The following is a 213,254-nucleotide window of genomic DNA, read 5'->3' on the forward strand; positions in this document are numbered from 1 at the left end:
GTACCCATGTGATGGAATAGTTTCACATAATATAAAAATATTGTTAGAAAATCGTGTCGAAAAATATTTTTTTGACACCCCACCAACGGGTCAAACCGTTGATAAATCAACATTTATAGAGGGAGGAGAGAAAATATATGTATTCTATGGTCAAATAACTGTTAAGAAAAATCTTGTTTTATAAAATAAGGAGAATTTGATTTACTGTTAAGATTCATTGGTGATTTCTTTTAATTAGAATTAAATTTGTTGATATAAGCACTGAAAAATGAAAATTACTACTAAATAGATTGGAGCTGTTTGAAGAAAAAGGTTTTGGTTACGAAAAGAGGTGTCTCGGATGTGGGTTATTGCATTAATCATCGGCCTTCTGGCAGGTGTGCTGACAGGTATGATTTCAGTGGGAGGCGGAGTGATTGTTACAAGTCTGCTCATCCTGTTTTCATCATGGTTGCAATTAGGTATAAATATGAAAGAAATAGCGATGACTACATCTATCAATACTATTTTTACTACTCTATCAGGAGCTTTTTACTATTACTTGCAAAAGCTTGTAAATTTTAAAGTAATCCTATATTTTGGCTTACCATCGTTGCTGAGTAGTCTAACATTTTCCCGCGTTGCAAATACCCTGGGAGATGAAATATTAAAAGGGATTTTTGCATTCTTCACTCTTATTGCAGCCATTTCTATTTTAATTCCCAAAAAAGAGAAGCTTGAATCCGAAGATGACAGGGTTTCCCCGATTCTTGCCATTTTTTTAAGTGCTGGGGTAGGAGCAGTAGGTGGAATGATTGGTGTCGCAGCAGGATTTTTATATATTCCTATTTTCATCAATATATTTCATTTGCCTATTAAAAAAGCGGTTGGTACTGGATTGTTTGTTGGGGCGATGCTTGCAACTGGAACAATTCTTGGAAAGTTTGGCGGTGGATATTTTCGATTTGATTTAACTCTTCCCTTAATATTGGGTGGGGTCGCTGGTGTCATAATTGGCGGAAAGATTGCAACCTTTATTGAAGAAAAATGGTTAAAATTTACTATGGTTGTTGTCATTATAGGTATTTCAATCCAAATATTTTACGAATATCTTTACCATACGCTGCAAATACGATTACCGATAGTAATAACAATGTTAGCGGCAATTTTTGTTTTTTTCTCAATTTTAATTTACATCATATATAGACCGAAAAAAGCAAAGGTTGAAATAATCAATAAAAGTTCATAGCCAACTACCAGCAAAATGATTGAATGAACTTTGTTGAGAAATGATAAAGTTTAAAAGGAGGTCGAAGATAATAAAATAAGAAATGCATCAAAAAATTTATTGATTTTTGCAAGCGCTTTAGCATCCCGAAAATGTATTGCGTGGTTCAACTCCACCGTCTTTGGACGATATATTCTGTTATCCTTTCCTCTTCCATGTCTAAACCTAAGTATAATATGAAAATATGAATTCAAAAAAAATATATATTCTCTGTATGATTTTAATATCAATTCATTTATGTAACTAAAGACATATATAAGGTCATACCCGTTCCATTAAGATACTAGAATGATAGTAAGATTTGTAGTGCAAAGGTATTAGGATTATGCGGGAAAGAGTAGATAAAGACATTTCATCAATTGCAGTCTGTCCTTTTTCATTAACTTTAAGTAGATCCTGCAATACATAAATAGATTTTTTACTAGAACGTTGCGGAATTGAAAAGTATTTTAGGGACAGCTTCTTACTTAGGTTATTTTGCAGGTGAGCTCCAATCTAGAAAGGTTGATCTTATCAACAATATATTTGTAAATATTTACTTGCCTTTTATCGGGCAGACATTTAAGGGGGTATTTAGATGAAGAAAAAGTTTGGTATCTTGGTAGTGCTGTTAGTCCTTATTTTCTCGTTAGCAGCTTGTAGTGGCGGAGAAAGTAAAGAAGCTGGAGGGTCTGCATCAAATAGCGGCAATGAAATTCAAAAAATTACAATTAAGTTTTCACACGTTGGTTATAAGGGTGCACCCAAAACTGCTGGAGCGGATAAATTTAAAGAGATATTGGAAGAAAAAAGCGGGGGGAAGATAAAGGTCGAGGTATATCCCGCAGGGCAGCTTTATGGTGATCGTGAAGAAATGGATGCCCTCTTAGCAAATAACGTTCAAATAATTATGCCATCCATGACGAAATTGGTTGTATACAATCCTCAATTCCAAATTTTAGATATCCCATTTTTATTTAAAACCCGTGAAGGATTTTTTGATTTCTGGGATAACGGGAAGGGGAAAGAAATGTTTTCAACGCTTGAGGACAAAGGAATTGTGACACTTGGTTTATGGGAAGGCGGATTTAAGCAACTTGTAAATAACCGCAACCCTATTAAAAAGCCAGGAGATTTGAAAGGATTAAAGTTTCGTATTCAAGCCGGTGATGTTTTAGAGAAACAATTTAAAGTGCTTGGTGCTGATGCTTCTGTTATCCCTTATAACGAAACATATACAGCCCTGCAAACAGGTGTAGTCGATTCAACTGAGAATATGCTGGCTAATATTTATTCATCTAAATACCAAGAAGTACTTAAGTACTTAACTATATCAAACCATGGCCGCTTAGATTATCCAGTTATTACAAATACAACTTTTTGGAACGGCCTTAACGACGCGACAAAGAAAGTTATTCAGGAAGCTATGGATGAAGCAACTAAATATGAGCGCGAAGAAGCCCAAAAAATGTCGGAAGATTATTTAAAACAGTTATCGAAAGTGATGAAAGTAAACGAACTTACGGAAGAAGAGAAAAACGTATTTATTAAACAACTTCAGCCTCTTTATGATGAGTTTGAAAGTGTTATCGGAAAAGACTATATGGATGCTGCCAGAGGAAAGTAATCCCCATTAAAGTGAATTGCTAAGCGTAAAATAAATTTTTAAGAAAGCTTTAGTCCTTTATTTTGCGCTTTTTTTACTTTGGTTGTGTTAGCGGTTGGTTGATTTTAGTTTGTAGAGGAACTCTATCAAGATAAGAAGTTCAATTAAAAGGAGTTGAATTCATGAAAAGGCTATATAAATTTTTTACATCTGTTGAAACCATTTTTTCTTCGGTATTTATCATCGGAGGTTTGGGTTTAATCATTTATGGTGTTTTTATGCGCTATATCATGCACGATGGACAATCTTGGATTGATGAAGTATCCAAATATGTTATTATATGGGGTGCTTTTATAGCCTTTTCTGTGGCGTTAAGGGATGGCTATCATATTCGCATCGAGTTTATATACGATAAACTTTCCAATAAAGGAAAGCGAGTTTTGGATGGGATTGGCTCCATTGTTGGATTGATTTTTTCTTGTTCTCTGGCTTATTACGGATGGCAGCTGGTTTCTTTTCAAATCACTTCTCAGCAGCGTTCCATTGATGCTGGTCTTCCAATGTGGCTGGTGTTTTCTATCATACCGGTTTCCGGTCTATTCTTGACTATTCGATTTCTCTTGTTATTAGTTAAGACGATTAAAGGTGAAATTAGTCAAAGCGGGTCCGATCTTGAGTTACAACGTGTATTAGCTGAGAGTCAAAAGGAGGTTAAATCTATATGACCGCAACAGTGGGCTTGTTTGGTTTTTTTGGCTTATTGATGTTGCTGCGTATTCCAGTTGCAATAAGCTTGACCATGTCATGCGCAGTATTTCTGGCATTGTCTGGATTTAATCTATATATGATACCGCAAAGAATGTTTACGTCCTTAGATAGTACAACATTAATGGCGATTCCTGGGTTTGTATTTGCCGGTGCCATCATGGCAAAAGGTGGAATTGCAAAATATTTAATAAATGCACTCCGGTGCTGGTTGGGTCATTTACCCGGTGGATTAGCAGTTGTAGCGATTTTTGCCTGCGCTCTTTTTGCAGCAATTTCAGGGTCTAGCCCGGCAACAGCAGCTGCTATTGGCTCTATTATGATTCCTGCGATGGTTGATGCAGGTTATGATAAAAAATATTCGATGGGGCTTGTTGCAGCAGCCGGAACACTCGGTATTTTAATTCCGCCTAGTGTGCCCATGATTATTTATGGTACAGTTTCTGAATCTTCAATCGGAAAGTTGTTCACCGCCGGAATTATTCCAGGAATTATGTTGACATTGATCTTAATGGTATCAGCTGTTGTTCGTGCAAAGATTGGGAACCATGGCCGGGAAGAGAAGGTACCATTGGCAGATAGGTGGAAGCCATCACTAAAAGCAATTTGGGCGGCATTATTGCCAGTTGTTATTTTGGGCGGTATTTACGGTGGGATTGTTACCCCGACAGAAGCTTCCGTTCTAGCTGCAGTCTATGCCATCATTGTATCGGTTTTCATTTATCGAGAATTATCTTGGACAGAATTCAAAAAAGTAGCCATGGATACGGTAAATACCACTGGCATGATTTTTCTAATAATTGCCGGAGCGATGATTTTCGGGATGTATTTAACAAACGAACAAATTCCTCAAAAAATTACGGCTATGATCACAGATTCTAATCTTTCCTATTGGGGTTTTCTGGTTATTATAAGTTTAGTATTTTTTGTACTGGGAACATTTCTTGAAGCAGTTGCAATTATTTTGATTACATTGCCATTGCTTATGCCGGTTTTCCAGGCTTTGAATATTAACATTTACCATTTTGCAGTCATCATGGTTATTAATTTGGAAATCGCGATGATCACACCACCAGTTGGTTTGAACTTGTTTGTTGTAAGTTCGATAGGGAAATCGAAATTAGGAGATGTGGTTAAAGGGGTTTTTCCTTTTATCGGTCTGATGATTATTGGCATGATAATCACTATGATATTCCCTAAAATTTCCCTCTTCTTAGTTGATCTCATGAAATAAATATGAGGTGGTAAAGTTATCGATCGCTTTATCACCTAAAAATAAACAACCGTAGAAAATGGATAAAAAAAATTAAAAGGTAAAATTTAGGATTCAATTCCCTATCTTAGTTGACTGCAAAATTTCCTTAAAAATATAAACACTAAACATAAAATATACAAATCTAGTGTACGAAATGAGGAGACCTTTCAAATCTCCCTTATGGAGTTTGCAGGGATATTTATTTTAAGTTTTTTTCAGATGTCTAGTGTAAGGGAGATAGGATATGTTTAATGCCAGCAACTTTAAAAGAGCAACCGTAGCTGAGAAAGTAGTTGATTATATTAAAGAATTAATTGTAAAAGAAAAAATTTCCCCTAAAGAAAAGCTTCCGTCAGAGCGGGAAATGTCTGAAAAATTAAATATAAGTCGAAATACCGTGAGGGAAGCCTATAAAATCTTATCAACGTTAGGTTATGTTGAAATCAAACATGGTTTAGGAGTGTTTGTATCGAGTGAAACAAAATCGATCAATCAATGGGCGGCATCATTTTTTATGAAGAGTGATCAGATTTTGGAACTATTCGATATCAGGATGTTACTAGAATCACAAAGCGTAAAGTGGGCTTCGGAGTTTGCAACCAAAAGCCAGATTAATACCTTACAAGAACATGTTCAGCATTCTTTCAAATTATTCAAAAATATGGATATTAAACAGAGTGCACCTCTTCTAGCAAAAGCAGATCAGGAGTTTCATATATTACTGGCTGAATTCTCCGGCAACTCAATTCTTCATAGAATTATGCTAAATTTAATTGATATGTTAAATGAAATCCATAAAGAGACGATTGAAATCCCTGGAAGACTTTATAAATCTATTCAAGAACACGAGAAGATCGTTGAGTCTGTTAAGAAGAAGGAAATTGATTCAGCTGAAAAAGAAATGCTTCGTCACTTAGAAAGTGTAAGAGAGGACATTATCATCAATATCAATAAAGAAAGAAAAAACACATTATAATCACAAAGGAGGGGTAGTATGCTCGATGTTGCGATCATTGGTGCGGGCCCATACGGATTGTCAATCGCTGCCCACGCGAAAGCGGCAGGATTGACTTATAAAGTATTTGGCTATCCAATGGATTTTTGGAAAGCAAAGATGCCTCCGGAGATGTTTATCAGAACCCAGTTAAAGTATACCGGGCTATCTGATCCGGATAACAGATTCACCCTTGAGCAATATCAGAATGAAAAAAATATAAAGTTGTCTTATCCAATTTCCCGCTCTATTTTTGTCGATTATGGACTTTGGTTTATCGAAAAAACAAATATTATTGTAGAAAAAGTATTAATTGAAGAAGTTGTTTTAAATGGGGATTATTTTATAGTAAAACCAGAAAATGGCCCTTGTGAAAAAGCAAAGAAAGTTGTTGTTGCAGTCGGTTTGACAAATGCCGAATACATCCCTTGGAATTTAGCTTCACTTCCCAAAGAAGTAATCTCGCATACATCAGATTATACTCAGTATGGTCAGTTTGAACGTAAGCATGTACTTGTTCTGGGAGGAGGTCAAAGTGCATGGGAAGCCGCTGCTTTGTTACATAAAGCGAAAGCACAGGTTGATTTGGTTTATCGCCGTCCACACCGTTTGCCACCAATTGAAGGGATTAATGCAAACCAGCGAGAAATTGCTGATAAATTCTATTATTATACGGATAAAAAAAAATCAGAAATTAGAAATTGGTTAGAATCACCAACAGTATCGGATTTCCTGGTACCCCTAGTTGAAGGGAAAGTTAAACAAAGACCAGGAACTTTTATTATCAAGGCAGAGGAAACAAAGGATGGCAAAGTAAACGTAACTTTCAATAATGGAACGGCAATTACTGTTGACCATATTATTGCAGCCACTGGTTATCGCTTCTCACCTAGTAAACTTAATTTTCTTCAGGAGTTGGTTGGAAAGATTGAATTAAACGATAAGGGCGAACCGAAGGTGAATGAATATTTTGAATCAACTCTAAAGAATTTATTTTTTGCTGGACCTGCGACAGGGTTTGATCATGGTCCTACTTTCCGCGTTATGGCCGGAGTGTGGAGGACATCAGAAGTGGTAATCGATTATATTGGGAAGAATAACAGGAAAGACTTTAATTCAGTAACATAGAATTTAATGAGTTAGTTACTGAGATAATACGGATTAACCGGTCTGTATTGCTGGTTGGAATAGATTTATATGTGTGATTATTCCAATTTGGGGGATGAACGCTGGATTTATGTACATTTTTTAAATTAAAAAGTATTAATACACTATATATCATTCAAACTATTTTAAAAAACTTAAGTAGGGGACGGCTGAAATTGTGACCGCTGCTTAATTTAAATTTTTATTAGAAAGTTACAATTTTTCAAATTTAATTTGAGAATAAAAGCTTTAGTGAGATGTTTTCTTAGTCAAACTTCTTTTCTATTATACATTTAGACTTCTTACCTTCAACCATATATAATCATTTTCCACATTCTCATTTCTTACAATATAATAAATGATTAAAAAATTACTATTATCAATATAGTTAACAATTATTCTAATACAAGAAATTTGATAATTTAAATAAACACCAAAAAATTTAAATATTTAAAATTTATTGAATTTTAAATAAAATAGTGATTAAATAAAAATAAGTGGTTGGGTCATTAGGTAAGTATGGGATTTTTTAGATAAGGAAATATTCTCATTTATTGTCAAGTCCTTTAAAACAAATTGAATATTATGGGGGTATTAGGATGAAGGATGTTGAAGTAACTGTGATGCGTTATGATCCGGAGGAAGGGGGGAACCCAAGGTATGAAACATTTACAGTTGAATCAAAAAAGAATATGACCGTACTCGATAGTCTCTTCTTAATAGTTGAAAATCAAGACCCAACATTGTCTTTTCGCTGCGCCTGCAGATTAGGAATGTGCGGTTCTTGCGGGATGCTTATTAATGGTCGCGGGCGGCTTGCTTGTCGAACAAAAATCGAACACTTAGGTGACCAAATCAAGGTGGAACCAATGAGGAATATGGATATCATTAAAGACTTAAGTGTAAATATGGATAAATTTTTCAAAAGTTGGGAGAAGGTAAAGCCTTACTTTGTTCCAAAAGAGAACACTGATGAGTTTAGTATTATTCCACCATCTTCTGGACGCCGCGAAATTATAGATGAGAATCAGGATTGTATAACCTGTGGTTTATGCTTTCAGTCATGTGATACGGTTAGCCTTCGAAATGGAGAATTTATTGGTCCTGCCGCACTTAATAGAGGCTATACATTAATTGCTGATGAAAGAGACGGCTTGAGAGAGGAAAGATTGGATATGCTTTCAGAAACTGCTGAAGGAGCTTTCGGATGCCGGACTTTAGGTGCATGTGTTGAAGTTTGCCCAAAGGGAATTAAGCCTATGGTTACTATTCAAAAAATTAAAACAAAAAAATTAAAGAAATCACTTGGTCTTAAGTGGTAATAGAAGGAGTAGATGATCTGTGGCAAATTCAGGTATTGAAATGAATAAACCAGTACATGAGGTAAAGTTAAAACAACGACCATTTGTTGGTTTTATAGCTTGGGCCATTCAACGGGCTACAGCGCTAATCTTGTTTTTCTTATTGCCAATCAAAATTTATAGCGGCTATGCAATAATCGGCAAACTCCCAGGTTCGGGTGTTATTTCTACCCTGCATGTAAATGCAGTCATAGACTCCCTATTGATTTTTGCATTAATCTTCCATGCATTATATGGATTTAGAGTTATTTTAATAGATATCGGAATTGTTAAGGATAATCGAAGTGTTTTCGCAACTTTTACTATTTTGGCGGCGGTACTTTGTGCAATATCATTTTTTGTAATTGTTTCCTAAATAGTAAACTAGGTACCAATGAATCTTGTTTATTCTTAAAAGAAAAGGGTGGAGTATATGGAACATATAGATGCGGATATTTTAATTCTTGGAAGCGGCGGTGCTGGTTTATTTGCTGCTCATCATGCAGCAGACCAAAATCCAAACTTAAAAATTATTGTGGCTGCCAAAGGTTTAATCGGAAAATGTGGCTGTACAAGGATGGTTCAAGGTGGTTACAATGTCGTTCTCCATCCAGATGATTCAATGGAAAAGCATTTCTTTGACACCATTAAAGGCGGCGGCGGCATAAATGATCAGGAAATGGCATGGACTCTCGTAAATGATGCACCTAAAAGAATCAGAGAGTTAGAAACCAAAATGGGCGTTTTTTTCGACAGAAACGAGGATGGAACAGTTCACCAAAAGCCATTTGCTGGACAGTCATTTGATAGAACTGTTCATAAAGGTGATTTAACAGGTATTGAAATTATTTCTAGAATGCGTGATCAGCTTTTTGCAAAACCCAATGTCATAACGTGGGATGAAGTAAGGGCAATAGATTTATTAGTAGATGAAGATTCACAAAAAGTTGCCGGCTGTTTAATGCTAAATATTCGATCTGGTGAATTTATTGTTGTGCATTGTAAAGCAGTTATTGTAGGAACTGGCGGTGCGGCTACAATGTATAAAATTGCTACACCAAGTTTGGAAAAGTCCGGAGACGGCATGGCAATGTGTTATCGTGCAGGCACTGATTTCATTGATATGGAAATGATGCAATTTCATCCTACAGGGCTGCTTGCAGAAAATTCACGATTAAATGGCGGAGTTTTAGAAGAAGGTTTACGTGGAGCTGGTGGATATTTAATTAATGCACTTGGAGAAAGGTTTATGAAAAATTACGACCCAGAAAAGCTGGAACGTTCGACTAGGGACCGCGTTTCCAGAGCAGCCTATATGGAAATTATGGCTGGCCGGGGGACACCTCTTGGAGGGGTTTACATAGATGTATCCCATTTAGGAAAAGAAAATGTAAGAAGAATGTTCCCAGGTATGGTCGAACGCTGCCGTGATGTTGGTAAAGATCTAAGTGTGGAACCAGTAGAAATTTCACCTGCTGCTCATTTCCATATGGGTGGAGTAAAAGTTACAACGAACTGTGAATCGAATATTTCTGGTCTATTTGTTTCAGGTGAAGATGCGGGCGGTGTTCATGGAGCAAACCGGCTTGGAGGAAATGGAGTATGCGATTCTACAGTTTTCGGTGCAAGAGCAGGAGACGCGGCAGCTGCCTATGTAAATAATCTTAATAGTCCGGGAAAAGTTTCAGAAGCCGAATTAAATAATTTCATTAATCTCACTCTAGAACCATTTAATAGAGAAGAAGGAGAAAATCCTTTCTATATTCGGAACGCTTTAAAAAATCTCATGTGGGAAAAAGTGGGTTTGGTGCGAAATAAGAGAGATTTAGAAGAGGCACTCCTAGAATTAGATACATTAGAAAAACGGACAAATAACGTATCTGTAAAAGGCTCAACCAAATATAATTTAACATGGCAGGAATTTTTAAATGTTCGAAATCTCATAACGATTGCAAAGATGGTAACGAAAAGTGCATTGCTTAGGGAGGAAAGCAGGGGCTCTCATTATCGAGAGGACTTTCCTGAAAGTAATGATGAAAATTGGTTAAATAATGTTTTTGCTCGCAAAGGCCCTGATGGAGAACCTTTATTCTGGACAGAGAAAGTAAAACAATCCCGTATGGATATTTCAAAAATCCAAGGCCACAAAATTGTGGCAACAGTAAAATAAAAGGAGTGAGTGTAATGGCAGTAATTGATTATAAAGCAAATTATACAAATGTTTGGGAGGTAGACGATAACTTTTATCAATATGTCGAGGATACATGTAAAACTTTATATATTGAATCACTTAAGGACCTGCCTCCAGATGTAAGACGTGCTTTAGAGAGAGCACATGAAAGAGAAGAATTGGAAAGTGGAAAGGAAATATTATCAACATTAATTAAAACTGTTTCTACAGCAGACGACCAAAAACTGTTAATCTGTCAGGACACTGGCATCCCCGTTTATTTTCTTAAAATTGGCAGCCAAGTTCGATTTGATGGGATCAGGTTACAGCAGGCTATTAAAAAAGGAACTGAACGGGCTACGCTTGAACATCCGCTTAGGAGCAGTATTGTAAACACATTAACAAGAAAAAACCATGGAACATCAACTGGAAATCAAGTTCCTGTACTTCACTATGAATTTGTAGAGGGAAATGAAATCGAGATTCTAATTGTTCCAAAGGGATCAGGTTCAGAAAATATGAGTTACCTGAAAATGTTAACCCCAGCTGCTGGAATTGAAGGTATAAAAAAATATGTATTAGAATGCGTTTTTGAATCAGGGGCTAATCCATGTCCTCCAACTATTGTTGGAATTGGACTGGGAGGAACAGCAGATAAGTGTGCAGCCTTAGCTAAAAAAGCAGCCGCAAGAGAAGTGGGTTCTCCAAACCCGGATCCTGATGTAAGAAAACTAGAAGAAGAATTATATATTTTAATAAATAAGATGGGGCTTGGCGCACAAGGTTTAGGTGGAAGTACAACTGCTTTAGCCGTACATATTGAGGCAGCGGATACTCATATGACTTGTAATCCCGTAGCTGTTAATATGATGTGCTGGCCGGCTCGAAGAATGAGAGCAACCTTTAAATCTAATCAAGAACCAATTATTTCTTACTAATTAAAAAAGGAGAGAATCTAATGGCTCATTATCGTTTAAAAGCTCCCTTAAGTGATGAGGATATTTTACGTTTGCATGCAGGAGACACTGTTACATTAGATGGAATTATTTTTGGTATTAGAGATGCTAACCTTATTCGCCTTTTCGATAAAAAGGTAGAACTGCCAGCTGATCTAATTCCTCAACTAAAAGGTTCTATAGGAATTCATACTGCGCCAGGAGTACGAAAACTGCATGATGGAACTTATGAAAAAATAAGTATTGGTACCACTACAAGTTATCGGATGGACCGATTTACTAAAGGGCTTTTGAAGGACTATGGTATGAAGGTGATTATTGGAAAGGGAGGTTTACTTGAAGATGGCAGTCAGGCACTTGTAGATTTCAAAGGCTGTTACTTTACTATTATCGGTGGATCGGCGGCTTTAGAAACAACTCAAGTGGAAGCGATAGAAGATGTTTGGTGGGAGGATTTAATGCCAGAAGCAATCTGGAAATTTAGAGTAAAGGATTTTGGACCATTGATTGTCTCCATTGATGCACATGGGGGTAATAAATATAAAGATGTTAAAAAAGTTGCTAAAGATAACTTAGATAAATTACTAGAAAGCCTTAATTAAACAATAAAAAGCTACAAGTAGTTAAATTCTACTGTAGCTTTTTATTGTTTATAAAGAAAAGAAATATTTTCAATATCAGGTATGTTTATTCTTAAAATGATAAAGTTTAGTACAAGGAAGCTGAATTTTTAAAGCTATTATTAGAAGTATTTTAAATTTATGAAAATATAAGAATGGTGAAAAACTGCTAAATGCACGAGAAATGGGGGGAATACTTCAGTAAGCTGAAGTACATTTTAAGGGTTCTTCAAAATTTTAATATCATCTGTATATATTCAAGGTAAATACATAAAAGGTGTATTTGTCACTTCTTCAGTTCATTAAATAAACAATTTGCCCAAAAATCTATTAATAGATTGCGGAATAAGGTTTCTGACGATATTATTTTCAATAAAGTGCAGAGACGCTCTTTTAACCAGATAAAAAATTTGCGGATATGTATTTAAGGAAGAGAAGTTTTCATTTATTTTATTGTTAATCCCAGATTTTTTGATCCATAAATGTATAAAAAATCAGTATTCAAAAATATAATAGCGAATTTAAGCCGTTTATCAGCTGATTTTCACCTTATATTAGCGAATCTTGTACCTCTATTAATGTTTCGAAGACCTTTATTAGCGAATTAAATACGGGGAAGGAAAAATACGATGCCATTAGAAATTGTCCGTCACGACATTACAAAAATGAAGGTAGATGCAATAGTAAATGCTGCGAATACGGAATTGCAAATGGGAGGCGGTGTTTGCGGGGCTATTTTTAGAGCTGCAGGTGCAAACGAACTACAGCAGGCATGTGATAAAATCGGTAAATGCAAGACAGGGGAAGCAGTTATTACCGACGGCTTTAACCTTGATGCAAAATATATCATTCATACTCCAGGCCCTATTTGGCGGGGCGGTTCCCATGGAGAGGCTGAACTTTTAAAGTCTTCCTATTATCATTCCTTGGAACTGGCCGTTAAAAACCAATGTGAATCAATTGCTTTTCCATTCATATCTACAGGTATTTTTGGTTATCCAAAAGAAGAGGCTTTACAGATTGCAGTGACCACCATCAGTTCATTTTTGTTAGTTCACGAAATGCAAGTATATCTTGTGGTGTTTGATAAAAAATTGTTCGGCATAAGCAAGAAATTATTTACTTCCATTCATCAATATATTGATGAGCACTATGTGGAGGAAGCTGAAATCGTCTTTAGACGCAAAGAAGCAGAACCGTATATATTAGAGCAGCGTTATGAAATGATTGATACAGATTCTTCACTAGAAAACCTTCTGAATCGGCTCGATGAATCCTTTTCGACACGGCTGTTGCGTTACATTGATCAAAAAGGGCTGACAGATGTTGAGACCTATAAAAGGGCCAATATTGACCGCAGGTTATTTTCAAAAATTCGTAACGATGCCGATTATTCTCCTAAAAAGAAAACGGCCATCGCGTTTGCCATTGCACTTCAATTAAATTTGGATGAAACGATGGATCTGCTGGCAGCTGCCGGTTATACCTTGTCACGCAGCAATAAATTTGATGTGATTATTGAATATTGTATCGAACATGACAATTACAATATTCATGAAATCAATGAAGTTCTATTTGCCTTTGACCAGCCTTTGCTTGGTGCTTAAAATGTCGCTTTCAAAGCGACCATTTATTTTCGCATTCCTGATATCCTTTGTTTATGAACAAAATGGAGGATGATTTTAATGCAAAAGAATGTAACAGAATTAGTGTTTATTTTAGACAAAAGCGGTTCTATGTCCGGGCTTGAAGAAGATACTATCGGTGGATTTAATGCCATGCTGAAAAAACAGCAAAAAGCAGAAGGAGAAGCCATTGTCACGACTGTTTTATTTAACCATGATTATGAATTGCTACATGACCGTATAAATGTTAAAGGCATTTCTCCTATCACAAACAAGGATTATGAAGCAGGAGGCACAACAGCATTATTGGATGCGATTGGTTTTACCATTCAAAAAATAGTGAATGTCCAAAAGAAAACGTTGGAGGAAGAACGTGCTGAAAAGGTACTATTTGTTATCACAACAGACGGGCTGGAAAATACCAGCCGTGAATTCACCGCGGACAAAATCAAAAAAATGGTGCAGTATCAGAAAGAAAGTTATGGCTGGGAATTTTTATTCCTTGGCGCAAATATCGATGCCATCTCAACTGCAGAGCAATTTGGAATCGAAGAGGAATTTGCAGTCGATTATCATGCGGATCATGCCGGAACACAATTAAACTTTGAATCAGTTAATGAAGCTGTCACAAACCTTCGAAGCGGTCAAAAGATTGACCGAAGCTGGAAAAAGGGGATTGAAAGGGATTTTAATCGACGGTCGAGGAAATAATAGAATCGCGGGAGGGATTTTTATATAAATTCCTCCCTTTTCAATGTGATGTAAATCACAAATCTTTTTTACGGTTTACACTATAATGATAGTAGAAAATACATCATGCAAGAAAAAGAGGGAATAAATCATGACAATTGCATTTGGTCAGGAACAAGTGAATGAATTAGTAGAACGTTTTTATGATAAGCTCTTACAAGATTCCTACTATGTGAACATGTTTAAAGAAAGAAATACAGATATCGAAGTTTTGAAGGAGAGACAGAGGAAATTCATCAGCCGTTTGGTTTCAGATGAATCAGACAAAGAAGAAGGGAAACACGTCTCACAAGTGAAAGAAAGACACCCATTTCATATTGCACCTGAAAGAGCTGTAGCATGGTTTGGAAAATTGAAAGAAACGATGGATGAAATGGAAATGGACGATGCGGCAAGAGCGCATCTCAAAGAGAAGGTCGAATTTTTGTTGAAAAAGATTGTTTGAAATAAGTACCAATATAAAGAGCGCAGGGAACGAGTTCAATGTCCTCTGCGCTTTTTATATTAAAAGTTTTTAGACCTTTAAGATTTTTCAGTTCAGCGCCCAGCCAGTTTTCCTCCTCGAATGAACTGCCAAAATATCTTGCGTAATAGGTTGAAGCAGATCAAGGTCTGACAATCTAAAGCGGAGGCGACTGTTCAACTGCGACAGATGTTGGAGGGCTGGCACTCCAAATCCTGTTTTTTAGAATTTGAAGGGACGGACCGAAACGGCCGAAAAGTTAGGAGCCGCAGCTAGACAGCAACTTTTAAAGTGGCCCATAAAATCAAGAAGGACCTTATAGGCCCCAGAGCATTTGCTTGTAAGCGCTAACTAATGTCCCTTGTATTTTTCTGGTAACGAAATTTGTAAACGGTTAAAGGATTAAATTTTTTCAGAAAAAATAATCCAAAAGATAGAACATTTCCCACGATATTTTAGTATAATAGTCCAAGTAAAGATGAATTTATTCTTTTTAGAAGGTGATTTTACTAAAGTTGTATTTTTATAGGTAAATGGTCTTTCATCTAAAAACTATATCATTACTTGGAGAATGGGTCATGAATAAAAAGAAAATTATCATTAGTAGTCTTATTGTCATAGTTGTCTGTGCAGCTGCTGGAATGTACTATCACCAGGCAACAAGGTTTAACGCGAATGTCAAGATCAATGATACAAAAGTCGGGGGACTGACTGCTGATCAGGCATTGAAAAAATTAAAAGGAACGGTCTTAAAGAATACTGTTTATATTGGTGAAAAGAGAATTCTTGATGGAAAAGATACGAAAATGGGATTTACCCAGGAAGACCTTTCAAATGTGGAAAAACTATTAAAAAAACAACAGACGTTTTGGCCTTCATCAAAGGAGAAAAATTATTCGTTAGTTCCTGCAAAAGAGGATCAATATCGCAGCACAACGATGAAAAAGCAGGTAGAAGAAAAATTAACTGCTATGAATAAGAGCTTAAAAGCACCTAGAGATGCTGAGGCCCACCTGCAAGAAGGGAACATCATCGTTTCTAAAAGTAAAGATGGAAAGAAATTGGATGTTTCCCAATTACTAAAGGCTTATCAAAAACAAAAATATAACAGCGAAATCCACCTGCAGCCTAAATACATACAGCCGGTTAGAGAAAATAGCCAGGTTGTAAAAAAAGAAAAGGAAAAATTGAATGAACTGCTGAAGCAAACGTTGGATTATCAGGTGCAGGATAAAGTTTATACTTTAAAAGCAGGTGAGTTAATTAAAAATGCATCTGTGTCAAAAGATATGAAGTATACCATCAATTCAAGCGGTATTAAAGAAAGAATAGCTGAAATTAATCAATCACAGTCCACATTAAATAAAAATTTTACATTTAAGACTCATTCGGGTTCCGTCATCACAGTAAAAGGGGAATCATACGGCTGGGCAATTGATGTAGACGATGAAACAAAAATGATTAAGAAAGCATTTGAAAGTGGAGAAAAATCTGTTAAAGCTGATAACATATATGGAATTGGCTGGAGCACTTACGGAACCGGCTACCATACGACTACTAATAATGGAATTGGCAATACCTATGCAGAGGTATCAATCAAAGAGCAGCGTATATGGATTTATAAAAACGGCAAACTTACGGTTACAACACCAGTGGTGACAGGAAGACATAATACTCATGAAGATACACCTCCAGGAGTGTGGTATATCATGTATAAAGAAACACCATCTATCCTTGAGGGCAGTGAAGTAGGCAATCCAAATTATAGAGTGAAAGTACAATATTGGGCACCATTTACGAACAGCGGCTGCGGTTTTCATGATGCCGGCTGGCGGACCAACTGGGCGAGCACCGCCTTTTTAGAGCATGGTTCAGGCGGCTGTGTCAATACCCCGCTTACTGCAATTAAAACGGTTTACAACAATTTAGAAAAAAATGAACCTGTTATCATCTATTAGAATATTTAACATAAATGTTTAGATTTTAGAAAGCAGACATAGTGTCTGTTTTCTTTTTTTATCTAGAAAATGATACAAACTAGCTTGATTAATCTCATTATGAGATTGTTTTCATATAAAACATATATTGTTCAGATAGAATATTTCGCATATTATAATAAACAAGAACATTACGAGTATTTAAAACCTGAAAATGTATTGAACTTAAAGAGTCAGATGTTCTAAGAATTTTACAAAGGGGTGTTAATGAATGAAACCATACAAACAACCAAAAAAACAAGGACTTTATGACCCTTTATATGAACACGATGCCTGCGGTATTGGATTTGTTGCGAATTATCGCGGGGGAAAAACACATCAAATGATTGAAAAAGGTTTATTCATGCTTTCTCGATTAGAACATCGAGGAGGTCAAGGAAGTGAAATCGAAACCGGTGATGGCGCGGGAATAATGATTCAAATCCCCCATACATTTTTCCAACAGGAATGTTCACAATTGAACAATTTTGAAGAAGGAAACTATGGTGTTGGGATGGTTTTCTTACCGAATAACCATGAAGTGCGCGTCCAATGTGAAGAAGTATTCCAACAAATAATCGCAGATGAAGGCCAGGTATTTCTAGGCTGGAGAACGGTTCCAACAGATAATACCGGGATTGGTCAAACAGCTAAACAGGCCCAGCCTTTTATTCGGCAGATTTTTATTGGCAAATCACCAGATTTGAAGAGTGAATTGGATTTTGAACGGAAATTGTTCAGGATTCGAAAACGAACTGAAAATGCCATTCGAAAAAGTCAAACAGCTCAGGATGAATCCTTTTATGTGGTTAGTTTGTCTTCAACCACGATTGTGTACAAAGGAATGTTAACAGCCAAACAATTAGGTGAATTTTATCTAGATCTCCAGGATGAAAAGGTTGTGTCAGCCTTCGCCTTAATCCACTCACGATATAGTACGAATACTTTTCCAAGCTGGGAGAGAGCCCATCCCAATCGGTATTTAATCCATAACGGGGAAATTAATACATTGAAAGGCAATGTGAACTGGATGACCGCACGCGAAAAAATGATTGAATATTCAGATTTGGGTGCGGGTTCAGCGGAACTATTGCCGATTATTGATAAAACTGGGAGTGATTCTGCTTCTTTCGATAATGTATTGGAATATTTGTACTTAACTGGCAGACCTTTAGCCCATGCAGCCATGATGATGGTACCTCCGGCTTGGGAAAAGGATGATACACTGGATGACGACATAAAAGCTTTTTATGAGTTTCATAGTCATATCATGGAGCCATGGGACGGACCGGCAGCACTTGCCTTTACCAACGGCAGACAAATTGGCGCAATGCTCGATCGAAATGGCCTTCGCCCCGCACGTTATGAAGTAACAGATGATGGAATGATTATTTTCTCATCAGAAGCTGGTGTCCTAGATACAGAACCTGATAGGATTCTAGAAAAAGGGCGTTTAAGTCCTGGCAAAATTCTTTTGGTCGATATACAGCAAGGACGAATCATAGAGGATGAAGAAGTAAAACAACAAATGGCAAGTGCCCATCCTTACCGGAAATGGCTTGCAGAGCATAGCCTTACGATTCATGATATGCCGGATACCGGAAGCTATGATGAGAGTTATATTCCAATTTCCCAATTCCAGAAAGCATTTGGTTATACAAACGAAGAAGTAAAGACACGAATTATGCCAATGGCTATAGATGGAAAAGATCCAATTGGTTCAATGGGCAGCGATACCCCATTGGCAGTACTCTCCAACCGTTCACAGCTGTTATACAATTATTTCAAACAATTATTTGCCCAGGTTACAAATCCGCCGATTGATGCCATCAGGGAACCATTTGTTACTTCTACTGCCACATTACTTGGTTCAGAGGGGAATTTGCTTCATCCTGTACCTGAAAGCTGCAAACGTATTAGATTAGAAACACCAATTTTAACAAACAATGAACTGGTAAAAATCCGGAACCTTCAATTAAAGGATTTCCAATCTAAAACATTTTCAATTGTTTTTTCGGCAACAAAAGGAAAATCAAGCTTGAAGGATGCCTTAGATAAGGTGTTCCAAATGGTTGATTCCGCTATTGAAAAAGGAGTTTCTATTATTATCTTATCTGATAAGCAGATGAATGAAGAATTTGCTGCAATTCCATCTCTGCTGGCTGTCAGTGGACTTCATCATCATTTGGTTCGAAACGGTAAAAGGACACAGGTCAGCCTCATTGTAGAAACCGGCGAAGCGCGGGATGTTCACCAAATTTGTACATTACTAGGTTACGGGGCAGATGCAATCAACCCTTATCTGGCCTACTCCACCATTCACAATCTGGTTTCTGAAGGCCAAATTAAAGATATGACAATCGATGAAGCGGTTCATAGCTTTATCAAAGCTGTTACCGGGGGAATTGTGAAGGTTCTTTCAAAAATGGGAATCTCTACGGTTCAAAGTTACCGGGGTGCACAAATCTTTGAAGCAATCGGGATTCATTCTTCAGTAATTGATCAGTATTTCACAGGGACGACTTCTCAATTAGAGGGGATCCGTCTTGAAACAATTGGAGAAGAAACGTTAATGCGCCATCAAAAAGCATTCCAAGAGGACATGGAAAATCCGCTTGAAGCAGGAAGTGACTTTAAATGGAGAAAAGGGGGAGAAGTCCATGCCTTTGAACCCCAGACGATTCATTTGTTAAAGCAGGCCTGCCGAAAAAATGATTATCAGCTTTATAAGAATTATGCCAATAAAGCAAATCAAGAACAGCTTATTTTTATCAGGGATCTATTTGGATTTAAAAAATCAACACCCGTTCCGCTTGAGGAAGTAGAGTCCACCCAATCCATCTGCCGCCGTTTTAAAACAGGGGCCATGTCATATGGTTCTTTAAGCCAGGAGGCTCATGAAACATTGGCGATTGCCATGAATCGAATTGGTGGTAAAAGTAATAGCGGGGAAGGCGGGGAACACCCTGACCGATATATTCCAGATGAAAATGGCGATTTACGCCGTAGTGCGATTAAGCAGGTAGCCTCCGGACGATTCGGTGTTTCCAGTCATTACTTAATGAATGCTGATGAAATTCAAATCAAAATGGCACAGGGGGCAAAACCTGGTGAAGGAGGGCAAATCCCAGGCAATAAAGTGTACCCATGGATTGCTGAAGTGCGCGGTTCTACACCAGGTGTCAGCTTGATTTCACCTCCGCCGCATCACGATATTTATTCGATTGAAGATTTGGCACAGCTCATCTATGATTTAAAAAATGCTAACCCAAGGGCAAGAATCAGTGTCAAACTTGTAGCAAAATCAGGAGTTGGCACAATTGCAGCCGGTGTAGCAAAAGGGCTTGCTGATGTTATTCTAATCAGCGGCTCAGATGGAGGAACTGGAGCAGCACCAAAAACAAGCATAAGGCATGCCGGTTTACCATGGGAGCTCGGGTTAGCTGAAGCGCACCAAACATTAATATTGAATGGGCTGCGTGACCGTGTCGTCTTGGAAGCGGATGGAAAGTTGATGACTGGACGGGATGTCGTAATTGCTGCACTATTGGGTGCTGAAGAATTCGGTTTTGCAACGTCAGCCCTCGTCGTATTAGGTTGTGTACTAGTTCGTCAATGTCACCTTAATACCTGTCCTGTCGGCATTGCTACGCAAGATCCGGAATTACGTAAAAAATTCCTTGGAAAACCAGAGCATGTGGTTAACTTTATGCAATTTATTGCACAAGATGTTCGGGAAATTATGGCTGAATTAGGTTTCAGGACGATAAATGAAATGGTAGGAAGAACCGATCTATTGGTTCAGCATCAGCAATCATCCCAGCACTGGAAAGCAAAGGACTTAGATTTAACACCATTGCTGCATCAGCCTTTAAATGGAATAAAAGGGCAGGTTTATAACCAGCGTTCACAGGACCATGGTCTTGAAGAATCATTTGATTACACTGAATTGCTTGAGGTTTGCCAGCCTGCATTGAATCATAAACAAAAAGTAAAAGCTAGTTTTTCCATTCAAAATATTCATCGGACAGTCGGTACGATTTTGGGAAGTGAAGTGACAAAGCGATATGGACGCGAGGGTCTTCCTGAAGACACCATTCAATTACACTTTAATGGGACAGCAGGTCAAAGCTTTGGATCGTTTCTTCCAAAAGGCATTACGTTAGCTCTTGAAGGAGATGCAAATGATTATGTTGGCAAAGGATTATCAGGTGGAAAAATCATAGTAAGTCCATCCGACAATCTGGCATTTATGCCAGAAAAGCAGAGTTATATCGGAAATGTTGCGTTTTATGGAGCCACTTCAGGCGAAGCTTATATCCGCGGTCAAGCAGGGGAACGTTTTTGCGTTAGAAACAGCGGTGCAAGTGCTGTTGTTGAAGGTATTGGTGATCACGGCTGTGAATATATGACTGGGGGCCGTGTCGTCATTCTTGGTGATATCGGCAAAAACTTCGCTGCAGGAATGTCTGGTGGAACGGCTTATATTTTCACTGAGAGAGACTCAATTAAAAAACAGTGTAATCAAGAATTTATTGAATTTGAGCCTCTTCACGATATTTATGAACAAAATGAAGTGAAACAACTGGTATTGAAACATTATCAATTTACAGGAAGTCCATTAGCATGGGGTATTCTCCGCAATTGGGAAACATTGGTTTCCAATTGGGTAAAGGTCATTCCAATAGAATATAAACAAATGCTGCAATTGAATCAGAATAATTCGGAAATAAACATTTAGAGTCAAACTACTATTATAAGAAAATTGGAGGACCCATTCATGGCTAATTCCTATACAAAAGAAAAAATAATGGAAATCGTTGCAGAACAGAATGTTCGTTTCATCCGGTTGCAGTTTACTGATTTATTTGGAGTTATTAAAAATGTCGAGATCCCAATCAGTCAATTATCAAAGGCATTGGATAATAAAATGATGTTTGATGGTTCTTCTATTGAAGGGTTTGTCCGCATCGAGGAATCTGACATGTATTTATATCCAGATCTTGACACCTTCGTTATATTTCCATGGACAGCTGAAAAAGGGAAAGTTGCCCGTTTCATATGTGATATTTACCATCCTGACGGTACACCGTTTGAAGGAGACCCGCGTACCAATTTAAAGCGTCTTTTAAAGGAAATGGAGGAAATAGGCTTTAACGAATTTAATGTTGGCCCAGAACCGGAATTCTTCTTATTTAAATTAGACGATAAAAAGGAACCAACTATGGAACTAAATGATCAAGGCGGTTACTTTGATTTAGCTCCAACCGATCTAGGTGAAAATTGCCGCCGTGATATTGTGCTGGAGCTTGAGGAGATGGGCTTTGAAATAGAAGCATCACACCATGAAGTGGCTCCCGGCCAGCATGAAATTGATTTTAAATATCAAAATGCAGTGAAATCATGTGACGACATTCAAACGTTTAAACTGATTGTTAAAACCATTGCTAGAAAGCATGGACTTCATGCTACTTTTATGCCAAAACCATTGTTTGGAATTAACGGATCTGGCATGCATTGCAACCTATCTTTATTCAAGTATGGTGAAAATGTTTTTTATGATAAGAATGGCGATCTGGAGCTTAGCGAAACAGCTATGCATTTTATTGCAGGAATTATGGCACATGTTCCTAATTTTACGGCGGTTACCAACCCGACAGTAAATTCATACAAACGTTTGGTTCCAGGATATGAGGCCCCTTGTTATGTGGCTTGGTCCGGAAGAAACAGAAGTCCGCTGATTCGAATTCCTGCTTCACGCGGAATGGGCACACGTGTAGAAGTGCGCAGTGTAGATCCATCCGCAAATCCATATTTAGCAATGGCCGTGCTGCTTGCTGCCGGGCTGGATGGAATTAAGAATAAATTAACCCCACCGCCTTCTATAGACCGAAATATTTATGAAATGTCTAAGGAAGAACGTCTGGAAAATGGAATCATTGATCTACCGGCAAACCTATCTCTTGCATTAGAAAATTTAAAACAGGATGAAGTGATCATAAACGCTTTGGGACCACATTTATTTCAACATTTTGTTGAAGCAAAAGAAATTGAATGGGATTTATTTAGAACCATTGTCCATCCATGGGAGAGAGATCATTACATGACCCAATATTAGGCAGGATTTAGGATCGTAAAAATTTAAAATAGGGAAGAGTGATGAATGATGTGTGGAATTACAGGTTGGGTTGATTGGCACCAGGACTTAATGAAGCAGGTATTCATCGTAAAAAAAATGGCGGAAACTTTAAGCAGAAGAGGACCGGACGCCTCAAATGTCTGGAGTTCACGGCACGCATTACTTGGTCATACACGGTTAATTGTTGTCGACCCTGCCGGAGGTACGCAGCCCATGACTAAAACAAGGAATGGGCAAAGCTATACAATGGTTTACAATGGTGAGCTATATAATACAGAAGAAATTCGCAAAGAATTGCTGAAAAGAGGACATCAGTTTCGTTCCCATTCTGATACAGAAGTATTGTTAACTTCCTATATTGAATGGGGCGAACAATGTGTAGAATATTTAAATGGCATTTTTGCTTTTGCCATATGGGATCCACATGAAAAAAAATTATTTATGGCAAGAGACCGCCTTGGGGTTAAACCGCTCTTTTACAAAGAAGGGGGAGGATCACTTTTATTCGGGTCTGAATTAAAGGCGATTCTTGCCCATCCTGAAGTAAAGCATGAGGTGGATAGAGAAGGGCTGCAGGAGGTCTTAGGACTCGGCCCTTCCCACACTCCAGGTCATGGTGTATTTCGCGGAATTAAGGAATTAAGGCCTGCACATGTCTTAAGTTATGACCAAAACGGTATAAGGGTTAGAAGGTATTGGAATGTAAAAAGCAAGCAGCATGAGCAAACATTAGCGGAATCAGTGGAGCAGGTAAGGGAACTTGTAAAAGATGCGGTGGAAAGACAATTGGTTGCTGATGTTCCTGTTTGTACCTTTTTGTCAGGCGGTATTGATTCCAGTGCCATCAGTTCCTATGCAAGTAATTATTTTAAAAAGGAAGGCCGCGGAACACTCCATACGTATTCGATTGATTATGACCGCAACGATGAATTTTTCAAGGCCAGTTCATTTCAACCTGATCAAGATACACCTTGGATTCAAAAAATGCAGCAATATTTAGGGTCTGTCCATCATTCTGAAATTATCGATAATAAGCTGCTTGCACAATTTTTGGAAGATGCAGTTTTGGTGAGAGATTTACCAGGAATGGCGGATGTGGATTCCTCACTATTATGGTTCAGCGAGCGTATAAAAAAGGAGTTTACGGTTGCATTGTCCGGTGAATGTGCGGATGAAATTTTTGGCGGATATCCATGGTTTTATCGTGAAGAATTGCTGCTTAGGAAGGGATTTCCTTGGATGAAATCGGTGGAAGAAAGACAGCATCTGCTGCATCCACAATGGCAAAAGAAACTGAATCTAGAGGAATATGTGGATGGTCGATATCAGGAAACAATTCAGGAAGTTCCTAGACTTGACGGAGAATCTCCAATAGAAGAACGACGCCGGGAATTATTTTATCTCAATATGATTTGGTTTATGACGACATTACTGGAACGAAAGGATCGAATGAGCATGGGAGCAAGTCTGGAAGTGCGCGTCCCCTTTGCCGACCACCGTCTTGTGGAATATGTTTGGAATATTCCTTGGGAGATGAAAATGTTAAACGGGCGTGAGAAAGGAATTTTGCGTAAGGCCATGGAAGGGGTTCTTCCAAATGATGTGCTTTATCGCAAAAAAAGCCCATACCCGAAAACTCACCACCCTGAATACATGAAACTTGTAAAAAACCAACTAAGCAATATCCTTCAAAATAAAACCTCGCCACTACTAGAATTAGTGTCAAAACAAAAACTCCAGGAAATTATCGATTCGGATGGTTCTTCATTCAAAACACCATGGTTTGGCCAGCTTATGACCGGCCCGCAGCTAATGGCATATTTCATACAAACAAATGTCTGGCTGGAACATTATCAGATAAATATCATTGACAATTAAAACTTGATATCCTATAGATTTTGGGTCAGTTCCTTCGAAAGGAGGAGCTGATTTTTTTAAAAAAATAATCATACAAATTTTGTCTTTCAGAGGATGCTCATAGGTTAAACTATTATTAGCATTTAAATGAGGAGTGTTTTATGGATGAACACCAGCTTTGATATCTGTACCAGCCTTATAAGGAAGGCAAAGAATATCATTGTACTGACAGGTGCAGGAATCAGCACCGAATCAGGAATCAAGGATTTCCGCTCCAAAACCGGTGTGTACAAAATGGCACCGGAATACATACTCTCTCTTGATTATTTTTATCAGCATCCCGTTGAATTTTATCAATTTGCTATGGAGAATTTATATCATCCTGATGCAAAGCCAAATCAAGGTCATAAAATTTTAGCAAAATGGGAGGAACAAGGCAGAGTACAGCATATTATTACTCAAAATATTGATGGTCTGCACCAAAAGGCTGGCAGCAGACATGTCATTGAATTCCATGGCACAATGAAAACGGCGTCTTGTTTAAATTGCGGTAAAATCTATCCTGCTGAAGAAATGGAAGAGCGCATTCAAACGATGCATGATTTTTATATCTGTGACCATTGTGAAACAAAAAGGGAGAGGAATAGGTATATCAAACCGGATGTCGTTTTGTTTGGAGACGCGGGTGAATGGTTTACAAAAAAGGGATTTCAATCTATTCTACAACTCATAAAACATGCAGATTGTCTTTTAGTGTTGGGAACGAGCCTGAAAGTAACTCCATTTTCAACTTTTCCACAGTATAGAAGCCAAAACGACCCAATGATTATTATTAATAGAGACGAAACCCCTTACGATTCATTGGCAGGGACTTATGTTATGCATGAATCTATTGGGAAAATCTTAACTCAAATCGATAGGGAGTTAAGTTAGTGTTAGGATACCTGAATCCATTAAAAAAGAGTAAAAATGCCGACTCTGATACATGTACAAATCAGAGTCGGCATTTTTTTAACCAGCAATTTCCTTCGATTTCTGCTCAGTTCCGGCACCTTTTCCTTTTTTTCTGACAATCCTATTAATAGAAAGTGTAATAAGGAAAGAACAAATTAAACTTCCGGCCATAGCAATGATAAAGCCGGTTGCATTATTTGATAACAGCGGAGCCATGAAGGATGGGACATAGGCCGTTCCACGGACATTGAATAGCCCAACCAGCAATCCGCCTATTCCAGATGAAAGGATGGCTCCTGCAAAGATAAACTTATTAGAGAACATAAACGGATAGGCAGCTTCTACGAATGTTCCAAAACCCATATTGATGGCAAATCCCGGTGCAGCAACTGCAGCTTCCCCTTTGTCTCGTGGTGAAACGATATTAGCAAGCGTGATACCTGCAGAAACCATCACAAGTCCCACCATATCGACTGCCCCTAAAAAGCTGTTTCCTGTTTTCTCCATTTCCAAAAGGACTATTGGGAGAATAGCTGCATGATAGACGCCGCCAATGATGGCCGGCCAGATTAACAAGCCAGCAATTAAGCCGGCTAAGACACCATTTGTTGAAACAAGGAAATCGATTAATGTACGAATTCCCCCGCCAAGCCATAAGGCAACAGGTGCGATAAGAAAAAAGACAGCTAACCCGGAGATCAGGCCTGCAATTCCACCGGCGGCAATATTAACGGTTGTTGCTGGAAAACGCCATTCCACACATTTTCTGAATATGTACTGAACCAATAAACCGGCAGCAATCCCGCCGATAATTCCTCCAATAATTCCACCCTTAACCGATAAAACCCCAGCCACAATTCCCGCAACAATTGAGACATCATCAAGATCTGCCACCTGCTTAGCTGCAACAACTGCTAGAATGACCGGCAACGCATTGATCATCAAATCAAAAACATCATTAAGTCCGGAAAGTCCAGGTATTTTACTCAAAGCTAAGATAAGAGCCATGGCAATAAATCCGGGCAGGGAGGATAGCATCATCCCTCGGAGGTTAATACGTTTAAATGGAGAAACTGACTCCTCCAATTGACTGGTTTTAATCGTCTTCCCAATGATAGGCCGATAGGATACACCAAAATGTTTACTTAAAGATGTAAGAAAAGTAACTGCTCTGGTTCGATTAGTTGTTCCGGTAGTTCCGGAAGTTGAAATGACGTTCACTCCTTTTGAACTGATCGTCGCCATGGAAGTGCCGCCGGTACCTGTTGCAGGCAATTGTTTTTCTGCTGCCGCTTCGACTGCAGACTTATTTGTACCATTAGGATCAGCACTCATGAAAATAAGTGCATCAACTTCACCATTTGTAATCTTAGATGCTATTACTTTATCAAGCTGAGCAGCAGCCTCATTCACCTCGGTAATAGTTCCCTCTTTTATTACTGTGGGCTTTCGTGCTGTCTCATCCCAGCTAAATAATTTTGCCATTGTACTGTCTTTAATCGAGTCCATGGAAGCTTCTGCCGCAATAAACTGCAGTGATGAACAAACCATATTGGCTGCACCAATCTGTAAAAGCAGTTCCTCCAGTAATTTTTTAGGATCTTTTCCTCCTAAGAAAAATAAATTTCCTCCGCTGCTTCCAAGTATGGCAATCTTCTTTTTCTCTGAGAAATCCTCCATCCGTATATCCCCCTTTATATTTCTTTTTATTTCAATAATAATGTAAAACTTTAATTTATTAAACTATTATATTGGGAAAATTCCCAAAAATCGCGAAAAAGTAGTCCTTCGTCAAAAATCGGACCCCAGAAGTAGAGAGATTTCAGACTGCGGCTCATGAATAAATGAAAAACACCCTATTATAATAGAAGTTGTCGAAAAAACGACTTTCATTGAAAGATTATCTATTGGGGGAACAAAAATGAAAGAAATAGGACCTAAGAGGATGAAATGGTTAAAAATTATCCACGTTTTTCTCGTTGTATTATTTTTTGGAGGGATCTTGAGTTCATTGGCATTAAATCTTCATCTTGATTTAACTAAATATGATGAGTCCTATCAGGGATACAAAAATATTGTTATCATTAGTGATAATATTGTCAGATGGGGAGCAATTGGCACTTTATTGATAGGATTGACATATGGATTTTTTACAAATTGGGGATTTTTTAAACATAGATGGGTTGGTGTAAAATTTATTCTTTATATCATTCAAACCATTGTTGGAATTTTTGTCATCGACAGGTTGATGGTGGCTAATATGGAATTACTGGAAACTCAAAAAGAACTAGCATTAAATAATCCGGTCTTTATCCAAAATCATGAAATAAGACAATTTGCAGTATATTTTCAAGTTGCCGTAACCATTTTTATCTTTATTATTTCCTATTTAAAACCGTGGAAAAAGAAAAAACAGTAAACGAAATAGCTAGAAAAGCGTGGCTGAATGAAATCAACCACGCTTTTTAAATGAATTTTAATAGTTTAAAGATAGCAAACTGGGCCAAAGATAAAAAGACTAAACAGAAGAAGTTATAGACGGTGAAATGTTTTAAATAAGTTCTACCTTCCTTTGGATTTGATTGAATAAATAGTTTGTAAGAAATGACACTTGCCATAGAAGCAATGATGGTTCCGAGACCTCCGATATTAACTCCAAGCAATAATGCTTTCCACTCCGTGGTAAAGTGCGAAAGGAGGATGGATGCAGGGACATTACTAATCACCTGGCTGACGAAAATCGAACCAAAATAAACTGAGACAGCGTCATTTAAGCTTTTACTCGCAAACGTTTGGACCAGGTCCGAACTTGAAAGATTCCCAATAAAAACAAAAAAACAAATAAAAGTTAACAGCAGCAGATAATCTACTTTTTTCAATAATGAAATATTAAAAATCAATACAGCTGCCATGGTGACCATAAAGGCCATGTGCCAGCTTATCATTCCAATAATAGACAAAATAATAATGGCTAAATCCAATCCCCAAACAGCGATTTGTTTTCGATCATGAATTTGTATAAGAGTTAAAGTTACATTTAGATCTACTTTATGGAGTCTATAAATGAAAAAAGATAATAAGATAATTCCAAGCCCAGCCAATAAGAGGATGGATGAAAAAAAGGAACCGGTTTTAGTCCGTAATAAGAATAAATAAACAAATTTTGCGGATTCCCCATGGGTGTTAAACTGCTTCCCAAATTGGCAGCAATGGTCTGAAGAATGATTGTTTTCGTCATATTCATTTTAGTCTTCTTACTGATGACAATAGCCAGCGGGACAAAAGTAAGCAATGCCACATCATTCGTAACGAACATCGAGCTGAAAAAGCAGAAAGAAATGAGGATAGCAGAAACGAATTTACTAGTTTTACATCTGTTTAAAATGACAATCGCAAATTTGTCCAACACCTTCAGTTCCTCAAAGGCTTTAATCGCAATCAACAGATTGAACAAACTAATAATGACTTTAAAATTAACATACTCGAGCTTTGGCTGCTGATAAAAACAGCTGACAATGGCCAATGTTAACGAAATGGTGAAAACAATATCCTTTTTTAAAAAGCCAAAATAGGTTCTTCTTTTATTTTGCATCATAATAGAATCCTGCATAATGACCACCACTATTCCATAATTAAAAAACATAGTTTACATTAGAATCAAAACCATTGGTTGTCAATCAATAAATTAAAAAGTAGATTTTTTATGATACATGTTTGATGGCGTGGTAAAATGATTGATATGATTACGTTATAGGAGTGCAAGGAAATGAATTATCGTAAAGCAACGATGAATGATATTGAACTTTTAATTGATTTGAGGAAAAAACAATTGGTTGATGAAGGGATAGATCAAAATAGTGACATTGACGCGGAACTTTATTATTTTTTTCAAAAAAAATTAAACGAGGGTTCATTCATTCAATGGCTCGTAGAAGAAAATCAAGAAATTATTGCTTGCGGTGCTGTTATTTTTTATGATTTTCCGCCTTCTTACACAAATAAAAGCGGGAAAAAGGCTTATATAACAAATATGTTTACGAAAGAAAACTTCCGCGGACAAGGAATTGCCACGAAGCTGCTGTCAAAACTAGTAGATGAAACAAAGGAAGCCGGCATAACAAAAATTTGGCTGGGTGCATCCAAATTAGGCAGGCCGGTATATAAGAAGTTTGGTTTTACAGAAATAGATGAATGGTTAGAGCTGAATTTTTAATAAAGCATGGAGACGGTTTTATGGCTGAAGTAAGATCAGTAAAAATTGATGGTGAAAAATTATACATATTTAATGGTGTAATCTATATCTATGAATCTACAGAAGGTTTTTCCCTGCAGTTGGATATCATTGTAAGTGAAGTGGTTGTGAAAAGGTATAAAGATTTGGATAATCTAATTGTTGAAATAGAATTAGATGATGGCAGAGTCATTGATGCGATTATGCATGTAAACAGTCTGCAAGGTGGATTGCCGCAGTTAAATTTATACGTTGAACTGGAGGACAGCCATGAATACGGTGATTTGGATGTAGTTAATGAAAATGAAGCATGGTCCTCGAACCTTGAAGAAGGCATTACATTAGAAGAAATCAGGAAAGTGGAAATGCCAGAAGAAGTGGTGAAGTTAAAACTAAAGCTCCCGATTGATCAGGCTGAATGGCTGGTGAAACAAAAAAAACCGGTGTTAAATGAACTTTTTAAGGAATTTATTAATGAGTATTGGAAAAAATAAAAAATTCCCGGCTATACTGATTATGAATGGCGTGTAATAGAGGGTGACTAACATGGGTAAAAAAATAAATAGAGTGAAATATGAACTTGATCCGATGGGGATTAAATCATTATCAGATGACGAAATTAAAATCATCCTACGGGGTGCGGATGAATTAATTATGACCAGCGGCCGTTCAATGCTAACAAAAATTCTTGCTGGATCAAAGGATAAGAAGCTGCTGGAGCTGGAATTGGATCATAGTCCTGTTTATGGTGCTTTTAAAGGGACTACACAGAAGGAGATTCTTGCCAAGATTGATTGGATGATTTTGAATCACTTTTTATCGATTGAATATGACTATCAAGTCCCGCTGCTGGTTTTTACAGAAAAAGGCTGGAACATTGAACGTGAAACATATGCCGAAGAACTTTTTGAGCAGCTTTTGACTGCAGCCATAAATGAGGAATATGAAATGGTTGAAACATTAAAAGACCGAAACCGTGACCTGATTTTACTTTTATTAGATAAAATAGCGGCTTCGGGAAATAAAAATTTCATCCTCATTCTTAAAGGCTGGAAAGAAATTGAATATAAAAAGCTTAGGAATAGAATAGATGAAGTGATAGAGATATTGGAACAAGTGGAACAGGGACCTGATAAACAAGAAGAGGAGACCGTTTCTTTTTCTGCCTATAAAAAGTGGCTGTCCATTCCAGAGGAAACCCGGAAACAATTAGAACGAAACGTATGGTGTGGTAATTGTCTAGATGTCGTCCAAATCGAAAAGTATACTATCCAAGAAACCAAATATGGAATAGTCCTTCATGGAACATGCAAAACATGTGGTCAAGAAGTCGCAAGGGTGATTGATTAATAAAATGTCGGTTATGAAATGCTTGGCTGTCAGGAAAACTCACTATTTGATGATGTTAACCACCTAAGTTGAACTTGGAAAATCCAACTTAGATGGTTTTTATTTTTTTGTTAAGTAAAGTAGAAAGGGGCTACGTGACCGAATCTAAAAAAAGCTAAGCCGTTCGGTAAAGTAGAAAGGGGCTGCGTGACTGATACTGAAAAAACAATCTTTTTAGGATATAAAAAAACACCCATAACAGAACCTAATACACCATTTATCCTCAACCAATTTTATGCACAATAATCATGAATAAATTTTCATCAAAAGGTGTCCCGTTATCTTCATTTCATGTAAAATAAGAAAATAGGTAAAAGTACAAAAATCACTAGCGTGGGGGAGAAATGGTGTCTTACAATCTGAAAAAGAATTTTAAAATGTTTTCATTGAATTCAAATCGTGAACTGGCTGAAGAAATGGCTGAGCTATTGGGCTGCGAGCTCGGGAAATGCTCTGTTACACAATTTAGCGATGGGGAAATTCAAATAAATATCGAAGAAAGTGTTCGTGGCAGTGAAGTTTTCGTCGTGCAATCCACTTCTGCCCCAACCAATGAACATATTATGGAGCTATTAATAATGGTCGATGCTTTGAAACGGGCATCTGCTAAGGAAATTACGGTTGTCGTTCCTTATTACAGCTATGCCCGCCAGGATCGGAAAGCAAGATCCAGGGAACCTATTACAGCAAAGTTGATTGCAAACCTCATGGAGAAATCAGGTGTAACAAGAATTCTGACCGTCGATTTCCATGCACCGCAGGCTCAAGGTTTTTTTGATATACCGGTCGATCATTTATCAGGTATTCCGATTCTTGCTGAATATTTCGAGAAAAAGGATTTGGAGGATATTGTCATTGTGGCTCCCCATAATGGCGGTGTGGTTAGGGCCCGCAAATTAGCCAGCCTTTTACATGCACCAATCGCTTTGATCGACAGGCGTCGTCCTGAACATGATGAGTCTGCTATTATGCATATCATTGGAAATATTCAAGGGAAAAATGCCATTATTGTCGATGATTTAGCCGATACAGCAGGAACGATCACGTCAGGTGCAAGCGCTTTAATCGAAGAAGGGGCAAAAGCAGTTTATGCATGCTGCACACATCCAGTATTTTCAGGACCTGCAATTGAGCGAATTAACTCATCAGCCATTAAGGAATTTGTGGTGACCAACACCATTAAGCACGAAGCGGAAAAAATACCTTCTAAAATTACGGTATTGTCTGTTGCTCCGTTATTTTCTGAGGCAATCAACCGTATACATAATGAAAAAGCGGTAAGTCCTTTATTTGAATAATCAATCGGGTTAGTTCCAGGTTTTCTGCATCATTTCTGGAGCTGGCCCTATTTTTTAAATCGACAATAGGGGGAGGAAAAGCATTGTCTGTACAAGTTGGGGAAATTAGCGGGATTACCCGTTATCCGGTGAAATCTTTTGCCGGTGAAAAATTGGAATTGACTAAAATTGAACCATATGGGCTGTATGGTGACCGTTTTTGTGCATTCTATGATGAAGAAAAGACTGGATGGGATCGTTTTATCACAGCCAGAAAGCTTCCAATCATGCTTTCTTACCAAGCAAAACTAATGAATGATGGAGTAAAAGTTGTTTCACCAGATGGGCGAAATTTCAGCTGGGATGATGCCTTATTAGAGGAAATTCAAAAATATACTCCTAAAAAAATTTCCATGACAAGTTTGCAGGCACCTCACCCGGTGACCCCTGAATTAATGTCAGTAGATACAGCTAGTATCCTGATTATTACAGATGCTACCCTGCGCAAACTTGAGCGGCTATGGGGCGGTAAATTGGACCCGCGTCGCTTCAGAGCAAATTTCATCGTATCATTGAATGAAGATGCTGTAGACGAAAACGGCTGGGTTGGAAAACGATTGCGAATTGGAGATGTCGAGCTGCAGGTGGATCAATTCTGTGAACGTTGTGTCATGATTACTCTCGACCCTGATACATTGGTATGCGATCTATCCATATTGAAAAAAGTATATGAAAAAATGAATCTACACTTTGGCGTCTATGCGTCTGTTCAAAAAACAGGCCTGGCAGCAGTTGGCGATAAAGTATACTTAATTGACTGACTCATTGAAACTGTACCAATTAGGAAGCATTTATTGCTTCCTAATTTTTTGACAATTTTGTGAAAACGAAAAAGATTTTTGTCGAAATATTCGATTTAATGGTATAATTATTCTATCTTCTTTTTCACCTCAATTTTCACCCTTTATTATCATTTACAATTTAACTTTCCCTTTTGGTATCTATGTTTCATCACATACTACATATATTTTAATATTTGAAAGGTGTTGTTTTTATGGAAAAAGTTGAAACGAAAGAAAAAGTGATTGATTTCGTTCAATCAGATATTAACAGCAAGAAATTCCGGTTAGATTATCCTGTATCTGAAGAGTTGCGCGGGATGATGGTTGATCAGGTTTTCAGCGATTTTATGGCATATGCTCTAGAACAATATTATGATGATGAAAATCTATTATTATTGAAGGAATTTATTGATGATCTTTGCTCAAGAACGGAAAAAAAGGAAGCCCTGCTGCATCATTTATTTTGGTGGAAATTATTTTATGAGGCTAGTCAGTATCCCTATAGAAGCTGTATGGAAGATTACCTGACCGATCATTTTTTCACAATGAAAAATCAGCCCTTTATTGCTGCTTGGCTTAGGGAATGTATGAAAATGGTGCCAAAATTTTATTTTATCGGTCATAAATATAATAATCGCACTTTTATTGCTGTTGATATTTTGACACATACTACGCTTGAGGTAATGGTTTTTGATCCAAAAGCAGTTCCGCCTAAAAGAGGAGAACTCGCGATGGGCATGCTTATGCCGTTGGGCGGGGGATTATACTTTCCGATTGTCGACTTCTACCACTTTGACTATAAATCCAGAGAAGCAATCGCCAGTTGTTTTCATTATCACCATCATAAATATTCAAAGAACGCCGGTGAACACGAAACCTTTCTTCATGTCCTTTCTGTCATGCTTCAAATTGAAAAAATGATCCTTAATAAAGAGGCGTCTCCTGCTACATAAATCCTTCCTAGAATTATTTTCATGATACATTCCCAAGAAACATACACTTTCCATAGGATGGCATGATCTTCGATAATAGAGGAGTGAGGAAAGTGAACATCGAGATGCAAAAGGCGAATATGCTGGCGGATCATATTAATAGTTTTATAAAATTTGTCTATAAAAAACATGAAAATAAAAATAGTATACTTTTAAATCCAGATAAGGTATATCAAATTAAACTAATTATGGAAGATTTCAAGTTTCAAATAATTGCGGACGAACTTCATAGAATCAATCAATTTGATTGGGATGAAAAATACACCTTTTATTTGGTTAATCAATTTAGAGAAGGTATGAACATTATTGAAGAATATGTCAAAAACCACCACAGTGATTTATTTCTTTTTACGGCTAGAATTTATACTTTAAATCAGCTTAGCAAACCATTTACAAGATAAATTTTTCGGTCGCCATTTACTAATTAAGATAAGACTTCCCGCTGTCTTTTCTATGGTAAAATAGGACCTGGAAGTTAAAATACAAAATGAAACACGAATATGCTGGAGCTGAAGATGATGGGCCGTTCATTTGCCAAATGGTATGACTTTTTTATGAATCCATTAGAAAAAAGGAAATTCAAACAGATTCGAAATGAACTTTTATTAAAGGCAGCAGGTAATGTCTTGGAGATTGGCTCGGGAACAGGTGTCAATTTTCCGTTTTATCAGAATGCAGATAAAGTAACGGCGATAGAGCCAAGCGGGGATATGATTGAGCATTCTTTACCGCGAAAAATGCAAGCGGTTGTCCCGATTGAAGTTATCCAAGCGAATGCGGAAAAGCTGCCATTTGAAGACAACACGTTTGATACGGTTGTTGCCACATTGGTGTTTTGCACGATACCAAATCCCGAACAAGCTATAATGGAAATCCAACGGGTGTGCAAGCCCGGCGGGAAAATCCTTCTTTTTGAACATGTGAAAATGGAAAATCCTTTTTTGGGCGGACTCCAGGAAATGCTCACACCGGCCTGGAAAAAAATTTGTGATGGCTGTTGTTTGAATAGAGATACAATAGGTTTATTAAAGTCGGAAGGAATTACGATAAATAAAGTGCAAAAATACTTTGGCGATTTATTTCTATATATTGATGCCGTAAACAAATGAATGTCAGGTTCCGCCACAATGGAACCTGACCGATGTATTATAGCCAAATACCAATAGCAAATAGAATTCCAAAGGTCCAGTGATGAAAAGCTGCCAGCTTCATGGCATTGATTTTATCTTCCTGTGAAGCCGCCGGCCTTAATGACCATTTTAATTTTAAGGCAAACGGAAGGGCGATGAGAATCATTATTGTACTCCAAGATACAATTTGCAGCAGGATTAATCCAAACACCCACAAATAAGGCCCAAAAATAAATGCTGTTACAAGTCTTGAAGCATGAATCCGGCCAAGCATCATCGCCAATGTATGCCGAAACATTTGGTCTTTATTTAAATCTCGTATATTATTTGTCAAAATCATGGATGAAATTAACGATGCATATGGAATGGCTGCCACAAAGATTTTCATGTCAATCATCCCGGTTTGAACTATATACCCAAGAAACGAAGGAACAAACCCCAGAAAAACGGCCGCGGTTAGTTCACCCAATCCGATGGATGATAAAGGGCGTGGTCCGCCGGAATAGAGGAATCCGAAGGTAATTCCTAGAATTCCGACAAAAATAATCCAATAACTGCTTCTGCTTGCCAGCCATAAACCAATGATGCAAGCAAACAGGAGAGCCAAAATGATGACCAGCGGGATCCTTTCAAAACTCGGGCGGGTATCTTTTTCATCCCGAATTATCCATTTATTCAAGTCCTGACCATTTTTAAAATCATAATAATCGTTCAACATATTGGCGCTGGACTGAACTAATAAGGAGGCAATCAGCAGTCCTATGAAATTCCCCAAATGAATGGACTCTTTATTTGCTGCCAAAGCCGTACCAGCCAAGATTGGACTGATGGTTCCAGTAAATGTCATAGGACGTGTAAGGTGAATCCAGGAAAAACGATAAGAAAACTGCTTATGATTAAAAGTTTCTTTGACTGATTTCTCAATATACATAGCCATGTTTATCCCTCCTGGAGGCCTATCCAAGTAATATCATACAGACTATCATCACCATAAATCCGATCACTTCAATGAATTCAAGGGCTGTAATGGATATCATCTTGTTCTTCAGCGGTTTTGGATTACCTTGTTCCGCCTGCTCCCAAAGAAGTTTATCGGACAGCATTTTCATGGTTTGCCGGTAACCAGTAAAAATGCCCCATAACAATGTCATAATGGCAATAAAAAACGCTGTCACCCAAATATTCCCATAATAGGTATTCAAGATATCGTTCCAATGATGGATTGGACCAAGCCAAGTTCCAAGAAGCACCCCTGTTGTAATGACCCCGGCACCAGCTAGAGTAAACAGCCAATGAGTTTTTCTCATCATCGAAGTAAGGAACTGCCTCTGGTCTGCAAATTGTAATGATTTCACGGCGGGATACACTCCCCAGCCGACAAACAAAATACCTCCAACCCAAATAATAGCCAGGAAGATATGAATTCCCGTTACAAGCTGATGAATGTGCCAGGCCAACTAAACCACCTACTTTTATTCCCTTAAAATCAAATTCATTTTATAAAAATTAGTGGATTCATTACATTGATATAAGTCAATTTCTGCAATAGAAATGCCAGTTTTTGCAGTAACAAAAAAATTTTATTATCCCAAATATAGTAAATTTGAACTTTCTGACTCTTCTGGATATCTGATAGAATGAAACTTATAAACTATTTCATCTTGAAGGGGGATTTTTACAGTGACGACAACAACGGTAAACGTATTAAAGAATTTTATTAACGGTGAATGGAGGGAGGCAGTAACAGAAAGATTTGCTGCAGTGCCAAACCCTGCTACGGGAGAGGAACTTGCACTGGTGCCCATGTCAACCCGGGAAGATCTTGATATAGCTGTTCACGCCGCAAAGGAAGCCTTTAAAAGTTGGAAAATTACACCCGTTCCGAAACGTGCACGGATTCTATTTAAATATCAGCAATTACTAGTTGAACATTGGGATGAGCTGGCAAAACTGATCACCCAAGAAAATGGAAAAAGTTATAAAGAAGCCTATGGTGAAGTACAGCGTGGTATCGAATGTGTTGAATTTGCTTCAGGTGCCCCAACATTAATGATGGGTAATCAGCTTCCTGATATTGCAACAGATATGGAATCGGGAATGTATCGTTATCCCGTAGGAGTGGTAGGAGGTATTACACCGTTTAACTTCCCGATGATGGTTCCATGCTGGATGTTCCCGCTTGCTATTGCCTGTGGAAACACCTTTGTGTTAAAACCATCTGAAAAAACACCAATATTAGCCAACCGTCTTGCCGAGTTATTTAAAGAAGCGGGGTTGCCAGATGGTGTGCTGAATATTGTTCACGGCGGACATGATGTCGTCAATGGGCTTTTGGATCATTCTGATGTATCCGCGATTTCCTTTGTTGGTTCCCAGCCGGTTGCCGAGTATGTTTATAAAACAGCAGCCGCAAATGGCAAACGGGTTCAAGCATTAGCTGGAGCGAAAAACCATACGATTGTCATGCCAGATGCAGACTTAAGTACGGCAGTAAAGGAAATCATCGCTGCTGCATATGGCTCTGCAGGGGAACGATGCATGGCCTGCTCTGTTGTGGCAGCAGTTGGTGATGTCGCAGAACCGCTGATTCAACAGTTGAAGGAAAGGGCGGATGAATTAATCATTGGTAATGGAATGGATGAAAACGTCTTTTTAGGACCTGTAATTCGAGAAGAACATAAAAAGAAAACGGCACAATATATTGAAATTGGTGAAAAGGAAGGAGCAGCTTTGGTGCGGGATGGACGTAAAGATGAAGCCAATCATGAAAATGGATATTTCATCGGTCCAACCATCTTTGATCATGTGCAGCCTTCGATGAGAATATGGAAGGAAGAAATTTTTGCACCCGTCCTTTCCATTGTCCGGGTGGAAACTCTTGAAGAAGCTGTGAAGTTAACAAATCAATCAGATTTCGGTAATGGTTCATGCCTATTCACCCAAAGTGGAAGTGCTGTCCGATATTTTAGGGAAAACATTGAAGTCGGTATGCTGGGCGTCAATATAGGAGTTCCGGCTCCAATGGCCTTCTTCCCATTCTCAGGCTGGAAAAACTCCTTTTACGGTGACCTTCATGCAAACGGAAGAGATGGTGTTGAATTCTACACAAGACGGAAAATGCTCACAGCACGCTGGTGAATCAAAATTTGATTGTCTGAAACAATATCAGAACCAATGGCATGAAGGGTTCTGGTATTTTCTATCTAGTTCTAAATAAATGGGAGATTAATATAATTAAAAATAGGGACGGTTGTCATGTTTATTTTTCAAACAGGATGACCGTCCCTATTGGTTCTATATTCTAATTTAAAAAGGGGGATATGCGTGAAGAAAAATTTGGTGGTTCAAATCGTCGCAGCCTTTATCCTTGCCGTTATTGTGGGGGTGATTTTTGGGGAAAAAGCATCGGTTGTTCAGCCTTTAGGTGATTTGTTTTTAAGATTGATCAAATTTATTATTGTTCCACTTATTCTTTCCACTCTTGTTGTTGGCGTAACCAGTGCCGGAGATATCAATCAGCTGGGCCGATTAGGCGGAAAAACAATCTCTTATTACTTAATTACCACTCTTATTGCTATAATTATTGGATTATTTGCAGGATTTCTTTTTCAACCTGGAAGTGGTACGGGTTTAACTATCGATGGGGCAAAGATTGAAGCAAAAGAAACAGAAGGCGTCATTGCTACATTATTGAATATTATTCCAACCAATCCAGTGGAAGCTTTGACGACTGGATCTGTGCTTCAAATTATCTTTTTTGCTATTTTTCTTGGAATTGGCATTACAGTGGTTGGCGAAAAAGCAAAGCCTGTTCAGCAATTCTTCGAGGGATTTGCAGAGGTAATGTACAAAATTACTGCAATGGTAATGGTATTAGTGCCAATTGGGGTATTCGGACTATTAGCTCCGGTTGTCGGCAATTATGGTCCATCTGTCCTGCTGCCGCTGCTAAAAGTCATCATTGCCATGGTTGTTGCATGTATTGTTCACGTTGCCGTTACTTATACGATTGCAGTTAAGACGATTGGGAAAATGAGCCCGATAAAGTTCTTTAAAGGAATTTTCCCAGCAGCTGCCGTTGCCTTTTCCACCTGCAGCAGCTCTGGCACTTTACCAATTACAATGAAAAATGTTCAGGAGAATCTTGGTATTTCCAATAAAACAAGCAGCTTTGTCCTGCCATTGGGGGCCACAATAAATATGGACGGCACAGCGATTTATCAAGGAATTGCTGTGATGTTTGTCGCACAATATTTCGGGATTAATTTAACTTTCTCCCAAATTTTAATGGTGGTCTTGGTAGGAACTTTAGCATCGATTGGGGCAGCCGGTGTGCCTGGTGCCGGATTAGTGATGCTGACTATGACATTAGCAGCTGTTAATCTTCCGCTTGAAGGTATTGCCTTAGTTGCGGGAATTGACCGGATCCTCGATATGTTCCGTACTTCCGTTAATGTTATTGGCGATACATCCTGCTGTGTCGTAGTAGAACCAAAAAAGAATAAGGAAGAAATGCCTATATAAAGAGGGGATACCGCTTGCCAGGGGGACTAACACAATTTTTAAGTCTCATACAAATTGAGACTCTTTTTTTGCCAAAATTTATGAAAAATTTGTCTAAAATTACTGTCGTAATATTTTTACTTAATTAACTATTTATTACTTGAATGCTAGTTTTTAACAATGATAGAATGAGTAGTGGATTGAGGACGTTTTCAATCTATTTCAAAGGATACCAGATTAAGGGAGGAAAAAAATTGAGTCAAGTCACAGTTAGTGTAAAAGAAAAAGTAGAACAATTTTTACTGGGGAAGAAGAAACTGTACATTGATGGTCAATTCGTTGAAAGTATATCTCAAAAAACATTTGACACGTATAATCCTGCAACTGGTGAAGTGCTGGCAGCTGTTTATGAAGCAGGTCCAGAAGACATCGACCGTGCTGTGAAAGCGGCAAGAAAAGCTTTTGATGAAGGTCCATGGTCGAAAATGACAGCATCTGAACGCAGCCGTTTGATGTATAAATTAGCTGATTTAATGGAGCAGAATAAGGAAGAGCTTGCTCAATTAGAGACGTTGGATAACGGAAAACCGATTCGTGAAACTACAGCAGCGGATGTGCCGCTGGCGATTGAACATATGAGGTATTATGCCGGCTGGTCAACAAAAATTGTTGGGCAGACCATTCCGGTAAACGGGCCATTCTTTAATTACACACGACATGAAGCTGTTGGAGTTGTCGGGCAAATTATTCCTTGGAACTTCCCGCTGCTTATGGCTATGTGGAAATTGGGGGCAGCATTAGCAACCGGCTGTACGGTAATATTAAAACCGGCAGAACAAACCCCGCTTTCAGCCCTTTACTTAGCTGAATTAATAGAAGAGGCAGGATTCCCTGCAGGGGTTGTAAATATTGTCCCTGGCTTTGGCGAAACAGCAGGCCAGCCGCTCGTCGATCATCCTCTAGTTGATAAAATTGCCTTCACCGGCTCAACAGAGGTTGGTAAAATGATTATGCAAAGAGCATCAAAATCGTTGAAGCGGGTTACATTAGAGCTTGGCGGTAAATCACCTAATATCATTTTACCGGATGCAGACCTTACACAAGCGATTCCTGGCGCATTAAATGGAGTGATGTTTAACCAAGGGCAAGTTTGTTGTGCTGGTTCTAGGGTGTTTATCCAGAAAAAGCAATTCGATAATGTGTTATCAGACATGGTCAGCCATGCGCAAAAAATTAAGCAAGGTGCAGGTTTGCATGCTGATACGGAAATTGGACCGCTGGTTTCCATTGAGCAGCAAAACCGCGTTCTTGGGTATATTGAAAAAGGCTTGAATGAAGGTGCTGAATTACTGACAGGCGGAGAAAAGCCATTTGAAAATGGATATTTTGTATCTCCAACTATATTCGCTGATGTACGGGATGAAATGACGATTGCTAAAGAAGAAATCTTTGGCCCGGTTATTTCAGCATTACCATATGAAGATCTTGATGAACTAATAAATCGTGCAAACAACAGTGAGTACGGCCTGGCTGCAGGCGTATGGACACGTGATGTGGCAAAAGCCCATTATATTTCCAACAAACTTCGTGCTGGTACAGTTTGGGTAAACTGCTACAATGCCTTTGATGCTGCCTCTCCATTCGGTGGTTACAAACAATCTGGAATCGGCAGAGAAATGGGATCCTATGCATTGAACAATTATACAGAAGTTAAGAGTGTCTGGATTTCGATGAAGTAAAAAAGAAAACAAGCTCTTCTCAATTTGAGAGGAGTTTGTTTTTTTACATATTGTTCTGTTTTTTGGGAATAACATCATTAAGTACCGGAATTTGTTTCAATCCAAGTTTAAAAAATTGATAACGTTTCTGGAATCATTTAATATACCTATATTGGTATTAAACATTTAAGGAGGAATGCGGGATGAACGATATTACTGTTTATTCAACCAATACTTGACCATACTGCACCATGATGAAAGAATTCCTTGAGTCTCAAGGATTAAACTATAAAGAAGTAAATGTGCAGAAAGATCCGATTGCCGCTCAAAAGCTAGTTGAGGAAACTGGACAGATGGGCGTACCTCAGACAAAGGTAAATGGCCACTGGGTACTGGGCTTTGATCCGGAAAAACTAATGCAATACGTAAAATAGTATGTACCCGAACGCTTAGACTGACAAATCTAAGCGTTTTTTTATGGTTCAACCCTAAAATTCCCCATAAATACGATAAATTAAGGCAAAATCATAAGCATTTTTTACCAGTAAAATGGTAACTCGATAATACCATACTAATGATAAAATAGTCATTGTGAATAAATAACTATAAATAGTATTCAAAAAAAGTCGGGGGGATTGGAAGTGGGGAAAGGCGGAGCTGGTTGTCTGACAGTAATTGTTGGAATTATAGCGATAGCAATTCTCTATCTAATTATTAAATGGTCTATCGTAAATTCTTTGGGAATCTTGGGATTAATTATAGCTATTATTGGAATTGTTTTTTTTGTGAAGAGGAAAAAAACAGGTGCTCCACTTTACTGGCCCATTACCGGAATCATTATCGGGTTCGTTCTGACTTTCAGTTGGTTTTTATTTAAAGAATGGATGAACACCTTATCATTGGTTGGCATCATTTTAGGTTTATATTTTTTGATGACAACGATCCTGTTATTTTTTAGAAGAGGCAATTGGAAGAGATTTTTAAGCTTAACAGTTTCTTTATTTGTACTATCAATGGTTTTGATGATCAATGCTCCCAAAATAGAGATGAAAGAAGCAGCTGAAATTCATAAAGTTGAAAATTCTTATACAGAGAATAAAAAAACGGTTCATGACTCCAGCGAGAAAAAAGAAACAGCTGTTAAAAAAGAAAATAAAACAAGTGAAGAAAATAAACAACCAGATAAACCGCCGGCAGTTGTGCCTGGTGCTCCAAAAATTATAGAGAAGAATTCAGAGGAAACCACAAAATCGGCAAAAAATAAAAATAAAGTTCCTGTAAAAATAGCAGACACGGTTGATGGGGATACAATTAAAGTTAATTATCATGGAAAGGTAGAAACAGTTCGGTATTTACTTGTGGATACACCGGAAGAGAAAAAGCCTGGTACGTGTGTACAACTTTATTCTGTGGAAGCTTATAATAGAAACAAACAGCTAGTGAACAGTGGTGAATTGTCACTTGAATTTGAAAAAAGCGGTGATCGGGATAAATACGGCCGTCTATTAGCATATGTTTTTGTAGACGGAAAGTCCGTACAGGAAGTATTACTAAAAGAGGGATATGCACGAGTTGCTTACATTTATGATCCGCCATATAAATATCTTTCACAATATCAAAAAGATGAAAGGTCAGCAAAACAACAAAAATTAAAAATCTGGTCTAAACCTGGTTTTACAACAGATAGTGGTTTTAGTGGCTGTACAGATTCATCGAAGACAACTACCAATAAAAGCACTGATTCTAATACTCCAAGCGGAAGCGGCAAAGCTGAGATTTTCGCCAATTGTACAGAATTGAGAAAAAAATATCCTAGCGGCGTTCCAAGCACCCATCCAGCTTATCAAAATAAAATGGACCGAGACCAGGATCATTATGCTTGTGAACCATAGCGAATAAATATAAAAATAAAATGGCTCAGGAACTCCTGTGCCATTTTATTTTTTATCCTGCAGTCTGTTATGAATATCGTCTTTTTCTGGCATAAAAAAATATTGTTGACACAAAATAGAAAAAATTGTATGATGAAAAACGCCAATTATTTCGTATACGAATCATTCGTATAGAAAATATATTTCAGTTAAGGAGGATGAAATGAAAACAGTCTTTACAAATGAAATTTTGAATTCATTTTCCGATATTAATAAGCTTCTTTACAAACTTTCGAAGCAGGATGCCGATTATAATGGATTAACCGTTGTACAGCTAAAAGCATTGTATAACGTTTCAATTCATCCCAATTTAGGTTTAGTGGAACTGGCAGAACTCCTTAAATTAACCAATAGCACAACAAGCGGGGTATTAGACCGAATGGTTCAAAACGGCCTGGTGGAACGCCGTAAGCTGCCTAATGACCGCAGAGCCATTACAATTCAATTATCTGAGAAGGGTCAGGAAAAATTAGAAAAATTTATTTCGGGTGAATCGATTCTGGTGGAAAAGTTAAACAAAGTGAAGCAGGAATTATCAGATGAAGATATTCAAAGTTTATTACGGATTCATGAAAAAATAAGAGAAATTTTAAGTGAATAGGGAGGAAGAGAATTAATGAATGCCAAACGGATGATTTTACTTAATATTATTTTACTAATTGTTTTAGTAGGCGGCGGGTTTGCAGGTTACTACTATTTTAATCAATCTGTAAACTATTTATCTACTGACAATGCACAAGTTTCCGGGCAGCAAGTGAGCATTGCTGCACCAGCTACAGGCAAATTAACAAAGTGGGAAGGTAAATCCGGGAATACTTTTTCAAAAAATGAAAAGATCGGCACAGTGGAAATGGCGGGCGAAAAAGGAACTATTGACATGGATGTAAAAGCTCCAGCTGACGGGACAATTGTTCAGTCAAACGCTGTAGAAAATACAATGGTCGCTGCAGGGACACCGCTGGCAGTCAGCTATGACCTAGATCATCTTTGGGTAACGGCCAATATCGAAGAAACAGAACTAAATGATGTAAAAATTGGCCAGGATGTTGATATTTATGTCGACGCTTTTCCAAACATCACATTAAATGGAAAAGTGGAAGAGATTGGTTTAGCAACTGCAGGTACTTTTTCTTTGCTGCCCAAAAATAATGCATCCGGAAATTACACAAAAGAAACACAAGTAATTCCTGTCAAAATCTCGCTTGATCATTATGGAGAAAGATTAGTCCCTGGTATGAATGTGACAGTGCGAATTCATAAGTAGGTGATGAACATGTCAATATATATCGCAGGTTATATTCTACTATCCGTTATTCTCCTTCTTATTGTCAATATGATGTTGAGAAGACAAACGAAAATGGAAAAAACTTTTGAGATAGACACAACAGCGGCTGAAAAAGAGACTGTTGAACATAAGAAACCAATCAATAAACCAAGTTCCACTTCCATTAATCCGGAGAAATATGAAGGAAAAAGAGGAAAAGTGATATCTGCAATGATGCTTGGAGCATTTGTTGCGATTTTAAACCAAACATTACTAAATGTAGCTATTCCTCATATTATGAATGATTTTTCAGTTTCTGCAAGTACTGTTCAATGGCTTTCCACAGGATATATGTTAACTAATGGAATCATCATACCGATTACCGCCTATTTAACATCAAGATTGGGAACAAGAAAATTATTTATTTTTGCTGTTTTTGCTTTTACCATAGGGTCGGTAATCTGTTCTATTTCCACCACTTTCTCTTTATTAATGATTGGAAGGATCGTTCAAGCAGCAGGTGCGGGTGTTATCATGCCGCTGTTAATGACCGTATTTCTAACCATTTACCCACCTGAAAAGCGGGGAGCTGCTATGGGGCTGATGGGGGTTGCTATCCTGTTCGCACCTGCTGTAGGACCTACCTTATCAGGGTGGATTATCGGCCATTATTCTTGGCGTGTATTATTTGATATTGTCATTCCATTTGGAATTTTATCGATCATCATGTCTATTGCATGGATGATTGATGTTACCGAAATAACTAAACCAAAATTTGATGTGCCTGGATTTATTTTTTCTACACTTGGCTTAGGATTTTTACTTTATGGTTTTAGTGAAGCTGGAAATAATGGCTGGGAAAGCACTGAAGTTTTGGTGGCACTTATTGTGGGTACCATTGGTTTAATCATTTTTATTTGGCGTGAAGTAACAACAGATGAACCGATGCTGGAATTGCGTGTCTTTAAATATGATATCTTTGCATTAACGACTGTAATTGGAATGGTCATTAATATGGCGATGTTTGCAGCCATGTTATTACTGCCAATTTACCTGCAAAATATCCGAGGATTTTCAGCTCTAGATTCAGGTTTGTTAATGCTTCCGGGTGCTATTGTAATGGCAATCATGATGCCGATTTCGGGAAGACTGTTTGATAAAATGGGAGCTCGCTGGCTTGCTGTTTTCGGATTAATCATTACGGTGATTACTACATGGCAATTTACGAAATTAACAATGTCAACTTCTTATGGGTATATCATGTTTCTATACGTTATGCGGATGTTTGGGATGTCCTTCTTATCAATGACAGTCCAAACAGAAGGAATGAACCAGCTGCCCGTCCGTTTAGCAGGTCATGGAACTTCTGCATCCAATACAGCCAGGACAGTTGCAGGGAGTCTTGGGACGGCATTTCTTGTCACGGTCATGACGACAAGGAGCGATTATCATTCGGCCAATTTTTCAAATGTAATTACAAGTACCAACCCTTATCTGGCAAATAAATTAGCGGAGATGGGTAATGGGATTGCAGCAATGGCTGGGATTCCAGTCCAAAAAGGACAGCTGCTCGCAGTTACCTCCATCTATGGTGAGGCAGTAAAAGAAGCAACCATCAGCGGAATTAATGATGCCTTTGTCGTAGCTACAGGCATTGCGGCAGTCGCCCTAATTCTTGCATTCTTTATTAAACGTGCTAAACCATCAGCTGATTAATATGATCCAATGACGGTTCCTTTTGTTTCAAAAATTCGAAGCAGAAGGACCGTCATTTATTTTGTAAATACTCTAAAATCAGAAAATCATCAAAACCACTAGTAATGAAAAATTAATGCTGTTTTCCCTCTGTGAAAATTTGAAAGTTCACTCCAAACTGATCCGTTAAGTTACCATACGCTGGGCTAAAAAACGTTTCTTGGAGCGGCATGTCTACTTTTCCGCCTTCTTTTAATTCATCAAAAAATTTACGTGCCTTCTCTGCATCATCAGTAGTGATACAAATTGTTACTTGATTTCCGCTTTGATGGTGCTGGCCGGGGAATGTGTCAGAAAACATCATTTCTGTTTCACCCACTTTTATTGTGGCATGACTAATTAAGTTTTTAGCTTCTTCAGGAAGAGGAAATTCTGGATTTTCTGGCATTTCTCCAAAAGATTGTTTAAATAAAATTTGAGCATCCAATGCTTTTTCATAAAAACGAATAGCATCATTTGCATTCCCGTTCATTACTAGATAGGGAATTAATCGTACTGTCATTAAAAAACACCCCTTATGAAATAGATAATATATATTCTAAATAACAACTTTCCTATTATTTCCGTTATTATTAATACAAACCACAGAATGCATGTTCGCAACTGTTATTTTCAATCATATTAAATAATTATATAATTAGGGGAATGAGAAGGGCAGAATGATAATAGGGAGCAGTCAAATGGATGATAAAACGAAATGGAATTCTAAATATAAAAAACGATTGAAAGAGTTCACAGAACCTGTGCCAAATGCAAGATTGCTGAACCTTTCTCATTATTTAAAAGGGGGTAAGGCGCTCGATATTGCATGCGGATTAGGAGGTAACAGCTTTTTTCTAGCGGAAAAAAATTATCAAGTTGAGGCAGTAGACCTTTCAGAAGCTGCTATTCATTATGTTCAGGAACAAGCTAGAAAATATCAGTTTCAAATTGATACAAAGGTATGTGATTTGACGAAATGGAATAAGCTAAATTGGAATCCTAGCTCATTTGACTTGGTAGTTATGACCTATTACTTGGATCGTTCGCTTTTTCCAAAAGTAAAAGATATTGTAAAAGAAAATGGATATCTATTCATGGAAACCTTCTACAATTCACCGAAAACTGTTGGTAAGAGTGTTTCCAGCCGTTACAAACTAATGTCTAAAGAATTAGCTGCTGAATTCGGGGACTGGACGATTCACTTTTTTGAAGAAAATGAACAGGAAGGAAGGCAATCTATTTTTTGCCAGAAACGATAAAAGGTGCTCATGCTCCCTTCGTGGAAGGAAGCACAAGTCCCGATAAATTGTTATGACTTTGATCTGGAGACATATTCCCTGACCATTTCAGAAGTGACAATCTTTCTTTCTGGAATAAAACGAAGCTGTATGCTGTTAATTTCTTTTGTCACTTTGTTTATTTTGTCTGTTGTGAAGGGCTTGCCTTCCTTACAAAACTGAATGGCTTCCTCGATATAAATTTCACGCTGCTGGTCAAGCTGTTGAAAATGACGAAAATCTTTATTTTGATTTGCAGCGTGCTGGATTAAGTCTTTATGTACACTCATGATTTTCACTCCTAAGAAGTTAGAATATAATGTTATCATATCATGGTTCTTGTTTTAGAAAAATTGTAAAGCTAAATAATTTTTATCCAATGTGGTATAATTTACAGATTCAATGTGTAAGGAGGGACCGAAAATATTTAATCCTGCCTTTGTCAGATCGCTCGTTTATGCTGGAATTGGGTCAAACGCCATAGCCATTATCGTTTGTTTATTATTTAAAGAATTTAACTTTATACCAGGGAAATCAATGTCCCTGAGCATTTGGGCAGCGGTTTATTTTATACATAGAAAATTCTTAGGTACTTGGTAAAATGATTGGAGGCATACATGTTAACTTTTGATGAAAAAATTGCGATTATAGAAGGATTTCCTGAACTGGAAAGGGTAAATGTTTCTCTAGGACGGGTGAATTTTCAGTTTAACGATAGTGTTTATGATAAGAAAAATGTGGTATACCACCTTCATCCAAACGGAAATGGTTTTGTTTATGGCGGGCGTTTGTCTAATTATCAAACTGATGGTAAAGGAATGGTGAACATCCGTGATTTTTCTGCAGATGAATTAAAACAAATCATTGAAGAATCCATTGTCAGTTTATCTGCTGGAAAAACTTCTACTGTTGAGGAAGCTATTGTGGGGGAAAATTTTGAAGAAAGATGGCGCAATCAAAGCAACGAAGTTCTTCTATTAGTGAATGAAGACGATACTTGGAATATTTATTTTGGACTAAATCTTGAGGAGACTTTTGATACCAGGGAAGAGGCAGAGATGTTTTTGGTCGAAGAGGGATTCAGGAGAATATAACATGTTTAAGTGCCAGGAACTCTCATTATATGATGGTGCCTGGCACTATTTTTTATCTTCTTTTGGTTTTGTTATCTTTTGCAGATACCTGTACTTTCTTAATCTTTTCAAACTCGATATAAACATGGATGACCTTTTCACTTATTTCTTCAATTGATAATACCTTTCCTTTACGGCCTTTAATTTTTATATTCTCGTCGACTGTGGGAATTTGTTGGGACAGCTGAGTTAATACATTTGTTTTATTCTCAAAAAAATGAATGACCATTATTTTCAATTCCCCCTCATGATTTAAATATTCCTCTACAAGAAGGATGAGGTGTTTCCTTTAAAGAACCCATCATCATAATTATAAATATTGATTTCTGGGAAAAATTAGACCTGCCGAGGTAATAATTCTGAAGACAGTTAGAGAAAGGAACCCAAAACTGATAAGACAAGATTCCTATTCACGAAATCAAAAAATTTATCAATTTTGAAACAAAAGGGACTTTTTTACTATTTTCATATTATATATAATGGAAAAGGAATAAATAGAAGGGGGATATGGAGTTTGTTGTATAATGTGGTTTTATTTGTACATATTTTAGGGGCCATGGTGATGTTTGCAGCTGTAGGAATCACGTTAACGGCGATGATTTCAATGCTTTATTCGGTGAAGACAGAGGGCGTGCGAAATTGGTCTGCACTGGCGGTGAAGCTTGACGGTCTCCTGCCATTCAGTGTGATTTTGATTTTACTGCCGGGATTATATCTTGTTTTTACCTCATGGGGATGGGGGAATTCATGGGTTGAACTGTCGCTCGCACTTTTAATCATCATGACTATTATGGGACCAGTAATTAATTTACGACGTTTAAAAGCTATTTTACAGGCTGCTTCCGAGGAGACAAATGAATTACCGTCGGCTGTTTTATTACAAAAAGTAAGAGACCGTGGACTTTGGATTTCAGTTTCAACAATGACAATGCTGACCCTGGCGATATTATTTTTAATGACCGTGAAATTGGGGATGATTGGTTCGATTGTGACGGTAGTACTGGCAATTATCTTAGGTCCTGCCATAGCGAGTATTCTTATAGGAAAAGCATCCGCTAAAATTTTTGCAGCTGATTCAAATTCAGCTTCCATTGATTAATGTTGCACAAATAAAGGGAGAAAACAGCTGTTTTTCTCCCTTTAAAATATTCTGCGGCCATATTTTGGCGATCCATTTCTTTATTCTGCATGAATAGGTTAATTAAAGAAACGAGCCAATCCCTTTTTTATCATGATGAAAATTACAAATAAAATAACAAAAACAAAGAAAAAACCAAAGAAACCTAAGAGTCCTACGACCGCATCCTCGAATTCCATATTTCCTCGATTAGTCAATGCTTGTTGAATCTCAATAGCAAATACTAAAACAAACATAAAGGTGGTTGTATATAGAAAAGACAGAATGACGATTCCATAAGGCATTTTACTAATTATTTTTGAAATAACCAGCACAAAAAGAAATACCACAAATCCAATGATGCCCATGATCCAGAAATGTAAATCTTTATCTGTTAATTGAAGACCCAGCGAATGATTGACGAATATTTGAATAAAATCATGAAGATTATTTACAATGTCTGCTAAAAGTTTAATAGTTTCTTTCAAACCATCACGTCCTTATCCCTATGGATTATAACAGATTTAAAGCATTTAAGAAAAAGATTCTCATTTTGAGGTTAATAAGAACAAACATTGCATATTGAGAATTTAAGGTCATTAACGGTATGATGAAATAAATGGAAATGATTATTAGAGAGGAGGGTGAACATGAAAATTGTGATTGCAGGCGGTACGGGGTTTATTGGACGAAAATTAACAAACTTTCTTCAGCAAGAAGGGCACCAAATAATCATATTAACCAGGAAGGAAAAAGAGCCCACGGAAAATGTGGTCTATGTGAAGTGGCTTAAAGAAGGTACTTCCCCGGAAATGGAGATAAAACATGCAGATGTATTTATTAACTTGGCTGGCGTGTCCATTAATGATGGAAGATGGACGAAAAATCACCAGAAAGAAATTTACGACAGCCGCATGCAAGCAACAGAAGAATTAGTGCGCATTATCAAGGCATTGCCTGAGAAACCTTCTGTTCTAATCAATGCAAGTGCTATTGGTATTTATCCGGCATCCAATAAAGCAATCTATACCGAAGATTCATTAGAGACGGCAAATGACTTTTTAGGAAAAACAGTTAAAGACTGGGAAAATGCAGCGAAAATAGTGGAGTCATTTTCCATTCGTACTGTCTTTATGAGATTTGGAGTGGTTCTGGGGAATGAAGGAGGTGCACTCCCGTTAATGGTTCTTCCATATAAATTATTTGCAGGGGGGACTATAGGTTCAGGCAAACAGTGGGTGTCATGGGTTCACGTGAAAGATGTGGTTCGAGCTATTGTTTTTGCAATCAAAAATGATCAACTGACGGGTCCTGTCAATGTTACCGCACCTTCAGCCGTACAAATGAAAGAGTTCGGAAAGACAGTAGGATCTGTTTTGCATCGCCCCCACTGGTTTCATGTTCCTTCATTTGCTATGAAACTGGCACTTGGACAGAAGAGCAGTCTTGTTTTAGAGGGGCAGCATGCAGTTCCAAAAGCCTTGTTAGAAAAAGGATTTACATTTCATTATCCAGTGCTTTTAAATGCCCTGAATGATTTGCTGGTAAAAGCCAAATAACGACCTATTTAAAAACCTGTAAAGTATTCTAATTCACTGTTAGAATGCTCTACAGGTTTTTTATGTCCTACTAGACAGTAAATTCTCAGATTACCTTTTTCTTATTCTTGTGTAAAGCCATGGCCGGCCGATTCCAAGCATGAGACTTGCCTTCGTTTTATTACCTTTTGCTCGTTTTAATGCATCAGTAATGATGTCTTTTTCTGTAGAATGAACACTTTTTTTATGGGAAAATGGTAAAGGAAGGCTTACAGATTTGTCCTCATGAATTGTTTGGATAGATGATATTGGTGCCCCATCAACGTAGTTGTCTGGTTGTGAGTTTTTAGGGGACAATAATTTTTCTGATGAAAGAATGCCGATGGGTACCATTTTTGAATTGACAACAGGTACATGGCTGATGTTGTGTTTTACAAATTTTTCTCTTGCATCTTCAACGGAATCATCTGTGCGAAGAAAAATTGGGCAGGGGTTTACATATTTCTCAATAGCGGTATCAAGCGGGGATTGTTTAGCTGAAATTTGAAAAATCTTATGTTTAGTAATAATCCCAATTAATCTTTTTGATGAATCCACAACTGGAATTAAATGAGATGTTGTCTGTCTGCACATGGGGAGAACATCTCTAAAAATTTGGCTTTTGGTACAGCAAATAAAGTTTGTTGACATTAAATCTGTAATATACAAGGAAAACCCTCCATTTTAAATTTTTTAATGCTTAGCAAAAAAGTTAATTTTATATTTGCAATCTTCTGTTAATAAATATTACCATAAAAATAGAAGAATGACTGATTTTTACTTATAGAAAATGAAATTTAGTTATAAAGACTTAGGTGGAATGAATTAGAAAGTAGATTAGGAGGTAGTTATGGGGATTTTAAAAGGATTAAAGATTTTGGATTTTACAACACTCCTTCCCGGCCCTTTTGCGACAATGATGCTGGCAGATATGGGAGCAGAGATTATTAAAGTAGAGTCTCCATCAAGAGAAGATCTTGTTAAGCATCTTCCGCCAATGGATGGTGAAGTATCGGCAGCTTTTGCTCATTTGAATCGTTCCAAGCGGTCATTAGCCTTGGATTTAAAAAATGAAGAAGCAAAAGAGGTCGTCTTCCAATTGATTCAGGAATACGATATTGTAATTGAGCAATTTAGACCAGGTGTTATGGACCGGCTGGGGATCGGCTATGACAAATTAAAAGAAGTTAATCCAAAAATTATTTTTTGTTCTGTTACAGGATATGGTCAAACAGGTCCGCTTCGAAACCGGGCCGGGCATGACATTAATTATTTGTCATTAGCGGGTGCAGCCAGTTATTCTTCCCGGAAAAATCAAGCACCAGTTCCCGCAGGTATTCAAGTGGCAGATCTTGCTGGAGGGTCCATGCCCGCGGTGATTGCTATTTTAGCAGCTGTGTACCACCGGGTGCAAACCGGGGAAGGGCAATATATTGATGTAAGCTTGACGGATGCCGTTTTTTCCTTAAACGCCATGTTTGGTTCGGGATACCTTGTTGGCGGAATAGAACCGGAACCTGAGTCATTATTACTAAATGGTGGTCATTTCTACGATTATTATGAAACGAAGGATCATCGATATTTCTCTGTAGGAAGTCTGGAACCGCAATTCCAGGCAAAACTTTGCACTTTGATTGGGGATTCGAGCTTAATCCATTTAAGCAGCAGCCAGAAGAGAGAAGATCAGCAAGCTTTTAAAAAAATCTTGATACGGGCATTTAAAGAAAAAACATTTATAGAGTGGTTAGATCTTCTTGGTGATGATTTTGATGGATGTGTTGAACCTGTATTGTCTTTTTCGGAGTCAGTCGAACACCCGCAAATAAAAGCAAGGGAATTGGTTGTATCAGTCCCTAAGACAGAGGGAGGGTCTCAAAAACAGATTGCGTTCCCGATTAAATTTTCTACACAGCCTGCTGAGTACAAATATACTGGTGTACAAACCGGCAAACATTCAGAAGCAATATTGAGGGAAGCTGGTTATGAAAAAGAATCAATTAAATTATTAATGGAAAAAGGAGTTTTAGGCAGATAAAATAGTTGGAAGGAATTGGAAGTTTAGAAATAGGTTTATGGTTCAGCCAGCTCCCGCTCATATTGAGAGGAACTGGCTTTTCTGTCTGATAAAACTGCTGATTACGCCAATCCTTCCTGTCATATAGTGTAGTGAACAGGGAGGTGAACGAATGTCTTTTCTAAAATTATCTTCAAAAGATTTAAAGATTGCTCAAGCGGCATTTCGAAAAAAATCCAAATCAAAACGGCTGATCATTGCGGCACTTTTTGCGTGTATTGCCTCTATTTTTCAGTCGGCGGGGGGATTTTTACCTGGGATTGGTTATTTTATAAGTCCCTTTTCAACAGCACCAATCCTTTTGTGCTCCATATTTTCTGTACCACTAGGGTTTTTTACTTATTTACTCACCAATCTATTATTGCTATTTCTTGAACCAAGCGAATTGATTGTATTCCCTTTTACCACCGGGATATTGGGTTTGGGAATTGGAACTGCATGCTCTTTTTTCAAACAGAAGATCCTAGTTGTTGGATTGGGTGCGTTTTTTCTAACAGCAGGTATTTTGATTTTGTTGTATGGAATAAAATTTCCGGTATTGGGCCCGGTTGTACAGGGTTCATATTCAATATTGACAGCAGGTTTGGTTTTTGGATTTGCATGTATATATGCATGGATTTGGGTCGATTTTGGTTTATTTCTGTTTAACAAAATAAAAAGGTTATTCCTGAATTAATAGGACTATTGTTCAATGAGAATGCGAAGTTTCCCTATTTAATCCGTAATATCCAAATCACATCGATGTTCGGTAAACACAAATATGAATTCCATGAGGTTTAAATATACCAAAGTCCAATTTATAATTCTTTTTTTCTCCCAAACATCACTATTTGAACGTTTAAAACCGCTGTTCCCCCTGCAGCGGTTGATGAAAAATTAGTTTTATTTATTGCACATATGGTTCCTATCCCCGTTTCAATGGAAAACTGTAAAAAAATCTATTTTGGTAACTATTGCTTCCGGGATCTCACTGCCAAATTCAGCGCAAAATATATCACCTATGGGGACAGAGAGAGGACTTTCGTTAATATCAAAACCCATAACAGCCGAATCCGGAGCAAATGTTCCTGCAGGCATGGGCGTCCTCATTGGATGACTTTTCAGTAAAAGTTCGGACAATTAAATCCTTACGCAATTATTTTTTGCCTGTTGAAACAATCTGCAGCACCTTGTCGGTTCTAAAAATAATTTCAGCATTTCCACTTGGTATATTAAGGGTGTATTGATTTTTCCAAAAAACCTCAACTTAAACCTGGAGGGAGTGAAATATCTTTCAGGTTTACAATCCGTTCCAATCATACAACGATGCATCTTTGGAATGAGCCTTTCTACCGGCTTATTCAGGTTGAAGCAGGGGGGACCTTCCACTCTCTAAGACGGCATCGATTAGAAAAATTTCATTGGATTGGTTTAAGGCTTCTTTGAAGAACGTATCAAAATCAGCAAGAGTAGAAGCTCTTCTGCCCTTGATGCCAAAGCTTTCTGCTAATTTTACAAAGTCTGGGTTTTTAAAATCAGCACCATAGCTTTGGCCAAATTTTTGATTCATTTGCTGTACTTCAAGTTGTAACATGGAATCATTTAATAGGATGATAATAAACGATAAACCAAGCCGTTTAGCGGTTTCGATTTCAGCAAAATTCATAAGAGCGCCGCCATCCCCAGTAACACAAATAATGGTGTCATTTGGTGCTGCTAACTTCGCGCCAACAGCACCGGGGACTGCAATTCCCATGGAGGCAAGGCCATTTGAAATAATTAGACCGTTTGGTTTTTTCGGCTGATACGTCTTGGCAATAGACACTTTATGTGCTCCAACATCAGAAATTACAATCGTATTTTCTGATGTGTGTTGTTCGATGCAGTGAAGCATAGTTTCCACCGTTAATGATTTATTGGATATTGGCTTAATCTGGTAAGCCTTTTGTATTTTTTCCTTAAGCTTCCCCATTGGTTCCCATGGTTTGGCAGGGAGCACCGTATTATTCAGCATTTGAAGTGTTATTTTCAAATTCCCGACTAATTCTGCTTCAACTGGATAATATTCATTAATTTCAGCTGGCAGTGAATCAATATGTAAAACCGGCAGCTTTTTCTGATTCCAATCCTTTGGCAGTTTTTCAACAAAATCATAGCCAATCACAATGAGTAAATCTGCTTCCTCAAGACTGGGAAGCACCAGGTCATTCTCTTTAAATCCAAAAGTGTAGTAGTTATTGGGATGTTCCTTTGGCAGCACTCCTTTTGCCATGAAACTATGAATAGCGGGGGATTTAAGGGTTTCAACGAATGTTTGAAGTTCCTGGACCGCCGCTTCACGAATGACCCCGTTACCAATAATAATGAATGGTTTAACGTGTTTTTCAATTAAGGATTGTGCTGTAATAATTGAATGCGTTGTTGGCACAATTTCAGGTAGTGGTGTCACAGGCAGCGGCTGATTCGGGATCATTTGGGAAGCCAAATTTTCCGGCAAAGTGACAGCAGCAGCACCTGGCTTGTCCATTTTTGCGGTTCGAAAGGCCTTTCGAATCATGGTTGGTGCTGTTTGTGATACATGGATTTGAGAGCACCATTTGGTTACCGGTTTTAATAATTGGACTATATCAATATATTGATGTGATTCCTTATGCTGCCGTTCCAGACCGGCTTGCCCGATTAAGGCGACAATAGGCGAGTGATCTAACTGCGCACTTGCGATACCTGTCAGCAGATTAGATGCGCCAGGCCCAAGCGTCGATAAACAAACACCTGCTTTTTTAGCTATTCTCCCGTAAACATCTGCCATAAACGCCGCACCCTGCTCATGCCTTACATTTACATATTGTATTTTGGTTGATTTAGATAATGATTCTGCGAGATCAAGTGTTTCTGTACCGATGATTCCAAAAACATACTCGGCCCCTTCGTTTTCTAAACATTGCACAATTACATCCGTAACTTTCATATGGTCTCCTTTCATACCTACTTTAAGATGGTTACGTTTTACAATTAGTTTTGACTTTTTGATGAAGAGGCATTCTTGCGTTTTAAATTATTGGCCGAATACGGAAAATTTAATGCTCCTCCATTTCCTTAAATACCAAAATCGAAAAAGGAAAAAAGGGGTTCGGGCATGTAGAATGACTCTACGTTACCGTTATCTAAATTGGAAGGAGTGTTCGGGCACGTAGGAGGACTCTACGTTACCATATTCAAAATAAGAATGGGTGCTTGGGCAAAGACTCTACATGACTGTAACTAACAAAAGAAGTCCCGTAAATAAAGCGTACTAGCCAGAATTATACCGTTTTTTTAATCACTCTATTTGGCTTTCTTATCATAAGATAATACAATGGAATATATAGTAAGGAGGAAGAAAGCATGAATATGATAGATTTAATTAAATCAAGACGAAATATTAAAAAGTTTAAAACCGATTTGGTTGATCAAAATATAATTCAAAAATGGTTGGAGGCAGCATCCATGGCTCCTAATCATCGTATGACAGAACCATGGGAAATTACCTTTATTGGACCAGAAACCAGGAAAAAGCTAAATCATAAAACAGACTTTGGAAATGCACCGGTCCTAATGGCTGTGTTATCAAGACATGGGGCTACTCAGGTTGAAACAGAAGAAAATGCTGCTGCAACTGCCTGTTTTATTCAAAATTTTAATTTGGCAGCATGGTCAGAGGGGGCAGGCACCTTTTGGTCTTCTATTGGCATTAACGGTAAGAACCGAGAACTGTTAGAAGTACCTGAAAACTATGATTTGCTCGGTGTTTTTGGAATTGGATATCCAGAAGTAGTTCCAGAGGAAAAGCCTCGTACAGCTATTGAACAGAAAATTAAATATCTTCCATAAAACTGGCGGTTTGCTACCGCCTTGATTTTTATAAAAGGAGGGACTATTGATCATTGATATTATTTTTCTAATCATTTTCCTATTAGGAATCAATTATCTACTAAAGAATTTCTTTAACTTGAAAAAAGCAGCGGAAATTTCCAAAGATGCTCTTTTTCCAAACGAAAAAAGTGATTATGGTGGAATTATTGTTCCTTATGAATGGAAAGAAATGATTCCACTCTCAAAAAAAACAAAATCCTATCAATATGTGAAGTGGGGCACCATTGCGGTTTGCATCGTCCTTATAGCTTTATTATGGATGGTCCTAGCAACAGATTGGCTGGACTCGTCTTATTTCACCCTTGCATATGTTTTTTTCTGGATATTTAATTCAGTGAAACATCGTGGAAATTTATTTATTTTGGAAGATGGTTTGATTTTAAACGGAAAATTCTATCATTTTTATCAAATAAAAGATTACGAGATTGAAAAAATTGTTCGCTGGCATTCTCTATATGGACTGGATGACAAGATTAACAATGCCTATAAATTAACATTTAAAATAAGGTCAAGGTTTACTCAGCCTCAATTTGTCATAGTTCAACAGCATGAACAGCTTGAAAAAATTACATCATTTTTAAATCAAAAGGGGATTCCTTTTTTTGAAAAAGAAAAAGCGGTTGAAATGTAGAAGGTGGAGAGGATGCGTGACCAAAGACTAAATTAAAGGCCTGTGGTCACGTAGAAATACCATATCTAAATTCGTACAATCCTGCTTTGAATACAAATAATACTTAGCATACTCACAAGCAATGAAACAATTGATACATGCACCAGTATAGACCCCAAACTTAAATTAGTATAAATCAAGAGGGCGCCGCTCAGTGCCTGTAGTACAATAAGCACTAAACAAATAACGCTCAGACGATAAATGTCAGATCGAACAACGCGATATTTTAGAGCCATTCGAAAAAGAATAATAAATAGAATAATCAGTCCTAAAGCAAATAATCGGTGGCCTAAGTCAATCCATAAAGCATTTCCGGCTTCAGCAAACGTTTCCGTTGGAAAAGGATATCCGCGAAATGAAGAGCCGGCACCTGTTTTTGATACAAATCCACCAAAGTAAATGGCAATGTATAAAAAGACCATGACAAACCATGAAAAACTCATAAAAGAAGAAGGTAATTTTTCCGTAATTTGGATTTTCCTTTCTTCTTGATAAATCACATAGGCAATATTCATTAAACTTGAAAAAGAAATAAGTGCTATCCCCAGATGAAGGGCCAAAAGCATAGGGGAAAGTGAAATAATAACGGTTAATGCACCTAATGTTGATTCACCCAGAATCCCTAGAACAGCAAAAAGAACCAGCCATTTAATTGTACGTGATTTATAGCGAATCCATGAAAGGGCGGAGACTGTAAATAATAAAATACTTGAAAGTCCCACTATGATTCGATGAGTGTATTCAATAATGGAGTGGTAATCAGTAAAATCAGGAATGAGTTTGCCATTGCAAAGGGGATAGCCGCTGCCGCATCCCATGGCGGAACCTGTCATGGTATCAATAAAACCGATGATATTTACAAGAAAAATGGCAGCTGCCGCTGATATTGAAAGCCAAAAATAACGCATAGTAGAAACACCCTCTTCAAAATTTCGGGTAAATAGATTTACAAGAATGAATAAGTTCTTTAAAACTCTTAAAAAATGGAACCCTGTATTAATAGGCGGCCGGTTAATAACAATAAGTAAGCCAACCGGCCGCTTTCAATTTTCAAAGTTAAAGTAAGTAAAAAATTTTAGATTTAAAATATTGTCCAGCTGCATCTGCAGCGCCCAGCGAGTTTTCATCCTCGATTAATCTTCCTTGAGAACCTTGCGAAAAACAATTTCCTTAAGCAGTTCGAGGTCAAAAAACCTTCTGCTCTAAAAGTCAAAAATTGGACTTATAGAGCAGAAGAACAATTCGGTGCTGTTAAACTTATTGTACCTGTGAATTAAATGACATTATCCAAATGGCCCCGGCAACGATCGTTACAACGAAAATGATACCTAAAATTAATGCCATAACATTATATCTCGGTCCTTCACCATCACGAATATGCATGAAGAAGAACAACTGTACGACAAATTGCAAAACGGCTGCAAGTAAAATGCTGACCACCAGTGCCGTTTTACTTAACAGGTGATTAAGCACGAGAATAATAGGAATAATGGTCAAAATGATGGAAAGCGCAAACCCTGTTGTATAGGCCTTCATGTTTGCTGTATGTTCATGATTTGACATGCTACATCACCCCCATCAAATACACAACCGAGAAGATGAAAATCCAAACCGCATCTAAAAAGTGCCAATAAAGGCTGACCATTGATATTTTTCTTTTGGTCACTGGCGTAATTCCTCTCCTTGAAAGCTGAACAAGAATGCCAATCATCCAAAAGATCCCAAAGGACACGTGGAGTCCGTGCGCACCGACAAGTGAGAAGAAAGAAGTCAGGAATGCGCTTTGAGAAAGTGTTGCTCCCTCAGCTGCCATATCCATAAATTCCTTTACTTCCAGCCCGACGAATACTGCTCCTAAAACAGCTGTAACAATCAGCCATTGTGTTAACCCTTTTTTATTTCCTTTATGCATATTTAAAACAGCAATTCCGCTTGTAAATGAACTGATTAACAAAATGAAAGTTTCAATAATGAAGTTCGGAACATTGAACTCACTTGCTGTAAAGCCGCCGTTTGTATGGGTGTGAAGCACCGCATAAGCCGCGAAAAATGTAGCAAATAATAAACAGTCGGTGACAAGGAAAATCCAAAAGCCTAATAATTTAATTCCTTCCTGGTCTTCATGGCCTTGAGTATGGTCAGAGACGTGAGCAGAAATACTTTGTTGCATGTCTATAACCCTCCTAATTTGCAGTCCGATGAACCGAACCATAATTCTTTCGTGCTTTTTCCGTTTTTTCAATTTCTTCTACTGGAATATAATGATCTGTATTGTATTGGAAAGAACGGGCAAACAATGTAAGAGCCACACCAATTAATCCGGCAATTCCCATCCACATCCATTCAAATGTAAAACCAAACCCGGCTATAAACCAGAATACTGACATGATAAATGGAATACCAGTATTGTTTGGCATATGAATTGGTTCATATTTTACGGCTTCTTTATGAACATTTCCTTTTTGCATTTCCTCTTTTTGATACCACCATGCATCGCGTCCTTTTACTACTGGTAAAATAGCAAAATTATAAGCAGGTGCAGGAGATGGGATTGACCATTCTAGTGTCCGGCCATCCCAAATATCACCAGTCACATCACGTTCACCATGTTTGATACTGTAAAGAATCTGCCATACCTGGAAGATGAAGCCGATTCCCATTAAGAAGGCACCAATCGTTGAAATATAGTTGAGCGGAGCCCAGCCCATATCCCAGCCCATGGAATCGTTGTACGTATAGATACGACGAGTCATCCCCATGAAGCCTAAAGCGTATTGAGGCATGAAACATACATAGAAACCAATTTGCCATAACCAAAATCCCCATTTTCCTAATCGTTCATTTAATTTGAATCCAAAAATTTTCGGGAACCAATAGTACATTCCGGCAATATAGCCAAACACAACCCCGCCAATCAATACTTGGTGGAAGTGGGCGATTAGGAAATAACTATTATGATATTGATAGTCTGCAGGAGCTGCAGCAAGCATAACTCCTGTGGCACCGCCGACTAGGAAACATGGAACAAATGCCATAACCCACAGCATCGGCTGGGTAATTCGAATCCGACCGCGGTACATTGTAAACAGCCAGTTAAATACTTTTACACCAGTTGGAATGGCGATAATCATCGTACAGATCGCAAAAACGATATTAACGTTTGCACCAGCACCCATAGTAAAGAAGTGGTGAACCCAAGTATAGTAAGAGACAACGCTAATGGCAATCATTGAAAAGACCATCGATGAATAACCAAAAATCCGTTTCCTTGAGAAGGTTGCTACAACCTCAGAGTATACACCGAAAGCAGGAAGGACCACGATATATACTTCTGGGTGCCCCCACATCCAAATCAAGTTGACCCACATCATTGGGTTACCGCCGGCAGTCATGGTGAAGAAGTGTCCGCCTAGCAGTCTATCAATTGTTAACATCACCAATGTGACTGTCAAAATAGGGAATACGCCTAAAATAGCGATAGAAGAAGATAATACAGACCATGAAAATAAGGGCATATCTCTTAAACGCATTGTAGGTGTACGCATTTTTAAAATCGTTACGACAAAGTTGATCCCTGTCATTAAACTTCCGATACCAGAAATCTGAATCCCCCAAATCCAGAAGTTTTGCCCTGGACCTGGACTGAAATCATTTTCTGATAACGGCGGATATGACAGCCATCCGGCATTCGGCGAACCGCCGACAACAAAAGAAATATTAAAGAGCATAGCTCCAAGGAAAAACAGCCAAAAACTTACAGAATTTAAAAATGGATAGGCAACATCTCTTGCCCCGATTTGCAAAGGAACTACAATATTAAATAAAGCGAACATAAACGGCATCGCCATAAAAAGAATCATGATGGTACCGTGTGTAGTAAAAATTTCATTATAGTGTTCTGATGCTAAAAAATGACTATTTGGAACCGCCAGCTGAATCCGCATTAAAATGGCGTCAACTCCGCCGCGGAAAAGCATTAGCAATGCAGAAATCAGATACATAATCCCAATTTTTTTATGATCAACGGTTGTAATCCATTCTCTCCAAAGCCAGCCCCATTTCTTAAAATAGGTCAGGTAAAAGATGATTGCAACACTCACTAAAGCAATGGAAACATCTGCACCATAAATCATCGGATCGCCAGTGACGAAAAAATGCGAGTTTTGCATTGATTATTTCCTCCTGATTATTTTTTATCTTCCATTTTCATACTAGACATGGATGACTGACTGCCCATATCCCCCATATGGCTCATATGGTCATAGTAAGTACCGCCATTTTTATTAACGATATCTTCATACAGGCCTTTAGGATAAGAAGAAAAGCTTAATTCTTTTTCAAGACCAGGCTTAGATAATTGTTTATATCCTTTATCTGTTAAGGCAGGGGAGTTTTTCTTAATCCCAGCAGCCCATTGATTAAAATCGTCCTGTGTGACAGATTTTACTCTAAATTGCATATGTGCGAACCCTTTACCGGTAAAGTTAGCACCGGAACCGAAGTATTCACCGATTTTGTCTGCTTGCAGCCAAAGACCCATGGCCATACCTGGCATCGTGTATTCCTGGCCGCCCAACTGCGGAACCCAGAATGAATTCATTGGCGCGTCTGAAGTCAAGATGAACTGAACCGGAACTCCCGCAGGAATTTCTGCATAATTGACGGTTGCAATTTTTTTGTCAGGGTATGTAAACATCCATTTCCAATCCAATGATGTAACTTGTACAACAATGGGTTTTACATCTTTAACTGGTGGTTTTGTCAGATTAATAGTTGTTTTGGCAGTGTATACACCAAGTATAGCGACAATTATAATAGGTATTCCCCACCAAATAACTTCAAGGATTTTACTATCGGCCCATTCAGGCTGGTAAGGGGCTTTATTGCCGGGCTTGTCCCGATACCGTATGACAATATAAACGAAAATGCCTAAAACAGGGAGGATAATAATAGCACATAAAATGACCGAAATAATAATAAGGTCGAGTTCTTGCTGGCCCACAGGCCCTTTTGGGTTAAGAACAATAAAATTACTCTTATCGCACCCAGATAAAAGCGCCATGCCCAATAAAGCTAAGAAAGACAATTTAGCAGTTTGGATCCATTTACGCAATGTAAGGTCCCCTTTCACAAAATATAATGGAATTGAATTTCTACTATCGTGATAGTAAAAAGTGCTATTCAAATATACCAAAAACGATTCCAAATTAATAATGATTTTAGCGTAAAATCAGCACTTGTCACAAAAAATACAAATTTGTCAACCTAATATTTTACTATTTTAAAAAAGCAGTGATTTACATCACACTTGCGATATATTTTTTATCACAGATTCCTATTTTTAAATATTTTCTGCACTTAAAAGTGACTGAAGTTTAAAACTTCCTATTTTTCCATATAGTAAGTTATACCTATATATCCAAAATCTATAGGAATTTCCTAATAGTATTCAAGTTTTGTAATTATTGACAATATTTTGTCATATCAATACAATAGAAATTGTACCGGACATTTTATAAAGGGGGATTATGATGAGAAAAAGAAGGTTTCTATTGTCAATGGTATTTCTTTTAGTATTTTCTATGATTCTAGCAGCATGCAGCAGTAAAGAAACTGGCAGCGAAAAAGATGGAAAAGATCCTGGAAAAAGCGATGAAAAACCAAAATTCATGAGTATTCTTACAGGGGGAACAGGGGGAACATATTATCCTCTTGGCGGATCTTTTGCGAAAATGATTAAGGATGCAACAGGAATTGATACAAATGCTGAAACAAGCGGAGCATCTGCTGAAAATATGACTACCTTGAAAAATGGCGACGGAGAACTTGCATTTACACAAACAGATATCGCTTCTTATGCCACGGAAGGTAAGTTAATGTTTAAGGATAATAAAGTAGAAAATGTAAAAGCGATTGCAACCCTCTACCCAGAAACGATCCAAATTGTTACAACAGAAAAATCAGGTATTAAATCTGTTGCCGATTTAAAAGGGAAAAAGGTATCTATCGGGGCCCCGGGTTCAGGTACAGCGGCAAATGCCGAACAAATTCTTGAAGTCTATGGTTTAACACTCAATGACATCAAGAAACAAGATTTATCGTTTGATGAATCCACGCAAGGAATCCAAGACGGAACAATTGATGCTGCTTTTGTAACAGCTGGTACGCCAACAGGTGCAGTGGAAGGGCTTTCTGCAACTGAAAAGGTTGTCATCGTGCCGATTGACCAAGACAAAATCGATGCAATCATTAAGAAGTACCCTTACTACGTTAAAGAAGAAATTCCTTCCGGTACATATGGAATGGCAAATGCAGTTCCTACTGTAGCGGTACAAGCGATGTTAGTTGCACGCAGTGACTTATCTGAACAAACCGTTTATGACATTACAAAAGCCATTTTTGAAAACCTTGATCAAGTAACACATGCGAAAGGTAAGTTAATCAAAGTGGAAAATGCATTAAATGGTGTAGGTATCGAGGTACACCCTGGAGCACAAAAATACTTTGATGAAAAAGGGGTAAAAGCTCAATAAAAACCATTGTATTACAGGGATAACCGGCTGACAAAAAGCCGGTTTCCTTTTCTTAATTATTTAAATGGAGCAGCATCGCTTTTCTAAATAAAGTTTTTCTTTTTATAATCAGAACCCGTCTTTAAAAGCCTGGAGGTAAAATGAAAAAAGGTACGTTTCTAATCTTAACCATCACAAGTTTTTTAATATTGGTCATTATTTGTTTATTCATTCCTCTTCGGCAGGCTCTTGTCATTCAGCCTAGAGATCCTGCTTTAAGGCCAGCCTATATTCCCTTGAAAGATGAAGCCTATTTTAAAATTAAATATACGCATTCCATTCATCTGACCGATGTAGTGGAAAGTTATAAAATTTTACCTGACGGAAAAATTCAGCAATATGAGCTGATGTATAAAAATTTCGCAATTGGTATGCCGTCCGATGCAGAAAATGGAGAAAGATTTGTTCAAAAAAATGGCATGTACTATATCAAAAATATGAAACGAATTTTTTCATCTTTTTACATTCGAATAGGACAGGTTCGGGCCAATCATCGTCTGATTTATCATAAAAAAGAATATACTTTAGCTCAAATTTTCAAACCAGGAGCATCCGTGAAAGTTGAAGTACGGAAGCTGAGTTTGGTTCAACAAATGAAAGGAGTGAACATCCTTGAGTCATTTTGATGGAACTTTATCAGAAGAAAAACAACAGGAGCTTTTGGAAAAATATGATCCAGAATCCGGAACAAGGAAGTTAACTGGAGTCTTTCACTGGATCGTATTTGCTATTTTATTAGCCTTTTCGTTATTCCATTTATATACCGGAATATTCGGAGTGTTAACAGCGCAGCTGCAGCGCTCCATCCACTTGGGATTTGCTCTTGCACTTATCTTTTTGTTGTTTCCTGCCCGTAAGAAAAATCGCGGAAAAAGTCATAAGGTCGCGTGGTATGATATCATTCTTGCCCTCATTTCGGTAGTGGTGGGCTCCTACTGGCCATTAATGATTGATACCTTAGTTTCAAGGCCCGGAATATTGGCGGGACTTGATTTTTATGTGGGTTTAGCAGCCATTATTTTAGTCCTAGAAGCAACAAGACGTGCAGTCGGTCTGCCGATTACGATTATTGCCATCGTTTTTCTTGCTTACGCCATTTACGGCCCATACATGCCTGGGTTCATTGCTCATCGCGGACTTGACTTAGAACGCCTGGTGCAAACGATGTTTTTCACAACAGAAGGGATTTTAGGAACGCCGCTGGCGGTTTCCTCTACCTTTATTTTCCTTTTCTTATTATTCGGCTCATTTTTAGTGAAAACAGGTGTTGGACAGTATTTTAATGATCTTGCCGTTGCTGTTGCCGGCAGAAGCATAGGCGGGCCTGCAAAGGTTGCCGTTTTCTCAAGCGCCCTGCAAGGGACGATTAGCGGAAGCTCAGTGGCAAACGTTGTCACATCTGGTTCGTTCACAATCCCGATGATGAAAAAGCTGGGATATAAAAAGGAATTTGCCGGAGCAGTAGAAGCGGCTGCATCTACAGGGGGGCAATTAATGCCGCCGATCATGGGGGCAGCGGCTTTCTTAATGGCAGAATTCATCGGCGGCGGTATCACCTATTGGGATATTGCCAAAGCGGCCGCGATTCCTGCAGTGCTTTATTTTGCCGGAATCTGGATCATGACTCATTTTGAAGCAAAACGAATCGGCCTTCGCGGGTTAACGAAGGAAGAAATGCCAAACCGGAAAGAAGTATTAAAAAAGATTTATTTGCTGGTACCGATTGTTGCTATCGTTGTATTGATGATGACAGGAACAAGTGTCGTAATGGCCGCTTTATGGTCGATTGCGATTACGGTTGTCGTGAGTGCGATAAAAAAAGAAACAAGGATTGGCTTTGTTGGCATCATTGAAGCGCTGGTTGACGGGGCACGCTCCGCATTAGGTGTTGCTGCTGCTACTGCTGCAGCGGGGATTATTGTTGGGGTTGTAACCAAAACAGGATTAGGATTAAAAATGGCTAATGGATTAATTGATTTAGCTCACGGATATTTACTGCCGACATTAATTTTAACCATGATTACTTCCTTGATTTTAGGTATGGGGTCGCCGACAACAGCAAACTATGTGATAACGTCTACAATTGCAGCTCCTGCCATTATATTGCTCGGAGTGCCTGATTTATCAGCACATCTATTCGTTTTCTATTTCGGAATCATTGCCGACATAACACCGCCTGTAGCATTAGCAGCATTTGCCGCCTCGGCGATTTCCGGCGGGGAGCCGTTTAGAACGGGTGTAAACTCTTCGAAGCTGGCGATAGCGGCGTTTATTATTCCATATATGTTCGTCCTGTCGCCTGAACTCCTGATGATAAATACAACCTGGTATTATTTACTATGGGTGGTATTCACAGCTTTTATCGGTATGCTGATTATTGGTGCGGGAGTCATGGGCTTCTGGTATCGAAAAATGTTCTGGTTGGAGCGAATTCTAGCAATAGGGACTGGATTATCGTTAATTTATCCTGAGAAAATCAGTGACATCATAGGCTTGGTCATGTTTGTTGTATTGCTTGGACTGCAGTTCTTATATAAGGGCAGCAAGACGCCGAATATTCACAAACAAGATAATGTTGAGGCATAATTTTTTAAGAAAAGCGCAAGCGACTGACAAGCATAAGACGAGCCGGCTGAAAGGTCGCTTTTTAACCATTTGGACGGATTGGCTTATGACCTCGAGGGGCTAGGCGCTGGAGCTGGACAATTCTCAAAGTCGGAAACATATAAATTCTGATACTTTAAAAAAAGGGTCAGCTCCATTTTTTATAGGAAGCTGACCCTTTTTGTTATTGTTGGTTTTTCATTGCCTGCTCGCCCATGGCAACTAAACGTTTCGTCATTTCGCCGCCAACGGAACCATTTGCACGTGCGGTCGTATCAGCACCAAGCTCAACTCCAAACTCGTTCGCTATTTCTTCCTTCATTTGATCCAGAGCATTGCCTGCACCAGGAACTAAAAGTTTGTTTCTTGCAGCCATGATACATCACTCCCGAACGAAATTTGAGCAAAAAATTGCTCGTATATAATGTAACCGATTTGAAAATCCTAATTCGTATCAGGTAAAGTTACAATTTTCCATTTACTTCGCGTAAAAGTTCTCAGTGTAGTATGGCTGAGCTTTGTCATTAAAAGCAACACCGACACCTAAATATTTATACCCTTTACGCAAAATATTTTCCCGGTGTCCGAGTGAGTTCATTAACCCTTCATGGGCAAAAATACTGCTGAGCTGACCATATGCAAGATTTTCTCCAGCTAAATAAAAGATAATATGATCTTCTTTCATCCGATCAAAAGGAGACTGTCCCTTCAAATTGGTATGATCAAAGTAATGATTGACCGCCATATCTGTACTGTGTTTTCGTGCTGTTTCTTTGACATGTTCATCCCATGTTAAAAATGGAAGCTTGTGTTCAACACGGGCTGCATTCGTTAAATCAAATAGCTGGTATTCAAATCCTTCCTTCAATTGAGGGCTTGCTTTCGTGTAAAAATCAGCTTTATTTTGCTCCATATCCTTTGTAATTAACTGGATAGCTGTAACCGTATTATTTTCATGCTTATCGTAAAAAATAGTGACATAGGCATGATCTTGTAAAAACACATCGTACTCACCGCTTTGGTCTAGTTGATATAGGATAAATCCTTTGCGAATTTCTTTTAAAGGTTCTCCAAGTTTGGCTCTGACGGTATCTTTTGAAACTCCGAGCTTGATTCCGTTTTTGGACGAAATTAAATCCTGATTTGTATATAACCCGCAAGCTTTATTATCTTGATCATACATGACCATGAAAAAGTTATGGTAGTTGTCATGGTAGGCATTCCAATCTGTCCCATACTCGTTTAAGGAGGAGCGGACGGCTGGTCCTAACTTCTGTTCAATCTCAGCCTTGGAATCACCGAGTTCAATATTATGAATGGAATAAACTTGATCAGCAGGGGCCTTTAATTCAACTTTTTTAATTGGCTCTTCTTTTTCTTTTGGCTGCGGCAGTTTTTCCAATTGATTGTCAAACATTAACAAGACTTCTTGGACTTGATCGTATAATTCATTAAATTTTTTTGCTGTTTCTGGATTATTTTTTATTGAATCAATTTCAGACTGCAGCTCCTGAAAGGAATCAATACTATCCATTTTTTCTGTAATAACCGGCCATGAAAAGTATAATAACCCAACTATGGCCATTATCCCGAGAAACCGCCCCATTAGAACACCTCCATTTCTACTAGAATTGTAACCATTTCATTTTTATTATATAAGCAATGGGCATATTTTGAAAAAAGTTAAGGTATATGTAAAATTTGCAAATGGGAAAAATAAGTTACTTATCACTCTGTTGATTAGAGCGGAAGGGACGAAGAATTCCAAATGGAGCGAAAATCAACAACATAGTTTAACCAGCCAAAAATAAAAATAAAACCCTCAATTGTAATGTGAAGAGGGTTTTACCATTCAAGATTAAGCAATTTGATTTACTGGGATATAGGTGCAGTTTTCTGCATCCCACTTGTAAATTCCATCCTGTAATTGAATAACGGAATCAAATGGGCATGGAATGGAAGATTCTAAGCCCTGATTTTGTTGCAGGTTTTGAATCATTTCGTCTTTTAACTGAAGCAATTCTTCTCTTGACGCAACCCTTACTACCCGTTTCAGCGACAAATTCTTCTCCGTAATGCCATTTTTTAAGCAAATACTTTCTTGAAAACTTTTATTAAACTGAATCATCATGTTCAAATCATTTAAGCAGGCTACACCAAACACATCTTTAATAATGTCATCGTAGCGAAGTTCATAATCAGTAGCGAATTTAGTAATATTTCTTTCTGGATTTTCTAATATATAAATTTTTTCGATTTGCCTTTTCAAGCAACAACACCCCTTTAAATATTCCTGTCAAAGTGTTTTTAGCGACTTCTCATTATAACATATTTACTTTCAAAGGTGTTGTTTAAGCTGACTCCAAATAATTACATTACATCCAATACTTCTGGATTCACCAAATTCCTAGGACGTATGCCCTTAAGACCGGCCTTTAGATTTTCTATAGCAAGCTTTGCCATTTTTTGCTCGGTTTCAAATGTAGCGGAGCCTAAATGCGGCGTAGTGACAACATTTTTAAATTGAAGGAGGGGATGATCCTGCATGACAGGTTCGACTTGATAAACATCTAAAGCCGCACCATAAATCTCCTTATTTCTTAAAGCATCTATGAGTGCTTTTTCATTAACCGTCTTTCCACGGGAGCCATTAACGAAAATAGCAGAAGGTTTCATTAATTTAAATTCATGAGCACCCATTAAATTTTCGGTTTCAGGGGTTAAGGGGGTCATTAAAACAACAAAATCGGACTCTGTTAATAAGGAATCCATTTCACGATACTCGGCATTATATTTTTCTTCCGCTTCAGGATTTCGGCTGCGGTTATGATACAAAATGTTCATATCAAAGCCAAGGGCACCTCGTTTTGCAATCTCTGAACCAATTTTCCCCATACCGATAATCCCTAATGTCTTATGATGAACATCTACAGCAAACTGTTCCGTCGTTAAATAATGCTTCCATTTTCCCGTTTTAACAAACTGATCCATCTCAGGGATGCGTCTTGCTGCCGCCAGAAGAATGCCGAAAATCGCATCTGCGGTAGTCCCTTCCAGAACACCGGGAGTATTTGTTCCCATAACGCCCCTTTTTGTCATTTCATCAAGAGCAAGATTATTATAGCCGGTTGAATTATTAGAAATAATTTTTAATTTTGGTGCACAATCTAATAATTCGGTGTTAACAGGAAGTGAAAGACCGATTATGCCTTCCGCGTCCTTTAGTGCATCTATGAAGGCAGGTTCTGTTTTGGGATCAATTTTATCAAAAAGGTCAATTTCATATTCATCCTTTAATGGTTCAAGTACCTCTGGAAAAACAAAATTATAAGCGATTATTTTTCTTTTCATCGGAAAACCCCTCTTCGAATTTAGATAAATTCATGTATTCTCTTAAAGCATACTTAAAATTCCGAATGAGTCAACCGCTCGAAATAATTAATACAGTGCCAGACGAATTGGCACTTTGAAATTATTCTGTACGGTGTCTCAATGATTTTTTCCCTGGCCGCTGATAGGTTGCCAGCACCGCTCCAATAATCGTAATCAAACCGCCAGCCATGGTAATACCTGACAAACTCTCATTTAAAAACAAAACGCCTAAGACAACGGTTGAGACGGGAAGCAGGTTGATAAATGGGGCTGCTAAGGCGGGGCCGACGATTTCCACACCAGCTCCCCAAGCAAAGAAAGCAACTACAGAAGCTAGTGTACTAACATACAAAATGGCGAGCCATGCTGAAGCATCAAGGTGAATCATACTGGTGTCAACCGTTCCGATGCAGCTTAAGGCACTAAGGATGGTCCCATAAAAGGAAGCTCCAGCCGTCATTGTCAAAGGATCCATCTTTGATCCATACCGTTTTCCTAAAACAGTATAAATTCCCCATGCTAAACAAGATAGAAGAATCTCGATTATTCCAATTAATGAACTGCCAGAAACCGCAGTATGTTTTCCAAGAACCAGCAAAATAACGCCAGCGATAGAGACAACAGCACCAGCCCATGATTTAGCGGAAATATGTTCCTTAAGAATAATTGGGGTGAACAGTAATATAGCGATGGGGATTCCCGCTGAAATCATCCCTGCATAAGAAGCACTAAGTGAACGTAAACTCAAATAATTCAAGGTAGAAAAAGCAAAAATTCCAAAAAATCCAAGCAGGAAAAGTTCCTTCCATCTAGAAATAATAGGAAAACGCTTCTTTTTCAACGACATTAATCCCCAAAGAATAATGGTAGAAATAGCCCAACGAATAGTATTTAGCAGTGTTGCCGGCAGTGCTGGACCTAAAATACGGCCGCAAATATAATTCCCGCCCCAAAGAATTGTGGCGAGAATTAGTAACATAATGCCCTTTTTCATAAGATATGTCATCTCCATATAAAAATTTGCGATTGTCGAAATAATAAATATAAGTATATTTTAATTTTTAAATTATACAAGACTTTCAGGAAGTTGTTTCTGGAGGGATGAAATTAACATATCAAGAATAGAAGAATGGTTTTACTATTTATAAACTAGAAAAGAATGTTCATCATAAAGCTGATGGGAGTGATTTATAGGCAAAAAGAGACAGCTAATGTAACAATTCTGTTTTAGACAAATTAATTTTAGATTAAATGTTAGAAAGTAACCCTATTTTTGTATAATTTGTGTATAATTCTAGTTAATAGTTTGTTTATTCAAAGGACATAAGAACCATTTATCCCGCTTTAACAGGCAGTAAGATTCCCCGCTTCAAAACTCGGCATAGGCAGAAAGTGTAAGCGGGGAACAACAGCCAAACTCTTGATTGGCGGTTACGGCAAAACTTACCGGTGCGTATGCGGAGGTCAGCCTGATCCAATCGGGTTTGTACTGACCCTTTATCGGTGTGACATCAGCGGTATTAGAGTCGGTAAAACGGGACTGCATTCAGCGTGGGGGGAAGATACCCTTGCTGATTAAAGTTCACTTTATAGTTTTTTGAATAATGAAAATGTACTTTAATGAGAGTGGGGAAGAAGATTAATGTGGGAATTTGATATGGATATAGACCAGGTAGCAAGGATAAAAGTAATTGGTGTTGGCGGCGGCGGAAACAATGCTGTTAATCGAATGATAGAAGATGGAGTTCAAGGTGTTGAATTTATTGCTGTTAATACCGATGCACAGGCTCTTAAACTATCAAAAGCAGAGGTTAAAATGCAAATTGGCTCTTCTCTTACAAGAGGATTGGGGGCAGGGGCCAATCCTGAAATTGGCAGAAAAGCGGTGGAGGAAAGCAAAACGCAGCTGCATGAAGCTTTGCAGGGGGCTGACATGGTGTTTGTTACTGCCGGCATGGGCGGTGGAACAGGTACCGGAGCAGCACCAGCGATTGCGCAAATTTCACGCGAACTTGGAGCATTGACGATTGGAGTTGTAACCCGTCCATTCGGATTTGAAGGCCATAAGCGGAAAATGAATGCGGTGGCAGGGATCGATGCCATGAGACAATCGGTAGATACTCTGATTATTGTTCCAAATGATCGATTGTTACAGATTGTAGATAAAAAGACGCCAATGATTGAGGCATTCCGTGAAGCCGATAATGTGCTTCGTCAAGGTGTTCAAGGGATTTCCGACTTAATCGCTGTTCCTGGATTAATCAATCTCGATTTTGCTGATGTGAAAACCATTATGTCCAATCAGGGTACAGCTTTGATGGGAATCGGGGCAGCAAAAGGGGAAGGACGAGCTGTGGAAGCGGCGAAAAAGGCCATTTCCAGCCCGCTTCTTGAAACTTCTATTGATGGGGCCCAGGGTGTATTAATGAACATTACCGGAGGCAGTAATTTAAGTTTATTCGAGGTGCAGGAGGCTGCTGACATCGTCGCTTCTGCAGCTGATAAAGACTTAAACATGATTTTTGGTTCAATCATAAACGAAAATCTAAAAGATGAAATCATGATTACAGTCATAGCAACCGGCTTCACTGAAAAGCATAGTCAAAGTGCGAAAACTGCATCAGGCGTCTCATCCAATGATTATTTATCAAATAAAAGTTCACATGCAGGGACGATAAGATCTAACAGAGCACGGGAAGAACGCTCCGTATTTAATAACGGGCCAAGACCGCAAGTTGAATCGTCCAATCATGGAAGCTTTACCAGACCTAACCAAGACCAGGGTCCCGGGCGTTATTATGATCAGCAGCCATATGATCAACAACAATTTGAACAGCAGCCTTATAATTATGAGCAAAGAAATGGTCATCAAGAACAATCCAACTGGGATCATCCGCAGGAACCTGAACACGACCAAAACGGCCGCGGGCATGAGGAAGGCAGATTACTAGATATTCCTGCATTTTTACGTAATCGTCGGAAAAACCGGTAGTAAATGAACCAAAAAAACGCTTGGGCAGCTCAGAGCCAAGCGTTTTTTTGCCTTAAGTAAACGTACATGGGATGGGGTTAAACATGAATGAGAAACTCTCACTGGATCAATTATTTGTAAAATTACAATTGATTGCACATCAAGCGGCTGCCTGTTATCCTTTTTTAACACAGTCAACTATACAGCTGCTTAATTACTCAGAAAATGCTACATTTTTAGTAACTAAAAAATCAAGTGAACAATATATATTACGTATCAGCCGTCCATATTATCATACAAAGCAAGAAATTGAAAGTGAACTTGCATGGATACAGTCCATTCATCAAAATACGTTGATTAAGGTATCTATGCCGATTTGGGGGAAAAGTGGAGAATTTGTTCAAGAAATAACTTATGAGAATATCCCTTATTATTGCACCTTATTTACCTATCTGAAAGGGCACCCTCCAGGTGAGAATGGGAATCATGAACTTGTTATCCAATTTGAAATGCTTGGAGAATTGACGGCCCAATTACACATGCATAGCATCCATAATCGCGATAAATTTCAACAGTTCAAACGGTTTCAGTGGAATTATGATTCCATTCTTGGCATGAACCCAAAATGGGGGAGATGGCAGGAAGGATTAGACATTACTCCAGAAAGATTAGAACTTTTTGAACAGGTATCTCAAAAGATCAAAAAGAGATTGGAGTATTACGGAAATTCGCCCACTAAATACGGCCTTATTCACTCCGATTTGCGCTCTGCTAACCTTATTGTGGCAGACCGCCAAATTCAAGTGATTGACTTTGATGATTGCGGGTTTGGCTGGTATTTATATGATCTTGCTGCATCATTAAGCTTTATTGAACATAAATCAATCGTTCCATCTCTCATTACTTCTTGGCTTAAAGGCTATCGTAAGATTCGGACCCTGTCTGCTGAAGAGGAGCTTGAAATTCCTACTTTTATTTTGATGCGAAGGCTTCAGTTAATTGCCTGGATTGGGAGCCGTGATAATGAAACGACCAGGGAACTAGGAGCCAGATTTACCCAGCAGACAGATTCATTAGCAAAAAGTTATTTAACAAATACTTTTTGTCTTCAATAAAGAATCATTTGATTCTGAAATTATAGGACAAAATCAATATCATTAACTGCTAATTTAATTAAATGTATTATTTTTAGATAATTTCTAAGATTACCTTTTTTGAAAGCGCATGCTATAATATTAGTATCGTTATTAATCCATCTTGAAGGAGCAAATAAAATGTTAAAAGACTTATTTATTGGCTTATCTCAGAATCAGTTCCTAAACGCTGCCGCTAAAAAATATGGATTAAAATTAGGAGCACAAAGTGTTGTGGCAGGGACAAATATTGAAGAAGCAATTAAAAGCATTAAAGAGCTAAATTCTCACGGTATATCCTGTACAGTTGATAACCTTGGGGAATTTGTTTTCAAAGAAGAGGAAGCGCTTTCTGCAAAGGAACAAATTCTAAAGGTAATTGATGCCCTTCACAAAAACAAAGCAGATGCACACATTTCAATTAAACCAACACAATTAGGGTTGGATATTGATTATCAGTTCTGCTTAAAGAATGTAAGGGAAATTGTTGAGAGAGCCTGTCAATACAATATGTTTGTCAATATGGATATGGAAGATCATAAACATCTTCAGCCATCTTTTAACCTTTTAGATGAAATTTCTAATGAATACGATAACTTTGGTACAGTCATCCAGGCTTATTTCCATAATGCGATGGAAAAGTTGGAAAAATACAAGAATTTTCGTCTGCGTCTTGTAAAGGGTGCTTATAAAGAGCCTGAAGAAATAGCCTACCAGGATAAAAAAGATATTGATGCGAACTACATTAAGCTGATTGAATGGCATTTACTAAACGGAAAATATACATCTATAGCCACACATGACCATCACATTATCAACCATGTAAAAGAATTTGTTAAAAAACATGAAATTCCAAATGATAAATTTGAATTCCAAATGCTGTACGGGTTCCGCAAAGACCTCCAGCTGAAACTCGCTAAAGAAGGATATAATTTCACTACCTATGTACCATTTGGGGAAGACTGGTACGGCTATTATATGCGCCGTTTAGCTGAAAGACCGCAAAACTTAAACCTTGCTGTAAAACAAGTCTTTACTAAGAAAACGAACACTGTTATTGGTGTTGCCGCTGGTGCCTTTATCTTAGGCAGATTAACCAAGTCACGCAAGCAGCAAAAAAGAAAATAATTCTATTAATTTGAAGCCGTCTTATGAATGATATAAGGCGGCTTTTTTTTTCCAGAAAATAGTGATTGTAAGCTGGCAGTATATTATTCTATTATTTAATTTAGAATCAATTGATAGGAGGACGATTTGTGAAAAAATCCGCTGCTAGTTTGCTTGCTATTATTTTATTATTCTCAATATTACTACCTGGTGCCTCTGCACAAAACATAGAACCCATTGTAAAGGTAAAGCTTGTTAACTACTTAGGAAATCAATCTGTTATTACCCTAAAGCCCTCGGGTGATTACTTCATACAAGAAACAAATACCAGACTTGTTAACGGAAAAAACTATACATTAAAATATGAGACGCAGGATCAATTATCATTATTTGAAGGAAATACCGTTTTAGCTAAAGCAGATCAAATTCATCTTATACCATTAACAGAAACCAATAACCTTTCCATAAATAACCGTCCATATCTTGGCTCTTTTCAATTCATTCCTGAATCTTCGAAGTATGTCCGCCCGATCAATGAAGTATACATGGAAGACTATCTGAAGGGTGTCGTGCCATACGAAATGATGGATAACTGGAATAGAGAAGCATTAAAAGCCCAGGCTGTGGCAGCCCGCACCTATGCCTTGCTCCGTAATAACAGAGTTATTGATGATACCATCAATTTCCAGGTTTATGCAGGATATAAATGGCTTCCAAACAGTACCGCCGCTGTGGAGGAAACACAAGGGGAAGTAATAAAGATAAAAAACTATAAAGGGGATTGGGTCTTGGGTGATGGTCTTTTTTCAGCTAGCAATGGCGGAAAAACCGAATCAAATGCCAATGTTTGGGGAGGTACAGCCCTTTCCTATTTTCCTGTCAAAGAGGATCCATTTGATATAAAAGCAAATATTAAATGGGGATTTACGGTAGAGAAAAAGCAAATCGACACAGCCCAAAAGATATGGAGCCAAATGAGTGAAACAGCCCTTTCTACAACACCTAAAGGAATGCGTCCGGTTACGGACTCAATTAAAGCTTGGATGTCTGCCCAGAAAGCATTTGCCGGAAATGAAATCAAAATAACTGGTATTCCAGTTTTAAAGCTGCACACGCCAACATCAGGCGGACGTGTATCCAAAGGGGATATCACGGTTGAATTCATTACGAAAGATAAAGTAGATCAAAAAGGGATATATTTGCCGCAAAAACTCGTGTACACTAATGTTCCTGCATCACAAATCAGGGCAATGGTCGGACTGGATAAAATGTGGAGCTATCTAGTTTCAGAAACCAAAGAGACAAATGACTCCATTACGCTTTCCGGGCTGGGAAATGGCCATGGTGTAGGATTAAGTCAGTGGGGTGCTCAAAAAAGGGCAGAGGCAGGACAAAAATATACCGAGATTTTAGCATTCTATTATCCAGGGACAAGTTTTGAAAAAGAATATAGTGCAAGACCATCGTTTACTGCACCTAAAGTGAGTGAACCTGCAGGAGAAACACCGTCACAACCAGCCCAAGATGTGACACCTCCAATTATTAGTGCTGTAAATATTAACGTGGATAACGCAAAAAATAAGGCCAAAATCACGTTTGCCATCAACGAGGCAGTAAAAGTAACCTTGTATATTAAAGATAGTACTAATAAAAAGGAATATGTACTAGAAAACAGCCCGGCAAATGCAGGAACCTTTACAAAAGAAATAGACCTGTCGTCTATGGCAAATGGGAAATATTTTGCCGGAATTATCGCAGCAGATGACAATAATAACAGGGCATCTGCATTGCCCTCATTCGAAGTGAAGCATATTTCTGCCCCTGTAAAAGCAGCACCGGCAGTTAATAAACCAGTTCCTGTAAAAGCAGCGCCGATAGTCAAAAAAACAGTTCCTGTAAAAGATAAAATAGCCCCAAAAATCACAAGCACAAAAGCAATTGTCGATAACATTAAATACAGAGCTTCTATTTCATTTACTACAAATGAAGCAGCCTATATTACAATTACCATTAAAGACAGTAAAGGAAAAACGATAAAAACGATAAAAAATAATGTTTATACAAAAGCAGGGGCGATCAAACAGGATTACAGTACTGCTGCTACAGCAAACGGAAAATATTCTGCTGCCATCACTGCGGCTGATAAAAGTAAAAATCGTTCATCTGTCACCACTTCTTTTACCGTTAAAAAAGCAGCTAAAACGAAAACAGGAAAAGTAACAGCTTATAGACTGTACATGCGTTCATCTGCTTCCACAAAAGGAAAGGTTGTCCTAACATTAAAAAAGAACCAAACAGTAACCATCCTTTCTACAAGTGGTTCATGGTATAAAGTAAAGTACGGGTCAAAAACAGGGTATGTATCGAAAAAATATATTAAATAAACAAGAATGTTCAGGAATTCTCTTTAAAGAGATTCCTGACTTTTTTATTTTTATATGAAAAAGAGACAACCTTCGACATGCACTATGGACTATAATGGTTCAAAGTAATAAGAAATACCTGGTTATTTTTACATAATGATCAACAATTCTCATCCAATTACCAGTTATTTAGTCATAGGGACAAGCGTGGCAGAATAGGATGTTTTGGTGGAGAAAGCAGTGTGTTACACCACAGATTATAGGATAAGAGGAGAGAATGGAAGATATGGTAAAGGGGAAGTGGGCGGTTTCCATTTTGCTTGCTGGCAGTCTAATAGGACTTGCAGGCTGTTCAGGAGAAAAAACGGCTGAAAAGGTGACAAAACTTGTGAAGCAGACGGAAAAAGCTCAGGAAGAACAAAAGAAAGCGGAGGAACCGAAACCGGTTGTTGTCAATGTCATTGATCCAAATTCAAAAAATATCATTAAGACCATAATGCCTCATGAAATGGGGTTTGATACAGATCAGGAATCATATAAAAAGGCACTTGAACAATGGGCTCGAGAGCTTGCACGGGGAACTGACGATAAACCTGGATATGATCAAAGAATGGTATTGGACAGAATAAAGGATGGAAAAATTATCAAAGGCAATCCTCAGGTGATTTTAGAAGAATCCGAACTAGTGGATAAAGTCCTTGCTGCATCAGTAAATGGAGGAGCTGTTGAACTCCCTATTTACGTGAAAGAAAGCGGGTATCATCCTGAAGATATTGAAAGCTTAGATGACGTGATACTGGCTTCCTATTCCACATTTTTTAATCCCGGGGTTGCAGGGCGGTCCAAAAACATTCAACTTTCGGCAAATGCCATTGATGACATCATTGTCGGAGATGGGGATTTCTTTTCATTTAATACTACTGTCGGACCCAGCAACACAGAAAACGGTTATCAAAAGGCAAAAGAAATTGTTAACAAAAAACTAGTTGACGGAATCGGCGGAGGAATCTGTCAAACATCCTCGACATTATTTAACGCCATTGATAAAGTAGGAGTAAGTTATGTGGAAAAACATCATCATTCTTTGTCGGTCGGATACGTTCCTGCCGGCCGTGACGCGACCGTTTCGTATGGAGGAAAAGATTTTCGCTTTCAAAATACAACGGGAGTTCCATTATTAATCAAAACCATTTATCAAAGTGGAAAACTAACGGTTCAGATACGGACATCAGCAAAATATGAGCAGCTATACGCGAATGGAAGTTAATAGGTTAGGATAATGGAAAGAAGGCTGAATGGGAATTCAGTCTTTTTTTTCGTTGAAAAAGGATGGGAATATTCAATTTAATATTTGCAAAAACTACCTTTAGTTTGTGTAGAAAAATTAGGAGGTAACATGAATGAATTGGATGTATAAAGGGGTTGTATCTGCCCTTGTTTTTTTCTTAATGGGATTCATAGAGACTTATTCTGTTGCCGCTGACATGAAAACAAAAGATAGACAAAGTGTAACAGTACCTCAAGGAATTGCAAAAGAAGATTTTGTACCAAATCGACCAGAGGTAAAACAGAATAGGAAAAAACCGCCTGCACCGAATAAGCGGTTTATACAAGTACAATTGTTGGGAATTAATGATTTTCATGGACAATTGAATGTAACCCGAAAAGTAAACGGGAAACCGGCGGGACGTGCAGATTATCTAGCTGCTTACTTAAAACAGAGGGCAGCGGAAAATAAGAATACACTTCTTGTTCAGGCAGGAGACATGGCAGGTGCCAGTCCGCCGGTTTCTGCCCTTTTGCAAGATGAGCCTACGATTGATTTTTTAAACCGAATGGGTTTTGATATAGGCACCGTCGGTAATCATGAGTTCGATGAAGGTGTTACTGAACTTTTCAGGCTGATTAAAGGGGGAGTGCATCCAAAGACAGGTAATTTTACAGGTTCCAAATTTCCATGGGTTGCTGCTAATGTGGTAGATAAAAAAACCGGCAAATCAATATTACCTCCATATCAAGTCATAAAAGTTAATGGAATGCCCATTGGTTTTATTGGGGTGGTTACAACAAAGACATCTTCCATTGTCATTCCGAGCGGTATCAAAGGGATAGAATTTACCGATGAAGTGGAAGCAATCAACCGTTATGCTGCTGAACTAAAAAAACAAGGAATAAAGTCTATTATCGTTTTAGCTCATAATCCAGGCACTTCGGGACCTAATGGTGAAAACCCCAAAGGCCAATTGGTTGATATTGCAAATCGGACTGATAAGGAGGTAGATGTGATTTTTGGCGGTCATAATCATGCCTATATGAACGCTGTTATTAATAATAAACTGGTAGTTCAGGCTTATTCCTATGGAACTGCCTTTGCGGATGTGGATGTAGAGATTGATCCTAAAACAAAAGACATTGTCACAAAGAGAGCGGAAATTGTCACGACCTTTCAGGAAGGGATAGAGCCTGACACTGAAACCACGCAATTAATTGAAAGCTACGAGTCGAAAGTGGAGAAGATTATTCATAAGGTAATCGGGTCAACATCCAATGATTTAACCTCAGAGAAGAATGAAAGCGGAGAATCCATCCTCGGTGATTTTATTACAGATGCACAAAGAGAAGCGATGAAAACCGATTTTGCTATCACCAATCCTGGGGGAATTCGTAATGACATTAATGCCGGAGACATTACCTGGGGCGATGCCTTTACAGTTCAGCCATTTAGTAATGAGTTAGTAAGAATGACGATGACTGGTAAGCAAATCCGGGATGTGCTGAATCAGCAATGGGGAGAAAAAACGCAAATGCTGCAAATTTCCGGGTTCAGCTATACATGGGATTCTAATAAAGCTGCAGGTGATAAAGTGGTCAGTATTAAACTTCCGGATGGCTCAGAAATGAATCCGGATAAGACGTATACTGTTACAGCCAACATCTTTTTATCAGAAGGAGGCGACGGATTTACTGTATTCACCCAAGCTAAGAATAAAGAAATCGGACCAACCGACTTAGACACATTTGTGAACTATATCTCCTCAAAGCCAAAATCATTTATGTACAAAAACCAAAATCGAATCCAAAAAGCTCATTAACTCCAATACAAAACCGAACATTTTGGGGGTCAGTTACCATAAAAAAACGAATTTGTCCGCCTCGCACGGACAAATTCGTTTTTTGTATAGAGGGGAATTAATATGTCCACATACATTTACAGATTATTTTTATACTATTAGTATGGGGTATGTAGTGTTGTTTATTGGGGGGATACAATGTTTAAATTATTGAAAGAAAAGGCCGAAAACCTTTTTCCTGGTTATTTTGCTTTGGTCATGGCGACAGGTGCCTTATCCATAGCATCTTACTTACTTGGAATGCAGATTTTTGCATCGGTATTATTTTATTTTAATATTCTGGCTTATATTTGTTTATGGTTTTTAACTCTTTTACGACTGTTTAAATTTTTTCCTAAATTTAAATCAGACATAACGAGTCATACGAATGGACCTGCTTTTTTTACTTTAGTGGCTGGAACATGTGTTTTTGGAAGTCAATTAGTCATTGTAGCAGAGAGCTATAAGATAGCGCTTTTTTTATGGTTTCTAGCCATTATGATTTGGATGGTCGTTATGTATACGTTTTTTACGGCTGTGACCATTCGCCGGAATAAGCCAACTTTAGCTGAAGGTATTAATGGGGCATGGCTGATTGCTGCAGTGGGTACTCAATCGATCGCTGTTCTTGGCACATTGCTTTCGCCGCATGTTGGCACCGGAAGAGATATTCTATTATTCTATTCCTTATGTATGTATTTCTTAGGCTGTATGCTCTATTTAAATATTATTACGTTAATTTTTTATCGTTTTACCTTTTTAGAGTTAAAGTATGCTGCCTTGACACCGCCATATTGGATTAATATGGGGGCTGTTGCCATTACAACTTTAGCTGGATCAACCCTTATTTTACATTCGAAATATTGGTCATTTCTTGGGGAAATGATTCATTTTATAAGAGGATTTACATTATTCTTTTGGATTACGGGAACATGGTGGATCCCATTATTGTTCATTCTAATGATATGGCGCCACTTTTATCATCATTACCCATTAACATATGATCCACAATTTTGGGGCATGGCTTTCCCGCTTGCGATGTACACAACCAGTACATTCCAATTATCGAAGGCTTTAAATGTTCCATTTCTAATGGTTATTCCGAAAATGATGATTTATATCGCCATCATTGCATGGCTTTCCGTATTTTTGGGTCTCATTCATCATTTATATCAAAATATTAGGGCGATGGAACATTAATTTTTCTCCATTCAATAAAAAAAATGAAAATGGATTTACCCAGTAATGGCAGACAAATCCATTTTCATTTTTACCCATTATTCAATTTTGACGGTTACTTGGTCATAAGCATTAAAGCCATATCCTTTGCGATTCCAGAAAGGAATTTTGGGCTGAATGCGGTGGAAGGAATCGGACGCCTTTACTAGTATGGTATATTCTCCTTTTTCATGGGGTGTCCATTCATAGCTCCAAGTTCTCCAGGCATAAGAGGTGCTTTCATTTTGTGCAGCCAGCTTCGCTTGGGACCAGCTGCTGCCATTGTCAGTACTTATTTCAACCTTTGTAATTTGACCGGTCCCAGTCCAGGCAATCCCTCTGATCAGCTGCCTTCCTTGATTAAGAATTTCCCTATTTAGCGGTTTTTGAATAGATGAATTCACATTTACAACCGTGACAGGAAAAGCACCAGCATCTGTTTTCTTGTCAGGATAATATACGTAATCAAAGGATTGAAAGGGACCCTTAAACACATCATCTAAAACAGTAATTTGCCTGATCCATTTAACAGATGCCATGGCATACCATTGTGGCACGATAAGTCTTAGCGGGTATCCATGTTTAAATGAGATTGGCTGATCATTAAATTGATAGGCAATTAATGTATCAGGATGGAGCGCCTTTTCTATTGGCAGGCTGCGGGCGAAAGATACAGGTTTTTCGATAGAAGGAGTTTTTCCAAAATCATATCCTTCTATTAAAACCTCCTTCGCCCCATGTTTCAAACCAGTTAATTCAAGTAAATGCCTTAAGGTAACACCTTTCCAGTACCCTTGGCTCATTGCCCCTTTTCCCCATTGTTCGCCAAACACTTTTGGTTTAAAAAAACGGCGTTTGTTTCCGGCACATTCAAGAAGTACTTTCACTGTTTTGGAGGGCATGTGGAATATTTCCTCCAAGGAAAATAATCTGGGATGAACGACAACTCCATTAACAGGGAGCCAATAATTAGATGTGGGAAGGTAGGGGTAAGAAAAATGATTTCTTCTGTAAAAAAATTCATGATGAATGATATCCGTTTTAATAAAATGAAGCGGGGTTTCCCGATTATCTGGCTGCAGCTTTCGAACAATTAGTGTTGGTTTTTCAGAAGAGAAGGGATCAAGCACCATTAAACGACCGCCTCCAAAAATAATAATACTAATATCTATTCTGGAAACTGTAAAAAAGACTACAGCAAATGGCTGCAGTCTTTCTTCTTACTCAAGTTCTTGAATTGTAATTCCCTTTACTGGAAGGAAGTCGTCGCCAGTGTCTAGATACGTAATCTTAACCTGGTCGCCTTCTTTTAGATAAATAACCAATGGTGCTTTTTCAGAAGAAATCACAAAGTTTTGTTTGTTTTCCAACAAGAAGGAGACAATGGTGAAATCACCGGATTTTTCTTTATACACTCTTAAAATTTTGCCATCCGCTTTCTTTTCTTCAGCCTTCGAACTGCCGTTAACCGTCCCGCGGCCTCTTTGTAACGATGTTTTATATTGTTTTAACGCATCATTCGGTGTCACACCGTAAGCTGATATTTCCGGGTTCGCAGCAGAAACAATAAAGTAATTTTGTAAAAATCCGTTCGAATCAAGGACAGGCGTTAACCAGCTTGCTTCACCAAAGAAATTATACAGAATCGGCATTTTCCCATGCCATTTCTTCTCAATAAACTTCTTCTCAATAATCTGCAGCGCGCCTTGTGAATCCATATAGGATTCTTCGGGATTTCCCGTATAATACGTTGCTTTGCCTGTTCTGCTATTTGTGAGTGAATAGCCGAGCATGGAGTCGACACCTTTTTTAGGGCTGGTAAAATCCGTAAAATAGTACATTACACCGTTTTCATCAAAGATAGGGCTGACATTAGCTTCTGTTCCTTCATCAGAAGGGAGCCTAACATCTGATTTACCGAATTTGCTATTCCAAAAACCATGAACATAATTCCCAAAGTAACTGTTCTGCAGGCTGACCACTTCAGGGGAGACAGCCCCATCGATAAACTTCGGAATATGGGCTAAAGTATATTCTTTTGTTACCCCCGTTTTAGCATCTACCATGACAATCCCTTCGACTTGAAATCCGTTCCGGGCAGAAACAAAGTCACCATAGGATTGTATGTAATATGGTTTTCCATCTCCATTTACTTCCAACTGTACATCACCATAAAAAATCTTCTTCGGATATTTCATGCGGATATGCCGTTCAATATTTTGATGGAAGAAGGAGGATGGAGTAAAAGTCATTTCCTGCTTCACAAATTTGGGGTTTGCGGATGAATCCGTAGCACTTAAGGAAAAATACCCAGGTGTATGGTCAGCTTTCCACCAACGGAAAAATCCCGAAAATTCTACCGGCGCAATATAAACATACTCCCCGTTTACCTTTTGAATTTGCAGATTCCCCAGCTCATAATAGCTTGTATTCGGAACCTGGCCGAAAGCTTTTTTCATTTTGTTCCGGGCAAACTGAGGCGGTACGCTTGCTGGTGTTTCTTTTTCATCAAATGTTTTGATTTCAACCTTTTCGGACATTTTTGCGAGCTCGTATTTTTCATCTGCGTTAAATAAGAATGCCGTTAAAAAATATATACCTAACACAAGACTTGCCGCAAATAAAAGTCCCTTAATTTTTTGTTCCCTGCCTGTTGAAGACAGCGCTCCTAATAATGTAACGGCAATTGCCAGCGGCCATAACGAAGAGAAGTTTCGGTCCAAATTACTTAAATAATACACGGCAAAAACAGCGGCCATAACAATAACCATAAAAGCAATAAATCCAAAACCGACGGGCTTTCTATGTTTTTCTTTGCCCTCATTTTTCTTTACAGGAGTTCTGCCGCTGATAGGAAAAAGAATAAACGCAGAGACAATTCCGGTAATAAAAGTAAACAATAAAATATTCCCCAACTAAATACCCCTTTCAAAAATACTATATTCAAACTTACGTATCATCACATAAAAAGTTTCAGAAACTGATGGATTAAATCTCCTTCAATTTGACAAGAAGGAGGAAAAATTGACAATTACAGAAACATTATTAATACTTAATATGTTGATGAATGATTGACACAAATAAATTTAGAGGTGATCATCTAGTGGATACAACAAATCATGGACCATTCAGGGCCGATCAGGTCGGAAGTTTATTAAGATCGGAAGCCGTAAAAAAAGCACGTTCTGATAAAGCAGAAGGACGTATTTCAGCTGAACAGCTCAGAGAGATAGAGAATCAAGAAATTACAAGAATAGTTGAAAAGCAAAAAGAAATTGGCCTTAATGCTGTTACAGATGGTGAATTCCGCCGTGCTTGGTGGCATTTTGATTTTCTTGAAAATCTTGTCGGGGTGGAGGGTTATGATGCAGAAAGCGGCATCCAGTTTAACCAGACTAAAACAAAAACCCATTCCATCAAAGTTACTGGTAAACTGGATTTTGATCATCATCCAATGCTTGAAGACTTTACGTTTTTACAGAGTATAGCTGGTGAACATACGGCAAAAATGACGATTCCAAGTCCTAGCATGCTTCACTTCAGAGGGGAAATTGAAAAATCAGCCTATAGTGATAGAGATGAATTTTTCCATGACCTTGGACTTGCTTATAAAAAAGCTGTACAAGCTTTTTATGATGCAGGCTGCCGTTATTTGCAATTGGATGATACCGCATGGGCCTACCTGTGTTCAGATGAGCAAAGAGAAAAGATGAAAGCCAAGGGATTAGATCCAGAGGAATTGAAAGGACTATATACAAAAACAATCAATGCAGCTGTTTCTGAACGCCCAAACGACATGAACATAACCATGCATATTTGCCGCGGAAATTTCCGTTCTACCTGGATTTCAGCAGGAGGGTATGAGCCGGTAGCTGAAACCTTATTTGGCGGACTGAATATTGACGGTTTCTTTTTAGAATATGACAGTGACAGGGCAGGGGGATTTGAGCCGCTTCGGTTTGTGAATAGACCTGATTTAAAAATTGTTCTTGGGCTGATTACTTCTAAATTTGGCGAATTAGAAAACAAAGACGATATTAAACGAAGAATTGAAGAAGCATCAAAATATATTGACTACAATCAATTATGTTTAAGTCCTCAATGCGGTTTTGCTTCGACGGAAGAAGGCAACTTATTAACTGAAGAGCAGCAATGGGCAAAACTTCGTCATGTTGTAGAAATTGCAGCAGATATCTGGAAGTAAATTTGTAACCCCGGTACCAATGAAGTACCGGGGCTTTTTTTACCGCCATACACCTAATTAGTTGACCATTTTATTTTTTAAATGTTATGATAGCTTAATAGAATATGTAAGCGCTTGCGAATATAAAGGAGGAAGGAAGATGAGTGAGAAAAATGTAGTCCATGCTATACAGGATGAATATCCTGATGATTTTGCATGGTGTTATGGGTGCGGCCGGCTGAATGAGACTGGGCATCACTTTCGGACTGGCTGGCAGGGAGAAAAAACAGTAACGATTTATTCTCCAAAGCCTGAACATCATGCATTACCAGGTTTTGTATATGGCGGTTTAATTGCTTCATTGATTGATTGTCACGGCACAGGTTCAGCGTCCTTGGCGCTCCATCGAAAAAACGGGCATGAACCCGGAGAAGGAGCAGAGCCTCCAAGATTTGTAACAGCATCACTACATGTCAACTTTCTCAAACCAACACCAAATGGCGTTCCATTAAAAGCGGTAGGGACCGTAGAAGAAGTCCATCCTAAAAAATTCAAAGTGGTCACGGAAGTCTTTGCGGACGGTACTCATTGTGCTTCCGGTGAAGTCGTTGCTGTTGTCATGCCAAAAACCTTCTTAAAACAAGATTAATATGCTTACAAAAGCTCCTCTTTAGGTATTGAAGTGGAGTTTTTTAATAAAATTTCCCATTTTTTGAAACAAAACACCTATTAGATTCGTCTTTATATAAGAACGGTTCTAAGGAGGTTAATAAATGGGGAGGAGTAGAAAAATACTTCTATCATTCATTATAATCATCATCATTGGATGCGGGTTCATGGTTACGAGCTTCAATTCCCTCCTGTTTCAGGAAGGAAATCCATTTCCATTACTTGTTTCCGCCATAAAGCTTCATCTTACTGATTCAGAATATGTACAGTTTGCAAAATCAGAAAAGCGGGTTCGATTTTTATCCGTAAGCAAAGCGAAAAATCATTATAATATCGTGAAAAAGTGGATGAATTCCAGAGGATGGGATTATAAAGAACAAATGGGTTCCGGACTAATCTTTACTAAAAACGGCGAAGATGCTATTGTGGAGGTAAGACAATATTCGAGCAAATATTTTGTATGGGAAATTCAGAAATCCTATTTTGGGAATACATAAGCGTGCAAAAAACAAAAACCCCTTAAAAAATAGGGGTTTTAATCATTCATTTGGTCAAATGCCATTTCCATTAATTGTTCAAGCTGCGGAAGTTCTTTATCCACGATTGGATCTTCCAGGTCATTTAATGTTTGCAGCACACTTTCAATCAATATCTTACGGGGTTTTTTTGACTCTAATAATTCCTCTTCAATAAAGTCCAGCAAATCTATATATTTTGCACTCTCTTTATTTTGTTGAAAATGACTTTTAAGTATAAAGAGGATATGTGTTAATTTTTTGTGAAACAGATGATTCTGTTTCTGGCATTCTGGCAGCCATTGGTCCAATGCCTCTGTCGGTACTAACTGCTCATCTGAATCTGCTGTTTCAGACACGATATGAACCATACGGTTAACCGTATATCGTACTACTTGAATTATATTATTATTTGCTTCATTCGCCATTTGATAGAATTTAATATTCTCTCTAAGAATCCCCATAAACATAATAGCGCAATCCAAAAGATAACGTTTTTTTTCTTCTCCAAAAATATCCACAAACCGGTTATAAATCCAGCGTATATTTTGAATTTTTCCTTTTTCTATATATTGCTTGAGATCAGGATCATTGGAAACAATTACTTCCTCAAATAAGGTAATTAACCTTTTTTTCCGGTTCATCATTAATTGTATTTCAATTTGTTTGACAAATGTTTCGATATCGGAAGGATCTTGTCCAATCAAAACTTCATCCCTTGTTTTTTTTAACTCAGCATAAGAAATTTTAAAAACAGCTAGTAATAATTCGGTTTTAGAGGAAAAGTAATTATAAAATGTCCCTTTAGAAATACCACTGTAATCTAAAATATCCTGTATGGAAGTAGATTGAAAGCCTTTTTCAATAAATAATCGGTGTGCCATTTTAACCACATGCCGTTTACGGTCATTCATAAAATCACCTAAATTTCATAATTATACTCATTGTATAAAAATATAGTACATTATTTTTAATACTGTTACAAACCAATCTTTGTAAGATTTTTTTATTGCAAAAATTGAACTAGGAGTATAATATAGGTAAGTATGAAAAAGGGGTATAAAAAAATGAACATGTAGTTTAAGGGGGAAAAAGTATGGAACATGCTCAAACACATCCGAACCGTCCGCCATATGGAATTATCGCGGTTCTCATGGTCGGGGCATTTATTGCATTTTTAAATAATACATTATTAAATATTGCCCTTCCTTCTATTATGAAGGATTTAAATGTTGAGGCTTCAACAGTACAATGGCTTACCACTGGGTTTATGTTAGTAAACGGAATTTTAATTCCTACTACTGCCCACTTAATACAGAAATATACCGTGCGCCGGATCTTTTTATCGGCAATGTGTTTATTTGCAGTTGGAACGATTCTCGCAGGCACCGCCCATGTCTTCTCTATTTTATTAGCAGGCAGGATGCTCCAAGCCTCCGGGTCGGCAATCTTGATGCCGACATTAATGAACGTTATGCTTGTCAGCTTCCCGGTGGAAAAACGGGGAACTGCAATGGGTGTGTTCGGCTTAATATTAATGTCCGCACCGGCAATTGGCCCGACACTATCAGGATGGATTGTAGAGCATTATGACTGGCGGATGCTGTTTCATTTCATCACGCCAATCGCCATTGTCGTTATTTTATTAGGCTTTTTCCTTATTAAAGATAAAAAGGAAAAAGTGAATTTACGACTGGATTTTCTTTCTTTACTCTTATCCAGTATTGGATTTGGCGGTATCTTATATGGCTTCAGCTCAGCCGGAAACAAAGGCTGGGACAGTCCACAGGTATATGGAACGATCATTATTGGTGCTATTTGTTTAACAATCTTTATTTTGAAGCAATTAAAACAAGAGCGGCCAATGTTAAATTTCAGTATTTATAAATACCCTATGTTTGCTCTATCATCAGCTATTACCATGGTTTTGAACATGGCATTGTTTTCCGGGATGCTGCTTCTTCCCATTTACGTTCAGACCATTCGCGGAATCTCACCAATGGATGCTGGTTTAATGCTGCTCCCAGGAGCCGTATTAATGTCATTAATGTCGCCGATTACCGGTAAATTATTTGATAAATTTGGAGGCCGGGTTTTAGCCATCATTGGTTTAACCATTACGACGATTACGACTTATATGTTCAGTAAACTGCAGCTAGATACCAGCTATGCACATCTTATTACCATATATTCTATCCGTGCATTGGGCATATCAATGGTTATGATGCCGGTATCTACAAACGGTTTAAACCAGCTGCCAGCAAGATTCTATCCACATGGTACAGCCATGAACAATACTATGAACCAAGTGGCAGGTGCTATTGGTACAGCCTTATTGGTAACCGTAATGACCAACCATACTGCAACGCGGGCGAAGGAAATTGCCGCATCTGCAAAGGCATCGATGGGCAGTATGACCACACCACCGTCACCTGCAGCTCTTGCAGAAATGAAACAGAAGGTCATGCTGGAATCCATGTTAGATGGTATTAACTACTCATTCGTTATCGCAACTGGATTTGCAGCAATCGCGCTGATTCTTGCCTTCTTTATTAAACGGGCAAAACCAGCAGAGGATCCTGGTGAAGTGAGACCAGCTGGAAAAAAAGTAACGGCTAAATTAGCTGGAAATTAGTGTTAAGGTGACTTTTAACAGTCACCTTTTTTTTGCCATCCTTTTGGGAAAATACTATATAATAAAAAGAAAGTAAAGGAGGCATTTGGGCTTGTTAAAAGAGAAGTTAACACAATACATAAAAGATCATCCTAAAGATGCAGAGTTTTTTAAGGAAGAAAAGGATTATATGATCAAGCATCAGTTAACAGAAAGGTTGCTATTGGAAAAAGAACCAGACTGCCGTTTTATGGATGCATACATTGAACGCTGTGACAAACAAAGCGAAAACTTGATTAGAAATGAAACGTCCAGTTTCCTCTCCCAGCCATTGGTATATTTTTATAAACATAAAAATGAGTTTGTATATTTGGAGTCTAAATGGTGGGAATTTGTTCATGTTGATGCCGTTTCATTAGAACTAGATGATGTATTTGGAACATATGATGTTATGTTAGGACTCTATTTACAAAAGAAATATGAGGAAAAACTAAGGACTTTTTTAAAGGAAAATTTAACCGGGGAGAAGACAAATTACGATTTAATCTTTAATCAACAGGAAGGGGTATGGGATTTAAATTTCTCCTTAAATGCGGTGGACGGATTTGATGAAAACATGACAATCGGTGAAGCATTTCAATTAATTTACCGCTTTTTGTTCCAATTAATGGAGGGAATTGAAAAATAAAAAAAGAGTAGGGAGAGGTGCCGTTTGCGAGTTGTATCAATATGTCCGAGTAACACAGAATGTATGGAGTATTTAGGATTAACCCATTTATTAGCAGGGGTTGATGATTATTCAGATTGGCCTAATTCTGTTAAAAACTTGCCCAAGCTTGGACCAGACTTATCCATCAATATGGATTTAGTGGAGCAATTACAGCCTGATATGGTGCTTGCATCCTTAAGTGTTCCGGGGATGGAGAAAAATGTTGCAGCACTTGAGGAACGGGGAATTCCACATATTGTTTTAAATCCGCAATCATTAAAAGAAATCGAACAGGATTTGGTTCGAACCGCGGAAGCATTGGGGGAAAAGGAAAAAGGACTAAAGGCTGCTGAACGTTTTCGTTCAAGGCTTGAAATGGTAAAAAAACGTTCTTTATCGGTGAAAGAAAAACCGTCCTTATATTGGGAATGGTGGCCAAAGCCGATTTTTACTCCAGGAAAAATAAACTGGCTCACTGAAATATCCGAAGCAGCCGGCGCTGTAAATGTCTTTCAAGATGTTGAGTTAGCAAGTGTACAGACAGACTGGGACGATGTGATTAATAGAAAACCAGATTATATTTGCCTTGCCTGGGTTGGGGTTAGAAAGGGAAAGGTTCAAAAAAGTGTTGTCACAAAACGGCCGGGATATGAAAGTCTGGGATATCCAAATGACCAAAAGATCCTGATTTTAGAGGAAGAACTATACTGCCGCCCATCCCCAAGGCTGCTTGACGGACTCGAGAAGCTTAGCCATATCCTTCATGACTCCTAAATGTAAGGCGGTATTTCTTCTATCCGTTTTTAATTTTCCAAAAACTATATTGACATACCCTCTGTTTCTGAGGATAATAAAAGAAAAAAATTCGAATGGTATGGGACTAGTAAATCAAGAGAACGTGGCAGAGAGTGAAACCCTGGGGCTGAAAGGTTTCTCACGGAAAGCTGATTGAACCTGCCCTGTTAAACTGCTTATGAAAACATAAGCCGGCATGAAACCCACGTTACGGGATTGAGAGGGTGCCTGCATTTGGGCATCAAAAAAGGTGGTACCGCGGAAACGACTTTTCCGTCCTTTATATAGGACAGGAAAGTCGTTTTTTATTTTTTTAAAGAAGGTTTGATGATGTATGAAAAAACAAATGGTGGTAGTGAAAATTGGAAGCAGTTCGCTGACAAATTCCTGTGGAACGATTTGTGAGGAGAAAATCAGGGAACATGTCGAAGCCCTTTCTTTTTTAAAACAGCAGGGCCATGATGTTATCCTCATTTCATCCGGTGCAGTGGCGGCTGGATTTCATGCCTTAGGATATCCGACAAGACCGCAGACAGTTGCTGGAAAGCAGGCAGCTGCAGCAGTCGGCCAAGGATTATTAATGCAGCATTATAATGAGCATTTTCAACAATTTGACATTGTGCCAGCTCAAATTTTATTAACCCGCGAAGATTTTTATAGCCAGGCTAGATTTCAAAACTTGTATTCTACCATAACAGAACTGCTTCATCGAGGGATGCTTCCAATCATCAATGAAAATGATTCTGTCTCCATTGATGAACTGACGTTCGGTGATAATGACATGCTCTCAGCATTGGTCAGCGGGTTTTTGCATGCGAATGCATTGATTATTTTAACTGATGTGAACGGACTTTATGATGGAAACCCAAAGGTGTCAAAAGAGGCGAAAAAATATCATTATATTGCGGAAGTAACAGACCAGCTTCTTGGTTTTGCAGATGAAAATGGATCTTCCCTCGGAACAGGAGGAATGAAATCAAAACTATTGGCCGCCAAAAAAGCCCTATCTCTTGGTGTAAGCGTGTTTGTTGGAACTGGAACAGGAAAGGACAAACTGGTTGATATTTTGGCCGGAAAAGGAGACGGAACTTATATTGGCGGACCATTCCATTCTCAAATGCAGATGCGGAAGCAGTGGATTGCTTTTCATTCACATGTGGACGGAATCATTGAAGTGGATGAGGGGGCCGAACAGGCAATACTGCAAAAAGGGAAAAGCCTGCTTCCTGTTGGAGTAACGAATGTTTATGGTGAGTTTAATGCCATGGATGTGGTAGAGGTCCGCAACCAAAAAGGGAAAATTATCGGTAAAGGACAGATTTATTTTTCCTCAAAGGATTTGATAAAAGTGAAAGGACTGCCAAGTGCTGAAACCAAATATTATTCATTTAATAAAAAAGCAGAGGTCATTCATCGTGATAATTGGGTGAGCCTGCGGGAGGGGTAGAGAGATGAGTGAGTTAATCGAAAAAGCGGGGAAATTAAAAAAAGCTTCAAAAAAATTAGGGATGCTTTCAGCTTGGGAAAAAAATGCTGCCTTGGCCTACATGGCTAACAAGATTGCTAATGATAAAGAATTTATATTACATGAAAATGAAAAGGATATTCAAAACGGAAAGGAAAAGGGTTTATCCGCATCACTTTTGGACAGGCTGCTTTTGACTGGGGAAAGAATAAATCAAATCGTAGATGGTATCAATCAAGTAATAAGTTTAGATGATCCAATCGGCGAAGTCATTGATGCATGGGAGCGTCCAAATGGATTACATATTCAGAACATTCGTGTACCACTTGGTGTGATTGGGATGGTATATGAGGCCCGTCCAAATGTGACAGTGGATGCTGCAACCCTTTGCTTAAAAGCAGGAAATGCTGTTCTTTTAAGAGGAAGTACTTCTGCTCTTCATTCTAATAAGGCGCTTGTTCAAGTCATGCGCAGGGCACTGGCAGAAACCGCGATTCCAGAGGATGCCATCCAGCTTTTGGAAGATACCTCTAGAGAAACAGCTTCCGAAATGTTCAGGCTGAATCAATATTTAGATGTTCTGATTCCACGAGGCGGTGCCGGGTTAATTCAATCGGTGGTTCAAAACGCAACAGTGCCGGTGTTGGAAACAGGAGTCGGCAACTGTCATATTTTTATTGACCAATCCGCCGAGGAAAAAATGGCCATTGAGATTGCAGTGAACGCCAAACTGCAGCGCCCATCAGTATGTAATGCAATTGAAACGGTTCTTATTCATAAGGATTGGCCGCATATCAGCATGCTGTTGGAAACTTTGCGCGATAAAGGGGTAGAGCTCCGCGGGGAGACGACATTATCATCTAAATTTACCTTTGTTCATGAAGCATCTGAAGAAGACTGGTCTTCTGAATTTCTAGCACCCATTTTGGCGGTGAAACTTGTCGGGGATGTTCATGAGGCAATTGACCACATTGACCGGTATGGAACCAAACATTCCGAGGCCATTATTAGTGAAAGTGAAGATCATGTCCAATTATTTTTCCAATCGGTTGATGCAGCGGTATTGTATCATAATGCTTCAACACGTTTTACCGATGGTGAGCAGTTTGGCTATGGGGCAGAAATCGGCATCAGCACACAAAAACTTCATGCCCGCGGACCAATGGGACTGAAAGCCATCACCACAACGAAAGCTATTGTTCAAGGAAATGGTCAAATTCGCGGATAAGACTCCTTCTATTGAGGGAGTTTTTTTTATTTTCTTCCAAAGTACATCCTCAAAAACTGGCACAACTAGCCTTACGGTCTATGCTCCAGCTGCCAAATTTAAAAGTATTAAAAATATCCTCCTAAAGGGTGGCAACTTTTCCAGGAATGACATATAATTAACAAAAAAGTTGCACAAAGGAAACTTTTTAGGGAGGTGGAAAGATAAATGACTAGAACTAAAATAATAAAACTGGTGGATGGGGAAAAAGGAGACATTATAAAAATAACTGCTTTACTTTTGGATGGGGTAATGAGAAGAAGATTGCTAGATTTAGGATTTGTGAATGGAGCATTTGTCGAGGTTGCCCAAAAAAGTCCATTAGGTGACCCAATTGCCTTTCGTGTCAGCCGAACCACCATTGCTTTAAGGAAAGAAGAAAGTGGAAAAATTGAAGGGGAGCTGATCATAAATGGGGAATGAGTACTACCGGATTGCCTTAGTTGGGAACCCCAATACAGGGAAAAGCACTTTATTTAATGCGTTAACTGGTTTAAGACAGCATACCGGAAATTGGGCTGGAAAGACGGTTTCGCTTGCACAAGGGAGTGTTGATTTTAAAAACAAAACCTTTCAATTGATTGACCTGCCTGGAACCTATTCCCTTTTTTCAAACTCTAAGGATGAAGAAGTTGCTCGGAATTATATTGCGTTTGAAAAGCCGGATGTAACACTTGTGGTTCTTGATGCCACTTCACTGGAGAGGAACTTTAACCTGGCCTTACAAGTGATGGAGATGACCACGAATGTTATTATCTGTATAAACCTCATCGATATCGCCGAAAAGCAAGGAATTGAAATTCATGAAAAACGCCTGATGAACCTGATGGGTGTTCCCGTATTAAAAATTTCTGCGAGAAATAAACTTGGCTTCCCGATGCTCCTTGATACAATTGATAGAATTGTGAATGGAGATATTAAATGCCAGTCTTTTCAACTTAAATATCCAGAAGAAATCGAGAAAAAAATCCTCAAAATCGAACAACAAATACACGAAATAATCGGGGACACAGTATCTGCCAGATGGGTAGCACTTCGAATCTTGGATGGGGATGAATCATTAATAAATGAAATTACCAAACAGTTTAAATTAAGGGGGGATTACTGAATGAGCCTTGAACAGTTGTATACCGAAGCTCAAAAGTTGTCAACAAAGCAAATAAGGGATGACATTGTTCAGCATTTATATGAGACCAGTTATCAATTATGTCAGGAAGGAGTTTCCTATAAGAAAGCAAAAAAGGATACGAAAACGGAAAAACTTGATGCCATATTTACATCCCCGATTTTCGGTTTTCCAATCATGATCATCATGTTAGGGATTGTGTTTTATATTACAATTGCCGGAGCAAATGTCCCGTCCACACTTTTGGCAGATTTTTTTGGCTGGCTGGAAAAATATCTTACAGCCTTATTCAGTTTTCTTCATACCCCCAATTGGCTGTACGGGATGCTTGTCCTAGGATTATATCGAGGAACTACATGGGTCATTTCTGTAATGCTGCCGCCAATGGCAATCTTTTTTCCAACTTTCGCCTTGTTAGAGAATTATGGCTATCTGCCAAGGGTCGCCTTTAACATGGACCGCTTGTTTAAAAAGGTTGGGGCTCACGGGAAGCAGTCATTGACCATGGCAATGGGATTTGGCTGTAATGCAGCGGCTGTAATTTCTACTAGAATCATTGAATCACCAAGGGAGCGGATGCTTGCAATTTTAACCAATAATTTCGTCCCATGTAATGGACGGTGGGGGACTTTAATTGTATTTGCATCATTATTTATGGCAGCCGGGTTTACTGGTGGAATAAAGTCTTTGGTCACGACAGGGGTGCTTGTCGGAATCGTTCTATTTGGAGTTATCGTAACTTTCTTTGTCTCATGGGTACTTTCCAAAACACTGCTAAGTGGGATTCCAACCCATTACACACTAGAACTCCCGCCATATCGGAAGCCAAAAATTTTTGATACTGTTATTCGATCCTCTGTAACCAAATCATGGTCAGTGCTTGTCAGGGCCGTAAAGGTAGCTGCTCCTGCTGCTGTTTTAACCTGGGTATTTGCCAATATTAATATTGGTGACACAAGTATATTACAGCATGCGGTCCAGTTTTTAGACCCATTTGGCAAGCTTCTTGGTTTGGACGGTTATATCATGATTGCTTTCATTTTAGGACTGCCTGCAAACGAAATTGTCCTGCCTATCCTGTTAATGGGGTATTTATCTACCGGTTCCTTAACAGAAGTAGACAGCATGATAGATCTTAAGAATATTTTCATAGCTCATGGCTGGACATGGCTTACGGCATTGAATATGATGCTTTTTTCACTGTTGCATTATCCATGTGGTACAACATTGGTAAATATATATAAAGAAACAAAAAGCAAAAAGTGGACCTTTTTGGCGTTTATTATTCCAACAGTTATCGCGATTCTAATTCCATTTATCATTGCTCAAACTGTCAGATTCTTTGGGTGGATGTAAGCAATGTATGTTTTTAAACAAAAAGGGAATACTGTTTGGGAAATAATGAGCAAAAGGAGAGGCGCAATGTCTATTGAGGAAGGTACAAAGCTGCAAATTTCCCAAGGTATTCAAAGTTATTTTAACTCCGCTGATTCAATGACTGTAATTACGAATAATGGGACGACTGTACAATTTTTGCTTTCGGACGGAAAAGGCCATGGCGCAATGCCTGTTGACCATTTAAATTATTTAATGAAAAGATCAAACTTAACGATTATTCCCAATAAAAGAACCTTATTAAATTCAGATACAGAAGAACAAATCAGCTAAACCGTTAAAAGGGGCTTCCAAATGAATGGAAGCCCCTTATTTTCAGCCAACTGCATGGAGAAGAAAATTGGTTAAAAATAAAATCGAAATAATACAGATGGAAAGTGACAGTTGTTTTTGCTTATTTGTAAACAATTTCACTAAGGGATATGCGATAAACCCAAATGCAATCCCATCTACAATACTGTAGGTTAACGGAATCATGATAATGATTAAAAATGCAGGAAATGCCTCAGTAAAATCAGTAAAATCAATATTAACAATATTTGTTAACATTAATCCGCCTAATAGTATTAAAATCGGTGCGATAGCGGAATTAGGCACTAATTTTATGAAAGGCAGAAAGAAAAGCGATAATAAAATGCAAAAGCCTGTCACCACAGAGGTCAACCCAGTTCTTCCGCCGGCTGTAATGCCTGCAGCTGTTTCAACAGTTGAAACTGTTGGGCTGGTCCCAAAAAACCCGCATAAAATAGCTGAAAGGGATACAGCCTGTAAGGATTTGGAATTCTTCTCTGGTGCCTTAAGCATCCCATCTACCTGTGAATGAAGCAATCCAATATTTTCAAACACCAACACTAAGGCAACGGAAAAGGCAGCTGTCCAAAACGGAATCGTCGCCATTTTTCCAAAGTCAAAGCTAAAAAACACATTCTTATATTCTTTAAAAGAAACCAAAGACAAATCCATTGAAGAAAAATGGATGATACCTAAAAAGTAAGAAATGATGGTTCCGACTATAATGCTGATTAAAAAATTCCCTGGAACTTTCTTTAAAAATAAAAATAATGTGATAATCAGATTGATAATGAAAGCCAGAACCACTGGTGACGACAGATCTCCAAGTCCAACAAAATGATCGGAATTACCGACAATAAGCCCGCCTTTTTGCAGTCCGATAAAAGCAATAAATAATCCAATCCCTACGGAAATAGCTTCTTTTAACGAAGAAGGAATCGATCTTGAAATGATGGTTGACAGCCTTGTAAATGCAACGATGGCAAACAAGACTCCCGAAAGAACGACTGCCCCTAAGGCTTCCATATAATTTAGACCTAAGGAACCCACCAATGTATAGGTGAATAGGGCATTAATCCCCATCCCAGGAACAATAACAAGTGGTGCATTTGCCATGAAAGCTACTAATAAACAGCCGGCAAAAGAAGCGAGTACAGTTGCAATAATCCCTGCCTCAAGGGGCATTCCTGAGTCCTGAAGAATATGACCATTCACGGCGATAATATAGATAATGGAGAAAAATGAGGTTAACCCTGCAGTAACCTCCTTCTTTATATTGGTATTGCTTTCTCTAAGTTTGAAAACTCCTTTCATTATGAATCACACTTTCGAAAAACGCCCTCTCCCACCCGCATTTCGTATTTTTATGATACGTATGCCGACAAACATTATAACATATAAAGAACCAATCGAAATGAAAATATAGTTGGATATTTACCCAATTTCATAAGGAAAAGCATCACTTAAATTTGAAGGTTCTCTTGGATAAATGTTAAAATTGCCTTTAAAAAAGCTGTTACCAGCAAGTCTTGATGGCTAAATAGAATAATAACCATAATGCTAAAGCGGGATTCCAGGAGACATATACGTTCAGGGCTTCTTTATTTATTTTTTATAAACCTTATGGCATGATATTAATAGATTTATTATTTCGAAGAGTTCGTCTTATTTAGGAAGGAGTAGGTATTTTTTGTTTAATGAAATTGGAGTCCAACCAGTTACCATTCCGCTTCCTTTTCGGTTGAATCATGTCAATTGTTTTATAGGGGAAGGTTCAAATGGATGGACCATAATGGATGCAGGTTTAAACAATGATGTATCAAGGGACATTTGGAAACCTTATATTGAGCAGCATAAGATTTCCACGATCATCCTTACCCATCTCCACCCAGATCATTATGGTTATAGTGGAACTTTACAGCGTTTGACGAATGCTGAAGTTTGGATGACAAAGGTTGATGATGAGGCAGGGACAACCTTTTGGGAACCGGAGTCACTTGAGAAAGTGAAAAAGTATTATGACACTTGCGGGATTCCTGACAATGGGGCGGCTGAATTGACACATGATGAAGGGAGTTTTATTCCTAGAGTGAAACCATATCCACAGGTGTCGAGACATTTGAATGAAGGAGAAAAGATTGTTTTTGGAAAATATGACTATGAAGTGTTCTTTACGCCGGGACATTCTGACGGCTTAATTTGCTTATTCAACAAAGAGAAGAGCATTCTGTTTTCAACTGACCACATTCTTCCAAAAATTACACCAAATATTTCTTATTGGTTTCGCGGGCTGCCTAATCCGCTGGAGGCATTCTTTCAATCGTTAAAAAAAATTGAATTGCTGGATGCGGATTATGTCATCCCTTCTCACGGGAAACCATTTCAGAACGCAAACAAACGAATAGCAGAGTTAATCTCACATCATCAAGACCGTTTGAATGAGGTATATACGTTTATCAAGAACCCAGCCACTATTTATCAGGTATCCAAGAATTTATTCAAAAAGCCGTTAAACACTCATGAAACTCGTTTCGCCATCGGAGAAACAATTGCCCATTTGGAATATTTATATTACAACAATCAATGTATAAAGAATTTGGAAAATGGCATTTGGTATTACCAGGCGATATAATACAACACCCCAGCCTGTTGGTTGGGGGCTGTTTTTTGCAATTGAAATCTAAATTTAATTTGATTCAAGTTCTTCTTCTTAAATTCCTAACGTATTTTAAAAATAAAATGCTCTACTTCCACCCATCATTAGGAGACCCAAACTTTTAAGACAGCTTTGTAAAACAATCAAAGGAAGGTGAGGGTAATCCGTGAAGAAACTCCGAACTATTCCTTCTTTTATATGTATTTTGCTTATGCTTTTTATCGTTTTTCTTCCAAGTGCTTCTTATGCGAAATCAACGGAAGAGATGCAGGCCAGCACCGTTCTTATCACATGCGGAGATTTAGACGGAGAATTTAGCATGGGAACCGGCTTTGTCATTGGAAATTCAGACCATGTGGTAACCAATTACCATGTCATCTCATGTGATGGACAAGGCGGCCCCGTTAATATCGTATTAGACGTTGGAAAAATTATACCCGCAGAGGTGATCTGGTCCTCGTCTGTCAAAGACTTAGCCGTATTAAAAACAAAAAAACCATTAGACCGTCCTTCCGTGACGTTTATGCGGTCTAAGGATGTAAAAGTAACTGACCGCGTATATGTGATGGGGTTTCCTGGTGCTGCTATTGATCAGCGTCTGATTGACCCGTCCACCATCGCCACAGTAAAAGTTTCTCAGGGAATTATCAGTGCCAAAGTCAAATCGAAAGATGGTGTTCAGTTATATCAAACAGATGCGCCCATTAATCCAGGAAATTCAGGAGGCCCGCTGTTTACAGAAAACGGTGCTGTTATTGGAATCAACAGTGCCGCTTCACTTGTCTCGGGTGTTATCCTTGACGAGGAAGGGAAAGGCAAGACAGAACGCATACGCTTAGGAGACAATATCGGCTGGTCAATCCAGGCAGATGAACTTTTGGTGGAACTTGACCGTTTAGGGATCGAGTATAAAACAGAACACAGACAGCTCAAAAAAGAAACGGATGACGGGACACCGGTTATTTTTTATATTACCATGATTGGGTTAGGCCTGCTTGCTGTATTCATAGCCATTTTAGCCCTGGTTATAACCTTAAAGAGAAGAGGGAGGCCAGTACCAGTACCTAAAAAGGAAAACGGATTGATTTTGGAAGAAAAGGATGAGCAGTCATCATTTCCCACAGTCAATTCAGAAGAAACTCAAAATATTCAAAATAGGCAAGCGCCTCCATTAAAGAAAAAGAAAGACACTTGGATTATACTTTTAGCCATTTTGGGAGGATTGGTCATTTGGTTTGTTCTCTTTATTGGTTTTCTTTTGATACTCGGCAGTATTGAACATGATAGTAACCAAAAATCGGTATCAGTAGAAAAAAAACAGAATCAAATGCTACAGGTTACAGTTCCATTGCTTTATGATCTAACAGAACAAGAAGCTAAGGCCGAATTAGAGAAGGCTGGTTTAAAGCTTGGCAAGGTATTCCAACAAAGTGATTTACTTTCGAAAAAAGGACGTGTCATTAAACAATCTGTCGATTCTAATTCAAAAGCTGCTAAAAATTCAACAGTTGATATTACGGTATCCAAAGGTGTAGAACTTTCGGTGGATGCAGATACACTTCAAGAAAAAAAGATGGGTATTGTCAATCAATACTGGGATGATGGTGATCGTTTATTCAAGGAGCAAAAGTGGGAACAGGCACTTAACCTTTATATTCAGGCAAGGGATATGGCGAATATTCTCGCCAATACCGAAAAAAATGATGTAAACCTTTTAGCGGAAGCCCGCCTTGCCGAGGCCAAGATATCAGAGTCCATTGCCATTATAAAAATAGAACTTGGCCACCCCTATCATGCTCTCCAGGATATGGAAGACGGCGTGACCATTTTGAAAGAATTAAAAAACCAAAATCTATTAACCAATTTAACGGTATTAGGCAATGCATATGGTGATCTTTCATGGTGCCAGCTGCTAAATCATTTGCAGGATAAGGCCTTTGAATCGCTCCAGCTGGCAAAGAAATATGATCCGAAAAATCAGCTGATAGAAGTTAATCTAGCACACATTAAATTACTAACTAATCATTTTGGGGAAGCCTTTAAACTATATAGAGAAAATAAAGATTTAGACTATAATGGCATAAAATTATCGAATATCATGGTAGATGATTTTATCAAGCTGAAGAAGGCTGGGTATCCAGATGAAAAGATGTTGATTATTCATGATGTGGTTTTAGGGAAAGGACAGGGAGCAGGCGACGATTTTGAAGAAATCAAACGCACCATTTATTTTCAGACATATGCCGAGCTTGCCGGTGATTTGGAAGGGTATATGAGCACTTACCAGTTGGAACAAAACTCTAACCTCTATAAAGCACTTTATAATAATTATAAAAGGCTTTTAGGCTCCTATACGTTCACAAAGGCAGAAGTAAAAGAAATTAACATTGACCAGACAGCGGAAAATGAAGCAGTTGTTGTAGTCACAAAATTTTTCCAGTACACGGATTCAGAAAAGGATTATGAAGAGGAGGTCACTTACCAATTTACATTAAACAAAACACAAGGCTCACTTCCATGGCAGATTACTAAATTTGAAGTGGTTCGAAATTAAGCAGCCGTGCTGTTTTTGGATTTGCGGATAACTTACCTGAATTCGCGGATATCAGCGAAAAATCCGCGGAAAATTTACTTCAATCCGCGGATAAGGGTATAAAATTCGCGGTTAAATAAAAAAGGGAGTCCGTAATAAATACGGATTCCCTCGTTTATGGTTTTAAAGAATAGTAGGTTGGAGCAGATTTTTGTAATTCTGAATAAATAACGGCTGTCAGGCTGTTTTTTCCGTGTGCATCCAGTCCTGCTTCCCACGCCATCATCCCGCCAAAACCATGGCTTAATGCTAGATCTGTTTTCTTTTCCATTGTTGTGCTGCCATTATAATAATAGGTCGTCCCATTGATTTTAACTGAATCTGAATCAGCATTTTTCGGATTTTTTTTGATAATCGTTCCATACGAAACCTGTTTGATTTTCGGATTTTGAGGCTGTGCATAAAATGGAACGCCAAGCACAAGCTTTTCTTTGGCAATATGATGCTGATCAAAAAGGGCAGACCAGTAGTTTACGATTCTCTCAGTAAACTTGTATGGTGATAGATTGGCTGCATTATATTTTCCATCCCACTGGCCGTCATATGCCATAATATTCACATGGTCAACAAATTGGAACATGCCTGGATCATAGTGAACGAATTTCGATTCTTTCAAAGTCTCCGCATTAATTTTTGAATAAACGGCCATGGACAGCTCCTTGTTTTTTTCATGAAGCAGCTGGCTTAGCTGTTTCGTAAAAGCTGAAAGGTTCTTGGAATCTTGGGCATTCCGCGGATGTTCAAAATCAATATCAATCCCGTCAAGATGTTCTTTGTCTGCAAAACTGGCAAGCTTGTTGGCAAGCTTTGTTCTTGAAGATGGATTAGATATGGCTGCTTTGAAATATGGATAGGTTTCCCCGCCTTTGATATGGTACCATCCCCCAATTGCTAAAATAACCTTTGTATCATGTTGTTTCGCTTTTTGGACAATCGTTCGCAAATTTTTCACGGCATAATCACCGCTTAATAAGATATTGCCGTCCTTTGTTGGATGGACGAATGAGAAAACAACATGTGTTAGTTTTGAATAGTCAATTAAGTTTGGATCCCTAAAATCCTGTACATAGCCGATAAATACTTTTGACTTTGTTTTTGGAACCTCGGGCATTGCTTTTTCTATAGGTTTTGCTGCTGAAACTGGTGCCGATTTTATATTTACTGAATCGGGATGACTGTTTTTTAAATAAATAGCACCCGAAGAAAATCCAGCGAAAAACGTCAGCAGGATCACAACCAGCAGGAAAAGACGTTGCTTTTTCATCTTATAAACCTCCAAATCTCCCTGTCTTTTAAAATTGTATCAGAAAGAAGAGGAGGTTTGTCTGGTAATTTAAGCCGGATTTGCTTTTAAGGACAAAAATGTTTTCGAAACTACAAAAATTGTCTTTTATAGTTCTCCTTATAGACAAAACTAGTCTGAAAAACGATAAAACTGTCTTTAATCAGGCTTATTAAGGATAAATTTGCCCGCGAACCACCAAAGCTGTCTTTAATCAAGCTTCTTAAAGACAATACTAGTCCGGATACTTATAGAACTCTTATAGAACTGCCTTTAATTACTTTTTAGGAAGGATCGCACCGCTTCCAGGTGCACTGGAGAAGGGGGCGAGTGCAGATAGAAAGTCATCCGCTCCATCTAAGTGCACTGGAGATGACCCACAGTGCAGATTGGGTGTGGATTACCTCATCTATCCGCACTGTAATTGGATCCGGGTGCACTTGGAAAGTCATTCGCTCCATCCAAGTACACCGGAAAGGGTCCTAAATGCCGATTGAATACAAATTTTCTTCAAAATTGATGATTTAAACTATTTAAGGTTGAACTCTAGGAATCACCAGTACCGCACCAGGATAAAGTTGATTAGGTTCTTGGATATTATTCGCCTTGATAATTTCGTTAATGGTCGTCCCATAATAACGCGCAATCATCCAAAGCGTTTCACCTTGTGCAATGGTATGCAAAATAGCAGGGATTTTTAATGCCGTTCCAGGATACAAGGGGGTATCGGCCTTTAATTGATTGACCCGGAGAATTGCCTCGACGGTCGTTCCATATCTATTGGCAATCATTTTAAGATTCTCAGCAGTTTTAACAGTATGAACGACATCTGGGGCTGGGATAATCAATATTTGGCCATCAACAACATGATCAGGGTTTGTTAAGCCGTTTATATCCATGATTCTGCCTATACTGATTCGATACTGATAGGCAATCTGCCATAATGTTTCACCATGTTGAACAATATGAATGACCATTAGAAACCTCCCTCGAAATTTTCACGTTACATTAAAATATGAAGAGGGAGGCGTAAATGTGTTATTCAGTTGTTAGCGATTCAATCTTTAATCCAATATTGGAATAGACGGTCCGGTAAAATGTAAATTGCCGATTTTGAAAAAGATGGCGCACTTTCTCCTCTTTGGAAGTTCTAATATTGGTTTTCATATAGTCATGGTATCTTAGAAAAATGGAATAGGTGGACGGTGGAAGATGGTTTAATAACACCAAATCAATTTCCACATTCCCATTGCCGCTTTTATCAACCGTTACAGGAAAAGACACATCATTAAGGCCGTTTTTAGTATCCCGAATCAGCACATCTGTGATTGATTCCAAATAATCTCCAAAAACTTGAAACTGAAGACAATACTTATTTTGCGAAAAATAATCTTCTGTATATGTCGCATGCATCGGAACTCTAATCTGAATTTCATTATTAAAAGCGGTATAGGGAAGACCATCTTTAATAAACACTTCCTTAATTTTCTCCTGCTGATTCCAAGCATATAATTGTTCTAAATCTCGGTATTTTTTTTCACGGAAAAGCTGATAGACCACTTTATTCATCGGCTGAAGAAACTCCTCCGAAAACTCATAGTCCAATTTTTTCGTCGTTTTTAATACCTGATTGAGCTTATGATAATACACCCGTTTCAGTTTTGTTTTCTGAAAATGCGGGGTTGTAAAAAGTCTAGTTATGGAATCCAATTCATATAAACGATTTAACATCATTTTTTGGATGTTTTTATCCACATTTCTCTTCATGACATGGTTAATGACTTTCACATTACAATTTGTTTTTTGTAATATATTGGTCTGATTGGTCAGTCGGGTTTTTTCATTATTCATCCTATTTAAATAATAGATTGGTTTTGACGTCGTTGAAATGGAAGGGCTGTGAAGCAGAACTTCCATGAAAAATTGTTTGTCCTCCGCAAATTTCATTTCAGGAAATACAATTTGATGATCTTTTATTACTTCAGCCCTAACCATCCTTGCCCTAGGTCCCAAATGATGAAAGATATGGGGAATGGAGTGCGGCCGGACACTTCTTCTTTCTTTACATGATTCATGTTCTCCAATAATCCGATTTCCGCCCGCATTAACCTGTATGGTTTTGCCTACAACATAACTGTCTCCGGTTTCCTCTAAAATATTGGTCAAGGTTTCAAGTCCTGTCGGTTCGAACCAATCATCTGCATCCAAAAAAGATATGTATTTGGCATTTGAAAGCTGGATTCCGATATTTCGCGGGCGCCCGGGTGTACCTGTATTCTTTTTTAAAAATACTGCCATGATATTTTCAAATTTAGATGTATAGTCCAACAAAATCTCTCTAGAGGAATCAGTGGAACCATCATCAACTAAAATATATTCTATTTGACTCATTCCTAACGTCTGTCCAAGTACGGAATTAATTGTTTTTCTCAAGTACTTTTCGGCATTATAAACTGGTGTAATGACAGAAACCAATTTCGGCAGCTGATTTTCAGCTGTTTTATGATTAACAATATGGTAATCGGCAGCACTTCGATTTGAAAATATTTTAGCTAGATTTAACATATCTCACGTCAACTTTCTAAACACGTATTCAATATATTTTTAGTCAAAAAAATCGAGTATTATTCATTTGCCTAAGATCATCACTTGACAACTATGAAAAAGAGCGTATAATTTCAACCTTGTATGTACCATTTTTTGCATGACACAATTCATTTGTTCATACATTTTTCAAATTTATTTTGTAGAATAGATGATAATTTCAATAATAGATACCTATAATGCTAGAAGGATGGTGTAAGATGTTCGGTAGAATACAAAAAGGGGCAAATAAGTATCTCGGTTTTTACTTTTTAGCTGTCGTCCTTCTTTGGATCAAGACATATATTACTCAATTAACACAATTTAACTTAGGGGTTGAGAATCCCCTGCAAAAGTTTTTGCTATTTTTGAATCCATTAGGATCATCATTACTATTTTTAAGTATTCCTTTTCTATTTAAAGGACGGAAAAAATATATTTGGCTGATGATCATTTATTTTCTTTTATCTTTTCTTTTATTTGCGAATGCCGTTTATTACCGATTTTTTAATGATTTTATTACCGTGCCGACTTTAATGCAGACGCAAAATTTTGGTGATGTCAGCGGCAGTATTAGTTCACTTTTGAAACCATATGATTTTTTATTCTTCATTGACATCGTTCTATTAGTGGCATTACTTGCATTTCGTGTGATTAAAATCGACACTGTTGACATGAATCGCCGGAAGGTAAAAGCACTGGTGATGCTGTCACTTGGCATTTCCTGCATTAATATTGGCTTAGCAGAAATAGACCGGCCTCAATTATTGACAAGAGGTTTTGACCGAAATTATATTGTTAAATATTTAGGAATGTATAATTACACGATTTATGATGCCGTAAACAGCACGAAAGCATCAGCTCAAAGAGTTATGGCTAACAGCGATGACATTACTGAAGTAATCAACTATACAAAATCAAATTATGCAGAGCCCAATCCAACTTACTTTGGTGCAGGAAAAGGGATGAATGTTATTTATCTTCATCTTGAATCAATGCAGAACTTTCTTATTAATTACAAGCTGAATGGGGAAGAGGTAACACCTTTCTTAAACTCGTTAACAAAGGAAAAACATACCCTTTATTTCGATAATTTCTTCCATCAAACAGCACAAGGAAAAACATCGGATGCTGAATTTATGTTGGAAAATTCGTTATATGGCCTGCCGCAGGGATCGGCTTTTACCACCAAAGGGTTGAACACTTACCAAGCTGCTCCAGCTATCTTAGGACAGCATGGATACACATCAGCCGTGTTCCACGGGAATAAAAGAACCTTTTGGAATCGTGATGAAATTTATAAATCATTTGGTTATAATAAGTTTTTTGATGAAAGCTACTATGATCTAAGTCCGGAAAATATGGCTGAATACGGGTTAATGGATAAACCATTCTATGCTCAATCTGCCTCCCTATTGGAAACATTGCCGCAGCCATTTTATACAAAGTTTATTACGGTTTCCAATCATTATCCGTATGCAATGGATCAAAAACTTGCGACAATCGCACCGGATTCAACGGGTGATAAATCGGTGGATGATTATTTCCAAACTGCCCGTTATGCGGACGAGGCTCTAAAACAGTTCTTTGATTATCTAAAGAAATCCGGTTTATATGATCACTCCATTATTATTATGTACGGCGACCATTATGGCATTTCAGAAAACCATAATACTGCAATGTCACAGGTACTTGGAAAGGAAATTACACCATTTGAAAGTACTGGACTGCAGCGTGTCCCATTATTTATTCGTGTGCCGGGGATTGACGGCGGAGTAAACCACGAATACGGCGGACAAATAGATTTATTGCCAACACTGCTGCATTTGCTTGGTGTTGATTCAAAGGACTACGTCCAATTTGGCACAGATTTATTATCTGATCAACATGATGACTTGATTCCGTTCCGTAATGGTGACTTTGTCAGTCCAACTATTACAGCAGTCGGCGGTAAGTACTATAATTCTACAACCGGAATGTTGATTGATTCAGACAAGTTGAAAGAAGCTAAGAAACTCCAGAATATCACACAAAAGAGACTTGCTCTCTCTGATAAAGTCGTAAATGGAGATTTATTACGCTTTTATACACCGAAGAATTTTACACCGGTTGACCGTTCACAATACAATTATAAAAAGAACGAAGAAGAACCAAGCCGTTAGTAATCAACAAGGGCTGCCTGAGAAAAAATTTTTCAGGCGGCTTTTTTTATTATTTTAAGCCGCAGCCAAATTTTATGGTAATTTACAAAATATAACTCTCAAGTGTTTTAAAAAATGGTAAAATTGTACTTGTGACTATTTTTAATAGGGGGATTTTTAACATTGGATTCTAAGTTTGTAAAACCAAAAGGATTCGGAGAGATACTCGATCTTACATTTAGTTTAAGTAAAAATCGGTTTAAAGATTTCTTCTTGATTTTTCTTATTTTATTAGGGCCCGTATACTTAGTGGAAGCTATCATACAATTAATATCTGGAACCAATTTTTTTAGAGAAGTAGGAAGCGGAAGTACATGGTATGAGCAAATCCTAACGAGTTTTGCAGAAACAGGAACCATTGAATCGAGCAATATGGGTTCAGATATCAGCTTGGTTCTAGTTGGATTGGTGACCCTCATTCTGGGACCAGTAGCAGAAGCGGCGATCCTGTTTAGCGTGAATCATATTCGAAAAAATGAGGACTTCACCGTAAAATCAGTAATAAAAAAGGCATTTTCTCGTTTTTGGCCGATGCTTGGCAGCAGCATTTTATTTGGTCTAATGTTAATTGGTTTGATTCTTGTTCCCATCTTAATCGTATCCTTAACTGGAGTATTTGGTTCTTTTATTCACCCAGCCCTTGGTATTTCATTGGCAGTCGTTCTGTTTTTAGGGTTTGGTGTACTGATTGCATTACTTTTAACACGCTGGAGCTTTTATTTTGGGTCCGTCGTGCTTGATCGGAAGTCGCCTGGATTTGGACGCAGCTGGAGATTAACAAAAGGTCGTACATGGGTCCTGATCGGCCTTTATATTATATTTTACTTAATCATTTCGATTATCAGCTTTGCAGTCGAAGCAACGCTGGGCCTTGTCTTAGGAAACAGTGTGCTTTTATCTATTATTTCTAATATCGTCATGCTGATCACAACGATGATTTTCTCAGTAGGATATGGAGTCATGTATCTTGATTTAAAAATTCGTCATGATGCGGATGATTTAAAAGAACTAATTGACGACTATAATAATCCTCCCATATTAAATAAATAGGGTGATGAACATGCTTGATGCCGAAAAGGCACGTAAAGAGCTTAAAGACATACTGAATCAAAAAGAATATCGGGTTTATGATGAATCACAAGGACTTCTAGCTTCCTGGTGGGATAGTGCGAAGGAATGGATAGCTAAAAAGTTATCCGCTTTATTTCCATCCGTTAATATTTCGGAAAGTGCAGCAGGGTCAATCCTTATTTTCATCATGGCAGTGGTTTTGCTTCTTTTAGCTCTTACCGCCTTTCTGCTTTTTCGAAATCATCGAAGAAACCGGTCACTCCGCAAACAAAAACCGCTGCAATCGATGCAGGAACTCAATTGGTCCTTCAGCAAGCATTTAATGGAAGCTGAAAAACTGGCGGGCAATGGGGAATACACTGGTGCTGTCCGCCATCTTTTTCTCGCTATACTATTAAATTTCCATGAAAAATCTTGGCTTGAGGCAAGGATTTGGAAAACGAACTGGGAGTATTATGAAGAATTAAGGAAAGAGAATCAAAAGCGGGCGGAGCAGTTTTACCAACTGGCCCTGTTTTTTGATGAAGTGACCTATGGCGAACGGAAAATAGGAAAAGAGGAATTCGTGAAATTTCAATCTAACATCATGAAAGAGCTCAATCGTGAGGAGAAAGGGGGAAAGAAGTCCATTGAAAAAGGCTAGACAAGGATGGATTTGGCTTGCGGTATTATTGGTTGTTTTTATCATTGTCAGCTATATTTCTTTTTCACCTAAGCCTAAATTCTATCCGGGCTATGTCTCCGATTCTCCTTCTCCAACAGGGGTAAAGGGATTTTATACATACTTAAACAAAGAATTGAAGGTAAAACGCTGGCACCATTCTCCTGAATTTCTGCCAAAGAGCCAGAAAAACGAAATACTTGTGATGGTCGAACCATTAAATATTCCCGAGACAAAGGAAATGAATGAGTATACAGATTTTATTAAATCGGGTAATACGATATTGCTTTTAAAAAAGAATCCGAAAGGAATGTTTGACGTAAATATTTTACCCGGGGAATTCGACAGTAATAATGAGAAGGTGTCAAAGGTATACGATGAGAATAATAAAGCTTTTAAAGCTGTTATCAAGTCTTATATCCGGCTCGAGCTCGAGCAGGGGGATTCCGTATTACTACACGATCAGTCAGGTGTAGTGGCACTCAAACATTCGATTGGAAAGGGAAAATTAATAGTTGCCGTTGCACCTGAATGGCTGATGAACCAAAATATTTTGTCTTATGACCATTTGCCGCTCGTTTTAAGTTTACTAGAAAAAGGAGGCTCACAGTCTATTCTATTTGATGAGTACCTTCATGGCACTAAAGCTGCATCAGATACTTTAAATGTGTATCCGAAATGGTTTTTACTCCTTATTCTCCAGGGAACCATTATGGCTATGCTTTGGCTGTGGCTTAAAGGGAAACGCTTTGGTCCTATCTTTACTCCAAGAGAGGATTCCGTCCGCTTTAGTGATGAAGGGATTCGTGCTCTTGCCGCCTGGTATATCCGCGGCAGGCTGTATCATGATTCATTACAGATTCAAGCAGATTATGTAAAATTCATGCTGCAGGAGCGCTGGCAAATTCCCTACAGCCGGGAATGGCAGGATTTGTCCAGTTTGTTGGAACGAAAATGGCTGGGAAAGAAACCTTCAGAGATTAAGGAATTTCTACATGGTTTAACGGCTGTACTTGAAAAAGAAAAAATCCCTAAACAAGAATATGTACAATGGTCAGACCGGCTTGACCGGCTGCAGAAAGAGGTGGAACAAGGATGAGACAAGAATTAACATCCTTTTTGGAATCATATGAAAAACGAATTCTTGGACAAAAATTAAATTTGCGGCTGCTTCTTTCAGCTATTTTAGCTGGCGGCCATGTCCTGCTTGAGGGAGTTCCCGGCACTGGTAAAACTCAGATGGTTCGGACACTATCCGGCCTGCTTGGAGGGGATTTTAACCGGATCCAATTTACTCCAGATTTGCTGCCCAGCGATATCACTGGAAGCATGATTTACAATATGAAAGAAGGAAGCTTCCAAACACTAAAGGGTCCTATTTTTACAAATATTTTATTAGCGGATGAAATTAACCGGACACCTGCTAAAACACAGGCTGCCTTATTGGAAGCAATGGAAGAGAGCCAGGTGACCATTCAAGGGGAAACATATCAGCTGCCGGAAGTGTTTTTTGTTGTTGCAACCCAAAACCCAATTGAATTTGAGGGAACTTATCCGCTTCCGGAAGCACAGCAGGACCGTTTTCTTTTCAAACTTTATATCGACTTTCCGGCTTTTGACGAAGAAAAGCTGGTGTTAAAACAAGTCATTGAAAATCATGCAGGTAATCGTCCTCTTCAGGAAGTTCTTGATTTGCCAACATTTAGTGCAATTCGGAAAGAAGTACGTGAAGTAACAGTCGGGGAAAATGTGCTTGATTATATGATGAAAATCGTCCGGAAATCCCGGGAAACGGAAGCAATCCGCTTTGGGGCAAGTACCAGGGCAGGGATATCGATTGGGAAAGCGGCTCAGGCCTGGGCCTATCTTTCAGGACGAGATTATGTAACACCTGATGACATTAAAATGGTTGCCAAACCGGCATTACGGCACCGGATTCAACTATCCCCGCACATAGAATTGGAGGGAACAACCGTTGACCAAATCATTGAAGAGCTTGTGGGCTCGGTTCCTGTTCCAAGATAGGGGCATTCTGCCGACGAACCGATTATTATGGATATATTTTCTTTTAACTGCCGTTTTAGCTATTTTGATGGCAGGTAACCTATCGTGGTGGTATTGCTTCACGCTAAATCTCATTGTTTTTTTAGTGAGCTTGGGAGATTTATTTTTCTCACCAAAAAAAACACAGCTTAGCTTTAAACGGATCATGATGGAGGAAATGGAGCGGGGACTTCCATATACTGTTTCAATGGAAGTAAAGAATCCGTCTATGTATTCTATTTCGTACCGGTTGATTGACAGCCTGCCCCAGTCGTTTATAAGGCCTTTTCCTGTCAAGGGGGTAATTCCAAAAGATTCTTCCGCGAGAATCAGCTATGAAACGACAGCCGTTGACCGCGGAAAATATGAGATTAACAAGCTTTATTTTCGTTACCGCAGTGTGTTTGGATTATGGGAGAAGCAAACAACCGTTGAATTGCCTGAAACGGTCAAAGTGATCCCTGATTTAACCGAAACGAAACAATATTTGGAAAATGCCCAGCAATTTTTGTTGTATGAAGGGGTAAAGATACGCAAACAATTAAGCGGTGCCGGAGAATTTGCGAAAATAAGAAACTATGTGGTCGGCGATGATCCCCGTAAAATCAATTGGCGCCAAACAGCCAAATTAAGGGAAGTCATGACCAACGAATATGAACCTGAACATGGTAAATATATTACGATTTTACTGGATTGCGGCCGTATGATGGGAGCCGAATTAAAAAAAGGAAATCGGTTAGAAAAAGCATTAGAGGCTGCACTGACAGTTGCGGCTGCCGCGCTTCAAAAGGGAGATTATGTGGCTGTTCTGGCTTTTTCAAAAGATATTAAAGTATATGTCCCTCCGGCAAAAGGAATGGCCCATATGCAAACCATACTTCAATCCATATATAATGTAAAAGTGGAGGCAGCGGAATCCAACTATGGAGCTGTCTTGCAATATATAGAAATGGTTCAAAAGAAACGAAGTCTGCTTTTATTATTTAGTGATGTTCGAACCTTTTTACATGAGGAATCTGCGCTTATTTATTTAAAAAGGCTGCGGGCCAGGCATTTATTTTTCATGATTGGGGTGGAAGACCAGACACTAATTAAACGTACGAAGGTGACTCCAGCGGATGTTCAAGCTGCCATGTTAAAAAGTACCGCTCAGCAGCAAATGCTGTTTAAAAAGAGGGAAAAAAACAAATGGGTTCGTCAGGGCCTGCAAATGATTGAGGCCCCGGAGGAAAAATTAGCAGTAACCGCCGTTTCACAATATATTGAAATTATGAATCAAAATTTGTTGTAGTCTTGTCAAGCTTAAGTTTACCGATTACAATATAAAGAATTAAACCAATGACCGTAAAAAAAGCAACGATATATTTGGCTTCAAGTGAAATGGCTGCGGGGGTAATAAAGCCTTCAATCATCCCCGCAATTACAAATAATGGAATGGTTCCAAGCAGCAGCTGAACAGAACGTTTGGCTTGCTGCTTTAGTTGATATCCTCTTGTATATGGACCTGGTACGAACAGTTTGTAGCCCATTAACAAACCAGCACCGCCGGCAATAAAAATGGCAGTTAATTCAATCATTCCATGAGGAACAATATAGGCCCAAAAATCATAAGACTTATCGTAATGCCAGAATAAAGCTGCCAAGGCACCGATTATAATCCCATTGTATACCAGTAAATAGACGGTCAAAAGTCCAAAGGTTATTCCACCGGCAAATGCCAACATCGCCACTTGAATATTATTGGTCATGATGCTTGCGGACATCAGTGAGGAATCAACAGCTCCATCCTGATTGCCAAGCTTTTGTGGATCTACCCCCTGTGCAATTTCTTGTGGGAGGATAGAGTAGATATGGAGCGGATCATTCATAACGGCTAGAAAACTTCCAACTCCTCCTATGGCAAAGAGCAACATCGCAATCATGACGGAATTCCATTGTTCCAACAATAAGCCGATAAATTTGGTACTAAAAAAATAACGAATCTGCTTTACACTTGACACTTGATCTTTATACAGCAGATTATGGGCTTTTGAAACGAGTCCATTCAAATATAGAGTCACTTCGTGGTGCTCAAAATAGGTCTGGCTGTATGAAAGATTCTGTGCTGCTTTTTGATAGAGTTGGTTATATTTTATGATATTGTCGCTCGTGATCAGGTTTCTGCCTTTACCGAGCATTGTGATTAATTGTTCAAGCCGTTTCCAGTCTTCCCGATGCTGCTTGACAAATTGTTTAACATCCATCATTACACCTTCTCTCTGGTTTACACTCTATTCCTTATTATAGTAATATTGTAGAAAAATAGAAACATCTATTGAAAAAACATCTTATGTTGGGGGGATTCCTTATGAATAATGAACAAATGGAGATTAAAACTCCCGAATATGTTTCCCTTCAGTTTCGCCTAGCCGGGTTAGGGAGCAGGGCAGCTGCATTTATTATTGACCAAATTCTATTGGGCATTGTGAATTTGGTACTTTTGATTTTATTAATTGTTACGATGGAGGGAATGTCTTCACTTCCGGCTTTTTTTAGCGATAGTACAATGCCCATTGCGATTGCCATCATTGCCTTTTTCATCATAAATTACGGCTATTTTTTCTTTTTGGAATTTTTTACAGGCGGCAGAACTCTTGGTAAAAAATTAGCAGGTATTCGTGTAATTCAAGAGAATGGCCACAGCATCACATTGCTTTCAAGTTTTATTCGTAATTTTCTGCGTCTCATCGATGCATTGCCTACTGGTTATTTTCTTGGGATCATCCTGGTTTTTTTTCACTCGAAACATAAACGGCTCGGTGATATGGTTGCCGGAACAATTGTCGTTCATGAACGTAAATCCCAACGAAAGAAGAAAAAACTAACTGGAATTGAAAAAGAGATTGAAGCTAGAGGACTGGCAAAAGAAAATCTGATTATTGACGAATGGACTTTAAAAACATTTAAGGAGAAGGATTGGAAGCTCCTCAGTACCTATACAGCCCGTCTCCCGCAGCTTCCCAAGGCTGAAAGATATGAAATGACAAGACAAATCGCCGACCTATTGCTGCCGAAAATGGGTGTAGAGACAGCGGAAAAAAATGAAAATGAGTTAGAAAATATTTTACTCGTACTTTATTTACATCTTCGAGATGAATGGGAGTTTGAGCTTTAAAAAAGTTTGGGAGGTATCATAATGGAAATCTTGTATGGATTGGTTATTCTTATCCTAATCATCGCAGGTATTGCTACCCTATTGTTAACGGGTAAAGGAGATAAAAACTACCGCACCTCAGCCAAAAGAAATACGAGAAATCTAACGATGATTTATGCGATTATCATCTCACTTTCACTTATCGCTTTAGGGGTGTATATTAGTGTATATATCTAAATTTAAAACCTATTGTCCATTTTGGGGATGATAGGTTTTTTTAGTGGGAAAATAAGTTTAGCTGATATGGAGGCAGAATAGATTTAGCCGCTTAAAGCTTGTAGGGGCTTTATGAGGACAAAAACTGTAGGCAGTAGATCTTTATATTTCTCATGAAGTGTTTATGAAGATAAATCCATTTAAAAATGGACTCTGGCAGCCCTCATGAAACATTTATGAGGACAATCAAGTTAAAAAAAGGATCTTCCAGTCCACATGAAACGTGTATACAGTACAAATACACGTAAAATTAGCTTCTTGAAGCTCTATTAATTCTATAAGCATGCAAATAAACAAAAAAATGAGCATCGCCAACTATTCTAATAGGTATTTAATGATATAATAAGCATATTCATAAATTTTTAACTACTATCGAAAGGGTGTACAATGTGAAACTTTACAACTCTGTTCTCGATCTAATCGGGAATACTCCAATCGTAAAACTGAATAAACTTCCTGACCCTAATGGTGCAGAGGTTTACATAAAGCTGGAATCATTTAATCCTGGCGGAAGTGTAAAAGACCGTGCGTCCATTAAAATGATTGAGCGTGCAGAAGCTGAAGGGAAATTGATTCCTGGAAAAAGCACGGTTATCGAGCCGACTTCTGGCAATACAGGAATTGGGATTGCAATGGTATGTGCAGTAAAAGGATACCCCTGCATTATCACGATGCCTGACAATGCTACCCTTGAACGTGTGAAAATCTTAAAAGCATATGGTGCCGAAGTTCATTTAACACCGGCGAATTTACGGATGCAAGGTTCCATTGATAAAGCAGAAGAGTTGGCGAAATCTATTCCTGACTCCTTTATCCCAATGCAATTTGAAAACCCAGCAAATGCAGATGCTCACCGCGATACAACAGCTGTCGAAATTTTGAATTCATTTGATGGAAAATTAGATGCATTAGTTCTTACAGCAGGGACAGGCGGTACAGTCACAGGTGTCGGGGAAGAATTAAAAAAACGAATTCCTGATTTGAAAATTTATGTTGTCGAACCAGCTGGCTCACCTGTTCTTTCAGGCGGAAAGCCAGGACCACATAAAATCCCTGGAACAGGCCCAGGATTTATTCCAAAGATTTTGAATCAAGAAGTTTACGATGAAATCCTCCATATTCAAGATGAAGATGCGCAAGTCATGGCTCGCCGTCTTGCTGCAGAAGAGGGAATCTTTATCGGAGCATCAGGCTCATCTTCGGCCTATTTTGCTGTTCAGATTGCAAAAGATTTATCAAAGTCAGCAAGGGTTCTATGTTTAGCACCTGATACTGGTGAAAGATACCTGTCATCTGACCTATTTCCAGGATGATTTTTCAAAAATAGAATTTAAAAATTTGAGTCAGAATATGTTTTGAAAAGGAGTTGAAGTTTAAAATGGAAACCACAATTAAGTGGACGGGGAAAATGGCATTTACGGGCGTGACTCCATCAGGCCATGAAATTAAAATGGATGCAGCCCCAGAAGTCGGCGGTGAAAACACTGGTGCCCGTCCAACAGAATTGGTATTAAACGCTGTTGCCGGCTGCACCGGAATTGATCTTATTTCAATTTTACATAAAATGAGATTGAATCCCACAGCTTTTCAAATGGATGTAAAGGGTGAACGCGCGGATGATCACCCAAGGCGTTTTACCAGCATAAACATTCATTATGCATTAGAGGGAGAGCTTCCAGAAGACAAGGTAGTAAGAGCCATCCAATTATCAAAAGATAAATATTGTTCTGTTTCTCATTCATTGAATGCCGAAATTACAGCAACCTACTCGATTAATGGGGAAAATGGAAAACAGCAGATTTAATATACTTACTTTTACAGCTTGAAGGACCGCTTCAAGCTGTTTTTTTTAATCATCCTCTGATTGGGGACTATTTTACAGTTTTATCATGGGAAGGGCAGTCAATAACTTTCATTAGCTGCCGAACACCTGACGTTTTCACAGTCTAAGGTCGCCAATCGCCTGCATTGGCTACCGAACACCTGACGTTTTCACAGTCTAAGTCGCCAATCTCCCTCATTGGCTACCGAACACCTGGCAATTTCACAGTCTAAGTCGCCAATCGCCTGCATTGGCTACCGAACACCTGACGTTTTCACAGTCTCAGTCGCCAATCGCCTTTATTGGCTACCGAACACCTGACGTTTTCTCAGTCTAAGTCGCCAATCGCCTTTATTGGCTACCGAACACCTGACGTTTTCTCAGTCTAAGTCGCCAATCGCCTTTATTGGCTACCGAACCCCTGGCAATTTCACTGTCTCAGTCGCCAATCGCCTTTATTGGCTACCGAACCCCTGGCAATTTCACTGTCTCAGTCGCCAATCGCCTGCATTAACTACCGAACACCTGACGTTTTCTCAGTCTCAGTCGCCAATCTCCCTCATTGGCTACCGAACACCTGGCAATTTCACTGTCTCAGTCGCCAATCGCCTTGATTGGCTACCGAACACCTGAGGATTTTCACTGTCCCAGTATCCAATTGCAGTCATCGACTACCAAGCAACATTGATTTTTACCGCCAGAGTCACTAATAAACTACATTTGTCGCCGAATAAATTTTTCAAGGTAACAATTTTCGAATACCAACTAAGATACCAGCGTGCAGCCAAAATAAAACTGGTAAAAATTCTGCTGCCTAATGTCAAATAGATATATAATAAATCACATACATGAGAACCCGTTAAGTTTGAACACGGGTTCTCTTTTTTTCAAAGAGACATGTAAAACAATAATAAAGTTATAAATTTTAATAAATATTTATTGATAATCAATAAATATTGTGTATTATATGAATTAAAGGAAAATATTGTGAGGTGCTTTATGAAACGTAGAAAAATAACCTTTTTAAAAGCAGCTGTCTATTTAATTGGGATTGTAATCCTTTCACTGTGTGCGTTTTGGCTGCCCGCGGCCGCAAAAAATGCAGCTAAGTTGAATCCAGAATATGCTTATTTGCATTTTCCTGTCTTAACAGGATTATATATTACAGCCATTCCTTTTTTCCTTGCTTTATTTGAAGCATTAAAGCTTTTGAACTATATCAAAGATGAAAATGCTTTTTCAGAATTGGCTGTTGTATCTCTAGGACACATTAAAAAATATGCTGTCTCCATTATTATTTTATATCTGCTTGGAATCCTCCTGCTTCTATTTCAAAACGCGCTGCATCCAGGAATCGCCATTGCTGGTTTTGCGATTATTTTTGCAACGGTAGTAATCTGCATTTTTGCCGCATTGTTACAGGAACTATTAAGAAGTGCACTCGAAATAAAAACAGAGAATGATTTAACAGTGTAAGGGTGAAAAATATGGCAATTGTAATTCATATTGACGTCATGTTAGCAAAAAGAAAAATGAGCGTAACAGAACTATCGGAACGGGTGGGGATTACGATGGCGAATCTTTCCATACTAAAAAATGGCAAGGCAAAAGCGATTAGGTTTTCAACACTAGAGGGGATTTGCAAAGCATTGGACTGCCAGCCTGGTGACATTTTGGAATACACACATGAAGAATAAAAAAGCGGTTAATGGGGTGGAAAAATTTTTAATTATTATTTCCGTTCCTATAGTCATGTTACATCTGTCCATTTTCTATTTTTGGATTTTCGATTGGAAAAAGTTAATGACAGAAGTTGGATTAATTGGCTGGGCTGGTTCTATATTAATAGGCATTATTTTTTACTCTATTGCTCGGAATATGTCCATCACACCAAGAAGCTTGTTAGTAAGCAAAGGGATTGTACTCGGGACAACTTTTATGACAATCCTATTGGCTCTATTCACATTAATCATTGAATTCATTACAAGTTCAATGCCTTAATATGAGAAGCAGGGAGTAATACTGATAAATAAAGGGGTAATTTTACAATTATAACCGTAAGTATCCTACCTAATAAAAAATCTCATAAAAGGAATGTTGGCGGTATAAGGTTTTGAAGTTTTGCAAGCATACGGAATTTGGAAAAAGTCACCTTTATCAGAAGATAGCGATCAAATGATTTTTGTTTGTAAAAGGGACGGAATTTGGAATCAACTATAACAAATAGAGTGCTTCACCATTTATTGTGTTTATAAATCTTTCTATAGACATAATCTGCATTTTTAGTGTAAGTCCATTGGCTTAAAAATGAAGCTAATGCCATAAACAAACCCGTTAAACCAAGTGCAATTTTATAGTTACCTGAGAAAAATAAAACAAATGCCCCTATAAGGCTAAGAATCATAATGATTAACAGGCTGGTTTTTATCTTTTCTTTCATTAAAGGACCTCCTTCACTTTTAAAAATTATTCCTCTCTTAAGTTGAATCGAGTAATTTCTTTGCCATCTACCGTTATGATTAAGGAAGCATCTAAAGCTGCATTCTTTAGTTTTTCTAGTTTTTCTTTAGGCGGGACTTTAATAGGGACTTGCGGGTTATCTTCGCTTACACCCAAATCGAAAGTGAGAGTGTAATGACCTATTTTATTAGGCGGGATGACTGGGTCGAATGAGGATCCATAACCTAAACCTGTCTCATTATAGGACGATGGAGTAAAAATATTAAAACCAACTATTTCTTCAGATGTGTTGACTAAATGCTGACTAGGTTCGATTTTAACTTCTATCCCTTTGTTATTAGACGTGCCAACATTTTGGTTACCTGTGTTTTTTATCGTAAATTCATAGTATAGGGTGGTGGGAACCAGTTCCTGTCCTTTCATGTCACCTTCGGTTATGCCAATTGCACCTCCTATGTTTTTATCTGTGACAATATCTGCTTTGGACTTTATTAATTCCAATGATGGAGTCGAGGAACAGGATGTTAAAATGGCTGAAAAGATGACAAAGCTAAAAAGCATGAAAAATCGATTCATATAATCTCCCCCTTATTTTTATTTTACCTGAATTTCCCATATCCATGAAGTGTAACTGACTATAAAACAAAAAAAGATCCATCCTGAACAGGTTGGACAGATCTCTTTGAAGACATATGTTTATTTCATAAACATTTTAATTTTTTTTAGTCCATTCTTCACATTGGGATAGCGGAACGGTATATCAAAGCGTGTGGTTTGCTTAAGGATACTTTTCTTGTGTGAAAAAGCATCATAGCTTCCTTTTCCGTGGTAAGACCCAATGCCGCTTGGACCAACGCCGCCAAATGGGAGGTGAGGGGAGGCAAAATGATAAACGGTATCATTCACACAGCCTCCGCCAAACGAAATGCTGTTTACAACCTTTTTCTGTATCTCATTATTCTCCGTAAAAATATAAAGAGAGAGCGGTTTTGGGTGGTGATGAATCCCTATTATGACCTCTGATAAATCCGTATATTCTAATACTGGAAAAATTGGGCCAAAAATTTCATCCTGCATGATTGGTTCATCCCATGTAATATCTATAAGAACTGTCGGTTCAATTAATCGTTTCTCCCTATTAGTTTTTCCACCAAAATAAATTTCACCATTACTCAAAAAAGATGAAAGCCGGTCAAAATGCCGTTCGCTCACTATTCGGGTGAAATTCGGATTATCAAGAGGCTCACTCCCGTATAACTCCGTAATGGTTTGTTTCAATAGGTTCAGGAATTCATCTTTGACATTTTTATGAATGTAAAGGTAATCAGGTGCAATACAGGTTTGACCGGCATTCGTATATTTGCCCCAGGCAATTCGTTTTGCGGCTAATTTCAGATGGGCATCATCATGAACAATACATGGACTTTTCCCGCCCAGTTCCAACGTAACCGGCGTTAGATTCTTTGCCGCAGCCTCCATAATGATTTTTCCAACCGGTACACTTCCGGTAAAAAAGATATAATCAAAAGGTTCCATCAAAAGTGCCTGACTTGTTTCAATACCGCCTTGCACAACTGAAATATAGTCTTTTGGGAAATATTCCGTAATCAGCTTTTCTAAAATCTCCGATGTCTTTGGCGTTAATTCAGATGGTTTCATCACCGCACAGTTCCCGGCAGAGATTGCACCGATTAATGGAGCTATGGCCAATTGAAAAGGATAATTCCATGGTGCAATGATTAAGGTTACGCCGTATGGCTCAGAATGAATGTAACTCTCAGACCCGAGATGGGTGATAGGGGTCTTAACTTTTTGCGGTTTAACCCAGGAATGCAGACGGCTGATTGTAAAGCGTAATTCTTCAAGAACAAAGCCAATTTCAGTAGAGTATGCCTCAAATTCCGATTTATTTAAATCTGCTCGTAATGCTTCCAAAAGCTCGTTTTCATGATTCTTAATGGCATTTCTTAATGTTTGCAGTGCCTTCACACGGAAGGTTATATCTTTTGTTCTGTCCGATTGAAAAAATAATTGTTGGGCAGAAACTAATGAACTGTAATTTTCCAAACCATTACTCTCCCATCCATTTCATTCATCTATTATATAATGTTCAGGCCTTTATTACATGATAGAGAGATTGCATATCGTCTTTTGATAGAATTTTAGGAACAGGATAGAGGGGATTCGCTTCTTTTAATGCACGATCAACCATTAACGGTATATCATCATCAATAATGCCATCTAACTTTTTTGGAATCCCGGTCTGTTCGTTCAGCTGCTTAATTGCATTGATAAATTTCTTTGCACGTTGTTCTATAGAATCACCGTGTTCACTTATACCTATTAAATCTGCCAGTTCAGCAAGAGGCTTGTATACGGATTTGTCATAATACTCAAGAACATACGGGAGAATGACAGCATTTGCTAAACCATGTGGAATGGAATAGAAGCCTCCAAGAGTATGGGCAATGGCATGTACATTACCGACATAAGCACGAGTAAAAGCAATTCCCGCCAAATAAGCCGCCCTTTGCATATTCGTCCTAGCTTCAATATTACGCCCATTTGAATAAGCTTCATACAAATTTTCAAATACTAATTTTACTGCCTCTTTACTGCATTCAGTTGTTTTCTTTGTATTACTGCGGCCAATATAAGCTTCAACTGCATGTGTCAGTGTATCCATGCCAACCGCCGCAGTGATTGGCTTTGGCAGATTAGTTGTCAACAATGGATCATGGACAGCATAGCGGGGGATAAGGGATGTATCCATGATCGCATACTTTTCATGTGTTTGATTGTTCGTGACAACCGCAGCAAGTGTTGCTTCACTTCCCGTACCTGCGGTTGTGGGAATCGCAACGATCGGGGGAATCTTCTTCCTCACTTTTAATACACCCTTCATTTGAGGGATGCTCTTGTTTGGTCTTGCCGCACGAGCACCGACTCCCTTGGCACAGTCTATTGGGGAACCTCCTCCAAAGGCAATCATTGCCTGACACTGGTTAAACTTAAACAGTTTATAAGCTTCTTCAATATTTTCAATCGTCGGATTCGGAACCGTTTTATCATAAATCACAAAGTTTATGCCTTCACTACTTAACCCATCTAAAAGAGAATCCATTAAACCTATTGAAGAAATCCCTCTATCTGTAATAATTAAAACGCTCTCAATATTTTTATTTTTAATAAACATTGGGAGCCTGCTTAGACTATTTTCACCTTCCAATAATTCCGGCTCGCGCCAAGGGAGGACGCCTGAAGCGATTCTCATCATACTTTGAAAGGATCTGCAATACAACTTATACATATTATAGCCTCGCTTCTTTTGAAAAAATTAGGGCAGCCTAAAACTTTTATGTTTTCGAAAAATATCCATTGTAATATCTATATATCTAAATAAAATTGATTATGTCAAGTTAATATTTCAATATAAAAAATATTCAGAACGGGTCAAAAAAAAATAAACCAGCCGCATAGGGCTGGTTCCGTGTCATCCATTATTGCAAATAAGGAAATTGGGATGAGTAATTGTTGAATTGCTGGTAGGCCTGATCAATTTTTTGCTGATCTTCTGCCTCCATTTTGTACCAGCCATTTTGGAACATGGCTAGGAATAGATCGCGGCAGCTTTGCTGGGTTTCGTTTAAAATTTGCAATAAATCGGCATGAAGCTTGTCGTGACTTGCTTCGCGAACAGCAACGTTTAGGCTGTCTGTAATATATTTGCATGTGCTTAAACCGTCATTTAGAAAATCACGGTCGTTCATTTCAGGGCCTTTTACTTTTGGCAATTGGCCGGTTTGTGGATTGGCAATTTGATTTGAATTTTGTCCTTGCTGATTTTGCATTTGGTTACCCTCCATTCATTACTGTAAATTCTGCTGCTGGTTTTGCGTCATATTCTGCTGCATGGATTGCATGCCGGCTAAAACAGTATTGTTGTTCACTTGAAGATGGGACAGCAGTCTTTGATAATGATCTTGATGCATCTTGCCTGCCTTATTTAGAGCCTGTTTAATAGACGGGTTGGTCGCTTGTTGGGAAAGAAAATGAAACTTTTTAAAAGCTAACAGTTCCCAGGATAGTGCATCTTTTAGGTATTGCAGATCTTTTGCTGTAATAGCAGGGGGCGGGCTTTGCATTGATACTTGATTCATTTGTTGATTTTGCATAAAAAGTCTCCTTTCATAACTGCTTGTTTCAAGATTAGAATGAACAATTATCCTGCCAAATATGTAAATTTATATGGAATGGAGACTTGAATTGTTAAATTTCTGCGACTTTTGATGTATTTCGTAAATATTAATCGAAAAATATCGAATTGGGATGTATAATAATAACTTGTGGCAATCTTTTCTTGTGAAGGAGTGAATGTATGTAATGGAATTGACTTTAGCGATATTATTTGGTGTTTCTGTTTTGCTGCTGATTATTTCAATGGTTGGAAATCAGAAGAACTCTAAAAAAGAACATAGTGAAATTGATATGGTTCATATGTCATTGATGAAGGAAATCAACGACCTTCAAGGGGACATTCGCAATATGGAGCTTGACATGGAAGTGGTTGCAAAGGAAGCAGGGGTACAGCTTTCTGCTGATGAAAAACTTTTCATGCGTGAAATACTAGATTTGTATAAACGTAAATACTCTATTGAAAGTATTGCAGAGAAAAAACAAGTTTCTGTAAGTGAAATTGAACAATTGCTTACTCCACATCTGGCATCAAAGGATGAAAGGAGCAAGGTTGTACATGAAAACTAACAGATTGAACAGTTTTGCTGCAGGATTACTGATTGCCACGGCGATTAGCGGCGCTGTTTATATTTTCAGCGACAATGGGAGCTCTTCGAAAACTGCAGTGAAGCCGGCGGAAAAGCAAACGACTGTAAAGACTGAGCTTTCAGAAGCTGAAATGAAAGAAAAGCTGGCCGCATCTGGCTTTGTTGTCGAAACAAAAGCGGATTATGATAAGAATATTGCAGCAGCCAAAGCAGAGGGACAAAAGGCTTCAGCAAATGATGCAAATGGTAAAAAAGTCGTTTACAGAGCGGTCATTGGTGTTTCTCAAGGGATGACAAGTATCGACGTTGGTAAAATGCTCGTAAAAGGTAAAATTATTAAAGGAAGCGCCTTTCAATTCTCACAAACCGTTGAGAAGAAAAAGGTTGAAAACAAGTTACGTCCAGGTACTTTTGTAGTGGACAGTGATATGACGACAGACCAAGTTATTGCGACTATCTTTAAATAATCACCTAACAGTGTAAAGACACTTTCAATTGAGAAAGTGTCTTTTTATATACTTGCCGCTAACGAAGCTGACATTGACAATCATCACAGGGCACAAGATGTGCTTAGAGGGGGAGGGACTGACGCTTTAGATTTTTTCAAGTACCCCTTTAACTAATTCAATAAATTTGGAACGGACTCTTCCTGCCACATCAATGACCTCATTATGACTTAAAGGCTGGTCCAATATCCCTGATGCCATATTGGTCAAACAGGATATACCTAGAACTTTCATGCTGCTATGAATGGCAACCATTGCTTCTGGAACGGTTGACATTCCAACGGCATCGGCTCCAAGTGTACGAATCATACGTATTTCTGCCGGTGTTTCATAGGCTGGTCCGCTCCACCATGCGTAGACCCCTTGCTGCAGGGTCATATTTTGCTCTTTTGCCGTTTCCAAGGCTAAATTTCTTAGTTCAAGATTGTAAATTTGTGATGAGTCTGGAAACCTGGTTCCAAGTTCAGAATTATTGGGTCCAGTTAGAGGATTTGTCCCAACCAAATTAATATGATCGGTAATTAACATTAAATCACCAGGCTGAAAGCTGGTATTAACCGCACCGCAAGCATTGGTCAGGATTAATGTTTCCACACCGAGTGCTTTTAGGACTCTGACAGGAAATGTTACCTCATCCAAAGAAAATCCTTCATAATAATGAAAACGCCCTTTCATCGCCACAACGGTCTTTCCCTTTAATTCCCCAATTACCATCTCATTTGCATGGCCAACAGCCCCTGATTTTGCAAAGTGGGGGATGTCACTGTAAGGGATTGTAACCGGGTTTTCGATATCATCCGCAAGCGAACCCAGTCCAGAACCTAGGACCAATCCAATCATTGGATTTGCATTGGTTTTACTTACTATGTAATTTTTTGCTTCTAAAATAGTTTGTACTTGATGCATGACAATGTTCCTCCTTAAAAACTTGGTTAAACTTAATTTGCTGATGGGATTTGAAAGCTATTCTATATTAGCATAAATGATAAAAAGCAGATAGTTCAATTAAGACGCTGTATGCTTTCCATTCAATACAGAAGGTTTTAGTTTGTGTAAACTTGTTAGGGAAATATAAATATGTTGACAAAATGTTTATGTTGTAATTATTATAGTTACAGGTAATGATATTGATTACAACTATTGGAGGAATAAATGATGAAGCTACTAGTAACCGGAGCAACTGGAAAGTTTGGCACGATGGTCGTCAAAAAATTATTGGAAACTGTTCCAGCAAGTGACCTTGCTGTCAGTGTAAGAAAACCGGAGAAAGCAGAGTGGTTAAAAGCACTCGGTGTAGATGTCCGGCATGGTGATTTTGACGTGCCGGAGACATTGGATAAAGCCTTTGCCGGTGTTGACCGCTTATTAATCATTTCAGCAGATGGTGACAATGAAACAAGAATACGCCAGCATACTGATGCAGTGGCTGCAGCCGAACGGGCTCAAGTAAAATTTATTGCCTATACGAGCCTGGCAAATGCAAAAGAAAGTACGATGTTCCTCGCACCACCGCACCAGGCAGCAGAGGAGGCCATTTTAAACACCGGCATCCCATACTGCTTCTTACGTAACAACTGGTATTTAGAAAATGAAATTGGAAGCATTCAAGGGGCGATGGCTGGTGCTCCTATAGTGACTGCTGCTGGTTCTGGCAGAGCGGGCTGGGCATTAAAGCAGGATTATGCAGAAGCAGCTGCTTCGGTTTTAACAGGTGAAGGTCATGAAAATAAAATTTATGAACTTTCCGGTAAACTTCTTACTCATGAAGAATTGGCAACGGCGATCGGCACTGTTCTTGGAAAAGAAGTTTTGGTGCAGCAGGTGGATGACAATGGATATGCTGAAAACATGAAAGCTGCAGGTGTGCCTGAATTCATTATTCCATTTCTAGTGAATGTTCAAAGAGGAATAAAAGATGGTGCTTTAGAGGTTGAAAGCAACGATTTTGAAAAACTTCTAGGCCGTCCGGCAACTCCAGTCCATGAGGCATTAACTCAAATTGTGAAAGAACTTTCTCAAAACTAATCTACTTTAAAAAACGGCTTCCACTTAATTAGTGCAGGTCGTTTTTTGTTTACTCCCTGCTTATTAGGTGCTATCATTTTTCAATACAAGGAGATGATAAAGTGGTCAAAGAAGTCATATTAAACAGCACACCTATTAAAATTGAGCAGTTTTTTGAAGAAAAGGTGAATGGTTTACATAAGATATCTATTACGTTTAACGTAACGAGTGAAGACTATCATGATATAGCTACCTTGTTGTATGAAGGTACTTTTGATATAAAAGTGCCTGAAAAGGATTTGCGTTTTAAAGCAGCCATTCAGCAGTATTATACGTCGATCACGAATTTGTATAATGCGGGAGAGGTGGGAGAATACACCGTAGTCCTTCTGGAAGTCAAAGAAGGGAGAACCTCATGCGATTAAGCATTTTAGATCAGGCTCCTATTTCTACGAATCAAACGCCGCATGATGCATTGTCAGCTGCAATGAAACTGGCGCAGGCTGGGGAAAAATTGGGCTATTCCCGATTTTGGATTGCAGAACATCATAACCTCCCAGGGCTTGCCTGTCCTGCACCGGAAGTCATGTTAAGCTATATCGGCGCCAATACAAAGAACATTCGAATTGGGTCTGGAGCTGTTTTGCTCCCGCATTATAAGCCCTATAAAGTGGCGGAAGTATTTAACCTGCTCAGTACATTGTTCCCGGGACGGATTGATTTGGGAATCGGCCGTGCACCCGGAGGTACAACTGAAGCAACCAATGCATTGTCCGATCATTTTTTACAAAATGTATGGAGCATGCCGGAAAAAGTCAGGGATCTTGTTCATTTTTTGGATGATGATTTTCCTTCTGAAAACCCATATGCTAAATTATCTGCAGCACCCATACCTCCAACGCCGCCTGTCCCATGGCTTCTCGGCACAGGAAAGAAGAGTGCAATGCTGGCAGCAGAATACGGAATTTCCTTTGCCTTTGGCTTGTTTATGAGTGATTCAGACGGAACAGCTATCATCCAACAATATAAGGAAGCATTTAAGCCAAGAAAACAAGGGCAAAAACCGGAAGTGATTGTAACGGTTTCGGCGATATGTGCGGAAACCAATGAAAGAGCAGAGGAACTCGCGTTAAGTCCGCTCATCTGGTCGATTCAAAGAGGAAAAGGCCAGGGGATAAATGGGGTTCCATCTGTCAAAGAGGCAAAAAAATACGAACTGACAGAAAAAGAACAAGAAGACTTGCAAAAAATGAAACAGAACATGATCATTGGCAATCCACAAGTAGTTTGTGAAAGAATTAAAGAATTACAAGCCAAATACCAGGCGGATGAAATGATGATTGTGACCATAACCCATAATCCTCAAGACAAAATTCAGTCTTATCGGTTGATTGCTGATGAGCTTTTAAAATATAAATCATAATATTTTTTAGTCAAGAACCCAAAACTGCATCTGGGATCTTTATTTTTACATTTTCTTTATCAAAAGGGGTTGAAATTTAAAGATAGTAATTAAGCAGGTTGAAGATAGCTGCTTTTGTAGAATCTTCTTATTATATTTTATGATATAATATTAAAGTAATTCAGATAGGAAAGGTCGCAATAAGTATGGAAGCAAATAAGCAACAGTTAGAGTTAATGAAACAGCAAGGTGAAAATATATTAAAAAGTATGAACGAATTGAAGCGTCGTGCTAAAAAGAAGGGTAAAGAGCGCTTTGATCTTTACGAGAAATTTTCTGCGAACAGACATTCCTTTACCATCTATACCTATATGGATTCAAGGATTCAGCAGGAAGAAAATGTTCAGGACTTCCAACAAAAGCTAGATCTTTTTGACAATGAGTTTGACGAAGCCCGTATTAATTTTGAAGCAGATTTGGACTTTAAAGCGATTGAATCAGCTTATCAAGATGTTATTACTGCTTTTAACGAAATGGCAGCGGTATTAGAATTTTAATTTTTATATACAAAAATACATTATTAAAACTGATTTTTTCATTAAGAGAGATCAGTTTTTTTATTTTAACAGAATGACTAGCAAATGCGGTACGTATATTTGTAACTCAAACGTTCAGTGGAAAATTTAACATGATAAAATCTGAATTATTCTGCCAATTTAGGTTCAACCTATACTTAGAAATTTTTAGGGAGGAACCTTTATGCCAGAAAAACCAGCAATTACCTCAAGCGAACTAGGCACGTTATGGATTACATATCAAGAGAAAACAATGCTCTTACGAATATTAGAATATTTTATTGAAAAAGCAGATGATGAGAAAGCCAAAGAGATCATGACAAATTTATACAGGGAAACCGACCTTTATATAGGCAGGATAACTGAAATTTTTCAAAATGAAGGGGCGGTAATACCAGCAGGGTTTACTTCTCAGGATGTAAACAAAGATGTTCCGAAATTATATGATAATGGTTTTGACATCATGTTCATCCGTTTGATAAAAGAAATCAGTATGGGATTGCATTCGTTAAATATAACCATGACTTACCGCGAAGATATTGTGGTATTTTTTAAAGAACTAACTGCGATGACGCAAAACTATTACAATCTATGTACACAGTATTTGCTTGAAAAAGGGATACTTGTTCGGCCTCCATATGTATCAATGCCCAAAACGGTTGAGTTTATTAAAGATAAAAGTTATTTAGGAGGTTTAAATCCATTTAATGAAAAGCGGGCATTAAATACGGTCGAAGCTGCCCATATGCATCATGCAATTGAATCAAATTTTATTGGTATGCACGCAATTTCAGGTTTTGCCCAATGCGCAGATAAAATTGAAGTAAAAAAGTTTTTTCATGAAGGGGCAGAACTCGCTAAATCTATTATAAAGGAATTAAGCGAGACGTTTTTACGGAGCGATTTACCATCTTCTGAGCCAGCAGGAGGAAATATAACCCGTTCAACAGTACCTCCATTTTCAGATAAATTGATGATGTATTGCACGAGCCTCTTTTGTAGTTTTTCTATGGGCGGCAACTCATTAGGGACTGCTTTTAGTTTAAGAAATGACTTACCAGCAAAAATGTCTGTTTTTATGAAAGATATTTTTGAATATGCCCATAAAGGAGCAAAAATAATGATTAAAAATGGGTGGATGGAAGAACCGCCTCAGATGGTAGATAAAAACCAAAATTAAACAGGTAAAATTGGGGTGCTATTGTAGCTGCTCCAGGATATATTGACCGGTAACATCAGTTCTGGAGGAAACCCATATGGAACAAGTGTTACCGTTGATCAAGACGGAAAAATGATTGAAATGTTCAAGTAACTGTAAAACATCAAGCGAAGCGTACCATAACAGTTACAGAATGGTTAAAAAAAGCTGATCAATAATCATGTTTTAAATGAGTCATTAGGACATTTTCTGATGACTCATTTAATTTAAACAATCCTTTAAATTAGGGTGTTCAGAATAGTGGAAGGAAGAGGTGTAATTTCATTCGAATTTTTTAAAATGGCTAGATTGACCCTATAAACATATAAAGGATTTAACGAAAAACATTATTACGTAAAATATAAATTTGACGTAATAATGCCCATAAGGTAAAATATAGTAGTGAGGTGTTATTATGGTAAATCCGGCAAAACAAGAAAATTTTAAAAAACTGCAAACATTATTACATGAGCTTCCATGGTATGTTGAGGAATATATTAATCACAAGCTTCGCAAACTCTCAACCGCTTCATTATTTAATTATTGTCACGACTACAAAATCTTTTTTAACTGGATGATTACGGAACAGTTATGGTCCGGCAGTATGAAAGATATTCCGTTAGAACGTTTGGAAACCTTGACGGTGCTTGAATTGGAAGGATTTTTAAATTTCCTTCATTATGAATTAAATAATAAGGAATTAACGGTCAACCGCAAGTTATCTGCTTTAAAATCATTGTTTAACTACCTGCAGAACATTGCTGAAACACCAGATTTAGAGCCATATATCAACCGAAATGTAATGGCAAAAATCGAATTTAATGAATTGAAAGAATCAATGGAAACACGGGCAAATAAAATGGAAGGCAAAATTCTCCTTGGTGATGAATATGAACAGTTCCGCTTGTTTGTAGCGCGTGATTATGGCGAATTAAACAAAGAAAACAAGAAAATCTTGAACTTTTATCAATTAAACAAAGAACGTGATACAGCCATTATTTCATTAATATTAGGATCGGGACTGCGTTTATCAGAGCTGATTGGTCTTGATCTGGAGGATATTGATTTTAGTAAGTATTGTGCCAGGGTTATTCGTAAAGGCAATAAAGAACAATTTGTTTTTTTCAGCCAGATCGCCATGGATGATCTTAAGGAATACTTAGCTGTCCGGAATGCTAAATATCAGGTTGATAAGAATATGAAAGCATTATTTGTAGCTGCACCAATGGGTCCTAAAGGAAAATCAAGACGATTAACAGCAAGATCCGTTGAAAAAATGGTAGAAAAATATGCTGCAGCATTTGGGAAACCGGCTTTATCAGTACATAAATTAAGGCATTCATTCGCAACCAGATATCATGCTGAAATTAACGATGTGCCGAAATTACGCAGGCAGTTAGGTCATTCATCGATCCAGACAACCATGATTTACACGCATATTCGTAATGATGATTTAAAGATTGCTGTTGATAAAATGGATATGCCGAAGGAACAATAACAGCTGCGAGTTATGATTGGCAGTTGTTTCTTCATCTCTTTTTTAAGTTTTTATCAGTTTACATAATATTATTATTTTTTAAAATTACATTTTGTCTCAATCTCAAAGTATACTTAAAATAGTGAGACAGAACAATTTTTTTTGGATTCGCGGTTAAAACCACAAAATTCGCTGATATATACTTCAAATTCGCGGATAAACCACTTTAATTTATTGATAACTTCTCATTTGATCACTTGATCACTAATCAAGTTTTCTTTCACATATTCACATCGATCATCGGATTTATTTTCAGTAAATTTTTGCAAAAGTTCTCCTGATTCTTAGGATATATCAAGACCATTCCCCATTTTCCATAAAGAATTTCTAATCTTTTCATCGACAATGCCGGACTTGACAATATGCTCCTGCTAGGTCTTATACTCTTAATCTCCTTGATCTCAATCTTCTTTTTAATTGGTCCAGCAACAATTAGTAATTGATTATCATTTATCTCGTAATATGCAGCAAACCAAAGCCAAAGGATGAATATACTAGTAAGTCACAAATTATGGCTGCCAAAATGGTCTCCCCCCTCCCTTCTGGCCCGTCTGGTAGAAATAGAAACGAAATAATCAAAAAAAGCAACTGTTCCCCATACTATTATTCCAGTAAAAAGTCCTTTTTTAGAATAAAAGCGCATTTTTTCAACTCCTCTGCTCTTCCCTTATTTTATGTACGAATGTATGGTCAAAAAAGTTTTAGAAACCCAAAAAATTTCTAATCGCTCCTCTAATTTTATTTAATAAAAAAGCTTAGAAAGCCTAATGCTTCCTAAGCAATGAGTAAATAATCTTACAGTATACGTAGTGAACTACGTGTTGAAAGTCGTTTAATTTACAGATTTCAGCATACTCCTTACCCATTAACTATCCAATAATTTAATTTTGCGTACTTTACTACGCATTGAGCGTCCAATTAGCTAGATAGTTGCGTAACTTGAATGCACATTAAATACAACCAAAATCTAATCATGCGTACTCTGACGAAGCAAAGTTTTACTCCCCCGCGCACATAAACTATCCAACATTTTTCATCCCGCTGGTAAACTGGCTATTATACAAATCTGCATAGAATCTGCCATGTTCCAGCAGTTCATCATGACTGCCTTTTTCGATGATTTTTCCATGATTCATGACAAGAATAAGATCCGCATCCCGGATGGTGGATAAACGATGGGCGATGATAAAGCTTGTTCTTCCCTCCATTAAATGGTCCATCGCCTTTTGTATCTGAACTTCTGTTCGTGTATCCACGCTGCTGGTTGCTTCATCTAATATGAGCATAGGCGGGTTGGCTAATATTGCCCTTGCAATGGTTAATAGCTGTTTCTGTCCTTGTGAGATGTTAGAAGCTTCCTCATTTAGAACCGTGTCATAGCCTTCAGGAAGTGTGCGGATAAAGTGATCGGCATTCGCCGCCTGCGCTGCTGCTTCAATTTCTCCTTCTGTCGCTCCCTCTCTTCCATAAGCAATGTTGTCACGGATGGTACTATTAAATAGCCATGTATCCTGCAGCACCATACCAAACAAACCACGTAAATCCGCTCTCTTCATCTCTCTCGTATCAATGCCGTCAATTAAAATCCTGCCGGAATTAATTTCATAGAAACGCATTAATAAATTAATAAGTGTAGTTTTTCCGGCGCCAGTCGGTCCGACAATGGCAATCTTTTGCCCCGGTTTCACCGAAATATTCATGTCTTCTATTAGGTAATCATCTTTCTTATAACCGAAAGAAACATGTTCAAATTCAACTTCACCTTTTGGCTTATTCATTACCTGTGGTGAAGCGGCTTCCGGAATTTCTTCCTCTTCATCCAAAATTTCAAATACCCGCTCTGCACTGGCAATCGTCGATTGTATGATGTTAGTGATTTGTGCCGTTTGCGTAATCGGCTGGGAAAATTGTTTAGCGTATTGAATAAAGGCCTGGATGTCACCAATTTCAATTGCTTTTTTGGTGACCAAAATACCCCCGGCCACTGATACAAGTACATAACCAATATTGTTGATAAAAGACATGATAGGCATGATCATACCAGAAACAAATTGTGCCTTCCAGCCGGAGCGGTATAATTGTTCATTAATTTTTTCGAATTCCTCCACCGAATTCCTTTCACGGCCAAATACTTTGATAATTTTATGCCCCGTGTACATTTCCTCTACGTGGCCATTCAGCTGACCTAAGTTTTTTTGCTGTCCTTTAAAAAATCCTTGTGATTTTTTTGCAATACTTGCGGTCGCAATAAAACTAAGCGGCAATGTGACAACCACGATTAAGGTCATTAATGGACTAATGGACAGCATCATCACAATGACACCGATTAAAGTGACAATAGAGGTAATCAATTGCGTCAGACTTTGCTGTAACGTCGTACTGATATTATCTACATCGTTCACGGCTCTGCTTAGGATTTCTCCGTGTGTCCGGGCATCAAAATATTTGAGCGGGAGCCGGTTTAACTTTTCTTCCACTTCTTTTCGGAGATGATAAACTGTCTTTTGGGCCACACCAGCCATGATATATTGCTGTATATAGGCAAATACAGCACTTAAAAGATAAAGACCGATTAACAGCAGAATGATGTGACCGATATACTCAAAGTCGATTTTGGCGCCGGGAACCCCTTTTAATTTCATCATAAGGCCCTCAAATAGTTTTGTTGTCGCCTTCCCCATGATTTTTGGACTGACAATGGAAAAAACAGTACTGATCACTGCTGTGATAAAAACAGCCAATAGCTGTCCTTTATAGGGTTTCAAATAGGTGATTAGCCGCTTCAGCGTGCCTTTAAAATCCTTTGCTTTTTGCACAGGCATACCCATGCCATGAGGTCCAAAGCCACGTCTGCCATGTTGAGGTTCATTTTTTCCATGTTTACTCATACAATTTCCTCCTCGGACAGCTGTGACATGACTATTTCACGATAAACCCTGCATGTTTCCATCAATTGTTTGTGAGTTCCTGTCCCGGCAATATTGCCGTCATCAAGGACAATTATTTGGTCGGCATCCATGATTGTACTGACACGCTGGGCCACAATTAATACAGTAGAATTTCCGGTTTCTTCTTTTAATGCCGCTCTTAGTTTCGCATCCGTTTTAAAATCCAATGCGGAAAAACTATCATCAAATATATAGATTTCTGGTCTTCTCACAAGTGCACGAGCAATAGAGAGGCGCTGTTTTTGACCACCGGAAACATTTGTTCCCCCTTGAGCAATAATGGTATTGTATCCCTCTGGCATTTCGGATATGAATTCAGCTGCTTGGGCAACTTCAGCCGCATGTTTCACTTCATCCTCTGATGCATCTTTTTTGCCGTAGCGGATGTTTTCATCAATCGTTCCAGTAAATAGAATGGCCTGCTGGGGTACAAAACCAATTTTTTGACGTAAGCTTTCTTGTGTCATCTCTCGAACATCTGTTCCACTCACTAGTATTTTGCCTTTTTCAACATCGTAAAAGCGTGGAATCAAATTGATAAGCGTGGATTTCCCTGATCCGGTTCCACCGATAATGGCGGTTACCTCTCCGGGATTCATTTTAAATGAAATATTGGAAATTGCGGGCATTTCAGCACCGGGATAACTAAAACTTACATTCTGGAATTCTACCTGTCCAAGCTGATCTACTGGCTTGATCGGATCACCCGGGTTTTGAATATCTGCAGTTGTTTCTAGAACCTCTACAATCCTTCCGGCTGATACCGAAGCCCTGGGAATCATAACAAACATCATGGCAAGCATTAGGAAAGAAAACATAATTTGCATGGCATACTGAATAAACGCCATCATGTCTCCTACTTCCATATGTCCATTACTGATGCGGATTCCTCCAAACCAAATAATAGAGACCGTTGTAAGGTTAAGAATCACCATCATCGTCGGCATCATGGCAGCCATAATTTTATTTACCTTAATAGCAGTCTGTGTTAAATCCCAGTTTGCTTCATCAAACCGCTTTTTTTCATGTTCTATCCGGTTAAATGAACGAATTACACGAATTCCCATTAAATTTTCCCTCAAGACACGATTAAGTTTATCGAGTTTTACCTGCATGGCTTTAAAAAGCGGAATGGCTCTTTTTTGTACGATTAAGATGATTATAATTAATACCGGAATGGCCACTGCAAGGACCAGCGTTAATTTTGTGTCTTTTGATAACGCCATAATGATACCGCCTATACACATCATTGGTGCCATAACCATCATCCGCAGCATCATGATGAACACCTGCTGGACTTGGGTGATATCGTTCGTTGTTCTGGTAATTAAGGAGGCTGTGCCAAATTGATCAAATTCATTCAATGAAAAATTACCCACATGGGAAAAAACTTTGCTCCGAAGTGATTTCCCAAAACCTGATGCAGCCCGTGCTGAAAAATAACTAGCGGTAATAGAGCAAATCATCCCTCCAGCTGCAACAAGGAGCATGAACCCGCCGATTTTCCAAATATAATCGGTATCACCTGTAACCACACCTTTATCCACGATATCAGACATTAGGGTCGGCAGGTATAGTTCTGCCAAGGACTGGAGAAGGATTAAAATTAGGACCAAATAAATCGGCAGTCGAAATGGCTTTAAAAAATGCAACAATTTTTTCATCATATCCCCCCATTAACGATTTAATTTCTGAAAATAATCATGCACTTTCGTTAACAATCCGGCTAATTGTTCACTTTCTTCTTCTCCAAGATCGTCAATTAATCCTAGGAATGTTTCAGTGAAGGCAGATCTCGCCTTTTGAGCGGCTTCCATACCTGCTGAGGTTAACTTAATTTTTACAGCCCGGCGGTCTTTGGGATCGATTGTTCGTTCCACCAAACCATCCTTTTCAAGGATATTAACGATTTGTGTAACCGTCGGTGGAGTTACTTTTAATACCTGGCTGATTTCCGATATTTTCATTTCTGTATTTTTTTCGTTGGCCCCGTGTTCAATGGCTGCCAGCACTTTAAATTCACTGGGATTGTAACCCGCAATGCGAATGACGCGCCTTCCGGTTTTCCGGAATTGCATAAATGCATGAAGAAGTTTCTGGGCAGTGGCGCTCTCTAAATCAGCCAACATTTTCACCTCTTTTGTTTAGTAACTGAATAATTAGGTATCTTATTTATTTGTATGCCTAATTATATTCTCCGCACAAATTTCCGTCAATTTTTCAAACATTGCTTATAGCAGAATCTATATGTTGCAAAAAAAAGCGCTAGAATCTTTTGATTCTAACGCTGCAATAGGGTTTTATTATTTCGCTGTGATTATTTTATTTCCATTGATTTAATACTTTAATAGATAAATCGGCAAAATAATTTGCTGCAATAGGTAAGGCCTCCTCTTTCAGCATAAAGGCAGGATGATGCCATTCTTGTGGTCCATCAACACCCATCCAAACAAAAAAGCCAGGTATTTTCGTTTGATAAAAAGCGAAATCTTCGCCGGCAGGACTTGGAGACGCTTCAACTACCGTGTACCCGAGTTCCTCTGCCGTTTCTTTCATAATTTGAGAGAATGGAGCATGATTCACAACGACTGGAAGATAAGGATACCATCTGAAATCTGCTTTTGCTCCAAATCCGCTGGCAACTCCTTCTGAGGTTCTTTTCATCAGCTCGGGAATCAGCTCGCGGGCTTCATTTTGAAATGTACGGACGGTCCCTTCAAGTTGTACTTTTTCGGGAATAACATTCCATGTGTTACCGCCTTGGATTCTAGTCACACTAATAACAGCATTATGAAATGAGCTGATATTCCGGCTTACAATTGTTTGTAAAGCAGAGACAATCTGGCTCGCAGCAACAATTGGATCAACACTATTGTTTGGAATTCCAGCATGACCCCCTACACCGATAACATCAATTTCAAAACGGTCCACGCTTGCCATTAAAGAGCCTTCACGTACTCCAATGGTACCAACTGGAAGATCAGGCTTATTGTGCATGCCAAAAATAGCTTCAACTCCCTCTAGTACTCCTGCCTTATCAATAGCAACTGCACCTTGAGCAACTTCTTCTGCAGGCTGGAAGATAATTCTGACTGTACCGTTTAGTTCAGATTTACGTTCTTGTAATAATATCGCTGAACCTAAAATGGAGGCTGTATGAAAATCATGACCGCACGCATGCATCACCCCATCATTTTTAGATGCAAATGGAAGATTCGTTTCTTCTTTTATTGGCAATGCATCAATATCCGCCCTTAAGGCAATGGTAGGACCAGGTTTTGCACCAGAAACTTCTGCGATAACGCCGACTTCCAATGGGTAATCAAGAATCGTAATTCCTTCTTCTTTCAGCCACTGGCGGATTCTTTTCGTTGTCTCAAATTCTTTAAATGATAACTCAGGGTTTTCATGCAGTTCACGGCGATAAGCAACTAATTTTGAAAATAATACTTCTTGTTTATCTGTTTCTTTCACTTTCATTTCCCCTCTTTCTAAAACATTCATTAGTGAATTCATTCTGATAATATTAGCCTTTGCCGTAAGACCAGTCTATGATAATAATTCTATACTATTTTTATCAATAATACATTGGTTAACATTTTCAAAAAAAAAACAAACACAGGAATTGTCCTGTGTTTGTTCATAAAGACTCGTTTTCTGACTCTTTCACTTTAACATTCACTAAATTCCATTTTCCTTGTTGATAGGACCATGTTGACTCAATAAAGGCAATCGTATCAGCATTGGCAATCCCAGCTATTCTTTGTACACCCTTCAGACCGAGTTTCCCATCTGAAAGTTCAACAGGTTTCAAACTAGAATAAGAATTCACCATAAGCTCGGTTGGTTCATTTAATTTTCCTTTGTAGTAAAGTCCTAATTTTTTATAATAAAGTTTCCTGTCTTTTAGGTCGAATTGATAGGTTTTTCCCGTTTTCTTTATTTTGATTTCAGCTTTATAGCCATCTAAAAAATGACTTTCCATTTCAACTGGATCAGGAACGGTTAAATCAGTGTGAACAAACCCCTTTAGTGAATGTAAAAAGCTAAGGACAATAGCTCCGCTTCCTCCCGTTTGCACATTGGCAAATAGATCCTTGACGCCATCACGGTTTAAGTCAACTAATTGTAAAGATGCTTTTGCCCCGCTTTCCAATGGAATACTGTATTTTTTCCCATTGGATGCAGCTACTTCAATATAAATTTCCTTTAAAAACGATTCTTCATCCTGATAGGGTACTCCTTTTAAAAGGATTGTTTCTAGTTTCCCATCTCCCGTAATATCCGCTTTTTGTTCAGAAATGGTAACGGATTTCGCTTTTTCTTCAACTGCATACACAACAGTTGTCATAGTTAATAGGAAAAGGCTGACAAACGCTAAAAATGTTTCCTTTTTCATCATGATTCCTCCCCAAAAAGTCGATACATGCTAGTATGCCCAATTTTGGAAAAAAGATGAAAAAGGGACTCTCTAAATTTCAGAGAGTCCCTAATGATTTCAATCTATGTTCTTGTTTCATTTACTCACTCGGAGTTTCCTCTGCTTCAACCTTCCAAAGTTCCTTTACTTTTCCGCTTTCTGCTTCATCGATGATAAACGAACCATTGGAATAACGGTCACTAAAGTGGACTTCACCGGTTTTAACTACCTCTATATGACCTTTTTCAGTTTGCAGGTAAACTTTATCCTGATCACATACGACAGTAAATCCGACAATTCTGTGTGGATTTGCTTTCAGTTCGCGCAGGATTACAACTCCGCGTTTAGCCCGGGATGTCTTGTCAAATTCAGATAATTTCATTCGTTTCAATGCACCGCGCTGGGTTGCCACCATAATCGATTGGGATTCATTGCTATCCGATGAAATGATGTCACCACCGATAACAAAATCTCCTTCTTTTAGGTTAATTCCTTTAACACCAGCAGCCCTGACACCGACGATGCTGACTTCCTCTTCGTCAAACCATAGAGAATATCCTAAGTGAGTAACGAAGAATAAACTTCTTGTCCCATCTGTTTCATGTACATTAACGACAAGGTCATCCTCTTTTAAATTAATGCCCACAAGCGGTTTGGAATACCGTTGTGCTTTGTATTGTTTCAGCTCCGTTTTCTTTACCATGCCATTTTTCGTAACAAAGACGAGATAATGCTCTTTTTCGAAGTCTTTAACCGGAATCGCTTTGATAATTTCCTCATCCCGGTCAATTGGTATGAGATTTGCAATATGCTGGCCAAGTTCCTTCCAGCGGATATCTGGAAGTTCATGGACAGGACAATATAAGTAACTGCCTTTATTCGTAAACAGCAGTAACACGTCTTGGGTATTCATATCCAGCTGTGCCAGCAGGCGGTCGGATTCTTTCATTGCAAAATCCTGGCCGCTTGAAGCAGCATAAGAGCGCTGGCTCGTCCTCTTCACGTAACCTTCTTTTGTTACCGTGACAATCACATCTTCACTTGCAACCAAGACTTCTAGATTAATTTTAATTTCTTCAATTTCGGCTTCGATTTTGGAACGGCGCTCGTCAGCAAACCGTTTTTTCACATCTTTTAATTCTTTTTTGATAACAGAGTTTAACATTTTTTCACTTTCCAAAATACTTATCAGCTCTGCAATTTTCTTTGCTAATTCCTCCGCTTCATTCCTTAGGGCGGTAATATCAGTATTAGTTAAACGGTACAACTGTAAGGAAACAATGGCTTCCGCCTGTGCTTCAGTAAAGGCAAATTTGGCGATTAAATTATCTTTCGCATCACGCTTATCCTTTGATCCCCGGATGACAGCAATGACTTCATCCAGAATAGATAAGGCCTTCATTAAGCCTTCCACAATATGCTGGCGATCCTGTGCTTTCTTTAAGTCGAATTTCGTTCTTCTAGTCACTACTTCTTTTTGATGTCCAATATAAGCATCGAGCAATTCGCGCAGTCCCAGCTGCTTCGGCCGCTTTTTATGAATTGCGACCATATTAAAATTATAGGTAACCTGAAGGTCACTGTTTTTATATAAATAATTCAGAACACCAGCAGCATCTGCATCCTTTTTTAATTCAATGACAATCCGAAGTCCGGTACGGTCTGTTTCATCACGCACCTCGGAAATACCTTCCACTTTACGGTCCAAACGGAATTCATCCATTTTCTTGACGAGGTTTGCTTTATTGACTTCATACGGAATTTCCGTTATGACAATCTGCTTTTTTCCCCCGCGGACGTCTTCAATCTCGGCCTTACTGCGGACGATAATCTTGCCTTTTCCTGTTTCATAGGCTTTTTTAATTCCATCAATTCCTTGAATAATCCCGCCTGTCGGAAAGTCTGGTCCTTTAATAACTGTCATTAATTCATCTACAGATACATCGGGTTTATCCATTTTCATGATAACACCGTCAATGACTTCTCCCAGGTGATGCGGCGGTATATCAGTCGCATAACCGGCGGAAATACCAGTAGAACCATTTACCAGAAGGTTAGGGAACGCTGCTGGCATAACGGTAGGTTCCATGGAGGTATCATCAAAGTTAGGAATAAAATCCACAGTTTCTTTTTCAATATCCCGTACTAATTCGGCAGAAATTGCTGAAAGTCTTGCTTCTGTATAACGCATAGCTGCCGGCGGATCACCATCGACACTGCCGTTATTTCCGTGCATTTCGATTAACACATTACGAACTTTCCAGTCCTGGCTCATCCGCACCATTGCTTCGTACACGGAGGAATCACCATGAGGGTGATAATTACCGATTACATTACCAACTGTTTTTGCGGCTTTTCTAAATCCTTTGTCATGTGTATTTCCCTCCACATGCATCGCATATAGAATTCTGCGCTGTACAGGCTTTAAGCCGTCACGTGCATCAGGCAGAGCCCGCTCTTGAATAATATATTTACTATAACGGCCGAAACGGTCACCAATGACTTCTTCGAGAGGGAGATCACGGAATTTTTCTGGTGTACTCATCCTTCATTTCCCCCTTCAGATATTGTAATATTTTCATTTTCTAAAATGGTATCGTCTTCTTCCAGTCCGAAAGAAACGTTGCTTTCAATCCATTTACGGCGTGGTTCTACCTTGTCGCCCATCAGTGTTGTAACCCGGCGTTCAGCCCGTGCGGCATCATCAATTTTTACACGGATTAACGTACGTGTTTCCGGATCCATAGTTGTTTCCCATAGCTGGTCGGCATTCATTTCGCCTAGTCCTTTATAACGCTGAATAATATACCCTCTTCCGACCTTTTTGATGGCACCCTGTAATTCTTCTTCATTCCAGGCATATTCAATGATTTCTTTTTTACCTGTGCCCTTGCTTACCTTATACAACGGTGGAAGAGCGATGTATACTTTACCCGCTTCTACGAGCGGCTTCATGTAGCGGTAAAAGAATGTCAGCAATAATACTTGAATATGCGCGCCATCCGTATCCGCATCCGTCATGATGATGATTTTATCATAATTGATATCTTCCATTGAAAAATCGGGGCCGACACCGGCACCAATGGTATAGATAATCGTATTAATTTCTTCATTCTTAAAAATATCGGACAACTTGGCTTTTTCAGTGTTAATAACTTTACCTCTTAACGGCAGAACCGCTTGGAATCGACGGTCACGGCCTTGTTTGGCAGAACCGCCCGCAGAGTCACCCTCTACAAGATAAAGCTCATTTTTTTGCGGATTACGGGATTGGGCTGGCGTAAGCTTACCAGATAAAGATGTTTCAGAACGTTTGCGTTTTTTGCCGCTTCTGGCATCTTCCCTCGCTTTTCTTGCTGCCTCCCGTGCCTGGTAGGCTTTAACAGATTTTTTAATCAATAGTGAACTGATATCTGGATTTTCTACCAAAAAGTAAGAAAGATGTTCAGAGACAACAGAGTCAACTGCGGATCTGGCCTCATTTGTTCCTAATTTTCCTTTTGTCTGTCCTTCAAATTGGAGGAGATCTTCAGGAATACGGACAGAAATAATAGCAGATAATCCTTCACGAATATCTGTTCCGTCCAGGTTCTTATCCTTCTCTTTTAATAAACCTGCCTTGCGGGCAAAATCATTAAATGCCCTGGTCATGGCTGTTTTCGCGCCCATCTCATGGGTGCCGCCGTCCTTAGTGCGGACATTGTTAACAAACGATAAGATGTTTTCTGAATAGCCATCATTAAATTGAAAGGCAAACTCTACTTCAATTTCGTGCTGGACACCTTCAAAGCTGATGACTGGATGAAGAACATCTTTTTCCTCGTTTAAATATTCAACAAATGCTTCAATTCCATTTTCAAAATGGAATACTTCACGCGAATCATTACGTTCATCAATGATTTCAATTTTCATTCCTTTTAACAAGAATGCTGATTCACGCAGCCGCTCAGATAAGGTTTCGAAATTATATGTGGTAGCTGAAAAAATGGAAGGATCCGGTTTAAAGTGGATGGTCGTCCCAGTTTGATTGGTTTTCCCGATTTTTTCAAGTGTTGTGACTGGCTTTCCTCCATGTTCAAAGCGCTGTTCATAGACGAAACCGTCCCGTTTAATTGTAACAGTCAGCCATTCTGATAAAGCATTCACAACAGAGGCGCCAACGCCATGAAGGCCGCCGCTTGTTTTGTAGCCGCCTTGTCCAAATTTACCCCCTGCATGGAGAACCGTTAAAATAACCTCAGTTGTTGGTTTCCCCATTTTATGCATTCCGACAGGCATTCCCCGTCCTTTATCGGCAACGCTGATGGAGTTATCTTTATGAATTTTAACAATAATATGATTACCATACCCTGCAAGAGCTTCATCGACAGAGTTATCAACTATCTCATACACGAGATGATGAAGTCCGCGTGAATCCGTGCTGCCAATGTACATTCCGGGACGTTTCCTAACTGCCTCAAGCCCTTCAAGTACCTGGATGGCATCATCATTATATTCAAAAGTCGTCTGTTGATTAGTTGCCACTAAAATTCCCCTTTCATACCATGCAAAACCAAAACACTTTCTCTCATTGATTCGATAAAGGAGTTATTTTTCCTTTATAAAAAAAGATTTAACTTACAATGTATACAATAATCTAGTTTGTTTGTTCATTCTTTTGTAATAAGAACGAATGTTTGTCTTATTTATTTTATCATATCTTTCAACGAGTCTATGCTTTATTTTAGCGATTTATTTTAATTTGGCAAATAGATATTTAAAATCCATACCGGATTTACCGCTTATTACTGCTGATTTTTTCCACAAAAATAGAAAAAGCTGCCAAACGTGCAGCAGCTTTTGAACCATTATTGTGCCCTTGTTAAGGCGTGTTCCACTTTAATACATCGATCCATGATTACGGTATATCCCTTTTCCTTTAGGAACTGATACGCATCTTCATTGACAAGGCCTTGCTGTGCCCAAAAAACATCAGCATCAATGTCGGCAAATTCCTTTGCAACATCGAAAAGCTGCTCTGAGCGGCGGAAAACATTGACAATATCCACATGTCCCTTAATATCCTTTAAGGAAGAAACTGCCTTTACACCCAATGCTTCGTCAATGGTTGGATTAACCGGAATGATCTCGTATCCTGCTTTTTGCATCGCTGCCGAAACTTGATAGGAGGTTCTTTCAGGGTTGCTGCTAAGGCCAACAACAGCAATCCGTTTTGCTTTTTTCAAAATAGATTTGATTTCTTCACGGCTTGGATTTTCAATCGTCATAGAAACACTCCCCAAATTGACTATTTTACTATATTTTACCTAAAACGATGAAATATACTCAACTAAAAGGCTCATGCATGGAGGATCATGGACGGAGCCCTTGGAATGGTAAGCTTGAAACAGGCTCCATCACCATTATTTTCAACCACAGCACTTCCATCCATTTTTTCCAGCACCATTTTTGTCAAATATAACCCAAATCCGGAACCATATTTTTTTGTTGTAAAATTAGGATCAAATACTTTTTGAATCATGGATTGGTCAATTCCTCCCGCATTATCCGTGAATTCTGCAGTTACGAATTCTTTCGTCTCATAAATTTTAATGCTGATTTTACGATTAGGCTGATCTTTTGTTACAAACGCATCGCGGGCATTGGACAAAATGTTTAAGACTACCTGGCTGAATTCATTAGGATACCCATAAGCATTCTGCTGTCCTCTATGTTGAAATTCAACGATAATCCCATGATTTTGAAGGATTGGTGAAAAGATAGAGAGTGCCTCTTCAATAGCATCTCCTACAGAAAATGTGCATTTTTCATTATTTGGCTTGTAAAACTTACGAGTATCGTTTATGGTTTGCAGCATTTGTTTAATTTGAATCATGCTTTCGCGTGTAAAACGATCAATATATGACTCATTTATTTCTCCATATTCCAATGCATCCCTTACATCCTGGACTAAAAGCATGAGACTGTTTAGCGGCTGACGCCATTGATGGCCAATACAAGACATCATTTCACCCATTGCCGCAAGCCGGGAATGCTGAATCAGAATTTCATCTTTTTCCCGATTCTTGGCCATTTCCTCTTGCAGCCTTTTTTCTAACAATCGATTAATAGCCTCATATTTTTCCGCTAATTTGCGATAATCTGTATCATTACGTGTTTCCATAAGATCACCTCATATTATCACACCAACCATTAATAGTCAGGTATGACCGGCTAGTGATTGTTATTTACCTTTATTTTAGCCCATTCAAAGGGACCAAGGTACATGGATGGAGCGATTTAACAAATGGTTTGAAAATCCTCCATACTTTTGTAATAAATTTGACTCTATTTATACAAATTTTCTTGAATAAGGATGAAAAACGAATCATATAGTGATTTTCCTTTTTTCTTAGTGTAAAATAGAATAGCTTGAGTTTTTGTTAAAGGAGTAATTTTGAATGGGATTATTGATTGTTGTCATCGTCCTTGCGTATTTGCTGGGTTCCATTCCTTCCGGCTTGATTGTCGGGAAAGTTTTTTATAAAACGGATATTCGTGAACATGGGAGCGGAAATCTTGGAGCTACCAATACGTTTCGAACACTTGGCATAAAAGCTGGCATTGTCGTGACGATGGCTGATATTTTAAAAGGGACTCTGGCAACAGCATTACCGGCGATTCTTGCTGTTGATATGCATCCCTTATTGGCTGGGATATTTGCCGTCATCGGCCATACATATCCTATCTTTGCAAGTTTTCGCGGCGGTAAGGCAGTTGCGACTTCAGGCGGGGTTATTTTGTGCTACGAGCCTCTTCTATTTATCACACTTGTACTAGCGTTCTTCATTGGTTTATATTTAACCAAATATGTTTCATTGTCTTCGATGATTGCAGGAATTGTAGGTATTATTTATGTTTTAATATCCGGGTTTGTTGATAGATGGGATCCTCCGCTGTTGATTGTCATTACACTTTTAGTTTCCTTCGTTATTTATCGTCATCGAACAAATATTAAACGAATAATGAACAAAACAGAACCGAAGATCAAATGGCTGTAACATCAATGTTACAGCTATTTTTTTCATAAAACTTTCATAAATCTTCCATTCATTTCATATCATTTAAATTACACTAAAGATAGTGAGAATCTGGTGTAATGGGAGGGATTCAGATGCAAAGTATACCGCAGGAATATATATTTTCAACCTATGTGACTAGTAATGCTAACCCAAATGAATTTTTTGTTGAGTTTTTTCTAGATGAACCGGGTGGAAATTTGCCAATAAAAGTAACTAGAAATTTTGATGAATTAATGGATTTTTTGGATAGTTTTGCATAAGAAAAAGGGGCTCCCATCAGGATAAGTAGTTCCGAAAATGTGGAGAGGTTGTACAAGTCGTTAAACGCTGAGGCAAGTTTGATAAATAGGCGGAGAAATTTCCCTTAAGTAACAAAAAACACTGAAAATAGCTAAAATAGACGGAGGGTTTCCGCCTATTGACTCGAAAAATGTGAAAATAGGTAATTTTGCTTTGGATAAGCGGAAAACCTCCCCTTATATTCCCTGAAACGAGCACCGTTCTGCATATAGCGGAAAAATCTCCGCTTATTTTACCTACGCCGGTTACTCAATTATGGATTAGACTACTTATGTTTTAAAAAAACCAAGTGAACCTCAGTAAAAAACAACCTAGCCAATTGCATAGGAATTAACAAGTAATTAGCACATTGACAACAACTATTGTCAATATGTTTTTTAGGCTGCGATTTTGCTGGCTAATTAAAGTGGTTATAGCTCTTGGTCGTTGATATATAAGAGGAAAATAGGAGACAAAATCGTATGCGATTTTGTCTCCTATTTAACATGCTGTTTGGTATGTTTCTCCACTGAAACGGAACTACTTACCATCAGGAGTCCCTATTTTCAAATCTTTAACAATTGAAATTTCTTTCTGCCCATGACGTCTCGGACGTAATCAAGCTTTGTATGGTTAAAATAGACTAGGTCTTTTTCATGAATCAATACCGTTAAATTATCAAATTCATATGTGAGGTCACCCTGTATTTTCCGCTCTTCCAGAGACAGATTTAATTTCGGCCCGCCTCAGCCAATACCCATGCTTAACCGTAAAAACAATACTTCATCACTTGTTTTCTTTTCAGCTTCCATGGCATCCTTTAATACCTGATAAGCTGCTTCTGTCATTTTAAACATCGTATCACCGCCTATCTCCAAATATGTTCGAACAATCCTTCTTGCTCAAGGATTTCTTTTTGCCGCGTACCTAATAAATCAAAGTGTGAATAACCATCCTTACGATGGTCTATCCACTCTTCCTTTAATCCATATTTGCTGCCCCATGCAGCCAACTTTTTCAGATCTTTGCAGCCAACCTTTGTCACTGTTTTACAGCCGGGAAAACGGTCATCCAGCCAGTAATGGGTTAAAAAGGCGATTTCACCATGGTCGATTTTTCTTTTCCACTCTTCAACATCCCGCCTCTTAATGCCAAACGCCAACCTAATCACCTCTAAAGACAAAATCTACCTTTTCTTGATATCCTCATATTTTGCAAACCAATCAGGAAATGCCTTTTTAAAGGCAGTTGGCCTGAAATTATCTTTTCTTACGATAATATGGGTAGTAGTCCCCTCTACACATACTTCTTCATCTCCATTAATAATGGAGTAACCATAGACTGTTTTTAATCCATCATTATGCTCAATCCATGTTTGAACAAATGCCTCGTCACCATAACGTAATGGTTTCTTATATATTGCATGGACATCATAAACCGGGGCGAAGTAACCGTCCTCCTCCATCGCGGTATAACTAAACCCAAGATCCTCAATCAATCCTGTTCTGCCTAATTCGAAAAACTTTAGGTAGTTAGCATGGTAAACGACACCCATCATGTCTGTATCTGCATAAAAAAGCTGTATTTTTCTAGTAGAAACAAAAAATTCTCCCATCTTAAACAGTCTCCCTATATTTAAATTTTACTTAAAGCTGTTTTTACATCCTCAGCTTCTAGTATTAATGCTTGTTCAAAAAGCTGTTCTTCTTGTAATACGGTAAGTTTCTCCATTAAACGGGCGGCTTGCGCTTGAATCATGGCATCTACCAAATTGGCAGCAAATCTGCCGTTTCCTTGAAATGATTCCTTTTCCATCGTCTTAAGGAGCAATTCCTTCGCATCTTCCGTGATTTTATATTGATAATTGTCTGCATAGGAGACCATAATTTGAAGCAATTCTTCCGAAGAATAATCAGGAAAGAAAAAGAACTTTTTAAATCTGGAACGGAGTCCTGGGTTGCTTTCAAGCAGCCTGTCCATCTCATTTGGATAACCTGCTAGGACGACCACCAGATTTTCATTGTGCTTTGTCATTTCATCCACAAGAGTATCAATGACCTCCTTGCCAAAATCACCGGCTGTATGCCCAAGTAATGAGTAAGCCTCATCAATAAATAGTACACCGCCTAAAGCTTCGCGGATCTTTTTCTTTGTTTTTCCGGCGGTCTGCCCGACATAGCCTGCCACAAAATCCGCGCGGCTCGTGACAACTAAATGACCTCTTTTCAGGATCCCGCATTCCTTTAGCAGCTCTGCGTAAATTTTGGCAACAGTTGTTTTCCCTGTCCCCGGATTTCCAGTAAATACGGAATGAAGCTGAATAGGTACTGTCGGAAGCCCTTTACTGCGCCGAAATTGCTGCATGTTAACAAAAGAAAACAGTGATTGCATTTCCGCTTTTAATGTCTCAAGCCCGATTAAACCGTTAAGCTGTTCCATTGGAGGTTCTGACTTGTTCTCTTGCTCTGATAAAAAATCCTCTTTTTCTAAAATCATAAAATCAACAATCTCTTGATTTCCTTCATTTTCCGATCCTTTTTTAAAAATCGCGTTTAAGACAATATTGCTGACCGTACGTGCATTTCCGAAGGTATCGTCAACCATTTCCTGCTCAAGGCGGTGATTGAGTTCAATCTTAGCCTCATCTGTTAAATAATAATCGTTATTGGCTGCAACCTTTTCTCCGATTTCAATTAATTCTTCGTTAGAGTAATTGGGTAAATGAATAAAGTTCGATTGTGGAAAACGGCTCCGCAGCCCTGGATTGGCATCTAAAAAGGTACGCATTTCTTCCGGATATCCGGCTAAAAAAACAGCAAACTTCCCGCCATATTCCTTTCCTGTCATAAGAGAAACCAGCGTATCAATCGCAGCTTGCCCGTAATCATTGCCGGTCTGCCCTTCCCGCTTTAAACTATAAGCTTCGTCTATAAACAACACACCGCCAAGTGAACGTTCGACGACGGTCCTTACATTTTCCTCAGTTTGACCAACGAAGGATCCGACCAGCTGGGCCCGGTTTGTTTCAATTACTTCCTCTTTCGGCAGCACGCCAAGCTCATGATAAATTTTCGCCATCAGCCGGGCTAATGTTGTTTTACCAGTGCCGGGATTTCCGGTTAAAATCATATTTAAACTCAAATCGTCTTTTATGTTAAAGCCATATTCCTTACGCTGTTTCTGGTATTTTAGAAATCGGTAAAAATCTTTAACCCGTTTTTTAACCAATTTCATGCCAACCATTTCATTCAGCTCATCCAAAGCGTTCTTAGCTGTAGAGGATTTTTCCTCTTCCGGCTCAATAAAAAGCTTTTCCCACATTTGTTTCATCTCTTCCACTTTGGACAAATGCTGTTTTAAATCCTCATAATAAACGGCAGTATGGAACACTCCGATAATCGACTGCTCATATTCTTCAGCGGCTTTAAGCAAACTAGCTGTTTCATCAATAACGGATGAAAGCAGCTGGTATAGCTGCTGAAGTTTTTTGAATAAATCTTGGTCCGTCATAGACGAAGCAAGATCAACCATTGTTAGTAAATCATGAAGTTTTTCTTCGGTATCAGTCAAAAATTGCTGACAGATTTTTATGTATTCCTCGGCAACCGTCTTTTTAGCGGTACGGTTATCCGTTTCTCTCATGGCTGGAAAAGAAAGTGGTGCAAGAATGTTCTTTAACTCTTTCCAGTCTGAATGAATCATGATTTGCTTTGCCTTTTGATTCAGCGGGTTTAGCTTTACCGCTTTTTCAAGCCAGACATAGGCAAGAGAATCTTCTTTATTCCTATTGATTCTGGAACGGGCCGCGAGTGTCAGCAGGTTAGATAACAGAACTGGATTTGTTTCCTTGCTTATGAGAGTAATTAATTGATTTTCATTCGTTATAGTTCCGCTTTCCGCTAACTCTTTTTCCCATAACCGGATTTGATCCTGGGGTGCAGTTCTAATATTATTAGGTCGATTCATGGTATCACATCACTTTAAAAAATTCCCTTCTATCTTACCATAAGAAATATATTGATACTAAGCAAAAGACGCAGGCTGATTGGTAGATTCCTTTGATTAAGGACAGGTTGCTTATTCAGATTGCTGATTTTTTTCGCTAAACGCCTTGTTAAAGGCAGTTTGACTTTACTGCTTGCTGATTTTGTCTTTAAGATGCCTTATTAAAGACAGGTTTCCCTTGATGCTAGCCGGTTTTGTCTTTAAGACGCTTTATTAAAGACAAGTTTCCCTTACAGATTGCCGGTTTTGTCTTTAGGACGCCTTATTAAAGACAGACTGTCGGTTTTGTCTTTAAGACCTTTTTTAACACGGCTTTCATTTCATCCTGCCAGTTTTTATATAAAAATAAGGACCTGTCCATAGGGCGGGTCCTTAAGTCATTGAGATTCTAGCCTTGCGTATTATTGTTGGAGTTTGCTTCATCCTTGATTTCACTGCGGAAGGATTCGATACTTTCACGTCGGCGCTCATTTTTTGCCTGGATTTGCTGGCGCTGTGTATCACTATCTGTAAAGTCTAATGATTCCTCGGCTGCTTCCATGTTTTCGATTGTATGGTGTATCATGGATTGCAGTTTTTCCACGTTATCACTACGGTCATCTGGTTTTGGTTTGTTGTTATAAGCCATAACATAATTCCTCCTAACAATTGTACTTGGTACAGATATAGTTTGTATCGAAGCCGGGAAATTATCATTAGAAAAAAATAGAAGTGCGAAAATGAAAAATAAAAGACCCATCAGCTGCTTATGCCAATGGATCTTACCTATTTCCAGCTCCAGCGACTAGTCCCCCCGAGGTCGTCAAGCAGGTTAAAGAATAACCTACTTGCCCTCTCGACTTGTGCTAGGCAGGGCATAGTAAGTCGCTTTTGCTTTTCTAATTTTATTCACCTTTTGTTTGCATTACTTGAGCATGTTCACCAGATTTGTCTTGCATTTGTTTACCCTTATTTCCACCGAAACTATGTGGCTGTGTTCCAATATGATTTGGTCTAAAGTGTTTAGTTTGATACCCTTTACCCATGATTTAATCCCCCCTTAGTAACATTCTGTCCCAAAAAGGAGAAACCATGAATGGTAATCTTTTGTGATATTATTCAGCTTTACCAAGACGTTTTTGCTCTAAACGTTGTTCGATTTTTTCTAACGCAGCACTGTCTTTTAAAAGCTGGGATTTATTTTCAGAAACTAATTCCGAAAAGGAACGTTTTCTAGGTCTTCTCATGTCTATCACCTTCCTTACTAACTATTGTATCAGCTATTATTACCAACTACGCTTTTAATTATTACAACTTTTTGAAAATTAAATCCCTTTTTTATGTTGAAAACCTTTTTAGCGGTGTATAAAAGAAAAAACGCTGATCCAGTGTCAGCGTTTAAAGATTTATTTAAGTTTACTCATATAATCCTTCATATCTTCAAGCTTCATCGTACCAACAAATTTATTTTGAATAACCCCTTTGCTATCAATAAAATAAGTGGTCGGAATGGATATAACTTGGTATGAGGTGTTTACCGCATCCTCGGCATCCAATAGGACTGGAAAAGTAATCTTATATTTGTCAACAAACTCTTGGACCTTTAATTGCGGATCAATATTTACAGCAAGAATCATTGTATCTTTATCAATAGTATTGGAATACTCCTCCATTGCCGGCATCTCTTCTTTACAAGGTCCACACCATGTTGCCCAAAAGTTCAGCATAATTTTTTTTCCTTTTAAATCTGAAAGTTTTACACTATCCCCAGTTAAAGTCTTTAATTCAAAATCGGGAGCCTTAGCACCAATTGTCAATGAGGTTTTATTGGCTGAGGCCTCTTCTGCTGTATCAGGCTGTTTATCAGTCTTTTTATCCACTGCCTGTACAATTGCTACGGTAAGTAAAGCAATGAGGACAACAGCAGCAATTACCTTTTTGATCATCCCGAATCCTCTCCTTCAAATCATAATCGCTATAGTTGATTTTACACTATAAACTAAGGTAAAACAAAAATGTAATTTGCCGATTCTGTGAAAAATTAATGAGAAAAGATAAAGCCCCCTTCGTAGTGCACAGCCTTTTCCTGAGATGAATGTTCTTAGTCCTTTAAGTTCAATCCTGACAAAACAAATGTTCTTGATGGTTAAAATGCCGTCTTTTTACTTTTAGTGTCTAAATGATTGTTTGAATCTGGACCTGTTTAAAGCAAACGCCAGCACAGATTACTCCAGGAGGTTATTCAGAATGAAAAACTGGCTAGGCCCACGTCGGAAGTGATTCCTTTCTGTGATGCTAATACTGCTAATACTCACGAATCTTCCTTGTAGAGCTGGATAACTTTCGAAGTCGAGAACATCTAAATTCTTATATTAAAAAACACCATGCAAATCAATGCATGGTGTTTCCTTAAAAACTAAATTAGGCTTGTAATCTTTCACGAAGAACCATTTGTAAGATACCGCCATGACGATAGTAGTCAATTTCAACTTCTGAATCGAAACGAACAACTGCTTCGAATTCTTTCTTATTGCCGTTTTCGTCAACCGCAGTTACTTTTACAAGGTCATGTGGTTTAACATTTTCGTCAACTTGGACTTCGAATGTTTCTTTACCAGTTAAACCAAGTGTTTCAGCATTCTCGCCTTCTTTAAATTGAAGTGGAAGAACACCCATTAACACAAGATTTGAACGGTGAATACGCTCAAAGCTTTCAGCAAGTACAGTCTTAATACCTAAAAGGTTCGTACCTTTTGCCGCCCAGTCACGAGAAGAACCCATTCCGTAATCTTTACCTGCAACAACCATTAAGCCAGTGCCATTTTCTTTATACTTCATGCATGCATCGTAAATGGACATAACTTCGTTCGTTGGCCAGAAAGTAGTATAACCGCCTTCTGTTCCAGGTGCAATTTGGTTACGGATACGGATGTTTGCAAATGTACCGCGCATCATAACTTCGTGGTTACCACGGCGTGAACCGTAAGAGTTGAAGTCACGAGGCTGTACGCCGCGCTCTAATAAATATTTTCCAGCTGGAGTATTTTTACCAATTGCTCCTGCAGGTGAAATATGGTCAGTTGTGACAGAGTCGCCGAATTTGCCGACAATACGTAAGCCGGATAATGGTTCAACTTTTCCAGGCTCTTTTGATAGGCCTTCAAAGAATGGAGGATTCTGAATATAAGTTGAGTCAACATCCCAGTTGTATAATGGCTCATTGCTTGTTTTGATTTCGTTCCAACGCTCATTATCACCAAATACATTTTCGTATTCTTTACGGAATAATTCCGGTGTAACTGTGCGTTTCACAACATCATTAACATCAGCAGTTGATGGCCAAATGTCTTTAAAGAATACATCGTTTCCGTCTTTATCTTTTCCTACTGGCTCAGAAGCAAAATCAATGTTCACAGACCCAGCTAGTGCGTAAGTAACGACTAAAGGCGGTGAAGCAAGATAGTTTGCTTTTACAAGCGGATGAATACGTCCTTCAAAGTTACGGTTACCAGATAGAACAGATGTAACGAGAAGATCGTTTTCTGCAATTGTTTTTTCAATTTCTTCTTTTAATGGACCAGAGTTACCAATACATGTTGTACATCCGTAACCAACTAGGTTAAAACCGAGCTGCTCAAGATATGGAAGTAATCCGGAATCACGAAGGTATCCGGTAACAACTTTAGATCCTGGTGCCAAAGATGTTTTAACAAATTTAGGCACTTCCATTCCAAGTTCAACTGCCTTTTTCGCAACAAGGCCGGCAGCCACAAGAACATATGGGTTAGAAGTGTTGGTACAGCTTGTAATAGCCGCAATCGCAACTGCACCAGTTTTGATTTCAGTTTCGTCGCCATTGTTGAACTTAATCGTTGCAGACTTTTCAAGTTCAGCTGGCTCAAAACCGAAACCTTGGTTTCCAGCAGGAGCTGAAACAGCTTTTACGAATTCTTCTTTCATTTTTGAAAGTGGAATTAAATCTTGCGGACGCTTAGGACCAGAAAGATTTGCTTCGATTTCAGCTAGGTTAATTTCAACTACATCTGTATAAACTGGCTCTTCAGATGGATTGAAGAATAAGCCGTTTGCTTTGCAATATTGTTCTACTACTTTAATCTGCTCTTCATCACGTCCAGTCAGGCGTAAGTATGCAAGTGATTCTTCATCAATTGGGAAGAAACCGCAAGTTGCACCATATTCAGGAGCCATGTTAGCAATTGTAGCACGGTCTGCAAGCGGAAGTGTTGGTACGCCAGGTCCGAAATATTCTACAAATTTACCTACTACACCATGCTTACGAAGAACTTGAGTTACTTTTAATGCAAGGTCAGTAGCAGTAGCACCATTTGGAAGTTCGCCGATTAATTTAACTCCGACAACTTCTGGTACAGGGAAATAGGAAGGCTGTCCAAGCATTCCTGCTTCTGCTTCAATACCGCCCACGCCCCAGCCAAGAACACCAAGACCATTGATCATAGTTGTATGAGAGTCAGTACCTACTAAAGTATCTGGATAAGTTTCAAGTTCACCTTCCACATCAGCCACATGAACAACATCAGCTAGAAATTCAAGGTTAACTTGGTGAACGATACCAGTTGCAGGCGGAACAGCACGATAGTTGTTAAATGCTTTTTGTGCCCAGCTTAAGAATTGGTAACGCTCTGCATTACGTTGGAATTCAAAATCCATGTTCACTTTCAATGCATTATCTGATCCATATGCATCAACTTGAACAGAGTGGTCAATAACAAGATCAACTGTTTTTTCAGGATTAATTTTGTCAGGATCGCCGCCAAGATCAGCCATTGCTTTTCTTAGAGAAGCAAGGTCAACAACTGCTGGCACACCTGTGAAGTCCTGAAGAATGACACGAGATGGTTTAAATGGAACATCAACTTCTTTCAATTCAGAAGTTCCCCATTTTGCTAAATTTTCAACATGCTCTTTTGTAATAACACGTCCATCGTACTGACGAAGGACAGATTCAAGCAATACTTTTACGGAATATGGCAGTTTAGATACTTTGCCAATGCCTGCTTCTTCTAATGCGTTTAAACGGTAATAATGATAGCTTTTTCCGTTTACGTCAAAGGAAGAACGCGCATTAAATACATCGTTTTTCACCATAAAAAAACTCCCCCTTACTCGACATTAAAAAACATAGTTTTACAAATAATCGATATTTCCATCTTAGTTTCACTCTTATCTTAATACAAGCGATTACATAAGTAAATAACAAGAAAGTTATTGTTCTTGATAAGTTTTTCTTATTGAATTATATGTAACCCATTCAGAAAATTTAGAAACCCGCGAATCTCCATATGTATAAAATGAGCAAAAGATGAAGAATTATCTTTTTTATTATGTCAAAAAACTTTTTATTTGTCATTAATTTTGTATCAAAGGAAATAGTAAAAATATAGGAGGTGATGGGGATGGCAAAACGTAAAGCAAATCATGTAATCCCAGGAATGAATAATGCAAAAGCACAAGGAAATGGTGCCGGATATCATGAGGAAATGGCAAATGAGCCGTTAACAGAAATGGAGAAGCGCAATAATAAAAAGCGGAAGAAAAATCAGTAATAGATGGAAAATGAGGGGTCCCCAGCATGAGGACCCTTTTTTCGTCATTTAGTAAATCCAGCATAAGCGCATGGAAAGTGCCTGCGCTCTTTATTCACCTTGATTAACTTCTGTAACCATTTGCTGCAGATCTTGTTGGAAACGTTCTAATTGTTCACGTTGCTTTTCTGAGGCTACTTCTAAAGCATTTTCAATTTGCTGATAGGCTTCATTCACTTCATTTTTTAAATGCTTTAATTGATGGCCATAATTGGCATTATCACTAACAATGGTTTCAAATAGGCCTTGTGCATCCTCAAATCCTTGCTGTGCGGCTTGAAAAGCTTCCTGTTTGTTTTTATTATAAGGATTTCTTTGTGTCACTGGTTCTTCCTCCTTCATTTTTGTTTACCCTTTAAATTGTACAAACGAGAAAAAAATATTCAGCATAAAAAAGGGTATTGATTGCATCCTAACAAATGAGGAGGGATGAAAATGACAAACAAAAACGACGGAACCGATATGCGAAGAAATTCACCAAAACTATCAGGTCAGCAAGAACCTCTCAGCGGATCAAAAAAAGTAAAAAACCGCAACCATACTAGAGCAAAGCATAATTCGGGTCATGATATGTAAAGAATCGGCGATTACAGCCGATTCTTTTTTAATGAATATTTTCCAGTGCTTTCAAAAGCAGCTCTTCCTCTTCTACTGTCACAGTCCTCAAATCAATCAGATAATCATCTTTCTGAATTCTTCCAACAATAGCGGGTTTGTTTTCAGTTCGTAATTTTTTTCCAAGCTGTTCAGCTGTATGGGTTTCATGTTGTAAGGCAATGACCACGGTTGGCAGCTCGACACCAGGCATCGTCCCCCCTCCTACTTGGCTGACATCTTCCAGAATTTTTGCTTTAAATTGGTTTGTCTTTTGTAACAATTTTGTAACAAATCTTCGAGACCTTTCGTCTAATTCATTAATAGAAACTAATAAATCATGGATAGTCGGGATCTTACGCATTGCTTTCCCGCCGCGGGCATATTCTAATAATGTACCTTCAAGTGCCGCAAGCGTCATTTTATCTACACGGACCACCCTGGCCAATTGATGCTGTTTCAGACGATCAATAAGTTCTTTTTTGCCAGCGATAATACCAGCCTGCGGTCCTCCCAGCAGCTTATCGCCGCTAAAGGTGACAACATCTGCCCCCTTTTCTACAACCTCTCTTACTACCGGTTCATCACCAATGCCATGTTTACGAAAATCAAACAATGCGCCGCTGCCAAGATCCTCATAAAAAATAATTGGGTCAACTGTATGTGAAAGCTGAGCAAGTTCCTCTGTACCAACTGATTCAGTAAAACCAATTACTTTAAAATTGCTCGTATGAACTTTCATAATCATCGCAGTGTCGAGGGTTATTGCTTTTTCATAATCATAAAGATGTGTTTTATTTGTTGTTCCAATTTCAACCAGCCTTGCACCGCTTTCTTCCATAATAGAAGAGATGCGAAATGAACCGCCAATTTCAACCAGCTCGCCCCTTGAAACAATGACTTCTTTATTTAGAGCAAGCGCCCTTAGTACCAGATAAACGGCTGCAGCATTATTATTCACAACCATCGCTGCTTCGGCACCAGTAATTTCCTTAATTAATGTTTCAACATGACTATGGCGTGAACCCCGCACCCCTTCAACCAGTTTATATTCCAAATTGGAATAATTCCTGGCGGTTTCTAAGACATGCTGAACAGCTGCTTCACTAAGTCTGGCCCTGCCGAGATTTGTATGTAAAATAGTGCCTGTGGCATTGATTACTTTTTCAAGTGTAAAAGAAAATTGATTTCTAACGGATTTTTCCACCAGGTCAAATACTTCAACTATAAATTGGTCTGTACCTGGAGCTTTTCCCTGCCATTGTTGATGGATAAGTGCTTTCCGGATTTGAGCCATAACACTCTTTAGCTGTTCTGTTAAACGTTCCTGATCCAAACCAGTCTCTTTAAGGAGAGTGAAAAACATTGGATGATGCTGCAGCTCATGAATCGGTGGTATTAATCGTAAGTTTTCTTTCAAGAATATAACTCCTTTACAAATCCTTCTTTGGACCTATTATATCATCTTTCACATTTCTAAACCGAATGAATACAATGAAACAAGCAAGGGGGAACTGGCTTTGGATAAGAAAAAAACTACTCAGCGTCATTCTTATAACCCTGATCAAATGGAACAGTGGCTGCAAGATTATTTTCTTGACCCAAGAACGGAAGCTGAAGATCATTCAATATTTAAAATTGATATATATGAAACAGAGAAACATTGGATTGTGGAGGCTGTTTTGAAAGATTATCTGAGTTCAGAAATCAAAGTAAGAATTGAAAATTTCATACTTATTATTACTGCACAAAAACATAGGACTTCACTTCCCGCTCCTATTTACAAAAAAGAACGCAAAATTTATTTCCCCTTTCAAATTATCGATCATTGTGTAACAGCATTATTTCAAAATGGTGTAGTAGAGATTTTTATTTCTAAAACAGATGATGGTTTAGGGAAAAATCGCTATGTCACTTTGCCCTAGCTTTCTTTTTTAACCATTTGTTTACATAATGTTATTATCGTTAATATAAAAAAGTCCTCTATTGAATGAGGACTTTTTCTATTTATTTAGATTCCAGTTTTCGGATAATCTCTTCGGTATCAGGGAATAAGCCCGTCTCTTTCTTCGAATACACTTTTTCCCCGTTGACCGTGACTTCAAAGACACCGCCTGAACTTGGAATCAATTCAAATTTTTCAATATCCTGTCTAAAATGGGTAATCAATTCTTCCGCGAGACCCGCGGCTTTTGGTGCATAGTTTCACATCATGCAAAATTCAACGCTGATTTGATATTTACTCAAAATAAATAACCTCCTGTTTTATGTTTAAATAGTGTAAAAATTATTTTATCTTAGCGGCATAAGCTAATGCAAATTGTTTGCACATTTGGTGCAGTTTTATAGAAAAAAAGGTATACTACCAAGAGTGGAGGTGTGTACATATGAGTGAGCAAGAAAAAATTCGCCTAACCTCATTATCAACAAAAGCTGGCTGAGGCTGCAAAATTGGTCCTGAGGACTTGACGCAAGTTTTGCGTCAGCTTCCAAAACAAGACCCGGTTTCCGAATTGCTTGTCGGAAATGAAACAAGTGATGATGCCGGGGTATATCAATTAACAGACTCAATAGCTTTGATTCAAACAGTGGATTACTTTACTCCAATTGTGGATGATCCTTATATGTTTGGAAGTATTGCTGCAGCAAATGCATTAAGTGATGTATACGCCATGGGCGGCGTGCCAAAAACTGTTTTAAATATCGTCGGCTATCCAATCAAAAAGCTTGGTCCGGATATGCTGGCAGAAATATTACGCGGTGCTGCTGATAAAGTGAAAGAAGCAGGTGCTGTTACCGTCGGCGGTCATTCTGTCGATGATCAGGAACCTAAATTTGGTTTATCTGTAACAGGAGTGGTTCATCCTGAAAAATTTTGGAAGAATATTGGGGCTAAACCAGGTGACGCCCTTGTTTTAACAAAACCAATCGGTGTTGGGATTTTAACGACCGGCATTAAACGAAATGCCGTTACACCTGAGCAAGAAGAACAGGTTACAGAAACAATGGCCATGCTTAACAAGACGGCTGCAGAGGTGTTAACTGCTTTTAATCCTCACTCTGTAACAGATGTGACAGGCTTTGGACTTTTAGGCCATGGCAGTGAAATGGCCCGTGGAAGTAATGTAAGCTTTGAAATATCGTTATCACAGGTACCGGTACTTGACGGTGCATTCGAATTGGCGAAAAACGGGGTAGTTCCAGGCGGATCCAAATCGAATCAAAAATGGCTGGAGCAAGATGTCGAATATCACGAGCTTTTGCCTGAGGAACAACTGGTTTTATGTGATGCTGTTACGTCCGGCGGATTACTAGTTTCTATTAGTGAAGATGAGGCTCCGCGGTATGTAGAGGAACTCCACGCTAAAGGATTAGCCCAAGCATCCATTGTCGGCCAGGTAACTGAAAAAAGAGAAAAACTAATTTATGCCAAAAGATAACAGCGAAGCAGAAAAGTGCTTCGCTGTTTTTTTAAAAGCAATATATAAAATTTTCGAACCAAAACCAAGGAAAGCTGCTGCAGCATCCGACGAAGAAAAGCGTTCGCTTTTTCGGGGAGTACCTGCCCAGTATTCCTCCGAAAAAGCCCTTTACCGCTAACTTTAAAGGAGTCCGGGGTGTCGGAGCTATTCACTTAGTAAGACTGAGACTAATCCCCCTCAGGAAAAAGCTGATGGTTCCGAAACCTCTTCCTCTTTTCTTATCACCCTGGCTTTTTTAATTGAAATTTTTCGGTTAATTTTTTTATCATATCTTGTGTCATTCTATCTAAATCATAATCAAATTTGAATCCCCATTCTTCTTTTGCTGCAGTGGAATCAATATAGTTTGGCCAGCTTTCAGCAATTCTCTGCCTTTCTGGGTCAACTTGATAATCAATTTTAAACCCAGGAATAAATTTAGCGATACTCGCAGCAATTTCTTCCGGGTCAAAACTCATCGCGCTGACATTAAAGGAATTTCGGTGGATTAACTTTGACGAATCTGCTTCCATTAAATCGACAATTGCGTTCAACGCATCCGGCATATACATCATATCCATATAAGTACCTTTGTCAATATACGAGGTATAGCTTCGATGTTTGACAGCCTCATAGAAAATTTCCACCGCATAATCGGTCGTTCCGCCGCCAGGCAATGCTACATATGAGATTAATCCAGGAAACCGCAAGCCGCGGGTATCTACCCCAAATTTATGATAATAATAGTCGGCCAAAAGTTCCCCAGCCACTTTATTCACCCCATACATGGTCGTTGGGCGCATGATTGTATCCTGAGGAGTATGATCCTTTGGAGTGGATGGTCCAAATGCACCAATTGAGCTTGGTGTGAAAAATTGTGCTTTAACTTCTCTTGCTGTTTCAAGTGCATTTATCAGCCCTCCCATATTTAAGTTCCAGGCAAACACGGGCTTCACTTCAGCAGTTGCTGATAAAAGTGCGGCCAAATGCATGATAGTATCGACTTGATATTTTTTTGCAATTTCCATCATTCTTTTCGCATCAGTTACATCTAAAATTTCAAAAGGACCGCTAAAAGCTGTTTCACTGTCATTTTTTTTAATATCAGTCGCGATCACATTGTCAGCGCCATATAGTTCTCTTAGTTTCAAGGTCAGCTCTGAGCCAATTTGCCCAAGAGCACCTGTGATTAATATTCGCTTCATAGATGTTCCCCGTCCTTGTTAGTAAATTAACGAATAATCCCCATTTCCCTGCCGACTTTTTCATAAATAGAAATGGCTTGATCCAGCATATCTTTTGTATGGGCCGCAGTCGGCATATTCCGAACACGTCCGGTCCCTTTTGGTACCGTCGGGAAGACAATGGCTTTGGCATACACTCCTTCTTCAATTAAACGTTTACTGAATCGCTGCGATTTCGTTTCTTCTCCGATGATGCAAGGGGTAATCGGTGTTTCACTATTTCCGATATTGAATCCAAGTTCCTTTAATCCTTTTTTCAAGTATCGGCCATTATCCCAAAGCTTTTGATTAAGTTCCGTGCTTTCCAATAAGATTTCTATTGCTCGAATACTCGCAGCAACATCTGCTGGCGTTAGTGAGGTGGAAAACAGGAATGGCCGGCTGCGAACCTTTAACCAGTCAATCAAATTCTTCTTGCCAGCCACATATCCCCCGACAACGCCGATTGCTTTTGAAAGTGTCCCAATTTGGAAATCGATTTTATCGGAAAGCCCAAAATGCTTCACCGTTCCCGCTCCATCACCAAGGACGCCTGAACCATGGGCATCATCGACATAGGTAATCAGATCAAATTCCTCTGCAATTTTAACGATTTCAGGCAATAAGGCAATATCCCCATCCATTGAGAAAACTCCATCAGTAATGATCATGATTTTGTTATATTTTCCTGACTCCTTAGCTTCTTTCGCTTTGGCACGAAGGTCTTTCATATCGGAATGATGATACCGGATGATTTTTGCCTTAGAAAGCCTGCATCCATCAATAATGGAAGCATGGTTTAATTCATCTGACAAAATCGCATCGTTTTGATCCATTACAGCTGAAATCGCTGCCATATTACAGTTAAAGCCAGATTGATAAGCAATAGCTGCCTCGGTATGTTTAAATTCAGCCAATTTCTCTTCAAGTTCCACATGCAGTTTTAATGTCCCGTTAATGGTACGGACTGCTCCTGCGCCGACACCAAATTTTTGCAGTGCATCAGCTGCAGCTTTTTTCAAACGATCATCAGTTGCCAAACCAAGATAGTTATTCGATGAAAGATTGATTAATGAATGACCGTTAATGGTGATGACTGGCCCATTTGGACTTTCAAGAGGGTCTATGACGTTATAAAGGCCTTTTCCCTTTAAATTTTCAAGGTTTTCGGTTAAAAATTGCTCTAAAATTTGACTTGACATGTTACATCCCCCTTTTGGTTTATGTACTACTTTTTGTTGTTACGGAAAATACATTTGTCCACCTGAGGCGTACAGTTGGAAATCAGAAAATCCGCGTAACAAAAGGTTTTCATATTTATAATTTATCATATTATCCTAAAAATGTTCATGTCAAGCGGACAAATTTTACAAAATTTTATTCTAAAAATCAAACATTCTATTTTTCTAATGAACTCAAAAAAAGCAGCCTAATGACTGCTTTTCATTTTCCGTTATTTGGCATGTACTCCAGTTAATTTCGCTGCGTTTTGGTTTAGGTTTTCGAGGGCTTGGTGATATTCAGTTTCAAGCCTCATGATAATATCCCCAACGGGTTCAATTCGGTCAATTGCACCGACACCATGGCCGGCAGACCAAATATCACGCCAGGCTTTTACATTGTTTGATTTACTTTCTGACTGCATGTCATTAAAATCTATCTTCTCTTTTCGGTTTAGTTTCTCTGGATCAAGCCCTGCTTTTCTAATACTTGGTATCAACATATTTGCATTCACACCAGAAAAGGCGTCCGTCAACATGATGTCTTCCTGTGTTGCTTCAACCAGCATCTCCCTGTATGCATCATTTGCCATGCTCTCTGCTGCGACAATAAATCTTGTTCCCATATATGCAAGATCTGCACCAGCAGCTTGAGCCGCTAATACCCCTTTGCCTGTCGAAATGGAACCTGCCAATACAATTATCCCATCCCAGAAAGAGCGGACCATATCTACAAACGCAAAACTATTTATCTGTCCGGAATGTCCGCCTGCTCCGCTGGCAACTAAGATAAGTCCATCCACTCCTGTTTTAGCAGCTTTCCTAGCAAATTTCACATCACTGACATCTGAAAAAACCAGGCCGCCGTATTCGTGAACAATCTCAACTACCTGTTTGGGACTTCCTAGTGAAGTTATGACCAATTGGGGCTGGTGTTTTTTAATTAATTCCAATTCATCCTGAAGCCTGTTATATGAACTATGTACCACCATATTCATCGCCCATGGGGCAATTTTTCGATTAGGTTCATTTTCACGTGCCAGCTTTAATTCTTTATTCAACGTTTCCATCCATCGGTCAAGCGCTTCAATTGGACGGGCATTAGGAGCAGGAAAAGAACCAATTATGCCATTTAAGCAGCAGTTTTTCACTAAATCGGTGCCGGATACCAAAAACATTGGAGCTGAAATGACCGGTAATCGTAATTCGTTCCACCATGATTTCGGAATTGATTTGTTCATTTATACACCTCTTTTTGAATTTTCAGAACACATCTTACTCTTTCATAGTACCGAAAAATGAATGGTTATTCAATCCATTTTTTCTGCTATTTTCTAGCATCAAAATTGAAAGTGTTTGCAAAACACGAACAAAAGCGTTTTTTTTTATACCTATATTCGTTTTTTGTGAAAAAAAGATTGATTTCAGCTCATTAGCTGTTTTATAATGTGTTTATCAATTGAATACGTTTCACTCATATAATCGCGAGAATATGGCTCGCAAGTTTCTACCGGATTGCCGTAAACAATTCGACTATGAGTGGGTAATGAACATCCGTTTTCATGAAAGCGGACTTCCTTTCTATTCCTTTCGATAAGAAGCCCAAAGGTCATTGCCTCACTCATCATTGAAGTGAAGCAATACACCTTTGGGCTCTTTATTTTGTCAAAATGAGTTAATTTTGGAGGTCGCTATGAAATTATTAGTAGAAAGAATTAAACAAGACGGACAAGCATTATCCGAACATGTATTAAAGGTGGATGCCTTTTTGAACCATCAAATCGATCCAGAATTAATGCAGGAAATTGGCAAGGAATTCGCAGCACGATTTGCTGATGAAGGAATTACCAAGATCGTTACAATAGAATCCTCTGGTATTGCTCCAGCTGTCATGGCAGGATTGTACTTACATGTCCCGGTTGTTTTTGCCAGAAAGAGAAAATCACTTACATTATCTGAAGGATTACTGACGGCCTCCGTTCATTCCTTTACTAAAAATGAAACAAACGAAATTTCCATTTCAAAAAAATATGTAGCACAAGATGACCGTGTGCTAATCATTGACGATTTTCTTGCGAACGGTCAGGCGGCTCTTGGATTAATCGATATTGTAGAGCAAAGCGGAGCCAACTTGGCAGGAATCGGTATTGTCATCGAAAAGTCATTCCAAGATGGTGCAGCCAAATTAAAAGAGCTTGGAATCAGGGTTGAATCATTAGCGCAGATTGAAGCACTTGAAGGCGGAAAAGTCTTATTTAAAAATGATAAAGTGGAGGAACTTGTCTAATGAAACAGCATCCATTTCAAACAGCTTCATTAGGAATTCAACATGTATTAGCGATGTATGCCGGGGCTGTGATTGTCCCCTTGATTATTGGCGGCGCCCTTCATTTTAATAATGAGCAATTGGCCTATTTGGTTTCACTTGATATTTTAACAAGCGGTATTGCAACACTTTTGCAGGTTTGGCAAAATCGTTACTTCGGAATTGGCCTTCCAATCGTGCTCGGCTGCACGTTTACGGCAGTTGGCCCTATCATTGCTATTGGAAGCCAATACGGCCTTTCGTCTATTTACGGTTCCATTTTAGTCTCAGGAATAATTGTATTGATTATTGCTAAATATTTCGGAAAATTAATTCGCTTCTTCCCGCCAGTCGTGACTGGTTCTGTAGTCACTATAATAGGACTTACACTTATTCCGGTCGCCATGAATAATGTAGCCGGAGGCCAAGGCAGCCCTGATTTTGGTTCTATTTCCAATCTGGCATTAGCATTTGGCACCCTGCTATTTATTATTGTACTCTATCGTTTCTTTAAAGGATTTATCCGGGCAATTTCTATTTTATTAGGCTTAATCGCTGGTACCATTGCAGCAGCCTTCATGGGAAAAGTGGACTTTACCGCTGTAAGTGAAGCATCATGGTTCCATTTGGTGACTCCATTACATTTTGCTGCTCCATCGTTTGACCTGGCACCCATCATTACCATGACGTTGGTTGCCATTGTGAGTCTGGTAGAATCATCGGGCGTATATTTTGCACTGGCCGATATTACCGGCCGAAAATTAAATGAAGAGGATTTGGTAAAAGGATATCGTGCTGAAGGATTAGCAAGTGTTATTGGGGCATTCTTTAATTCCTTTCCATATACAACCTATTCTCAGAACGTTGGCCTTGTCCAATTCTCTGGTGTAAAAGATAAAAAAGTCATTTATCTGATGGGCTTCATCCTTGTATTTCTAGGATTTTTGCCAAAAATCGGTGCGCTAACAACCGTGATTCCGACAGCTGTCCTTGGCGGTGCAATGGTTGCTATGTTTGGAATGGTTATCGCTTCTGGGATTAAAATGCTTAGTAAAGTAGATTTCACTTCTCAGGAAAATCTTTTAATCATCGCCTGCTCTGTAGGTGTTGGTCTTGGTGTTACCACTGTTCCAACTTTATTTGATGCCCTGCCTGATAGTGTAAAAATTCTTTCGAACAGCGGAATTGTTGCCGGAAGTCTTACAGCCATCTTTTTAAACATTATCTTTAATGTCATAAAGCCCGCTAAACAGATGCAAAGGCAGACTGAAAAGGGTTTAAAAGCTTCATAAGGATTGAAAGAAAGGTAGACGGAGCTACTCGATGCTCCGTCTAATCATACTAATGATATCACTGACTGTACCACTACTAAGTCCATTCGCAGTTGTGACGTTTGAACCAGTGTTCCCTTCACCTGAACCAGAAACAGTCTTTGTAACGGAAACTGGAGCAATTTTCACTGCGCCTCCAAAGTTTACAATTCCGCCGGAAATGGTTCCTATATTGACATTCAAAGGTGTGCCTGCCACAAACCAACCTCCTTCCATTCTATTTCTAATATAATATGTACAAGCATAAATAAAGTGAAACTTCCATCAGCGGTTTTTTCATCCCCCGCGGATGGATAGTCCTGTTGTACTGACACTTAATCGCTGCTTTCGAACCGATTAAGTGTCAGTACAAACTCAGGTTGGCTCAATCAGACCTTTGCTAACACATCGGTAAGTTTCGCTGTATCTCACCAATCAAACCTTTACAGGCAGCTGCTCTCCCGCCCAGCTTCTTTTTTACTCATAATCTTGAGGTGGTATTCTTACTGTCCGTTAAAGCGGGATTATTGATTAAACAGCTATTTAATATGGGAAGCTGATTTTTTTTCTAATTTACAAATCCACTTATAATATTGTAATAAAATAAGCAGCAGGATGGGATCGATGATGATAGCATACCATAAATTCCACCATCCATAATGAAAATACCCCCACGGTTCAGGCAGCAAGGTAATCGCCTCATAAATCAAAATCGCAATCACAAATCCTGTAAAATAAAGTATTTTTTTTAACAGCTTGGAGTTTTGCGGATACCAATTTAAGAACATCATATTGACAGCAGGAATCAATACTAAATGAGGAATCAGTCCGGCAAGTTCAATTCCTTTGCTAAAGTACCAGTACCCATGGTATTTAACCTCAACATACATGTCGAATAGAGTTTGCAGGGCAATCGTAAATGTCCAAATATGGACGATTTGATTAGTGGATAATATTTTATTGGTTTTAAAGCTGATAAAATTAAATAAAATTACTGCCAGAATAAGTCCAATCATAAAATTTTTCCTTTTTTTAACTTAATTTTCCTATCCCTCCCAAAAACTATTCATTTAATTTAAATTTAAAGGATTTTTCCATAAAAAAATTCTAGTCGAGGCTGTAAAATTCTAGTATGATGAAAGAATGATTGATTTTTGAATAAAGCGAGGATTACAAAGAAAAATGAGCTTGTTAAATGTTGGAAATTTATCTCATACATTCGGTGACAGAACATTATTTAAAGATGTTTCCTTCCGGCTGTTAGCTGAAGATCATATTGGCCTGGTTGGTGCTAACGGCGTTGGGAAGTCGACATTAATGAACATCATTACAGGCCAGCTGATTCACGATGGGGGCCGTGTAGAATGGACCCCTGGTGTACATTACGGCTATTTAGACCAGCATACCGTGCTGACACGTGGGAAAACCATGCGTGATGTGCTCCGAGACGCTTTCCTTCCCCTTTTTGAAAAGGAAAAAGAGTTAAATGAAGTAACCGCCAAAATGGCTGAAGCCTCACCTGAAGAACTTGAGACCCTTTTAGAAAAAATGGGGGAAATTCAGGATGCTCTTGATGCAGGCGGATTTTATTCATTAGATATGAAAATTGAAGAAGCTGCCAGGGGGCTGGGGCTCGATGCCATCGGTCTTGACCGTGATGTGGCTGCACTTAGCGGCGGACAGCGTACAAAGGTGCTGCTTGCTAAACTTCTTCTGGAGCAGCCGCAGGTACTGCTTCTGGATGAGCCGACTAACTATTTAGATGTGGAGCATATCCGCTGGTTATCTTCTTATTTAAAAGACTATCCTTATGCATTTATCTTAATTTCCCATGATACCGAGTTTATGAACCAGGTATCCAATGTAATTTTTCATCTAGAATTTTCCAAACTAACCCGTTATACGGCAAGTTACGAAAAATTCCTTGAATTAGCTGAAATGACAAAGAACCAGCATATCAATGCATATGAAAAACAGAAGGAATTCATTAAGAAACAAGAGGAATTTATCTCTCGCAACAAAGCGCGCTATTCTACAACTGGCCGGGCAAAAAGCCGCCAAAAGCAGTTAGACCGTTTAGAGCGGATCGACCGTCCGGAAACAGCTGTAAAACCAACCTTTGAATTTAAAGAATCACGATCAAGCAGCCGTTATGTATTTGAGGCTTCTAACCTTGAAATCGGCTATATCCACCCTCTTCTGCCAATGATGGACATGACGCTTGAGCGCGGTGAGAAAGTGGCCATTATTGGCTGCAATGGGGTAGGAAAATCTACATTGCTGAAAACCATGCTTGGAAAAATTGATCCGCTTGGCGGAAAAGTGGAGCGAGGCGACTTCCTCTTTCCTTCTTACTTTGAACAGGAAGTCAAAGCTGGAATGATCACTCCTATTGATGATGTATGGAATGCCTTCCCGCAATTGGATCAGCATCAGGTCCGTGCTGCCCTCGCCCGCTGCGGTTTAAAAAACGAACATATTTCAAGGCTGCTTAATCAGCTTAGCGGTGGTGAACAGGCAAAGGTCCGATTATGCAAACTGATGATGACGGAAAGCAACTGGATCTTATTTGACGAACCGACGAATCACCTTGATATCGATGCAAAAGCAGAATTAAAGAGAGCTTTAAAAGCATACAAAGGAACGGTCGTACTGGTCTGCCACGAACCAGAATTTTATGAGGACTGGGTAACGAAAATCTGGAATGTGGAAGAATGGGCTCAGACTAATTAGAAAGAAACGAGCACTGCTCGTACCTGCTCGGATTATTCTAAGCAGCTTTCCTTAAACATAAAGGGGATCCAACTTGATTAAACAGTTCCGATACCGTCGAGAAAGCAAATGAAATATCATCCAAAAACACACTATGTTTGGCAACATAAATAACAGTAGAAATAAGTAACTAAAACGCTTGGATTTGAACCAAGCGTTTCTATTTTATAAGGCAGTTAGTTGAATAACCATTTTAATTTTGCACTTATATCTTCTTTCTATCTACTAACCACCATAACCGAGAAAAAACTACATACTCTGACCAAATTAAAATTTTCTAATTTATTCGTTTTTCAATTTCATCTGTGTTTTCATCTATCATCTTTTTGACATTTTCTTATCTTCCATCTTATTAACTCCCCATGTACTTTAGACGTTATATACATTTTCAACTCAAATAAGAATGGATAGACTATAATAACACTTATAAACCGCTTGTAGAACATTTTTTAAAGTTCGAGGATAAAAAATATATTACCCTTAAGTTGATACCCGCATATTATCGTTCAAATACGAAATAAAGAGGAAATTGGCTATAATCTTTTTGAACTAAGCCGCCAAGTTAGAGCCGCTGCAGCGACTCTTTATTAAAATCAAGCCCCTTTATTTATGTGAAATTCTTCACAATTTTTTAAGAGAATTAATTTAAGTTGACCAGTTTGGAATTAATCAGATTAGACTTTATTCATTGTATTTATTCTTTGAACTAACCATTTTACAAACACAGCTTTTGCAACATAAATTGGAAGCGAATAAATGTATTTCCAGTTATCAAGTTTATAAATATTAAGCCACACAGTCAAAGGCTCAAATATAAAAGTAAAAATAGCTGCCATAACTAGATTAACAATAATAAATGATTTCCATTTTGTATAGAATTGATAAACAGTCATATGAGCAACGATAAGTATACCGTAATCAATTGCGGCTAATCTTGGTATTGCTTGTACTAATTGATAAGGATATGACCAAAGTTGAGCATTAACACCTATATCGTCCAATAGTCCAACCAAAAGCATTAATAAGCTCCCAAAAAGCACAATATCCTTTAATCTATTTTTATCAACATACCTCCACCATAAAATCCAAGGAAGAATAAATATGGTCAAAAGTAACCACCATTGAAATGTAAACACATCGTGGTGGAGCCAATATTCGTTTTTCATTTCAGCTAATTTATATTCAATACTTCGTATTTCATCATAGCTTGGATAGGCTGCTTTCAACTTTATCACTCTCTCATATGCAGATGGGGATAATCAACTATAATCTACCCCCTATTGGCGTTTATCACCTTGCTCTCAAAATTAAAGACAATAACAACTAGATGAAGAAAAAGCTAAATATACCTCTCAATCGAAATATTACTTCATATCGCTAATTTTCACTTCAAAGATATTCAACAAATATACAATTATGATAATGGATAAAAACCAACCAAGTAGAGGTCTTCTCTGATGAATCGGTAAAATAAAGAAAATAATGCCTGTGAAGATTACAGACCATCCAAAATTCCAATTATGATGATAAGTAATAAATCCCATCTTATTGTTAATATATTCAATTACTATATAAACTCCCCACCATAACAAAAACCAAAAAAACCGTTTTATCCAATCTTTCGGAAACCTGCCTAAGTATATCAATACGGTTGCAGTATAAGAGATCGTCATAGCTAAGAGGGTTATCATTGTATGATTTGGTAAAATTAAATCATGGAAAATCCACATCGATTTTTTAAAAAGTAAAAAATTGTATAAAAAGTCTCCAATTATAAAGAAAAGAATGGTGGGATAATACTGTTTCCAATTTCTCCAATCCCCCCATATTAACGCTGCAATCAAATAAAAAGCATTAATAAGAATATACATTAGACCAATCCCTCGAAGTGTTTACCATTATCCTTTCCACTCGGCAGAATTATTATCATTAGTTACATCGAGGTATAGGCTTCAATTTATATCCTTTTTCAACAAATGTCACTATTATTCAATTAAAAATGGCAGCCGTTTCTTCAAGTAACTCACCCGTTTGTTTAAGTACATTCCTTAACAATCTTGCTCTTAGTTGTTTTTTTATTACATTAATCCAAATCTCTGATTACTTTTTTCTGTTTGCGATACCATCCAAATAATCCTGCCCTTAGTGCATTATCAGCTGCAATAGCAGTCCATACGGCTGGTAATCCAAATCCTAGTTTCCATGCAAAGATATAAACACCTAATGTTCGGATTACCCATATTCCAACGAACGTGACAATCATCGGGAAATTACTGTTCCCGCCAGCTTGGATCACGGAAGTATCGATGGTAATGGAGGCTAAGAACGGCTGAGAAACCGTATCAATTATTAAGATGATACATAACAAATGAAGAACTGTTTTATCAGTCGTAAATATTTTACCTATCCAGGGACTTCCCAAGGCAAGAATTGCAGTAACTAAGGTCATGGCAATGGCAGATTGGATATAGCTCCATTTCCTATATTCCTTCACATCGGATTGATTCTTTTCCCCGATTGCTTGACCAATTAAAGAACTGGATGCTACAGCAAATCCTCCGCCTATTGTAGAAGCGAATGTGGTTAAATTCCCCGCAATATTATGAGTGGCATAAAACTTCTGTTCCCATGCGTACAATTAAGCCAAAATAAATGACTTGCCCCAATCTCATCGACAACCTTTCTAACATTGCAGGTATCGCAAACTTAATCATCCTCCAGGCTAAACTCCATACAAGTCCGAAATCACTTAATTTTAATGCAATGTAAGGGATATGTTGGGATATTTTAAACAGTCGAACAAAACCATAATTCTTGCTAAAATCATGGCAATCGCTGCCCCAGTTAACCCTAATCCATGTATTGAGCCAATCCAAAAATCAATAGGTAGTCAAGTATGACATGGACGATATTCATTTCTATGTAAGATTCCCCTATAGCTGGCCAGGCTATATTTAAAACGTTTTTTGCTTTACTTGAAAAAGGCATGAAGCATCTCTACTTTCATTTTACTTCTCCCTGTTTTATCCTATCATAACAATTTTTATATTTCGCTAACCTGCCCCGATCAATAAGAAAAATCTATTATCCTTCTCGAAAGATACGTTAACTCAACAAGCACCAGTTCTGTAATTGCAATCTGCCTTGAACCGTATAGGGGTGGATTATTGTAGTTTTGATGGATTTAATACTCACTGATAGAATATAAAGGACAAAACTAATCGCTCATTGATTTGCTTAATGAGAAAAATAGCGGTGCAAAATGAAGAAACCAAAAATATTTAAGGATCTTTTTTTGCCATCATCTCCTTCATCTACTTACGCTTAGTTTAATGACGGTAATAAAAATGGACTGCCGCAAGCAGTCCATTTTGTTGCCCTATTCAATTGACCATGGTTAGATAAGCTGTAATTACTGCAAAAAAAGCAGACTGCTGAACCCTTTATATAGTGAAAGCATCCGGTCAGCTTAATTTATTTGTTATAAAAAAAGAACAATACAAATTAAAATAGCGATTGGAGATCATTTCATTCACTAACTCATCATCCATCATATTACCTCTATAAATAGCACCAATATAGAAATTGGTACTTCGTTTATTCGCTATACGTTTTAGCGTGACGCTTTTGGCGGTTGGCACACGTCACATTTACGTTGGTGATTATTTTTAAATTTAGTAAAGGTTTTTTCAAAATTGTTGCCACATGCACATTTAAATAGTAACTTTTGAGAAAAACCGTGATATTCCGTCGTTAGCAACGTACTCTCCGAATTGTTCTCAACAAATTCTTTAATTTTACCAATTGTCCAACGTTTATTCATTCTCTTACACCTCGATATTTTATGGCTTGGCATAGGGTGTTTCCAGGCATCCGTTCAATTGTTCAATTATGAGCAAAAATCGTAATTATCCTAAATTTCATATTATAACACGAGGTTTTGAATATTTTTCTATTCTTTGTAGCCCTGATTGAACCATAGTGGATCTTTGTCATCAACATCGCCATTATAATTGATTAAAATCTCTTCTCCTGCTTTTATATCTCTATAAGCATAGAAATCAAATGTATGATTTTTAAAATTAATCTCATAAATGGCATTCGGTTCATAAGAATGGTTAAACAACATTCCATAACCAAGAAGAATCGCAGAATGATTTATTCCATACTCAAAAGCATAATCAGCGAGTAAGGTTTTCTCAATATATTGATGTTGGTCGTTTGGATAAGAAATGACGGGTGCTTCATGCAAAAGCTCTCCTTTTTTTATATCACATGTGGCGAATACCCCTCTGTTGAAATCTCCATCACTTAGTGGGGATTTTTTTACTTCAATCATACTGTTCACCTGCCTATTCTTTCTTTATCTATTTAATTGAAAAATGAGCTCTTTTTATATAGAAAAGAGAATCTCTAATATTTCTTTAGGATATGTACTTCTAACTACTTCCATAACCTATTGTTAATGTGGTAATAACCGGAACTTGTTTCATCAATTATTTTTATAATAACAGAGGATTAATTCAAGATGAAATAATCACAATTGTTAGATGTCATTTTCATCAACCGTTTTTTTTGTACCTTTACTTATATAAGGTTTTGCACTCTTTAATTTGTTGGCACTAGCTTGCCAGCGATTCCATCCCTTCTTGCCTGTTCCTCTGCCTGTTCCGCCTTTACTCTTAGCTTTACTCATTTCATCACCCCAATGTTTTCTAGGTTGTAACCTTTTGATTAGTTTAGCCATTTTAGCTGCTAACCAAGCTATTGCAATAAAATCATACCAGTCTCATATGGAGTAGAAACAATAAACCATTATCGACTACACGGAATTTCCTTTTTCTATCAACCTGATCCTTGAACACAATATGAAATAGTAATCGAAAGTTATTGAATCATAGCACATAAATTGTTTCATTCTGTTTCTATGCTGCCAGCAGAGTTTTTTCTTTTAGTAATAAAAATAAAAAAATTAGGAGATTCACAATTTCTATGCTACACTTGGTTTACCATTTGATTTACTGTTTTCAAGTACCCCACTCATTTTTGAGTGGGGTTATTTGTTTTTCTAAGAAAAATAAAATAACAGACTCTAAAAAAGAGTCTGCTCATGTTTGGCATTTTATTTAAGCTTTATGAACGTTAGCTGCTTGTGCTCCACGTTGACCTTGCTCAACATCAAAAGTCACTTCTTGACCTTCTTCTAATGTTTTGTACCCTTCGCCTTGGATAGCTGAGAAATGAACGAATACATCTTCTCCACCTTCACGTTCGATGAATCCGAATCCTTTTTCTCCATTAAACCATTTTACTTTACCTTTTTCCATGTTGGTTGCCTCCTAGTGTGCTAAGCACACACAATGTATTACTATCCTTGCTCTCAGTGATCATCAAGACGAAAAGTTTTACTAATACTATCCTTTACACCGAACAAAAATAATTCTTCTTTAAAATAGCATTTTTTGAAATTATTTGCAAGGAAACCTGATTCTTAAACTATAGCCCCCGAGTTCAAGTACATGTTTCACCATCTTTTACATTAAAGTTGGACAATCATTCTAAGGTTTTCTGCCGCCTGCTTCATATTCAAACACACCTTTTTTTCAAAACCAAATTTTTCATATAAAGCAGTAGTGATTTCATTATCAACAGCAGCACTTGTATAAAATTTTAAATGTCCATATTTGACGTGAAAAATTCTATGAACTTGGGTAACTCCAACTCTTACACCCGTTTGTTCAAAACCCTTCCCCTATTTATCTCGGTGTTTTTCAAGCATTTCCTTTAAATATTCTCCAGATTTCCCTTTCGGAATGCTGAGACTCTTCCAATTACTATCCTTTAATTGTTTACTAATATAAACAATTTGTCCAATGTGATATGCATAATGTGCCATTTGCCTTTCGATTGCCTCTAAAACCAAATGACTTTCTCCACGAATGTATATATTTTTTAATAAATCTTGCTCACTTAAACCAGTTAGTGTATCTATCAAGACTTTCCAGCCTTTTTCCCAAACACTAATTAACTCTGATTTCGATGATATATCATCTATAAATTCTTCATCACGATTTCTATATTCTTTTTCCCCATCTGAAGTTAAAAAGTCAGTCCACCTTGAAACCATATTTCCGCTTAAATGCTTTACTATTATTGCAACACTATTTGACTCGTTATTATAAGTCCAATGTATTTCCTCTTCCGATATCTGAATTATTGTCTTATCTCCAAGTTTTTTTACATTTTTAAGTCTTTCAATTACAATTCTCAAATATTCATTTCCAATATTCATGATCCATCCCCTCCACAAAATAAAGAGTTTTTCATTAAATTCCTTTCTAGAATTATGCTGTCTCTTCAAATATAATGCGATTTTCTTCCACTAATCTGCTCCGTTATTTCAATACCTTTCTAACGGTTACATTTCAATGATCAAGGCAATAATTCCTCAAACATTACCGAGAAGCAGGAATTTATTTGTTATGATCAAGAGCATACGAATATAAAGGAATCCAAGGATTCTCACCACAGACATTAAAAGCATATCAGTTCCAATCTAAGCTGCTTATTCCAACTTTTTAGAGATGTGGATATTAAATCATTTACAACAGATCAACTAAAAGGATACTTATTAAAATCCGGTGAACACTTAAAGCTATCTAGTTTGGCCCATCGAATTCGCTTCATTAAATCAATATTTTGCTGGTTATATTTCCAAGTTCTAGTTAATCAGATGTAATTGCTTATTAGCAATTCTCCTATTTCGTACTTTGGCACTTATAAGGAAACGTTTAGCGGAGAATAATCATTCACAAACTCTACAATTATTTTACAATCACCTGCTTGGTCTATGAAAAGCATCATGATAATAACATTCCAATTAACAAAGTAAGTAACACGTTGACAATAGTTATCAACGTGTTATTATGACTGCGATTTTGTATGCTAATTTAAATGTTACTCTCTAATAATCGTTAATATATAAGGGTAAAAGGTGAGACCAGATAATTAGTATTCTATTTCATATGTTTCTCCACTGAAATGGAACTACTTGCAATAGGATAAACCCCTTTTTATTTCAGCGTAATCCGACGATGGTTCAGATAGGAGATCATCCCCGTTATGACCACGATAATCACCGCTCCATCTGCTGCAATATTGACGATATTCCCATTAGGATAGGCTTGATGAAGCTTTAGATAAAAGCTTGCTGCCCTCGGTTCATTCATGATCACCATCATGGCATTATGTGCAATGAACCCGCCGGCAATCACATTAATCCAAAAGAAATTGACTGCTAATTTTTCAATCAATGGTAAAAAATGAAGCGAAATTAACAGACTGCAAAAAATCCCCACAATAATCGGGGTCAAATGAGTTGAAAATTTATAGATCACAATAATACTGTCCAAGCAAATTAAAAAATCTGTTGCCGCAAGCATCAGCACTACCTTTAATTTTAAAAAGAAGGAGTTTTGTTTTCGTGCCAGTTCTTCTCCTTTTATCGTTCTCGTCACCAGCTTAAAAGCGATGATTAGAAGAATAATCCCGATTATAAGGTGGAACATTGGAAGCTGCGAAAGACTATCAATAACAGCTACATAAAAGGAACGGGTAATGGTCAGAACAATGACAGCAAGAAAGGTTACATTCAAATAGGAATACTGTCTTAAAATCGTTCCTAAAATCAACATATTGTCAATATCACTCACTAAATTTATAAAAAAGACCTTTAGAGCTTCCTGCATTCGATTTTGTACTCCTTGTCTAAATAATCGTCTAACACATGTTTATGTTTTAGATTGATCATTTATTATGGACGGGGCCTTGATGTTGCATTATCCTGCCATGTTAGGTGATAATTGTTAATGTGTCTATAGAGAAATACCTTAGATGTTAATAGGAGTGATCTTCCATTGCAAACAAAATCAGCATTACCGATTTTATTTGTAGTTATGTTTCTGGTGATGGCAGGATTCGGAATCATCATACCGGTCTTACCATTTTATGCCGAAGAAATCGGAGCAAATCCTACAGAACTGGGACTTCTGATGGCAGTCTATTCTTTAATGCAGCTTCTATTTGCACCAATTTGGGGCCGGATTTCTGATCGAATTGGACGAAAACCGGTGATGATGATTGGGATTGCAGGATTGGCCTTATCTTTTTTTATCCAGGCCATTTCAACTGAACTGTGGATGCTTTTTGCCGCAAGAATTTTAGGGGGGATTCTATCATCTGCCAATATGCCGACTGCCATGGCGTATGTAGCTGATATCACCACCGAAGAAAACCGTGGCAAAGGAATGGGAATTGTCGGCGCAGCAACCGGCCTCGGGTTTGTTTTAGGTCCGGCAATCGGTGGAATCTTTTCAAAAATAAGCTTAAGCATGCCGTTTTTTATTGCTGGTGCTTCATCATTTGTCACTTTATTTCTTGTATGGATTTTATTAAAGGAATCGCAAGAGAAAAAGAGCACGCAGAAAAGGCAATCCTTCTGGAGTGCACTTAATGGCCATTCCTCCATTTTGTTTATTGTACAATTATTTATTTCTTTATCCCTTTCCGGTTTAGAGGCAACCTTCGCCTACTTTGCCGCAGATAAAGCCGGGCTTGGGACTGTACAGCTTGGCTACATTTTTATGATTATGGGCTTTGGAAGTGCGTTGGTACAGGGCGGTTTAGTCGGAAAATGGACAAAGAAATATGGAGAAAATGCCGTGATTCAAGGTGGGATGATTGTTTCCGCCATTGGTTTTGGGCTCATTTTACTCGTACATAATTTTGCAACAGCAGCCATTTATTTAACGATTTTCGGCCTCGGGAATGGTGTTATTCGTCCTAGTGTCTCTTCCCTGCTGACAAAAACGTCGGATGCCGGCCATGGAAGTTCGACCGGACTGTTATCATCATTTGATTCATTGGGACGAATTATTGGACCGCCGCTTGGAGGCTGGCTTTTTTCCATCTTTATAGGGCTCCCCTATATTTCTGGAGCCAGCATTACGATCGCAGCCTTTATTTTATTTCTCATCTTCCGTCCCAAAGTGATTTTGACAAACCAGTAATCTTTAAACTAGGACTAGCATAGAATGAGTACAAAGATTCAAATGGTTAAGGAGCCGGGAAAATGAAATTAACAACCTTTTTATGTTTGCTGGGACTTTTTTTTGCCTTGTGTTTTTCGGCCTATCTTGATTCACCGTACTCATTTATGAATAAAAATTATTCCTATTCTGCAGAGGAGCCGGTAATTGCCCAGCCGGCAAGCATCCAGCCGGCGGACGCAGATGAAGAACCGGAACTGGTGGAAAAATTAGAGAAAACAGAAAAGTCAGATGGTTATATTGTGGAAACGTACCAGGAATATGAGGTTTATAAGGACAAGGATGGGAATATAACCGAGGAGATTCCCACTTCCAAAACGGAAACATTGAAATATTGGGATCAAAGTGATTCCTCACCCGCTGTAAATGACGAATCATTATACCGCTGACTCGAAAAAGACTTTGGGCACATCCAAAGTCTTTTTCCTTTTTCTATTAAACACCAAACGAGGTATTGGTCAGCACCTGGTGTTATGGATGCAGATGCCGCTTGTACAGAAGCTTGATTAAAAAAATCAACGAAAATTTGACGATTTCCAAACTTAGAACTGTCTTTTTGGCATATGCACCATTTATTAGATAGATTGTTTATAAATTAATTCATCCTATTCATCAATTCAGTCATCATTTCTTTATCCATTGGACCAATTATTTTCTTAACGATAATCCCATTGGAATCGATAAAATAACTGGTTGGGATGGTAAAGGCTTGATAGGCATCCCCTATTTCGCCTGTTGAATCAAGTAATACGGGAAAGGTTAATCCATATGTCTTTACAAATTTTTGTACTCCATCCGGATCTTTCTCTGCTGTGGTTAAATTAACCGATAGGATTTCAATATTCTTTCCTTTTTGCTCTTGATAAAATTCCTGCATATGCGGCATTTCCGCTTTACATGGAGGACACCAGCTCGCCCAGAAATTCAGGATTAATTTGGTTCCCTTTAGTTCGGACAGCTGCACGGTTTTACCTTCCAAAGACTGCAATTGGAAATTAGGTGCTTTATTCCCTTCCTCGAAACCAATTGCTGCAGATTTTTTCTGAGCAGGCTTACTTACCTCTACCGTTTTTTCAGCATTCGTTGGAGCCGAGGTATGGTCATAAACAGCCCATCCAATCAAACCTGCCAAAACAAGTACAACAGCGATTTTCTTGAACACTCTATTACCTCCTTTTTCAGTAATGATTAAGAAATGGTTCTTTTATCCCAATAAACGAGAGATACAATAATCAGACAAATGAAAAACAATTGGTCCATTGAAAATAAATTTTTGTCCAATGTTTCTACCGTAAATGATAGAAGAAGATGAAGAAACGAAAATAAAATCAAGCTTGTAAATATATTCTTCTGGGTAACCATTTGCTGTTTAAAGAACATGATGATGGTCATTATAGCTGTAAACAAGCCAAGAATAATATGGCTGACTATATATTCTTTAAGAAAGAAAATGGTAAGAAGGTAATAGAAAGTCATTGCCGAAAAACTAAATAAAAACCCAAATTGTAAAAGAATCAAATTAGGAATGTGATTTTTTCGTCCTTTTAAAAGAAAGTACATTATGGAACCAATAATGGCCAGCATTAACCCGTTACTGCCCCCAGAAAAATATAATAATGATAATGGGCTTTTCATTACTAATGACGGCTCCAGTAGGAACAAACTCCCTTTCCAAATCATAAATCCTAAAAACAGGCTATTAAATAATAATTCCATCATTCCTTTATGTATATCTTTTTCCTGCTTCTTGCTTAGCCATTGTTTCATTATGCCAACACCGGCGATTAATGCCAGCCCCAGCAGCAGCCATTTAAGTGATATAGCAAAAGACCCAATCTGTATAACCTCCATAAGACCCCCTTGAATCGATTCAGAATCTCAAAAAACTCCATTTCGCTCATTATAACAAAAGAGTAATGATAATCGCAGATTTACACCATTAAACATGTTTCGACGTCCTTTTTAAAATTTGTCGATTTTGTGAAATCCATACAAATGTGAAGTACCTCACAGTAATCATCAAACCCGCATTGGTACAGTGTTAATAGTAATCAAATGAAAAGTTCTAGTTGATTATTTAACTAAAGTATATGAACTAGATCCTTGAAAGGGTCATGAAAAAGGAGAGATTTTTAATGAAAAAGAAGCGATCTCCATTAACAAATCGCTTGCGATATCTAACTCCAATAGAAAAACAATCCAATAATCATAGTCAAACAACTTATGAAAATCGCGATTGGGAAAAGGCGTATCGTAGAAGATGGCAGCATGATAAAGTCGTCCGTTCAACCCATGGTGTAAACTGTACCGGCTCATGCAGCTGGAATATATATGTAAAAGATGGAATTGTAACATGGGAAGGACAGCAGCTGGACTATCCTTCAACAGGGCCGGATATGCCGGACTTTGAACCACGCGGCTGTCCCCGCGGGGCAAGTTTCTCATGGTATATCTACAGCCCGCTTCGTGTTAAGTACCCATATGTGCGCGGAATTTTATTAGATTTGTGGCGCGATGCGTTAAAAGAGCATTCCACTCCTTTAGATGCTTGGAAAAGTATTGTCGAAAACCCGGAAAAAGCAAAAAGCTATAAGCAGGCCCGCGGTAAAGGCGGATTAGTTCGGGCTGAATGGAGCGAGGTCTTAAAACTTATGTCAGCCTCCATCCTTTATACCATACTAAAATATGGACCAGATCGTAATGTGGGTTTCACTCCAATTCCGGCAATGTCGATGCTCAGCTATGCTGCAGGCTCGCGGTTCATGTCTTTAATCGGCGGTCCAATGCTAAGCTTTTACGATTGGTATGCCGACCTGCCTCCTGCTTCACCGCAAATTTGGGGCGACCAAACAGACGTACCGGAGAGCAGTGACTGGTATAATTCCGGTTATATTATGACATGGGGCTCAAACGTTCCGTTAACCCGGACTCCGGATGCCCACTTCTTAGCGGAAGTCCGTTACCGGGGAACAAAGGTTGTTTCCGTCAGCCCGGACTATGCGGAATCCACTAAATTCTCTGATGACTGGATGAAAGTGAAGCAAGGTACGGACGGTGCTCTTGCGATGGCGATGGGGCACGTGATTCTAAAGGAATTTTATGTTGACAACCAGCATGAATATTTTATTAATTACGCCAAGCAATACACGGATTTTCCGTTTGTCGTCACCTTAAAAAAAGACGGTGAACACTTTATTCCTGACCGGTTCTTAAATGCAGCTGATCTTGGGAAATCCGTTGGTAATGCAGAGTTTAAACCGGTTTTATACAACGAACACAATGGCAAACTTGTTATCCCTCATGGCACCATGGGCTCCAGATGGGATGATAAAGCAAAATGGAATTTAAAAATGATAGATGAAGAAACGGAGGAAACGATTGATCCTAGATTGTCATTTAAAGGGATTGAAGAAGAAACAGCAACAGTAAAAATCCCTTATTTTTCTCATGAAGGCAATAACATTCTTTATCGGAATGTTCCATTGAAAAAAGTAGAGATTAACGGCGAAATTTTCTTTACCACTACCGTATTTGATTTAACACTGGCAAATTACGGAGTTGACCGCGGACTTGGCGGGGAAGCAGCGAAAACCCTTGATGACTTGATTCCATTCACCCCTGCCTGGCAGGAAGGCATTACAGGAGTCAAACGTGAACTTGCGGTGCAAATCGCCCGCGAATTTGCTCAAAATGCCATCGATACAAATGGCCGTTCGATGATCATTGTCGGTGCCGGCATTAACCACTGGTTCAATGCGGATACAATTTACCGTGCAGTCTTAAATCTAGTCCTTTTTGTTGGTGCACAAGGTGTAAACGGCGGCGGCTGGGCCCATTATGTCGGTCAGGAAAAATTAAGACCGGTTGAGGGCTGGCAGACTATTGCCACTGCGAAGGATTGGAATGCTTCTGCTAAATTGCAGAACGGTACTTCTTTCTTCTACTTTACAACCGATCAATGGCGTTATGAGGAACAGCCGGTAAGTGAGCATATTTCGCCAATTTATCAAAAGGCCCGTTATGACCATTATGCCGATTACAATGTCATGGCAGCCCGGCTTGGATGGCTTCCGTCTTACCCGACATTTAACGAAAACGGAATTGACCTGTATAAACAAGCTGTTAATGCGGGCTCCAAAACCACTGAAGAAATTGGTCAATATGTGGCACAACAATTGAAGGAACGTAAATTGCAGTTCTCTATTGAAGACCCGGATAATCCGGTCAACTTTCCTAGGAATCTATTTGTCTGGCGTTCTAACTTGATTTCGAGTTCTGGTAAAGGACATGAGTATTTCCTAAAACACCTGCTTGGAACAACGCATGGCCTGCTAAATGAAGATGACGAGTCCTTAAGACCGGAAGAAATCAAATGGCTCGATGAGGCACCGGAAGGAAAACTAGATCTCATGATTAACCTAGACTTCCGAATGGCAGGAACGGCTCTTTATTCTGATGTCATCCTCCCTGCTGCTACCTGGTATGAAAAGCATGATTTAAGCAGTACGGATATGCATCCATTTATTCACCCGTTCAATCCAGCCATTTCCACACCATGGGAAGCTCGTTCGGACTGGGATATCTTTAGAGCATTAGCCAAATCTGTTTCGGAAATGGCAGTTGATTTGAATTTAGACCCTATTAAAGAGGTTATGGCAACACCGCTTCTGCATGATACGCCACAGGAGATGGCACAGCCGCTGGGAAAAATCAAAGACTGGAGCAAAGGTGAATGTGAGCCGATTCCAGGAAAAACAATGCCGCAAATTCATGTGGTCGAAAGAGATTACAAACTTATTTATGATAAAATGACATCCCTTGGCCCAGGGGTTAAAAATTCACCATTCGGCATTAAAGGGATTTCCTGGTCTGCAGAGGCTGAATATGAAAAATTGAAAAAGACCCTTGGAACAGTCAATACAGGCGGTGTGGCTGACGGCTGTCCAAAATTAAATACAGCGAAAGATGCTTGTGAAGCAACACTAACGCTTTCCTCTACTTCCAATGGCCGGATGGCTGTTAAAGCATGGGAAGCTCTTGAAAAGAAAACGAATCTAGAATTAACGGACTTGGCGACAGAGCGTGAAGAAGAATGTTTCACCTTTGAACAAATTACAGCACAACCGAAAACAGTCATCACCTCCCCTGCTTTCAGCGGATCAGAAAAAGGAGGTCGCCGCTATTCGCCTTTTACCACGAATGTAGAACGGCTGATTCCATGGCGGACAGTAACAGGCAGACAGTCTTTCTATGTCGACCATGAAATGATGCAGGAATTTGGAGAAGCAATGGCAACATTCAAGCCAATTTTGAATATGAAACCATTCAGAAAGAATCGTCCCGAATCTGAAGGGAAAGAAATCGTTTTAAACTATTTAACCCCTCATAATAAATGGTCGATTCACAGTATGTATTTCGATTCTCAGCCGATGTTGACCCTCTTCCGCGGCGGCCCGACGGTTTGGATGAACAAGGATGATGCTTTTGACGCAGGCATAAAGGATAACGACTGGATTGAATGTTTTAACAGAAATGGGGTTGTCGTAGCGAGAGCGGTTGTATCCCACCGGATTCCACGGGGAATGGCTTTTATGCACCATGCACAGGATCGTCACATCAATGTACCGGGAACGAAACTGACAAATAACCGCGGCGGTACACATAACAGCCCGACCCGTATTCATGTGAAGCCGACCCATATGATCGGCGGCTATGGACAACTTAGCTACGGCTTTAATTATTACGGACCAACCGGAAATCAACGTGACTTAAATGTGGTAATCCGTAAACTTAAGGAGGTTGATTGGCTTGAAGATTAAAGCGCAAATCGGAATGGTCATGAATCTGGATAAATGTATTGGCTGTCATACGTGCAGTGTAACCTGTAAAAACACCTGGACAAACCGTCCAGGTGCAGAATATATGTACTTCAATAATGTGGAAACAAAACCTGGTATCGGTTACCCAAAACGTTGGGAAGATCAAGATAAATACCACGGCGGCTGGGAAGTAAAAAACGGAAAACTTCAATTAAAATCAGGTTCAAAAGCAAATCGTCTGCTTAATTTATTTTACAACCCTAATCTTCCGGAAATTGATGATTACTATGAACCTTGGAACTATGATTATGAAACGTTAACCAATAGTCCCAAGCGGAAAACACAGCCGGTTGCACGCCCTAAATCAGCGTTAACAGGTGAATTCATGGAAATTCTTTGGGGCCCTAACTGGGAAGATGACCTTGCCGGCGGCCATGTAACCGGCCTCCGTGATCCAAACGTGGAGAAAATGGAAAATCAAATCCGGACAGAATTTGAAGATGTATTTATGATGTATCTTCCCCGAATTTGTGAACATTGTATCAACCCATCCTGTGTCAGCGCCTGCCCTTCTGGTGCTATGTATAAACGGGACGAGGATGGTATTGTTCTTGTAGACCAAAACGCCTGCCGTGGCTGGAGACATTGCGTATCCTCCTGCCCTTATAAAAAGGTGTACTTTAACTGGCAGACCAATAAAGCGGAAAAATGTACTTTATGCTTTCCAAGAATTGAAGCAGGAATGCCAACCATTTGTTCCGAAACTTGTGTTGGCCGGATTCGGTATCTTGGCGTTATGCTTTATGATGCTGATAAGGTTCAGGAAGCGGCAATGGCTGATGAAAAAGATCTCTATCATGCACAGCTGGGAATTTTCCTTGACCCGCATGATCCTGAAGTAGTCGCAAAAGCACGCGAAGAAGGAATCCCTATGGAGTTTATCGAAGCGGCACAAAAATCACCTATCTACAAAATGATTATTGATTGGAAAATAGCCCTTCCACTCCACCCTGAATACCGGACAATGCCAATGGTATGGTATATTCCGCCATTAAGCCCAATCATGAACATGTTTGAAGGTGTGGGTTCTTCTTCAAATGCAGAGGATATCTTCCCTGCTATTGATGAAATGAGAATTCCGATTGAATACTTGGCTAATCTTCTAACCGCCGGGGATACATCCCATATCCGTACCGTTTTGAAAAAGATGGCAACCATGAGGACTTATATGAGAAGTGTGCAGACAAATAAACAGCCAAATGTAGCTTTAATTGAGGAATTAGGATTAAAGGAACAAGACATTAAAGATATGTACCGTCTTCTTGCGATTGCAAAATATGAAGATCGTTTTGTTATTCCAGCCTCTCACCGTGAAGAAGTTGCAGACCTTTACGATGAACAGGGAAGCTGCGGTCTAGCCTTTGCCGGCGGCCCTGGTGCATGCGGCACCCTGTAATATGAATTTAACAGAGGCTGAAAATCCTTTAGCCTCTTCCCTTAGTAGAAAAGAAAGCAGGTGAAACCATGAATGAGAATTCAGTTCAACAAGCCTTTCAAATTTGTTCGTATTTGCTCAGCTACCCCGATCAGGAATTTTGGGAAACACTTCCGGAAGTTGAGGATGAGTTGAAAGGATTAACCAATCCTGTTAAAGAAGAACTGCAGCAATTTTTTACGAAATCCCTAGATTTGACTTATGAAGAACTTGTCTCTTCCTATATCTCCACTTTTGATTTTGGCAAAAAAACCAATCTGTACATTACGTATATGACGAATGGTGAACAGCGTGAACGCGGCATGGATCTTTTATTTTTGAAAAACTATTACAAATTACATGGATTTGATGTAACTGATAAGGAACTGCCTGACTACTTGCCGGTAATGCTTGAATTCGCCAGTCAAGTAAATAGAGACACGATGAAACCAATTTTTGAACGATATTTGGCTAATATTTTTGAGGTTACTAACCACTTAGATCCTGAAAACAACCTTTATGCTCACATCATGAAATCAATAATATTAGCTCTCGAAGAAGCAGGCATTAAAAAGTCTGTACGCAGGAGTGATGAAATATGTTTGAACAATTTTTATGGGTAGTTCTCCCCTATATCGTCCTGACCATTTTTATTGGCGGGCATATTTACCGGTACCAGCGGGACCAGTTTGGCTGGACCTCTAAATCCAGTGAATTGTTAGAGAAGAAATTACTCCGTGTAGGAAGTAATTTGTTTCATTGGGGAATTATCTTCGTATTTTTCGGCCATGTCATGGGGTTATTAATTCCTGTCGAAGTATACGAATCTATGGGAGTTTCCGAACATCAATACCATTTAATTGCCCTTATTGGCGGGGTTCCTGCTGGAATCGCGGCTGCCATCGGCATTTTGATTCTCTGCTACCGGCGGATAACGGTGAAAAGATTAATTTCAACAAGTTCTAAAGGAGATTGGATTTCCCTCTTCTTCTTAACCATTGTGGTTTTATCAGGTATTTCTGCAACATTTTTAAATGTTGATTCGAATGGGTTTGATTATCGGACAACAATCGGACCATGGTTAAGAGGTATCTTAACCTTCAGGGCTGATGCAGGTCATATGGCAAGCGTTCCTGTTTGGTTTAAAATCCACATTCTTGCAGTATTGGGTGTATTCGCCGTATGGCCATTTACCCGCCTGGTTCATGTGTTTAGTGTGCCGCTCCGTTACTTAAATCGTAGTTATGTCATTTATCGTAAACGCAGTCCTAAGCACCAAAGTTTTTAAATGAAATGGGGCCGCTTTTGGCCCCTTTACCAAATAGTGCGCCGCTTAAGTAAAGTACTCCAATTTAGCTTTTGGAAAAAACTTTTCCATGTAAGTATATAGGTGGTTCTTAATATCCTCTTCCTCTTCTTTTTGATAAATATATTTACCAATTCCATATTTGCCCCATTTATATCTTCTGGCTGTTTCATCTAATTCTAATTTTGTCATCGGATAATTTTTCTCAATTACCCTTTTTGCTGGCTTAGTAAACCTGTGCTGGATAAACTCGAATGTGATGTCATCCCTTGCATCCGCTGGCAGTTCGGCATCAAGTCTTTCAAAAAGATGATAATATCCTTCCTCCCATCCCTCATGCAAATAAATGGGGGCTACAATAAACCCTAGTGGATATCCGGCTCTTGCTACTTTACCGGCAGCCTCTATCCTTTTAGCCAAAGGCGAAGTTCCAGGTTCAAAATTTTTTATCACATAATCTGCATTTACACTAAAACGAAATCTGGTTTTCCCATTATGTTTGGCGTCAAGTAAATGATCTACATGATGGAATTTAGTAACGAAACGCAGTCTGCCAAGATCTGTTTTTCCAAAATGCTCAATGGCCCGTTTTAATGTATGTGTCAAATGGTCAATACCCACAATATCCGATGTACAGGAGGCTTCGAACCGGGTGATTTCCGGTGCACGCTCTTCCATGTACTGATCCGCTGCGTCGAAAATTTCATCTACATTTACATATGTACGAATGTACGGTTTCGTCCCCATTGTTGTTTGCAAATAGCAATAATGGCAATGCCCCATGCACCCGGTCGCAAATGGAATCGCGTATTCTGCGGACGGCTTTGATGTATCGAATTTAAGTGTTTTTCTGATTCCCACTACCAATGTTGACTTAGCAATCCGGTACTTTTGAAAATCATTGTCTCCTGGAAGATTTCGTACTTGATTATGAGAGGTCGTATAACGAATTTCTACATCCAACTTTTCAAATTTTTCTTTCAGCATTGCGCCAAGCGGGTATTCCAAAGCTTTCGGTTCAAAGTAAACAAGCTGGGGCATAAACGGTTTATTCATATCATCCACTCCACCATCTTAAAAGTCCCCAAAATATTGTTCATATGCTTGAATGGCATCCGCTTCATTTGTATATACAGCAGTTTCATTTGTCAGCGGATAATATTGTTCATATAAAAACAATGCTAATTCATTAGGATTCTCAGGATGGTTCACAACAGCAGCTGCCTGCACGTTTGCCACATCCTGTGTATGAGGGTTTCGATAAAAAACATAAACAATATCTCCTGGATTATATGACGCGTTATAAAGATTTCCTTCCACTTCTTCCACCGTCCTTAAATTTAGAAACAGGTTTCAAAACGAAAAAAACGCCGCTAAAGGGCGTATATAAAACTTATGAAGATGGAGAATCTAAATCTGCCCTGTTATTTATATTTTCTGCAATTGGGTCCATTTCCCCATAACCAGTAACTTTGCCGGCATGTTCTTCATGATATTTGGAACCTGATCCTTGTTGATATGACTTAGCTTGTTGATTTTCACGTTTTTGTTGTGACATTGTTTTCACCTCCTTATTGTTAGGATGAGTAATCCATATGGAAGTTATTCGAATGAATATCTGCTTTATTTAAAAATCTTGGTATCCCACCGTATTTTAATTGGATTTTGGTAAATAATAGAAACAGATTTTTAACGGGAGTGAATGGTATTGATTAAATTACAAACAGGGATTGAAGGTAAAAGAGCAAATTTTGGCGTAGCACGAAGTGTATTTGACTCCTATGGCTGCAGTTTTTGCAGCAATTTTGATTATGATCAAGGAAAATTTGATGCTCTATTATACCGGGATGGCGGTGAATCCATCTATTTACGAGTGCCGATTTACGTAGTAGATGGGGCGTTGGATCATTCTAATGCTCATATTGAATTTGGCACCCCATTTGTGATTAAGCACGTCGTAAATATTGGCCTTGATTATGATGAAAATTCTTTTGTTACGGCAACTACAGGTCTTGATCAATTTCAAAAGCCGCTGGATCAAGATGGCCATATCTATGACAGAAGCAGATGGGAAAAAGCCGGGACCGAAGCAGTCCAAGAAATTATGAATTCAATGGGTGGATTACTCAGTTCTTAATCTCCATTTTTGGAAAAAGAACAATGAGGGATTTTTAAGGAAGCTGGGTATCTTGAGATGCCTGTTAATGCAGGTGTTACAGAAGTTCAAAATATTGAGATGGCGGGGCTGAAGAGACGAAACTCTCTTTAGTCTCTTTATTTATTTTAATTTTGATACAGGAGCCCATAAGAATGAGTTTTCTGTCCAGTGCACTTGGCAGCACGGGGTGACTTTCACTCTGCACTCGTACTCCTTTCCAGTGCACTTGGAAGCATTACGTCCCTCCCTATCCGCACTCGTTCACCTCTCCAGTCCACTTACAAGCACTACTTCCCACCTATCCGCACTCGGAACTCGCTCCAGTGTACATCGAAGCACTACTTCCCTTCCTATCTGCACTCGAATACCTCTCCAGTGCACTTCCAAACATTACATCCCTCTCTATCTGCACCCGGAACACGCGACAGTGCACTTCGAAGCACTACTTCCCTCCAATCTGCACTCGTACACCTCTCCAGTGCACTTCCAAACATTACGGCCCTCTCTATCTGCACTCCGAACTCGCTCCAGTGTACATCGAAGCACTACGTCCTTCCTATCTGTACAAGCCCTCCCATAATTTCACCATCAAAAGATCTCCCGTCATGATTGAATAACCCAATTTTTAAAAATTTATAATAAAAACAATGCCATTTTCCTAAATTTTGCATTTACTATCTCTGAGAGGAGGAGATAAGTAAATGATGAGCGAAAAAACATTCCATCAGGTTGCGGGTGAGCTTGTCCATCATGAGGTAATTGTTGTGACAAGACAAGGCAATTTTGAAGGAAAGCTTCTTAGTGTTGGGACAGACGTAATTGTTTTGGAGGACCGCCGCCTAGGAGGACGCCCTGTCAAATTATTTATTCGTATCGAAGAAGTGGTGGCCATTTACCGTGCTGAACGAAGACAGATGGGACCATTTGGATTTATGCCAATGGGCGGGGAATTCGAAGAGTCTAGTGAGCATTTTGAACAACACGAAAGTCACGAAAACAACGAACACCACGAGAGCAGATAAGCTCTCATAAAAAAAAGCTGAAATTGAGTGTTTGTCTATACGTCCCGTCATTTCCAACATACTCTGTAGTAAAAGCGTTGGAGGTGAACGGTATGAGCGACGGATACGGAAGTGGAGCAGGATTTGCTCTGATTGTTGTACTATTTATTCTGCTAATCATCGTGGGTGCAGGCTTAATGGGCGGCTACGGATTCTATTAATAGTAGTAACCATTCGTTTTTCGCAAAAACAGTCATGGATTCAAACATGACTGTTTTTTTATAAAATCCGGCATCCCTCCTGTTCATCCTATGATAAACTTGACTTAAACTATCATTTTAGGAGGACCATTATGAGTAAGATTGAACTTCAGTCTTTATTGGAAAGCCATCCTATCATTCATCAGCTCATGGCACTCGAAGAGGCTTTTTGGCTGAACTCAAACATTCAGTCATTTCAAACAGGAATGGAGAAAGCTCCTCTTTTACTAAACGATGTACTGGATGCGGAAGCAAGATTAAAACGCTTTGCCCCCTATATAGCTGTGGTTTTTCCTGAAACACAGGAGACACATGGGATCATCGAATCCCCCTTGGTTGAAATTCCTAAGATGAAGGAAAAATTAGAACAGGATTTCGCTCAGCCAATTTTGGGCGGTTTAAGGTTAAAATGTGACAGCCATCTGCCCATCTCAGGTTCAATTAAGGCAAGAGGCGGAATTTATGAAGTACTGAAAACAGCTGAAGATTTAGCTCTTAAACAAAATATGCTTTCATTGAATGATGATTATTCTATTTTAGACAGTGAAAAGTTTCGGTCCTTTTTCTCCCATTATTCTATCGCTGTTGGTTCAACAGGAAATTTGGGCTTAAGTATTGGAATTATGAGTGCCAAATTAGGATTTAATGTAACTGTACATATGTCAGCAGATGCAAAACAATGGAAAAAAGATCTCCTTCGCAGTAAAAACGTAAAGGTGATTGAATATGCTTCAGATTACAGCAAAGCAGTCGAAGAAGGAAGGCGGCAGGCTGAAGTGGATCCGTCATGCCATTTTGTTGATGATGAAAATTCCCGTGATCTGTTTTTAGGCTATGCCGTAGCTGCTCTTCGCCTGCAAAAGCAGCTTGCGGAAGCAAATATCAAGGTTGATGAGGATCATCCGCTTTTTGTATATCTTCCATGTGGTGTCGGAGGCGGCCCTGGTGGTGTTGCATTCGGACTAAAACTGATGTTTAAAGACAATGTGCACTGTTTTTTTGCGGAACCTACCCACTCACCTTGCATGATGCTGGGAATGATGACCGGACTTCATGATAGAATAGCGGTTCAAGATATCGGTCTGGACAATAAAACAGCTGCTGACGGACTGGCAGTTGGCAGGCCTTCCGGATTTGTTGGAAAAGTCATGGAGCCATTTTTAAGTGGAAGTTTTACGGTTTCCGATAACAAAATGTATAAACTGCTGAAAGACTTGGCCGATACAGAAGGAATATACCTAGAACCCTCTGCTCTAGCTGGTATGATTGGTCCTGTCAAACTAGAAAAAAGTGATTATCTCCCAAAAGCTCATCTTTCAGATAAAATAAAAAATGGAACCCATATTGTTTGGGCTACTGGCGGAGGCATGGTGCCGAAAGAGGAGATGGAGAAATATTATAGGATTGGATAGAAATAGGTCAGAGCCATCCCCATGGCATCTGACCTTTTTTTCTACACTATCCCTTATTTTTCACATATACTGTTTCTGATTTTTTGGGAACACGGATAGAGAATAATTCAAACGATAATCCGTATAAAAAGGCTACAAGAAACATGGAACCAATCATATCAAAAATGACATGCTGCTTGACAAATAAAGTTGAAATAATGATAAGAGTACCGCCAATATGAAGCATAATCGTATTGATCATATGTTTATTTTTAATATGAATCGATGCCAGCATGATAGCAAATGTGGTTAGGACATGAATGCTTGGAAAACAATTGTATGGCTGATCATGGGTATAAACGAATTGGACCATCATTGAGATGATATCATCCCCCATAACGGCAGGCCTCGGAACTGTCGTTTGGAAAAAGAAATAAATGACAAAGCACATCATTTCTCCTGCAGCAATCAGGGTTAAAGTTTTAAGATAAACTTTAGGATCTTTAAAGCAAAAATAAACCAAATAACAGAAAATATACGCATACCAAAGAATATAGGGAATGATAAAAATTGGCACAAAAGGAATCGATTGGTCGATGGGTGAGATGAAATCCACTGCCTTATGTGATCGTTCATTCAGCAGCTGGTATATCAAGCCTAAAACCGGAATGATCAGCAAAAATAATAAGTAGGGAGCCCTTTTTAAATAAACCTTCAAATAATCCCCTCCCTCCTCCATCAACCTAAAAAAGAAAGCTTACTAGAATTTTGATAAACATTATGAAAATGTGTTTTTTAATTTCAAAGATTCGTTTACGATGTTTTCAATAAGCTGCCCTGCCGTTGTCTGTGACGCCATTCTTGGACTCTGACCAGACCATAGTGACATATAATCCGGATTTTTGCTTTGGGCAGCTGCTTTTCTGATGGATTTGGTTAATGCGTTTTGAACAGGATAATCTGGCAGATGGTCTTCGTTTGCATGAAGTTTTTCTATAAAACGGTTCTTCACACCTCTGGCCATTTTACCTGAAAAAGTCTTTGTCATGACGACCTGATCTTCTTTCGCTTTAAGAATTGCCTCTTTATGAAGTTGATTCGCACCGCTTTCTTCACACACAAGAAATGCAGTTCCCATTTGAACAGCTTGAGCTCCTAAAAATTGGGCAGCTAATAACCCCCTGCCATCCATAATCCCTCCGGCAGCAATGATTGGAATGGAGATATAATCGGCTGACTGAGGGATAAGTGACATGAGACCAATCAAACTTTGCTGGTCTTCACCGCTAAAAGTGCCGCGGTGCCCGCCCGCTTCAGAGCCCTGTACTACAACCGCATCCATCCCTGCCTCTTCATTCCAAATCGCCTCTTGAACGGTGGTTGCGGTTCCAATAATAATAGACGAATTTTTCTTCAATTTGGTTCTGATGTCTTCGGAAGGAATACCGAAAGTAAAGGAACAAATCGGAACCTTTTCATCAATCACTATATTCACCATTCGCTGAAAGGTTTCTGTGTCCTTCTCATAATTTGAAAAGGATGAACTATTTTCATCGATTCCAAGTTCCGCTTCGATCTGTTTTAACATTTCTTTTGAAGATTGGACTTTTTGCTCATCAACAGAATAGGGAACCGGGACAAACAAGTTCACGCCAAATGGTTTTTCTGTCAACGCCTTCACATTCTGTATTTGAACTTTTAATTGTTCCGGACTCAAATACCCTGCTCCAATCATGCCGAGTCCACCGGCATTGGAAACAGCCGCTGCTAATTCAGGTGTGGTTACTCCACCCGCCATCGGAGCCTGAAGGATAGGATAATCTATTTTCAATAGTTTCGTAAATTCATTGTTTAACATATTACTGCCGCCTTTCGCCATTTACTTTTCATTTTGTTGTATACCCTTATATTGTAACTCTAAATATTCAAAACTTTCTACCCAAAGGTCCCATCCATTGTAAAAAAGGAGCCATAGTGTAATAATTTTAAGTAAAGAATAACTGGAAAAGGAGTGAATTGAAATGGGCTTCCGTTTTAGAAAAAGCATTAAAATTGCTCCTGGCATAAGGATGAATGTGGGTAAAAAAAGTGTCGGCTTGAGTGTTGGTGTTCCCGGACTAAGATATACCATCAATAGCAGCGGGAAAAGAACAACATCCGTTGGAATTCCTGGTTCTGGATTATATTATACAACTTCATCTGGCAGCAAAAGTTATAAAACACCCGCATATCAAAGACGGAATGAATTAGCCAAACAGCAGCGGGAATGGCAAAAGCTGCAAGAGGCAGAACAAGCAAGACTCCAGGTTGAACTATATAAAAATCGATTAGAGCAGATACGTTCCATCCATCATGAATCAGATGACCCGATCAATTGGCAGGAGGTTTATCATCGAGACCCGCCTTTCCGGCCTGGTGAAGACGGCCCCAGCACAATAGCCGCAAGACAGCAGCTTGAAGCCTATCAGCCAGGGGTTATGGATAAGCTGTTCAACCGGGATGATCAAAAAAGGCAGAAACTTTATGAAGAAATTGAAAAGGCAAGAGAGCAGGATACAAGCCTGTTAAAAGGGTTTAGTCATATGCATGAGATTGCTGGAAGAATGCTAAATCGGGATATCGATACCTATCTGGAAGTAATAGAGGAATTTAATCCGCTTGATGACCTGGTAGACTTTGGAAGCAGTTTTGAGTTCGGAACAGATAATCCAAATGAAATGCATGTTTCCTTTGAAGTAAATGCAAAATCGGTTGTTCCTGAAAAAAGCTTAAGTTTAACAAAAACAGGTAAATTATCGGAAAAAGCACTGACGAAAACAGCATATTATGATATTTATCAAGATTACGTTTGCAGTGCAGCGTTACGGATTGCGAGGGACATGTTAGCCTTACTGCCCATCAATTATGTATTTGTCTCTGCCTATGAAGACCGTCTGAACCAGGCAACCGGCCACAGGGAAACTATCGCCATCCTATCGGTAAAATACGACCGAATCACCATCAACAGGCTTAATTTTGAAAACCTTGATCCATCTGAGGCTCTGGCTAATTTCCAGCACAAAATGAATTTCAAAAAAACGCAGGGCTTCGGCGGCATTGGCGAAGAATTAAAATAAGGTGCCGGGATATGGAACGAATTATATTATTTGATGGTATCTGCAATCTTTGCAATCGCAGTGTTCAGTTTATTATCAAAAGAGATCCACATGGCTGTTTTAAATTTGCCTCGCTGCAAGGGGAAACAGGACAAAAACTATTAAAAAAGCATGGTTTAACGAGCGGCATAAACAGTTTTGTATTAATTGAGAATGAAACCATATACCTTGAATCAACAGCTGCACTTCGTGTCTGCAGGAGATTAGACAGAGGCTGGAAGTTGTTTGCGGGCTTTTTGATAATCCCCCGGCCCATTCGCGATATTTTTTATAAAATCGTCGCTAATAACCGCTATAAGTGGTTTGGAAAAAAGAACAGCTGTATGCTTCCATTACCGGAATGGAAAAGCAGATTTCTGGATGAATAAAAACAGCAGTCCCGGAATTCATGGACTGCTGTTTCAATTATGCCTTTGGATAGTTTAAATCCCAAATGACACCATATGGATCTTTTACCTTTGCATATTTCGAACCCCAGAAAGTCTCCTGTAATTCCATATGAACGGTCCCTTTTTCCCGTAAAGCATCATAAACCGACTGAATTTCCTCTTCACTTTCAAAATCAAGCACTAATGAAATGTGATTTCCGATGACTACGGATGATCCCGGAGAACAATCCGAAACCATAATGAATAAATCCCCTTTTTGAAAACGGCCATGAATGAGACGCTTTTCGGCCTCCGGCGTTTGATAACCTGCATCACCATATGTTTTTAATTCAGCTAATTCTCCGCCGAATATTTTTTGATAGTATTCCAATGCTTCCCTTGCAGTTCCGTTAAACATCAAATAGGGTACAGCTTGACCACGCATGATGACCACTCCTTCATTTATTAAACCTTTTACACATTACCATTTTCAAAAAAAAAGAATTAAACTTTTTTAAATGAAGCTTCATGAAACTTTCCAATCTGTTTAAATAATTGCTTTCCATCCTTTGGAATATTAGTGTTGGATGCCAATTCCAAATACATCGCTTGATATGGCTCAGGCACCCAAATGTACTGATGAATATAGTCCGTCAAATGAAATCCGCATTTTAACCAGAATTGTTTCCTTGCCAGATTTTCAGATGTCTGGTCAGATTCAACCTCAATGACAATGCCATCAACCATTCCAGCAGCCCATTCTTTTATATGCCGGACCATTTCTTTGCCCATTCCTTGGCTTTGATAATCAGAATGAACCGCTAAATAATCAATTAAAAGCGCATGAATGCTGTTCAATTTTCCGGTTATTGCCATAACAGCTGCTTGATCTCCGGCATAACCAATATGTAAAAAACAAATGCCGCTCCGAAACATATTGCGGATGATCTTTTCCGGCTTTGCACCCTTGCCGGCAAATGCCTGCTCATAAATTGGAGCTGCCTCTCTCCAAAAATTTTCATCCCATTCTGATATGGTTTTAACTTCCACAAAAGTCCCCCTTTGTACTGACATTAAACCTAGGCTTACTTGCCTAAGATATTGGCGGCTCTGCCATAAAAAAAACGATTAATACCACTGAAAGTAGTCCAACTGCCACAACTAAATGATACCAATGGTCCTGCCTTTTTTGCAAAAAAAGACCTTTGACCAATGGCCAAAGGTTAATCGAGGTATTAACAGCTGTCTGCTAAAACCCCGCTTTAGGAGGTCTAAACTCAGAAGAATTTAAACAATTGTATTTTACTATATTTAAAAATATTATTCAATAATTTAAAGTGGTAAAGGATTGAAGCGGATAAAATTGGAACAACCCCATTTTCCTCTTTTTTCACCAAACAGACATATTAAAAGCCGCTAATGACAAACATTAGCGGCCTATCGATGACTATTACTGATCCTCTGAAGCAGCAACTTCTGATGCAGATTTTTTCTTATTCAAATTATGAACCACGAACGTGGCTGCAAAGGCTAAAATTAAGATTCCGAAAAATACTAGGTGATGGAGTTCAAATCCAAACACACTAGCGAACATCTTTAATGCAATAATCGCGATTAAAATAAATGCCGTGTTTTCAAGTTCTGGAATTTTGTCAATTAAGACCAAGAAGAACCTGGCCACTGTCCGCATCATTAAAATCCCCAGCATACCGCCAATCAGAAGAATCCAAACCTTTTCTGAAACCGCAAATGCTGCTAAAATACTATCTGCAGAAAAAGCGATATCCATTAATTCAACGGAAATAACCGTTCCCCAAAACACTCCAAAAGTACGGATAAGCCAGCTTTCCTTTTTTACTCCTTCAACATCCTCATCCTTCTCACCTAACCAGAAATGTTTCACCACAAGCCATGCCAGATAGGCAGCTCCTAAGACCTTAATCCACCAGAACTTAATAAGCAGCATCCCTAATCCAATAAATATGAAGCGGAAAATATATGCCCCAAACAAACCATATGTTAAAGCCTTTTTGCGTTGGGTTGGCGGAAGATGTTTGACCATGACAGCAAGCACCAGCGCATTATCAGCTGAAAGAAGCCCTTCCAAGATTACCAATGTGCCTATGTATCCCCAAGATACAGGATCGGATAAAACCTCGACCCACATCCCCCAATCAAAAAACGATGCATAGGTAGACCAGATTTCATTTAAAACGTTCAATAATATACCCCTTCCTTTTACTAGCTATTAATTGTTACACAATTCACAATTTCCCCCGATAATCATTTGCAAGATTACTAGTTATGGAATTTAACAGACAGAAAAACGGGGGCTGCACCCATTCCAATAAGCAAAAGAATTATTCCATATTTTCTAACATTATAAAAACTCACAATATGAATAATCCGTGTATTCCTTTCTTTTTGCCACCCTTCTCCTTCCTATTTTTAAGTTACTATTGATACGTCCATATAGACTAAAAGGTTTCAAAAATCAAAAATAATTTTTTCAATGAAATTTATTATATCTTTATCAGAAAAAATGAGGATTTCTAATCTCGTTTGCCAGCACAACTGGAAACCTATGATGAAATCATTGAGAAATTCAGTTGATTTGTTAAAATAAACTTATACGAGGTGAACGATATGTGCGGACGTTTTACATTAACTGCTCCGATTGAGCAAATACTTGATCGATTTGATATTCAAGCATTTTTAGATGAAGAAAATTTCTTTCCCAGTTACAATATTGCTCCTTCTCAGATGGTTTTGGCTGTGATTAATGATGGGAAGTCAAACCGGATGGGATTTTTAAAATGGGGACTCATTCCTTCCTGGGCAAAGGACCCTGCCATCGGGAACAAACTGATCAACGCACGTGCCGAAACCCTTGCTGAAAAAGCAAGTTTTAAACATGCTTTCAAAAAGAAGCGCTGCCTGATTATTGCCGACAGCTTTTATGAATGGAAACGCCATGAGGATAAATCGAAGACACCCATGAGAATTAAACTGAAAGCGGATCATTTGTTTGCGATGGCAGGAATATGGGAACAGTGGAAATCGCCGGAGGGCCAATCTGTTTTCTCATGTTCTGTCATTACCACTGCTCCTAACTCGTTAATGAGCGAAATTCATGACCGGATGCCCGTGATCTTGAACCCAAATGATGAGAGTACGTGGTTAAATCCGTCTATTTCAGATACGGGTTTCTTACAGAAATTTTTAGTCCCTTTTGATGAAGGTCAAATGGAATCATATGAGGTTTCTCCCCTCGTGAATTCACCGAAAAACAATTCCATTCACCTCATTCAAAAAATATGCTAATGCACATTTTAGTAAAAATGGACAAGATGACTACATCCGCGTACAAGCTTTTTCATAGATTAAAGTAACCCATTAAGTTTTTCCTTCTTTTAAAAGTGGCATTTCGCCACTTTCTTTTTTTGCTGAATGAATATGGCATGCTTCGAATATACATAAGGAAAACGTATGCACCCTGATCAGTCTTAGGCACTGGATCATTTTTAATTTCTAAAATATCCAGTTCTTGTGATCCCTTCAATTTAGGAAAGGAGTCCCATTCATGTATTTCCTCCCCACTAAACTGAATATTCATGACATCAAAATTGGAACCCCTGACCATAAAAGCGCCATCAACTTTGGGGCGAATTTTTTGACAAACATGAATGTCGCAGGCAAAAAAAATCAAGCAGTCGGGCAGCAAATAGCAGATCATGTCATTCATATGAATCCAATCGGAATTGTTTTTGAAGATGACAGCATTGATATTCCTACCATCAAAATAAAGCGGAACATCCATCAAGAATAGGAGTGGTGAATTTGAATATTGCACCAATGGCGTTTAACTTCCTGGGTTTTAAGGCGAATGCAATCGATAATGCCTCCTTTATTAATATGGGGCCGAATCAATTTGTGGATCAATTTATTTCTTACAAACGAAACCAAGGGGTTGGAGAACAAAACGGTGATATTTCTCCTGTGAATATCCCAATTTCATGGGTGGTCGACCCTGATGTGACAGACAGCAACACAGCCAAAAACAGCATCATCTAAATTTTCCTCCAAGGAGGCGGTTCATTTGATTTTTGCACCAATGGTGGTGAATTTTGGGAATCTGAAAGTCAATGTATTTGACCATGCTTCCGTTTTAAATATGGGTCCTAATCAGTTCATTGACCAATTTGTTTCCTATAAAAGAAATCAGGCGTATGGTGAACAAAACGGGGATTTTGCCCCATTTTTTATCCCTATTGGCTATATTTTTGATTCAGATATTAGTGACAGCTGGACTGGAAAAAATAATTCTGTTTTATAGAATAGCCGGATAAATATCCGGCTGTTTTTCATTCCCTTCGTTAGGTAAATGGCGTTATAATAAGAAAAAAACATATAATTGGAGGTATTTTTTATGGACAAGACCGTCAATAGTTTTTCCAATATTCCTACAACTTGTATTTCAGATGCGATGAATGGATTAAACAATCTTCATCCTGCCATTAAACCATTGAAAGAGGAATATAAGATAGCCGGGAGGGCATTTACGGTAAAAATTCCTGTTGGCGATAATCTTGCCATCCTGAAAGCCATCCGCGAAGCAAAGCCAGGTGAAGTATTAGTGGTTGATGCAAAAGGTGATGAATACCGGGCGATTGCCGGCGATTTTGTTGTGGGGATGATGCAGACGCTTGGCATCGCAGGCCTTGTTGTAGATGGGGTGATCCGGGATCTTGCTGGAATTAAAGCCTTGAATTTCCCCGTTTTCACTAAAGGAACTACTGTAGCTGCAAGCGGTAAGGCTGGCTTGGGCGAAATAAATATTCCGATTTCCTGCGGCGGTGTATCTGTACAGCCTGGAGATCTCATTGTGGCTGATGTTGATGGAGTTGTAGTCGTCCCGCAAATCATGGAACAGGAAATTTTAACGAAAGCATTAGAAAAAGTAAAGAAGGACCAAATTCGTGAAGAAAAAATTTCCGGTAACCGGGAAGCCATACTCAAACATTTAAATGAACTTCTATCCAAATAGTGCTTGGCTCCCTCTTTTGTTTTTGGTCTAAAATGGGAATGATAGTACTACTTTATGATTAGAAGTTAGGATGACAGCTGTGGGAATGCGCTTGAAAAAATGGCTATATTACTTGGTTAAATTGCGAAAAAAAATTTTAGTGCCTTTTGTTCTTTTATATATTTTAGCAGCCGCACTTGGAATATATATGATTGAGCCGCACACTTTTCAGTCCTATTTAACTTCGATTTACTGGGTAATGACGACATTGGCTACGGTAGGATTTGGAGATTATGCACCGGTGACTAATCTTGGGAAAGCCTATACCATCCTTCTTTATATAACAGGGATTGGACTTTTGAGCGTTTTTTTCGGAAAACTGATTGAAACCGTTCATCACATCGACCGGATGAAGGCAGGGGGAAAAATGAAATTTACTGGTAAAGACCACATCATTCTGATTGGCTGGAGTGAGAAATCCAAACTGGCGATGCAGGAAATTTTTAAATCAGATCAAAAAACAGATATCGTCATAATCGATGATCTGCCAAAGGCCCCTATGATGGAAGACAGGCTGTTTTATATCCGCGGGAATGCAACAGATGAAAAGACATTGCTCGATGCCAACATCCCTAAAGCAAAAGGGGTGATTATCTTTGCTGATCAAATTACCCAGGATAACTTTTCCAGCAGGGATCCCCTGTTAGTCGACGGCAAAACTTTGCTAATCGCAACAGCCATTACATTAATTGAACAGCGATATAACAAGGAGATCCATGTAACGGCAGAGGTGGTCAATCAGAATCATTTACCATTATTCGATCATGTTAAAGTGGATGAGTTTATTCCAACACATGAAATGATTTCCCATGCAGCTGTGCGCTCTTTATTTTCCCATGGTGTTACCAATATGTATTCTGAATTAATGAGCACACAATATGGGGATTCCATGTACGAAATTCCGAAAAAAGCCGAGTGGCGTACATATCGTGATGCATTTATTGATTTATTGGACAAGGGCGCTACCTTAGTTGCGGACAGCGGTGATATGCACATCAACCAAAAGCTCGATTACCTCATTCCAGAGGATGCACAACTTTTTATTATTTGTGATAAGGACATTTATAAGGAACTGACAGGAAAAACTGAAGACAAATAGCAGTAATTGCAGGACATAGATTATTGGAAATAAAGCTAAAAACCGACTGCCAGCTGATGGCCAGTCGGTTTTTATGTGATGGGTTTTCTATTTAATATGGCCTGCAGCAGGAAACCTACCCCTAAACCTGGTATGACAAACAACATAGGAAGCCACATAGGACCTAACAATACACCAAAAATTTTTAGCTTAGTAGAAAAAATTAATCCAACCGTTACAAAATAAGCGGAAAATGCAAATGGCAGAAAGGCATTTCTTTTTTTTCCACCACCCGCATCCTTAAAGGCATCCCACATGGCGAAAAAATATAAACATGGATAGAACATCAGCCATTGAAAATCTGTTTGCTGAATGGCTAAATCAATATTCCCATTAAAACTGGAAATGATCACTTCATTAAAATTGGCCTGGATATTAATCAGAAATTCCAATCCAACCAGCATTAAACCCTTCAGCCACTTCCCATTTAAAAATTGTCCAAAACCGGGGAGCGCAATACTCCAAAACACCGCTTCCTTAGCATCCATCGGCCTAGACCCGTTTTACATCTATTTTTTCTGGGGACGTGATGTTCCTTCCGGCGCACTCTAACATTTTTATGTATCTATTGTTCTCCCTTAGATATTTTTGCGATTTTTGAGTCATAATCATTCCTCCTGAAAATATCTTTATGTTTAATATCTCCGCTTCACCTTAAAAATATAGAGAGAACTGTTAAGTGCGTCCAAAATTTCAAGTAAAATGGAAGCTGTTTTCTAAACAGCTTCCATTTTGTAAATAACCTGCGTTATACCCTTTCCTTTGTTAATGCCTCTTCCTTGTTCGAATCCTCCTGCCAGCCTTTACAAACATCGACCCATCCTTTGGCAGAAGAGAATTGCTGTAATTCATCACATGTTAATTCAATAGCGGAGTTTGAACTGCCGCATGCAGGAAAAAGTGCAGCAAAACGTTTCATTGAAATATCAAGATATATATCAAGATTATTTTTTAAACCAAACGGGCAGACACCGCCGATGGCATGTCCTGTTTGCTCCAATACTTCTTCAGGCGAAAGCATTCTCGCTTTAAACCCAAAGGTATGACGAAATTTTTTATTATCAATTTTTGTATCGCCGGCTGCTACGATTAAAATAGCGTGATCTTCTTCTCCTCTGAAGGATAATGTCTTGGCAATTCGAGCTGGTTCCACACCAATAGCATCTGCTGCTAGGTCCACTGTAGCACTTGATACTTCAAATTCCATAATATCTTGTTCCCGATTCCACTGCTTAAAATGTTCTTTTACACTTTCTAATGACACAAGTTTCCATCCTTTCCAACACTTTTATGCTGAAAATCATACACAATTTTCTATGAATAAACAACTTTCATGCTTTTTAGAGGTAAAGCATCTACTTTATTGAAAAAATAAATTTATTTTTTAATTTTCTGGTTTGAAAAGATGTTATAATTTTGCGTGTATTGCTTTATTTTTGGGGGGAATTGTTAATGGAATCACATGGGGCTGTTCTTCCCTTTCCAAGAACAAAAGGGATTATATTAGTTCTGGCTGCAGCCATCCTCTGGGGAGTATCCGGAACCGTTGCACAATTTTTATTTCACCAGCATGGCTTTAGTACCAACTGGCTGGTTGCGATTCGACTGTTAGTATCTGGAGCGGGGCTGCTGCTATTTACTCAAACCATGGGAAGACAAAATATTTGGGCGGTATGGAAAAATAAACATGATATTTTACAGCTGATTTTTTTCGGCATAATTGGGATGCTTGGCGTCCAATATGCTTATTTTGCATCTATCGAATATGGCAATGCCGCAACGGCTACTGTTCTTCAGTACTTGGCACCGGTTATCATTGTCTGTTATACATGTTTACGTACCAAATCTCTGCCGTCAAAACGTGAAACAACTGTGATTCTAATGGCTGTCTCAGGAACGTTCCTATTGGTCACAAAGGGGAATCTCCACACTTTGGCTATATCCTTTCCTGCGTTTATTTGGGGCATTCTATCAGCCTTTGCATTGGCATTTTATTCGTTATATCCAAGCAGACTGCTGTCTAAATGGGGGTCCCTTATTACGGTTGGCTGGGGCATGCTATTAGGAGGCATTGGATTCAGCTTCTTCCACCCGCCATGGAAGGTACAAGGAACATGGTCCCTTTCCTCCTTTTTGGCTGTTGTATTTGTCGTCATCCTTGGGACTCTGATTGCCTTTTTTTGTTATATGGAAAGCTTAAAGTACATTCATGCAACAGAAGCCAGTCTGCTATCCTGTGCCGAACCATTGTCTGCTGCCTTTTTATCTGTGGTCTGGCTCCAAGTTTCATTCAGCCCGGCTGAATGGATTGGCTCGTTAGCTATTATTGCAACCATATTTATTTTATCCCGCAGTAACAGTCAGTAAACTCCCAGATTAAAGAATCACTTATCGGCAAAGAAAAAATAGCTTCCCAAATAAGTCAAGAGGGTATCCGGAGAGATACCCTCTTTCAAATTATTTTCCTAAATCTACGTTGTGGTACACTTGCTGCACATCTTCTAAATCTTCTAATGCATCAATTAATTTTTCAAACTTTGGAACCACGTCTTCTGGAAGAGAGATTTCATTTTGCGGCAGCATAGAAAGTTCAGCTACTGAAAACTCTTCAATGCCTGCATTTTTTAATGTTTCTTGAACGGTATGGAACTGATCAGGTTCTGCATAAACAATCACTTGACCATCCTCTTCTACAACATCACGAACGTCAACATCTGCTTCCATCAATAATTCAAGAACCTCTTCTTCGTTCTTTCCTTCCACACCAATGACAGCCGTTTTATCAAACATGTAAGCAACAGATCCGCTGACACCCATGTTTCCGCCATTTTTACCGAAAGCAGCGCGTACTTCAGATGCTGTACGGTTTACATTGTTTGTCAATGCATCGACAATGATCATAGAACCATTTGGTCCAAAACCTTCATAACGAAGCTCATCATAGTTTTCATCTGAACCGCCTTTAGCCTTTTCAATCGCACGGTCAATAATGTGCCGCGGTACACTGTACGTTTTTGCCCGTTCAAGGACAAATCTTAATGCTTGGTTTGCTTCTGGATCTGGCTCGCCTTGTCTTGCCACTACATAAATTTCACGTCCAAATTTAGCATATATACGGCTTGTGTTTGCATCTTTTGCAGCTTTTTTATCCTTAATATTATTCCATTTACGACCCATATAAACACTCTCTTTCTGATTTGAATCGATGTAAAATTAAATATCCGTTGATACTTGACCATTTAATATTATACATTAAATGGTTCATTTGTTAAGTCCAGATTAAAAAAAAATGGACATAAGTATAGTGAAAAAGCTTTATTCTTGATAGTTTTTTCATATCTGCTCATTTAAATCTTTGGAGATATTCTTGAAATAGAAAAGGACCTTTGAGAATGAAAGGCCCTTTAAACAATAAATTAAACAAGCATTTGGAATAATGTCTTATCCTTATTAACTTCCCGGTAAATATATCCTTTTGCCTTCATTCGTTCAACCAAAGGCCGGTAATCTGCTTGATCTTTCAATTCAATTCCTACCAAAGCAGGACCTGTTTCACGGTTATTCTTTTTAGTATATTCAAAATGGCTGATGTCATCGTTTGGTCCAAGAACGTCCATCAAGAATTCACGCAATGCTCCAGGACGCTGTGGAAATTGAAGCAGAAAATAATACTGTAATCCTTCATAGATCATGGACCGTTCCTTAATTTCCTGCATCCGGCCAATGTCATTATTTCCGCCGCTGACAACACAAACGACTGTTTTCCCTTTTATTTGGTCTGCATATGTATCTAAAGCAGCGATTGATAAAGCGCCTGTCGGCTCGACTACGATAGCATTTTCATTGTATAGTGAAAGCAGTGTGGTACATACCTTTCCTTCCGGCACCACAACAATATCGTCTACAAGGTCTTTGCAAATTTCAAATGTTTTTTGACCCACTGTTTTGACTGCTGCTCCGTCCACAAATGGATCAATTTTATCAAGGTGGACCACTTCACCTTTTTTAAAGGATTCACTCATGCCGGGCGCTCCAGCCGGCTCAACCCCAATCAACTTTGTTTCCGGAGAAAAATGGCGCATATAAGTTCCTGTTCCAGCCATCAGTCCGCCGCCGCCGATTGCTGCAAATAAGTAATCAATCTTTTCCGGGCAGTCATTTAGCACTTCCACGCCGACAGTTCCTTGACCAGCCATTACTGCTGGATCATCAAATGGATGGATGAAAGTCCGATTTTCCTTAATGCAGCATTCCATTGCTTTTTCATAGGCATCATCGAAAGTATCTCCGACCAAGACAATTTCAACATCTTCTTTGCCCCAAAACTTAACCGAATTGACCTTTTGTTTAGGTGTAGTATTTGGCATGAAGATTTTTCCGTTAATTTTTAACAAATGGCACGAATAAGCTACCCCTTGTGCATGATTTCCGGCGCTGGCACAAATCACACCATGTTGCATTTCTTCCTCGCTTAACTGTTTAATGCAGTTATAGGCGCCGCGAATTTTAAATGAACGGACACTTTGCATATCTTCACGTTTTAAATAAATTTGACAATTGTATCGTTCTGATAAAAGATGATTGTATTGCAGAGGCGTTGGAGAAATCACATCCTTAATTGTGTGGCTCGCAATAATGATATCCTCCACATTTAATGTTTTGTTATCAACTTGTTGACTCATTTTGATTCCTCCCATTTTCAAAAAAGCTCTTTTTAAACAATAAAAAACCCGCCCCTATACACTATAGGGACGAGTTGGCTCGCGTTACCACCCTACTTCCGCAGCAAAAAACCTGCATGCTGCAGCTCTCGATCAACGTACTTCATTTGAAATACGCGTTCCATTAACGGCGGACTCACCCGGCAATGCTTACTCTTGTGTTCAGCATTACATCTCAGAGATGATCTTCAGAAAGGCCCCTGACATCGGCTCTCACCAACTGCCGACTCTCTTTGGTCAAGCGGCAAATCCTACTCTTCTCTTCATCGATTCAAGGTTAATTTTTAATAAGATTAACACCGAAAAAAGACCATGTCAATATATTTTGACTATTTCTTATTTTTTGATTTGGGTGAAACGCTTTCATTTTTTGACTTCTCTTTTTAGTGTCTGTCTTCACTGTTTTTGCTATAATTAAATAATAAATAAAATTTCGATAATTGAGGGAGCGATAGGATAGTGAATATTCCATACAAGGGAAAAAACCCATCTGTTCATGAATCAGTGTTTGTTGCACCGGGTGCCTATATCATTGGGGATGTACATATTGGGAAAGATTCAACGGTCTGGTTCAACGCTGTTCTTCGTGGTGATGAGGGACCTATTACGATTGGGGAAAGATGCAGTATACAGGATAATACGACGATTCATTTATATGAAAAATTCCCTGTTGTCATCGGGGATGATGTTACCATTGGCCATAATGCTATATTACATGGCTGCAAGGTGGGCAGCCGTTCCATTATCGGCATGGGATCCACATTATTGGACAATGTGGAAGTGGGAGAAGAATGTATTGTGGGTGCAAACACGCTGCTTGCCGGCGGCATTAAAATCCCTCCTCGTTCTCTCGTATTAGGTTCTCCAGGTAAAGTCGTTCGTGAACTGACCGAGAAGGATTTACAAATGCTCCAAATGTCAAGCGAAACCTATGTACAAAAAGGCAAGGATTATCGTGAAATCCTTAAATAATTGAATCTATTCATTAATTATCCACCCTATTCTCTAGGGTGGATTTCGTTTCACCTTTTTCTCGTATTGAATTAAAGTCAGACGCTCGTTCACTTTAACCTCTCCGGTTTGTTTATAGCCAAATTTTTCGTAAAAATGTCGATTACGAACATTATCCTTTGGTGTATCCAAACTCCACTTTTTGACCTTTGGAAATTGTCTTTCTATCTTAGTCATAATCTTCGTCCCTAACCCTCTATTTTGATAACGCGGGCTAAGAAAGATTCGAAACAGATAGTAATGAGTATCTGACATCTTTACCAGACAAATCGCACCGGCAATTTTCCCATCCATATGAATGGTATAATGAAGGGAATGATTCATTCGATATATAAAAAATTCCAAGGATTCGGCAGCAGGACTTGAATCATAATCCTTATATTTTTTTAAATCCCCCTTAAAAGCCTCCGTTTGGATTTTTAACAATATCTCAGCTTCCCTCATGCTTGACTTGGTAATGTTGATATCCATCCACTCACCTCGGAGATTATTTGGTTTAGTATATGAGCGGATCCTATAGATGTTTTGAACATTGCGCCCTTTTTCAACTCTTATTGTAAGGATTTGACGTCTTTAACAATTTGTTCGTACGGTGGATTTGTGACCCCCTCATATTTTTGTACCACTACTCCTTCTTGATTAACTAGGTAAAAGTTTGTGCTATGAACAAATTGGTTCGAGCCTTCTAATTTTGCTGCTGGTGCCATAAAGGACTTATTGGCAAAGCTTTCGATAAACTCCTGTTTATACCCTGTAACAAGGTTCCAATTTGAAAAATCAGCACCCACACTGCCGGCATACTGTTTTAATATCTTCGGTTGATCATGATCCGGGTCAATACTATAAGAAATCAGCTCTGTCTTTACATTTTCCGCTGCTAATTCTTGCTGAAGCTGCGCCATATTTGCTGTCATTGGAGAACAAACTGTATCACAGTTTGTAAAAATAAAATCTGCAACCCAAACCTTTCCTTTTAATGTCGATAAAGAAATAGGCTTACCGTCTTGATTTGTTCCCTCAAAATTTTCAACCTGCATTTCCAATGGAAAATTAACAGCGGGCTTCTTTGGCTCTTCCTGTGAACAAGCGCTTAATAGACCTATACAAAACATAAACAAGATTATTTTTTTCATAAAAACATCTCCCTAGAGAAAAGGTGCTGAGCATTAACTCAGCACCTTGGTTTTATTATTCATGAATTCAAAATGGCAGATTATAAAGTATGGAAAGCCGCTGATATCCGGTTCAAATTCGCAGATATTTGGTTCAAATGCAGCTATCATGGTTTATCTACTGAAATCGATATTAGTCAATAAATTCTGTATCAATCAATGCTGCAAAATCAGGTTTTTCTTTTAAGAATTTAAGCTCAACAGAAGAATTGGCAAACTCTTGAATCACATCTTTGTTTACATCACTTGTAAAATGAATGTTTTTCCATGCTTGGTCAACGACATCTTTGTCAAGTTGCTGCTTAGTAATATCATTAATGCTCTTAATCGTGATTTCTTTCGCTTTTTCAGGATTTTTTTCAATAAAATTAATAGCCTCTTCTTGTGCTTTTACAATTTTTGCGATGACATCTTTATCGTCTTGAATTTTCTTGCCGCTGGTTACCAAAATTGTGTTTGGCAATGTTTGACCATAAGAAATTTTTGTGCTGTCAACAATTACTTTTGCTCCAGTATCCTTCACTAATTGGGTTGCCCAAGGTTCTGGAACAGCTGCAAGGTCTACTTTACCGGACTCAAACATGCCGGCATATTGGGCAGGATTACCCGTTACATGTTTAAGAGTCCCGCCAATCCTTGCAGATGAGATTCCGAAATCTTGTAAAAATGTCTCCATCTGAACATCATGTGTACAGCCAACGCCTGGTGTGATAAAAGTTTTTCCTTTGAAATCTTCTACCTTAGTTACACCGCTTTTTTTGCTTGCCACAATCGCAGTACCACCAGACGATGCACCTGCAAGAATTTTCACATCAGCACCGTTTGTAAAGTTGTTCATAACTGGTCCCGGGCCAACCAAACCTGCATCAATATCACCTGTTTTCAGCGCTGTCATAAATGCACCGCCATCCGGGAATGTTTTGTATTCTACTTTTACATCCTTACCTAGTTCTTTTTCATATAAGCCTTCTTCTTTTGCAACCATTGCTGGTGCATGGTCAATATTTGGAAAGTATCCGATTACCACTTTTTTCTCTTTTTGATCCGCACTAGTGCTGGCATTGTCTGAACCGCAGCCAGCTAAAATTCCTGCTGCAAGTAAAACAGCTGATCCCATGATTGTAAGTTTCTTCTTCATCTCATTCTCCCCTTTATGTCTATCCTTAGCTATTTGTTTCTAATCCCCAGCGGCGCAGAACGTTTTTCTCAACACGCTGGAAGAAAACTATATCCATAATTGTTCCAATGACGCCGATAATAATCATAATCCCGATAACCAGTTTCATATTACCAAAATCAGAAGCGTATTTAAGCGTATAACCGAGGCCTGGCCCAGTACTAAGAATTTCACCGGCCATCAGTGCCCTCCAGGCAAATGCCCAGGCAAGTCTTGCACCAGTAACAGCATAAGGAACCGAGGCAGGAAAAATAACTTTTGCAAATAGATCCAATCCCCTCGAACCCATTGTTTGTGCTGCTTTAATATATAATGGTGAAACATTTTTAATCCCAATTCTCATATTAATCGTCATCACCAGGGTCCCCCCGAGAATGACAATAAACGTAACTGCTTTTTCATTTAATCCAAACCACATGATGGCAATTGGGAGCCAAACAATGCTTGGAACACTTTGCAGGGCTAATATTAAGGTACCAAGCGTCTCATCGGCTGTTTTGTTTTTCGCTAACAGAATGCCAAGTCCGACTCCTAGGACAATCGCAATGACAAGCCCGATTGCGAGCCGGCGAAAGCTTGCGAGAATATCGTAAATTAATGTTTTATCAGCAAATCCTTGTGCAAGAGCTTCGAAAACATCTGTAGGTGCAGGCATGAGTGACGCAGAAATTCCAAGCATTCTGACTATTCCCTGCCATACAAGTATAATTATTGCAAAGAAAATAATTCGTTTAATTGTTGGCCGCATATGCAAGTTCCTCTTTCACTACTTTATCAATCTCGGTCTGCAGAAGACCCATGATCTTTTCCTCTAATTTTGCCGTCATTTGCGGATGGTTAGCCCTTGGTCTTGGTATCTGGACTTTAATATCCTCAAGGATGACTCCTGGACGGGTGCCCATGACAATAATTCTGTCTGATAGTTTAATAGATTCACTGATACTATGGGTAACAAACAAAATCGTCTTTTTTGTTTCCAGCCAAATTTTTTCTAGTTCATGGTGCAGCCGTGAACGTGTTTGCTCATCTAAGGCACCAAACGGTTCATCCATTAACAGTACTTTAGGGTTCATAGATAAAGCCCTTGCAATCGCCACACGCTGCTGCATTCCGCCGGAAAGTTCATGTGGAGAATGCTTTGTATAATTGCTTAATTGCACCTTTTGTAAAAATTGGTGCGCAACCTCTCTCGCTTCCTTCTTTTTCATTTCCTTGCGAAGCGGGAACATCACATTCTCTTCCACCGTCATCCAAGGAAACAATGCCGCTTGTTGAAAAACCATTCCGCGATCTTTACCTGGTTTAGTGATTTGCTGGCCATTTAGTAAAATTTCTCCGCTGGTCGGCTTCGTTAATCCCGCGACAATGGAAAGCAGTGTCGATTTACCGCAGCCGGACGGCCCAAGGATGGATACAAATTCTCCTTCATTTATTTCAAGATTAATATCTGAAAGCACAGTGCTCGCTTCTTTTTGATTCACAAATTGCTTATTAACATCTTGAATTTTTAAAAACATATTTGGGGTCACCTTCTTATCACTTAATTCGTATTAATTTAATCGGATTAATATCAATTAAATATATTATAAATCTTATTGGTTTTATGTCAATTGTTTTTTTGAAAATTTATAATCATTTACATCATTAAAATCGTATTAACAATAAAAAGGCTGCCGAAAATAACGGTGGCTAGATTCCTTTTCTAATTACTTAGACTTTTACGGGCTTTCGCTCCACTTATACCTCATGCAAACGTAGAAATTAGAAGAGGTATATGCTTCCAGATAATGGAGGATAAATTTTTTGTGATTTACACATTCTATCCTTATATGGAGGTGAAAAGTATGGACAAGGAGACAAATCAGCAGGATCCTCAAAATAACGAAGATATTATGAACCGAGTGAATCAAACTTTTGATAAAATTTCTCAAGATGTAAAAGACATGATTCAACAAAATGATCAGCAAGATAATCAATATTCCTAACGCCATTTTGGCGTTTTTTCTTTTTATGGATGTTTCTTCTAAAAGTTAAACCCTCATTTTTGTTTTATTTTAGCAAGGTTTTTTCCCAATAGAGATTTACTATGCGACTGTTCTTTTGGTGCTTTGGAATTGAACTGTTTTTAATAAGGACTCTTAAAGACAAAATTGCAGTAAAAAGTACGATACTGTCTTTCATCGGCGTTATGAAGGACAAAATTTCTGTAAAAAGTACGATACTGTCTTTCATCGGTGTTATGAAGAACAAAATTTCTGTAAAAAGTACGATATGAAGTGAACCCCTTAAGTTGGACTAATATCTAGCATAAGGGGTTTTTAGTTTGGTTAAATATACAAGTGAATATAAAGAAACTATTGTATTGGAGTATTTAAATGGAGGAGGAGGATTGGGAGGACTAGCAAAGAAATATGGGATTGGCAGTAGGCAAACTATTCTTAATTGGGTAAATCGATACAAAAAATATGGGGAGAAAGCATTTGATGTACGAAGCACTAAGAGCGTTTTTGATGGTAAGTTTAAGTTGGAAGTATTAGAATGGATGGGGAGAAATGGGGCGTCATTACCTGAAACTGCTCTTCATTTTAATATATCTACAGCCAGTGCAATTTGGGCATGGAAGAGGATTTATGAAGAGAAAGGTGTTGAAGCTCTGTTTAAACGGAGAGGGAGGCCAATACAAATGACTGCTAAACGTGATCATCAACAGAAGAAAAAAGAGGAATCCTCCGAACTTGAAATATTGAAGCGTGAAAATCGTATGTTAAGGATTGAAAATGAATACCTAAAAAAGCTGGAAGCCTTAATTCAGGAACCCAAGGATACCG

209 protein-coding genes, 3 pseudogenes, 1 riboswitch and 1 other annotated feature are annotated in these 213,254 nt (G+C 38.6%); of the genes and pseudogenes, 122 read left to right on the forward strand and 90 right to left on the reverse strand.

Annotated features, from left to right (window positions below):
• From M3183_RS05765 to M3183_RS05860, 20 genes are all read left to right on the forward strand, one after another.
• A partial coding sequence (locus M3183_RS05765; protein ID WP_251467475.1) for a hypothetical protein occupies window positions 1–184 on the forward strand: 184 nt, incomplete at its 5' end.
• Window positions 185–340: 156 nt separating this feature from the next.
• The gene (locus M3183_RS05770) at window positions 341–1,228 is read left to right on the forward strand and encodes a sulfite exporter TauE/SafE family protein (protein ID WP_285878748.1); all 888 of its coding nucleotides are present in this window, start codon (window positions 341–343) and stop codon (window positions 1,226–1,228) included.
• Window positions 1,229–1,844: 616 nt separating this feature from the next.
• Window positions 1,845–2,873: a DctP family TRAP transporter solute-binding subunit gene (locus M3183_RS05775; RefSeq protein WP_251467480.1), complete on the forward strand. Its 1,029-nt coding sequence runs from the start codon at window positions 1,845–1,847 to the stop codon at window positions 2,871–2,873.
• A 161-nt stretch (window positions 2,874–3,034) separates the two neighbouring features.
• Window positions 3,035–3,577, forward strand: a complete 543-nt coding sequence (locus tag M3183_RS05780) for a TRAP transporter small permease (protein WP_251467482.1) — start codon at window positions 3,035–3,037, stop codon at window positions 3,575–3,577.
• Entirely contained in the window at window positions 3,574–4,851 is a 1,278-nt protein-coding gene (locus tag M3183_RS05785; RefSeq protein WP_251467485.1) for a TRAP transporter large permease, read from the forward strand. The genes M3183_RS05780 and M3183_RS05785 overlap by 4 nt, the downstream gene beginning before the upstream one ends.
• Before the next feature lie 265 nt (window positions 4,852–5,116).
• Window positions 5,117–5,848, forward strand: coding sequence for a FadR/GntR family transcriptional regulator (locus tag M3183_RS05790; RefSeq protein WP_251467488.1), 732 nt, complete (start codon window positions 5,117–5,119; stop codon window positions 5,846–5,848).
• 18 nt (window positions 5,849–5,866) lie between these two features.
• The gene (locus M3183_RS05795; RefSeq protein WP_251467490.1) at window positions 5,867–6,994 is read left to right on the forward strand and encodes an NAD(P)-binding domain-containing protein; all 1,128 of its coding nucleotides are present in this window, start codon (window positions 5,867–5,869) and stop codon (window positions 6,992–6,994) included.
• A 617-nt stretch (window positions 6,995–7,611) separates the two neighbouring features.
• A complete protein-coding gene (locus M3183_RS05800; protein ID WP_251467493.1) occupies window positions 7,612–8,334 on the forward strand; it encodes a succinate dehydrogenase/fumarate reductase iron-sulfur subunit in 723 nt (240 codons plus the stop codon).
• A gap of 19 nt (window positions 8,335–8,353) precedes the next feature.
• The gene (locus M3183_RS05805; RefSeq protein ID WP_251467497.1) at window positions 8,354–8,728 is read left to right on the forward strand and encodes a succinate dehydrogenase/fumarate reductase transmembrane subunit; all 375 of its coding nucleotides are present in this window, start codon (window positions 8,354–8,356) and stop codon (window positions 8,726–8,728) included.
• 57 nt (window positions 8,729–8,785) lie between these two features.
• Window positions 8,786–10,522 carry an FAD-binding protein gene (locus tag M3183_RS05810; protein ID WP_251467499.1) on the forward strand — a complete coding sequence of 579 codons (1,737 nt, stop codon included), beginning with the start codon at window positions 8,786–8,788 and terminating at the stop codon, window positions 10,520–10,522.
• A 14-nt stretch (window positions 10,523–10,536) separates the two neighbouring features.
• On the forward strand, window positions 10,537–11,460 hold the full coding sequence (locus M3183_RS05815) for a fumarate hydratase (RefSeq protein ID WP_251467501.1): 924 nt from the start codon (window positions 10,537–10,539) through the stop codon (window positions 11,458–11,460).
• 20 nt (window positions 11,461–11,480) lie between these two features.
• Window positions 11,481–12,080, forward strand: coding sequence for a fumarate hydratase C-terminal domain-containing protein (locus M3183_RS05820; RefSeq protein WP_251467503.1), 600 nt, complete (start codon window positions 11,481–11,483; stop codon window positions 12,078–12,080).
• A gap of 647 nt (window positions 12,081–12,727) precedes the next feature.
• Window positions 12,728–13,705, forward strand: coding sequence for a macro domain-containing protein (locus tag M3183_RS05825; RefSeq protein WP_251467505.1), 978 nt, complete (start codon window positions 12,728–12,730; stop codon window positions 13,703–13,705).
• Between the two features lie 78 nt (window positions 13,706–13,783).
• The gene (locus M3183_RS05830; protein WP_251467506.1) at window positions 13,784–14,434 is read left to right on the forward strand and encodes a vWA domain-containing protein; all 651 of its coding nucleotides are present in this window, start codon (window positions 13,784–13,786) and stop codon (window positions 14,432–14,434) included.
• 130 nt (window positions 14,435–14,564) lie between these two features.
• A complete protein-coding gene (locus M3183_RS05835) occupies window positions 14,565–14,918 on the forward strand; it encodes a protoglobin domain-containing protein (RefSeq protein WP_251467508.1) in 354 nt (117 codons plus the stop codon).
• Between the two features lie 596 nt (window positions 14,919–15,514).
• On the forward strand, window positions 15,515–16,894 hold the full coding sequence (locus M3183_RS05840; RefSeq protein WP_251467512.1) for a L,D-transpeptidase family protein: 1,380 nt from the start codon (window positions 15,515–15,517) through the stop codon (window positions 16,892–16,894).
• A gap of 250 nt (window positions 16,895–17,144) precedes the next feature.
• Window positions 17,145–21,653: a glutamate synthase large subunit gene (gene gltB, locus M3183_RS05845; protein ID WP_251467513.1), complete on the forward strand. Its 4,509-nt coding sequence runs from the start codon at window positions 17,145–17,147 to the stop codon at window positions 21,651–21,653.
• Between the two features lie 39 nt (window positions 21,654–21,692).
• On the forward strand, window positions 21,693–23,030 hold the full coding sequence (gene glnA, locus M3183_RS05850; RefSeq protein ID WP_251467515.1) for a type I glutamate--ammonia ligase: 1,338 nt from the start codon (window positions 21,693–21,695) through the stop codon (window positions 23,028–23,030).
• Between the two features lie 48 nt (window positions 23,031–23,078).
• Entirely contained in the window at window positions 23,079–24,929 is a 1,851-nt protein-coding gene (gene asnB / locus M3183_RS05855) for an asparagine synthase (glutamine-hydrolyzing) (RefSeq protein WP_251467853.1), read from the forward strand.
• A gap of 144 nt (window positions 24,930–25,073) precedes the next feature.
• Window positions 25,074–25,841 (forward strand): NAD-dependent protein deacylase, encoded by a 768-nt coding sequence (locus M3183_RS05860; protein WP_251467516.1) that lies wholly within the window; start codon window positions 25,074–25,076, stop codon window positions 25,839–25,841.
• Between the two features lie 78 nt (window positions 25,842–25,919).
• Here the strand turns inward: M3183_RS05860 and M3183_RS05865 are convergent, their stop codons facing one another.
• Window positions 25,920–27,542, reverse strand: coding sequence for a PTS sugar transporter (locus M3183_RS05865; protein WP_251467517.1), 1,623 nt, complete (start codon window positions 27,540–27,542; stop codon window positions 25,920–25,922).
• A 241-nt stretch (window positions 27,543–27,783) separates the two neighbouring features.
• Here M3183_RS05865 and M3183_RS05870 point away from each other — a divergent pair, with 241 nt between their 5' ends.
• On the forward strand, window positions 27,784–28,281 hold the full coding sequence (locus tag M3183_RS05870) for a DUF2269 family protein (protein WP_251467518.1): 498 nt from the start codon (window positions 27,784–27,786) through the stop codon (window positions 28,279–28,281).
• Between the two features lie 46 nt (window positions 28,282–28,327).
• On the opposite strand, the pseudogene M3183_RS05875 reads toward M3183_RS05870, so the two are convergent.
• A pseudogene (locus M3183_RS05875) lies at window positions 28,328–29,472 on the reverse strand (SLC13 family permease).
• A gap of 156 nt (window positions 29,473–29,628) precedes the next feature.
• Here M3183_RS05875 and M3183_RS05880 point away from each other — a divergent pair.
• The 8 genes from M3183_RS05880 (at window position 29,629) to M3183_RS05915 (ending at window position 35,702) form a co-directional block, all read left to right on the forward strand.
• On the forward strand, window positions 29,629–30,075 hold the full coding sequence (locus tag M3183_RS05880) for a GNAT family N-acetyltransferase (protein ID WP_251467521.1): 447 nt from the start codon (window positions 29,629–29,631) through the stop codon (window positions 30,073–30,075).
• Between the two features lie 20 nt (window positions 30,076–30,095).
• Window positions 30,096–30,587, forward strand: coding sequence for a hypothetical protein (locus tag M3183_RS05885; protein WP_251467524.1), 492 nt, complete (start codon window positions 30,096–30,098; stop codon window positions 30,585–30,587).
• Window positions 30,588–30,639: 52 nt separating this feature from the next.
• Window positions 30,640–31,443: an RQC domain-containing protein gene (locus tag M3183_RS05890; RefSeq protein WP_251467527.1), complete on the forward strand. Its 804-nt coding sequence runs from the start codon at window positions 30,640–30,642 to the stop codon at window positions 31,441–31,443.
• Window positions 31,444–31,826: 383 nt separating this feature from the next.
• Complete coding sequence (locus M3183_RS05895; protein ID WP_251467530.1) at window positions 31,827–32,780, forward strand: ribose-phosphate diphosphokinase; 954 nt, start codon at window positions 31,827–31,829, stop codon at window positions 32,778–32,780.
• A gap of 83 nt (window positions 32,781–32,863) precedes the next feature.
• Window positions 32,864–33,580 carry an MOSC domain-containing protein gene (locus M3183_RS05900; protein ID WP_251467532.1) on the forward strand — a complete coding sequence of 239 codons (717 nt, stop codon included), beginning with the start codon at window positions 32,864–32,866 and terminating at the stop codon, window positions 33,578–33,580.
• 233 nt (window positions 33,581–33,813) lie between these two features.
• Complete coding sequence (locus M3183_RS05905; protein WP_251467534.1) at window positions 33,814–34,554, forward strand: hypothetical protein; 741 nt, start codon at window positions 33,814–33,816, stop codon at window positions 34,552–34,554.
• A gap of 92 nt (window positions 34,555–34,646) precedes the next feature.
• Window positions 34,647–34,994, forward strand: coding sequence for a hypothetical protein (locus M3183_RS05910; protein ID WP_251467537.1), 348 nt, complete (start codon window positions 34,647–34,649; stop codon window positions 34,992–34,994).
• 117 nt (window positions 34,995–35,111) lie between these two features.
• Window positions 35,112–35,702, forward strand: coding sequence for a class I SAM-dependent methyltransferase (locus M3183_RS05915; protein ID WP_251467855.1), 591 nt, complete (start codon window positions 35,112–35,114; stop codon window positions 35,700–35,702).
• Window positions 35,703–35,739: 37 nt separating this feature from the next.
• On the opposite strand, the gene menA is transcribed toward M3183_RS05915, so the two are convergent.
• A complete protein-coding gene (gene menA, locus M3183_RS05920; RefSeq protein ID WP_251467539.1) occupies window positions 35,740–36,660 on the reverse strand; it encodes a 1,4-dihydroxy-2-naphthoate octaprenyltransferase in 921 nt (306 codons plus the stop codon).
• Between the two features lie 19 nt (window positions 36,661–36,679).
• Entirely contained in the window at window positions 36,680–37,180 is a 501-nt protein-coding gene (locus M3183_RS05925) for a hypothetical protein (protein ID WP_251467541.1), read from the reverse strand.
• A gap of 223 nt (window positions 37,181–37,403) precedes the next feature.
• Between M3183_RS05925 and M3183_RS05930 the strand changes: the two genes are divergently transcribed.
• The 8 genes from M3183_RS05930 to M3183_RS05965 all read left to right on the forward strand — a co-directional run bounded on the left by M3183_RS05930 (window position 37,404) and on the right by M3183_RS05965 (window position 46,855).
• Entirely contained in the window at window positions 37,404–38,861 is a 1,458-nt protein-coding gene (locus M3183_RS05930) for a CoA-acylating methylmalonate-semialdehyde dehydrogenase (RefSeq protein ID WP_251467543.1), read from the forward strand.
• Window positions 38,862–39,047: 186 nt separating this feature from the next.
• A complete protein-coding gene (locus M3183_RS05935) occupies window positions 39,048–40,247 on the forward strand; it encodes a dicarboxylate/amino acid:cation symporter (protein ID WP_251467547.1) in 1,200 nt (399 codons plus the stop codon).
• A gap of 233 nt (window positions 40,248–40,480) precedes the next feature.
• Complete coding sequence (locus tag M3183_RS05940) at window positions 40,481–41,965, forward strand: aldehyde dehydrogenase family protein (RefSeq protein WP_251467550.1); 1,485 nt, start codon at window positions 40,481–40,483, stop codon at window positions 41,963–41,965.
• 182 nt (window positions 41,966–42,147) lie between these two features.
• Entirely contained in the window at window positions 42,148–42,378 is a 231-nt protein-coding gene (locus M3183_RS05945; protein ID WP_251467552.1) for a glutaredoxin family protein, read from the forward strand.
• 207 nt (window positions 42,379–42,585) lie between these two features.
• Window positions 42,586–43,836, forward strand: coding sequence for a thermonuclease family protein (locus M3183_RS27605; RefSeq protein WP_464513807.1), 1,251 nt, complete (start codon window positions 42,586–42,588; stop codon window positions 43,834–43,836).
• Between the two features lie 202 nt (window positions 43,837–44,038).
• Window positions 44,039–44,476 (forward strand): MarR family winged helix-turn-helix transcriptional regulator, encoded by a 438-nt coding sequence (locus M3183_RS05955; RefSeq protein ID WP_251467554.1) that lies wholly within the window; start codon window positions 44,039–44,041, stop codon window positions 44,474–44,476.
• A gap of 15 nt (window positions 44,477–44,491) precedes the next feature.
• A complete protein-coding gene (locus M3183_RS05960) occupies window positions 44,492–45,139 on the forward strand; it encodes an efflux RND transporter periplasmic adaptor subunit (RefSeq protein WP_251467556.1) in 648 nt (215 codons plus the stop codon).
• Between the two features lie 9 nt (window positions 45,140–45,148).
• The gene (locus M3183_RS05965; RefSeq protein WP_251467557.1) at window positions 45,149–46,855 is read left to right on the forward strand and encodes a DHA2 family efflux MFS transporter permease subunit; all 1,707 of its coding nucleotides are present in this window, start codon (window positions 45,149–45,151) and stop codon (window positions 46,853–46,855) included.
• A 112-nt stretch (window positions 46,856–46,967) separates the two neighbouring features.
• On the opposite strand, the gene M3183_RS05970 is transcribed toward M3183_RS05965, so the two are convergent.
• On the reverse strand, window positions 46,968–47,396 hold the full coding sequence (locus tag M3183_RS05970) for a VOC family protein (RefSeq protein WP_251467558.1): 429 nt from the start codon (window positions 47,394–47,396) through the stop codon (window positions 46,968–46,970).
• Between the two features lie 178 nt (window positions 47,397–47,574).
• On the opposite strand from M3183_RS05970, the gene M3183_RS05975 reads away from it, so the two are divergent.
• Complete coding sequence (locus M3183_RS05975) at window positions 47,575–48,135, forward strand: class I SAM-dependent methyltransferase (protein ID WP_251467559.1); 561 nt, start codon at window positions 47,575–47,577, stop codon at window positions 48,133–48,135.
• 50 nt (window positions 48,136–48,185) lie between these two features.
• On the opposite strand, the gene M3183_RS05980 is transcribed toward M3183_RS05975, so the two are convergent.
• The gene (locus tag M3183_RS05980) at window positions 48,186–48,443 is read right to left on the reverse strand and encodes a DUF2533 family protein (protein ID WP_251467561.1); all 258 of its coding nucleotides are present in this window, start codon (window positions 48,441–48,443) and stop codon (window positions 48,186–48,188) included.
• 327 nt (window positions 48,444–48,770) lie between these two features.
• On the opposite strand from M3183_RS05980, the gene M3183_RS05985 reads away from it, so the two are divergent.
• The gene (locus M3183_RS05985; RefSeq protein ID WP_251467563.1) at window positions 48,771–49,247 is read left to right on the forward strand and encodes a hypothetical protein; all 477 of its coding nucleotides are present in this window, start codon (window positions 48,771–48,773) and stop codon (window positions 49,245–49,247) included.
• Between the two features lie 52 nt (window positions 49,248–49,299).
• Here the strand turns inward: M3183_RS05985 and M3183_RS05990 are convergent, their stop codons facing one another.
• Window positions 49,300–49,515 carry a hypothetical protein gene (locus M3183_RS05990; RefSeq protein ID WP_251467565.1) on the reverse strand — a complete coding sequence of 72 codons (216 nt, stop codon included), beginning with the start codon at window positions 49,513–49,515 and terminating at the stop codon, window positions 49,300–49,302.
• Window positions 49,516–49,800: 285 nt separating this feature from the next.
• Here M3183_RS05990 and M3183_RS05995 point away from each other — a divergent pair, with 285 nt between their 5' ends.
• Complete coding sequence (locus M3183_RS05995) at window positions 49,801–50,385, forward strand: DUF2269 family protein (RefSeq protein ID WP_251467568.1); 585 nt, start codon at window positions 49,801–49,803, stop codon at window positions 50,383–50,385.
• Between the two features lie 98 nt (window positions 50,386–50,483).
• On the opposite strand, the gene M3183_RS06000 is transcribed toward M3183_RS05995, so the two are convergent.
• Window positions 50,484–50,891, reverse strand: a complete 408-nt coding sequence (locus M3183_RS06000; protein WP_251467571.1) for a hypothetical protein — start codon at window positions 50,889–50,891, stop codon at window positions 50,484–50,486.
• Between the two features lie 162 nt (window positions 50,892–51,053).
• On the opposite strand from M3183_RS06000, the gene M3183_RS06005 reads away from it, so the two are divergent.
• On the forward strand, window positions 51,054–51,962 hold the full coding sequence (locus tag M3183_RS06005) for a TIGR01777 family oxidoreductase (RefSeq protein WP_251467572.1): 909 nt from the start codon (window positions 51,054–51,056) through the stop codon (window positions 51,960–51,962).
• Window positions 51,963–52,052: 90 nt separating this feature from the next.
• Here the strand turns inward: M3183_RS06005 and M3183_RS06010 are convergent, their stop codons facing one another.
• Entirely contained in the window at window positions 52,053–52,649 is a 597-nt protein-coding gene (locus tag M3183_RS06010; RefSeq protein WP_251467574.1) for a CBS domain-containing protein, read from the reverse strand.
• Between the two features lie 181 nt (window positions 52,650–52,830).
• On the opposite strand from M3183_RS06010, the gene M3183_RS06015 reads away from it, so the two are divergent.
• Together M3183_RS06015 and M3183_RS06020 are read left to right on the forward strand one after the other, a co-directional pair.
• Window positions 52,831–54,015, forward strand: coding sequence for a CaiB/BaiF CoA transferase family protein (locus tag M3183_RS06015; RefSeq protein WP_251467577.1), 1,185 nt, complete (start codon window positions 52,831–52,833; stop codon window positions 54,013–54,015).
• A gap of 151 nt (window positions 54,016–54,166) precedes the next feature.
• Window positions 54,167–54,730: a hypothetical protein gene (locus M3183_RS06020; protein WP_251467578.1), complete on the forward strand. Its 564-nt coding sequence runs from the start codon at window positions 54,167–54,169 to the stop codon at window positions 54,728–54,730.
• 239 nt (window positions 54,731–54,969) lie between these two features.
• Here M3183_RS06020 and M3183_RS06025 read toward each other — a convergent pair whose 3' ends face one another.
• Window positions 54,970–55,131: a hypothetical protein gene (locus M3183_RS06025; RefSeq protein ID WP_251467580.1), complete on the reverse strand. Its 162-nt coding sequence runs from the start codon at window positions 55,129–55,131 to the stop codon at window positions 54,970–54,972.
• 259 nt (window positions 55,132–55,390) lie between these two features.
• Window positions 55,391–57,001 (reverse strand): acetolactate synthase large subunit, encoded by a 1,611-nt coding sequence (locus M3183_RS06030; RefSeq protein ID WP_251467582.1) that lies wholly within the window; start codon window positions 56,999–57,001, stop codon window positions 55,391–55,393.
• 416 nt (window positions 57,002–57,417) lie between these two features.
• Here M3183_RS06030 and M3183_RS06035 point away from each other — a divergent pair, with 416 nt between their 5' ends.
• Together M3183_RS06035 and M3183_RS06040 are read left to right on the forward strand one after the other, a co-directional pair.
• Entirely contained in the window at window positions 57,418–57,903 is a 486-nt protein-coding gene (locus M3183_RS06035) for a nitroreductase family protein (protein WP_251467584.1), read from the forward strand.
• A 46-nt stretch (window positions 57,904–57,949) separates the two neighbouring features.
• Window positions 57,950–58,576 (forward strand): hypothetical protein, encoded by a 627-nt coding sequence (locus M3183_RS06040; protein ID WP_251467586.1) that lies wholly within the window; start codon window positions 57,950–57,952, stop codon window positions 58,574–58,576.
• Window positions 58,577–58,641: 65 nt separating this feature from the next.
• On the opposite strand, the gene M3183_RS06045 is transcribed toward M3183_RS06040, so the two are convergent.
• From M3183_RS06045 to M3183_RS06065, 5 genes are all read right to left on the reverse strand, one after another.
• Window positions 58,642–59,523: a COX15/CtaA family protein gene (locus tag M3183_RS06045; protein ID WP_251467588.1), complete on the reverse strand. Its 882-nt coding sequence runs from the start codon at window positions 59,521–59,523 to the stop codon at window positions 58,642–58,644.
• Between the two features lie 349 nt (window positions 59,524–59,872).
• Window positions 59,873–60,178 (reverse strand): cytochrome o ubiquinol oxidase subunit IV, encoded by a 306-nt coding sequence (locus M3183_RS06050; RefSeq protein WP_251467589.1) that lies wholly within the window; start codon window positions 60,176–60,178, stop codon window positions 59,873–59,875.
• A gap of 1 nt (window position 60,179) precedes the next feature.
• Window positions 60,180–60,785 carry a cytochrome (ubi)quinol oxidase subunit III gene (locus tag M3183_RS06055; protein WP_251467590.1) on the reverse strand — a complete coding sequence of 202 codons (606 nt, stop codon included), beginning with the start codon at window positions 60,783–60,785 and terminating at the stop codon, window positions 60,180–60,182.
• Between the two features lie 13 nt (window positions 60,786–60,798).
• Window positions 60,799–62,784, reverse strand: coding sequence for a cbb3-type cytochrome c oxidase subunit I (locus M3183_RS06060; protein WP_251467591.1), 1,986 nt, complete (start codon window positions 62,782–62,784; stop codon window positions 60,799–60,801).
• Between the two features lie 17 nt (window positions 62,785–62,801).
• Window positions 62,802–63,728, reverse strand: a complete 927-nt coding sequence (locus M3183_RS06065) for a ubiquinol oxidase subunit II (protein ID WP_251467592.1) — start codon at window positions 63,726–63,728, stop codon at window positions 62,802–62,804.
• 418 nt (window positions 63,729–64,146) lie between these two features.
• On the opposite strand from M3183_RS06065, the gene M3183_RS06070 reads away from it, so the two are divergent.
• From M3183_RS06070 to M3183_RS06080, 3 genes are all read left to right on the forward strand, one after another.
• Window positions 64,147–65,148 carry a TAXI family TRAP transporter solute-binding subunit gene (locus M3183_RS06070; RefSeq protein WP_251467593.1) on the forward strand — a complete coding sequence of 334 codons (1,002 nt, stop codon included), beginning with the start codon at window positions 64,147–64,149 and terminating at the stop codon, window positions 65,146–65,148.
• A 140-nt stretch (window positions 65,149–65,288) separates the two neighbouring features.
• The gene (locus tag M3183_RS06075) at window positions 65,289–65,813 is read left to right on the forward strand and encodes a DUF1850 domain-containing protein (protein ID WP_251467594.1); all 525 of its coding nucleotides are present in this window, start codon (window positions 65,289–65,291) and stop codon (window positions 65,811–65,813) included.
• Window positions 65,800–67,773 (forward strand): TRAP transporter permease, encoded by a 1,974-nt coding sequence (locus M3183_RS06080; RefSeq protein ID WP_251467595.1) that lies wholly within the window; start codon window positions 65,800–65,802, stop codon window positions 67,771–67,773. Before M3183_RS06075 ends, M3183_RS06080 begins: the two co-directional genes overlap by 14 nt.
• A gap of 202 nt (window positions 67,774–67,975) precedes the next feature.
• On the opposite strand, the gene M3183_RS06085 is transcribed toward M3183_RS06080, so the two are convergent.
• The 5 genes from M3183_RS06085 to M3183_RS06105 form a co-directional block, all read right to left on the reverse strand.
• Complete coding sequence (locus M3183_RS06085; RefSeq protein WP_251467596.1) at window positions 67,976–68,167, reverse strand: alpha/beta-type small acid-soluble spore protein; 192 nt, start codon at window positions 68,165–68,167, stop codon at window positions 67,976–67,978.
• A gap of 102 nt (window positions 68,168–68,269) precedes the next feature.
• Complete coding sequence (locus M3183_RS06090; protein ID WP_251467597.1) at window positions 68,270–69,397, reverse strand: CAP domain-containing protein; 1,128 nt, start codon at window positions 69,395–69,397, stop codon at window positions 68,270–68,272.
• Window positions 69,398–69,649: 252 nt separating this feature from the next.
• Window positions 69,650–70,060, reverse strand: a complete 411-nt coding sequence (locus M3183_RS06095; RefSeq protein ID WP_251467598.1) for a hypothetical protein — start codon at window positions 70,058–70,060, stop codon at window positions 69,650–69,652.
• A 101-nt stretch (window positions 70,061–70,161) separates the two neighbouring features.
• Complete coding sequence (locus tag M3183_RS06100) at window positions 70,162–71,142, reverse strand: 2-hydroxyacid dehydrogenase (RefSeq protein ID WP_251467600.1); 981 nt, start codon at window positions 71,140–71,142, stop codon at window positions 70,162–70,164.
• 121 nt (window positions 71,143–71,263) lie between these two features.
• On the reverse strand, window positions 71,264–72,157 hold the full coding sequence (locus M3183_RS06105) for a DMT family transporter (protein ID WP_251467602.1): 894 nt from the start codon (window positions 72,155–72,157) through the stop codon (window positions 71,264–71,266).
• Between the two features lie 648 nt (window positions 72,158–72,805).
• On the opposite strand from M3183_RS06105, the gene ftsZ reads away from it, so the two are divergent.
• The 7 genes from ftsZ (at window position 72,806) to M3183_RS06140 (ending at window position 83,047) form a co-directional block, all read left to right on the forward strand.
• Window positions 72,806–74,155, forward strand: coding sequence for a cell division protein FtsZ (gene ftsZ, locus M3183_RS06110; protein WP_251467604.1), 1,350 nt, complete (start codon window positions 72,806–72,808; stop codon window positions 74,153–74,155).
• A gap of 83 nt (window positions 74,156–74,238) precedes the next feature.
• On the forward strand, window positions 74,239–75,249 hold the full coding sequence (locus tag M3183_RS06115) for a phosphotransferase enzyme family protein (RefSeq protein ID WP_251467605.1): 1,011 nt from the start codon (window positions 74,239–74,241) through the stop codon (window positions 75,247–75,249).
• A gap of 159 nt (window positions 75,250–75,408) precedes the next feature.
• Complete coding sequence (locus M3183_RS06120) at window positions 75,409–76,395, forward strand: proline dehydrogenase family protein (protein ID WP_251467607.1); 987 nt, start codon at window positions 75,409–75,411, stop codon at window positions 76,393–76,395.
• Window positions 76,396–76,523: 128 nt separating this feature from the next.
• Complete coding sequence (locus M3183_RS06125; protein ID WP_251467610.1) at window positions 76,524–78,758, forward strand: SpoIID/LytB domain-containing protein; 2,235 nt, start codon at window positions 76,524–76,526, stop codon at window positions 78,756–78,758.
• Between the two features lie 256 nt (window positions 78,759–79,014).
• Window positions 79,015–80,004: a VanW family protein gene (locus M3183_RS06130; RefSeq protein ID WP_396953700.1), complete on the forward strand. Its 990-nt coding sequence runs from the start codon at window positions 79,015–79,017 to the stop codon at window positions 80,002–80,004.
• A 133-nt stretch (window positions 80,005–80,137) separates the two neighbouring features.
• Complete coding sequence (locus tag M3183_RS06135) at window positions 80,138–81,829, forward strand: bifunctional metallophosphatase/5'-nucleotidase (protein WP_251467613.1); 1,692 nt, start codon at window positions 80,138–80,140, stop codon at window positions 81,827–81,829.
• Window positions 81,830–82,006: 177 nt separating this feature from the next.
• Window positions 82,007–83,047, forward strand: coding sequence for a tellurite resistance/C4-dicarboxylate transporter family protein (locus M3183_RS06140; protein ID WP_251467615.1), 1,041 nt, complete (start codon window positions 82,007–82,009; stop codon window positions 83,045–83,047).
• 77 nt (window positions 83,048–83,124) lie between these two features.
• On the opposite strand, the gene M3183_RS06145 is transcribed toward M3183_RS06140, so the two are convergent.
• Together M3183_RS06145 and M3183_RS06150 are read right to left on the reverse strand one after the other, a co-directional pair.
• Window positions 83,125–84,198 (reverse strand): sulfite oxidase, encoded by a 1,074-nt coding sequence (locus M3183_RS06145; RefSeq protein WP_251467619.1) that lies wholly within the window; start codon window positions 84,196–84,198, stop codon window positions 83,125–83,127.
• Between the two features lie 87 nt (window positions 84,199–84,285).
• A complete protein-coding gene (locus M3183_RS06150; protein ID WP_251467621.1) occupies window positions 84,286–85,980 on the reverse strand; it encodes a hypothetical protein in 1,695 nt (564 codons plus the stop codon).
• Between the two features lie 188 nt (window positions 85,981–86,168).
• On the opposite strand from M3183_RS06150, the gene M3183_RS06155 reads away from it, so the two are divergent.
• The 3 genes from M3183_RS06155 to M3183_RS06165 all read left to right on the forward strand — a co-directional run bounded on the left by M3183_RS06155 (window position 86,169) and on the right by M3183_RS06165 (window position 88,414).
• Window positions 86,169–87,269 (forward strand): 5-methyltetrahydropteroyltriglutamate--homocysteine S-methyltransferase, encoded by a 1,101-nt coding sequence (locus M3183_RS06155; protein ID WP_251467623.1) that lies wholly within the window; start codon window positions 86,169–86,171, stop codon window positions 87,267–87,269.
• 139 nt (window positions 87,270–87,408) lie between these two features.
• Entirely contained in the window at window positions 87,409–87,897 is a 489-nt protein-coding gene (locus tag M3183_RS06160) for a PaaI family thioesterase (protein ID WP_251467626.1), read from the forward strand.
• 124 nt (window positions 87,898–88,021) lie between these two features.
• The gene (locus tag M3183_RS06165; protein WP_251467630.1) at window positions 88,022–88,414 is read left to right on the forward strand and encodes a hypothetical protein; all 393 of its coding nucleotides are present in this window, start codon (window positions 88,022–88,024) and stop codon (window positions 88,412–88,414) included.
• 38 nt (window positions 88,415–88,452) lie between these two features.
• Here M3183_RS06165 and M3183_RS06170 read toward each other — a convergent pair whose 3' ends face one another.
• A complete protein-coding gene (locus tag M3183_RS06170; protein ID WP_251467632.1) occupies window positions 88,453–89,346 on the reverse strand; it encodes a TetR/AcrR family transcriptional regulator in 894 nt (297 codons plus the stop codon).
• A 182-nt stretch (window positions 89,347–89,528) separates the two neighbouring features.
• On the opposite strand from M3183_RS06170, the gene M3183_RS06175 reads away from it, so the two are divergent.
• From M3183_RS06175 to M3183_RS06215, 9 genes are all read left to right on the forward strand, one after another.
• Window positions 89,529–91,067 (forward strand): DHA2 family efflux MFS transporter permease subunit, encoded by a 1,539-nt coding sequence (locus M3183_RS06175; RefSeq protein ID WP_251467634.1) that lies wholly within the window; start codon window positions 89,529–89,531, stop codon window positions 91,065–91,067.
• Window positions 91,068–91,158: 91 nt separating this feature from the next.
• Window positions 91,159–91,734 (forward strand): branched-chain amino acid aminotransferase, encoded by a 576-nt coding sequence (locus M3183_RS06180; RefSeq protein WP_251467637.1) that lies wholly within the window; start codon window positions 91,159–91,161, stop codon window positions 91,732–91,734.
• Window positions 91,735–91,758: 24 nt separating this feature from the next.
• Entirely contained in the window at window positions 91,759–92,529 is a 771-nt protein-coding gene (locus tag M3183_RS06185; RefSeq protein ID WP_251467639.1) for a cobalamin-binding protein, read from the forward strand.
• Between the two features lie 355 nt (window positions 92,530–92,884).
• Window positions 92,885–93,997, forward strand: a complete 1,113-nt coding sequence (gene proB, locus M3183_RS06190) for a glutamate 5-kinase (RefSeq protein ID WP_251467641.1) — start codon at window positions 92,885–92,887, stop codon at window positions 93,995–93,997.
• Between the two features lie 4 nt (window positions 93,998–94,001).
• Window positions 94,002–95,243: a glutamate-5-semialdehyde dehydrogenase gene (locus M3183_RS06195; RefSeq protein WP_251467644.1), complete on the forward strand. Its 1,242-nt coding sequence runs from the start codon at window positions 94,002–94,004 to the stop codon at window positions 95,241–95,243.
• A 207-nt stretch (window positions 95,244–95,450) separates the two neighbouring features.
• The gene (locus M3183_RS06200) at window positions 95,451–95,705 is read left to right on the forward strand and encodes a FeoA family protein (protein ID WP_251467646.1); all 255 of its coding nucleotides are present in this window, start codon (window positions 95,451–95,453) and stop codon (window positions 95,703–95,705) included.
• Window positions 95,695–96,390 (forward strand): FeoB small GTPase domain-containing protein, encoded by a 696-nt coding sequence (locus M3183_RS06205; RefSeq protein WP_251467648.1) that lies wholly within the window; start codon window positions 95,695–95,697, stop codon window positions 96,388–96,390. The genes M3183_RS06200 and M3183_RS06205 overlap by 11 nt, the downstream gene beginning before the upstream one ends.
• Window positions 96,391–97,764, forward strand: coding sequence for a nucleoside recognition domain-containing protein (locus M3183_RS06210; protein WP_251467650.1), 1,374 nt, complete (start codon window positions 96,391–96,393; stop codon window positions 97,762–97,764).
• A 66-nt stretch (window positions 97,765–97,830) separates the two neighbouring features.
• Window positions 97,831–98,076, forward strand: coding sequence for a hypothetical protein (locus tag M3183_RS06215; protein WP_251467652.1), 246 nt, complete (start codon window positions 97,831–97,833; stop codon window positions 98,074–98,076).
• 42 nt (window positions 98,077–98,118) lie between these two features.
• Here M3183_RS06215 and M3183_RS06220 read toward each other — a convergent pair whose 3' ends face one another.
• Window positions 98,119–99,408 (reverse strand): NCS2 family permease, encoded by a 1,290-nt coding sequence (locus M3183_RS06220; protein WP_251467654.1) that lies wholly within the window; start codon window positions 99,406–99,408, stop codon window positions 98,119–98,121.
• Between the two features lie 376 nt (window positions 99,409–99,784).
• Between M3183_RS06220 and M3183_RS06225 the strand changes: the two genes are divergently transcribed.
• Window positions 99,785–100,726, forward strand: coding sequence for an MBL fold metallo-hydrolase (locus M3183_RS06225; protein ID WP_251467656.1), 942 nt, complete (start codon window positions 99,785–99,787; stop codon window positions 100,724–100,726).
• A 190-nt stretch (window positions 100,727–100,916) separates the two neighbouring features.
• Window positions 100,917–103,304 (forward strand): trypsin-like peptidase domain-containing protein, encoded by a 2,388-nt coding sequence (locus tag M3183_RS06230; protein WP_251467658.1) that lies wholly within the window; start codon window positions 100,917–100,919, stop codon window positions 103,302–103,304.
• A 154-nt stretch (window positions 103,305–103,458) separates the two neighbouring features.
• Here M3183_RS06230 and M3183_RS06235 read toward each other — a convergent pair whose 3' ends face one another.
• The 3 genes from M3183_RS06235 to M3183_RS06245 all read right to left on the reverse strand — a co-directional run bounded on the left by M3183_RS06235 (window position 103,459) and on the right by M3183_RS06245 (window position 107,190).
• Window positions 103,459–104,607, reverse strand: a complete 1,149-nt coding sequence (locus M3183_RS06235) for a glycoside hydrolase family 18 protein (RefSeq protein WP_251467661.1) — start codon at window positions 104,605–104,607, stop codon at window positions 103,459–103,461.
• A gap of 551 nt (window positions 104,608–105,158) precedes the next feature.
• On the reverse strand, window positions 105,159–105,602 hold the full coding sequence (locus tag M3183_RS06240; RefSeq protein ID WP_251467663.1) for a LysM peptidoglycan-binding domain-containing protein: 444 nt from the start codon (window positions 105,600–105,602) through the stop codon (window positions 105,159–105,161).
• Between the two features lie 61 nt (window positions 105,603–105,663).
• Entirely contained in the window at window positions 105,664–107,190 is a 1,527-nt protein-coding gene (locus M3183_RS06245; RefSeq protein WP_251467665.1) for a glycosyltransferase family 2 protein, read from the reverse strand.
• A gap of 239 nt (window positions 107,191–107,429) precedes the next feature.
• On the opposite strand from M3183_RS06245, the gene ltaS reads away from it, so the two are divergent.
• The 6 genes from ltaS (at window position 107,430) to M3183_RS06275 (ending at window position 114,475) form a co-directional block, all read left to right on the forward strand.
• Entirely contained in the window at window positions 107,430–109,370 is a 1,941-nt protein-coding gene (gene ltaS, locus M3183_RS06250) for a lipoteichoic acid synthase (RefSeq protein ID WP_251467667.1), read from the forward strand.
• 162 nt (window positions 109,371–109,532) lie between these two features.
• Window positions 109,533–110,459, forward strand: a complete 927-nt coding sequence (locus M3183_RS06255; RefSeq protein ID WP_251467670.1) for a hypothetical protein — start codon at window positions 109,533–109,535, stop codon at window positions 110,457–110,459.
• 10 nt (window positions 110,460–110,469) lie between these two features.
• Window positions 110,470–111,123, forward strand: a complete 654-nt coding sequence (locus M3183_RS06260; protein ID WP_251467672.1) for a DUF4129 domain-containing protein — start codon at window positions 110,470–110,472, stop codon at window positions 111,121–111,123.
• Complete coding sequence (locus M3183_RS06265; protein WP_251467674.1) at window positions 111,110–112,240, forward strand: DUF4350 domain-containing protein; 1,131 nt, start codon at window positions 111,110–111,112, stop codon at window positions 112,238–112,240. The genes M3183_RS06260 and M3183_RS06265 overlap by 14 nt, the downstream gene beginning before the upstream one ends.
• On the forward strand, window positions 112,237–113,166 hold the full coding sequence (locus M3183_RS06270) for an AAA family ATPase (RefSeq protein ID WP_251467676.1): 930 nt from the start codon (window positions 112,237–112,239) through the stop codon (window positions 113,164–113,166). Before M3183_RS06265 ends, M3183_RS06270 begins: the two co-directional genes overlap by 4 nt.
• Window positions 113,117–114,475 (forward strand): DUF58 domain-containing protein, encoded by a 1,359-nt coding sequence (locus M3183_RS06275; protein ID WP_251467678.1) that lies wholly within the window; start codon window positions 113,117–113,119, stop codon window positions 114,473–114,475. Before M3183_RS06270 ends, M3183_RS06275 begins: the two co-directional genes overlap by 50 nt.
• On the opposite strand, the gene M3183_RS06280 is transcribed toward M3183_RS06275, so the two are convergent.
• Window positions 114,453–115,427 (reverse strand): stage II sporulation protein M, encoded by a 975-nt coding sequence (locus M3183_RS06280; protein WP_251467860.1) that lies wholly within the window; start codon window positions 115,425–115,427, stop codon window positions 114,453–114,455. The genes M3183_RS06275 and M3183_RS06280 overlap by 23 nt on opposite strands.
• A 104-nt stretch (window positions 115,428–115,531) precedes the next feature.
• Between M3183_RS06280 and M3183_RS06285 the strand changes: the two genes are divergently transcribed.
• The 7 genes from M3183_RS06285 to M3183_RS06315 all read left to right on the forward strand — a co-directional run bounded on the left by M3183_RS06285 (window position 115,532) and on the right by M3183_RS06315 (window position 120,416).
• Window positions 115,532–116,338 (forward strand): RDD family protein, encoded by an 807-nt coding sequence (locus M3183_RS06285; protein WP_251467680.1) that lies wholly within the window; start codon window positions 115,532–115,534, stop codon window positions 116,336–116,338.
• A 21-nt stretch (window positions 116,339–116,359) separates the two neighbouring features.
• Window positions 116,360–116,554 (forward strand): hypothetical protein, encoded by a 195-nt coding sequence (locus M3183_RS06290; RefSeq protein WP_251467684.1) that lies wholly within the window; start codon window positions 116,360–116,362, stop codon window positions 116,552–116,554.
• Between the two features lie 428 nt (window positions 116,555–116,982).
• Window positions 116,983–117,906 (forward strand): cysteine synthase A, encoded by a 924-nt coding sequence (gene cysK / locus M3183_RS06295; protein ID WP_251467687.1) that lies wholly within the window; start codon window positions 116,983–116,985, stop codon window positions 117,904–117,906.
• A 65-nt stretch (window positions 117,907–117,971) separates the two neighbouring features.
• Entirely contained in the window at window positions 117,972–118,397 is a 426-nt protein-coding gene (locus tag M3183_RS06300) for an OsmC family protein (protein WP_251467689.1), read from the forward strand.
• Window positions 118,398–119,414: 1,017 nt separating this feature from the next.
• Window positions 119,415–119,891, forward strand: coding sequence for a DUF2975 domain-containing protein (locus tag M3183_RS06305; RefSeq protein ID WP_251467691.1), 477 nt, complete (start codon window positions 119,415–119,417; stop codon window positions 119,889–119,891).
• A gap of 11 nt (window positions 119,892–119,902) precedes the next feature.
• Window positions 119,903–120,112: a helix-turn-helix domain-containing protein gene (locus M3183_RS06310; RefSeq protein WP_251467694.1), complete on the forward strand. Its 210-nt coding sequence runs from the start codon at window positions 119,903–119,905 to the stop codon at window positions 120,110–120,112.
• On the forward strand, window positions 120,102–120,416 hold the full coding sequence (locus M3183_RS06315; RefSeq protein WP_251467696.1) for a hypothetical protein: 315 nt from the start codon (window positions 120,102–120,104) through the stop codon (window positions 120,414–120,416). The genes M3183_RS06310 and M3183_RS06315 overlap by 11 nt, the downstream gene beginning before the upstream one ends.
• Before the next feature lie 232 nt (window positions 120,417–120,648).
• On the opposite strand, the gene M3183_RS06320 is transcribed toward M3183_RS06315, so the two are convergent.
• The 6 genes from M3183_RS06320 to M3183_RS06345 all read right to left on the reverse strand — a co-directional run bounded on the left by M3183_RS06320 (window position 120,649) and on the right by M3183_RS06345 (window position 125,050).
• Window positions 120,649–120,855 carry a hypothetical protein gene (locus tag M3183_RS06320; RefSeq protein ID WP_251467698.1) on the reverse strand — a complete coding sequence of 69 codons (207 nt, stop codon included), beginning with the start codon at window positions 120,853–120,855 and terminating at the stop codon, window positions 120,649–120,651.
• A 26-nt stretch (window positions 120,856–120,881) separates the two neighbouring features.
• Window positions 120,882–121,451 carry a hypothetical protein gene (locus tag M3183_RS06325; protein WP_251467701.1) on the reverse strand — a complete coding sequence of 190 codons (570 nt, stop codon included), beginning with the start codon at window positions 121,449–121,451 and terminating at the stop codon, window positions 120,882–120,884.
• A 120-nt stretch (window positions 121,452–121,571) separates the two neighbouring features.
• Window positions 121,572–122,942, reverse strand: a complete 1,371-nt coding sequence (locus tag M3183_RS06330; protein WP_251467703.1) for an aldehyde dehydrogenase — start codon at window positions 122,940–122,942, stop codon at window positions 121,572–121,574.
• 43 nt (window positions 122,943–122,985) lie between these two features.
• Window positions 122,986–124,185 (reverse strand): iron-containing alcohol dehydrogenase, encoded by a 1,200-nt coding sequence (locus tag M3183_RS06335; protein WP_251467707.1) that lies wholly within the window; start codon window positions 124,183–124,185, stop codon window positions 122,986–122,988.
• A 190-nt stretch (window positions 124,186–124,375) separates the two neighbouring features.
• Window positions 124,376–124,726, reverse strand: a complete 351-nt coding sequence (locus M3183_RS06340) for a spore coat protein (RefSeq protein ID WP_251467709.1) — start codon at window positions 124,724–124,726, stop codon at window positions 124,376–124,378.
• Window positions 124,727–124,744: 18 nt separating this feature from the next.
• Complete coding sequence (locus tag M3183_RS06345; protein ID WP_251467711.1) at window positions 124,745–125,050, reverse strand: ferritin family protein; 306 nt, start codon at window positions 125,048–125,050, stop codon at window positions 124,745–124,747.
• A gap of 208 nt (window positions 125,051–125,258) precedes the next feature.
• Here M3183_RS06345 and M3183_RS06350 point away from each other — a divergent pair, with 208 nt between their 5' ends.
• Together M3183_RS06350 and M3183_RS06355 are read left to right on the forward strand one after the other, a co-directional pair.
• On the forward strand, window positions 125,259–125,639 hold the full coding sequence (locus tag M3183_RS06350) for a hypothetical protein (RefSeq protein ID WP_251467714.1): 381 nt from the start codon (window positions 125,259–125,261) through the stop codon (window positions 125,637–125,639).
• On the forward strand, window positions 125,629–126,126 hold the full coding sequence (locus tag M3183_RS06355; RefSeq protein WP_251467716.1) for an aminodeoxychorismate lyase: 498 nt from the start codon (window positions 125,629–125,631) through the stop codon (window positions 126,124–126,126). The genes M3183_RS06350 and M3183_RS06355 overlap by 11 nt, the downstream gene beginning before the upstream one ends.
• A 126-nt stretch (window positions 126,127–126,252) precedes the next feature.
• Here the strand turns inward: M3183_RS06355 and M3183_RS06360 are convergent, their stop codons facing one another.
• Entirely contained in the window at window positions 126,253–127,071 is an 819-nt protein-coding gene (locus M3183_RS06360; RefSeq protein WP_251467718.1) for a purine-nucleoside phosphorylase, read from the reverse strand.
• Between the two features lie 249 nt (window positions 127,072–127,320).
• Between M3183_RS06360 and M3183_RS06365 the strand changes: the two genes are divergently transcribed.
• The 7 genes and pseudogenes from M3183_RS06365 to xerS all read left to right on the forward strand — a co-directional run bounded on the left by M3183_RS06365 (window position 127,321) and on the right by xerS (window position 132,842).
• A complete protein-coding gene (locus M3183_RS06365; RefSeq protein ID WP_251467862.1) occupies window positions 127,321–128,190 on the forward strand; it encodes an SDR family oxidoreductase in 870 nt (289 codons plus the stop codon).
• Between the two features lie 101 nt (window positions 128,191–128,291).
• Complete coding sequence (locus tag M3183_RS06370; RefSeq protein WP_251467720.1) at window positions 128,292–128,594, forward strand: DUF3219 family protein; 303 nt, start codon at window positions 128,292–128,294, stop codon at window positions 128,592–128,594.
• Complete coding sequence (locus M3183_RS06375; protein WP_251467722.1) at window positions 128,585–129,592, forward strand: LLM class flavin-dependent oxidoreductase; 1,008 nt, start codon at window positions 128,585–128,587, stop codon at window positions 129,590–129,592. The genes M3183_RS06370 and M3183_RS06375 overlap by 10 nt, the downstream gene beginning before the upstream one ends.
• A gap of 185 nt (window positions 129,593–129,777) precedes the next feature.
• Window positions 129,778–130,128 (forward strand): hypothetical protein, encoded by a 351-nt coding sequence (locus M3183_RS06380; RefSeq protein ID WP_251467724.1) that lies wholly within the window; start codon window positions 129,778–129,780, stop codon window positions 130,126–130,128.
• Window positions 130,129–130,330: 202 nt separating this feature from the next.
• Window positions 130,331–131,326: a DUF3231 family protein gene (locus tag M3183_RS06385; RefSeq protein WP_251467727.1), complete on the forward strand. Its 996-nt coding sequence runs from the start codon at window positions 130,331–130,333 to the stop codon at window positions 131,324–131,326.
• Between the two features lie 8 nt (window positions 131,327–131,334).
• Window positions 131,335–131,523 (forward strand): annotated as a pseudogene (locus M3183_RS06390) (NAD(P)H:quinone oxidoreductase, type IV); the annotation flags it as partial.
• Window positions 131,524–131,759: 236 nt separating this feature from the next.
• Window positions 131,760–132,842 (forward strand): tyrosine recombinase XerS, encoded by a 1,083-nt coding sequence (gene xerS, locus M3183_RS06395; RefSeq protein WP_251467729.1) that lies wholly within the window; start codon window positions 131,760–131,762, stop codon window positions 132,840–132,842.
• A gap of 259 nt (window positions 132,843–133,101) precedes the next feature.
• Here xerS and M3183_RS27425 read toward each other — a convergent pair whose 3' ends face one another.
• The 10 genes from M3183_RS27425 to M3183_RS06440 all read right to left on the reverse strand — a co-directional run bounded on the left by M3183_RS27425 (window position 133,102) and on the right by M3183_RS06440 (window position 146,412).
• Window positions 133,102–133,374 carry a PH domain-containing protein gene (locus M3183_RS27425; protein WP_396953703.1) on the reverse strand — a complete coding sequence of 91 codons (273 nt, stop codon included), beginning with the start codon at window positions 133,372–133,374 and terminating at the stop codon, window positions 133,102–133,104.
• 526 nt (window positions 133,375–133,900) lie between these two features.
• A complete protein-coding gene (locus M3183_RS06400) occupies window positions 133,901–135,769 on the reverse strand; it encodes an ABC transporter ATP-binding protein (RefSeq protein WP_251467731.1) in 1,869 nt (622 codons plus the stop codon).
• Window positions 135,766–137,493, reverse strand: coding sequence for an ABC transporter ATP-binding protein (locus M3183_RS06405; RefSeq protein WP_251467733.1), 1,728 nt, complete (start codon window positions 137,491–137,493; stop codon window positions 135,766–135,768). Before M3183_RS06405 ends, M3183_RS06400 begins: the two co-directional genes overlap by 4 nt.
• A gap of 12 nt (window positions 137,494–137,505) precedes the next feature.
• Entirely contained in the window at window positions 137,506–137,958 is a 453-nt protein-coding gene (locus M3183_RS06410; RefSeq protein ID WP_251467735.1) for a MarR family winged helix-turn-helix transcriptional regulator, read from the reverse strand.
• A 193-nt stretch (window positions 137,959–138,151) separates the two neighbouring features.
• Window positions 138,152–139,309, reverse strand: coding sequence for a M20 peptidase aminoacylase family protein (locus tag M3183_RS06415; protein WP_251467737.1), 1,158 nt, complete (start codon window positions 139,307–139,309; stop codon window positions 138,152–138,154).
• A gap of 160 nt (window positions 139,310–139,469) precedes the next feature.
• Complete coding sequence (locus tag M3183_RS06420; RefSeq protein WP_251467740.1) at window positions 139,470–140,231, reverse strand: hypothetical protein; 762 nt, start codon at window positions 140,229–140,231, stop codon at window positions 139,470–139,472.
• Between the two features lie 118 nt (window positions 140,232–140,349).
• A complete protein-coding gene (gene parC / locus M3183_RS06425) occupies window positions 140,350–142,794 on the reverse strand; it encodes a DNA topoisomerase IV subunit A (RefSeq protein WP_251467742.1) in 2,445 nt (814 codons plus the stop codon).
• Window positions 142,791–144,773: a DNA topoisomerase IV subunit B gene (gene parE, locus M3183_RS06430; RefSeq protein ID WP_251467744.1), complete on the reverse strand. Its 1,983-nt coding sequence runs from the start codon at window positions 144,771–144,773 to the stop codon at window positions 142,791–142,793. Before parE ends, parC begins: the two co-directional genes overlap by 4 nt.
• A 323-nt stretch (window positions 144,774–145,096) precedes the next feature.
• Window positions 145,097–145,516 carry a CoA-binding protein gene (locus M3183_RS06435; protein WP_251467747.1) on the reverse strand — a complete coding sequence of 140 codons (420 nt, stop codon included), beginning with the start codon at window positions 145,514–145,516 and terminating at the stop codon, window positions 145,097–145,099.
• 71 nt (window positions 145,517–145,587) lie between these two features.
• The gene (locus M3183_RS06440) at window positions 145,588–146,412 is read right to left on the reverse strand and encodes a sensor histidine kinase (RefSeq protein WP_251467750.1); all 825 of its coding nucleotides are present in this window, start codon (window positions 146,410–146,412) and stop codon (window positions 145,588–145,590) included.
• A 277-nt stretch (window positions 146,413–146,689) separates the two neighbouring features.
• Between M3183_RS06440 and plsY the strand changes: the two genes are divergently transcribed.
• Both plsY and M3183_RS06450 read left to right on the forward strand, forming a co-directional pair.
• Window positions 146,690–147,289 (forward strand): glycerol-3-phosphate 1-O-acyltransferase PlsY, encoded by a 600-nt coding sequence (plsY, locus tag M3183_RS06445; protein ID WP_251467752.1) that lies wholly within the window; start codon window positions 146,690–146,692, stop codon window positions 147,287–147,289.
• Between the two features lie 113 nt (window positions 147,290–147,402).
• Window positions 147,403–147,570, forward strand: coding sequence for a hypothetical protein (locus M3183_RS06450; protein WP_251467755.1), 168 nt, complete (start codon window positions 147,403–147,405; stop codon window positions 147,568–147,570).
• Between the two features lie 887 nt (window positions 147,571–148,457).
• On the opposite strand, the gene M3183_RS06455 is transcribed toward M3183_RS06450, so the two are convergent.
• The 8 genes from M3183_RS06455 to acnA all read right to left on the reverse strand — a co-directional run bounded on the left by M3183_RS06455 (window position 148,458) and on the right by acnA (window position 156,700).
• A complete protein-coding gene (locus tag M3183_RS06455) occupies window positions 148,458–148,751 on the reverse strand; it encodes a hypothetical protein (RefSeq protein WP_251467757.1) in 294 nt (97 codons plus the stop codon).
• A 24-nt stretch (window positions 148,752–148,775) separates the two neighbouring features.
• On the reverse strand, window positions 148,776–149,204 hold the full coding sequence (locus M3183_RS06460) for an acyl-CoA thioesterase (RefSeq protein WP_251467759.1): 429 nt from the start codon (window positions 149,202–149,204) through the stop codon (window positions 148,776–148,778).
• Window positions 149,205–149,224: 20 nt separating this feature from the next.
• Window positions 149,225–151,555: an AAA family ATPase gene (locus tag M3183_RS06465; RefSeq protein ID WP_251467761.1), complete on the reverse strand. Its 2,331-nt coding sequence runs from the start codon at window positions 151,553–151,555 to the stop codon at window positions 149,225–149,227.
• Window positions 151,556–151,982: 427 nt separating this feature from the next.
• Window positions 151,983–152,222 carry a small acid-soluble spore protein Tlp gene (gene tlp / locus M3183_RS06470; protein ID WP_251467764.1) on the reverse strand — a complete coding sequence of 80 codons (240 nt, stop codon included), beginning with the start codon at window positions 152,220–152,222 and terminating at the stop codon, window positions 151,983–151,985.
• Between the two features lie 256 nt (window positions 152,223–152,478).
• Window positions 152,479–152,619 (reverse strand): acid-soluble spore protein N, encoded by a 141-nt coding sequence (locus M3183_RS06475; RefSeq protein WP_251467767.1) that lies wholly within the window; start codon window positions 152,617–152,619, stop codon window positions 152,479–152,481.
• A 69-nt stretch (window positions 152,620–152,688) separates the two neighbouring features.
• A complete protein-coding gene (locus M3183_RS06480) occupies window positions 152,689–152,820 on the reverse strand; it encodes an FbpB family small basic protein (protein WP_251467768.1) in 132 nt (43 codons plus the stop codon).
• 159 nt (window positions 152,821–152,979) lie between these two features.
• On the reverse strand, window positions 152,980–153,519 hold the full coding sequence (locus M3183_RS06485; protein ID WP_251467770.1) for a redoxin domain-containing protein: 540 nt from the start codon (window positions 153,517–153,519) through the stop codon (window positions 152,980–152,982).
• Window positions 153,520–153,994: 475 nt separating this feature from the next.
• Window positions 153,995–156,700 (reverse strand): aconitate hydratase AcnA, encoded by a 2,706-nt coding sequence (gene acnA / locus M3183_RS06490; RefSeq protein ID WP_251467772.1) that lies wholly within the window; start codon window positions 156,698–156,700, stop codon window positions 153,995–153,997.
• Window positions 156,701–157,008: 308 nt separating this feature from the next.
• Between acnA and sspO the strand changes: the two genes are divergently transcribed.
• Window positions 157,009–157,158, forward strand: a complete 150-nt coding sequence (gene sspO / locus M3183_RS06495) for a small acid-soluble spore protein O (protein ID WP_251467774.1) — start codon at window positions 157,009–157,011, stop codon at window positions 157,156–157,158.
• A 90-nt stretch (window positions 157,159–157,248) separates the two neighbouring features.
• Here sspO and M3183_RS06500 read toward each other — a convergent pair whose 3' ends face one another.
• Window positions 157,249–157,521: a hypothetical protein gene (locus tag M3183_RS06500; RefSeq protein ID WP_251467776.1), complete on the reverse strand. Its 273-nt coding sequence runs from the start codon at window positions 157,519–157,521 to the stop codon at window positions 157,249–157,251.
• Between the two features lie 111 nt (window positions 157,522–157,632).
• Here M3183_RS06500 and M3183_RS06505 point away from each other — a divergent pair, with 111 nt between their 5' ends.
• The gene (locus tag M3183_RS06505) at window positions 157,633–157,773 is read left to right on the forward strand and encodes a small acid-soluble spore protein P (protein WP_251467778.1); all 141 of its coding nucleotides are present in this window, start codon (window positions 157,633–157,635) and stop codon (window positions 157,771–157,773) included.
• Between the two features lie 28 nt (window positions 157,774–157,801).
• On the opposite strand, the gene selA is transcribed toward M3183_RS06505, so the two are convergent.
• Window positions 157,802–159,211, reverse strand: coding sequence for an L-seryl-tRNA(Sec) selenium transferase (gene selA / locus M3183_RS06510; protein ID WP_251467780.1), 1,410 nt, complete (start codon window positions 159,209–159,211; stop codon window positions 157,802–157,804).
• A 100-nt stretch (window positions 159,212–159,311) separates the two neighbouring features.
• On the opposite strand from selA, the gene M3183_RS06515 reads away from it, so the two are divergent.
• The gene (locus M3183_RS06515; protein ID WP_251467782.1) at window positions 159,312–159,716 is read left to right on the forward strand and encodes an Hsp20/alpha crystallin family protein; all 405 of its coding nucleotides are present in this window, start codon (window positions 159,312–159,314) and stop codon (window positions 159,714–159,716) included.
• Window positions 159,717–159,798: 82 nt separating this feature from the next.
• Here M3183_RS06515 and M3183_RS06520 read toward each other — a convergent pair.
• Window positions 159,799–159,984 (reverse strand): annotated as a pseudogene (locus M3183_RS06520) (Rdx family protein); the annotation flags it as partial.
• Between the two features lie 194 nt (window positions 159,985–160,178).
• Here M3183_RS06520 and selD point away from each other — a divergent pair.
• Window positions 160,179–161,231 (forward strand): selenide, water dikinase SelD, encoded by a 1,053-nt coding sequence (selD, locus tag M3183_RS06525; protein ID WP_251467786.1) that lies wholly within the window; start codon window positions 160,179–160,181, stop codon window positions 161,229–161,231.
• Window positions 161,232–161,494: 263 nt separating this feature from the next.
• Here selD and M3183_RS06530 read toward each other — a convergent pair whose 3' ends face one another.
• The 3 genes from M3183_RS06530 to M3183_RS06540 form a co-directional block, all read right to left on the reverse strand.
• Window positions 161,495–162,457, reverse strand: a complete 963-nt coding sequence (locus M3183_RS06530; RefSeq protein ID WP_251467788.1) for an L-threonine 3-dehydrogenase — start codon at window positions 162,455–162,457, stop codon at window positions 161,495–161,497.
• A gap of 26 nt (window positions 162,458–162,483) precedes the next feature.
• Complete coding sequence (locus tag M3183_RS06535; protein WP_251467789.1) at window positions 162,484–163,677, reverse strand: glycine C-acetyltransferase; 1,194 nt, start codon at window positions 163,675–163,677, stop codon at window positions 162,484–162,486.
• A gap of 251 nt (window positions 163,678–163,928) precedes the next feature.
• The gene (locus M3183_RS06540) at window positions 163,929–164,936 is read right to left on the reverse strand and encodes an NAD(P)H-dependent flavin oxidoreductase (RefSeq protein WP_251467791.1); all 1,008 of its coding nucleotides are present in this window, start codon (window positions 164,934–164,936) and stop codon (window positions 163,929–163,931) included.
• Between the two features lie 213 nt (window positions 164,937–165,149).
• Window positions 165,150–165,251: riboswitch (purine riboswitch) on the forward strand.
• A 137-nt stretch (window positions 165,252–165,388) separates the two neighbouring features.
• Here M3183_RS06540 and M3183_RS06545 point away from each other — a divergent pair.
• Together M3183_RS06545 and M3183_RS06550 are read left to right on the forward strand one after the other, a co-directional pair.
• Window positions 165,389–165,982: a xanthine phosphoribosyltransferase gene (locus tag M3183_RS06545; protein ID WP_251467794.1), complete on the forward strand. Its 594-nt coding sequence runs from the start codon at window positions 165,389–165,391 to the stop codon at window positions 165,980–165,982.
• Window positions 165,982–167,292, forward strand: a complete 1,311-nt coding sequence (locus M3183_RS06550; RefSeq protein ID WP_251467796.1) for a nucleobase:cation symporter-2 family protein — start codon at window positions 165,982–165,984, stop codon at window positions 167,290–167,292. Before M3183_RS06545 ends, M3183_RS06550 begins: the two co-directional genes overlap by 1 nt.
• A 24-nt stretch (window positions 167,293–167,316) precedes the next feature.
• Here the strand turns inward: M3183_RS06550 and M3183_RS06555 are convergent, their stop codons facing one another.
• Together M3183_RS06555 and M3183_RS06560 are read right to left on the reverse strand one after the other, a co-directional pair.
• Complete coding sequence (locus M3183_RS06555) at window positions 167,317–167,529, reverse strand: spore germination protein (protein WP_251467798.1); 213 nt, start codon at window positions 167,527–167,529, stop codon at window positions 167,317–167,319.
• Window positions 167,530–167,849: 320 nt separating this feature from the next.
• Window positions 167,850–168,326, reverse strand: a complete 477-nt coding sequence (locus M3183_RS06560; RefSeq protein ID WP_251467799.1) for a CBO0543 family protein — start codon at window positions 168,324–168,326, stop codon at window positions 167,850–167,852.
• A 166-nt stretch (window positions 168,327–168,492) separates the two neighbouring features.
• Between M3183_RS06560 and M3183_RS06565 the strand changes: the two genes are divergently transcribed.
• Window positions 168,493–170,043, forward strand: a complete 1,551-nt coding sequence (locus tag M3183_RS06565) for an ABC-F family ATP-binding cassette domain-containing protein (protein WP_251467800.1) — start codon at window positions 168,493–168,495, stop codon at window positions 170,041–170,043.
• 713 nt (window positions 170,044–170,756) lie between these two features.
• Here the strand turns inward: M3183_RS06565 and M3183_RS06570 are convergent.
• The 9 genes from M3183_RS06570 to M3183_RS06605 form a co-directional block, all read right to left on the reverse strand.
• Complete coding sequence (locus tag M3183_RS06570; protein WP_251467801.1) at window positions 170,757–171,308, reverse strand: CBO0543 family protein; 552 nt, start codon at window positions 171,306–171,308, stop codon at window positions 170,757–170,759.
• A 138-nt stretch (window positions 171,309–171,446) separates the two neighbouring features.
• On the reverse strand, window positions 171,447–171,953 hold the full coding sequence (locus tag M3183_RS27430) for a CBO0543 family protein (protein WP_396953701.1): 507 nt from the start codon (window positions 171,951–171,953) through the stop codon (window positions 171,447–171,449).
• A 212-nt stretch (window positions 171,954–172,165) separates the two neighbouring features.
• Complete coding sequence (locus M3183_RS06575) at window positions 172,166–172,720, reverse strand: MATE family efflux transporter (protein ID WP_251467802.1); 555 nt, start codon at window positions 172,718–172,720, stop codon at window positions 172,166–172,168.
• 975 nt (window positions 172,721–173,695) lie between these two features.
• Window positions 173,696–173,905: a hypothetical protein gene (locus tag M3183_RS06580; protein WP_251467803.1), complete on the reverse strand. Its 210-nt coding sequence runs from the start codon at window positions 173,903–173,905 to the stop codon at window positions 173,696–173,698.
• Between the two features lie 129 nt (window positions 173,906–174,034).
• On the reverse strand, window positions 174,035–174,421 hold the full coding sequence (locus M3183_RS06585) for an SET domain-containing protein (RefSeq protein ID WP_251467804.1): 387 nt from the start codon (window positions 174,419–174,421) through the stop codon (window positions 174,035–174,037).
• A 207-nt stretch (window positions 174,422–174,628) separates the two neighbouring features.
• Window positions 174,629–174,778 carry a DUF3934 family protein gene (locus M3183_RS06590; protein ID WP_251467805.1) on the reverse strand — a complete coding sequence of 50 codons (150 nt, stop codon included), beginning with the start codon at window positions 174,776–174,778 and terminating at the stop codon, window positions 174,629–174,631.
• Window positions 174,779–175,208: 430 nt separating this feature from the next.
• Entirely contained in the window at window positions 175,209–175,409 is a 201-nt protein-coding gene (locus M3183_RS06595) for a cold-shock protein (protein WP_057775982.1), read from the reverse strand.
• 425 nt (window positions 175,410–175,834) lie between these two features.
• Window positions 175,835–176,374: a DUF1572 domain-containing protein gene (locus M3183_RS06600; protein WP_251467806.1), complete on the reverse strand. Its 540-nt coding sequence runs from the start codon at window positions 176,372–176,374 to the stop codon at window positions 175,835–175,837.
• Window positions 176,375–177,155: 781 nt separating this feature from the next.
• The gene (locus M3183_RS06605; RefSeq protein ID WP_251467807.1) at window positions 177,156–177,830 is read right to left on the reverse strand and encodes a TerC family protein; all 675 of its coding nucleotides are present in this window, start codon (window positions 177,828–177,830) and stop codon (window positions 177,156–177,158) included.
• Window positions 177,831–177,998: 168 nt separating this feature from the next.
• Between M3183_RS06605 and M3183_RS06610 the strand changes: the two genes are divergently transcribed.
• Both M3183_RS06610 and M3183_RS06615 read left to right on the forward strand, forming a co-directional pair.
• Entirely contained in the window at window positions 177,999–179,150 is a 1,152-nt protein-coding gene (locus M3183_RS06610) for an MFS transporter (RefSeq protein WP_251467808.1), read from the forward strand.
• A gap of 62 nt (window positions 179,151–179,212) precedes the next feature.
• Window positions 179,213–179,578, forward strand: a complete 366-nt coding sequence (locus tag M3183_RS06615; RefSeq protein ID WP_251467809.1) for a hypothetical protein — start codon at window positions 179,213–179,215, stop codon at window positions 179,576–179,578.
• A 206-nt stretch (window positions 179,579–179,784) separates the two neighbouring features.
• Here M3183_RS06615 and M3183_RS06620 read toward each other — a convergent pair whose 3' ends face one another.
• Together M3183_RS06620 and M3183_RS06625 are read right to left on the reverse strand one after the other, a co-directional pair.
• Window positions 179,785–180,351 carry a redoxin domain-containing protein gene (locus tag M3183_RS06620; protein ID WP_251467810.1) on the reverse strand — a complete coding sequence of 189 codons (567 nt, stop codon included), beginning with the start codon at window positions 180,349–180,351 and terminating at the stop codon, window positions 179,785–179,787.
• 26 nt (window positions 180,352–180,377) lie between these two features.
• Window positions 180,378–181,040 carry a hypothetical protein gene (locus M3183_RS06625; RefSeq protein ID WP_251467811.1) on the reverse strand — a complete coding sequence of 221 codons (663 nt, stop codon included), beginning with the start codon at window positions 181,038–181,040 and terminating at the stop codon, window positions 180,378–180,380.
• Between the two features lie 284 nt (window positions 181,041–181,324).
• Between M3183_RS06625 and M3183_RS06630 the strand changes: the two genes are divergently transcribed.
• The 4 genes from M3183_RS06630 to narI all read left to right on the forward strand — a co-directional run bounded on the left by M3183_RS06630 (window position 181,325) and on the right by narI (window position 187,770).
• On the forward strand, window positions 181,325–185,008 hold the full coding sequence (locus M3183_RS06630) for a nitrate reductase subunit alpha (RefSeq protein WP_251467812.1): 3,684 nt from the start codon (window positions 181,325–181,327) through the stop codon (window positions 185,006–185,008).
• A complete protein-coding gene (narH, locus tag M3183_RS06635; protein ID WP_251467813.1) occupies window positions 184,998–186,464 on the forward strand; it encodes a nitrate reductase subunit beta in 1,467 nt (488 codons plus the stop codon). Before M3183_RS06630 ends, narH begins: the two co-directional genes overlap by 11 nt.
• Before the next feature lie 68 nt (window positions 186,465–186,532).
• Window positions 186,533–187,105 (forward strand): nitrate reductase molybdenum cofactor assembly chaperone, encoded by a 573-nt coding sequence (gene narJ / locus M3183_RS06640; protein ID WP_251467815.1) that lies wholly within the window; start codon window positions 186,533–186,535, stop codon window positions 187,103–187,105.
• A complete protein-coding gene (narI, locus tag M3183_RS06645; RefSeq protein ID WP_251467816.1) occupies window positions 187,081–187,770 on the forward strand; it encodes a respiratory nitrate reductase subunit gamma in 690 nt (229 codons plus the stop codon). Before narJ ends, narI begins: the two co-directional genes overlap by 25 nt.
• A gap of 45 nt (window positions 187,771–187,815) precedes the next feature.
• On the opposite strand, the gene splB is transcribed toward narI, so the two are convergent.
• The 3 genes from splB to M3183_RS06660 all read right to left on the reverse strand — a co-directional run bounded on the left by splB (window position 187,816) and on the right by M3183_RS06660 (window position 189,346).
• Window positions 187,816–188,844 carry a spore photoproduct lyase gene (gene splB, locus M3183_RS06650; protein ID WP_251467817.1) on the reverse strand — a complete coding sequence of 343 codons (1,029 nt, stop codon included), beginning with the start codon at window positions 188,842–188,844 and terminating at the stop codon, window positions 187,816–187,818.
• An 18-nt stretch (window positions 188,845–188,862) separates the two neighbouring features.
• Window positions 188,863–189,108 (reverse strand): transcriptional regulator SplA domain-containing protein, encoded by a 246-nt coding sequence (locus tag M3183_RS06655; RefSeq protein WP_251467818.1) that lies wholly within the window; start codon window positions 189,106–189,108, stop codon window positions 188,863–188,865.
• A gap of 73 nt (window positions 189,109–189,181) precedes the next feature.
• Complete coding sequence (locus M3183_RS06660) at window positions 189,182–189,346, reverse strand: hypothetical protein (protein WP_251467819.1); 165 nt, start codon at window positions 189,344–189,346, stop codon at window positions 189,182–189,184.
• 150 nt (window positions 189,347–189,496) lie between these two features.
• Here M3183_RS06660 and M3183_RS06665 point away from each other — a divergent pair, with 150 nt between their 5' ends.
• The 4 genes from M3183_RS06665 (at window position 189,497) to dsdA (ending at window position 192,619) form a co-directional block, all read left to right on the forward strand.
• The gene (locus M3183_RS06665; protein ID WP_251467820.1) at window positions 189,497–189,925 is read left to right on the forward strand and encodes a YugN family protein; all 429 of its coding nucleotides are present in this window, start codon (window positions 189,497–189,499) and stop codon (window positions 189,923–189,925) included.
• A gap of 722 nt (window positions 189,926–190,647) precedes the next feature.
• On the forward strand, window positions 190,648–190,968 hold the full coding sequence (locus M3183_RS06670) for a hypothetical protein (RefSeq protein ID WP_251467821.1): 321 nt from the start codon (window positions 190,648–190,650) through the stop codon (window positions 190,966–190,968).
• Between the two features lie 92 nt (window positions 190,969–191,060).
• Window positions 191,061–191,168 carry a YjcZ family sporulation protein gene (locus tag M3183_RS06675; protein ID WP_251467822.1) on the forward strand — a complete coding sequence of 36 codons (108 nt, stop codon included), beginning with the start codon at window positions 191,061–191,063 and terminating at the stop codon, window positions 191,166–191,168.
• 131 nt (window positions 191,169–191,299) lie between these two features.
• On the forward strand, window positions 191,300–192,619 hold the full coding sequence (gene dsdA, locus M3183_RS06680; RefSeq protein WP_251467823.1) for a D-serine ammonia-lyase: 1,320 nt from the start codon (window positions 191,300–191,302) through the stop codon (window positions 192,617–192,619).
• A gap of 46 nt (window positions 192,620–192,665) precedes the next feature.
• Here dsdA and M3183_RS06685 read toward each other — a convergent pair whose 3' ends face one another.
• Together M3183_RS06685 and M3183_RS06690 are read right to left on the reverse strand one after the other, a co-directional pair.
• Window positions 192,666–193,316 carry a phosphatase PAP2 family protein gene (locus tag M3183_RS06685; RefSeq protein WP_251467824.1) on the reverse strand — a complete coding sequence of 217 codons (651 nt, stop codon included), beginning with the start codon at window positions 193,314–193,316 and terminating at the stop codon, window positions 192,666–192,668.
• A 60-nt stretch (window positions 193,317–193,376) separates the two neighbouring features.
• A complete protein-coding gene (locus tag M3183_RS06690; RefSeq protein WP_251467825.1) occupies window positions 193,377–194,456 on the reverse strand; it encodes an NAD(P)H-dependent flavin oxidoreductase in 1,080 nt (359 codons plus the stop codon).
• A 163-nt stretch (window positions 194,457–194,619) separates the two neighbouring features.
• On the opposite strand from M3183_RS06690, the gene M3183_RS06695 reads away from it, so the two are divergent.
• Window positions 194,620–195,714, forward strand: coding sequence for a DUF4236 domain-containing protein (locus tag M3183_RS06695; protein ID WP_251467826.1), 1,095 nt, complete (start codon window positions 194,620–194,622; stop codon window positions 195,712–195,714).
• An 11-nt stretch (window positions 195,715–195,725) separates the two neighbouring features.
• Complete coding sequence (locus M3183_RS06700; RefSeq protein ID WP_251467827.1) at window positions 195,726–196,121, forward strand: thiol-disulfide oxidoreductase DCC family protein; 396 nt, start codon at window positions 195,726–195,728, stop codon at window positions 196,119–196,121.
• A gap of 37 nt (window positions 196,122–196,158) precedes the next feature.
• Here the strand turns inward: M3183_RS06700 and M3183_RS06705 are convergent, their stop codons facing one another.
• The 3 genes from M3183_RS06705 to M3183_RS06715 form a co-directional block, all read right to left on the reverse strand.
• On the reverse strand, window positions 196,159–196,566 hold the full coding sequence (locus tag M3183_RS06705) for a VOC family protein (RefSeq protein WP_251467828.1): 408 nt from the start codon (window positions 196,564–196,566) through the stop codon (window positions 196,159–196,161).
• A gap of 59 nt (window positions 196,567–196,625) precedes the next feature.
• Complete coding sequence (locus tag M3183_RS06710; RefSeq protein WP_251467829.1) at window positions 196,626–197,171, reverse strand: GNAT family N-acetyltransferase; 546 nt, start codon at window positions 197,169–197,171, stop codon at window positions 196,626–196,628.
• A gap of 400 nt (window positions 197,172–197,571) precedes the next feature.
• Window positions 197,572–198,288 (reverse strand): TerC family protein, encoded by a 717-nt coding sequence (locus tag M3183_RS06715; protein WP_396953704.1) that lies wholly within the window; start codon window positions 198,286–198,288, stop codon window positions 197,572–197,574.
• A 479-nt stretch (window positions 198,289–198,767) separates the two neighbouring features.
• Here M3183_RS06715 and M3183_RS06720 point away from each other — a divergent pair, with 479 nt between their 5' ends.
• The 6 genes from M3183_RS06720 to M3183_RS06745 all read left to right on the forward strand — a co-directional run bounded on the left by M3183_RS06720 (window position 198,768) and on the right by M3183_RS06745 (window position 202,306).
• Window positions 198,768–199,445 (forward strand): SOS response-associated peptidase, encoded by a 678-nt coding sequence (locus tag M3183_RS06720; RefSeq protein WP_251467831.1) that lies wholly within the window; start codon window positions 198,768–198,770, stop codon window positions 199,443–199,445.
• A 349-nt stretch (window positions 199,446–199,794) separates the two neighbouring features.
• Window positions 199,795–199,950, forward strand: a complete 156-nt coding sequence (locus M3183_RS06725; protein ID WP_251467832.1) for a hypothetical protein — start codon at window positions 199,795–199,797, stop codon at window positions 199,948–199,950.
• A 5-nt stretch (window positions 199,951–199,955) separates the two neighbouring features.
• Window positions 199,956–200,195, forward strand: a complete 240-nt coding sequence (locus M3183_RS06730) for a hypothetical protein (protein ID WP_396953702.1) — start codon at window positions 199,956–199,958, stop codon at window positions 200,193–200,195.
• Between the two features lie 25 nt (window positions 200,196–200,220).
• Entirely contained in the window at window positions 200,221–200,457 is a 237-nt protein-coding gene (locus M3183_RS06735; RefSeq protein ID WP_251467834.1) for a hypothetical protein, read from the forward strand.
• A 93-nt stretch (window positions 200,458–200,550) separates the two neighbouring features.
• Window positions 200,551–201,168, forward strand: coding sequence for an RraA family protein (locus tag M3183_RS06740; protein ID WP_251467835.1), 618 nt, complete (start codon window positions 200,551–200,553; stop codon window positions 201,166–201,168).
• Window positions 201,169–201,253: 85 nt separating this feature from the next.
• Entirely contained in the window at window positions 201,254–202,306 is a 1,053-nt protein-coding gene (locus tag M3183_RS06745) for a potassium channel family protein (RefSeq protein WP_251467864.1), read from the forward strand.
• Window positions 202,307–202,377: 71 nt separating this feature from the next.
• Here M3183_RS06745 and M3183_RS06750 read toward each other — a convergent pair whose 3' ends face one another.
• The gene (locus M3183_RS06750) at window positions 202,378–202,833 is read right to left on the reverse strand and encodes a hypothetical protein (protein WP_251467836.1); all 456 of its coding nucleotides are present in this window, start codon (window positions 202,831–202,833) and stop codon (window positions 202,378–202,380) included.
• A gap of 260 nt (window positions 202,834–203,093) precedes the next feature.
• Window positions 203,094–203,609, reverse strand: coding sequence for a YbaK/EbsC family protein (locus M3183_RS06755; RefSeq protein ID WP_251467837.1), 516 nt, complete (start codon window positions 203,607–203,609; stop codon window positions 203,094–203,096).
• Window positions 203,610–203,797: 188 nt separating this feature from the next.
• On the opposite strand from M3183_RS06755, the gene M3183_RS06760 reads away from it, so the two are divergent.
• Window positions 203,798–204,712, forward strand: coding sequence for a DMT family transporter (locus tag M3183_RS06760; protein ID WP_251467838.1), 915 nt, complete (start codon window positions 203,798–203,800; stop codon window positions 204,710–204,712).
• Between the two features lie 90 nt (window positions 204,713–204,802).
• Here the strand turns inward: M3183_RS06760 and M3183_RS06765 are convergent, their stop codons facing one another.
• Together M3183_RS06765 and ilvA are read right to left on the reverse strand one after the other, a co-directional pair.
• On the reverse strand, window positions 204,803–205,522 hold the full coding sequence (locus M3183_RS06765) for a YebC/PmpR family DNA-binding transcriptional regulator (protein ID WP_251467839.1): 720 nt from the start codon (window positions 205,520–205,522) through the stop codon (window positions 204,803–204,805).
• Window positions 205,523–205,761: 239 nt separating this feature from the next.
• Window positions 205,762–207,027: a threonine ammonia-lyase IlvA gene (gene ilvA, locus M3183_RS06770; RefSeq protein ID WP_251467840.1), complete on the reverse strand. Its 1,266-nt coding sequence runs from the start codon at window positions 207,025–207,027 to the stop codon at window positions 205,762–205,764.
• A gap of 62 nt (window positions 207,028–207,089) precedes the next feature.
• Window positions 207,090–207,342 (reverse strand) — a binding site (T-box leader).
• 183 nt (window positions 207,343–207,525) lie between these two features.
• Between ilvA and M3183_RS06775 the strand changes: the two genes are divergently transcribed.
• Entirely contained in the window at window positions 207,526–208,038 is a 513-nt protein-coding gene (locus tag M3183_RS06775) for a gamma carbonic anhydrase family protein (protein ID WP_251467841.1), read from the forward strand.
• Window positions 208,039–208,071: 33 nt separating this feature from the next.
• Here M3183_RS06775 and M3183_RS06780 read toward each other — a convergent pair whose 3' ends face one another.
• From M3183_RS06780 to M3183_RS06800, 5 genes are all read right to left on the reverse strand, one after another.
• Entirely contained in the window at window positions 208,072–208,548 is a 477-nt protein-coding gene (locus M3183_RS06780; protein ID WP_251467842.1) for a GNAT family N-acetyltransferase, read from the reverse strand.
• Window positions 208,549–208,628: 80 nt separating this feature from the next.
• Complete coding sequence (locus M3183_RS06785; protein WP_251467843.1) at window positions 208,629–209,210, reverse strand: SCO family protein; 582 nt, start codon at window positions 209,208–209,210, stop codon at window positions 208,629–208,631.
• Between the two features lie 172 nt (window positions 209,211–209,382).
• Window positions 209,383–210,387, reverse strand: coding sequence for an ABC transporter substrate-binding protein (locus tag M3183_RS06790; protein ID WP_251467844.1), 1,005 nt, complete (start codon window positions 210,385–210,387; stop codon window positions 209,383–209,385).
• Window positions 210,388–210,412: 25 nt separating this feature from the next.
• Complete coding sequence (locus M3183_RS06795) at window positions 210,413–211,174, reverse strand: ABC transporter permease (RefSeq protein ID WP_251467845.1); 762 nt, start codon at window positions 211,172–211,174, stop codon at window positions 210,413–210,415.
• Complete coding sequence (locus M3183_RS06800) at window positions 211,158–211,943, reverse strand: ABC transporter ATP-binding protein (protein ID WP_251467848.1); 786 nt, start codon at window positions 211,941–211,943, stop codon at window positions 211,158–211,160. Before M3183_RS06800 ends, M3183_RS06795 begins: the two co-directional genes overlap by 17 nt.
• A gap of 327 nt (window positions 211,944–212,270) precedes the next feature.
• Here M3183_RS06800 and M3183_RS06805 point away from each other — a divergent pair, with 327 nt between their 5' ends.
• Complete coding sequence (locus tag M3183_RS06805) at window positions 212,271–212,411, forward strand: hypothetical protein (protein ID WP_251467849.1); 141 nt, start codon at window positions 212,271–212,273, stop codon at window positions 212,409–212,411.
• A gap of 338 nt (window positions 212,412–212,749) precedes the next feature.
• A partial coding sequence (locus M3183_RS06810; protein ID WP_251467851.1) for a helix-turn-helix domain-containing protein occupies window positions 212,750–213,254 on the forward strand: 505 nt, incomplete at its 3' end.

The sequence above is a fragment of the Neobacillus mesonae genome (genome assembly GCF_023715155.1).
GTDB lineage: Bacteria > Bacillota > Bacilli > Bacillales > Cytobacillaceae > Neobacillus > Neobacillus mesonae_A.

Bases quoted from the DNA above. Each gene is read 5' to 3' on its own strand.
- M3183_RS06310 (WP_251467694.1), top strand. From the start codon at position 119,903: ATGGCAATTGTAATTCATATTGACGTCATGTTAGCAAAAAGAAAAATG.
- M3183_RS05820 (WP_251467503.1), top strand. From the start codon at position 11,481: ATGGCTCATTATCGTTTAAAAGCTCCCTTAAGTGATGAGGATATTTTA.
- M3183_RS06195 (WP_251467644.1), top strand. From the start codon at position 94,002: ATGAGTGAGTTAATCGAAAAAGCGGGGAAATTAAAAAAAGCTTCAAAA.
- M3183_RS06410 (WP_251467735.1), bottom strand. From the start codon at position 137,958: ATGTTGGCTGATTTAGAGAGCGCCACTGCCCAGAAACTTCTTCATGCA.
- acnA (WP_251467772.1), bottom strand. From the start codon at position 156,700: ATGGTGAAAAACGATGTATTTAATGCGCGTTCTTCCTTTGACGTAAAC.
- M3183_RS06340 (WP_251467709.1), bottom strand. From the start codon at position 124,726: ATGCAAAATCAGCAAGGACAAAATTCAAATCAAATTGCCAATCCACAA.
- M3183_RS05840 (WP_251467512.1), top strand. From the start codon at position 15,515: ATGAATAAAAAGAAAATTATCATTAGTAGTCTTATTGTCATAGTTGTC.
- M3183_RS06600 (WP_251467806.1), bottom strand. From the start codon at position 176,374: ATGAATATTGGAAATGAATATTTGAGAATTGTAATTGAAAGACTTAAA.
- M3183_RS06720 (WP_251467831.1), top strand. From the start codon at position 198,768: ATGTGCGGACGTTTTACATTAACTGCTCCGATTGAGCAAATACTTGAT.
- M3183_RS05780 (WP_251467482.1), top strand. From the start codon at position 3,035: ATGAAAAGGCTATATAAATTTTTTACATCTGTTGAAACCATTTTTTCT.
- M3183_RS06365 (WP_251467862.1), top strand. From the start codon at position 127,321: ATGAAGCTACTAGTAACCGGAGCAACTGGAAAGTTTGGCACGATGGTC.
- xerS (WP_251467729.1), top strand. From the start codon at position 131,760: ATGGTAAATCCGGCAAAACAAGAAAATTTTAAAAAACTGCAAACATTA.
- M3183_RS06485 (WP_251467770.1), bottom strand. From the start codon at position 153,519: ATGATCAAAAAGGTAATTGCTGCTGTTGTCCTCATTGCTTTACTTACC.
- M3183_RS06590 (WP_251467805.1), bottom strand. From the start codon at position 174,778: ATGAGTAAAGCTAAGAGTAAAGGCGGAACAGGCAGAGGAACAGGCAAG.
- M3183_RS06795 (WP_251467845.1), bottom strand. From the start codon at position 211,174: ATGCGGCCAACAATTAAACGAATTATTTTCTTTGCAATAATTATACTT.
- M3183_RS06030 (WP_251467582.1), bottom strand. From the start codon at position 57,001: ATGAAAGTTACGGATGTAATTGTGCAATGTTTAGAAAACGAAGGGGCC.
- M3183_RS06210 (WP_251467650.1), top strand. From the start codon at position 96,391: ATGAGCCTTGAACAGTTGTATACCGAAGCTCAAAAGTTGTCAACAAAG.
- M3183_RS05785 (WP_251467485.1), top strand. From the start codon at position 3,574: ATGACCGCAACAGTGGGCTTGTTTGGTTTTTTTGGCTTATTGATGTTG.
- M3183_RS06105 (WP_251467602.1), bottom strand. From the start codon at position 72,157: ATGAAAAAGGGCATTATGTTACTAATTCTCGCCACAATTCTTTGGGGC.
- M3183_RS05860 (WP_251467516.1), top strand. From the start codon at position 25,074: ATGAACACCAGCTTTGATATCTGTACCAGCCTTATAAGGAAGGCAAAG.
- M3183_RS06785 (WP_251467843.1), bottom strand. From the start codon at position 209,210: ATGAAAAAAATAATCTTGTTTATGTTTTGTATAGGTCTATTAAGCGCT.
- M3183_RS06530 (WP_251467788.1), bottom strand. From the start codon at position 162,457: ATGAAGCGAATATTAATCACAGGTGCTCTTGGGCAAATTGGCTCAGAG.
- M3183_RS06120 (WP_251467607.1), top strand. From the start codon at position 75,409: ATGTTAAAAGACTTATTTATTGGCTTATCTCAGAATCAGTTCCTAAAC.
- M3183_RS05905 (WP_251467534.1), top strand. From the start codon at position 33,814: ATGGAAAAAGTTGAAACGAAAGAAAAAGTGATTGATTTCGTTCAATCA.
- M3183_RS05795 (WP_251467490.1), top strand. From the start codon at position 5,867: ATGCTCGATGTTGCGATCATTGGTGCGGGCCCATACGGATTGTCAATC.
- M3183_RS06300 (WP_251467689.1), top strand. From the start codon at position 117,972: ATGGAAACCACAATTAAGTGGACGGGGAAAATGGCATTTACGGGCGTG.
- M3183_RS06135 (WP_251467613.1), top strand. From the start codon at position 80,138: ATGAATTGGATGTATAAAGGGGTTGTATCTGCCCTTGTTTTTTTCTTA.
- M3183_RS06200 (WP_251467646.1), top strand. From the start codon at position 95,451: ATGACTAGAACTAAAATAATAAAACTGGTGGATGGGGAAAAAGGAGAC.
- M3183_RS06400 (WP_251467731.1), bottom strand. From the start codon at position 135,769: ATGAGTAAACATGGAAAAAATGAACCTCAACATGGCAGACGTGGCTTT.
- M3183_RS06140 (WP_251467615.1), top strand. From the start codon at position 82,007: ATGTTTAAATTATTGAAAGAAAAGGCCGAAAACCTTTTTCCTGGTTAT.
- M3183_RS06805 (WP_251467849.1), top strand. From the start codon at position 212,271: ATGGACAAGGAGACAAATCAGCAGGATCCTCAAAATAACGAAGATATT.
- M3183_RS06740 (WP_251467835.1), top strand. From the start codon at position 200,551: ATGGACAAGACCGTCAATAGTTTTTCCAATATTCCTACAACTTGTATT.
- M3183_RS06700 (WP_251467827.1), top strand. From the start codon at position 195,726: ATGGAACGAATTATATTATTTGATGGTATCTGCAATCTTTGCAATCGC.
- M3183_RS06055 (WP_251467590.1), bottom strand. From the start codon at position 60,785: ATGCAACAAAGTATTTCTGCTCACGTCTCTGACCATACTCAAGGCCAT.
- dsdA (WP_251467823.1), top strand. From the start codon at position 191,300: ATGAGTAAGATTGAACTTCAGTCTTTATTGGAAAGCCATCCTATCATT.
- gltB (WP_251467513.1), top strand. From the start codon at position 17,145: ATGAAACCATACAAACAACCAAAAAAACAAGGACTTTATGACCCTTTA.
- M3183_RS06320 (WP_251467698.1), bottom strand. From the start codon at position 120,855: ATGAAAGAAAAGATAAAAACCAGCCTGTTAATCATTATGATTCTTAGC.
- M3183_RS06750 (WP_251467836.1), bottom strand. From the start codon at position 202,833: ATGGATGCTAAGGAAGCGGTGTTTTGGAGTATTGCGCTCCCCGGTTTT.
- M3183_RS06170 (WP_251467632.1), bottom strand. From the start codon at position 89,346: ATGAATGACCGTAAACGGCATGTGGTTAAAATGGCACACCGATTATTT.
- M3183_RS06165 (WP_251467630.1), top strand. From the start codon at position 88,022: ATGGGGAGGAGTAGAAAAATACTTCTATCATTCATTATAATCATCATC.
- M3183_RS06380 (WP_251467724.1), top strand. From the start codon at position 129,778: ATGGAAGCAAATAAGCAACAGTTAGAGTTAATGAAACAGCAAGGTGAA.
- M3183_RS06535 (WP_251467789.1), bottom strand. From the start codon at position 163,677: ATGTCAAGTCAAATTTTAGAGCAATTTTTAACCGAAAACCTTGAAAAT.
- M3183_RS06240 (WP_251467663.1), bottom strand. From the start codon at position 105,602: ATGGTCATTCATATTGTTCAACATGGTGAAACATTATGGCAGATTGCC.
- M3183_RS06405 (WP_251467733.1), bottom strand. From the start codon at position 137,493: ATGAAAAAATTGTTGCATTTTTTAAAGCCATTTCGACTGCCGATTTAT.
- M3183_RS06480 (WP_251467768.1), bottom strand. From the start codon at position 152,820: ATGAGAAGACCTAGAAAACGTTCCTTTTCGGAATTAGTTTCTGAAAAT.
- M3183_RS05775 (WP_251467480.1), top strand. From the start codon at position 1,845: ATGAAGAAAAAGTTTGGTATCTTGGTAGTGCTGTTAGTCCTTATTTTC.
- M3183_RS05800 (WP_251467493.1), top strand. From the start codon at position 7,612: ATGAAGGATGTTGAAGTAACTGTGATGCGTTATGATCCGGAGGAAGGG.
- narI (WP_251467816.1), top strand. From the start codon at position 187,081: ATGTTTGAACAATTTTTATGGGTAGTTCTCCCCTATATCGTCCTGACC.
- M3183_RS06625 (WP_251467811.1), bottom strand. From the start codon at position 181,040: ATGGAGGTTATACAGATTGGGTCTTTTGCTATATCACTTAAATGGCTG.
- M3183_RS06760 (WP_251467838.1), top strand. From the start codon at position 203,798: ATGGAATCACATGGGGCTGTTCTTCCCTTTCCAAGAACAAAAGGGATT.
- M3183_RS06420 (WP_251467740.1), bottom strand. From the start codon at position 140,231: ATGATGAAAAAGGAAACATTTTTAGCGTTTGTCAGCCTTTTCCTATTA.
- M3183_RS06025 (WP_251467580.1), bottom strand. From the start codon at position 55,131: ATGCCTGCAGGAACATTTGCTCCGGATTCGGCTGTTATGGGTTTTGAT.
- M3183_RS05865 (WP_251467517.1), bottom strand. From the start codon at position 27,542: ATGGAGGATTTCTCAGAGAAAAAGAAGATTGCCATACTTGGAAGCAGC.
- M3183_RS06565 (WP_251467800.1), top strand. From the start codon at position 168,493: ATGAGCTTGTTAAATGTTGGAAATTTATCTCATACATTCGGTGACAGA.
- M3183_RS05870 (WP_251467518.1), top strand. From the start codon at position 27,784: ATGAAAGAAATAGGACCTAAGAGGATGAAATGGTTAAAAATTATCCAC.
- M3183_RS06415 (WP_251467737.1), bottom strand. From the start codon at position 139,309: ATGAAAGTGAAAGAAACAGATAAACAAGAAGTATTATTTTCAAAATTA.
- proB (WP_251467641.1), top strand. From the start codon at position 92,885: ATGAAAAAACAAATGGTGGTAGTGAAAATTGGAAGCAGTTCGCTGACA.
- M3183_RS05890 (WP_251467527.1), top strand. From the start codon at position 30,640: ATGGGTAAAAAAATAAATAGAGTGAAATATGAACTTGATCCGATGGGG.
- M3183_RS06325 (WP_251467701.1), bottom strand. From the start codon at position 121,451: ATGAATCGATTTTTCATGCTTTTTAGCTTTGTCATCTTTTCAGCCATT.
- M3183_RS06615 (WP_251467809.1), top strand. From the start codon at position 179,213: ATGAAATTAACAACCTTTTTATGTTTGCTGGGACTTTTTTTTGCCTTG.
- M3183_RS06070 (WP_251467593.1), top strand. From the start codon at position 64,147: ATGAGAAAAAGAAGGTTTCTATTGTCAATGGTATTTCTTTTAGTATTT.
- M3183_RS06585 (WP_251467804.1), bottom strand. From the start codon at position 174,421: ATGATTGAAGTAAAAAAATCCCCACTAAGTGATGGAGATTTCAACAGA.
- glnA (WP_251467515.1), top strand. From the start codon at position 21,693: ATGGCTAATTCCTATACAAAAGAAAAAATAATGGAAATCGTTGCAGAA.
- M3183_RS06085 (WP_251467596.1), bottom strand. From the start codon at position 68,167: ATGGCTGCAAGAAACAAACTTTTAGTTCCTGGTGCAGGCAATGCTCTG.
- M3183_RS06690 (WP_251467825.1), bottom strand. From the start codon at position 194,456: ATGTTAAACAATGAATTTACGAAACTATTGAAAATAGATTATCCTATC.
- M3183_RS06020 (WP_251467578.1), top strand. From the start codon at position 54,167: ATGTCTTTTCTAAAATTATCTTCAAAAGATTTAAAGATTGCTCAAGCG.
- M3183_RS06205 (WP_251467648.1), top strand. From the start codon at position 95,695: ATGGGGAATGAGTACTACCGGATTGCCTTAGTTGGGAACCCCAATACA.
- M3183_RS06375 (WP_251467722.1), top strand. From the start codon at position 128,585: ATGCGATTAAGCATTTTAGATCAGGCTCCTATTTCTACGAATCAAACG.
- M3183_RS06605 (WP_251467807.1), bottom strand. From the start codon at position 177,830: ATGCAGGAAGCTCTAAAGGTCTTTTTTATAAATTTAGTGAGTGATATT.
- M3183_RS05810 (WP_251467499.1), top strand. From the start codon at position 8,786: ATGGAACATATAGATGCGGATATTTTAATTCTTGGAAGCGGCGGTGCT.
- M3183_RS05770 (WP_285878748.1), top strand. From the start codon at position 341: ATGTGGGTTATTGCATTAATCATCGGCCTTCTGGCAGGTGTGCTGACA.
- M3183_RS06090 (WP_251467597.1), bottom strand. From the start codon at position 69,397: ATGGGGCGGTTTCTCGGGATAATGGCCATAGTTGGGTTATTATACTTT.
- M3183_RS06705 (WP_251467828.1), bottom strand. From the start codon at position 196,566: ATGCGTGGTCAAGCTGTACCCTATTTGATGTTTAACGGAACTGCAAGG.
- M3183_RS06050 (WP_251467589.1), bottom strand. From the start codon at position 60,178: ATGTCAAATCATGAACATACAGCAAACATGAAGGCCTATACAACAGGG.
- M3183_RS06220 (WP_251467654.1), bottom strand. From the start codon at position 99,408: ATGAAAGGAGTTTTCAAACTTAGAGAAAGCAATACCAATATAAAGAAG.
- sspO (WP_251467774.1), top strand. From the start codon at position 157,009: ATGGCAAAACGTAAAGCAAATCATGTAATCCCAGGAATGAATAATGCA.
- M3183_RS05825 (WP_251467505.1), top strand. From the start codon at position 12,728: ATGCCATTAGAAATTGTCCGTCACGACATTACAAAAATGAAGGTAGAT.
- asnB (WP_251467853.1), top strand. From the start codon at position 23,079: ATGTGTGGAATTACAGGTTGGGTTGATTGGCACCAGGACTTAATGAAG.
- M3183_RS06305 (WP_251467691.1), top strand. From the start codon at position 119,415: ATGAAACGTAGAAAAATAACCTTTTTAAAAGCAGCTGTCTATTTAATT.
- M3183_RS06160 (WP_251467626.1), top strand. From the start codon at position 87,409: ATGAGTGAGAAAAATGTAGTCCATGCTATACAGGATGAATATCCTGAT.
- M3183_RS06540 (WP_251467791.1), bottom strand. From the start codon at position 164,936: ATGAACAAATCAATTCCGAAATCATGGTGGAACGAATTACGATTACCG.
- M3183_RS06440 (WP_251467750.1), bottom strand. From the start codon at position 146,412: ATGGAAACACGTAATGATACAGATTATCGCAAATTAGCGGAAAAATAT.
- M3183_RS05885 (WP_251467524.1), top strand. From the start codon at position 30,096: ATGGCTGAAGTAAGATCAGTAAAAATTGATGGTGAAAAATTATACATA.
- M3183_RS06780 (WP_251467842.1), bottom strand. From the start codon at position 208,548: ATGGATATCAACATTACCAAGTCAAGCATGAGGGAAGCTGAGATATTG.
- M3183_RS05960 (WP_251467556.1), top strand. From the start codon at position 44,492: ATGAATGCCAAACGGATGATTTTACTTAATATTATTTTACTAATTGTT.
- M3183_RS05830 (WP_251467506.1), top strand. From the start codon at position 13,784: ATGCAAAAGAATGTAACAGAATTAGTGTTTATTTTAGACAAAAGCGGT.
- M3183_RS06315 (WP_251467696.1), top strand. From the start codon at position 120,102: ATGAAGAATAAAAAAGCGGTTAATGGGGTGGAAAAATTTTTAATTATT.
- M3183_RS06715 (WP_396953704.1), bottom strand. From the start codon at position 198,288: ATGTGGGTCGAGGTTTTATCCGATCCTGTATCTTGGGGATACATAGGC.
- M3183_RS06290 (WP_251467684.1), top strand. From the start codon at position 116,360: ATGGAAATCTTGTATGGATTGGTTATTCTTATCCTAATCATCGCAGGT.
- ftsZ (WP_251467604.1), top strand. From the start codon at position 72,806: ATGTGGGAATTTGATATGGATATAGACCAGGTAGCAAGGATAAAAGTA.
- M3183_RS06465 (WP_251467761.1), bottom strand. From the start codon at position 151,555: ATGAATCGACCTAATAATATTAGAACTGCACCCCAGGATCAAATCCGG.
- menA (WP_251467539.1), bottom strand. From the start codon at position 36,660: ATGGCTATGTATATTGAGAAATCAGTCAAAGAAACTTTTAATCATAAG.
- M3183_RS06100 (WP_251467600.1), bottom strand. From the start codon at position 71,142: ATGAAAAGAAAAATAATCGCTTATAATTTTGTTTTTCCAGAGGTACTT.
- splB (WP_251467817.1), bottom strand. From the start codon at position 188,844: ATGAATAAACCGTTTATGCCCCAGCTTGTTTACTTTGAACCGAAAGCT.
- M3183_RS06800 (WP_251467848.1), bottom strand. From the start codon at position 211,943: ATGTTTTTAAAAATTCAAGATGTTAATAAGCAATTTGTGAATCAAAAA.
- M3183_RS06560 (WP_251467799.1), bottom strand. From the start codon at position 168,326: ATGATTGGACTTATTCTGGCAGTAATTTTATTTAATTTTATCAGCTTT.
- M3183_RS06580 (WP_251467803.1), bottom strand. From the start codon at position 173,905: ATGAATAAACGTTGGACAATTGGTAAAATTAAAGAATTTGTTGAGAAC.
- M3183_RS06790 (WP_251467844.1), bottom strand. From the start codon at position 210,387: ATGAAGAAGAAACTTACAATCATGGGATCAGCTGTTTTACTTGCAGCA.
- M3183_RS06350 (WP_251467714.1), top strand. From the start codon at position 125,259: ATGGAATTGACTTTAGCGATATTATTTGGTGTTTCTGTTTTGCTGCTG.
- M3183_RS06015 (WP_251467577.1), top strand. From the start codon at position 52,831: ATGGGGATTTTAAAAGGATTAAAGATTTTGGATTTTACAACACTCCTT.
- M3183_RS05970 (WP_251467558.1), bottom strand. From the start codon at position 47,396: ATGACAGTACGATTAATTCCCTATCTAGTAATGAACGGGAATGCAAAT.
- M3183_RS27430 (WP_396953701.1), bottom strand. From the start codon at position 171,953: ATGTATATTCTTATTAATGCTTTTTATTTGATTGCAGCGTTAATATGG.
- M3183_RS05790 (WP_251467488.1), top strand. From the start codon at position 5,117: ATGTTTAATGCCAGCAACTTTAAAAGAGCAACCGTAGCTGAGAAAGTA.
- narJ (WP_251467815.1), top strand. From the start codon at position 186,533: ATGAATGAGAATTCAGTTCAACAAGCCTTTCAAATTTGTTCGTATTTG.
- ilvA (WP_251467840.1), bottom strand. From the start codon at position 207,027: ATGAGTCAACAAGTTGATAACAAAACATTAAATGTGGAGGATATCATT.
- M3183_RS06235 (WP_251467661.1), bottom strand. From the start codon at position 104,607: ATGAAAAAGCAACGTCTTTTCCTGCTGGTTGTGATCCTGCTGACGTTT.
- M3183_RS05915 (WP_251467855.1), top strand. From the start codon at position 35,112: ATGGGCCGTTCATTTGCCAAATGGTATGACTTTTTTATGAATCCATTA.
- M3183_RS06450 (WP_251467755.1), top strand. From the start codon at position 147,403: ATGCAAAGTATACCGCAGGAATATATATTTTCAACCTATGTGACTAGT.
- M3183_RS06035 (WP_251467584.1), top strand. From the start codon at position 57,418: ATGAATATGATAGATTTAATTAAATCAAGACGAAATATTAAAAAGTTT.
- M3183_RS06075 (WP_251467594.1), top strand. From the start codon at position 65,289: ATGAAAAAAGGTACGTTTCTAATCTTAACCATCACAAGTTTTTTAATA.
- M3183_RS06550 (WP_251467796.1), top strand. From the start codon at position 165,982: ATGAAACAGCATCCATTTCAAACAGCTTCATTAGGAATTCAACATGTA.
- M3183_RS06675 (WP_251467822.1), top strand. From the start codon at position 191,061: ATGAGCGACGGATACGGAAGTGGAGCAGGATTTGCTCTGATTGTTGTA.
- M3183_RS06545 (WP_251467794.1), top strand. From the start codon at position 165,389: ATGAAATTATTAGTAGAAAGAATTAAACAAGACGGACAAGCATTATCC.
- M3183_RS06215 (WP_251467652.1), top strand. From the start codon at position 97,831: ATGTCTATTGAGGAAGGTACAAAGCTGCAAATTTCCCAAGGTATTCAA.
- M3183_RS06175 (WP_251467634.1), top strand. From the start codon at position 89,529: ATGGAACATGCTCAAACACATCCGAACCGTCCGCCATATGGAATTATC.
- M3183_RS06115 (WP_251467605.1), top strand. From the start codon at position 74,239: ATGAATGAGAAACTCTCACTGGATCAATTATTTGTAAAATTACAATTG.
- M3183_RS06355 (WP_251467716.1), top strand. From the start codon at position 125,629: ATGAAAACTAACAGATTGAACAGTTTTGCTGCAGGATTACTGATTGCC.
- M3183_RS06060 (WP_251467591.1), bottom strand. From the start codon at position 62,784: ATGCAAAACTCGCATTTTTTCGTCACTGGCGATCCGATGATTTATGGT.
- M3183_RS06345 (WP_251467711.1), bottom strand. From the start codon at position 125,050: ATGCAAAATCAACAAATGAATCAAGTATCAATGCAAAGCCCGCCCCCT.
- M3183_RS05990 (WP_251467565.1), bottom strand. From the start codon at position 49,515: ATGGTCATTCATTTTTTTGAGAATAAAACAAATGTATTAACTCAGCTG.
- M3183_RS06435 (WP_251467747.1), bottom strand. From the start codon at position 145,516: ATGACGATTGAAAATCCAAGCCGTGAAGAAATCAAATCTATTTTGAAA.
- M3183_RS06045 (WP_251467588.1), bottom strand. From the start codon at position 59,523: ATGCGTTATTTTTGGCTTTCAATATCAGCGGCAGCTGCCATTTTTCTT.
- M3183_RS05880 (WP_251467521.1), top strand. From the start codon at position 29,629: ATGAATTATCGTAAAGCAACGATGAATGATATTGAACTTTTAATTGAT.
- M3183_RS06695 (WP_251467826.1), top strand. From the start codon at position 194,620: ATGGGCTTCCGTTTTAGAAAAAGCATTAAAATTGCTCCTGGCATAAGG.
- M3183_RS05965 (WP_251467557.1), top strand. From the start codon at position 45,149: ATGTCAATATATATCGCAGGTTATATTCTACTATCCGTTATTCTCCTT.
- parC (WP_251467742.1), bottom strand. From the start codon at position 142,794: ATGAGTACACCAGAAAAATTCCGTGATCTCCCTCTCGAAGAAGTCATT.
- tlp (WP_251467764.1), bottom strand. From the start codon at position 152,222: ATGGCTTATAACAACAAACCAAAACCAGATGACCGTAGTGATAACGTG.
- M3183_RS06360 (WP_251467718.1), bottom strand. From the start codon at position 127,071: ATGCATCAAGTACAAACTATTTTAGAAGCAAAAAATTACATAGTAAGT.
- M3183_RS06285 (WP_251467680.1), top strand. From the start codon at position 115,532: ATGAATAATGAACAAATGGAGATTAAAACTCCCGAATATGTTTCCCTT.
- M3183_RS06260 (WP_251467672.1), top strand. From the start codon at position 110,470: ATGCTTGATGCCGAAAAGGCACGTAAAGAGCTTAAAGACATACTGAAT.
- M3183_RS06505 (WP_251467778.1), top strand. From the start codon at position 157,633: ATGACAAACAAAAACGACGGAACCGATATGCGAAGAAATTCACCAAAA.
- M3183_RS06660 (WP_251467819.1), bottom strand. From the start codon at position 189,346: ATGTCACAACAAAAACGTGAAAATCAACAAGCTAAGTCATATCAACAA.
- M3183_RS06765 (WP_251467839.1), bottom strand. From the start codon at position 205,522: ATGGGTCGTAAATGGAATAATATTAAGGATAAAAAAGCTGCAAAAGAT.
- M3183_RS06245 (WP_251467665.1), bottom strand. From the start codon at position 107,190: ATGTTAAATCTAGCTAAAATATTTTCAAATCGAAGTGCTGCCGATTAC.
- plsY (WP_251467752.1), top strand. From the start codon at position 146,690: ATGGGATTATTGATTGTTGTCATCGTCCTTGCGTATTTGCTGGGTTCC.
- M3183_RS05955 (WP_251467554.1), top strand. From the start codon at position 44,039: ATGAAAACAGTCTTTACAAATGAAATTTTGAATTCATTTTCCGATATT.
- M3183_RS06385 (WP_251467727.1), top strand. From the start codon at position 130,331: ATGCCAGAAAAACCAGCAATTACCTCAAGCGAACTAGGCACGTTATGG.
- M3183_RS05895 (WP_251467530.1), top strand. From the start codon at position 31,827: ATGGTGTCTTACAATCTGAAAAAGAATTTTAAAATGTTTTCATTGAAT.
- ltaS (WP_251467667.1), top strand. From the start codon at position 107,430: ATGTTCGGTAGAATACAAAAAGGGGCAAATAAGTATCTCGGTTTTTAC.
- M3183_RS06005 (WP_251467572.1), top strand. From the start codon at position 51,054: ATGAAAATTGTGATTGCAGGCGGTACGGGGTTTATTGGACGAAAATTA.
- M3183_RS05975 (WP_251467559.1), top strand. From the start codon at position 47,575: ATGGATGATAAAACGAAATGGAATTCTAAATATAAAAAACGATTGAAA.
- M3183_RS05835 (WP_251467508.1), top strand. From the start codon at position 14,565: ATGACAATTGCATTTGGTCAGGAACAAGTGAATGAATTAGTAGAACGT.
- M3183_RS06745 (WP_251467864.1), top strand. From the start codon at position 201,254: ATGCGCTTGAAAAAATGGCTATATTACTTGGTTAAATTGCGAAAAAAA.
- M3183_RS06270 (WP_251467676.1), top strand. From the start codon at position 112,237: ATGAGACAAGAATTAACATCCTTTTTGGAATCATATGAAAAACGAATT.
- M3183_RS06460 (WP_251467759.1), bottom strand. From the start codon at position 149,204: ATGGGAGAATTTTTTGTTTCTACTAGAAAAATACAGCTTTTTTATGCA.
- M3183_RS06145 (WP_251467619.1), bottom strand. From the start codon at position 84,198: ATGGTGCTTGATCCCTTCTCTTCTGAAAAACCAACACTAATTGTTCGA.
- M3183_RS06130 (WP_396953700.1), top strand. From the start codon at position 79,015: ATGGAAGATATGGTAAAGGGGAAGTGGGCGGTTTCCATTTTGCTTGCT.
- M3183_RS05985 (WP_251467563.1), top strand. From the start codon at position 48,771: ATGTTAACTTTTGATGAAAAAATTGCGATTATAGAAGGATTTCCTGAA.
- M3183_RS06630 (WP_251467812.1), top strand. From the start codon at position 181,325: ATGAAAAAGAAGCGATCTCCATTAACAAATCGCTTGCGATATCTAACT.
- M3183_RS05980 (WP_251467561.1), bottom strand. From the start codon at position 48,443: ATGAGTGTACATAAAGACTTAATCCAGCACGCTGCAAATCAAAATAAA.
- M3183_RS06475 (WP_251467767.1), bottom strand. From the start codon at position 152,619: ATGGGTAAAGGGTATCAAACTAAACACTTTAGACCAAATCATATTGGA.
- M3183_RS06335 (WP_251467707.1), bottom strand. From the start codon at position 124,185: ATGTATAAGTTGTATTGCAGATCCTTTCAAAGTATGATGAGAATCGCT.
- M3183_RS06670 (WP_251467821.1), top strand. From the start codon at position 190,648: ATGATGAGCGAAAAAACATTCCATCAGGTTGCGGGTGAGCTTGTCCAT.
- M3183_RS05815 (WP_251467501.1), top strand. From the start codon at position 10,537: ATGGCAGTAATTGATTATAAAGCAAATTATACAAATGTTTGGGAGGTA.
- M3183_RS06595 (WP_057775982.1), bottom strand. From the start codon at position 175,409: ATGGAAAAAGGTAAAGTAAAATGGTTTAATGGAGAAAAAGGATTCGGA.
- M3183_RS06280 (WP_251467860.1), bottom strand. From the start codon at position 115,427: ATGGATGTTAAACAATTTGTCAAGCAGCATCGGGAAGACTGGAAACGG.